Genomic DNA, 230,686 nt, shown 5'->3' with positions numbered 1-230,686 from the left:
GAAATCGACGAACGCTGCCGCCTGCGGGCCGATCACCTCGATCTTGCCCAGCGTCGAACCGTCGAACAGCGCCACCGACTGGCGCGCGCGCAACGCCTCGTCGTGGATGGCGCGATCCGCATCGGCGTCGCGACCACCATAGTGGGCTGGGCGTAGCCAGCCGCCATATTCCTGGAACACGGCGCCGCTGGCGCGATGCACGCTCTCCAGCGGCAGCCGCCGCACCGGCGCCATCAATTCGCCAATGCGCGCGCCGGCAAAGCTTGCCAGCGGCACCGGCGTGAACGGCGGACGGTAGGTTGTGGTGCCGACCTCCGGCACGGTGCGACCGGTAATCCCGGCCATCAGCGCCAGGCCGGCCAGATTGGAGGTCTTGCCCTGATCGGTCGCCATGCCGAGCGTGGTGTAGCGCTTCAGGTGTTCGACCGAGATGAAGTTTTCGCGTGCCGCCAGCTCGACGTCCTTCACCGTCACATCGTTCTGATAGTCGATCCAGATGCGTCCCTTCGAGCCGGGTACCGGCCATGCCGCCGTTATGCCGCTCGTCGCTTCCGGTCCGGTGCTGCGAGGCATCGCCACTTTCGTTTGACCAAAAGATGCAACGGCGTTGCCGGCACCTGCGAACACCTCCGACAAGGAAACCGCCCCGGCTGCGGCGCCGGCAACAGCAATGCCATCCACCGGATCGCCCGGCAGGAAGGCTGCACGCGCCTCGCTCCAGGCAAGCTTGCCCCTGGCCTGTCCGAACAGATGAATGGTCGGCGTCCAGCCGCCCGAGACCAACACGCAATCGGCATCGAGCCTGGTGCCGTCATCGAGCGTCACGCCCTCGACGCGCAGCTTACCGCTGGCGGAAGCAAGCGCGCGCCCTTTGACCAGTCGTATGTTGGCAGGCGTGGCGGGCGTACCATCGCGCCTGATATCGACAAGCGTGACATCGGCACCTGCCTCCGCGAGCGCGCCCGCAACTTCGTAAGCGCTGTCATTGTTGGTGGCGACGACGACGCGGCGGCCGACCAGCACCGCATGGCGCCTGAGATAGGCGAGCGCCGCATCCGCCGACAGGATGCCCGGCAGGTCATTGTTGGCGAAGGGCAGCGGCCGCTCAAGGGCGCCGGTCGCCAGTATGATCTGGCGCGGCCTGACCCGCCACAGCGTGTCGCGCCGGCCGTCGAAATGACGCTGATTCAGCCCGACCAGATTGTGGTCGTAGATACCAAAGGCAGTGGTCGAAGGCAGGATCAGATGACCGCCGGCGGCAAGTTCCGCAACTGTCTCCTCGACCCAGACTGCAGCCGCCTTGCCATCGATCTCGCCGGCCCGGTGACCGAGCGATCCGCCGGGCTTCTGCTGATCGTCTACCAGCGTGACGGAGAGACCCGCGCCCGCCGCCAGCCTTGCCGCAGCCAGCCCGGCCGGACCAGCGCCCACCACCAGCACGTCGCAGTGATGGTTGATCTGGTCCGCAGTGCCCGGCGAGGTCCAGTCGACATCGACCTTGCCCAGTCCCGCCATGGCGCGGATGCGTGGCTCGAACATGTGCCAGTCCGGCCACATGAAAGTCTTGTAGTAAAAGGCCGCCGGAATGAATCGCGCAAAACGGTCGAGGAAGGCGTTGCGGTCGGCCAGCGCATTGGGCATCGCATTGACGCTTTTCGCCACCAGTCCGTCGCGCGCCGGCTCTGTCGTGGCCCGCGTGTTCGGCGTCGCCTGTGGGCCGCCGACATCGACCAGCGCGTTCGGCTCCTCGACGCCGGCGCCCCAGATGCCACGCGGCCGGTGATATTTGAAGCTGCGGCCGACGACCGCGATGTCATTGGCCAGCAGGGCCGAGGCGATGGTGTCGCCGGCAAGACCCTCAACGGTCGCGCCGTCGAAGCTGAAGCGGATCGGGCGCGAGCGGTCGATGGTGCTGCCGCCAGTGGCGAGACGCGAGGCGGTCACGCCGCGTGCTCCCCGCCAAGGGCGGTCGAGGACAGCACCTTGTGCGTGACGGTGTCACGTTCCATGACGAAGAACTCGCCGCAGTTCATGTGCACCCAGATTTCACGCGCCGTACCCTTCGGATTGCCGCGCAGGTAGAGATAGTTGGCCCAGCGATCGATTGGCACATCGACGCCATCCGGCCTGGCATTGCCGGCATCGCCGCCATAGTGGAACTCGGTCTCGTCGCGTGGGCCGCAGAACGGACAAGGGAAAAGCTGCATCAAGAAACCTCAGTGCGCGATGCCGGAGCCGGCCGCTTCGTCGATCAGCCGCCCGCTGGCGAAGCGATCGAGGTCGAAGGGACGGCTGATGTCGTTGTGCTTGCCGGTGGCCAGCAGGTTCGCCAGCAGCGTGCCGCCGGCGGGAATGGCCTTGAAGCCGCCTGTGCCCCAGCCGCAGTTGAGGAACAGATTGGGCAATGGCGAGGGACCGATGATCGGCGAGGAATCCGGCACGACATCGACAATGCCAGCCCATTGCCGCATCAGCTTCAGCTGGCCGAAGATCGGGAACATTTCCAACAGGCCGGCAATGACGGTCTCCAGCGTCGGCAGATTGCCGCGCTGCGCGTATGAAGGAATACGGTCGAGCCCGCCGCCGATGACGATCTCGCCCTTGTCCGACTGGCTGACATAGACGCCGCAGCCGGGCGACAGCACCACCGTGTCGAGGATCGGCTTGACCGGTTCGGACACGCAGGCCTGAAGCGCATAGGAATTGATCGGCAGCCGGAAGCCGGCCTTGGCCGCCAGCACCGAGGAATGCCCGGCCACCGCCATGCCGATGCGGTCAGTGTGGATGGCGCCACGGCTCGTCTGGACGCCGCGGCAGCGGCCGCCCTCGATGATGAAATCGGTGATCTCGCAGTTCTGGATGATGTCGACGCCGAGCCGGCTCGCCGCCCGCGCATAGCCCCAGGCGACGGCGTCGTGGCGGGCGGTGCCGGCGCGGCCCTGCCAGATGCCGCCGAACACAGGGAAACGCGCGTCCGGTGAGAAATTGTAGATCGGCGCCACGCGGCGCACGTCCTGCGGCGAAAACAGCTCGGCATCGATGCCATTGATCTGCATGGCGTTGACGGTGCGCGCGCCGATTTCCATTTCGGCGGTCGAATGGCAGAGATTGACCATGCCGCGCTGCGACAGCATGACGTTGTAGTTCAAGTCTTTCGAAAGCCCCTCGTAGAGCCGGTGCGCCAGCCCATACAGCTCGACGCTTTCCGGGTAATAGTAGTTGGAGCGCACCACGGTGGTGTTGCGGCCGGTGTTGCCGCCGCCGATCCAGCCCTTTTCCAGCACGGCCACTCTGGCGATGCCATGGTTCTTGGCCAGGTAATAGGCCGTCGCCAGCCCATGGCCGCCGCCGCCGATGACGATCGCGTCGTAGGATGGCTTCGGCTCGGGCGAGCGCCAGGCCTGCTTCCAGCCGGTCTGGCCGGCCAGGCCTTCCTTGAACAGCGACAGAGCGGAATAGCGTCGGGTCATGGCATGTCTTCCGCAGGGATGGCAGCGCTTCTCGAGGTCATGCCCGCATCGCCTTGCCCAGTGGATCGTAGGGCGACGAAGCGATGACGCGCGCACCTCTTTCGACGCCGACGATATGGGTTGTCAACTCAGTATCGATACCGGCCGCCTCGCGATCGACCAGCGCCATGGCGAGGCTCTTGCCGACCGTATGGCCATAGCCGCCCGAGGTGACGAAGCCGGCAAGTTTTCCCCTGCTCCAGACCGGTTCGTAGCCGCTGGCGTCGGCATCCACGGCGTCGATTTCGAGCGTCACCAGCGTTCGCCTGGCACCGGCCTTCTGCTCTTTCAGCGCCGCCTCACGGCCGATGAAGTCGCCCTTGTCGAAAGCAATCCAGCGGTCCATGCCGGTCTCATCAGGCGTGTAATCTTGCGTGAACTCGCGCGACCAGATGCCAAAACTCTTTTCGAGCCGCAGCGAATTGACAGCGCCGAAGCCGTATTCGGCGATGCCAAGATCGCTGCCCGCCGAAAGCAGCGCGCGGCGCAGCCCAGCGTGCTCGTTGGCTTGGCAATGGATCTCGTAGCCGAGCTCGCCGATGACCGACAGCCGCCCGACCTTGGCCCGCACAAGGCCGACATCCAGCGTCTTGCAGGCGAGGAAGCCGAAGGCCTGGTGCGAGACATCCTGGTGCGTCAGCCGTTCGAGCAGACGGCGTGCATTGGGGCCGGCCAGCGAGAAGCCGACGACCGCGTCCGAAATGTCGCGCACGGTGACGCGTTCGGCGAGATGCTGCTCGAACCAGCGCATATGCCATTGGCGGAGATAATAGGACCCCATGATCCACCAGGAGCCCTCGCCCCAGTTGAAGACGGTGAGGTCGCCCTTGAGCTTGCCGTTTTCGCCCAGCATCGGTGCGAGCTTTGCGCGGCCGGGCTTGGGCAGTGCACAGGCGAGCAGCCGATCGAGCCAGGCTTCCGCCTGCGACCCGGTGACCTCGTAGCGCGAGAAGGCGGTGATATCGAGCAGGCCGACGCCTTCGCGCACCTCGCGGCATTCCCGGGCGACGATGTCGAAGGCGTTGGAGCGCTTCAGCGTCGGCGTTTCGACAAAGCCTTGCGGCGCGAAATAGAGCGGCACTTCCATGCCCCAGGAATTGCCCCAGCGCGCCCCGGCGGCATCCATGGCGTCGTGCGCGCCGGCGGTCTTCAAGGGCCGTCCCGCTGGCAATTGCTCATTGGGATAGCTCATGACGAAGCGGCGCGAATAGAACTGTCCGGTCGTCTGCTTGATGTATTCGCGATTGGAGGCGAAGTCGCCGTAGCGGGCGATGTCCATGCCATAGACGTCCGCTTCCGGCTCGCCATGGATCATCCATTCGGCAAGCGACTTGCCGACGCCGCCGCCTTGCAGGAAGCCGGCCATGACGCCGCAGGCCACCCAGTAATTGGGCACGCCGCGCACCGGGCCGACCAGCGGATTGCCGTCCGGCGAGAAGGTGAAGGCGCCGTTCACCCAGCGCTTGATGCCGGCCGTCTCCAGGCAGGGGTAGCGGCTGAAGCCGAGCGCCAGTTCGTTGGCGATGCGGTCGGTGTCCTCCTGGATCAGCTCGATGCCGTAGTCCCACGGCGCACCGTCCATGTTCCAGTGCTTGTAGTTGATCTCGTAGATGCCGAGCAGCAGGCCCTTCTGCTCCTGGCGCATATAGGTGAAGCCTTCGAGGTCGACGATTAGCGGCAATTCCCGATCGAGCACCTGGATTTCGGGCAGCGCCTCGGTGACGAGGTAATGATGCTCCATCGGCGACACCGGCAGGTCGATGCCGGCCATCCTGCCGACCTGCTTGGCCCACAACCCGCCGGCATTGACGACGTGCTCGGCAATGACGGTGCCTTTCTCGGTGACCACGTCCCAGCTGCCGTCCGCGCGGCGGTTGAGCTCCAGCACGCGATTGTGCTCGATGATTTCGGCGCCGCGTTTCTTCGCCGCCTTGGCATAGGCGTGGACGACGCCCGAAGGATCGATATGGCCTTCGCGCGCGGCATAGAGGCCGCCCAGCATGCCGTCGGTGTTGAGGATCGGGCAGCGCTGCTTGATCTCGTCGACGCCGACCAGATGGACATCGTCGATGCCCATGGTCTGGAAGATGCGATAGGAAGCCTTCAGCCATTCCCAGCGTTCGGGAGCAGACGCAACCGAGATGCCGCCGGTCATATGCATGCCGATGTTCTGGCCCGATTCCTTCTCGACCTCCGACAAAAGGTCGATCGTATAGGCCTGCAGCGCGGCGATGTTGGGGTCGGCGTTCAACGCATGGAACCCGCCGGCCGCGTGCCAGCTCGACCCCGCGGTCAGCACCTCGCGTTCGATCAGCGCGACATCGCTCCAGCCGAACTTCGCCAGGTGATAGAGCACCGAGGCTCCAACCACACCGCCGCCGATAACGATCGCCCTGTATTGCGATTTCATCCTGTCGCACTCCGTCAGGTTCTGACGGCGCACCTTATCGGCATTGTACACATGTGTCTAGCAAGCTGCGAAGCTGATCCGGAGCAGGCTGGCTATGGGATTTAAGAAAAGCGGTAGGGCCGAGGCGGCCGGTGCCTGGCGTCTACCGTTTGCCGGAGAGCGTCTTCTCGACATAGCGCGCGAAGTCCTCGACATCCTCTGCCGGAGGCTCCTGGCCGGTGAAGCTGCGCAGATAGGAGGCGACCTGGGCCAGGCGGGTGCTCATCGGTTCGTTGAGCTCGAGCGAGTAATAGCCGATCTGCATGAAGTAGAGCACGCGGGCGCGCACGAACGCGTCTTCTTCCTCATAGCCATGGCGCATGTACATGTCGCGTATGGCATTGACGCGCTCTTCGTCGGCCTCGTCGAGTGCGCGCCGGATTGCGGGCGAGCGGCGGGCCCAGGCCCTGATCGCGAAGTCCAGCCGGGGATCGAACAGCCTCTCGTCGACCCAGCATTCGAAAATGCTCATCACGCCCCGAATGACCGTGGCGGAGGGCCGCGAGGCGCGTTCGACGATGAACCTGGTGTTGGTTTGCCGCCAATAGTCCAGCAACTGGTCGAGCAGATCCTGGCGGCTCTTGAAATACCAGTAGAAGCTGGAGCGCGAGACGTCGAGCTGCTGGCCGAGCGTCAGCACGCGGACGCGTTCGACACCATCCGAGATCAGTGTTTCAAGCGCCAGCTTCAGCCAGTCTTCGCGAGTGGCCTTGATGTTGCCGGTGGCGCCGGCACGCTGGATCGTCGTTTCGAGTGCTGCCATCAGCACGACGCATGACACGCCGCATCAGGCAAATCAAGGCTATGGACATATCTGTCCAGGGCAATTCGTGTGGGCCTGGATGCATCTCGCGAACGTTAGCCGGGTTGGCTTTCGATGGGGCGCCGCTATTGCCGCAAAGGCAAGCCCGGGAATTTTGTCGCGGCGCCCCGATCAGTGCGTGCTTTCCCGCTAGGCATTTGTCTGGCAAATACCACTTCAGACAGATGCCGCCGCGCGGCCAACCAGCAGGAAAGACCAGGACATGGCGCAGTTTCGAAAGAACCTCATCGATGGCGAATGGGTCGGCGACGCCGGTTCGCGCAACATCAACCCTTCGGACACCGGCGACGTCGTCGGCGAATATGCCTCGGCGGGGGTCGACCAGGCCAAGCAGGCTATCGCGGCGGCCAAGGCGGCGTTTCCGGCATGGTCACGCTCCGGTCCGCTGGCGCGCCATGCGGTGCTGAAGAAGGCGTCCGACGAGATCATGGCGCGTAAGGACGAAATCGGCCGCAACCTGGCCCGTGAGGAAGGCAAGACGCTGGCCGAGGGCATCGGCGAAACCATTCGCGCCGCCCAGATATTCGATTTCTTTGCCGGCGAAACATTGCGTCTGACCGGAGAGATGGTGCCAAGCGTGCGGCCGGGTGTTGGCGTCGAGATCACGCGCGAAGCGGTCGGCGTGGTCGGCATCATCACGCCATGGAATTTCCCCATCGCCATTCCGGCCTGGAAGATCGCGCCGGCACTGGCCCATGGCAACACCATCGTCTTCAAGCCGGCGGAGCTCGTCCCCGAAAGCGCCTGGTCGATCGTCGACATCCTGCATCGCGCTGGCCTGCCCAAGGGCGTGCTCAATCTGGTCATGGGCAAGGGTTCGGTGGTCGGCCAGGCGATGCTCGACAGCCCTGATGTCAATGCCATCACCTTCACCGGCTCGGTCAGCACGGGAAAACGCGTCGCCGCCGCAAGTGTGGAGCACATGCGCAAGTTCCAGCTTGAAATGGGCGGCAAGAACCCGCTGGTCGTGTTGGACAATGCCGATCTTGCGGTCGCCGTCGATTGTGCGCTCAACGGCGCCTTCTTCTCGACCGGCCAACGCTGCACGGCTTCGTCCAGGCTGATCGTGACCGACGGCATTCATGACCGTTTCGTCGACGCGCTCAAGGACCGCATGGGTAAGCTGGTCATCGGCGATGCGCTCGACGCGCAGACCCAGATCGGCCCGGTGGTCGACGCCACCCAGCTGCAGCAGGACGAGGACTACATCGCCATCGGTGTCAGGGAAGGCGCGACGCTCGCCTTCGGCGGCGAACGACTCGACCGCAAGACACCGGGCTTCTACCTCAGCCCGGCGCTGCTGACCGAGGCCACCAATGCCATGCGCAGCTCGCGCGAGGAGATTTTTGGCCCTGTCGCCAGCGTCATCCGAGTCAAGGATTATGACGAGGCGCTTGCCGTCGCCAACGACACGCCCTTCGGGCTCACCTCGGGCATCTGCACCACGAGCCTGAAGCATGCCACCCACTTCAAGCGCAATTCGGAGGCCGGCATGGTGATGGTCAATTTGCCGACAGCGGGTGTCGACTTCCATGTTCCCTTTGGCGGCCGCAAGGGCTCAAGCTACGGCCCGCGCGAACAGGGCCGCTATGCCATGGAGTTCTACACCACGGTGAAGACCGCCTATACATTCGCAGGCTGATCGGACGCCGGCTTATCAGGCCGGCGAGCCCACACCAGGGAACCAGCACGAGGCCATGACATTGCAGGATCTGACCTGGCTCAACCCGCCGCCGCATCACGCCATCGACGGCGATGGGGTGCGCGTGCGCACCGGCAAGGAGACCGATTTCTGGCGCGAGACCTTTTACGGTTTCTGGCGCGACAACGGCCACTTCCTGCATCGGCCGGTCGAGGGCGACTTCACTGCCGAAGTCACCGTCAATGGTGATTACAAGGTGCTCTACGACCAGGCCGGGCTGATGGTCCGGCTGAGCGAAACGCATTGGATCAAGGCCGGCATCGAATACACTGACGGCCTTGCCTATTTCTCCGTCGTCGTCACCAACGACACATCGGACTGGTCGCTGGTCGCCATTCATGCCGATCCCAACGGCGTCAGCATCCGCCTGACCCGCCATGGCGAGGCGATCCGCGTCCAGTATCTCGATGCTTCGGACGGCCACTGGAAGCCGGTGCGGCTTGCCTATTTCCCGGTCTCGAAGACGGTCGATGTCGGCATGATGTGCTGTTCGCCGCAGCGCGAGGGTTTTCGAGGTCACATTCTCCGGATTTTCGGTCGGGCCGCCGATTTCACGGGAGTTGCACGACTGACGCCTGGCGACATCTGCGGCCACAGGTCTGGAGCCCCACAGGCAAGAAACTTCGCAAGCCGCTTCACCAGGGAACGTGTAGTATCTCCAGCTTCGGCAAACCGACCGGCCTGATGCCGAGATCGTTGGCGAGCATGCCAAAGGCTTCGGTCTCGATCAGGTCGCGGTAGGGAATTTCGGGGAAGCGAAGGCCACCGCGATGCAGAGCGGCATCGACCAGAAGCATGGTCCCGCCGACCGCATCAAGGCCGATGATGTCGAGATGCCTGACATCGCTGAGATGATACCGGTTTGGCGTTTGCGCGGGAGGCTGGTGAAGACCGCCGCGTACGTCCCGATAGTAGCGATAATCCTTGATCTGCCGTCTGATCACGAAGCTGTTGAGGTCGAAGCTGCCGCCGCCGGCGATCTTCACGCAGTTGGGCACCGCGATGCGATGTCCCGTGGCGATCAGCCGGTTCAGGGCATCGATGGGGAAACGCCAGACGTCGATATCGATCCACAGCGCCCAGTCGTCGTCGTCCTTCAACCCGTGATCGATCAGGTAATTGCGCACCTTGGCAATCGCGCCGCGCCTTACGCGTTGCATGCGAGGCTTTGCCCGTTTTGCCCTGTCGAGCCGGGTGCCAACCTGTCTTTGCAGCAGGATAATGTCGCGATATTTGCCAGCTAATTCCGCTGTAGCGGCCTGCAGCCGTTCCCAGCTTCCATCCAGGCTGTCGCCTTCGCAAAAGACCAGCTTGATCCTGTCCTTGGGGTAGTCGAGCCCGTCCAGCGCATCGAGAAAGGGTTGAATGAGGTCGGCGGCGTCGCGAAGTGGCACCAGAACGGCAATGTTCTGGCCTGAAGGCGGCGGTGTCGCCAGAACCGCCTTGTCGACACTGGCTTTCGCCACGGCCTCATCCAGAAACGCGCCGCGCGTCAGCTGGTACCGGAGCCGGTAGGCTCGGTTGCGCAGTTTGGTCGTCCATTTCGGCGGTGGCTCCGGGATCCACCATGTGCCGGCCCAGTGGTGGATCGAAAGCGCCGCCATATCGTCGCCGGCCTCACGCTCCGTACTCCCGGCCGAGGTCACCGGCGTGAACAGGCCGGAAGGGTGAATGGCGAAGGCCGCCTGATCGCTGTAACCGCGCTGCGCGGAGGTGAAAAGGCAAGGACCGGTGGCGTCGAGCACGTCCTTGGCGCCGGCAAGTCCAGGCATCATGGACAGGAGATGCAGCCAGAACGGATGCCGGGGCGGGCTCGCGATTGTTCCGTTGAACAGAAGATAGGGCAGGCCCCGGAAATCCGCCTGGACGGCCGCATGCGCCGCCGGCTCCTTGCACAGCACGATGCGGGTCTCGTCCATGATCGGATCGAAGGGGGCGACGCATTCGCAGTCGATGTCGGCATAGACCCCGCCAAAATGATGCAGGAGCATATAGCGGGCCGCATCCGACCGCTGCACGCCATTCGTGTAGCTGCAGAACATCGGCAGGAAATCAGGGTAGTGCTCGGCCACGAATTCGAGCAGCATCCGGTCGCTCCAGAACATCACCGTCCAGTGCGGATTGTGCCGTTTCCAGCTGTCGGCATATGCCTGGAAGCGTTCGGGAAGGGTGTCGCTCTTCCAAGTCTGGTGCAGGATTGCTGGAATCATCCGGTGGCGCCATTTAGTCCAAGCCCGTCACGAACGGCATCGCGGATCGCTTGCGGGCCAAACCTTGCCCATACCGCCTGATGCGCGCGAAGCCGTTGCCGCGCTCTGCGTTCGGGATCGAGACAGAGTCCGATGGCCATCTCGGCAAGCGTTTCGTCGGAGGGAGACAGCAGAACCTCGTCATTTTCGACCAGGTCCAGGCCTTCTGCCGCGATCGGCGTCGCGACCACCGGCACACCCGCGGCCATTGCTTCCAGGATCTTGATGCGTGTGCCGCCGCCCGCCGTTAGCGGGACGATGGTCAGATGCGCGCTGGACAACAGCGGCGCCACTTCAGCGGGATCTTCGATGAGCTCCACACCGGGCAATCCAGCCAATGCCTGCACCTCCGGTGTCGGGGTGCGTCCCGCCAGGACGAGCCTGGCATCCGGCAGGGCGTTTCGGATACGGGGCAATATGACACTGGCCAATCGCTGCGTGGCATCGACGTTTGGCGGATAGGCGAGATGGCCGATGAACACGATTACCGGAAAGCCGTTGCCGGTCGACGGCTCGGCAGGCAGGGGCGCGGGACCATCCCCGGCTTGCGGAATTCCGTTCGGAACGACGTCGATCGGGATCTTGTGCCGGGAAAGCGTCATCAGCTTCTGGCGATCCAGGTTCGAGCAGACCCAGACCCTGTCGACAAGGGACAGGGCCTTCCTCTCGAGGAACCTGACGCCGAATGCCGCCGCGGTTCGCTTGGCACTGAGACGCCTGATCTGTCCGGCCAGGTCGGACTCGACATTGTGCATGTCGAGAATGAGCTGCTCCGCCAGCGGCCGCAGGGGCCGCAGCAGCTTGAACAGGCCGACACCCCCGACAATGATGGTGTCCGGGCGGAATTCGTGGGCGAGCGCCTCGAGCCGCGTCAGGGCGGAACGCGGTATGCGGTTCTCCGCCCTTGAGCGCCACCAGCCGATCGAGGCCGTGCGGGGCTCTCCCGCGATCGACAGGCCCTCGACGCGGATTGACGGACCGGGAGCATTCGCTGCTATCTTCGGCTTCACCGAAACCAGGCAGACCGGTCCGAACCTGGCGGCCGCTTCGGCGTTGCGGTAGTTTCTCAGATCCGAACCCGAAGCCGGCGGAAAGCCGGGGTCGTGCGACACGATCAGCGTGCGCTTCTGTGCCGTACGCTCGGGCGGGCTGACAGCCGGTTGTACGCCTGCGCCGTTCAATGCGGACGCCGGGGGCGTTGTGTTAGGCAGAGAGTCCGATCCAGATGGCATTGATAACGATTCCGTGACCACAAACATCGGCGCCACCTTGTTTAGCTGAACAAGGCTTTCGTCAAGCACTGTATATTTTGAATACTTCCGCCTCGAGCCCTCGGCGAGCTTCGAGGCTCATCGCCTGGACCAGGCCAGCCAGCGCGCCGCCAGACGCCTGCGCAAGGAGGTGAATCGGGTTCGCCTGTAGGTGTCGCCTGCCATCTTGATGCCCTGTGCCTGCGTCGGGAAGGGATGAATGACATCGGCCAGGGCGTGCAATCCCATGCCCGACCGGATGGCGAGCGTCACCGCATTGATCATCTCGCCGGCGTGGCTGGCGACGACCGTCGCCCCGAGGATACGGTCGGATCCCTCCCTGACATGGATCTTGACGAACCCTTCCTCCTCGCCGTCCATCACGGCGCGGGCGACATCATGCATCAGCACCGTATAGGTCTTGACCGGAATGCCGTTCCGCCGCGCCTCGATCGGATAGAGTCCGACATGGGCGATCTCCGGATCGGTATAGGTGCACCAGGGAACGACGAGTTCGCTGAGCCTTTCGCGCCCGCGAAACAGGGCATTGCGCACGACGATGCGGGCTGTGGCCTCGGCGGTATGGGTGAACTTGTATTCCAGGCACACATCGCCCGCCGCGTAGATGTGCGGATTTGTGGTTCTCAAATGATCGTCCACCTTGATGCCGTTGGCGTCATACGCCACCCCGGCGTCCTCTAGGCCGAGACCCCTGACATTCGGCGAACGACCGACGCCGGTGATGATCTCATCGACGGAAATGGTCGTCGTGTCGCCGTCCCGCATCAGGTCGGCGAGCTTCTTGCCGCTCTCCATCCGCACCGCCACCACCTCGGTGTTCAGGCGGACTTCGACCCCCTCGCGCGCCAGCGCGTCCGAAAGGATCTGCGCGGCGTCGCGTTCCTCGCCGGGCAGGAACATCGGATCATTCTGCGCCAGGATGACCTTCGCGCCGAGCAGGCAGAAGGCCTGCGCCGTCTCGCAGCCAAGCGGCCCGCCGCCGATGACCAGGAGCCGCTCAGGGCATTTGGTGAGGTTGAACATGCTCTCATTGTCGAGATAGCCGGCCTCGGCAAGTCCCGGGATCGCCGGCCCGCTCGGATGCGCGCCCGTTGCGACCAGCGCCTTCTTGAAATGCAATGTCTTGCCGGCGACCTCAACCGTGTCAGGTCCGCCAAAGCGCGCTTCGCCGAAATAGAGGTCGATGCCTTCCGAAGCGATGGCCGCGGCCGAATCGGCGCGGCTGAGCCGCTGGCGGATCTGCCGCATGCGCATCATGGCCCGCTCGAAATCGACGTGGAGACGCTCGGGCGTGTCGCCGCCGAAATTCTCGGCATCGCGCATGTCGGCATAGAGCCTGGCCGTGCGGATGATCGACTTCGACGGGACGCCGCCGACATTGACGCAGGCGCCGCCGATCAGCCAGCGCTCGATCAGCGCAACCTTCGCGCCAAGGCTAGCGGCGTCGCGCGCCGCGGTCAGTCCCGCCGGCCCGGCGCCGATGACGACGAGATTGTAGGGACCGTCGGGGGTCGGGTTCTTCCAGCGCGGCGGATGCGCGGCCCGGATCAGTTCGACGTCGTTGCGGTCGACAGGGAAGGCCTTTGTCCGTTCACGCGCCATCGCGGCCCCCTGAAGCGGGGCCTGCCGGCTGCGACAGCCAGCCGCCGCTGAAGCCCGCTTTGCCCAGGCCGCGGCGGATGTGTGGATTGGAGCGCATCAGCTCCCAGATCAGGCGCGAGCGGTGGTTCTCGATCATCATCACCACGATGCCCTGGTCCAGCCCGTAATGGCCTTCCGACACCCAGCCGTTGCGGCCGAATTTTCGCCGGTTGGCCAAGGTCGGATTGAAGCCGCTCGGCAGCCGAAAATTGTCGATCACCTCCGGATAACGCTCACCGAGATGGCGCATGGCGGCGAGGCAGATGTCAGGCGCGAAAGGCAGCGACGCTGGATAGGACCATGGCGCGATCGTCCCGTCATCCGGCCCGAACGGCGCGCCGCGCGCGGCATAGCCGGAAAACCGGTGCCGCCGTCGCTCGACGCTGGCGCGGAAGCCGCCTGGTCCGTCGCCGGCGGAGAGCCCCCAAGGTTCTCGCCATAGCCGTCGAAGCCATAGGGGTTATGGCGGGCATAGTCGCGCTGCAGGTGGGTAGAGCGGCGGCTGTTTTCGAAATAGTCCGAATTCTTCTCGCGCATGAAGGCGTCGCGGATGCCGGCGAAATCGATCCAGGCATGCGAGAACTGGTGCATGAACAACGGCCCGCCATAGAGCACGTCATGGCCGTAGATGTTTTCCCACTGGTAGGTCGCCGTCCAGGCTTCATAACTGTCATCGGAGGTCGGGCGTTCAGGCGAGGCCATCGACAGCACGTAGAGGATCGTCGCCTCGTTGTAGCCTTCCCAGCCATAGTGCAGAAAACCGCTCTTCGGCTTCCAGCCTTGCCGCAAGGTCGGCGTGCTGCCCTGCGCCCATCGCCAGTCGACGCGCCGATAGAGCGCTTCGGCCAATTGCCGGATTTCGGCTTCCTTCCCGTCCTCGCCGGAGAAATAGGCGCCGGCCACCAGTATGCCGGCCATCAGCAAGGCGGTGTCCACCATCGACAGTTCGCAGCGCCAGACGCGCAGGCCTGTCCGCATATCCAGGAAATGGTAGTAGAAACCCTTGTGGCCGGTGACGTCGTCACCACCGCCTTGCGGACTGGTCGAGAAGAAGCGCAGCGCGGCAAGCGTCAGCTCCACCGCCGCCGCGCGCGTCATCCAGCCGCGTTCGACGCCGATCGGATAACAGGACAGGGCGAAACCGACGACGGCGATGCTGGCCGGCGAGTTCGGCCGTGACGTATCGGCGACCAGGCCGTTGTCGGGGTTCACATTCTCCAGGAAATAGCCAAAGGCCGCGCGCTGGTAGCGGGCCAGAAGCTCGTCATCGGACAGCGCGGCGGGATCTGCTTCAGGCAAACGATGCAAACTCCAGCCTGTCGGTCACAGCGTTCGTCGACCGCGCGGTATCGGTATGGCGGCCACGGACCTTCGGCCCTGCCAAACTGTCTCGTCGTGTCATGGCTTTTCCGCAAATCCTGTTGTGTTACCGCCCACTCAGACGTCAGCCACTATAAGCCTGTCCAGTTCCGATCGTTGCCTCGTCACGCGGAATTGTAGTCGCATACTCCAATGTGGGGATGTATTGGCCGGGCTCAATACGTGGCGCGGCCGCCGGAAACATCGAAGACGGCGGCCGTCGTGAACGAACATTCCTCCGAGGCGATCCAGCAGATCAGCGCCGCCACTTCTTCGACCTCGCCGAAGCGAGCCATCGGTATCTTGGACAGCATGAAGTCGATATGCTCCTGGCTCATCTGCTTGAAGATCGCGGTGCGCACGGCCGCCGGTGTCACGCAATTCACCGTCACCTTGGTCTTGGCCAGTTCCTTGCCGAGCGATTTGGTCAGGCCGATCACCGCCGCCTTCGAGGTGCTGTAGGCGGAAGCGTTGGGATTGCCTTCCTTGCCCGCGATCGAGGCGATGTTGACGATGCGGCCATAATTGCGCTCGAGCATGTGCGGCACCAGCGCCTTGTTGCAGTAGAAAACGCCATTGATGTTGATGTCGATGACCTTCTGCCAATCCTCGGTCGAATAGGCCCATGTCGTCATGTTCGGCCCGGTGATCGCCGCGCTGGTGACCAGGATATCGACGCCGCCAAGGGCTTCGATCGTCCGTGCGGCGGCGCCTTCAACGCCGGCGGCATCGGCGACGTCGATGGCAACACCGTGCAGACCAGGGATGATAGCCTTTGCCTGTTCGATCTGGGCCGGATCGCGATCCCAGACGCTGACACGCCCGCCCTCGTCGACGATCCTCTGCGCGACCGCCAGGCCGATGCCCGAAGCGCCGCCGGTGATGACCGCCGACCGGCCGGCAAAGCGTCCCACGAAATTCATCGGCATCTGGTTCTCCCCCTGTCTATATTGGCTGAAGCCGCCATTGGCGGAGACTGTGAGGTCATGGCCGGGCAAGTTCAAGCCGGCATGCAGGCCGATCGTCTGGGCCAATGCCTGGCTCGGATCAGTCGGGATTTCCCTCGAGCTGCTGGCGCAGGGCCTCCACCATAGCCACCAGCGCCGGTCCGATTTCGGCATGCGCGCGTTGCTCGGTGATAATCTCGCCGATGCCGCCGCAAGTGATGGCGACCAGCGGCGAGCCGTCGCGCGGGCGAAACGGCACGCCGACCGCATGGATGTAACTGTGCCAGGCCCCGAACGAGGTGACATAGCCGAACCGCGCATACTGGGCGATCGCGTCCTCGATTGCAGCGGTGATCATCGCCGCCTTGTCGGGCTCGGCCTCCTGCAGTGCGCGCACGAGACTGGCGCGCTCCTCGGGCAGAAGTCCCGCCGCATAGGCCAGCCCCATCGAGGTCTTCCAGATCGGCAAATAGGAGCCGGGATTGAGCCGCAGCGTCACCAGGCTCTCCGATCGGCAATTGGCGAGATAAACCATGTTGAGACTGTCGCGGGTGCCGATCGCTACCGCCGCCCCTGTCAAATCGGCCAGCGGCTGCATCAGCGGCCGGGCGATATGGACGACGGCGCTGGAACTGAGCGCCGAGTAGCCGAGCGCCACCGTCGCCGGCCCCAGGCTGTAGCGACCGAGGTCCTTGTCGTAGAGCAAATAACCGAGAGCGCTCAGCGTGTAGGTGATGCGCGAAACCGTGGCCTTGGGCAGGCCGGTGCGCGCGATGATGTCCTGGTTGCCGAGCGAGGCGTCGCCTGGCCGGAAAGCGCGCAGGATCCCGAGCCCGCGCACCAGCGACGACGAAAGCTGCGCGCCGTCGCCGTCAAGTTCCGTCTCGTCCCTTGTCGCTCGCTTGCGCACGCTGGCGGTCTTTCTGGCGGAGTGTCCACCTGTCGGGCCGGTCTCGCCGGCGCGGTGCTTTCAAAAATGAAATTAAATTCCATTCATATTGACAGCGGCTTTTGCAGCCTGTCAATATGTCCCCTCGATGGCATCTTCCAGCGCCTTGTGCCATCTTACGAAGCCCGTCCTTGTGAAGGTAGCCACGTGTCCCGCTATATTTTGCGCCGGCTTATCGCGATGCCGTTCTTGGTGCTTGGCATCGTCACCATCGCCTTCCTGATCACCACGGTGACCAAGGGCGATCCGCTGACGGCAATCGTCGCCGAGCAGCAGATGAGCAATCCCGAAGTGGTCGCCGCCGCCAAGGCCCGCTGGGGTTTGGATCGTCCTCTGCCGGAACGCTATATGATATATCTTGGCAATCTGCTAAGCGGCGACCTCGGCACGTCCTTCATCACCAAGCGCAATGTCGGCACCGACATTCTCTACCGCTTGCCGGCAACGCTGGAACTGGTCTTCGCCGCGATGATCTTCGGCACCACGCTCGGCATCGTGCTGGGGGTGTTGGCCGCGTATTTCCGCAACAGCCTGATCGACCACGGCGCGCGGCTGTTTGCCTTGTTCGGCTCGTCGCTGCCGGTGTTCTGGTCTGGCCTTGGTTTGCTCTTCATTTTCTCGGTCATGCTCAACTGGCTGCCGGGGCCGGGCCGGCTGGATGCCCGGCTTCCGCTGCCGCCCGGCATGACCGGATTCCTGACCATCGATTCGCTGCTGGCCGGCGACCTCACCGTCTTCAAGGATGCGCTGTGGCATCTGCTGTTGCCGGCTTTCGTGCTCGGCTGGACGGTGTCGGGAACCATATCGCGGCTGGTGCGCGCCAACATGCTTGATGTGATGAGCCGCGAATTCGTGCTCACCGCGCGCGCCAAGGGGGCGAGCGAATTCCGTGTCGTCATCGTGCATGCGCTGCGCAACACCATGGTGCCGACGCTGACCGTCATCGGCTATTCCTTCGCCTATCTGATCACCGGTGCGGTGCTGACCGAGACCATCTTTTCCTGGCCGGGCATGGGCTCCTATGCGGTCGAGGCGGCGCGGGCGCTCGACTTCCCGGCGATCATCGGCGTCACCATCGTCGGCGGCCTCGCCTTCCTGGTCACCAACCTCATCACCGACATCCTCTATGTCGTCGCCAACCCGCGCGTGAGGTTGAGCTGATGTCGGCCGTCGAAACCAGATCCCGTTCCGCCGCCATCCCCGAATGGCTGACCGCGCCGCTCGTCATCGGCACGGTCGTCATCCTGTTCTGGCTGTTCATGACCGTGTTCGCCAATCTGGTGGTGCAGTTCGATCCGCTCGAAATGGTGGCGCGCCGCCTGCAGCCGCCGAGCTGGGCACATTGGTTGGGCACCGACGCACTCGGCCGCGACGTGCTCGCCCGCACCTTGCACGGCGCGGCACATTCGCTGCCGATCGCGGTCCTGGTCGTCGTTTCGGCCGTCGTCATCGGTTCGCTGCTCGGCGCCATTTCCGGCTTCGTCGGCGGCCTGACCGGTGCCGCGATCATGCGGCTTGTCGACATCACTTTGTCCTTCCCGCCGATGCTGCTGGCCATGGCTGTTGCCGCCTCACTCGGGCCAGGCCTCGGCAACGCAGCCATCGCCATGGTGCTGGTCTGGTGGCCGGTCTATGCCCGCCTGATGCGCGCGCAGGTGCTGGAGGTGAAGGAGCGCGAGCATGTCGAGGCGGCGATCGCCGCCGGCGCCAGGCCACGCCGCGTCCTGTTCACGCACATATTGCCGCTCTGCTGGACCCCGGTGCTGATCAGCGCCACCATGGACCTCGGTCAGGTCGTGCTGCTTGCCGCGTCGCTCAGCTTCATCGGCTTGGGCGCCACGCCGCCGACGCCCGAATGGGGATCGATGATCTTCGACGGCGCCGTGCATTTCTATCAATGGTGGATCGCCTTCGGTCCTGGCGTCGCCATTCTCACCATCGTGCTCGGCTTCAACTTCATCGGTGACGGCTTGCGCGACATTCTCGATCCGAGGTCGGACTGAACCATGAGCGCAAAGGTACTTTCCATGCGCTCCGACGTAGCCGCTAAATCAGGCGAGCGCGAGCCGCTGCTGTCCATACGCGGCCTGCGGGTCGGGTTCCGCAAGGCCGGCAGCCAGTTCGAGGCGGTGCGCGGCATCGACCTCGACGTTGCCAAGGGCGAGGTCGTCGGCATCGTCGGCGAGTCCGGCTCGGGCAAGTCGGTCGGCATGCTCGCCGCCCTCGGCCTGACATCGAAAAACGCCGTCGTCACCGGTTCGGTCCGCTTCAAGGGCGAGGAACTGGTCGGCAAATCGTCGCGCGAAATGCGCAAGATCAGGGGCGCGCGCATCGCCATGATCTTTCAGGATCCGCTGTCCTCGCTGAACCCGGTGATGACCGTGGGCGCCCAGATCGCCGAGGCGGTGAGGTTGCATCAGCGCGTCACCCGCAAGCAGGCGATGGCGCGCGCGGTCGAACTGCTCGCCCTGGTGGCGATCCCGCAGCCGGAGCGGCGTGTCAGCCAGTACCCGCACGAATTCTCCGGCGGCATGCGCCAGCGCGCGGTCATCGCCATGGCTGTCGCCAATGACCCCGACCTGCTGATCGCCGACGAGCCGACCACCGCGCTCGACGTCACGGTGCAGGCACAGATCCTCACCGTGCTGCGCTCGCTGCAAGAGCGGCTCGGTCTGGGCCTGGTGCTGATCACCCATGATCTCGGCGTCGTCGCCGGCCATGCCGACCGTGTCGCGGTGGTCTATTCCGGCCGTGTCGTCGAGCAGGCAACGGTGTCGGACCTGTTCGCCGATCCGCGCCATCCCTACACGCGCGGCCTCATCGCCTCGATCCCCAATTTGGAGGAGAGCCGCGAGCGGCTGTTCTCTATCGATGGTTCGCCGCCCGCACTCGGCCGTCTGCCCGGCGGCTGCGCTTTCCATCCGCGCTGCGTCCATGCCGAGGCGCGCTGCCGGATCGAAGACCCGCCACTCCACGATATCGGCGGCCGCTTCTCGGCCTGCCATTTCGCGACGACCTTGCCGCCTTTCCACAGCGCTGCGCTGGCGGTGGCAAGCCTGGAGACTGGAAGCCTGATCCCATGAGCGCAGCGGAGCAAATTCAAGCCGAAACCAGGCCCGCGCCGGAAGCAGCGCTGTCGGTTCGCCATCTGGTCAAGGATTTCCCGGTTCGCGGCGGCCTCGTCTTCGACCGCGCGGTTGCCCATGTGCGTGCGGTCGCCGATGTCTCCTTCGATGTGGCGCCAGGCGAGACGCTGGGCCTGGTCGGTGAATCCGGTTGCGGCAAGTCGACCCTCGGACGCTGCCTGATGCGGCTGATCGAACCGACCAGCGGCGAGAGCTGGTTTCGTGGCCAGAACCTTTTGGCGCTGAACCACGAGGACATGCGCCTGATGCGGCGCTACATCCAGCTGGTCTTCCAGGATCCCTACGGTTCACTGCATCCGCGCATGCGCATCGCCGACAACATCGCCGAGCCGCTGCGCATGAGCGACATGTCGAAGGCTGACCGCCGCGCGCGCGTCGCCGAACTGCTCGAACTGGTGCGGCTCAATCCCGAGCATGGCAAGCGCTATCCGCACGAACTCTCCGGCGGCCAGCGCCAGCGTGTCGTCATCGCCCGCGCGCTCGCGCTCAACCCGCAAGTGGTGATCCTCGACGAGCCCGTCTCTGCGCTCGATGTCTCGGTGCAGGCCGGCGTGCTCAACCTGCTCAAGGACATCCAGCAGTCCTTCGGCACGTCCTATCTGTTCATCGCCCATGATCTCTCTGTCGTGCGCCACATCTCGCATCATGTCGCGGTGATGTATCTCGGCAAGATCGTCGAGATCGCACCGGCCGCCGAGCTCTATTCCAGGGCACTGCATCCCTACACCCAGGCGCTGCTGTCGGCCGTGCCGCTTGCCAATCCCGAGAAGGAACGCAAGCGCGAGCGGATCGTGCTGACCGGCGACGTACCGAGCCCGCTCAATCCGCCGTCGGGCTGCCGCTTCCGCACGCGCTGCTTCAAGGCGCAGGCAATCTGCGCCTCCGTCGAGCCGCCGCTCGGCCCGTCGGGGGAAAAGCATCGGGTCGCCTGTCATTTCCCGGAACCGGTCAACACCTTCAGGACCGTCTGACAGATCGGCCAGGCAGCTGCCGAATTACCCGCGAAGGATTGCGATGTGACTGAAGCCCAAACCAACGATGCCGCCACAATGGGCCGGGCGCGCCTGCCGCTCGAAGGCATCAAGGTGCTCGACCTCTCGCGTGTGCTCGCCGGTCCATGGGCGACGATGAGTCTTGCCGATCTCGGCGCCGAGGTCTGGAAGATCGAAAACATCGATGGCGGCGATGACACCCGCGCATGGTCGGTGCCGAGCTACAAGGGCGTCTCGACCTATTATCTCTGCGCCAATCGCGGCAAGCGGAGCATCGCGCTCGACATGAAGAGCCCGCAGGGCCTGGCGATCGTGCGCGAACTGGCAGCCAAGGCCGACATCGTCGTCGAGAATTTTCGGGCCGGCACCGCCGATCGTCTCGGCGTCGGCTTCAAGGACCTCAGCGCCTCCAACCCGCGGCTGATCTACTGCTCGATCTCCGGCTACGGCCAGACCGGACCCGATGCCGGCCGGCCCGGCTATGATTTCGTCATGCAGGCGGAAAGCGGCCTGATGGCCATCACCGGCGAGAGCGATGGCGAGCCGATGCGTGTCGGCGTCGCCATCACCGACGTCGTCTGCGGCATGGTTGCCACACAGTCGATTCTGGCAGCGCTTTACGAGCGCGCGACGACCGGCAAGGGCCAGTTCCTCGACCTGTCGCTGATCGACTGTGCGCTCAGCCTCTTGATCAATGTCGGCAGCGGCTATCTCAACACCGGCCGCGAGGTCGCCCGCTACGGCAACGCACATCCGACGGTTGTTCCCTATCAGATATTCGAAGCCTCCGATGGCGGCTTTGCGCTCGCCGTCGGCAATGACAGGCAATTCGCGGCGCTGTGCGAAAAGGTCGTCGGCCTGCCGCATCTGGCGAAGGACGAGCGTTTCATCAGGGCAGGCGCTCGCGCCACCAATCGCGAGGCGTTGATCCCGCAACTCGTTGCCGTTTTCCGGATGCGAACGCGAGACCACTGGATGGCGGCCTGTGCCGCGGCGAGCGTGCCGGCCGGTACGGTGAAGTCGATACCGGAAGTCTTCGACAGCCCGAATGTGCGTGAGCGCGGCCTCGTCCACACCTTGCCGCATCCGCATCTCGGTTCCGTCGCCATGGTGCGTCCGGCGCAAGGGCTGGCCGCGCAGCTGACCGCCGACTTCACCGCCCCGCCCATGCTCGGCCAGGACACGGCGTCCGTACTCACTGATATCCTCGGCTACAGCCCCGAGACCATCGACCAACTGATCGGCGCTGGCGCCATCGGCATTTACACGCCTGCCGCCGAGCCTGTTCCCGCCTGACTTCTTACGGAGCCTGACATGTATCCCGACGTCCATCTGCACATCGACGGCTCGTGGCGGCCCGCGCGGAGCGGACGCACACTGGCGATCGTCAATCCGGCCACGGAGGCCGTCCTTGGCGCGCTCGCCCATGCCGGCATAGATGATCTTGATGAAGCGCTCGCCGCCGCCGCGAAAGGTTTCGAGACCTGGCGGCGCGTCTCGCCCTTCGACCGCTCGAAGCTGATGCGCAAGGCCGCCAACATCCTGCGTGACCGCAACGAGCATATCGCCACGCTGATGACGCTCGAGCAGGGCAAGCCGATCGCCGAATCGCGCATGGAAACCTTTGCCGCCGCCGCCATCATTGACTGGTTCGCCGAGGAGGCGCGCCGCACCTATGGCCGCATCGTGCCGGCGCGGCTTGAGGGCGTCAGCCAGTCTGTGGTCAAGGAACCCGTCGGCCCGGTGGCCGCCTTCACCCCTTGGAATTTCCCGCTCAACCAGGCGGTGCGCAAACTGTCGGCCGCGCTCGCCGCCGGCTGCTCGATCATCATCAAGGGACCGGAGGAAACGCCGGCTTCACCCGCCGAATTGGTCCGTGCCTTCGTCGATGCCGGCCTGCCCGGCGGCGTCTTGAACCTGGTCTATGGCACGCCGTCGGAAATCTCGGCCTATCTCATTCCGCATCCGGTGATTCGCAAGATCTCGTTCACCGGCTCGACGCCGGTCGGCAAGCAACTGGCGTCGCTCGCCGGACTGTACATGAAACGCGCGACGATGGAATTGGGCGGCCACGCGCCGGTCATCGTCCTGCCCGACGCCGATCTCGATCGCGCCGCGCGTTCGATGGTGGCGTCGAAATTCCGCAATGCCGGCCAGATCTGCGTCGCGCCGACGCGCTTCCTTGTCGACAACGCGGTCTATGATGATTTCGTCGGCCGCTTCGCCGAAGCGACCCGTCAGATCAAGGTCGGCGATGGCCTTGCCGAAGGCACGACCATGGGCCCGCTGGCCAACTCGCGCCGGGTGCAGGCGATGGAGGAGCTGGTCCACGATGCCGTGCAGAAAGGCGCCGCGCTCGTTACCGGCGGCAAGCGCATCGGCAATTCCGGCTATTTCTTCGAGCCGACCATCCTGTCTGACGTCGGCACCGATGCCCGCGCCATGAACGAAGAGCCGTTCGGCCCGCTGGCGCTGATGACGCCCGTGAATGGCCTCGACGAAGCCCTCGCCGAAGCCAACCGACTGAACTACGGGCTCGCCGCCTACGGCTTCACCCGCTCGGCGGCAAGTGCCGCCAAAATGTCGTCGGGCATCGCCAGCGGCATGGTGTCGATCAACCATTATGGCCTGGCGCTGCCGGAGGTGCCGTTTGGCGGCATCAATGATTCCGGCAATGGCACCGAGGGCGGCGCCGACGCACTGGAGAGCTATCTCAACTCGAAGTTCGTCTCGCACCTGCAGGTCGACTGAGCGGGCCGCTCGTTACTTCTGTTGGCCGTAAGTCTTGTAGCGCCCGCGAATGGCGGCGAGCTCGCTGCCCTCGATCAGCACCGGCGTGCCGGCGCTGCGCGCCAAGAGATATTGCCGCGCCAGGGTTTCGAGCTTGATGGTGCGGATGAGCGCCGTGTCGAGATCGCCGCCGAAGGCGATCATGCCGTGATTGGCGAGCAGGCAGGCTGTTCTGCCCTTGAGCGCCACCACGGCCACTTTGGCCAGCTCGCTCGATGCAAACAGCGCATAGTCCGAGCAGCGGACATCGTCGCCGCCGAAACCGGCCACCATATAGTGGAACAGCGGCAGCCCTTCGCGCAGGCATGACAGCGCCACGCAATGGTCGGGATGGGCATGCACCACGGCGCCGGCCTCCGGGAAAGCCTTGTAGATCTCGGCATGCATTTCCCATTCGCTCGACGGCTTGAACGCGCCGTCCCAGGATCCGTCGAGCCGCATCGCCACCATCTGCTCCGGCCGCAGCGCGCTTGTGGCTATTCCCGTCGGCGTGATCAGCATGCCATCTGCCGTGCGCACGCTGATATTGCCTGTCGTGCCGACATTCATGCCGCTGGCGTCCAGTGTTTCGGTCGCGGCGATCAGCCTGGCGCGTGCGATGTCGGTGTCCATTACGATGCTTTCCCCGGTGTTGGCCCTGTGGTTGCCGGTGGCCATGTGTCGATTGCCGGCGCGATGGTGGTTGCCCGTGTCATGTCTTGCAGCACGTCTGCGAAGATGTCGGGGTCGCCGAGCTTTCCCGATTTCAGCATAAGCGCCAGCGGGTCGTTGGGCAGGCCGGGCAGGTGGGCGATAGCACGCGACAGGCCAGGCCCCTGATAGGCGCCCATGGCAATCCCTGTGATGCCGAGCGCCTTGACCACCGAGCCGGCGGTCTCGCCGCCGGCGACGACCAGCCGCCGCACGCCGAAATCGCGCACCAGGATTTGCGCAATTTTAGCCAGTATCTCTTCCGCCTTTGCTGCCACGGCGTCACGGCCATGCGCCTGCTGAAGCGCCTCGACCGTGGCCTGCGGTGCAGTCGTTGCTATGGCGATCGTTGCGTCGGGCAAATGTCGCTCGGCAAAGGCGTGCGCTTCGGCGATGACATCCTTGCCGGCGAAGGCATCGGCGAGATCGATCGTCAGCAACGGATTCTTCTGCGCGAAGCGCTCAAGCTGTTCGATGGTGCGGTCGGCGACGCTGCCGGCCAGCACCGCACCTGGTCCGTCCACGGCCGGCAGGCTGGCGGCCACGAGATCGCTTGCCTTCGCCAGCCCATGCTTCAGCCATGCCGGCGGCAGATGCGCCGCGACCGAGGAATTGCCGGTCATCAGCGGCAGGTCGAAGCCGGCCTCCGCGATCGCCGCCAGGTCGCGCTCGCGGAGCGTGTCGGTGACCAGCAGCGTCTCGCCACGCGCGCTCTTTTCCCGCACGGCAGCGCGAATGGCTTCGGGACCGGCATCGATGGTGAGCCAGGGCACCAGCCCGGCCTTGCCCTTGCTTTGCGCCTGCAGCACGCGGACCAGATTGGAATCGGTCATCGGCGTCAGCGGATCGAAACGCTTGGGCGATTCGGCCAGCAACTGCGCACCGCCGAACATATGCCCTTGATAGACGGTGCGGCCGGTCTCGCACAGCGCCGGCGTGAACAGCGTCACGCCGCCACCAAGCCGGTCAAGCAAAGCCTCTGCGCAAGGACCGATATTGCCGGCCGGCGTGGAATCGAAGGTGGCGCAGTATTTGAAGAATATCTGCCGCGCACCCGCCTCGACCAGGCGGTCGGCTGCCTCGAGCACTTGGCGCACTGCCTCGCCGGCGGCAGTAACGCGGGTCTTCAGCAGGATCACGTGGGCAAGATTGCCTGAGGGGATCGGCGCCTCCAGCCCGACCGTACATCCCGTCGCAATGCCGCGTGCGACCAGCATAGACGCCAGTTCGGTGCCGCCGGTCAGATCATCGGCAATGGCGCCGAACAGAAGGGAAGGCCTCGACGCGGTCATGCGGCTCGTTCCCCTGATTTTTTGGTTTCAATGGCGTGTCCGATGCCGATGGTCAGGCCCATCGTGATATCATATACACAGCCCGCTCGACTCAGGCGACGCCTGCGCCACCGCAAGGACGGAGACTGGATGTGACTGCTTCCATCGCGCCGATCGCGCGCGACAATCTGACGACCCGCGTCTACGAAGAGCTGCGCCGCGCCATGATGGAAGGCCGTTTCTGGCCGGGCCATCGCTTCAAGATCCGCGACCTCGCCGCCAGCCTTCAGGTTTCCGAAACGCCGGTACGCGAGGCGCTGATGCAGCTGGTGCGCGAAAAGGGCCTGGAGATGGAGGCTGGGCGCTCGATCACCGTCGCCCAGCTGTCGCTCGCCCAGTATCTGGAGCTGCGCAGCATCCGTCTGCATCTCGAAGGCATGGCTGGTGCCGCGGCGACGACGCGCATCGAGCCGCGCGAGATAGACCGTCTTGCGGGGGTGCATGAGAAGCTGATTGCCGACGAGGACAATGGCCGCTGGTTCGAAGCCGTCCGCGACAATTGGGAATTCCACCACTCGATCTACCAGGCGGCTGGCATGCCGGAGTTGCTCGCCATCATCGAGGGCATCTGGCTGCGCAACGGCCCGCTGGTGAACTATCAATACCCGAACGCCAGGCCGACCTATGATGGCCGTCACCGTCATCTCGACATCCTCGACGCGCTGCGCGCCCGCGACGAGAACGGCGTGCGCAAGGGCATCCAGCAGGACATGATCGAAGGCGGCCGGCTGCTGGTCAAGGTTCTGGAAAGGCTGAACGACGGCTCGGTCACGCCCGAAGAACTGCGCCGCGCGGCGCAGAACGGTCGCCTGGTGTCGGCGGCCAGCTGAGTTTTTCTACTCCCGCGCAGCATAGTGCCTGCTCACGCCACCTGCGCTGCGGCGGTCATGCCGGCATCGGCGGCCTGCAGCGCCAAGTCCACGTCCTTCGCGGTGTGCGCGGCGCTCAGGAACATGTTGTGCCGGGGGTGGAAATAGGCGCCCTCGCGCAAGGCAGCAGAGCAGAAAGCATCGGCCTTCTTGAACTCGGCATCGTCGTCGAACAGCACCATCGGCATCGACACCGGCCCTGTCTGGCGAAGCGAAAGGCCATGCTTCTTCGCCGCCGCATCGAGGCCCGAGCGCAATCTCTCACCGGCCGCATTCATGCTTGCGATCGCATTGGTGTCGCGCAGCGTCTTGATGGTGGCGATCGCGGCAGCCATGGCAACGGCGCCATACCAGAACGACCCCGTCACATAGACCTTGGTTGCGGCCTCGCGAAAGCGGTCGGTGCCGGTGATGGCGGCGAGCGGATAACCGTTGGCGATCGCCTTCGAGAAGGCGGAAAGGTCGGGCCGTACACCGAGCGGCTCCCAGCTACCGGCGAGATCGATGCGGAATCCGGCCCTGACGTCATCGACGATGAGCGCTGCGTCGGCGGCGGAGGTTAGTTCACGCGCGCGCTTGGCGAAGGCGGCGGTCGGCAGTTCCTGGTCGCGGGCGATGTCGTGGCGGAAAGCGGTGACGACGACAGCGGCAAGGTCGTTGCCGGCCTGCTCGACGGCGGCCTCCAGGCTGGCGACGTCATTGTAGTCGAAATGGATCAGATGGGCGCGATCCTCGGCGGTGACGCCGGCGAGCGAGGGCGTGCACCACGGCACGGCGCCATGGTAGGAGCCACGCGCCACCAGCACCTTGCGCCGCCCGGTGCCGGCGCGCGCGATGGTCACGCAAGCCGTGGTGGCGTCGGTGCCATTCTTCTGCAGCATCGCCCAGTCGGCATGGGCGACGGTCTTGACCAGCAGCTCGGCCAGTTCGACCAGCACTTCACCCGGGCCGTTCATCGCATCACCGAGGCTGCGCTGCCGCGCCGCCGCTTCTTCGACCGCCTGGTGATGATGGCCGAGAATGTTCGGACCCCAGCTGCACATCAGGTCGATGTATTCGCGGCCATCGACATCCCAGACCCGGCAGCCATCGGCGCGCTCGAAGAACTGCGGATAGGCGGAGCCGAGATAGCGGGTGGCCATATGGCCCCACATGCCGCCCGGAATGACCGAGGCCGCGCGCTCACGCAGCAATTGGTCCTTGGAGTTGATCAGGGCAGGCATGTGAAGTCTCCACTCATTGATATATCATATATTGAGGCTGCTGGAAGAACAGGATTTCCCGTCTTCCAAAGTAGGAGAAACGGGAGGCGGTTGGCCGCCTCCCGCAATCTGTTGGCTCAGTGGCTGAGTTCGGCCAGCGGCAGGTTGCAGCAGGCGCTGTAGCGCACGCCCTTGACGTCGGACTTGTAGGCCAGGATCAGGTTCGGGCTGACCAGCGGCAGGATGATCCTGTCCTTGATCATCTCCTCGCCGACCTGGTGCCACAGCTTGGCGGCCTCGTCGCCGCTTGCCGCCAAAGCTGCCTTGTAGAGGTCTGCTTCTTTCGGGTTGATAACCGACGGGTCGCGCTCCGCCCCCGCGCGCCGCGACCATGGGCTGCCCTTGGTCATGGCGAAATAGTCGACATATTGCGAGGTGCCGTAGTAGTCCGGCGCATAGAACACCGCCGTCATCGGGATGCCGTCGCCGTTGACGCGCTCGCGCCAGTTGGCGAAGGGGATCGGCTGCAGGTCGAGCTTGATGTTGGCCTTGGCCAGATCCTGCTGGACCTTCTGCATCAGCAGCGACAAGTCGACGCCGTAGACGTTCATGCCGGGGAAAGCCGCTTCCATCTCGAAACCGTCGGCATGGCCGGCCTTGGCCAGCAACTCCTTCGCCTTGGCGAGATCATAGGGCTGCGCCTCGAAACCCGAACCGCCGGGGAAACCGAGCGGAATCGGCGCGCTGATCAGCTGACCCTCGGAGCCGATGGTGAAGTCGAGGATGCTTGGGCGGTCAAGCGCAAGCGAGATCGCCTCGCGCACCTCAGGTGTCAGCGGCACCTTGTTGGCTTTGGCGCCGGGCGACAGCGCGACATAGATGAAGTTGTAGGACGGCACGGTCTCGATCTTGACGTCGCTGCCGGTCATCGTCTTGGCCGTATCCGGGTCGATCTGCATGGCGATGTCGGCGGTGCCGCTCTGCAGCATCTGCGCTTGGGCCACCGCGTCCTTGGTCTGGCGGATGACGACTTCGCTGAGCGCCGGCGCGGTGCGCCAGTACTTGTCGTTGCGCACCAGGCGCAGCTCCGAATTCGGCTCATAGGATTTCAGCACGAACGGCGCGCTGCCGGCCGAATGCGCCAGGAACCAGCCTTCCGCATTGTCCGTCGTCGAGGCGTCCGCACCGGCCTTGGCGCCGGCTTCGGAAGCGACCTTGCTGTTGACGACGGCCGTGTAGGGCGCCGCCGCGATGTTGAGGAATTCCGAGCTCGGCGCCACCATCTTGACGACGACCGTATGCGCGTCGGGGGTTTCGATCGAGGCGACATTGTCCATCAGGAAGGATGCGCTGCCCTTGAGGTTCTTCAGCCGCTCCCACGACCATTTCACGTCCTTGGCTTCGACCGGCGAACCGTCGGAGAATTTGGCGGCCGGGTCGAGCGTGAAGGTGAAGCTGGTCTGGTCGGCATTGCCTTCCCACTTGGAAGCCAAGAGCGGGATCAGCTTGTTGTCCTTGTCCAGCGTCAAGAGCGATTCATAGACGCTGGAATTGTAGATCTGGCAGGTGTCGCAGAAGGCGCGGTGCGGATCGAGCGAATTGAGGTCGATGTTGCGGGCGATGACCAGTGGCTTCTCGTCCTGCGCGAAGCTGGCCGGTGCCCAGAAGGCACTGCTGGCCATAAGCACGGCCGCCAGCATCGTTGCCCTGGTCTTGTTTCTCGGTAGGATCGTCATGTTCATTCTCCCATTTTCTTGTCGGATCTTCGTGGCAATGCGTTCGCTTTACCCGCTCACGCCGGTGAGGGATCGAAGCGCGGCCTTGAGCTTGTCAGCGCCGCCCAGTGCGGCCCGGTTGAGCGGGGCCGATACGACGGGAGCCGAAAGGCTGCCCGTCACATGCAGGATCTCGTGATCGAGATAGTCGAACACGCGGTCCTGAATCTCCTGTGTCAGTCGTCCGCCGAGTGACAGGCCGCGCTGCACCTGCTCGACGACGGCGACCCGGTTGGTCTTGCGGATCGAGGCTTCCACCAGCTTCCAGTCGAGCCCGGTCGGGTCGAGGCTGCGCAAATCGATGATCTCGGCATCAACACCAGTCTCTTCGGCCACCTGCATGGCGACGGACACTATGCTGGCACTGGTCAGCAGCGTGCAGGCGCTGCCCGGCCTGACGATTTTCGCCTTGCCCAGCCGCACGCAATAGTCGCGGTCGTCGGTCGGAACAGGGCCTTCGCTGGGGAACAATTCGACGTGCTCGATGATGACGACAGGGTCGTCGCATTTCAGTGCCGAGTTCATCAGGCCGATATAGTCGAAGGGTGTTGTCGGTGCGACGATGCGCCAGCCGGGATAGAGCGCGAACAGGCCCGATGGATCGCCCGAATGCTGCGAGCCGTAGCCGGTGTGCGGCGAGACGCGGACCCTGACCACGATCGGCACGGGGAAGCCGCCGCCGAACATGTGCCGCACCTTGCTCACCGCATTGAACAGCTGGTCGGCAGCGACCAGGCAGAAGTCGCCGAACATGATCTCGACGATCGGCCGCAGGCCGCAAAGCGCTGCACCCAATGCCACGCCGACAAAACCGTTCTCGGCGATCGGCATCGCCAGCACGCGCTCCGGCCAGCGCTCCAGCGCGCCCTTGGTTGCGCCGGAAACGCCGCCGCGCAGACGATGCACATCCTCGCCCATGATGATGATGCGCGGGTCCTGTTCCATGGCGCGCGCGATCACCTCGGACGCGGCAACCATGAACTTGACCGGCCTGGTCTCGGCCGGCGGCACGTCCTCGATCTCAAGGAAGCGCTCGTCCTTGAGTTCCGACAGGTCGCCGCGAATCTGGTTGTCGACTTCGGCCGCGTCCGGCCAAAGATGGTCGGGAATGCGCAGCGCGTTGCCGCTCATCTCGGTCAGCGAGTCCGCGGCGGTGTTGACCACGTCCATGACGCGTTGGTCGAGCGTGGCGAGATCGGAGGCATCGAGAATGCCCATGGTCTTCAGCCGCGCCGCCATCGTGGTGAGCGGGTCGCGTGCCTTCCAGGCATCCTCCTCGGCGCGCGTGCGATAGCCGAATTCGCTGCCCGGCCGCGCGCCGCTCTGATGCAGAAAGCGGTAGCAGAGCGCCTCGACCAGCACCGGCCCGCCCTCTTCCTCGATCACCCGACGCGCCTCGCGCATGGCGTGGTGGACCGCCACCACATCCATGCCGTCGCACTCGATGCCGCGAAAGCCGAGCATCGGTCCGCGCGAGGCGAGTCGCGTCTCGCGCGTCTGTTCGTTGACATGGGTGGAGACGGCATAAAAATTGTTTTCGGCGAAGAAGATCACCGGCAGCCGGTAGAGCGCGGCAATGTTCATTGCCTCATAGGCCGGTCCCGCCATCATCGTGCCGTCGCCGAAGAAGGCGACCGAAATGTTGCCTGTGCCGAGCAATTTGTCAGCCAGCGCATAGCCTGCCCCATGTGGCAGGTTGCCGCCGATGATGGCGCTGGTGCCTGGAATGCCGGAGGCGTCGTCGCGCATATGCATCGAGCCGCCACGCCCCCCGCAATAGCCTGCGTTGAGCCCCATGATCTCGGCCATCAGGCCGCGCACCGACCCCTGCATGTCCGGATTGAAAGCGTCGTGCAGCGGATCGAATTTTTCAGGCGTCTGCGCGTTGACGAGCTTCGCCAGCACCTGGTGGTGGGCGCGATGCGTGCCGTTTATGCGGTCGCCAGTGCCAAGCATCGACATGGCACCGACCGCCGTCGCTTCCTGGCCGATGCTGGCGTGTGCGGGCCCGTGCACCAGCCCGGCATTGGCGAGGTCGAGCACCTTTTCCTCGAACCGGCGGATCAGCAGCATCTGGTGATACCAGCGCACGAGGCTCGACACCTCGGCGGCGTTCCAGTCCGAATCATCGACGTCGAGCCGCAACCAGGGCGCCGACGGCTGGATCGCTGTCTGCTGGACCATTTCAGCTAGTTCCGTTCTGGTAGATGATATATCAAATATTTTCTCGGTCGATTGTATCAGGCAATTTTCTGGACGTGACACTGGCTTACGGGATTCGGCAACAAATGGAATTAAATTTCATTTTATGCGCGGGGCCGAGACTAAGCTGGGATGGCGCGGTTCCGCAAGAGGAATTTTGAGACGATCGGCAGGTCATTCCGGTCTTGAAAACCGCATGCCGGATGAAAGCGCGCTATGCCCTTGACCGCGGCGAGCATGTCGGCATCCTGTTGGATGACGGGCATTGAATTTCAGGTGCGATCCTTTTTCGGTATGATATTATCACACCAATTTTATAGGAGCGATCATGGCCGCCACCGAAAAACGCACCTTCAGCCTGCCAACGGAGCAGGCTGCTTTCATCGACCGTCTCGTTGAATCAGGAACCTATGCGACCAGCAGCGAAGTGATCCGCGCAGGGCTTCGCGCCCTGCAGGAGCGCGACGCTGCCGTCGAGCGCTGGCTACGCGAGGAAGTCGTCCCGACCTATGACGGATGGAAGGCGGACCCTAACGGGATCTCGCGGGAAGAGATGGCAGAGCGGGCGCGCAAGCGCCACGAAGCGCGCATGCAGAGGGATGCGTGAAGCAACGGGCTGTCATTTATGCCGCCAAAGCCGGCGACGATCTCGACTGGATCTACGACACCATTGCGGACGCCAGCAGCGCCTTCACGGCTGATCGCTACGATCAACGCATAAGGGCATTCTGCGAAAACCTTGACTACGGCTCTGAGCGAGGTTCGCGTAGGGACGACCTGCGGCAGGGGCTTCGCGTAATCGGATTTGAGCGCCGCGTCACCGTTGCTTTCATCGTGGAACCTCACCAGGTGGTGATATTGCGCGTGTTCTACGGCGGAGCCAATTGGGAGGATGAGCTCTAATCTGCAGTAAACCGCTTGGCTCTCCGAACTCCGGCTATTGGTCCGCCCGGTGCTGAAAAAACTGCAGGAACAGTTCCCGCTCGGTGGTGATGTCGAGCTTCTCGTAGATGCGTCGCCGGTGGTTCTTGACCGTGCCGACGGTGATGCCGAGGCGCTCGGCGATGTTTGCCGTTGGGTGGCCGGCCAGGATCAACTGCACCAGCTCGCGCTCGCGCAGCGACAGTTCCGGCCACAGGCTCATCGGTATGGTCGGCTCCTGCCGCGGCGAAGCGCCGGGGCCGGTCGGCGCTGACGTGCGGAAGAACTCGCGTCCGCGCGCCTTGATGTCGAGCGCGTGCAGCGCCTCGAACACCGGCAGCCGCTCGTCCAGCAAGGCGATCTCGCTGTCCTTGAACGCACCGGTCGAGCGATCGAGGAAGATGCCCAAGCACCAGTCGCCGCCATCGGCCAGCATGATCCCGACCTCGTCGCAGATTTCCGACTGCGCCAGGAAGCCGGCTATGTACTGGCCGCGCTTGGCCTCATCGTCGGCGAGCCGCTTAAGCGGCATGATGCCCAGCCTGCGCTCGCGCCGCCACGAGGCATAGAACGGGTCGAAGACATAGTAATTGTCGAGATAGCGCCGGACCATCTCATCGGAGAAGCGCCGGTGCTTGACGAATTCCGGTGTCTGCGTCGCCGAATAGCGCGTCACCGTTACCAGGTCATGGTCGATATCGGCGCCGATCAGATCGATCAGGCAATCGACATGCCTGTCCGTGCCGGTGGCGGCAATCGCCCTGGCGAGCGGCGCCCAGATGGTCCCCATGCGCATGCCCTCTTCTCGGCGATCCCGGCCCGACCGTCATTGTGTCTTTAGGCATATGGCGCGAAGCCGCCTGTCGAATCTAGCCTTGCGTCAACATAGACCCAATCCCGAGGCGACCGTGACCCAACCCCATCCCTCTGCCCCGATAATCGGCAACCCGATCGTCATTGGTATCGACGCCGGCGGCACCATGACCGACACGATCCTTGTCGATCAGGACGGCCACTTCAAGATCGGCAAATCGGCGACCACGCCCAGAACGAAGCGGAAGGCTTCCTGGCATCGGCCGAGGACGCGGCGGATGCCTGGGGTATTTCATTGGAATCGCTGTTTTCCGGCGTCAACGTCGTGCTCTATTCCGGCACCGGCATGCTCAACACGCTGCTGTCGCGCACCGGCCGTCGCCTCGGCCTGATCACCACCAAGGGCCTGGAAGACATGATCCTGATGGGCCGCGGTCTGCAGGCCTGGGCCGACTATTCCTATGCCGACCGGCTGCATGCTGTCACGCACCACCATCCCGATCCGCTGGTGCCGCGCCGCCGCACCCATGGCGTCACCGAACGCGTCGACCAGTTCGGCGACATCGTGCTGCCCCTCTATGAGCATGAAGTCGCGACTGCCGCGAAAAAACTGATCGCCGACAAGGTCGAAGCGATCTGCATCATGACGATCTTCTCGCACGTCAATCCGGTGCACGAAAAGCGCATTGCCGAAATCTGCCGCGAGGAGATCGCAAAGGCCGGCGCCGACATCCTCGTCTACACCAGCCACGAGGTCCGCCCGGTCATCCGTGAGCAGTCGCGGCTGAACTCGGTGCTGATCGAGGCCTATGCCACCTCGCGCGGCCGCAAGCAGCTCAGGGGTATCGAGGATGTCTCGAAGAAATACGGCTTCAAATACGGCGTGCAGACACTGCTTTCCTTCGGCGGTCTGACATCGATCAATCATCCGCGCCTGCACGAGACCATGATCTCCGGCCCGATCGGCGGCATCCTGGGTGCGGCCTATGTCGGCAAGCTGATCGGCAACGACTCGCTGATCTGCTCGGACATGGGCGGCACCTCGTTCGACATGGGCGTGATTTCGCGCGGCCAGACGCGAATCGAAAACGAGCCGCTGATGGATCGTTTCAAGCTCAATGTGCCGACGCTGCATCTCGACACGATCGGCGCCGGCGCCGGCATGATCCTCAAGGTCGACCCGCTGACCAAGAAGGTCTCGCTCGGGCCGGAAAGCGCCGGCTCGGATCCCGGCCCGATCTGCTTCGCCAAGGGCGGCACGGAACCCACCATCGCCGATTGCGACGCCATCCTCGGCCGCCTCAACCCGTATTATTTCCTCGGCGGCAAGGTCGTCTTGCAGGTCGAGAAGGCGCGCAAGGCCTTCGAGGAAAAATGCTCGAGCATCCTTGGCGTTGGGGTCGAAGAGGCCGCAGAAGGCATGATCGACATGTTGGAGGCCGACGCCAACAACGCATTGCGCCGCGTCATTTCCGGCCAAGGCATCCATCCTTCGGAATTCACGCTGCTCTCTTATGGCGGCTCCGGTCCGCTGCATCTGGCCGGCTGCTCGAGGGGCATCGGCTTCAAGGACATCATCACCTTCCAGTTCGCCGCCGCCTTCTCCGCCTTTGGTTGCACCACGGCCGACTTCATGCGCCGGCATTCGGTGTCGACGCAGCACGACATCGGCGCACGCGCCAGCGATGACGAACTGCTCGCCTTCGGCAAAAAGGTCACCAATGTCTGGAACGACCTGACCAAGGCAGCGGTCGACGAGATGATCACCGACGGTCATGCGCGCGACAAGATCAAGACCGTACCGTTCCTGATGATGCGCTATACCGGTCAGCTCGAGGACGTCGAAGTCATGGCGCCGCTTGCCGAGATCAATTCGGCCGACGACATGCGTAGGGTTATCGACGAGTTCGAGGCGGTTTACGCCAAGGTCAACCACCGCGTGTCGCGTTATGGCGAGGCCGGCTTCACAATCACCGAACTTGGCCTCATCGCCACCGCCGACAAGGTCAAGCCGGTGCTGCTCAAGCGCCCGCTCGGCAAGTCCGACCCGGCAGCCGCCCACAAGGGCGTGCGCGAGGCCTATATTGGCGGGCGCTGGCACAAGGCCAACCTCTACGAGATGGATCTTCTGCAGCCCGGCCATGAGGTGATTGGCCCGGCCATCATCGAACATCCCGCCACCACGCTCGTCGTTCATCCGCAGGACCGTGTCCATGTCGATGAATGGACGCTGCTGCACTACACCCACGCTTGAGAGGGCACCGCCATGTTGGACAAACCTGCTTCGGCCCTGCGCCTTCGCGAAAGACTGCTCGATTCCGAGCGGCTGATGGAAGAGACCGGCTGCTATGACGGCATCACCGAACTCACCTTGCGCAACCAGGACCCACTGAAATTCGAGACGCTGCACACCAAGCTACGCGCCTATTGCGTCTCGGCCCGCGAAATGGCCCGCCGCATCTCGGCTTCGCCGGGCGTGCGCGAAGTCGGCGAAATGGTGGTCGCCATCTACACCCCCGAAGGCGATGCCATCGCGCTCTCCAACGGCATCATGGTCCACGTTCACACGATGAGCCGTTTCATCAAATGGATGATCAAGAACAACTACGAGGAAAACCCGAAGATCCGCGAAGGTGACATCTTCGCCAACAACGATGCCTTCATCGGCACCGTGCAGGTGCCTGACGTGATGGACGTGGTGCCGATCTTCCATGAAGGCACACTGGTTGGCTGGGCCGGCGCGGTCTGCCACGAACTGGAAGCCGGCGGCATCACGCCCGGCGGTGACGTCTGCCTGGCGCAGGAGCGCTTCACCGAAGGGCTTTTCGTCTGTGCCGAGAAGATCGGCGAGAACGACGAGATCCGCCGCGACTATGTCATCCGCTGCGAACGCAATCTGCGCATGCCGATCTACTGGGTGCTCGACGAGAAGGCCAAGGTCGCCTCCTGCATCGACATGCGCGAGAGCGTCAAGCAGCTGATTTCCGAGATCGGCCTCGACTATTGGATGAAGGTGTCGAAGGAGTTTATCGAGGAGGGCCGCCGTGCCCAGCTCGCCCGCACCCGCCAGCTCACTGTGCCCGGCATCTATCGCGGCCACACCTTCTATGGCCACGTCACGGCGGGCAAACCCGGTTTCCAGCTGCTCGGCGATCCCGACTGGCTCTACAACATTCCGATCGAGATGGAGATCACCACCGACGGCAAGATCACCATGGACTTCGAGGGCACGCAGCCCTGGGGCTACCATTCGATGAACTGCACGCCGGCCGGCATGGATGGCGGCATGTTCGTCACCTTGACCCAGCACATGAATTTCGAAGGCCTGGTCAATGACGGCGCCTGGATGGCGACCGAACTGAAACTGCCGCACGGCACCTGGACCAACCCCGACAACGAGATGGTGGCGACCGCCACATCATGGGCGCTGCTGCTGCCGGCCTATGGCGTCTTCCAGCGGCTTTTGTCACGAGGCTTCGTGGCGCGCGGTTTCGTCGAGGAGGCCTTTGTCGGCCAGGTCAACAGCCCGATGATCGAGATGGGCGGCGAGAGCCAGTATGGCACGCCGTTCGGCATGGCGCATTTCGAATGCGCCGCCGCCGGCTCCGGTGCGCTGGCCATCGCCGACGGTCTCGACACCGCCTATGTCGGCTGGAATCCGGAATCCGACATGGGCAACATCGAGGTCTGGGAACAGTCGATGCCGATGGTCTATATCGGCCGCTCGATCGTGCCCAATTCGGGCGGCGCCGGCAAATATCGCGGCGGCTGTTCCTTCGTCTCGACCTGGCTGATCAACAAGACCTCGCATCTGCGGCTCCACACTTCCGAACACTCCTCACGGGTCTTCGACAATGGCGGCATGTGCGGCGGTTATCCGGCGCCGACCTGCCAGAAGCATCGCGCGGTGCGCAACTCCAACGTCCATGAGCTGGCGGCCAAAGGCGAACCGCTGGCGCATGCGCCCGGCATCGACCCGCATGTCTCCGACTATGAGCGGAACATCGGCGGCGACCATGTTGTGGTCGAAGGCCCCTACATCACCGCGCCGCACAAATCCGGCGACATCTTCAGCCATTCCTACAATGGCGGTGGCGGTTACGGCGACGTGCTGGAGCGCGATCCGATCAAGACGGCCTGGGATGTCGAGAACGGTTTCCTCACCCGCCAGGCGGCCGACCAGATCTTCGGCATCGTCTTGAAAGACGACGCCGAGGGCTATCCGGTTGCCGATATCGACGCCACAGTCGAACGCCGCGCCGCCATGCGCAAGCAACGCCTGGCAAAGGCAATTCCCGTTTCCGACTGGATCGCCGCCGAGCGTGGCCTCGTCGAGAGGGCCGACTTCGCCCCAGAGGTGAAGAAAATGTACGCCAGCGCGATCAAGCTTTCCTCGCGCTTCACCAGGGATTTCAGCGATTTCTGGGACGTCGACGCCAAATCGATCTTCATACCGGGAGCAAAGCCATGACCTCGTACAGCAAGGAAGTCCTTGCCGATCTGGCAGCCGGCCAGCTGCCCTGGCCGCAGACAAAGCGCATCATGAGCGCCTACAAGGACGATGACCGCTTCTTCAAGATGGTCGCCGTCTACCAGGACCGCGTTGCCTGGAAGGACCCGATCCTGCTGCCGGTCTCGGATCATCTCTTCATCTGCCAGAGCGGCGATGAGCGGATCACCCGCTGCGAATGCGGCCATTCCTTCGGTGACTACCGCAAGAACTGGAAGCTCAAGGCCGCGATCATCGTGCGCAACACCGAGGAAGCGTTGCGCGAGATCTACCCGAACAGCGATATTCCAGACCCGCAGTGGATGGAGATCCGCGAATTCATCTGCCCGGAATGCGGCACCATGCACGAGGTCGAAGCGGCCGCCCCCGGCTATCCCATCGTGCATGATTTCGAACCCGACCTCGAAGGCTTCTATCGCGAATGGCTGGGCAAACCACTCTAGGGGTTTCGATCTTGTGAACCGCGTCGCAGGCAAGGTAGCGCTCGTCACCGGGGCCGGCATGGGCCTCGGGCGGGCGGCTGCGTTGCTGCTGGCGGCCGAGGGGGCAAAGCTCGTCGTCAGCGACATCGATGAGACGGCTGCCCGGGAGACGGCCGACCTGATCGGTAAGGAAAGTCTTTTCCATCGTCACGACGTTTCGAATCCCGGCGACTGGTCGCCGGTGATGGCGGCGGTCGAGCAAAAATTCGGCCGACTCGACGTGTTGGTCAACAATGCCGGCATCGCCATTGCCAAAAACATCGAGGACACCTTGCTTGAGGAATGGCGGCGCACCATGGCCGTCAATCTCGACGGCGTCTTCTTCGGTTGCCAGCACGGCATCGCCTTGATGAAGCAATCGGGCGGTGGCTCAATCATCAACCTGTCGTCCATCGACGGCATCATCGGCGAGGCCGATCTTGCCGCCTACTGCGCCTCCAAGGGCGGCGTGCGCACGTTGACCAAGGCGGTCGCGGTGCACTGCGCCGAGAAGCGCTACGGCATCCGCTGCAACTCCATCCACCCCGGCTACATCTGGACGCCGCAGACAGAGAACTATCTGCGCGACCTCGGCAAGCTCGAGCAGGAAAAGGCCAAGGCCTTGGCCCGCCATCCCATAGGCTTCCTCGGTGAGCCCAACGACATCGCCTACATGGTCCTCTACCTCGCCTCGGATGAATCCAAATTCGTCACCGGCTCCGAAATGGTCGTCGATGGAGGCTACCTTGCCGTCTGAATTTCCGATCTCGTCAGGCCTTGTTGCCTGCATTCAACTGTCTGGAGAGCACGCCTGATGACAAACCTTTCCGGCCGCAGCGCGATCGTCACCGGCGGGTTCTCCGGCATGGGCTTCGCCATCGCCACGGCCTTGGCGCAGGCCGGCGCCAATGTTGCCGTCGGCTCCTACATCGCGCCCGCCGGCGCGGACAAGTCCGATGCCGCCTACTATCCGGGTGCGGACGAAATCGAGCGTGTGCGTTCGGCATTGTCGGCCCATGGCACCAGGGTTCATGCCGCTCATCTCGATGTCCGCGACAGCGAGGTCACCAACCGTTTTGCGGCGGAAGCTGAAGCCGCCATCGGTCCGGCCGACATCCTGGTCAACGCCGCCGGCACCACCGCCGAGCAGCCGGTCTGCGGCCATTCCGACGCGCTGTGGGACAAGATCGTCGACACCAATCTGACCGGCGCCTTCCGAGCCACCCGCGCCGTGCTGCCCGGCATGATCGAGCGCGGCTGGGGCCGCATCGTCAACATCGGCTCCACCGCCGCCTCTGTCGGCTGGAAGGACAATCCGGCCTATTGCGCCTCCAAAGCGGGCCTGCTCGGCCTCACCCGTTGCGTGGCGCTCGAAGGGGCAGGACACGGCGTTACCTGCGTCATGATCAGCCCGACCTGGGTCGAGACCGAGCTGATGCGCCGCAATGTGGCGCAGGTCGTCGAGCGCGAAGGCAAGGGCCGCAGCGCCGAGGAGGTCATGGACGAATTCAGGAAGGGCAATCCCCAGGGGCGCATGCTGCAGCCCGAAGAGATCGCCGCCCTTGCGGTCTTCCTCTGCTCGGATCTAGCCAAGGGGATCACCATGGAAAATATCCAGATCACCGGCGGAGCTTTATGGTGAGATCCGCGCCGGCATGGAGCGCTTACAACCGCTCGCCGCCGGCGACGCATTCGAGACCGTTACGCCGCCTGCAGCTGAAGCCTTTTGAGCTTCGACACCATGCCCGCGCCAAGCATCTTTTCCGAATATTCGATGAGCAGCGCTCTCGCCTCCAGATGCGAGATGTCGCCATCCGAGTGGCCGCGCCGCAGCCAGAAACCGTCGAGCATGGCGGCAAAGCCGCGCACAAAATGGTCGATCTCGCTCTTCGACCACAGCGGCGACAGCGCCGAACCTATATTCGAGCGCAGGCGCTTGTAGAAAAGATCCTGCAGCCTTGCATAGCGCGGGTTGTGAGCGGCTTCCGCGTAGAAGGAAACCCAGGCGTTGGCGGTGTTGCGCTCGAACTTCTCCGCCGGAAAATTCCCGTCGACGATCGCCGTCAGGCGATCCCAACAGGTTTCAGCCTGACGCAGATTGACGACGACGGCATCCATCAGAACGCGGTTGGCATACCGCACCATCTCGAACAGCACCTGGTCCTTGTCCTTGAAATAATAGGTCAGGATGCCTTGCGACATGCCGGCTTCGTGGCAGATGCGGGTGGTCGTCAGGCCTTTCAGGCCATCGCGCAGGAAGATGCGATGCGCCGCCTCGATCAGCTCGACCCGCCTGATGTCCTCGATGCGGGTTCTTTGTTTCTTTGCCTTGGTCGCCATGGGTTTCGTATATCCGACGAAATTTTTGTACGCTCTAACAAATTTTTCTGTTGTCATATAATTTTCGCCGACCTAGGCTGCAAAAGCAAGCATTGGTCAGGCAGGCTATCGATGACGTCGCACACTCAAACGATGCGGGCAGCGGTCCTCGGCGGGTATGGTGAGCCGCTCGATATCACCAGCGTGCCTCGCCCCGTCGCCGGTTCCGGCCAGATCCTGGTGCGGCTGCAGGCCTGCGGCGTCTGCCACACCGATGTCCATATCTGGCGCGGCGAGAGCGTCCCGACGCATGCGCCGTCCCCCTTCGTCATGGGTCATGAGGGCATCGGTCGCGTCGAGGCGATCGGCGAGGGCGTGGGTGACTGGGCCCTCGGTGACCGGGCAGGCGTGCCCTGGATCCACGACACCTGCCGCCATTGCGACGAATGCCTGGATGGCGATGAGTCCTTCTGCCAGCACCATCGCGCGCATGGCCTGAATGTCCCTGGCGCCTTTGCCGAATATGTCGTCTGCGACGCCGGCTTCGCGGTAGCACTGCCCGAAACCATCGACCCGGTGACCACCGCTCCGGTGATGTGCGCCGGCATCACCGCCTATGGCGCGGTGAAGCGGGCCGGGTTGAAGTCGGGCGAGAGCGCCATCGTCTTCGGCTGCGGCGGGCTTGGCCTCTATGCGGTGCAGATCGCCAGCCGGCTCGGCGTCAAGGTGCTCGCGGTCGATCGCGATCCGGCGAAGCTGGAAATCGCGCGCCGCTATGGCGCTGTCGAAACCGACATCGCCGACAACTGCCTGCCGTCGAGGCTCGCGGCCAAGGACAAGAAATATCACGCTTGCATCAACTTCGCGCCAACCACCGCGACCTGGGACGCCATGGTCGCCGGCATCCGCCCGCGCGGCAGGATCATTGCCGCCGCCATGGTGTTCCAGCCGGTGCCGCTCATTCAGGAATGGCTGACGGCCACCGGCGTCGTCATCACCGGCACCAGCGTCGGCACAAGACAGGAAATGCGCGAACTGGTCGCCATGCACGCCAAACAGCCCTTCGAAACCACCGTCGAGACCATCAGGCTGGACCAGGTCTCGGACGCACTGGCAACGCTTCAAAGAGGCCAGTCGAAAGGCAGGTTCGTCATCGACTTCACGGGATAGTCGACCGGAATGCCCGCCGCCGGGGGAGTGGCGTGTGGGAAGGGACTAGCGGCAGTCTCGCCATCAAGGATGAAATTCAGCTCGAACCATAACATCCAGAAACAGGGGAATGATCATGCCGAATTCAAGGAACAGACTGAGGAATGCCGGAATTGGCCTGGCGCTGGTGCTGGGCGCCACGACGCCGGGCCTGAGCGCCGATCTCGGTGCCAAGGACGAGCCGATCAAGCTCGCCATGCTGGAATGGACCGGCGCGCATGTCTCCACCCATATCGCCGGACAGTTGCTGGAAAAGCTCGGCTACAAGGTCGAATACGTCACCGCCGGCAACTTCCCGCAATTCTCCGGCCTGGCCGACGGCACGCTGAGCGCCTCGGTCGAAGTCTGGATGAACAATGTCGGCGACATCTATCCCAAGACGCTCGCCGCCAAGCAGATCGAGGACATCGGCAAGCTCGATCTGAAGACGCAGGAAGGTTGGATTTATCCGAAATTCATGGAAAAAATCTGCCCCGGTCTTCCCGACTGGACCGCGCTAAACAAGCCCGAATGCATCCAGGCGCTGTCGACACCGGAGACCGCGCCCAATGGCCGTTTCCTCGACTATCCCGCCGATTGGGGCTCGCGCGCGGCCACCATTCTGGCTGACAACACCATGCAATACACCGCCGTGCCGGCGGGATCGGAAGGCGCGCTGGTCGCCGAACTCGAAGCCTCCGAGGCCGCCAAGTCGCCTTTGGTGATGATGTTCTGGGGGCCGCACTACGCGCTTGCCGAAAACGAAGTCGGCTGGATCACCATGCCGCCCTGCAAGGTCCAGAGCAACGACCACTGCATCACGCCGCCCGATGTCGACAAGATCGTCTGGTCAGGCTTCGGCGCCAAATGGCCCGCGGCCTACGCCTTGCTCAAGACGTTCAAGATGGACGCCACCGAACAGCAGAAGCTGATGCTGGCCGTCGACAAGCAAGGCAAGGATCTCGACGCTGTCGTCAAGGAGTGGGTCGACAAGAACGAGGCCGTCTGGAAGCCCTGGGTCGACGCAGCCAAGTGACAAGCGTCCAAGTGACAAGCGTCCAAGTGACAAGCGTCCAAGTGACAAGCGTCCATGTCTCCCCGCTCGTGCGGTGGCCGATGTGCCGACCTGGCTTCGCGTTTTGCGAAGCCGGGTTCGGCTCGTGTGAGGGCCTGAAGCGATGAATGCCGCCACACCCTCGATCAAGCTCGCCTGCCGCAATGTGTGGAAGGTCTATGGGCGGCGTCCCGCCTATTATTTCGATTCCCGCGGCTACGTCATCGAGCCGGACGCGCTGGCCGAACGGTTGCGCGCGGAAGCGCATCTGCCGGCCGTGGTCGACGCCACCTTCGAAGTCGCGACCGGCGAGATCTTCGTCATCATGGGGCTCTCCGGTTCCGGCAAGTCGACACTGGTGCGCTGCCTGTCTCGGCTGGTCGAGCCGAGCGCCGGCGAAATACTGCTCGACGGCCAGGATCTGCTGAAGGCCAGCGGCAAGGAACTGATCGAACTGCGCCGCCACGCCATGGGCATGGTGTTCCAGAATTTCGGCCTGCTGCCGCATCTCACCATCCTGGGCAATGTGGCCTTCCCGCTGAAGATCCAGGGCAAACCTGTCAAGGAGCGTGAAGCCCGCGCCCGCGAGATGATCGCGCTGGTCGGGCTGGAAGGCCGCGAGGCGTCCTTTCCGCACCAGCTTTCCGGCGGTCAGCAGCAGCGCGTCGGCATCGCCCGCTCGCTCGCCGTCGGCCCGGAACTGTGGTTCCTCGACGAGCCGTTCTCGGCGCTCGATCCGCTGATCCGCCGGCAGATGCAGGACGAATTCCTGCGGCTGCAGCAGATGCTGAAGAAGACCATCGTCTTCATCACCCACGACATGGCCGAAGCCTTCCGCCTGGCCGACCGGCTCGCCATCATGCGCGCCGGCAAGATCGTCCAGATCGGCCGCCCGGCCGACATCGTGCTCAACCCGGCCGATGACTATGTCGCGCAGTTCACCGAGGACATGCCGCTGCTGCGTGTCATCACGGCCGGTGATCTCGCGACGCCCTTAGAGGGAACAGCCGAACCCGATGAGACCATCGCCGCCGACACCAGCCTGGAGGAACTCATCCCGCGCCTGGCGTCAGGCGTTCGCGCCTTCCGCGTCGCGGGTGAGGGTGCAACACCACCGGCTCTGCTGACCGCCGGTTCCGTGCTGGCTGTGCTGGAGCGGGAACAGAAAAGGCGGACGCGATCGTGACCGCGCCGGCGGCATCGTTTCGATCCTCGCCGAGGGTTGCGGTCGAGCCGGCGCTTCTGCCCTGGTGCGCGTTCGCGGTGCTGACGGCATTGTGTCTTGTCCTGAAGATCGATTTCCCCTGGCTGGTGACGTTCCCGAAGGAGTGGACCTTGCCGCTCGCGCCGGCCATCAACGCGGCCACCGAGGCCGTCGTGGCCGTCGTCCAGCCGGCATTTCGCGCTTTGTCCGCTGTCCTCGACGCGCCGATGCGCGGCGCGCGCCTGGTGCTGGTCTGGCTGCCATGGCCGGCGGTGATGCTGGCGGTCGCGGCACTGGCGCTGAAATCGAGCGGCATTCGGCTGGCGGCCTTCGCGCTGCTTGCACTCGGCTACATCCTGCTCGCCGGCTATTGGCCGCAAAGCATGAGTACGCTGTCGCTGGTGCTGCTCGCCGTGCCGATCTCGACCGTACTCGGCTTCGCGCTTGGCGTGCTTGGCCACGGCAGTCCGCGCCTGCGCCCGGCGCTGCTCGGCGCGCTGGATCTGATGCAGACCGTGCCGGCTTTCGCCTATCTCATTCCGTTGCTTCTGCTGTTCGGCTTCGGCCCGGTGGTCGGCCTGATCGCCAGCGCCATCTATGCGACGCCGCCAATGGTGCGCAACACCATGCTCGGCCTCGACCGCGTGCCCTCCGACATCGGCGAGGCCGGCTTGATGAGCGGCTGCACGCGCCGCCAGCAATTCTGGCACGTCGAAGTGCCGACCGCGCTGCCGCAAATCCTTGTCGGCTTCAACCAGACGACGATGGCGGCGCTCTCGATGGTGATCGTCGCCGCCATCATCGGCGGTTTCGAGGACATTGGCTGGGAGGTGCTATCTTCGATGCGCAAGGCCGAGTTCGGCCAGAGCATCCTGTCGGGGCTGGTGATCGCGCTGCTTGCCATCCTCATCGACCGGCTGACCATCGGCTTCGCCAAGGAGCGCCCGAGCGGACCGACGGCGGCCATGACCTGGATGACCGGCCGCCGGCTCACCATGGCCTTGCTGCTCGCAGCCGTGCTGGCGATAGCCATCCGCTTGATATGGCCGGATGAGACCTGGCTGCCGGCAAGCGGGCTGCGCATGCAGGTGGGCGGCATCAATCAATGGCTGCTCGGCCTTGTGCGCGACTACGCCTGGTTCTTCGACGGCCTGCGCAACGGCGTGCTGTATTGCCTGCTGTTGCCGCTCAGGATCGGCATTTCGGGCGCCGCCGTTCCCGCCATCTGGGGTTTTTCGCTCTCGCCAACCGCTAATGCGGCCTATGCCGCCGCGGTCCTGCTTGGCTGCACATTGCTGCTGCATCGCTTTGGCTGGCGGCCGGCACTCGCGCTGCTGGTCGCCGGCACCTTGCTTTACACCGGCTTTCTCGGTTTCCCCTGGCCGGTGTTCATCCTTGGCATTGCCTTGCTCGCCTTCCAGGTCGCCGGCCTGCGGCTCGCGCTTTTTGCCGCGGCGGGATTCCTGCTGATCCTCTTCAACGGCCTGTGGGGTGCGCTGATCCAGTCGCTCTATCTATGCACGTTTGCGGTGCTGCTTTGCCTGGTGATCGGTGGTGCTCTCGGCGTCTGGGCCGCTTACAGCGAACGCGCCTCGCGCGTCCTCAGGTCGGTCTGCGATGCGCTGCAGACCATGCCGCAATTCGTTTTCCTCATTCCGGCGCTGATGTTCTTCAAGGTCGGCGAGTTCACCGCGCTGATCGCCATCATGCTCTACGCCATCGTGCCGCCGATCCGCTATGTCGAGCACGGCCTGCGGCATGTGCGCGCCGACATCGTCGAGGCGGTCGAACAAATGGGCGCGACGCCGGCGCAGACGCTGTTGCAAGCCAAGCTGCCGCTGGCGCTGCCGGTGGTGATGCTGGGCCTAAACCAGACCATCATGGCGGCACTCTCCATGCTGGCGATCGCCGCCTTGGTCGGCACACGCGACCTCGGCCAAGCGGTCTATGTCGCATTGGGCAAGGCCGATGCCGGCATGGGCCTGATCGCCGGCCTGTCGATCGCCTTTCTGGCGATCCTCGCCGACCGCCTGATCCAGGCGGCCGTGGCGGGGCGGGCTACCGGCTGATCTCTCCCCGTTCGCCAAAGCAATTCCATGAAAGCAATTTCAGGAAAAGTGTGAACGGCTTTCCCACAGGAATTGCGTCAAAACAAGGAGTTAGAGCCGTTCACCGTTTCCGTGAAACGGTGAACGGCTCTGGTGTAAGACAAGGTGACCGGATTTGCCATTGAGGATGCAGTGCGATAGGTTATATTGCACTGCACAATGGAGATGCCGTTTATTGCACGCCCCTGTTTGCGGATATGCCGGCCGGCTTGCGGCCTGCTTGGCTTGCGCGTCTTGGGTCGCGTCGACGGGACTCTGAGATGAAAATTCCAAAGTCCCTGCTGGTCGATCCCGAGAAGAACTCGGTCTATGGCGCCTTTGCCGTGGCCGTGTCGATCTGGGCGTTCTCCTATTCCGTCATTTTCGGCCAGGTGCTGATCCTGGCTTACTATGCCGTCTGGCTTCCGCTCATCCTGGTTGACTACCGACGCTTCCTGCGGCAGTTGTCCAGCGCCTGGTTGCCGCTGCTGTTCGCGGCCTATATCTGCTTCTCGGTCTTCTGGTCGCAGGCACCCGGCGTCACCGCCAGAACGGCGGTCCAGTACCTTTCCCACATTGCCTGCGCCTATGTCGCGGCGCGCACCGTCAGCGTGCGGACCCTGACGCTGGGCGCGCTGATCGGCATCTTCTTCGTCATGCTCTATTCGCTCAAGGTCGGCGCCTATTCCGAGGACGTCCTTGACGGCACCTACAATTTCGTCGGCGCCTTTGCCTCCAAGAATCAGATCGGCTTCGTCGGCTCGCTCGGCATCTATTTCTCCGTGGTTTTCCTCGCTTTCCTGCGGCGTGGCCGGCTGAGCTTCATCCTGACCGTGCCTGTCGTGCTGTTGTCGGCCTATCTGCTGGTCATTTCGCATTCCGCCACCTCGATGGCCTCGATACCGGCGGTCCTGGCGCTGATTGCGCTTCTTGCCATGACCAAGCTTTTGTCGCGGCGCTATCGCCGGGTGATCTTCGTGGTCGGCGCCGGCATGGTCGTCGTGGTGGCCTTTGTTGCGCTCAATCTCGGGCTCATGGATTTCGTGCTTGGCCTCTTCGGCAAGGATTCGACGCTCACCGGGCGGACCTATCTGTGGGAGCAGGGCTGGAATGCCGCGCAGCGCTCGCCGATCCTCGGCGTCGGCTATGCCGCCTATTGGGTGCAGGGTTTTGCCGAGGCCGAGCGGCTGTGGAACGAATTCTACATCACCACCCGCACCGGCTTCCATTTCCACAACACCTATGTCGAGGCGCTTGTCGAACTCGGCTTCACCGGAGCGGTGATGATCTCGCTGATCATGCTGCGCACGCTCTACGGCCATGTCTCGACGGTGATCTTCAAGGCATGGCAGGCCGAATCGGTGGTTCTGTTCGGCGTCATGGTGCTGCTGCTCATCCGCTCCTTCGTCGAGGTCGAGATCCTCAACCCCTACATCATGGGCTCCTTCCTGATGTATTTCAGCTATTTCAAGCTGGCGCGGCTGCCGGTCACCCGCACGCGGTGGTCGCCGGCCTTCGACCCGGCGGATGCGGCGAGGGGCGAGCCAGCCTGGCCCCGGCATGCCGGCCGTCCGGCCACCGCCGATCCGTCGTGAACCCATGCATGTCGCCCAAAGGCGCATAGTGGCTTTGGGACAACGACATTCGCGTGAACCGCTTCGAAGCGGCGCGCTTTATCGTTTCACGGCCTGAGATCGCACATAGCAAAACCTCCGCCAGGCAAGGCCTGACGGAGGTTGGAATTCTCTGCGTTATGGATCGAAGCGCTGGATCGCGCCGAAGTCCGAGGCTTACTGGCTGGCCAGCGGCGCCTGCTTGACCTTGATCACGTCGCCGGGCAGCACCGGCGTGTCTTCCTTGGCGGCGATTTCGCTGGTCTTGCCGTCGACATTGCGCACCAGCGCGTAGAGCAGGGTAGGCTGCTGGTCGTTGGTAATGGCGGCCGTCGTTGCGGGATCGCTGGCCTGGGCGATCAGGCCCTTCTGCATGTTCACCTTCAGCGCGGCCTCGTTCAGGTCGGCTTCGGTCTGCTGGCGGGCGGCGGCGAGGGTCGAGCTCAACGTGTTCTGGGCATCGATGGCGTCCTGCGTCGCCTTGCTGATCGCCTGCTTGGCAGTGAGGATGGCAGTCTCATAGTCCAGGATCTTGCCTTGCAGGTCGGTGACGGACTGCTGCGAATCCAGGAGCCGCGAATTGGCGATCAGACCTTTCTGCGCCAGCGGACCGATGCTGGCGAGCTGTTGCTGCGCCAGGTCGACCTGCTTCTGCTGGTTGACGATCTTCTTCTGCAGAGATTCAATTTCGGCCTGCAGGACACCTTTGAGATCGTCGAGCGCCTCGAGCTTCAGCTTCAGCGCCTTCTGGTCCGCCGTCAGGATCGTCATCTCGTCGGCGACGATGGTCGGCAGCCTCGGGTCGGCCTCGACCTCCTGCGGCGTCTCGAAGCTCGTCTTGCCGGCCAGATCGGCATCGATGCGGGCACGCCTGACGAGCAGCCGGACGCGCTGGTCATCGGAGATATCGAAATTGCCCTTGGCGGTGACCAGATCCTTGCCGAGCTGAGGGCCGTAATCGGTGTTGCGCCTGACGCCGCCGGCGACGCTGATCGCCTTCAGCACCGTCAGATCGGGCACGTAAGGAAACTGGCCGGGATTCTGCACTTCGCCCGAAATATAGAAGGGCCGGAACTGCGCCATCTCGACCGAGGCCTCGGGCTTGTCCGACAAAGCGAGTTTACGCTGCAGCGCCTCGCCGATCGCCGCCGCGACTTCCGCTGTGGTCTTGCCGGCTGCCGGCAGCTCGCCGACGAAAGGCACCGACAGGGTTCCGCCGGGGCCGACCGTGTATTGGCCGTTGACCGCCGTCCAGTCCCTGAACGTGCCTTCGACGGTCTGCCATTCGGCGATGCGGATGGTGAGCTTGTCCTGTGAGCCGAGATGATATTCATCGGCCGCGGCTAGCTGGGGAAGAAAAGCGAGCGACACCGCAAGGCATGTGGTCATGAGCCGAGAGCGGCCGGAAAAGCGGCCGCTGCCAAAGGCTTCGAACATGTCTGTTTTCAACTGAACGTTCCGATCCGTGTTAGCCCCATCGCCCGATGAGCTTGCCGCCGGATGCCTGGCGCCGGCGGCCGGTCAGTAAGAGCCGCGTGACATCCAGACGGCCGGCACGGTCTTGATGATGATGCGCACGTCGCCGAACAGCGACCAGTTCTCGACATAGTGACGATCAAAGGCGACGCGGCTGTCGTAGGAGACGTCGTTGCGGCCGCTGACCTGCCACAGGCCGGTCAGGCCGGGCCGCGACTTCAGATAGTAGACGGCGGCGCTGCCGTAGATTTCCAGCTCATCGCGCACCACCGGGCGAGGCCCGACGAGGCTCATGTCGCCCTGCAGGATGTTGATGATCTGCGGCAGTTCATCGAGGCTGAGCTTCCGCAACACCGCGCCGACGCGGGTGACACGCGGATCGTTCTTCAGCTTGCGGGTCGCTATCCATTCCGCGTTGGCGTCCGGATTGGTGGCGAGATAGGCGGCCAGCACCTTGTCGCCGTCCGGAACCATGGTGCGGAATTTCAGGCACGGAAAAATCCGTCCGCCGCGACCGATTCGCCGATGACCGTAGAAAATCGATCCACCGTCGGAAAATTTAACCAGCAGCGCTATCATGACGAACAGCGGGCTGAGAGCGAGCAGACCAACCAGTGAACCGGCTATATCGAAGCTGCGCTTGATGAGGCCGCCGATAGGCGGCGGAAAGTCGGTGTCAGGCTGCGAAAAGTCCGCCGTGGCCGACTTGGCGATATCCCTCATGCGGAAACTCCATGCGTTGAACGAATGGTTCACCACACGATACCAAAAAAATGTTGCAGCGCAACACACAATTTCCCGGCCTCCTGAAATAGTCGCGTCATGAATTGACTAAATAATAAGCTAGCGATGCACATTTTTCGGGATGTTTAGCACATTTGTGACAATAAATGGGCAAGTGGAAAAAAATAAGGATCTTTTTGGGGCGATTTTTGGGCAAGCCGCTCTCGACGGTCCGGAATGGTACATATTAGTGCTTTAGGAAGGTGCGAAGTTCGCAACTATTAACATAAAATACTACTTAATATTGCGAATTGTACTGAAAAAACATAGCGGCTTCAGGTTGAGTGAATTGCGGTAGTGTGCATTGCAGCATGGCAGAGTCGATCGCGTAAGCTCAATCAAAAATATGTGCGGTTGCCCTTGCCGCCCTCTGCTCGCCTTAATAGAATTGCAAATTATACCTGTCAGAGTGGCGACAGGTTGAAAGGCCGGAAGCAACCGGTCGATAGCGGGCACCTTTACAAGCCCGCATAACAAGGGACGGCGCTCGGGTGGGGCTATCGTTGGATATAACCCGAGCCGGTTTATGGGCTGTTGGGTATGTCGCTTCCAAAATTCATCGTCGGGATGGTTTTCGCTCTCGCAATCGTCGTCGCCTGGTCCTGGCTTGGCGGCGCTTCGCTCGGCACGACGCTGCTGCGCGTCATCATTTGCGCCGTGGTCATCCAGGCCGGCTACTTCGTCCTCGTCTATGCCATGATCGCCAGGAGCGCGCCGACGCCGGCCGACAGGCAGCGCGAAGCTGAAAGAAAGCTGAACTCGCCCGACGTGACCGAAGGCGAGAAGTTGGGCAATGCCCGGCGCAGCCTGCACTAGGGTCGGAACCCAATCAGGACCGAGTTCGACCCATTGCGAACACTCGACGGTGATGCGAGTGGGAAGGCAATGATTGACGTCTATGAAAGCGCTGTTGATGCTACGGGCCGATACGCCGCTGCCTTTGAGCGCGATAATGAAACTGCGTATTTCTACCTGCTCGACCTTGCGCGAGACAGAGGTAGCCAAATCGTAGAAGCCTTCAGCGCACACACCGTCATCACCATGCCTGCCGATGCGCCAGCCTCTGTCCAGTGGGACAGTGGTGGCGAGGCGGTAGGTCTTTTCGTTGCGGGTGAACTGATTGCCGTGTTCGAGCTTGGAAGCTATGGCAAAAAGGGTCGCTGGGCGTGCGGCGACGACAAGAGTCAATTCGTCCGCCACTAAGTCCGCTTTCCACCCATCTCGGCCATCGACGGCAGACGGTTGATTGAGTTTTGACCGTAGTCTTCTCGGACAGAATCTGACCTGACCTCAGGCCACATTGGCGGGTTCGGTTTCCGATTGTTCCCCCGACAGCATCCTGGACAGCCGGCTCGCCGGCTTGGCCTTCAGCCGCTGATACTGACCGACTTCCACGACACGGCCGTCTTCCATCGCCACCACCCAGTCGGCGAAGGCGATCATCGATGGCCGGTGCGCGATGGTCAGGATGGTCATCGCACCGCGCAATCCGTCGATCGACCTGGCGATCAGCGACTGGTTCTGCCAGTCGAGCGCGCTGGTCGCCTCGTCGAGGATGAGCAGCGATGGCTTGCGCAGCAGCGCGCGCGCCAGCGCGATGCGCTGACGCTCGCCGCCTGAGAGGCGCACGCCGCGATCGCCGACGATCGTGTCGAGCCGCTGATCGAGCCGTTCGACGAACTCGCCGGCATGCGCGGCGCGCAATGCGGTCCACAACTCGTCGTCGCTGGCCTGCGGCGCGGCCAGGCGCAGGTTCGCCGCGATCGTGTCATGCAGCAGGAAGACGTCCTGCGGCACATAGGCCACCTGATCGCGCCAGCGCCGGCGATTGCTGGCATCGATCTCGACGCCGTCGACGAGGATCTTGCCGGAAGTCGGTTCGAGCAGGCCAAGCAACATGTCGGCGATGGTGCTTTTGCCCGATCCCGAGGGGCCGATCAGGGCGGTGACCTTGCCGGCCGGGAGCCCGAAGGTGATATCGCTCACCACCGCCTTGCCGGTACCGTCGTCGTAGCCGAAGGAGACACCGCGAATGTTCAGCCCGGTATCGAGCGACAGTTTTTCGACATCCCCAGGCTCGGCATGGCCCGGTTCGCGCTCGGCGTCGAAACGGGCTTGCAGGCTGCGCATGGCCGTATAGGCGGGCAGGTTGATCAACACCTGCTGGGCCTGCGTCTGCATGTCCATGAAGCGCGGTGCGATGCGCATGAAGACCAGAAGCAGCACGACAATCTCGGCCAGCGACAGGTTGAAGCGGACCAGCGCCACATAGATGAACAGGCTCAAGCCGACGACGCTCGCCACCTGGAACACTGCGGTGCCGATCGAACTGTTGCTGACATAGTCGATGTTGTCGGACTTCATCTTTTCCAGCGTCGTCTGCAATTGCGCGAAATAGCTGGCCTCGACATTCAGGCTCTTGGCCACCTTGATGCCGCCGAGGAATTCCGAGACCGTCCGGTACTGATCCTGGCGATTGCTGGTCAGGACACGCCCAAAGGCGGTGGCGCGCGCCCGAAACGGCTGCAGCGCTATAAACATGACGATGCCGATGACGATCGCAAACGCCGTCATGACCGGCGAGATGAACATCGAGATCACGAGATAGCCCACCAAAAGCACAGCGATCTGCACCAACATCAGCAGCGAGAAGGCGGCGCCCTGGACGCGATCGATGTCGCCGGTCAGGGCATGGTCGAGATCCGAGCTGCGCATGCGCGAGAATACGCCCCAGCGCGCCTTGCCGATGCTCTCGAACAGGTTCATGCGCAAACGGTTGATGAAATCGAACAGAAGCCTGGCCATGTAGACCGACTTGAAGCGGTTGAACGCAGCCTGCACCGCAACGAGCCCGACCAGCGCGCACAGCACCGTCGTCAGTTGCAGCGTTCCATCCGGCACCAGCCAGCGCACGAATTCATTGTTCGGCAACCGCACCGCGAAATCCTGGTCGGCGCGTCCGACCAGGTGCAGCAGCGGCACAAGCAGCAGGATCGAGATGCCTTCCGTCAGGCTGCCGAGGATCAGGAACAGCAGCGCCGTCCAGGTCCGCCGCCCGCCGATCTGGGCGATGACGGCGCCGAACGCGGCGACATCGCGAAACAGCGACAGGCGGAGGATTGACGACTTCGACATGTTTGCGCTCACCGCTGCCGACGGCCAGCCGTCAGGTCCCCGGCCGCCAGATCGGTCTCGATCAGCTCCACGGCCTCGCCAATCCTGTCGAGGCCGGTTGGAACTTCCAGCCGGAACACGCCGACATGGTTAGCGATTGCTGAACACTGGCGAAAATGCAGCGCCGCGAAATCGCCGGAGAGCGCCGCGCGGCCGAAACGCGTCACGTAGGAGAATTTGATGATGGCCGGCAAGGCGGCAATGCCGGGCAAGGCCGTGACCGCGGCCCTCTGGCCGCGCTCGAGGACATAGACCCTGGTCGCCGGCACCGTGCCGCCGGAGAAGGCGCCGTGCAGGCGATGTTGCATCTTCTCGATCGCTGGATGGACTTGCGGCCGCACCTCCGCACGGCCCAGAGAGATCGCGGCCGCGGCGTCAGCGGCAAGCTTGATCTGGGGAAACCCCGGAACGATCATCGGCGCGTCCGGATTGGTGAAATCGAGCGCCACGACATCGTCGGTGAGCAATTCATGACCGGCCCGGATCAGCGCGCTTGCCGTCGTCGATTTGCCGGCGCCCTTGTCGCCCATGAAGATAGCGCCCTTGCCGGCCACCGCTATGGCACTGGCGTGCAGGACGAGCAGGCCACGTCGGTGCAGCAACAGCGCCATCACCGGCCCGAGCAGCGGGAAGGCAAGCAGCGCGTCGTCGACGCCGGGCGCCGGCTCGATGTCGATACGGCTGAAATCGCTGATCAGGAAGGCGCCGACGGCATGCCATGCCAGATATTGCCGGTCCGGCTCGAAGCGGAAGATCGTCGCGGCCTCGGGCGAAGGCTTCGGCATGTCGATCGTGCCGATGGCGATCAGGATATCCGCCGCCCCCGGCTCCGCCGGTTCCAGCTCGGGCAACGTCACGTCGGATGCGATGGTCAGGCCATAGGTTCGGTAGTAACGTCGCTCCCGCACCGTCCCGCCGTGGGAAGCAGGATCACCAAGGTAGGTGGCAAGCGGCTGGTTGCGCGGCATCATGCGGGGCTCCCGCTGTTCTGGACCTGCCGCAGCCATAGCGACAGCGAGGCCGAACGCCAGACATACTGGACATCGAGCGGTGCTGCCTGATCGGGCTGGCGCAGCAGCCGTGCATAGGCGGCACTCACTTGTGGCAGGTTGACATAGGGCGCGATGCGGCCGGCATCCGAGACCAGCAACTGCTCCAGCAGGTCGCGGTGGTTGCGCACCATGCCGTTGACGAGATTGGCGGTGAAGTCGATCTTGGTGCGTCGCCACTGGACCGCCGCCGGCAAGATGCCTTCCATGGCGCGGCGCAACACATAGCGGCCAAAGCCGTGGCTGAGTTTTTCCTCGCCCGGCAGCGCCAGGCAGAATTCGACCAGCGGCTTGTCCCAGAATGGATAACGCGGCTCGACGCCGAAATTGGCCGCGGCCTTGTCGAGCACCTCGAAAGAGTGAGGCACGTAGCCGTTGGACAGGATCCAGCGATGACTGAGCGCGTCGCTGGCCTGGACGCCAGGCGGCATATAGCCGGCCCGGTGGAAGCGGTCGATAAGTTCGGTCCGCCTGGCCAGGTCCGGATTGATCAGGTCGCGCCAGCTGCGGCCGCGCTGTGTTTGCGCGGGCTTGCGTATCCTGTTGAGAGCCCGGGTCGCCATCTGTCTCGCCTTGGCGATCCGCCAGGCCGGCCCGTAAAGGGTCAGGAACTGGAAATAGAGGCCAAACGTGCTGTCGCCATAGGTGTTGGAGGCGCTGCGGACCTCGCGCCAAAGGTCAAGCCACCTGCCGCCATTGGCAAGCTCGTGCAAATGGCCATGGCCCTGTGAAACGACCTCGTCGCCGCCATGGCCGTCGAGCAGCACCTTGATTCCCTTGGCGCCAGCCGTCCGGTAAATGCCGCGGGTCAGCGTCAGGCCCGGCGCCAGGAAGGTGCCTTCCTGCTCCTCCAGCACCCGTTCGAATTCAGCGAAGGGCGCATAATTGCCGACAGGGATCAGCGTCGGATCGCTCTTCTGCTGATCGAGCACGGCATCGATGAAGGGCCGCTCGTCCATCGACGAGCCCTTCTCGAAAATCAGCGAAAAGGTCGGCAGCTTCGGCTTGCGCGCGGCGGCGTTCTGCAGGCCGGCGACACAGGCGATCGACGAGGAATCGAGGCCGCCACTCAGCATCGCGCCGATCGACTGACTTCCGCGCATGCGGTTGCGCACCGATTGCGAAAACAGGTGGGCGAATTCCTCCGCAGCATCCGACCGCAGCGGTCGCGCCGACGGCTCGATCTGCCAGTATCGGCGCAGCACCACCTGTTGCGCGGTGACGGTGAGGCTGTGGCGCGCCGGCAGGCTGAAGATATCGTTGTAAGGGGTGGATTGCGGGTCGTCGGGAAGCCCGGCAAGGAATCCCGAAATGCTGCGCTCGCTGATGCGTGCACCGACCCCGTCGAGGCCAAGCATCGGCCCGATCTCGGAGGCAAAGGCAAAACGCCGGTCCGCGGCGTGGTAGTAGAATGGCTTGACCCCGAAATGGTCGCGCGCGCAGAACAACAGCTGCCGCTCGGCGTCCCAGATGGCAAAGGCGAAATCGCCTTGCAGATGCACGGGGCTGGCTTCGCCCCAGCGCAGATAGGCCCGCATCAGCAATGTTGCGTCCGCAACCGACCTGTCGCGTATGCCGAGCCGCGCCATCAGCTCGTCGCGATTGTCCAGCCGACAATCGGCGGTGATGGCGAGCTTGCCGCCGGCCATGGTCAGCGGGCCGGGGCTGGCTTCATCCGTGGTGTTGAGCCATGCATGGCCAAGGGCTACGCCGGCATCCAGCCACCATGAATTTCCGTCGGGGCCGCGATGGCGCATACGGGCCAACATCTGCTGGATGTCGGCCGCCGCATCCGCGGGCGCGGGGCCCTGTCGCAGCAGGATTCCGGCCACGCCGCTCATCGGCTGCCGTGGTCGACCAGATGCGCGAACCCATCGACGGAGCCGCCAAGCACGACATGGTTGTCGCTGACCAGCCAGGCATGCGCCTTCAACTGCTCGCCCGTGCCACGTTCGATGCCGATGCGGATGTTGGAGGCGTTGCCCTGGCGCGCGAGAATGTATTGGCCTGAAAGCGCCTGGGTAAGGCAGGTGGCGCGCGGCACGAACCGTGCAGCCGCTGCAACCCCCCAGGCGACGAGCCGCAGCTCGCCCATGCTGGCGCACTCGTGGGCGTTGAGCCGGGTCACCATGCCGCGAACGCGGTTGTACGAGAAAAATGTCAGCCCCAGCCGGATGGAAGCGACCACCAGCAGGCAGTGGCAGAGGAAAAGCGCTTCCGAGCCGCTCAGGGACAGAACCCGGGCCAAGCTCCTGCTGGGCCGGCGTTTCGCTGGCCTCGGTCTTTGTTCCGTCGCAGGTCTTTGCCGCGAGATCATGGCCTTTTGCGAAACCTGCCTAGACGAGTGCCTCATGCTGCAGCCTCGCTAGTCCGTTTTCGGCCATGCCTCTCAGCAAGGCGTCGACGTCGGCCTTGCAGCGCTCGGCGTCGACATTGTAGCGCTCGAGCACGGCGCCGCGGATATCGGCGATCGACTTCGGCTCCTGGATCAACTCCCAGATGAACGCACCGACGCCATTGAGGCTGTAATAAATATTGGATTTCAGGTTGAGAAGCGCGAGGCCATCACCGAATTCGCAAGCCACGGCGTCGTTCGTGGCATTTACGGTATCGTGCTCGGATGGGTTCCAGATCATCCCAAAACCTCGTTTGCAACACACGGTCTACGCGTCGTCAGTTCAAAAAGGGAAAGTCGGGGATTTTCATCCCCGGCTCCATTCACGGTCTTCAATCCTGGAGGCCCAACGTCACTCCTCCAGAACCAGGCTAGTCTCAGGAGAACGTCAGATCGCCAATCGGGGTGTGCGCCGGAAACGACGCGTCGATTGCCGTGCTGCCGCCACCGCCCTGGGTGATGGTTTCGATCGAACCATGTACCGTCAGGCTGGGCGTTTCGTACTCGTGCTTTTCAACATTCTGTTCCATTTTACTCTCCAATGAGGACTGGAAACGGCCTGTCGAGTGCCGTCAGCACTTTCATGCTGCGATGCAATAGCTGCATGGCAACATTTATGAGTCAAGCCTGATTTACCTCTGGTTAATCAATTACGGGTTGCGGACGTCACCATGTGTGTGCGGAATGCTCAAAATTCCGCCTCTATTGGGCTTAAACCGGATGCAGCCAGGTCGCGCGTCTGGCGATTCTTTAAGCAATTGATTTTGCTTGCATAAAAAGTTCATAGCGCCGGCGCTTTTTAGGCATGGCTAAAAAGATGGATTTTTGTTAGCCAGCCCGTGTCGATGGATGGCTGAAGTGCCTCGATCGGATCGGAATTCCAGCCGTATGTTGCGCCATCTTCAGAAAGCTCGGCAAACGCTCTGGTTGCAAAATTTCGCACTGCGAAAGGAAAGACTTTACGGCGCCGAGGTTTTTGAGGATGCTTTGCTTCGCACTTGCAGCATAAGCGTCGCGCAAAACCGCATTTTGGAGACTATGCGCTCAATGGCCTTGCCGGAAAGTTCCTATGAACGACTGCGCGCCGCCGACTGCGCCGACGAGATCGCCTATGTGCAGGCCTGCCTGCGGTTGTATTTCGCTGGGCCGGCGGCCTCGACCGGCGAGTTGTCGCCGCCGAGCCTTTCCGCCGCCACCGTCGCCGACATCGCCAGGTTGAACAAGGTCGCCAATTTCGTGCTGAAGGCGCTGTCGCTCGCCCCGGTGGGGGAAAGGCCGGCTGAGCTTTTCCAATGGCTCGACACCTATCGCCGGCGGACGGTTTCGATGAACGCCGCTTGCCTCATGGATTCGATGGCGATCCATCAGGCGCTATGCGACAGGCAGATCGATTTCGTCTTTCTCGAAGGTCCGTTCCAGCAGCATCTGCTCTACGACGACCATTTCATGAAGCCTTCGGGCGATGTCGACATCCTGGTTTCCCCGGCCGGGTTTTCGAGAGCGCGCGATGCGCTGCGCTCGATTGGCTATGAGGTTGCTGGCAAGTCGCGCTCGCTCTGGTGGGTTCGTTTCCTTGGTGAACAGCACATGATCCGCGGCAACGGGCCGTCAACGGTCGACCTTCACTATCGCCTGCAGCAGCCCGGCTCGCCCAGTCCGCGCGATGCCGACGGCTTCCTGCGGCGCAAACGGCTGGTCGAGATCACCGGCACCGAAGTGCCGTTCACGTCGGTCGCCGACACGCTGATGCTGTCCTGTATCAGCGTCGCCAAGGCACTGTTCAACCGCGAACCCTGCGCCGGCTATGTCTGTGACATCAGGGCCAGCGCCAACCGTCTCGACGAGGCCGATCAGCAGCGTGTTCTCGATGCGGCGGTGAGCCAGGGGCTGGACGATACGCTGCTGCTTGGCCTGCGCGCCGCTGATGTGCTGCTGGGCGGCACCGGCACGCTTTTGTCGGAGCGGGCCAAGCCGATCCTGTCGCGCATCGGCAATGAGGATCTGCTCAACATGGTCATCGCACCATGGCTGTCGTCCTTGCGGTGGCCGCAGCGGCGAACGGTGTTGTGGGAATTGTGTGGGCGGGCTCCCGTCCGTTACCTGGCCGAGGCCGGCTGGGCAGCGTCGGCGGACATCAGCCGCCGCATCTTCGAGCGGCCGGCCAGTCCGTGATGGCGGTGGCGTCGCAATACGTACAGGGCGAGGGCATATCGGAACCTGTGCAAGAGGCAAAAACCATGTCGATGACGAAATCCGAGGTCTGCGTGATCATCGCGGCCAAAAATGCGGGGCGCACGATCGCGGTCGCCATCGCATCCGCGTTGCGCGAACCTGAGGTGACCGAGGTCGTCGTCGTCGACGACGGCTCCACCGACGATACGGCCGGGATCGCCCGCTCCGCCGACGATGGCAGCGGCCGGCTCAAGGTCATGCGCCTCGACGTCAATCGCGGCCCGTCCTTCGCCCGCAATGCCGCCATCGCCGGCTCAAAAGCGCCGTTCATCAGCATTCTGGATGCCGATGACTTCTTCCTCGAGGGCCGGTTCCGCACCCTGTTTGCCGCCTCCGACTGGGATTTCGCGGCCGACAACATCATGCTCATCAGGGATGACGCGACGAGCGACGCAACGAAAATCGTCGCCCCGGAATTCGCCGCCGATCCGGAATTCCTCGACTTCGAGCGTTTCGTCGAAGGCAACATCTCCAGGCGCCGCGTACAGAGAGGCGAGCTTGGCTTCCTCAAGCCCGTGATCAGCCGCGCCTTCCTCGATCGGCACCGATTGCGCTACGACGAGAGCCTGCGCCTGGGCGAGGACTACGAGCTCTACGCCCGCGCGGTCGCCCACGGGGCGCGGTTCAAGGTCATCCGCTCCTGCGGTTATGGGGCCATCGTGCGCGCTGATTCGCTCAGCGGCCGCCACAAGACGCAGGACCTGAAGCGGCTCGCCGATGCGGATCTGGCGCTGCTGGCGATCGACAGCCTGCCGGAAGGCTCCAAGGCCGTGCTGCGGCGGCACGAGCGGCATGTGCGCGACAAATACCGGCTGCGCAATTTCCTCGACGTGAAGGCCGAGCGTGGGCTGGCTTCGGCCGCGGCCTATGCCTTCGCAAGTCAATCCAACCTTGTCCCCATCGTCCAGGGCGTGGCTTCCGACAAACTCGAGGCGCTGTTTCGTCGCGTTGGCCTTGTCTCCGGGCAAAAGCATGTGCCGCCGCTGCGTTTCCTGATGGCCGGGACCAGTGCGGGCAAGGAGCGGTAAGGCGCGGGAAATGCGCCGTTTTGCCCGCCAACGGCACGCTCACCACGCAAAGCATTTCCACCGGATTTATGAGTTTACGAATTGGGTGGTTGCCTCCCGGCTCCGGGGATGGCAGTCTATGTTGCGGTGCAGCAAATTGAACGACCAACCGAACTGGCCCCCGATCGGATTGGTCCGAAGTCTCTCCCATCTGAGGAGTTGGACGATGCGGTACGCTTTTTCAACCCCGCTTGCGGGGATAGGCCAGTAATCCGGCACGCAAGCCGGCGATGACAGGAATTTAAGCCCATGGCCTCGATATTCGGCTTCAGATCAAGGGATCCGGCCCGCGACCGGCAGGCCGACATTGCGCGCCTCGACCGCCTGGCGAAACTGTTCGAGCAGATCGCCGCTGAGATCGAGGCCGAGAAAACCGGCCTGGAGAGCCGCTACCGCAAGACGGCGACCAACGCGGCCTTCCTCGTCGAAGCCATGGAAAACGGATCCACCACCGATCGCCGGTCATCCGAAGTCAGCGCGCTGACGGAGTCGATCCTGAATTGCGAACGCCGCATCGCCGCGCTGGCGCGCCAGAACGGCATGATGAGGGAGCTCCGCCATTCTCTGGATACGGTCTTCGATGAGAATGGGACTTCCGATTCGGCCGCAGCGGTCGATTTCGCCAGGCCCGCGGGCACAGGCCGGGTTTGAACGGGCCGGGTTTGAACGGGAAGGTGCCGGACAGCTGCAAGGATGCAAGACGGGAAAGGACTTGGGGAGGGTCGAAGAGGAGGTCAAGGTTGGCCCGTTTGGAAGCGGTTCAAACGTCGACTTTGGGTTGGGGACGCACAGCACAAAGGTGAGTTTGGTATGAATTCGAATCCGAAAACCACGTCCACGACAGCAATTGACGCATCGCCCTTCGCGCATGGGACCCGGCAAACCGGCCAGCAGCGGTTGGGCTTGATCGGTGCGCTGCTGCTGGCCGCTCTTGGCAGCCTCTCGGCAGTCCCCGCGCACGCGCAGGATATCCAGTCCGCTCCCTCGTTCGTTGATGATTTCAAGAGCTTCGATCGGTCGCGCTGGTATGTCTCCGACGGCTGGAACAACGGCAGCCATCAAAATTGCACCTGGTCGAAGGGACTGGTCGCGCTTTCCGATGGGGTGCTGTCGCTTGGCTTCGAAAAGCAGAAGCTGAAGGATCGCGAGTTCGCTTGCGGCGAGATCCAGACCAAGCAGCGCTTCGGCTACGGCACCTACGAGGCGCGGCTGAAGACCGACACCGGTTCCGGCCTCAACGCAGCGTTCTTTTCCTATATCGGCCCATCCGACAAGCAGCCCTGGGATGAGATCGACTTCGAGATCCTGACCAAGGACACCTCCAAGGTACAGGTCAACGTCTATATCGACGGCAAGGGCAAGAACGAGAAGCTCGTCGAGGTGCCGAGCGGCACCGACAAGGCCTTCAACGATTACGCCTTCGTCTGGGAGAAGGACAGCTTGCGCTGGTACGTCAACGGCCAGCTGGTGAACACCATCACCGACCCGGCCAAGCTGCCCAGCCATGCGCAGAAGATCTTCTTCAGCCTTTGGGGCAGCGACACCATGAAGGGCTGGATGGGCGCGTTCGCCGATCCGGGCCGCAAGCTTTCGCTGCAGATCGAGCGCGTTGCCTTCACCGCGCTCGGCGAGCCATGCCAGTTTCCCGAATCGCTCGTATGCAGCGTAAAAGAGTTGGGAAAGACCAATTGAACCGGCCGGACCGAAAACGGTTGGCGGCCATGGATGGGAATGAAACCGAATGAACTTGACGGTGTTTGGAATCGGTTATGTCGGCCTCGTGCAGGCGGCGGTGCTTGCTGAGGTTGGCCACCAGGTTGTTTGCGTCGACATCGACGCCAACAAGGTGGAGCGGCTCAACCAGGGCTTGGTCCCGATCTTCGAACCAGGCCTCGAAAGCATCGTCAGGGAGAACCACGCCGCCGGCCGCATCAAATTCACCACCGATGCCGCCGCCGCCGTCCGGCATGGTGAAATCCAGATGATCGCGGTCGGCACGCCGCCCGGCGAGGACGGTTCGGCCGACCTGAAATATGTGCTGGCGGTCGCCGAGACCATCGGCCGCGAGATGGATAGTGCCAAGATCGTCGTCGGCAAGTCGACCGTGCCGGTCGGCACCTGTGAAAAGGTGAAAGCCAGGATCGCCGAGACGCTGAAGAAAAGAGGGCGCGAGGATTTGAGCTTCGACGTTGCCTCCAATCCCGAATTCCTCAAGGAAGGCTCGGCCGTCGCCGACTGCATGAAGCCGGACCGCATCATCGTCGGCACCGACAGCGAAGAGACCGAGGCGGTGATGCGCGAGCTCTACGCGCCCTTCAACCGCAACCACGAAAAGATGATCGTGATGGACGTGCGCAGCGCCGAATTCACGAAATACGCCGCCAACTGCATGCTGGCGACCAAGATCAGCTTCATGAACGAGATGGCCAATTTGGCCGAGCAGCTTGGCGCCGACATCGAGGAGGTGCGCAAGGGTATCGGCAGCGACCCGCGCATCGGCTACCACTTCATCTATCCGGGCCTCGGCTATGGCGGCTCGTGCTTTCCCAAGGACGTCCGCGCCCTGATCAAGACCGCCGAGGGCGTCAAATTCGACGCCAAGCTGCTGCGGGCCGTCGAGGAGCGCAACAACGACCAGAAATCCGTGCTGTTCGACAAGGTGAACCGCTATTTCAAGGGCAGTCTCAAGGGCAAGACCTTTGCGCTGTGGGGCCTGGCCTTCAAGCCCAACACCGACGACATGCGCGAGGCTCCGGCGCGTGTCCTGATGGAGGCGCTCTGGAACGCCGGCGCGACCGTGCAGGCCTATGACCCCGAGGCGATGCAGGAATGCCAGGCCATCTATGGCCTGCGCGACGACCTGCTGTTGTGCGGCACCAAGGAAGCGGCACTGCGCGGCGCCGATGCGCTGCTCATCGCCACCGAATGGAAGAGTTTTCGCGCGCCGTCCTTCGATGCGCTGAAGGATGCGCTGACCACGCCGGTCATCTTCGACGGCCGCAACCTCTACGACCCCAAGGTCGTGGCGCGCCACGGCATCGAATATCACTCGATCGGCAGAATGGCGGCGTGAATCGAGGCGTCATCTGGCGTAAAAAGGAGCCGGTTCCATGAAAGTCCTCTTTGCCAGCGGCAACGGCTATCCACCCGAGTTCGGCGGTGGCGTCCAGTCCAGCACGCATCATCTGGCTCAGCAGTTGATTGAACACGGCCATGAAGCATCGGTGCTCGCCGCTCTGTTTGGCGACGGAATGTTCGGCCTCAAGGCGCGCGCCAAGATGAAGCTCTTGCGGCAACCCGCGGTCGTTGACAGCTTTCCCGGTTACCCGGTGATAAGGACATGGTTTCCCTGGGAAGCAGCAGGCTTTGCCGTCCAGAAACTGAAGCCTGACGTGACGGTGGTGCAGTGCCACAAATCGGTTCCGCTCGGCAAAGCGTTGCAGGCCGAGGGCGTACCGCTGGTCGTCTATCTCAGGAATGTCGAGTTCCACGAGCTGGGCGGCGACCTGCGCGAATTGGGTTCTGCCCTCTACATCGCCAATTCGGAATTCACCGCACGCACCTACGCCAGAGAGTTCGGCATCGAGGCGACGGTGATCCCGCCGACCATCAACCCGACGCAGTACGCCACGCCGACCACGGGCCAGTTCGTCACCCTGATCAACCCCTATGAGGAAAAGGGCTTCGAGCTGGCGGTGCGCCTTGCTGGCGCCTGCCCCGAAATCCCGTTCCTGTTCGTCGAAAGCTGGAAGCTGGAGGATGACCATCGCGCGCGCATCGAAGAGACGATCGCACCGCTTGGCAATGTCACGCTGGAGAGCCGCACCAACGACATGAAGACGATCTATGGCCGCACCAGGATCCTGCTTGCGCCCTCGAAATGGGAGGAGGCCTGGGGCCGCGTCGCGTCAGAGGCCCATTGCAGCGGCATTCCGGTTGTCGGCTCGCGGCGCGGCGGCCTGCCCGAAGCAATCGGCCCCGGCGGCACGGTGCTCGACTATGATGCTCCACTCATCGATTGGGTCGCGGCCATCAGGCAGCTGTGGAACGACAACAAGGAATACGAGCGGGTTTCCAGCCTCGCGCGCGGTTTCGCGGCGCGCCTGGAGCTCGATCCCGACCGCCAGTTCGTCACCTTTTTCTCGATATTGGACAGGGCGGTGCAGCAGCGCGAGCGGCAGGCCGCTTAGACATGCGCTCGTCGGCCCGTTTGCTCAATTATCGAGCGTTCCCATCGACTGTAGCATTTGGCGCCTCATCCGATGTTGATATGGCGTGCGAAGGATGAGAATGGCAGAAAAACATAAGTTTGTAATGTTGGATGGTCTCAGAGGCGTCGCTGCGATCGCTGTCGTTCTGTTCCACCGGCGTTGGTGGTTTGCAGAAGATGGTGACTTTCTGCAACACGCACCCTTGGCGGTGGATTTCTTCTTTCTCTTGAGCGGGTTTGTGATCGCTTACGCCTATGAGCCCAAGCTCAACGCTGGAATGAGTTTCCGCCGGTTTTTGATAAAGCGCTTAATAAGGTTGTATCCGCTTATAGTCCTTGGAGCGTTCCTCGGAGGGGCGTTCATTTTGTTGAAGGAAATAAGAACTGAAGGAAGAATTGCGGACGCGATAGAGGTTACTATTTTCGGAATTGCAGCAATTCCGATGCCGTTTCCAAACTCCATTGCCAGTCAACCTTTTTTCGCTGATCAACCTTTGTGGTCAATATTCTTCGAGATTTTGGTAAATATGGGATTGGCTGCATTTCTGTACAGATTTAATACTTCTTCATTAAAGTGGATTGTTGTAGTCAGTTTCTGTGTGTACTTGACTGCAGTGGCTATCAAAGGGGATGTTGGACTCATAGGAAATCAATACGGCCCCTATGGACTGATGCTTTTGGCAGGGTTGCCCCGTACCATGTGTTCGTTTTTTCTCGGCGTTGTCATATTTCGTTCCTTAGAACGCGATTGGGTAAGCCGCATCAGGGCACCCGCGTGGATTCTTCCCCTAATCCTGATGGCCGTTTTTGCCGTGCCGGACTTGGGAAGTATCGGAAATCCTGTGATGGCAGCTCTATCTGTTCTGTTTGTTTTCCCGCTGACGGTGATTGCGGGAGCCAACTCGCACATGGATGGATTCGCAGCGAAAATCGCCGCAATTTCGGGCGCAGTCTCTTTTCCTTTGTATGTGCTGCATGAGCCGATATATGCTTGGTCGGAACCAATCATGTATAGGCTTGGTCTATTCAATCAAACCGTGCCGCTTGGATGGGCTTGCGCGATTGTATTTGGAATCGTGGGTTCTTCTCTGTTGGTCTATAAAATATACGACGTTCCTATACGCCGTTTTATCACGCGTACTTTCGATACGGCGTCAAGATCTGTTCCTGCCTTACAATCGGAGTCTTTGTGATTTTCGGTAGGTACGGTGATTGTAAACAAGATTATTCGTAGTGGGCATTGTGCGATGCACAAAAATAATGTTGCGCCTGCGAATGAATCCCTTTAGGTTTTTGAAATGCTCTTGGATCGGACTTGGATGTGATGGCTGGGCGCCAGGCGGAACGCAGCGCGGAAGGCCTTCTTGAACGAGGAACCAGGCGTCTGCGCCATGCTGCCGGCTGGCGACTTGCGAAACTGGGGCAACTGGGGTCGGAGTTTTTTTCGCGCGCTATTGCACGCTCTGCGCTCTTCCTCAGGTGGAAACTGTCACGGCCAGGCCGAACGCACAGGCTGCCGGGAGAATTGATAGTTTCCTTGACCTCCTATCCTGCAAGATACGCGACGCTGGCATTGACGCTGAAATGTCTGCTCGCTCAGTCGATAAGAGCGGACAAAACGATTCTTTGGATCGCTCATGAGGACATGGCCTCACTGCCGAAATCGATCACAGACCTTCAAGCGCACGGGCTGGAAATACGTCCCTGCAAGAACATCAGATCATACAAGAAGATAATCCCGGCGCTGGCGGCCTTTCCCAAGGCTTTCATCGCGACAGCTGACGATGACGTCTACTATTCCAGCCATTGGCTGGAAAAGATGGTTTCGCTTGCCGGCAACAACACAATCGTCTGCCACCGGGCGCATATGGTGAGCTTCGACGAATCCGGAAATCTGGAACCGTACGACGAATGGCATTTTGACGAGACGGCGGCCTCTCCGATCCTGTTTCCGACCGGGGTGGGCGGTGTACTTTACGCTCCAGGTTCACTCGCGCAGGAGGTGCTGGACGAAGCTGAATTTACAAGGCTTTGTCCCAGCGCCGACGACGTCTGGCTGTTCTGGATGGGCCGTCGCGCCGGCAGCTCATATATCACGGCCGGCACAAACTGGTCTCCCGTCCCGTGGAAGGGAACGCAGACTTCGGCCCTTTATCTTACAAATGTGGGACAAAGTGCGAATGACGAGCAGATCAAGGGCATGATCAGGACATACGGTAATCCGTTTGATCACCCTGTTCGCAACAAAGCGGCCTGACAATCCGAAGCGAGAACGAGATGGAAAACAAAGCGGCCCCCTCCGTCGAGAGCAACGGAGTTTCAGTATTGATCGCGGCTTTCAACGCGTCTCCCTTTCTGGAGCGCGCCGTGAGTTCGGCAATGACCCAGGGAAGCTCGGTGCTCGAGATCATCATTATTGATGACTGTTCGACGGATGCGACGCTCGACATTGCCAAGACGATCGCGCGGCAAGATGAACGCGTGAAGGTTGTTCACCTGTCGAAGAATGTCGGGCCTTCCGGCGCTCGAAACGCCGGCCTGGATGTCGCCAGGGGCGATTGGGTGGCAATCCTGGATGCCGATGACGCCTATGTCCCAGGGCGCCTGCAGCGCTTGATCGAGGCAGGCGTTTCCCAAGACGCGGACATGGTCGCGGACAATTTCACGTTCTATGATCCAGCCAGCGAAACGTCAGGTCCTCCAGCGGTCGCGTTGGCAGGCGCAATCACAACGGTCACCACCGAGACGTTCCTGGCACACGCACGTCCATTCGGGCCGGACATCGACTGGGGCCTGCTCAAGCCGGCCTTCAGAAGACAGTTCCTGATCGACAAATCGCTGCGCTATCCGTCCGATTCACGACATGGCGAGGATTTCCTCCTTGTCATGGGAGCACTGCTCGCGGGCGCCAAATATGTCGTAGCCAACTTCCCAGGCTATCTTTACACCCATCGCGGCTCAGGCTGGAGCAGGACGCAGATAAATTATGGGGGCCAGGTAGAGCAGTCCGGCACACTGCTACGCGACCCGCGGATCGCAAACGATCGGACGTTGGTGAATTTGCTGAACGCCAGGATAAGCGCGATCAAGCGTCTTTCCGCCGAAAGAAAGACCCAGTCGCTCATAAAGGATATGCGGCCGCTGAGGCTCATGGGAGCGGCAATGGCGGATTGGCGGGTCGCCCTATCTGTGCTCAGAAAATTCAAGAACAAGGCTGCGAACGTTCGCATTGGTTAGGATGCTGGTGAGAAAGACGTTTCCTCTGCTGGAAAACAAGGTGTCCCGAGCTGATCTTAAGGTCGCCTCGGTCAATGGTGCCGCTGTCAACTTTGGTTCGCAGGCGCTCAAGCTTGTGCTGCAATTCTGCTACCAGATCGTCATTGCTCGCCTTCTGATTCCTGAAGACTTTGGCATTGTCGCCATGGCCGCGCCGTTGTTCGCGTTCGCGGCGCTTTTTACCGACTTCGGCTTGACGCAAGCGACGGTTCAGAGAGAAGAAATCACGCAGGAGCAGGTGAGCTTCATTTTTTGGGTCAATATTGGGCTTAGCACGGCGATCTGCCTGGCGGTCGCCGCACTGTCTCCACTTGCTGGTGTGTTCTTCAACGAGCCCCGTGTTGTCCCCATCGTTGTTGCGCTCAGCGCGATATTCATTTTGAGCGGACTATGCGCGCAACACATGGCCTTGCTGAACCGGCATCTTCTCTTTTTCAAGATCGCGGTCATTGAGATTTCGAGTTTTCTGTTCGGATCAGCCGTTGGTCTCATCCTCGCGTGGAAAGGATTCGGCTACTGGTCGCTCGTCTACAACCAGATAGCAATCTCCCTCAGCACGCTCCTGATGGCTTGGGCCATGGTCAGGTGGGCTCCCAGCAAGCCCGTGCTACAGGGCGACGGCTTCAAGATTCTGAATTTCGGCGCCAATATCACGTCGTTCAATGTCCTGAATTTTTTCGCGAGGAACTTCGACAATATATTGATCGGCCGTTATCTGGGTGAGGCGCCGCTCGGTATATATGACAGGGCGTATAAGTTACTTCTGTTGCCTCTGAGCCAGATAACCGGCCCTATATCCAAGGTAGCTCTCCCCTCTCTGGCGCGAACGATTGGAGAACCTGAGGTCTATCGGCGATTCTATTTCAGGATGCTGGAGCTGATAATCATTGGCACCTATCCGGCCGTTATATTCGCGATGATAAACAGTGAATTGTTGATCTCGACGCTGTTAGGGGCGAAATGGCTGGAGGTCTCTCACGTATTCACCATTCTGGCGTTCGGGGCGATTTTTGCCCCCATCAGTAGCAGCACGGGTTGGCTGTTTATAAGTCAGGACAGAACAAGGGAGATGAGGAACTGGGGAGCGCTGAGTTCCGCGTTGTTCGTCGCCGCCTTTGTTTGTGGATTGCCGTGGGGAATTGCGGGGGTTGCCGCGTTCTACATAGGCGTAGGTACGGTTCAAGGACCCGTTCTCTGGTGGGGCGCAACAAGGAGGGGACCGCTTTCATTCAAGCAGCTGTTGGCGACCCTAGGACCCTATTTTGTCGCGGCAGCGGTAACCGCCCTCATGGAATGGGTTCTGAGAACGTGGTTGCCTGACAATTTTTATGGGCTTCTTCTCTCCGGCATCGCGTCCTACGCGGCATTCCTGGGTGTTGTCTTGGCCTTTGGCTCCAGCCGCAAGGGAATACTCGAACTGGCTTTCGAGGCATTCGTTTTGTCCAGGCGCTTCTACGGCAAGGTTGTCGCTCGTACCGCATAGCCAACGATCCGCACGCTCACCGTTGCCGGGGAGGCGGGGGGCCGGCAATGGACACGCTAAGACCGTCATCTGTTGACTTCTTTGGGTGTGTGATCCGGAACCCTGCTAGCGCTCACGCATTCATTTTGCAGTGCAGCAGAAAATGCACCCTCACGGCGCCAAAAATGTTGCGATGCAGCAAGAGCTGTACTAGCATCCCTTTGGGTGGGGTCAAACAGCGGTCGAGTTTTCATGCTGCATGTCTTGTACCTGGTGCACGATGTTTCCGATCCGGCGGTTCGCCGGCGGATCACAATGCTCAGGACGGGCGGCGCCCGGGTTACCCTGGCGGGCTTCCGCCGCACCGAAACCCCGATTGCCGACATAGAAGGATTGCGCCCGATCGACCTTGGCGCGACGCGCGACGGCCGATTCGCCCAGCGCCTGGCGGCCGTGGCGAAAGCTGCGATTTCAATCGGTTCAAAGCTCGCGGGAACGCCGCGGCCCGATCTCATCATCGCGCGCAATCTGGAAATGCTGGCTCTGGCCCGGCGCGCCAAATCGGCCTTCGGCGCCACGGTGCCGATCGTCTATGAATGCCTCGACATCCACCGCCTGGTGCTCCGCGACGATGTCCTCGGCAAGGCGCTGCGCGCCACCGAGCGCCATCTGGCGCGCGACGTGAAGCTGCTGGTGACCAGTTCGCCCGCCTTCATCGCCAATTATTTCAAGCCCTTCCGCCAGGTCGTCGCACCCGTCGAACTGGTCGAAAACAAATATTTCGAGGCAGCAGCGATCTTGCCCGCCGAACGTGAGGCCGTGGCAGGGCTCGCCGCTCCGCCATGGCGGATCGGCTGGTTCGGGGCGCTGCGCTGCCGCCGCTCGCTCGAACTGCTGGCCGATTTCACGCGCCGCATGGATGGACGTTTCGAAGTCGTGCTGCGCGGCCGTCCGGCGCTCTCCGAATTCCCGGATTTCCATGCCTTCGTCGATGCCGAGCCTTATCTGTCGTTTCGCGGGCCCTACCGCAATCCGGAGGACATGGCGGCGATCTACCAGGACGTCCATTTTTCCTGGGCGATCGATTTCTTCGAAGAGGGGCAGAATTCGGAATGGTTGCTGCCCAACCGCCTCTATGAAGGCTGCCGCTTCGGGGCGGTGCCGATCTCGATGGGTCATACCGAAACCGGCCGGTTCCTCAGCCAGCAGGACATCGGCGTCCTGTTGCCGCAGGCTTCATCGGACGCGCTCGAAACCGCACTCGGCAAGATGGAGGAGCACCGCTTCGGCAGGCTGAAGGCGCGCGTGCTTGCCCACAATCCGAGGACGTGGAGCTACGACCGCAGCGATTGCAGGGCGCTGGTCGAAAAACTGCGCCGCCTGACCACCGTGCGCGAACCCCTCGCGACCGAGGCCCTGGCATAGGATGAACATCGCCCGATGACGCAAGCGCTTCCCTCCAGCCTGATCGTGATCCCTTGCCTGAACGAGGCAGCCCATATCGGCGCGCTGCTCGATCAATTGCGGCCCGCTGCTGAAAGGCTTGGCGCCCGGATCATCGTCGCCGATGGCGGCAGCACCGACGGCACGCTGGCCATTGTCGACCAGATCGCCGCCAAGGATGCGCGTGTCATCCTGCTGCACAACAAGCGGCGCATCCAGAGCGCGGCGATCAATCTCGCCGTCGGCACGTTTGGCGAAGGCGCGGACTATCTGATTCGTATCGACGCGCATGGCGGCTATCCCGACGATTATTGCGATCGGCTGATCGAGGAAGCACTGGCCACATCAGCGGATTCGGTCGTGGTTTCGATGCTGACCAGCGGCAGCGGCGCCGTGCAGAAATCGGTTGCGGCGGCGCAGAATTCGAAACTCGGCACCGGCGGCTCCAAGCATCGTCACCTCTCCGCCGGAGAATGGGTCGACCATGGCCATCACGCGCTGATGCGGATATCGGCCTTCGGCGCAGTCGGCGGCTATGACGAGACCTTCAGCCACAATGAGGATGCCGAACTCGACTACCGGTTGCGGCAGGCCGGCTACAAGATCTGGATGAGCGGCAAGACGCAGATGGTCTACTATCCGCGAGCCTCACTCAAAGGTCTCTATTTCCAGTATCTCGGCTATGGCCGCGGCCGCGCCAAGAATGTGCTGAAACACCGCGTCATCCCGAAGGTCCGGCAGATGGTGCCGCTCGCGGTCTTCCCGGTGGTTCTTCTTGCGGCCTTCTCCTTCGTGCACTGGATCGCGGCGGTGCCGCTGCTGATCTGGGCTGCGGTATGCCTGGGCTACGGCCTGGTGACGGCCATCCGCCAGCGCAATGCCGGCGTAGCACTGGCCGGCGTCTCGGCCATGGTCATGCATTTCGGCTGGTCCGTCGGCTTCTGGCTGCAGCTTCTCGGCGCGCGACGCGGGGTGGCGTGATGGCGGTTCAGCCCAAGAACCGCAGCATCGACATCGGCGTCTGCACGTTCCGGCGGCCGGAACTGGCCGACACGCTGTGCTCGCTCGCCGCCATGGAGATGCCTGAAGGCTTCGATATCAGCGTCATTGTCGCCGACAATGACGACACGCCAAGCGCGCAGGCCCTGGTGACGGCGCTGTCGCAGGATTTGAAATTGCCGGTCCGCTACCGGCATGCACCCGCGCGCAACATCTCGGTCGCCCGCAACGCTTGCCTTGACGCCAGCGAGGCGGATTTCCTCGCCTTCATCGATGACGACGAGACGGCCTCCACCCGTTGGCTCGCCGAGCTGGTCGCGACAGCTGAGGAAAGCGGTGCAACAGCCGTGCTCGGCCCGGTGCGAGCGCTTTACCGCCCGGATGCGCCCGACTGGATGCGCCGCGGCGATTTTCACTCTACCTTGCCGGTCTGGGTGCGCGGCGAGATCCGCACCGGCTACACCTGCAACGTCCTGCTGCGCATGGGATCGGACACCCTGCGCGGCCGCCGCTTCAGCCTGGCGCGCGGCCAGACCGGTGGCGAAGACACCGAGCTCTTCGACCAGATGGTCAAGGCCGGCGGCCGCATCGCGTTTTCTCAAGACGCCTGGGTGGACGAGGTGGTGCCGCGCTCAAGGGCTGCATTCGACTGGCTCGGCCGCCGCCGTTTTCGCGTCGGTCAGACGCATGGTCATCTTCTGGGCAGCAGCGCGCGTGGCATTGGGCTGGTCAAGCATGTCGGTGTCGCCGCGGCAAAGGCTGCCTTTTGTTTCGTCGCGGCACTTCCCGTCGTCGCCAGCCCGGTGCGCAGGAACCGCAGCGTGCTGCGCGGCATCATGCATATCGGCGTCGTCAGCGGCCTTGTCGGCATCCGCGAGATCCGCCTCTACGGCCAATCCTCACCTGGGGAAGGAGGCAAGCGTGCAGCCTGACGTTTCCCCAACCCCCGATGTTTCAGTCCCCGATGTTTCCTTCGTCATCGCCGCCTACAATGCCGAGGCGACGCTCGACCGGGCGATTGCCAGCGCCATCGCGCAGAAGGGTGTCAGCGTCGAGATCATCGTCGTCGATGACCAGTCGCGCGATGCCACGCTCGATGTGGCGCGGGCCTATCCCGGGGACATTGTGCGCGTCGTCGCCCTGGCCAAGAATCGTGGTCCCGGCGGCGCCAGGAATGCCGGGCTCGACGTCGCCCGCGGCAGGTGGATAGCGGTTCTCGATTCCGACGATGCCGTCTTTCCCGGCCGCATCGCCGCCATGATCGGCCGCGCCGAAAAAGCGGATGCCCAGATCGCCGTCGACAATCTCCAGGTCGTCCGCGAGGACGGGGTGGTCGAAGATGCGATGTTCCCGAGGCAGTATCTCGAAGGCTTGCGCGAGATAACGCTCGCCACCTACATCGCCGGCAACATCGTCTTCGAATCGAAATTCAACCTCGGCTATCTCAAGCCGATCTTCCAGCGCCGGTTCCTGGACGAGAACCGGCTTCGCTATGACGAGAAACTGAGGATCGGCGAGGACTACATCCTGTTTGCCGAGGCTCTGGCCAAGGGCGGCAGATGCGTGGTCGAGCCGGAGATCGGCTATGCCTATCATATCCGCAGCGGCTCCATTTCGCGTGTGCTCGAGCTTCACCATGTCGAAGCCATGCGCAAGGCGGATACCGTATTCGCTCAAACCCATCGGATGGACGAGGCAGCCCAGGCGGCCTTTGCCCGGCGCGGCCGCAGCTTGCGCAAGGCGGCCTCCTTCCTGGCGATGGTTCAGCACATCAAGGCGCGGTCCCCGCTCAAGGCGATCCGGACGGCGCTCAGCGACCCGGCGGCGGTCAGGCATATGGGCATGCCGATCGCCGTGCGGTTGCGACGAGTAGCGGCACAGTTTGCCGTGGGGGTGGGGAGGTGAAGATGCAGGCACATGGAGGGATTTTTCGTGGCCTGTGAAGGAACTGCAGTCGATCTCCTCAGAAGGAATTTGCGATGAAGAAAATCAGGAAGGCCGTGATACCGGTGGCGGGGCTTGGAACACGGTTCCTGCCGGCGACCAAGTCGATGCCGAAGGAAATGCTTCCCGTCGTCGACAGGCCTGTCGTGCAATATGCGGTGGACGAGGCCTTCGAAGCCGGCATCGAGCACATCGTGTTCGTGACCGGCCGCAACAAGGCGGTCATCGAGGACTATTTCGACCTGCATCCGGAACTGATCGGAACCCTGGAGCAGACCGGCAAGAAGACCCAGCTGGAGGCGCTCGAAAGCATGCTGCCGGTGGCCGGCGCCACCTCGTTTATCCGCCAGCAGTCGCCGCAGGGCCTCGGCCACGCCGTCTGGTGCGCCCGCGAGGTCATCGGCAACGAGCCCTTCGCTCTGCTTTTGCCTGACATGGTGTCCTTCGGCGGGCGCGGATGTCTCGCCGAAACCGTCGACCTCTATGAGCGCACCGGCGGCAACGTCATCGCCGTGGAGCGTTGCGATCCGAGCGAAACCAATAAATACGGCATTGTCGGCCGCGGCGCCGATATCGGCGGCGGTTTCGAGGTCTCGGCCATGGTCGAAAAGCCGGCCCCGGCCAACGCGCCGTCGAACTTCTACATCAACGGCCGCTACATTCTGCAGCCCGAGATCTTCGCGCTGCTGGGCAATCAGCAGCGTGGCGCCGGCAACGAGATCCAGCTGACCGACGCCATGGTCCGCCTGTCGAAGGACCAGCCGTTCTTTGCCCAGCCTTTCCTCGGCCGCATGTTCGACTGCGGCTCCAAGGAAGGCTTCATCCAGGCCAACATCGCCTTTGCGCTGGCGCGCAACGACATGAAGGGCCCGGTTTTCGAGATGCTTCAGGAGTTCGTCCGGTCGCATGAACGTCAGGAAGAAGCCGCATAATGCCCATCTTTCGGGAGTATTGCCGGATGGCTGGCGGCGCGGGGCCGACAGGCCCCCGCCGTCTGGCATGAAGCTTGCGTTGCCTTTGGCGATGCTCCCGATCTTCAAGGCGCCTGTAAGCTAGAATTGGACCGACGATGAATTATGCCAACTTTCCTCTCGACAAGAGGATGCCATTGCCGAATTCGGACGCAGGAAACGGCGAAGACTTCATCGATATCGAGCGGCTGCTTGGAATGGCTGCGCGGCAGGCCAAGGTGGTTGCCGTGTGCGCCGCCATCGGTCTTTTCCTGGGCATGCTCTATCTGCAGACAACGCCGCCCAAATATGTGTCGATCTCGAGCGTGCTGATCGACGAGGGCCTGAACAAGATCGTCGACGACATTTCGGCGGCGTCGACAACCATGCAGACCGATTCCGCCATTCTGAGCCAGATCGAGATCCTGACCTCGACGCGGCTCGCCGCGGTGGTCGTCGACAAGCTCAAGCTCGACCAGAGCGATGCGTTCATGAACCCGCCGCAGTCCGCCCTTGCCCAAGGCGTCGGCCTGATCCGCGGCCTGATCCAGTATGTTCACCCCAGCGCGTCCATGCCGGGCATGGGTGACATCAGCAAGCTTGACCCGGCTACCCGTGATGCGCTGATTGCCACGTCGCGCCGCGACTATGCGATCCTCAAGCTGCAGAACGAGATCCGCGCGGATCGTGTCGGACGAAGCTACGTCATCGCGCTTGGCTATCAGGCGACGGATCCGGGACTGGCGAAAGCGATCACCAAGGCCTATGCCGACGCCTATCTTGCCGATCAGCTCGATGCCAGCTTCGACGCCACCGAGCGCGCGGCGGTCTGGCTGCAAGGCCGGCTGACGGAACTGCGCGAGAGCTCGCAGCAGGCGTCGCTGGCGGTCGAGAAATTCAGGGCCGAACACGGCCTCTCCGCCAACAGCGACGGCCAGCTGATGAGCGACAAGCAGCTTGCCGACCTCAACGCCCAGCTTATCGTGGCACAGGCCGACACGGCGCGCGCCAGCGCCCGCTACCAGCAATACAAGTCGATCGTCGAAGGCGGCTCCGACAACGCTTTCAAGGACGCCGCCATATCGGCCGACCAGCCGAGCAGTTCGGTCATTTCGGCGCTCAAGACCCGCTACCTCACCGTCGCCAAGCGGCAGCAGGATGTCGAGGCGAATTTCGGCCCCCAGCATCCGCAGGCCGTGGCGCTTGCCAAGGAAAAGGCCGACATATCGGCGCAGATCTTCGGCGAACTGAAGCAGCTCACCGAAAGCTATCGCAACGAGTATGAGGTGGCGCTGGCGCGTGAGACCGCGCTCAGGGCCAATGTCGCCGCCGCACAGGGCAAGAGCTCCATCGACAACCAGTCGCAGGTCCAGTTGCGCGACCTCGACCAGAAGGCGACGGCGCTCACCACGCTCTACCAGACGTTCCTCGGCCGCTACGAGGAAGCCGCGCAGCAGCAATCTTTCCCGGTCGGCAAGATTCGCATCATCTCGGACGCCTCGACGCCGATGTCCGCCTCGAGCCCGCGCTCCATCATCGTGCTCGGCCTTTCGCTCGTGCTCGGTGTGCTGATGGGCGCCGGCTTCGGCGGCCTCAACGAATTCAACGAGCGGTTCTTCCGGACCGGCGAGGAGGTACGTGACCGCGTCGGCCTCAAATTCCTCGGCTATTTGCCGACCATCGGCAGCAAACCCGCCAAGGATGACAAGCAGGCCGAGGCTCAGCCGGATGCCAAGACCGCCAGGTCGCCGGCCGCCCTTGAAAAGCGCGCACGAATGCGGGTGAGCATCGACGCTCCGGCATCGATGTTCTCCGAGACGCTGCGCAGCGCCAAGATCGCCTTCGATGTCGTGATGGAAGGACAAGGCAGCCGCGTCGTCGGCGTCATCTCTGTGCTTCCCGGCGAAGGCAAGTCGACGGTCGCGGCCAATCTCGCCGGGCTGCTTGCGGCCAACGGCGCCAAGACGCTGCTCATCGACGGCGACTTGCGCAATCCGGGCCTCAGCCGCAGCCTCGGCATGGAGGCCGACCAAGGCTTGATGGAGGCCGTGGTCAACGGCCAGACCTGGCAATCCGTCGGCAAGATCGACCGGCAGACCAAGCTCGCCATCATCCCCGCCGTGCTGCGCGGCAACTTCTCGCACACCAGTGAACTGCTTTCCTCGGCAGGAATGCGGCGTTTCATCGAGAACGCCAAAGAGACGTTCGAATACATCGTCGTCGATCTGCCGCCACTCGGGCCGGTGGTCGACGCCAAAGCCTTCGCGCCGCTGGTCGACGGCTTCGTGCTGGTCACCGAATGGGGTCGCACACCGCGCGCCATGGTGCGGTCGATGCTGGAATCCGAACCCTATGTCGCCAACAAGATCGTCGGCGCGGTGCTGAACAAGGTCGACCTGAAGAAGCTCGCCAAATACGGATCGTTCGGCGCGTCGGAGAAATTCTTCGACAAATATTCGAGCTACTATCTCGACAAGTCGGAAGTGCGCACCAAGGCGGCGGTCTAGGCAGCGGCTACCTGGATTTCCGCCTTGACGGCATTGGCGATGAAGCACTTTTCATACGCCAAGGCTGGAATCCCGGCGACCCGCCGCGCGTCAGTCGCGCGATACGGACAGTCCGGCGAGAAGCGGCGCGTACGCTGCGAGCCTGCTGGATACGAACTCGGTGAAGAGCCGCACGCGCTTCGTCTTGCGTGTCTCGCCCTGTGTGAGAAGCCAGACCGTTCCGTACATGTGCAGGTCGGTGCCCGGCACCCTCACCAGCAGGGGGTCGGCGTCGCCGATGAAGCACGGCAGTGTCGTCATTCCGAGCCCTTGCCGTACGGCAACGATCTGCGCCTCGCCGTCCGTGGTCCTGAATGGAGCCCCCGTGGTGCGAACCTCACCCTCGCTGGCCCATTCCGGAATTCCATGACTGCTTATGACGATCCACCGGTTGGGATCAGGCGCGCCCGCACGCCATGCGATTAGTCGATCCCGGGACATGTAGACGCCGCCGAACAGCTCCGGTCCCTTCAGGCCGTGAAGATTGAGCGGCAGGGTTTTGCGGTCGTAGACGACACGGATGGCGACGTCGGCCTCTCGGTTGGTCAGATTTGCCAGCTCGCCGGACGACAAGATTTCCATCTCGATGTCCGGATGCAGACGCGCGAAATCGGCGAAGTCCGGCATGAGCAGGTGTGTCGCGAGGGTCGGAGCCAACGTCACCCGCAGAAGCCCGCGCACACTCTGGTCTCGACCGAAGACGCGCGTCTCCAGCTGGTGCGACGCCGCTTCCATCCGCTCCGCGAGCTCGAGGACCTCCTCCCCCGCAGCCGTCAGGCGGTAGCCCGAAGGCAGCTTTTCGAACATCTGCGCCCCGAGGCGGTCCTCGAGTTGGGCGATGCGTCGCAGCACGGTCGCGTGGTTCACACCGAGGCGCTTGGCGGCGGCCCGCACCGAGCCTCCGCGTGCGACGGCAAGAAAGTAGCGAACGTCATCCCAGTCGATCATGGTGCAATCTCGCACCGCGCGGTGCGCCTTCCAAGTCCTAACTTATCGTACAACAGTACAGGGCGGCCATCGTAACAGGTTCTGGACAAGCGAGCCTAATTCCGAACGGGGGAACCTTATCGTCGCGGCTGCCGTTAATAGCCGTGCCGGATCGATTTCGCACCACCGATGTGCGCGCTTCCTCACTCAACGCCTGACCTCGGCAGACCCATCTTCAGGTCTCGGGACTTTTCCGAATGACCAAGGCGGAAGCCTGGAAGGATGCACGTCATGACCAGATTGAACGGAAAGACCGCCGTCATCACCGGCGGCGCTACCGGCATCGGCCGCGCCGCAGCAAAGCGATTCATCGAGGAGGGCGCCTTCGTCTTCATTTTCGGCCGCCGCCAGGAAGCGCTCGACGCCGCTGTGGCGGACCTCGGGCCCAATGCCCGCGCGGTGAAAGGCTCGGTCTCGGATGAGGCCGACCTCGACCGGCTCTACGCGGCGGTGAAGGCCCAGCGCGGTAGCCTCGACATCGTCTTCGCCAATGCCGGGGCGGGAGGCCCGCTTCCGCTCGGCCAGATCACCGCCGAGCATATTGACGAAACCTTCGACACCAATGTGAAGGGCACGATCTTCACGGTCCAGAAGGCGTTGCCGCTGATGGGCCCGGGCGCTTCGATCATCCTGACCGGATCGAGCGCCGGCACGACGGGCGCTCCGGGGTTCACTGCCTACAGCGCGAGCAAGGCGGCCGTGCGCAATCTCGCGCGGACCTGGGCGGAGGACCTGAAGGGCACCGGCATCCGGGTCAACGTGTTGTCGCCCGGGGCGACGGCGACTGAACTCGCGAAGGAGGCGCTGGGCGAGGAGGGCCAGAAGGCCTACGGCGCGATGACTCCGCTCCAGCGCATGGCCGATCCCGCGGAGATCGCGGCGGTGGCTGCCTTTCTCGCATCGTCGGACAGCAGCTTCATGACCGCCAGCGAAGTCGCCGTCGACGGCGGCCTAGCTCAACTCTGACCCCGATGCGGGCCACGCTTCTCAAACTTTACGAAAAACCAAAACACACGACCAAAGGCGAAAGATTATGAAAAAACTCGAAGGTAAGGTTGCAGTCATCACAGGCGGAAGCAGCGGGATTGGCTTGGCGACGGCCAAGCGCTTTGTAGAAGAAGGTGCACACGTCGTAATCACTGGGCGACGAGAGAAAGAGTTGAAGGAGGCTGCAGCCTTCATCAAGAGTAATATTACGGCGGTCGTGGGCGACGTGTCACGCTTGGAAGATCTGGACCGGCTCTACGCCACCGTGAAAGAGAAACATGGTCACATCGACATTCTCTTCGCGAACGCGGGCGCAGGGACAGTCGCGCCGCTCGCGGCAGCTACTGAGGCCCATTTTGACCAGACCTTCGATGTGAACGTGAAGGGGTTGTTCTTTACGGTGCAGAAGGCCCTTCCCCTCTTCAAAGACGGTGGATCGATCATTCTGAACTCTTCGGTCTCGAATGTGATGGGGCTGCCAGCGTTCAGCACCTACGCAGCAAGTAAGGCAGCTGTTCGCAGCTTCTCGCGGTCTTGGACACTGGAACTGAAGGACCGCAATATTCGCGTCAATACGATGAGCCCTGGCGCGATCGAGACTCCCGCCTTGGCGACAACGACCGGCCTTAACGCTGAGCAAGCCGAGCAGGCAGTCGCCCAGTTTGCTGCACAGATCCCAATGGGTCGCAGGGGCAAGCCAGAGGAAATCGCGGCTGCCCTCACGTTCCTCGCCTCGGACGAAAGCTCCTACATCACCGGTATAGATCTCGCGGTCGATGGTGGTTGGGCGCAGGTCTGAGCCCGGCGCGGTCCCGTGGCTGGCCCCTCGGCCCCGCCAGTAGTGATCCCGCTTCTCAAACTTTAGTTCCAACACAAGATAGGAGAAACATTGTGAGCTACGCAATTATCGGCTTCGGCAATATCGGCAAGGCCCTGGCCAAGGCGTTTGCCCGCAAGGGCATCGACGTGTCCGTTGCAACCACGCGCGACCCGGAAAGCTTTGCAGCCGATGCGGCCGCGATCGGGCCCACGATCATTCCCAAAAAATTGGCGGACGCCCTCAAGGCGGACATCATCTTTCTGGCTGTCCGTTTCGAGTCGCACCCGGATGTCGCGAAGGCGCTGCCCGCCTGGCAGGGGAAGACCATCGTCGATGTGACCAATGCCTACGGGGTGCCCCCTGAAAAACTGGGGGGACAGCCTTCTTCCAAGTTCGTTGCACAGGCATTTTCTGGTGCAAGGCTGGTCAAGGGCTTCAACCATGTGGTCGCTGCCGTCCTTGATCAGGATCCGGCCCTACATGGTGGCAGAAGAGTCGTATTTCTGGCGAGCGACGATCACGCTGCCGCAGCGGAGATTGGTGCGCTCGCGGAAAAGCTCGGTTTCTCGCCGATTTAACTTGGCGGGCTGTCGGAAGGTGGGATGCTGGTCCAGGCGCGCGGAAATAGCTGGGGTCATCTGATCTTTAAGGACCTGGTCAAGTTCGACGGATGAACACGACGTGCCCACCGGCAGGATCGAGCGCGATGCGATCCGTGCTAAATGGAGAAATTCCCATGAATATTGAGAAGAACATCCAGACCGTGAAGGACTTCTTCGCCGCGATCGGCCGCGGTGACAGGGAGGGCCTGCTGGCGCTGGTCGCCGAAGACATCGAGTGGATCATCCCCGGCAAAGACTGGCCGCTGGCCGGAACGCGCCACGGACACGCCGGGCTGGCGGATTTGCTTGAGACGGCATCCAGGTCGATAGAAACGTCCACGGAACCCCGGGAATTCGTAGCGCAGGGGGACCGGGTGTTGGTCGTCGGCTTTGCCAGGGGGAAGATCAAAGCCACGAACAAGACGTTCGAGGACGACTGGATCTTCGCCATCACCGTCCGGGACGGCAGACTGACCAACATCCGGGAATACGTCGACACACAAGCGCTGGCCCGGGCCTCGCAGATGGATGCGTCCGGGCCTGCGTAGCCCTGGCCCTCTGCAGCCATCGCCGAAAATCGCCCCATTGTACGCCGCACGTTCGTCTAATGCCCAACCGTAAAGGAGATACCGATGTACGACCAATCCAAGCTATCCGAGTTGATCCGTTTCGCACGTGTAGATGCGGGCTCCACAATCATTGACGTCTACCCAGGCGACGGCGATTGGACGCGCCTGTTCTCCGACATCGTAGGCCCCGGAGGTCGGATCTACAGCTTCGTGCCGGCCGAAGTCGCCGACTTCAAGAACGATCCGGTTGGCCGCATGCGGACGCTCGCGAAGGAGCCCGGCCGAGAGAATGTCGAAGCCGTCTCGGCGGACCTCGTCGCGATGCCGGAGGTCACGCAGCCAGCGGATGTCCTGTGGCTGCACCTGTTCTACCACGACCTCCACACCGCGCTGATTCAGAAGAAGGGTGCGACGGCGGCCGACTTCAATCGAGCTGTCTACAAGCGGCTGAAGCCCGGTGGGTCCTACGTCATCGTCGACCACGCCGCCGCCGCTGGGTCGGGCACGAGCGACACCCAGGCGCTGCATCGGATCGACCCTGCCTCTGTTCGCGAGGAGGTGGAGGCGGCCGGCTTCGTATTGGACGCTGAAAGCACCATACTCGCGAAGAAGGACGATGCGCACTCGATCAAGGTCTTCGATCCCTCGATCAAAGGCGAGACCGATCGCTTCGCCTATCGGTTCGTGAAGCCCTGACACGCCCAGCGCCGAATTCATGTCGACCTCCGACGATGGCAGCGTCATTGGAGTTTCCGTGAAAAACTGGAAGTCGGCTACCAGACAGCAGCCGTGGCGGCGCCATCTCCTGATCAGGTTTTGCAAAGCCTGGACGCCGCCGCCCCGAATCTGATGCCGGCATGAACGAACACGAATTTCCTCAACCGGACGATGGCGTCTAAGCGGCTTTGAGCCGGTAGCGGAAAACAGTGTGGTCGAGCAGCAGCCGGATACGCGGTTCGGCCTCGGTGGCCACCAGCCAGCTTGCCGCGATCATGGTCGCGCCGACTGTTACCATCGACAGGAGATAAGGCACTCCGGCACGGACCATCGGCCCGAGCATCGCCGCGCCGACGACATCGTGGATCAGGTAGAGCGGATAGGTCATCAGGCCGATCCGCCGCCAGCCGCTCCAGCTGAGGTCGAGCCGCAGCGACCATGCCATCAAGGCGATGGCGACGAGGAAGATCAGAATGGGCGGTGCATAGGGCATCACCGCATTGACCTTGATGCTGTGGACGTCGACGGAACTGGCGATCTGCAGCACGCCACCGCCGAGGAACACCAGGCAGAAGCCAAGGCGAGGGACCGTTAGCGCCCTGAACCGCATCAGCCAGAGCAGCACGCCAACGGCGAAGAAGCAGCCATGATGCACCAGGGTGAGCTGCAGCCAGCGCGTCTCGGCAAAGTCGGCCCAGCCGAGCGGATAGTACAGGCACCAGAACAGCGTGCTGACCAGGCCGATGGCGATGGCGACCGTCTCCATCAGATCGAAGCGGCCAAGCCGCAGCAGGACCCAGACGACGGCGTAGAAGGCAATCTCGATGCCGAGTGTCCGGTAGACGCTGTCCACCCACGGACCATAGGGCGCGAACAGGCCGGTGCGCACGAGCCTGACCACCGCATCGGTCGGCCAGCTCAGGCCGATGAGCAGCAACAGCACGGCGGTGATCGGCGCGCAGATCCAGACCGCCGGCGCCAGCCGCTTGACCCTGGCCTCGAAAAACCGCAACGGGGTTGACTTTTCGGCGCTGAAGGCGATGACGAAGCCACTGATGACGAAAAAGATTTCAACGCCGACCCAGCCTGACCCGACCCAGGCGCCTATATCAGGTTGCGCCGGCACGCCGCCCGTGGCCTGCGCCGAAATGCCGTCGGGATAAGCCCACACCCAGAAGCCATAGTGGTAGACCATGACCAGAACGGCGGCTAGAAACCGCAGGATGTCGACGCCGCCAAACGTAATTTTCTGCTGAGCCATACCGCACCGCCGGATGGCCCCCCGCCAGACACTGTAAGGTGGCTTGCTGCATTGCACAATAAAAGTATTGCTTACCGATCAGGATAAGCTCTTCGGCAGGGAAGGCTGCGCGGGATCACTCCCGCGTCAGCGACCTCAAATCCCGATCCCGCGCGCCTTCATCGCAGCGGTGATTTCATCGAGGATGGCCGGGTCGTCGATGGTCGCCGGCATCGTCCACGCTTCCTTGTCGGCGATCTTCTGCATGGTGCCGCGCAGGATCTTTCCCGACCGCGTCTTGGGCAGGCGCTTGATCGTCACCACGGTCTTGAAGGCGGCAACCGGGCCGATGCGCTCGCGAACCAGCGCCACGACCTCCTTCTCGATGGCGCCGCCGTCACGCGCGACACCGGCGTTCAGCACGACGAAACCGAGCGGAATTTGGCCCTTCATCGCGTCGGCGATGCCGACGACGGCGCATTCGGCGACATCGGGATGGGCGGCCAGAACCTCTTCCATGGCGCCGGTCGACAGCCGGTGGCCGGCGACATTGATGATGTCGTCGGTGCGGGCCATCACGTAGAGATAGCCGTCCTCGTCGATCATGCCGGCATCGGCAGTCTTGTAGAAGCCGGGGAACTCATCGAGATAGGCTTGGCGGAAGCGGGCGTCGGCGTTCCACAGCGTCGGCAGGCAGCCGGCCGGCAGCGGCAATTTCACCACGACATTGCCCAGTGTCCCACGCGGCACCTCGTGGCCGGCATCGTCGAGCACGCGGATGTCGTAGCCCGGCATCGGCACGCCGGGCGAGCCGTACTTCACCGGCAGCAGGCCGAGCCCGGCGGGATTGATGGTCATCGGCGAGCCGGTCTCGGTCTGCCACCAATGGTCGACCACCGGCACGTTGAGCTTCTGCTCCGCCCATTTGATGGTTTCCGGGTCGGCGCGCTCGCCGGCGAGGAACAGCGTGCGGAATTTCGACAGATCGTATCTGGGAACGAATTCCCCCTTGGGGTCCTGCCCCTTGATCGCCCGGAACGCAGTCGGCGCGGTGAACAGCGCGACCACGCCATGGTCCGAAATGACCCGCCAGTAGGTGCCGGCATCGGGCGTGCCGATCGGCTTGCCTTCGAACAGGATGCTGGTGCAGCCATGCAGCAGCGGGCCGTAGACGATGTAGGAATGGCCGACCACCCAGCCGACATCGGACGCCGCCCAGAACACTTCGCCCGGCTTGACGCCGAACTCGTTCTCCATCGTCCATTTCAGCGCGACCATGTGGCCGCCATTGTCGCGCACGATGCCCTTGGGCTGGCCGGTCGTGCCTGACGTGTAGATGATGTAGAGCGGATCGGTGGCAAGCACCGGCACGCAGTCGACATTGGCGCCGGCCGCCCGCTCGCGGGCGACGGCATCGGCATAGTCGATGTCGAAATGGTCCTTCAGCTCGCAGCGCAGTTGATCGCGCTGCAGGATCAGGCAGGCGTCCGGCTTGTGGCGGGACATCTCGATCGCTCTGTCGAGCAGCGGCTTGTAGGCAACGATCCGGCCAGGCTCCAGGCCGCAGGAGGCCGAGATGATCAGCTTCGGCTTGGCGTCGTCGATGCGGGTGGCCAATTCATGCGAGGCAAAACCGCCGAAGACGACGGAATGCACCGCGCCGATGCGGGCGCAGGCGAGCATGGCGATGGCCGCCTCCGCCACCATCGGCATGTAGATGATGACGCGGTCGCCCTTGCCGATGCCGCGGTTCTTCAGCACCGAGGTCAGCGCCACCACTTCGCGTTTCAGTTCGGCATAGGTGAATTTTTTGACCGTTCCGGTGATGGCGCTGTCGTAAATCAGCGCGATCTGGTCGGCGCGTCCGCCGGCGACATGGCGGTCGATGGCGTTGTAGCAGGTGTTGCAGGTCGCGCCGGTGAACCAGCGACCGTAGACGCCGGCGCTGGAATCGAACACCTTGTCCCAGGGCGAATACCAGTCGATGGCGCCGGCCGCATCCGCCCAGAATTGTTCCGGGTCGCGTTTCCAGCCGTCATAGACCTCGTGATAGCGTGAAGCCATCCGTAACCTCCCCAGGAACCATTTGCCGTCTTTGTAAACAGCCTATGCTGTTTTTTCCGGCGCTGTCTTCCCTGATTTTCGTCTGAACCGGTCCCGGCTTGACCCCCGATGCGCCGTGTCGTGAAGTGAAGTCCTCTCGGGGGAGGATCTGAACAATGCGCCAGCCAGTGTCGATCATGGCAAAACCGGTGTTTGCGCTGACGATCGGCACGATGCTCGCGATCTCCACCGCAACCGCTCTGGCCGGAGACGCCGCGGCCAGGCGCATCATCGGCTTCTCGCCGGACGGCGCCTACTTCGCTTTCGAGCAATATGGTGAGCTCGATGCCGGCGCCTCGGCTTCCGGCTATTCTGAGATCGATATCATCGACACGCGCACCGATGAATTCGTCGGCGGCAAGCCGATCCGGATCGTCGACGAATCCGAGGAGTCGACGCTGACCCTCGAACAGGCGAGGGCAAGCGGCCGCGAAGGCAAAACCGATCCTCGCCAAATATGCCATCGCAGCGCGCGGCAAGCAGACGGCTTCCGACAAGTTCACCTTTCCGGGCGAGGTGGTTGCCTACGTCGACATTTCCCGCCTCGAACAGGTGTCGCAGAAATGGCTTTCGCCGCTCTACGATGAGATCGAGGTTTCGACGATCCAGCTCGACGAGATACTCGCCAGCAGCACGACCGATTGTTCAGCGAGTTTCGAAGAGACACAGCAGGGCGATCAGGCACCACAAGGTGACAAGGCCCTTCAGGGAGACAAGACTGGCAAGGCGCTCGGCTTCCGGCTGACGCTGCAGGGACAGGACGGCAAGCCGTTCAAGACCCTGCATGAAGACAAGGCCGTGCCGGGCTCGAGAAACTGCCCAACCTCCTACAGCCTGTCGGAATCCTATGAATACACACCTTCCGGCAAACCGGCGGTGATTGTCGTGCTGGTGCAGCGTTTCAGCCAGGGCTTTGAAGGGCGCGACCGTCGCTTCCTTGCCGTGACCGGGCAGCCCCGCTGAGACCGGCCGATAGCCGTCTAACGAACGGTATTCATTGGACAAAATTCGATTGCACTAGATCGGCAGGGCCACAAGCATGAGGCCTACGCCGCCGAAGATCAAAATGGCTGCCGCCAGGGCTTTTCGATGACGTTCGAAAGTCGTCGGAGCCCGCTCCCAGTTGTAACGCATACGCTATCTCCCCAAACCCCGTGGAGTCCTTACCTTACTTAGGGGAAGAAAAGCAACGGTCCGTCCGGCCAACGCACTCACCCATGGCGTCATGGTGACGACTATTTCTGGGATGATTTCGGCTGGAAACAGGTGGCCGCTCATTTTGAGATCCGCAGGAATCTATCGTAGATGCAAGGCAGCACGGGCCATCTCCCCCGGCCGGCCGATAGACAGCGCCCCACCACCGCGCTATCTCATTTCGGGGTTTCTTGCATACTTGTTAGGGGGACGGGATGGAAATTGCCTCGGGAACGGTTTTACGGCTGGCGGACGACGCCTCGGTCCAGCATGTCGGCGATGGTGCCGTCGTGCTTCTGGCGCGCAGCGGCCAGCTTTATACCTGCAACGGCACGACCGAAGCCTTTCTCGACAAGGTCGATGGTGCGCGCAGTCTCGATCAGATCGTCGGCCTGCTTTGCGCGGAGTTCGAGGTCGACAAGGATACGCTCGACGAGGACATGGCGGCATTGGCCGCCGATCTGGTCTCGGAAGGTATCCTCGCGGCCCCAGGTGCTTGATGGCTGAGGGTCGCGCCTGATGGCTGACGGTCCGCTCCTGCGTGCCCTGTTTCGCGGCCATCTCTGGGCAAGCGCGCGGCTGATGCCGGCCTTGATTGCTGGGCGTAGCTTCGAAGACGTGCTGAAATGGGCTCCGCTCGCCTCCTCGACGCCCTATCGCGGTCTGCCGGCCGCCTACATCGTCGCCCGCGTCAACCGCATCGTGCGCCATCCCTGGCTGATGCGCGACCGCAGATGCCTAAGGGAAGGGCTGCTCGGCCATCGTTTCCTGCGCCTCGCCGGCTTCGATCCGGAGCTGCGTTTCGGCGTCGATCCGAAGTCGCTGCAGACGCCACGCGTCTCGGCGCATTGCTGGGTCTGCCTCGACGGCAGGCCGGTGGTCAGTGACAGCCTTCCCGGCATGGTCGAGATCTATCGCCACCACGCCGATGCCTCAAAGGTGCGCCCCGCTTGACCAGGCCTTCAGCATGTTATGGCCTCAACGGCCAGGTCCTCGGCATATCGGCTGAGCGCTCCGAGCTATGGCAGGCCTTCGACAGGATGCTGGGCATCCTGCGCATCGAAGGCGTCGAGCCGGATTTTCGCCTCGATATCAACCAGGCGGATGTCCTGGACGAGGCACCCGGCGGAGCGCTCGTCTTCGACGGCGAGATACCCGAGGACGGCTACTGCCGGATGCTCGCCGACGGCGGCACCCTCCATCTTGTCTTTCCCGGGCGCCAGACCGTTGCGATCAATGACGAGGAAGGTTGGGCTGAACTCAGGGTTCGCGCCGGAGCGAAAGCGGCCTGGACGCCATCGATGCTGGTGCTGGACGCGGCACTCGACGCCAGCGGCCAGCATATGCTGCACACGGCCGGGCTGACGCTGCCTGGCCACGGTGCTCTCGTGCTGATCCACGCGCCGAGCGGCACCGGCAAGACCACGACATCGCTGGCGCTGGCAACGCAAGGTTTTGGTCTCTGCTCCGACGATGCCATGATCCTGGATCTGGCTGCGGACAAGCCCCTGGCCTGGGGGCTGCCGCGCCACGTCAAGATCCACCAGAAGACCGCTCAGATGATCCCGCAAGTGTCGCCATGCCTTGGCACGTCGTGGGATCGCAACGGCGAACAAGCCGTCTCGCTCGAGCGGTTGAGCGAGATCGTCCGCATCGAAAGCCCGACTGCCCGGCCGGTGGCGGCCCTGCTGCACCTCGCGCGCTCCGCCGACAGCGAAACCCGGCTCGTGCCCATGGCCCGGACCGACGCAATGGTGGCGCTGGCGATAGACAATGTCCGCACCGGCTTGACCGGCCTGCTGCCGTCGCAGAAGCGCCGGCTGGCGACGATCGGCAGACTGGTCGCCTCGGTGCCGACCTTCACGCTGGAGGTGGGCGCACGCCCTGCCGACGCGGCAGCGCTGATCGTCGCCACGTTGACATCAGCGGATTAACGGCCACTTCAAGCGACGTGCGGCCTGGCCTTGGCCAGCCGCTGAATCCAGCGGAAGGCGTCGCGGCGCAGCCGCGAGCCGATCTTCTCCCTGGAATTCACCCTGAGCAGCGTGTTCGTCGTGATCAGTCGCTTGGCCAGCCGTATCGAGAGGTCGGGCTTGATCCGTCCGGCGAGTTCAAGCGCTCGGCGCTCACCGAACAACTGGCCGGTCACATTGAGCACAATCGCCAGTTCGAGCTCGATGCCGGTCATGCGGGCGGCGTCGAGCAGGCGGGCTTCCGCATCAGGTGATTGAAGCGCCCGCACGCCTTGCAGCACGTCGACGCAAAGCTGCAGCCGGTGGAATTTGTGGCCACCGGCAGCGTGTACGATGGCGATCGTCAAAAGCGCTGCCGGCGTGTCCGTCGCCTCGCCGTCGATAATGCCCAGTTCGCGGAACCCCAGTGACAGGCGCCGGCGCATGCCGGTGTCATGCACCAGGTCGCCATGCAGCTCGACCAGCAGGCTCGAATTCTCCTTTTCCAGCCATTTGAATTCCTGCAGTTGGTAGGATTCGGCCTCATCGCTGCCAAGCTCGAAGCCGCATGCCGCGATCACCTGGTTTGCCCGCGCAAGGTTGGCGGGCTCGACGAGGATGTCGATGTCGGTGAACGGCCTGTCGGATACGTTGCGGTAGAGCTTGCGCGCGAAGACCGGTCCCTTGACGATCCGCGCCGGAATGCTTGCTGCCGCCATCCCCTTCATGATGCGGTCGCCGTGATATTGCAGCAGCATCGATTGGCCGGTGGCAATCGTCGCCTTGTCGCGCAAATCGTCGAGCTTTTCCCGCAAGCCGGCGTCCGGCGGCAGACGCGCGTCGCCGCTCTCCCTGAGTTTGCGCAGCATGATCGGCAGGACGCCGTGGAATTCGGCATTGTCGAGCAGCGCCGACAGAGCCTTTGCCGACACATCGTCCTCGACCGCCGCGGCCACCGGATCGGCAAAGCGCAGCAGCAGTCTCTCTTCGGCGGAGGTGAGGGATGGCAGCATCAACCGGACAAATGTTGCGTGAATTGTCCGGAATGGTTGCAGAAAAGCTTGGACGAAGCCAGCGTCACATGCCCCAGCGCAATGCCGCCGTGTGGACAGGCGCATCCCACCAGCCGGTCATCTCGTCATCGAGCATGGTCAGCGTGATCGAGCAGCCGGCCATGTCGAGCGAGGTGACATAGCTGCCGACCAGCGAGCGGACTATCGTCACGCCGCGCTTCTCGAAAATTTTTCGCGCACTGTTGTACATCAGATAGAGCTCCATCAGCGGCGTGCCGCCGAAGCCGTTGACGAACAGCAGCGCCGGGCCTCTCGCCCTGTCGCCGAGATCGCCTGATATCGCCGCGCAGATTTCCTCGGCGATCGCGTCAGCGCTTTTCAACGTGTCGCGGCGGCGGCCGGGCTCGCCATGGATGCCGACACCGAATTCCATTTCGCCGTCGCCGATGTCGAAGGTCGGTTTGCCGGCGGCAGGCACCGTGCCGCTGGTCAGCGCCACACCCATCGAGCGGGTGGCGGCATTAACGCGGTCGCCCAACACCTTCAACGGCATCAGCGCCAGGCCATGCTCGGCCGCCGCGCCGACGATCTTTTCCACCACCAGCGTGCCGGCGACGCCGCGCCGGCCGGTCGTGTAGGACGAGTTCTCGACGGCGACGTCGTCATTGGTCACCACCTGCAGGATACCTTCCGACATTTCCGCCGCCATGTCGAAGTTCATCACGTCGCCCTCGTAATTCTTGACGATAAACAGGCAGCCGGCGCCGCTATCGACGGCCTGCGCCGCCGCCAGCATCTGGTCCGGCGTCGGCGAGGTGAACACCTGGCCGGGGCAGGCAGCGTCCAGCATGCCATGGCCGACAAAGCCGCCATGCAGCGGCTCATGGCCCGAGCCGCCGCCGGAGATCAGCGCCACCTTGCCCGGCCGCAAAGTCCTGCGGCGGATGAATTTGTGCTCGTCGCCAAGCGTCAAAATGTCGGCATGGGCGGCGACGAAACCGTCGAGGCTCTCGGTCAGCACCGTGTCCACCGCGTTCATAAATTTCTTCATGGCGTCCTCCCAAACAGCCCGGCAAGAAATGGTCAGCCGCCACCCTTGCCGGCGATGCTGGTGATCTTCTGGATGAATTCGTTGATCGCCCGGTCGAGCGCCGCGTTCTGCTTGTCGTCGCCGAAATCGGGCACGACAAGCGACACGTGCCGCGTCTTGCGCATGCCTGCCGCGATCGACATTTTTCCCGGATGCGCCTGGTGGTAGGCGGCGAGGAACTGATCCCGCTCGGCCGGGCTGAAATGGCAGACGGAAAAGATCGAAGGCAGATGTTTCGAGGGGATAGGGATCGTATAGGCCGGGCTCGAGATCTGCGTGACGAAACTGCGGTGCTTGCCAAGCGCGTCGGCAAGGCGCTGCCGCATGCCGGACGGGCGCTGGTCGATGACGTGTGACAGGATCGTCTTGTAGGCGCGGATCGCCTCTTCGGAACCGGGTTCGGGTTTGATGTCGACCATGCCAGCCTAGACCGAAACATCTGAAATGGCCGCCTTGGCCATGGCGAGTTGAGCCGGCGCGACGGAAAGATCGCGCAAGCCCGCCTCGAGCAGCGCCGGGATCGAGGCCGGATCGCCGCCGGCATCGCCGCACAGGCTGACAGGTATCCCGTTCTCCCGTCCGAAGGCCGTGACCGAGCCGATCAGCCTCAGCACCGCGGGATGGCGGACCGAATTGAGGTGGGCGACCGCGGCATTGTCGCGCGCGGCCGCCATCACATATTGCGTCAAGTCGTTGGAGCCGATTGAGAAGAAGGCGACGCCGGCGAACGCCTCCGGCGCAATCGCCACCGACGGCACCTCGACCATGATGCCGAGCGGCGGCATCTTGTGCGCGACACCGCGCGCAGCAAGGGCGGCCTGCTCTTCGGTGAACAAGGCAGCCGCGCGTTGATACTCTTCGGCCATGGCGATCATCGGAAACATGACCTTGAGATTGCCGTGTGGCGCGGCGCGCAGCAATGCCCGGATCTGTACGCGAAAAATGTCGAGCCGCGCCAGCGACAGCCTGATGCCGCGAACGCCGAGGAACGGATTGCCTTCCTCGACGGTGAAGCCCGGCACCGGCTTGTCGCCGCCGGCGTCGACGGTGCGGATCGTCACCGGTTTTTCGCCGGCCCATTCCAGCACCTTGCGATAGGCGCGATACTGCGTCTCCTCATCCGGCAGCGTCTTGCCGAACAGGAATTCGGTGCGCATCAGGCCGACACCGTCGCAGGTCGCGATGTCGATGCTGTCGACGTCGGATGGGTCGGCAATGTTGACCTGCACGCGCACCGCCGTGCCGGCCTTGGTCACCGCCGGTCGCGCCAGAAAGGTTCGTGCCGTGCCCTGGCGGGCCGCGAAGGAAGAGGACGACTGTCGGAACGAGCCGATCTCCGCCGGCGAGGGCGCTAGAACGATACTGCCATGCTCGGCGTCGAGCAGTGCGACACCTGCGAGATCGGCAGGCGGTTCGCGCAGCCCCACGACCATCGGCACGCCGCGCGAGCGCGCCAGCATGGCGACATGGCTGGCCGTGCTGCCCGCCTTCAGCGCGATGCCGCCGCCGCTGCTCCAGTCGGTTTCGAGAAAGCGCGTCGGTGCGATGTCTTCGCCGCAGAGGATGGCACCGGCAGGCGCCGTACTGCCACCGTCCTCGGTCAGGGCACGCAGCACCTGGTCCCTGATATCGCGCAAATCCGTGGCGCGGGCACGAAAATAGTCCTGGTCCGAGGCCTCGTAGCCGGCGATCTCGGCATCGAGTGCCTCGCACCAGGCCACGTCGGCGGCCTTTCCGGAAGCGATCGACGCGAAGGCCGGGCCGCTCAGCGCGTCGTCCTCCAGCATGGCGATGTGGAATTCAAGTATGCCTGCGGCGTCGCTATCGGCGGTTTCGACCATTGCCGAAAGCCGGCTCACGGCCTTGCCGATCGCGGCTTCCAGCGATGTCTTCTCTTCGGCTGCGGTGGCTTTGCCTGCATAGACGGCCGACGGCCGGTCGAGGTTGAACAGCGGCCCCTCGGCATAGCCGGCCGAGGCCGGAACACCCTCAATCCGCATGGCCCGCATTCCTTGCGGGCCGGCGAAGAAGCGCGGCAGCGTCAAGCCGACCGGACATGACCGGCGTCCTCGTCGAAATCGCGCTGCACCAGGTCGATCAGCGCGCGGACAGCGTCATCGGCGCCGTTGCCGCTGGCCCTGATGTGCAGCACCGTGCCCTTCGGCGCCTTGGCCGCCATCACCTTGACGATGCTCTTGGCGTCGAACCACGGCCCGTTGGCGGCAAGCGCGATTTCCACGTCGGCGGCAAACGTCTTGGCCAGCTTGGTGAACTTCACCGAAGGACGCGCATGCAGGCCCACATCGTGGGTGATCAGGACGGTCGCTTCGGCGGCTGCGGACATCTCAAGAATCCCGTTCACTCACGACGGCGACAATTCGTGCGCCGTCGCCACCACTTCCCTGAGCGAGGCACCGCCGGACGCCTCGGTCGCGGCCATCACCGCGCCCTCGACGATCGGCGCGTTGCAGACGATGATCTTCTGCGAGCGCGGCTCGCCGATCATCTCCACCGCCATTTCGCTGTTCGTCTCGGCGCCGCCGAGATCGACAAGGATGGCCACACCGGCTTCCGACCAGGCCTTGTCGATGGCACCCATGATCGCCTCGACATTGGTGCCGAGCCCGCCATGGCCGTTTCCGCCGCACCATGCAAGCGGCACTTCGTCGCCCACCATCTGGCGTACCATGTCGGCTGTGCCCTCCGCGACCAGCGGCGAATGCGACACGATCACGATCCCGACATTGCTCATGCGTCGTCCCCGATCGCTTGCCCCACGGTGCGCACCAGCAGTGCGGTCGAGTGCGCACCGGCATCCATATGGCCGATCGAGCGGTCGCCAAGGAAGGAGGCACGGCCGCGCAGCGCCTTCATAGGCACGGTCGCTTCTGCCGCAGCGTCGGCAATGTCGGCGATTTCCGCCGCCGTCTTGCCCCCGGCCAGCGCGTCGTGCACCGGCTGCAGCACATCGAGCATCGTCTTTTGGCCGACTTGCGACTTGCCGCGCGCGGCCACTGCCTCGATCGCCTTGCCGAAGGCCGCCGTCAAATTGGCACGATCGGGGACCGCCGAAATCTCCTTGCCGAGCGCCATGAACAATGTACCGAACAGCGGGCCGGAAGCACCACCGACGGTCATCACCAGCTTGGTGCCGATCGCCTTCAGGGCGTCGGGCAGCGGCTTTGCGGCGAACGCATCGGCCTCGGCCCGCACGGCCTCGAAGCCGCGCTTCATGTTCAGCCCATGGTCGCCGTCGCCGATCGCCTGGTCGAGTGCCGTCAATTCCTCGGCGTGAGCGGCAATCGTATCGGCGGCGGCCGCGATCAGCCTGGCAAGGTTCAACGCCGCCATGTCGCCCAAAGTCCCGGTTTCCAGTCTGCCGGCAGTAGCGAAAGAACGGTCATTCGACAACTGGTGCATGCGTCAGGCCGACACAAGCAGCGTGGCGGCGGCCGCGAACACCTCGGCCACCGCATGGGCACCGGGGTCGACCACGCCTTGCAATTTGGTGCCGACATAGGCCGACCGTCCGGCTTTTGCCTTCTCCATGGCGGCCGTTGCCTCGGCGCCGCGCCGGGCGGCCGCCGCTGCTTCTTCCAGCCCGTTGGCGTCGAGCGCTTTCAGGGCTGGCTCCAGCGCATCGACCATCGTGCGATCGCCAATTTTTGCGCCGCCATAGAAAGTCATTCGCTCGAGCCCGGCGAGCAGCGCCTTGGCCACATCAGCACCGCCATCCAGGGCTTGCGCTGCCGCTGTGAAGAAGATCGATAGCAGCACCCCGCTGGAGCCGCCCATCGACGCGCTCAGTATGTCGCCTATTGCGCCGAGCGTCGCCGCGGGGTTGGCCAGCGGCAGCGTATCGAGCCGCTCAACGATGCTGCGCGCACCGGTCGCCACCGTCGAGCCGGTGTCACCGTCGCCCGCCTTGGCGTCGAGCCCGTTCAACGTCACTTCGAGCGAGATCAGTCTTTCGCAGACCGTGACGATCAAACGCCTGGTGCCGGCATCCTGGCTGGCCTTGTGTGCCGCACTTTGTCCGGCTGCTTTCGCCATCGGCACGATGGCAGGCGCCGCGACCAGCTTTGCCGGCATCCAGGCGTGCGGGCCGACTGGCGCCAGCAAGGCGGCCTCGCGCGCGGCATCGAGCCGGATCAGCGACAGCGAGAAGCCGTTCATGTTGAGTGCCGTCATCAGCGGTCCGGGACCGATCGCCAGCTTGACGGTCTTAGCCAGTGGCGAGGCCAGCACCGCATTGGCAACCAGCGACATTTCGAGCGGCGGCACCGCGCCGAGATTATTGATCAGCAGGGCATGGCTTGCCTTCGGATCGAGCCGCGCCGCCAGGCGCTCCGCCATGATCGCTACCAGTCTGTCGGCGCTTTGCACCGCGATGCGTTCGACGCCAGGCTCGCCGTGGATGCCAAGGCCAAGCTCACCATCATTTTCGCCGAACCGGTCTTCATGCGGCTGGCCGGGGATGGAGCAGGACGACAGCGACATGCCGAGCGAAACAATGTCCTTCGCCGCCGCCCGCGCCGCTGCCCGCGATGTCGGCCAGATCATGGCCGACCTCCGACAGATGTCCCGATATCTTGTGCACGAACAGGGTGCCGGCAACGCCGCGCGGTTGGGCAATGTCGGGCAGCGCGATGTCGTCGGCGACGATCACCATCTCGACGGCAAAACCCTCGGCGCGCGCCTTCTCGGCGGCCAGGCCGAAATTGAGACGGTCGCCGGTGTAGTTCTTGACGATCAGCAGGCAGCCGGCTGGTCCGGTGACCGCGCGGATGGCTGCAAGCACGGCTTCGACACTCGGCGAGGCAAAGATCTCGCCCGACACCGCCGCTGTCAGCATGCCCTTGCCGACAAAGCCGGCATGCGATGGTTCGTGCCCGGCGCCACCGCCGGAGACGACGCTGACCTTCGTCTTGTCCCAGTCGGCGCGCAGCACGACCTTGATCTCGGGATAGCCATCGAGGCGCGCGAGATCGCCCGAGCCAATGGTCCGCAACAGGCCGTCCAGCGCCTCGGTGACGATCGTTTCCCTGCGGTTGAAAAAATGCTTCATCGAATTCGTCCCGTATTCGCGATCGTCAATCACAAGCCGGCGTTTGAACCCCTTGCGAGGGAAACACCGAAAACCGTTCACATCAGTCGTTGACCGTCGGCGCCAAAATAGAGCGGCGAGCGGTAGCGGATCATCACTCTGTCGCCTTGCGCCAGATCGGTGTCGGGATCGGTCAGCGTCACCAGTTTCTTCGGCCCCACCGTCACATGCAGATGGTTCTGGTCGCCGAGATGCTCGACCCAGTCGACGACACCATCGGCATGGCCATTCATGGCCTTTTCGATCGTCAGATGTTCGGTGCGCGCGCCGATCGTCTTGGTGCCGGTCGGTGCGCCGGCATCGGGCAGCAGCCCGGTCGGCAGAAGATTGATCGCCGGCTGGCCGAGCCTTGCCGCGACATGCAGGTTTGCCGGCTCCGAATAGATCGTCCTGGGCGAGCCGATTTGCACCAGCACGCCGTCGGCGAGGATGCCGATGCGGTCGGCCATGGTCATCGCCTCGATCTGGTCGTGCGTGACGTAAAGCATGGTGGCGCCGAGCTCGGTTTGAATGCGCTTCAATTCAAGGCGCAGATCCGCCCGCAGCTTGGCATCGAGCGACGACAGCGGTTCGTCCATCAGATAGATCGAAGGCTTGCGCACCAGCGCCCGGCCGATGGCGACGCGCTGCATTTCGCCGCCAGACAGCTTGGTCGAGCGGTTGGCGAGCTTGTGATGGATGCGCACCATCTTCGCCACTTCCTCGACGCGCCGGCGGATCTGGTCTTCCGGGATTTTCCGCGCCGGCGAGCGCAGCGGGAAGGCGAGATTGTCGAACACCGACAGATGTGGATAGAGCGAGTACTGCTGGAACACGAAAGCGGTGTCGCGCTCGGCCGGCGACAGCGTCGTCGCATTGTGGCCGCCGATCTCGATCGTGCCGCTGTCCGGCCGTTCCAGCCCGGCGATCAGCCGCAGCGTCGTCGTCTTGCCGGCGCCGGTCGGCCCGAGCAGCACGACGAACTCGCCGTCGGCGATGTGCAGGTCGAGACCGTTGATGGCGACATGCTCGCCAAAACTCTTGGTCACGTTCTTGATGTGCACGTCAGCCATGCTGCGCTCTCCCCTGAGAGGCGGTATCGTGGACGGCGGTTCGCACCGCGCGGCCGGACCCCTTGTCGAACAGCGACAGCCGCGCACTGTTCAACGCCAGGCCGACATGGTCGCCGGCATTGAGCCGGATTTCGGCCGGCACCCGCGCCTTGATGATGCCGTCCGCCGTTTCCACGGCGACGATCTGCGTGGTGCCGAGATATTCGGTGCCATAGATGGCGCCACGCAGCTTCGAAGCGTCGTCGAAGCGGATGTGTTCGGGCCTTATGCCGAGCGCCATGTCGGCTGGCGCGATATCCTCGCGCACCTCCGGCACCGCGACTTTCGCGCCCTGGACGACGATCTCTTTCGCGCCCTTTGCCAATCCGCCGCCGAACCCCAGAAACTTCATCGGCGGCGAGCCGATGAAGTCGGCGACGAACATGGTCGCGGGACGGTCATAGATCTCCCGCGGCGTGCCGAACTGTTCGATGACGCCGTGGTTCATGACAGCGATCTTGTCGGCCATTGACATCGCTTCCATCTGGTCGTGCGTGACATAGACCGTGGTGGCGTGGATGCGGTTGTGCAACTCGCGCAGCTCATGGACCATCAAATCGCGGAATTCCGTGTCGAGCGTGCCGAGCGGCTCATCCATCAGGAAGCATTTTGGCCGCCGCACGATGGCGCGGCCGAGCGCCACGCGCTGGCGGTCGCCGCCGGCGAGACCCGAGACGGATTTGTTGAGCAGATGGTCGATGCGCAAAAGCTTCGCCGTCTCTTCGACGCGGGTGCGGATTTCGGCCGACGGCATACCTTGCGCCAGCAGAGGGAAACCGATGTTCTTGCGCACATTCATGTGCGGATAGAGCGCGAACAGCTGGAACACGAAGGCGATGTCGCGCTCGCGCGCCCGCAGCATGGTGACGTCGTCGCCGCCGAGCAGGATCTCGCCGCCCGTCGGCAGCTCGAGCCCGGCGATCATGCGCAGCGTCGTCGTCTTGCCGCAGCCCGATGGCCCGAGCATGACGAAGAATTCGCCATCCTCGACGACGAAGTTGGAATCCTGCACGGCGACGAAATCGCCGAAGGCCTTTCTCAGGTGCTGGACGCGGATTTCAGCCATGATTATTCCGGGAATTTCGAGACGATGATGAACATCACGGTGCCGGCAAGCATGGTGATGAAGGAATAGGTGTAGAGCGACAGCGCGAAGGGCTGGAACAGCATCAGGAAGCCGATGGCGATCAGTGCCGTCGCGATGTTTTCCATCAGGCCGCGCCTTGCCCAGACCGGCCAGCGCGATTTGCGTTTCACGGGTTTGGTCATGCTCATTTGCGCACCGCACCGAAGGTGATGCCGCGCAGCAATTGCTTGCGAAGCAGGATGGTGAAAACCAGGATCGGCACCAGGAAGATCGTCGTGCCGGCCGCGACCGCCGGCCAGTCCTGGCCACCTTCGCCGATAATGGTCGGGATGAAGGGTGGCGCGGTCTGCGCCGTACCCGAGGTCAGCAGTGCGGCGAAGGCATATTCGTTCCAGGCGAAGATCAGGCAGAAGATCGCCGTCGCGGCAATGCCGGTGGTGGCTTGCGGCAGCACGGTGCGCCAGAACGCCTGCAGCCGCGTATAGCCGTCGATCATCGCCGCTTCTTCATATTCGCGCGGGATCTCGTCGATGAAGCCTTTCAGGAGCCACACCGCCAGCGAGACGTTGACCGCCGTGTAGAGCAGGATCATGCCGAGTGCGGTGTCCGACAGGCCAAGCTCGCGGTACATCAGGTAGATGGGAATCGCGACCGCAATCGGCGGCATGAAGCGCGTCGACAGGATGAAGAACAGAAGGTCGTCGGCGAGCGGCACCTTGAAGCGCGAGAAACCGTAGGCCGACAGCGTGCCGAGAAAGACGGCGCAGAAGGTCGAGCCGAAGGCGATGATCAGCGAGTTGACGAAGCGCGGCAGGAAGTTGGACGGGCCGGCGATCACCATGTTGCGCTTGCGCGTGGTCTCGTCGCAGAAGCCGGTCGCCGGGCCGAGCGAGTTGATGTATTCCGGCGTCTGCCGCGTCCGCGTCGTGAACAAATTGCAATAGCCTTCGAGGCTCGGCTGGAACAGCACCTTCGGCGGATAGGCGATCGAATCCGGCGGCGTCTTGAAGCTGGTGGCGAAGATCCACAACAGCGGCACGATCGAAATCAGCGCATAGGCGATGATGATCGCGCCGGCGATGCGCTTCGAGTTTGCCGAGGGGGCGACGACCGAATGGGCTGTGGTCAGGCTCATCTCTGCTTCACCTTGTTGAGCGCCTTGACGTAGATGTTGGCGAGACCGAACACCGCGACGAACAGGATGATGGCGAAGGCCGAGGAATAGCCGGTGCGCCAGCTCTCGAAAGCCTGCCGCTTCAGCGTGATCGAGGCGACTTCGGTGGTCGAGCCTGGCCCACCGCCGGTGAGCAGATTGACCATGTCGAACATCTTGAAGTTCTCGATGCCGCGAAACAGCACCGCCAGCATGATGAAGGGCAGTGCCATCGGCAGGGTGATCGACCAGAACTGCCGCCAGTTGGAGGCGCGGTCGACCTCGGCCGCCTCATAGATGTATTCGGGGATCGAACGCAGTCCGGCCAGGCAGATCAGCATCACGTAAGGCGTCCACATCCAGGTGTCGACGATGATGATCGACCACGGCGCCAGCGACACGTTGGAGAGCATCTGGATGCTTGTCGGTGGAATGCCGCTGACGAACGAGATGACATAAGAGAACAGGCCGATCTGCGGCTCGTAGAGGAAGCGCCAGAAATTGCCGACCACCGCCGGCGACAGCATCATCGGCACCAGGATCAGCGTCGTCCAGAAGGCGTGGCCGCGGAATTTCCGGTCGATCAGCCAGGCCAGCGTGAAGCCGATCAGCGTCTGCAGCAGGATCGTCCAGAACACGAAATGCGCCGTCGTCTGCATGGCGATCCAGATGTCCTGGTCGCCGAGAATGCGCTGGTAATTGGCAAAGCCGAGATTCTTCACCACTTCGTTCGGCCGGTTGGCCCGGTAATTGGTGAACGACAGATAGATCGCCCAGAACAGCGGGAAGATGTTGATGGCCAGCAGCAACAGGATCGTCGGCGAGATGAACAGCCAGGCGAGGCCCTTGTCGCTGATGCCCCGGACCTTGCGGGCCAACGGTTCCGGGGTCGCCCGGGCAACGTTCTCCGCAGTCCGATTGAGCATGGTAAGTCCTGCTTCGGTCACTTGGGTCGTCTCTGCCATGGAATTTATCTGAACTGCGTCCCGTGCCAAGGGTGGCATGGGACCGAGAGCATGATGCCGAAAAGTGTGAAGCGGTTTTCGGACGACATCATGCTCACTCTCTCTTTAGTCCGGAGCGGATGATTTCAGGTCTGTTCGCCCCGAAATCATCCGGCTCTGGGTCCTAGCTCGGGAGGAGCCGGTTACATCTTGCCGTCATCCTGGAACACCTGGGTCCAGTCCTTGACCAGACCGTCGAGTGCATCCTTGGCCGAACCCTGGCCGGCGACGACATAGTCATGGAAGCGCTTCTGCGACGCCTGCAGCAGCGGCGCGTAGCTCGGCTCGGCCCAGAAGTCCTTCACGATAGCCATCGAATCGAGGAAGGCCTGTGCGTAGGGCTGGCTGGCCGGGAACTTCGGGTCATTCACCACGGCGTTCAGGCAGGAATAGCCGCCAAGCGACCACCACTTGGCCTGCACATCCTTGTTGGCGAACCACTTGACATATTTCAGCGCCGATTCCTGCTTGTCGGAATAGGAGACCACCGAGATACCCTGGCCGCCGAGCTGCGCGAACTGGGCGCCGCCAGGGCCCTTGGGATTGACGAAGTAGCCGATCTTGTCGCCGCCGACATTCTCGTCCTTCTGCAGGCCCGGCCAGGTGAAGGCGAAGTTCATGTGCATCGCCACCTGACCGGATTTGAAGGCATCGACGCCTTCACCCATGTAGCTGTTCGATGCGCCCGGAGGGGTGCAGCAATCATAGAGCGCCTTGTAGAACTCCAGGCCTTTGACCGCGTCGGGTGAGTTGACGAAGCCTTGCATGTCGTAGGGCTTCTTCGGGTTCTCATACTGGAAGCCATAGCTGTAAAGCACGTCCATGGCGCCCATGGTGATGCCTTCCGAGCCGCGCTCGGTGTAGATTGAGGCGCCATAGACGGTCTTGCCGTCGATCTGCCGCTTCTGGAAGAATTCGGCAATCTGCTTTAGCTGGTCGAAGGTCGTCGGCGGGCCGAGATCCCAGCCGTACTTTTCCTTGAATTCCTTCTGCAGCTCCGGCTTGGAGAACCAGTCCTTGCGATAGGTCCAGCCGACGACGTCGCCCATTGCCGGCAGCGCCCAGTAGTTCGGGGTGTTCTTCGGCCATTCCGAATAGCCGACGACGGTCGCCGGCACGAAGTCGTCCATGCTGATCTTCTCCTTGTCGAAGAAGTCGTTCAGCTTGACGTAGTGGCCGTTCTCGGCGGCGCCGCCGATCCACTGGCTGTCGCCGATGATCAGGTCGCACAATTTGCCGTGCGAGTTCAGCTCGTTGAGGAAGCGGTCGGCATAGTTGGTCCACGGCACGAATTCGAATTTCATGCCGATGCCGGTTTGCTTGGTAAAATCCTTGGACAGTTCGACAAGCGCGTTGGCCGGGTCCCAGGCGGCCCAGCACAGCGTCAGGTCTTCAGCGTGCGCGGCGTTTGAGACAGCTGTCGACGCAACGATTGCCGAGGCCAGTCCCAACGTCATTTTCAAGCTCGATTTCATGCCTTCCTCCCATTTGCGAAACGCGCCCGGATGACGGTTTCAAGAGCCCTCAAACCTCTCTCCTCAGAGGCCCAAACATGGCGACGCAGGACGCCGCAAATGTTTAGTAATTTGTTTAGTGATGCAATTTTTACTAAACAACGCAAGCGAATTCGTCGCTGCGCTGCAACATGACGAAACGGGTGATTGAAATCGTTGAGAAATGACCGCCGGATGGTTTCTCCGGCAGCCGCTCAGTCGGCCTCGCCGATGACGTTGGTCTGTGGCGTCACCGGCCGGACCGGCGGCGCGGGCGGCAGCAAGGCGCGTATGTCGGCGAAGGGAAATGTCGGCTCGAAGCGAAAAGCCTCGGCCAGAGAGCCGGGGACAGCGTTGCATTGACCGGCGCGAAATTCATTCTGGATGCGCGCCCTGTCGACATATTGCTCCGGCCGCTGCGAGTGGTGCGCCCGGATCGCCTGCGTCTTGATATCCCGGTAGGCGGAAACATCGACATAGTGCGTCGGCGAAAACCCAGTGCCGCCCATCGTGTCGGCGTGCAGCACCGGAACCGCGAACGAGGCGGCAATGCGCACGCCGTCCGACAGCGCGCGATGATCGGCGTGATAGTCGTTGGGCGCGTGCGTGATCACCAGATCCGGTCCGGTCTCGCCGATCAACGTTTTCAGCGTGCTGATCAGCGCGGCATCGGCCACCAGTTCGCCGTCGGGAAAGTCGAGGAAGCGTGGGGTCGCGCCAAGCAGCGCGGCCGCGGCCGTCGCTTCCTCGCGCCGGACACGGGCGAGAACCGTGGCATCACTCTTGCCGCCCCTGGCACCATCCGTGGCCACGGCAAAAGTGAGTTCTGCGCCTTGCGCCGCATAGGCCGCCATCGTACCGAACATGAAGATCTCGATGTCGTCCGGATGCGCACCGAGCGCCAATATTTTCAACCACTCTCTCCCCGGAAATGAAAAACGTGACGAACGGAATTCTGCTCGCCCTGATTGCCTATGCAAGCTATTCGGGCAGCGATGCCGTTATCAAGAGCCTGGGCGGACAGTTCACCGTCTTCGAGATCGCCTTCTTCGCCACCATGTTTGCCGGCTTTTTCCTGTTCTTCACCCGCCCGGCGGGTGAACGCTGGCGCGATTTCTGGCGCATGAAGCGGCCATGGGCCGTGCAGGCCCGCGCCTGGGCCGGCATCGCCTCCGGCGTGCTCAGCGTCTATGCCTTCACGCACATTCCTCTGGCCGAAGTCTACGCGCTGATCTTCCTGGCGCCCTTGCTGGTCACCATCCTGTCGACCGTCATCCTGAAGGAAAAGGTCGGCCCCTGGCGGTGGCTGGCCGTGTTCGCCGGCTTTGCCGGGGTGATGCTGGTGGTGCGGCCGGGTTTTCGTGAATTGAACCTCGGCCATCTGGCCGCCTTCGTGAACGCCTTCCTCGCCGCGACCAGCGTCATCCTGCTGCGGTCGCTCGCGCAGCAGGAGAAGCGCACGTCGATGCTCGGCGTGCTTGTCGGCTACGGCCTGCTGTTCAACGGGGTCGGCGCCGCCACCACCGCGTTCACCTTGCCGAATGCCATGCAGCTTGTCTGGCTGGCGATGGCGGGCGCCTTCACCGCGGGCGGACAATTCATGCAGCTGCTTGCCGCCAAATACGCCCCCGCCAACCGGATCGCGCCGACGCATTATTCGCAGATCGTCTGGGCGGTGATCCTCGGCGCGCTGTTCTTCCGGGAATACCCCGACTGGCTGTCGCTGGTCGGCCTCGCGATCGTCGGTGGAGCCGGCCTGCTGACCATGGGGCGCGAGGAGGTGCGGCTCGGCACCGTACGCTGGAACCCGTTTTCGCGGACCCGGCTTTGAGCCGGCGTTGGTGCGATGAAGTTGCACGGCGACCGTGACCGCTGATATGCGGGCGCGATGAAGACGAAATCCTTGCCGGAACTTCCGGTATCCGCCGTGCTGCCGGCGCTGGGCCAGGCGCTCGGCGCCGGCAACAGCGCGGTGCTGGTGGCGCCGCCCGGCGCCGGCAAGACGACGCTGGTGCCGCTGGCGCTGCTCGATGCATCCTGGCTGGGTGCGGGCAAGATCGTGCTGCTCGAGCCGCGCCGGCTCGCCGCCCGCGCCGCCGCCCGCCGCATGGCGCAATTGCTGGATGAGGAGCCGGGCGCCACGGTCGGCTACGCCATGCGCATGGAAAACCGCACCTCGGCCAAGACCAGGATATTGGTCGTCACCGAAGGCGTGCTGGCGCGCATGATCCTCGACGATCCCGAACTGCCCGGTATTTCGGCTGTCATCTTCGACGAATTCCACGAACGCTCGCTCGACGGTGATTTCGGTCTGGCCCTGGCGCTGGACGTGCAAGGTGCGCTGCGGCCTGACCTTAGGCTGCTGGTGATGTCGGCGACACTCGACGGTGCGCGTGTCGCCAAACTCCTGTCGGGCGCGCCGGTGATCGAAAGCGAGGGCCGCGCCTTCCCCGTCGACATCCGCTACGACGAACGGCCAGCCGGTGTTCCGATTGAGGACGCCATGGCCAAGGCGATCCGCGCCGCACTTGCCGACGAGAACGGCAGCGTGCTCGCCTTCCTGCCCGGCCAGCGCGAAATCGAGCGCACTGCCGAACGGCTGGCTGGCAAGGTCGGCGCCGACACCGAGATCGTCCCGCTCTATGGCCAGCTTGACGGCAAGGCGCAGGACGCCGCGATCAAGCCGGCGCCGGCGGGTCGCCGCAAGGTGGTGCTGGCGACCTCGATCGCCGAGACGTCCATCACCATCGACGGCGTGCGCGTCGTCATCGATTCCGGCCTGTCGCGGCTGCCGCGCTATGAGCCGGCCAGTGGCCTCACCCGGCTGGAAACCGTGCGGGTCAGCAGAGCCTCGGCCGACCAGCGTGCCGGCCGCGCCGGGCGTACGCAAGCTGGCGTCGCCATCCGGCTGTGGCGCGCCGAGCAGACGGCGGCACTTCCCGCCTTCACGCCGCCGGAAATCCTTGAAGCCGACCTCTCCAGCCTGCTGCTTGACTGCGCCGCCTTCGGCGTCGCCGATCCGACGGCGCTCGCCTTCCTCGATCCGCCGCCGGCCCCGGCCCTCAGAGAGGCAAGGGTGCTGCTGCGCGCGCTCCATGCCATCGACGAGGCCGGGCGTTTGACGGAAGCAGGCGCTTCGATGCGCAAGCTCGCTCTGCCCGTGCGACTGGCGCATATGGTTGCCGAGGCCGCGAAGAGCGGCCATGCCGGCGAGGCGGCCATGCTCGCCGTGTTGCTTACCGAACGTGGCCTTGGCGGTGACGGCGCCGATCTTGAGCGGCGGCTGATGCGGTTTCACGGGGAAAGATCGCCGCGCGCCACTGCGGCGCGGCAGCTCGCCGAACGATTGGCAAGGCAGGTGGGTGGGGTGAAAAACAGCGAAGCTGTCCCTGCCGGTCCTTTGCTTATCCATGCCTGGCCGGATCGCGTCGCCAAGGCACGCGGCGAGCGTGGGCGCTTCGTGCTGGCCAATGGCTCCGGCGCCATGCTCGATGCCGCCGACCCGCTGGCGGGTGAGCCCTTTCTGGTCGTCGCCGACCTGCAGGGCAAGGCGCAGAATGCCCGCATAGCGGCCGCCGCGGCAATCGGCGAGGACGACATCCGCGCCACGCTGGCCGACCGGATCGAAACACGCCGGCAAACGAGCTTCGACCGCGAGCGCCGTGCCGTGCGCGTGCGCGAAACCGTGCGCCTCGGCGCCATCACGCTCGCCGAACGCATGCTGCCGGCTCCTTCAGGCGCCGAGGCCGACCGCGCCATCCTTGATGCCTTGCGCGAGCACGGCCTGTCACTGTTGACCTGGAGCAAGGAGGCCGAGACGCTGCGCCAGCGGCTGTCCTGGCTGCATCGGGGCCTTGGGTCGCCATGGCCAGATATGTCGGATGAAGCACTGATCGAGCGCCTCGACGACTGGCTGCCGCCCTTCCTGTCGGGTGCGGCTTCCCTGACCGCCATCGGTTCCGGCGTTGTCTCGGCCGGCCTGGCTTCGCTGGTGCCGCACGACCTGCAGCGCAAGGTCGAGGCGCTGGCGCCGACCCATTTCGACGCCCCGTCGGGCAGCCACGTGCCGATCCGCTATGACGGCGAATGGCCGGTGCTGGCGGTGCGCGTGCAGGAGCTGTTCGGGCTCGACCGCCACCCCTCGATTGCCAACGGCACGGTGCCGCTGACGCTCGAACTGTTGTCGCCGGCGCACCGGCCGATCCAGACGACGCGCGACCTGCCCGGCTTCTGGCGCGGCTCCTGGGCCGACGTGCGCGCCGACATGCGTGGCCGCTATCCCAAGCATGTCTGGCCGGAAAACCCGCTGCTTGCCGCCGCCACCGCCCGCGCCAAGCCGCGCGGGACCTAGCCTTTGGCGCTTTGCGGCTGTAATCCATGGCCATGATCAACGTTTTGCGTTCACCCGATTTCCAGCAGAGCCAGAGACTGCGCCTCAACACGCTGATCCGGCTGCGCTGGCTGGCCATTGTCGGCCAGAGCGTAACGGTGCTCGTCGTCGCCTATGGTCTGAAATTCCCGTTGCCGGTCAGCCTGTGCTTCGCGCTGATCGCCTGTTCGGCCTGGATGAACCTGTTCCTGGCCTTCCGCTTTCCGGCCGCGCACCGGCTGACCCCGTTCGCCGCTTTCGGCATCCTGATCTTCGACAGCCTGCAGCTTGCCGGCCTGCTCTACATGACCGGCGGCCTGACCAACCCGTTCTCGCTGCTGATGACCGTGCCCGTCGTCATTTCGGCGACCTCGCTGCCCCTACGCCTCACCGCCATCCTCGGCGGGCTGGTGATGATCGCGGCGACCTTGCTGGTGTTCATCCATCTGCCGCTGCCCTGGAATGAAGGCGCGCCGCTGGCCATGCCCTTCATCTATGTCGCCGGCATGTGGATGGCGGTGCTCTCCTCGATCGCCTTCACCGCCATCTATGCCTTCCGGGTGGCCGCCGAGGCACGACTTCTGGCCAATGCGCTTGCCGCCACCGAACTGGTGCTGCAGCGCGAACAGCACCTTTCGGCGCTCGATGGCCTGGCGGCGGCGGCGGCGCACGAGCTTGGCACGCCGCTCGCCACTATCACGCTCGTCGCCAAGGAAATGGAAAAGGCGCTCGGCAGCGATCCGAAATACGGCGAAGACGTGAAGCTGCTGCGCTCGCAAAGCGAGCGTTGCCGCGAAATTCTCAAACGCCTGACCAGCCTGTCGTCGGAGGGCGAGGCGCATCTGTCCCGCCTGCCGCTGACCTCGCTGGTCGAGGAGGTCACCGCGCCGCATCGCGACTTCGGCATCTCGATCAAGCTTCGCCCGGGCGAGCGCACCGGGCCGGAGCCGGTCGGGCGCCGCAATCCGGGCGTCATCTACGGCCTCGGCAATCTGGTCGAGAACGCCGTCGATTTCGCCCGCAAGAACGTCACCGTGCGCTGGAGCTGGGACGAGGCCGCCGTCACCTTTTCGATCATCGACGACGGCCCCGGTTTTCCGCCCGAGATCATCGACCGCATCGGCGAGCCCTATATGTCGACGCGCCAGGGCAATGAAGCCGGCGGTGGCCTGGGGCTTGGCCTGTTCATTGCCAAGACGCTGCTCGAACGCTCGGGCGCCACGCTCGATTTCCGCAATTCGAGCGGCCTGGGCGAGGGCGCCGTGGTGCAGATTTCGTGGCCGAGAACGGTCTTCCTGAACCCGGAAACGGCCCCGGCCACCATGTTTGACATTGCGTAAATTGGACAATAGCGGCGCAAAACTATATCTGCGTAAAATTAAGGCAGCAGGAATTTTTACGACGATGACAGGCGATGAAAATATTGGCGCAATGGTTGAAGGCGAGGACACCTCGCTTCTGATCGTCGATGACGACAAGCCGTTCCTCACCCGTCTGGCCCGCGCCATGGAAACCAGGGGCTTCGTGGTCGAGACCGCCGAGAGCGTCGAGGAGGCCGTGGGCAAGGCGCGTGCCAACCCGCCGGCCTATGCCGTGGTCGACATGCGGCTTGGTGACGGCAACGGCCTCGACGTCGTCGCCGCCATTCGCGAGAAGCGCGAGGACTCCCGCACCATCATCCTGACCGGCTACGGCAACATCGCCACGGCAGTGACCGCGGTGAAGCTCGGCGCCGTCGATTATCTGTCGAAGCCCGCCGATGCCGACGACATCTTTGCGGCGCTGACCCGCACCTCGGGCGAGCGCGCCGCGCCGCCGGAAAACCCGATGTCGGCCGACCGTGTGCGCTGGGAGCATATCCAGCGGGTCTATGAAATGTGCGAGCGCAACGTCTCCGAGACCGCGCGTCGGCTCAACATGCACCGCCGCACGTTGCAGCGGATATTGGCCAAGCGCGCGCCGCGCTGAGACCGAGCTTCGTCCTGGCCAAGCGCGCACCGCGCCAAACCGAGCTTCGTCATCCTTGGGCGTAGCGACGCGAAGCGGAGCGAAGACCCAAGGATCCATGCCGTGATATCAGCCGTAGAGTGCAACGGAGAAGAATTTCCACCGCCGCAGCGCTTTGAAGTCACGGCATGGATCCTTGGGTCTGCGCCGCGTCGCTTCGCTCCTTGCTCCGCCCCAGGATGACGAAGCGATGGGCGTTTCGACCAATTTTCGAGGCATAGATCACCAGTGTGAACTCGTACGCCTTGCTTCGCCAGTGATGTTGCGCATCATTGGGTTACAGATTTCCGGCCAATAGGCAGGGCGGCTTAACGGAGGCGACATGCAGGACTTGAAACAGCGGCCGGTTTCCGTCTTCCGCGAATTTCTCGACGGCGAGGCGGCCGGCGGCATCATCCTGATGGTGGCGGCGGCGCTTGCGCTGATCGTCGCCAATTCGCCGCTTGCGGAAACCTATTTCGCCGTTCTCCACGCCTATCTCGGCCCGCTCAGCGTCTCGCATTGGGTCAATGACGGGCTGATGGCAGTGTTCTTCCTGCTCGTCGGGCTGGAGATCAAGCGCGAGATGCTGGACGGCCAGCTGTCGACCTGGCCACGCCGCGTCCTGCCAGGTGTCGCGGCGGCCGGCGGCATGCTGGTTCCGGCACTGGTCTATGTCGCCATCAACCGCAACAACGGGCCGGCCCTATCCGGCTGGGCGATCCCGACCGCCACCGACATCGCCTTCGCGCTTGGCGTGCTGTCGCTGCTGGGCAGCCGCGTGCCGGCATCGCTGAAAGTCTTCCTGACCGCGCTCGCCATCATCGACGACCTCGGCGCCGTCATCATCATCGCCATCTTCTACACCAGCGGCCTGTCGCTGGCCTATCTCGGCGCTGCCTTCGCCGTCATCGCCGTGCTCATCGTGCTCAACCGCATGCGGGTGATGACGCTGCTGCCCTATCTCGTGCTCGGCGCCATACTGTGGGTCTTGGTGCTGAAATCGGGGGTCCATGCCACGCTTGCCGGTGTCGCCCTGGCGCTGACCATTCCGCTCGAACGCTCCGCCGGGATCGGCCACGATCTCGACCACTCGCCGCTGCACCGGCTCGAGCACGGCCTGCACAAGATCGTGCCGTTCTTCGTCATACCCATCTTCGGCTTCGCCAATGCCGGCGTTTCGCTCGCCGGCCTCAGTTTTGGCGCGCTGATCGAACCACTCACGCTGGGTGTCGCCGCCGGCCTCGTGGTCGGCAAGCTCGTTGGCGTGTTCGGTTCCTCCGCGCTGGCAATCCGGCTTGGCCTGGCTGACCTGCCGGCCCATGCCGGCTGGTCGCATATGGTCGGCATCTCGCTGCTCTGCGGCATCGGCTTCACCATGAGCCTGTTCATCGGCCTGCTCGCCTTTGCCGGCGATGTCGCCCTGCAGGACGCGGTCAAGGTCGGCATCCTCGCCGGCTCCTTCATCGCCGCCATTCTTGGCGCCGCCGTGCTGCTGATGGCGTCGGCCGCGGGTGGGGTGGAAGAAGAGGCGGAGTAGGGGCGAGGAACCCAGATTTTTCGAACTACTCGCTCTCCCCCTCCAGCGCCGGCACCGACACACCGGCCAGTTCCGCCGCCAGCAGCCGCGAGGCACCGGCTCGCGCGATGCGCAGCATCAGCGCCTTGCGCGTTGCTGCCGCCATGCGATGCTCGGGCGCGTCGCGCAGGATTTCGGCGCCGTAGCCGTCGGAGAGGATGAAGCCGCATTCTTCCGGGAAGATTTCCGCCGGCACGCCGGGATGGGTGGCGAAGAAGAAGCGGTCGGAATGCAGCCGGTAGTCGGGCCATTTGCGGTCGACCCGGAAATCCTCGATCGAGGATTTGATCTCGATGATCCAGATGTCGCCCTGCCGGGTCAGCGCCACGAGGTCGGCGCGGCGGCCGGTGGCCAGCGACAATTCAGGCAGCACATGCGCGCCCATTTCCATCATCAGCCGCTGCACGCCGCGCCGCACCAGCATGGCGCGTTCCGACTGGCGACCGTCGATCAGAGGGTTGATTGCGATAGGAGAAATGATCGGCATGGCAGCCACCATGCCAGATTTTGTTCACGGTTTGAACCCTTTTGCGCGGGGCGATTATGTCTTTGACAAACCCGGCTTCCTCTAGGCCATAGACTCATTAAATCGGCACCAGATACGAAAAGAAGCGAGTTTGACGCTTGCAAGGAAGTTATCGTCGCGCTTGTCGTATCGTGTGGCAACGGCTCGGAAGTGCTTGAGTTTGTTGAAGAAGCGTTCGACGAGGTTTCGAAAGCGATATAGCCACGGGCTGAATGCGGGGATATTTTTGCGGTTCGGCATCGGCTTGATGTTAGCCCAAGCGCCGCGTTGCTTGAGGCTGGCGCGCAATTCGTCTGCGTCATAGGCGCGGTCAGCAAGCAGAATTTGGCCGTCGCCCAAACCGCCCAACATCTCCCGGGCGCTGCGGCCGTCATGGGCTTGTCCCTCGGTCAGCTTGAGGGCGATCGGTAGTCCCTCGGCGTCAACGAGCGCATGGATCTTGGTCGTCAGGCCGCCCCGCGAGCGACCCACGCAACGGGATCGGCCATCTTTTTTTGGGCGTTTGCACCATGCTGATGGACGCGGATCGAGGACGAGTCGATCATTTGGATGTCCCCATCGTAAGCCTTTGAAACGGCATCCAGAAGCCGGTCCCAGACACCCGCTCGACGCCATCGGTTGAAGCGGTTGACGCAGGTCGTGTGCGGCCCGTAGCGTGCCGGGATGTCTGCCCATGGCGCTCCAGTCCGAAGCCGCCAGAAGATGCCGTTCAAAACCCGCCGATCATCAACCCGCGCTACCCCGCGCACCTTGTTTGGCAACAACGGTTCGATAGTCGACCACTCGAAATCCGTCAGATCAAAACGTGCCATATCAAACCTCCTCAACTACGAAGGTTGAATCATTCATCGCACGTTTTGGGAATCCCCCTTATGGGTCTATGACCTAGAGGTCTTGCGGTGTTACCTATCCGCGAGTGGGGCCGGGGGAACACATGATCCGTATAGCAATCGTTCTAGCCATTGCTGGCAGCGCATCGGCGTGCACCAGCCAAGCGAATGTCCCCTATTCGAGTAAGGAAACAACATGCACAAACCATACCGAATACGGTCAACTTCCCGGCGGGGAGCTTGTGCCGGTGAACGTTAATGTTTGCATCCCCAAAACACCCAATAAATCTTGTAAGCAGTATCTTGATCGTATTACAGGGCAAATGGCGGTCATTTGTACCCCACTCACGCGCAAATCGCCGACGGCCGAAGGCCGCGCTAGACAGCTAGCGGGCAGCCAATACCCCTAAAGGCGCTACCCAGCCGTAGGCGAGTTCTATGCGCTCTGATAAGATGCGTCCCATGGAACAGAATGTGCTGCGATATAGTGGCGCGCGCGGAGCGGCGGTTGGGATCGCCCTCGGCAATATCTTGTTCAAGATTTTCCATGGTGATGACCTGCGCAGCATCTTAGCAAGCGCCGCAATGTATGCCGTATTCGGCGTATGTATCGTTCTGCTTATCGAGCGTGCCCTTAAGCGGTGGGGCACCAAGTAGCCTTAGCCCGCACCATGGGCGCTACCCCTCCGTAGGGAATGGCTGCAAAGGAAAATGGAACGGCCCGCCCCCTTCAACAAGGTGGGCCGTTCGCGCTATGACTTAGCTCCTACTTGGGGAAGGGGGGCTAAATGCGAGCTGTCGACGCGATACTATTAATTGCCGTAGTACCCGCAGGCATGGGATTTGTCGTTTGCTTTTTCCTGCGACAGAGATTCCGGATCAGATCGGTTACGCTCATGCGCATATTCGCTCTAGTCATGGCTATGATGGGTTACTTGGATATTCGGTTAGCGGAGGCTGTCGGCGGGATGAGTAATCCGTCGCCCGCTACTTCGATCCAGCCCCAAACCAGCGGATGAACGTGACTTCCTTCCCGGTCACCTCCCGCACGGTCTTCAACAGCACCTCATGCAGGACACGCGTAGCCCGGTAGTACACGCAGTGTGGCGATATGAACGGCTTGATGATGCTTAGGTGAAGCGCTTCCGCTGCTACCAAAAAGCGCTCTATTTCAGCCTGCGATAATTGCTTTGACGGTTTCGACCTGGCCATTGCGATCTCCTGCGAGAATCGCCCCACCTAGGATATAATTGGCGATTATGTACTTTGCGAACAGACTGACTAGGATCACCCTGAAACCCACGGATAACAGGGGGGTTGAGAGCCATGTCAGACCCCAGCTACGTCACCTTCAAATGCAACGACTGCGGGCACGCTATCGCCATCGAGGAGAGTAATCCGCCCAAGGACGACGACATCTACAAGTGCCCCGGCTGCGGGCGTGAACTCGGCCGATATGCCTATGTCAAAGCCGCGCTTATCGAGCTTGCCAAGGCCGAGGTCGAAAGAGTGACTGAAAAGATACTCGGCAAGAAGCCCACTTGGAACAGCTGACGGCCAGCTGAAAGCCACAGCTAGTTTTACCATGGACGGTCCTATTTCTTGGAGGTGAGACAAAATGGTCATGGCTGACAGGTCAGGAGAAGAGCCCCCACCTTTCAGGTTCAAACCTGGAACCAGCAAATTCAACCGGTTCTTCATTGACGAAGCGAACGGGCTCAGACTGCGGCTCCACTCGTTGCCGGAATTCGAGAATTATCTTGCTGTTGAGCCCTCGTCGGAAGCATGGCCGAGGGATACGCATACTTACTTCAAGTTCATGTTTGAAGTCGATCAGGCCCATGAGAAGGAAATGCTATTTATTGGCGCCGCCTGGATGCCCGTCCCCTTTGAAAACGATTGTCCAGGGCGCACAGGAGAGCTACTCGACGTCCTCCTTCCGACATTGTGCGACGTTTATGTCGAGTTGGACGGCTCGAAAGTCCGCACATACGGGCCTATTTCGGAGCGGTTGCGATCGCGACTCGATCAGAACAAAAGCTATTCGCGGCACGAGGAACGGCTCGGAACCTATAGGTCACGGCCTAAAGGCTAGCGGCCCTGTTTAGGAGTGTGTTTCGTTATTTTCGGCTTGGGCTTCTTCGGGTCTGGCGGCATGTGCGCCAGCTTGCCTAACAGCGCATCGGCGGCGGACTTTCCTCGTCCGCCTCAACGTCCCGGGCCGTCTCCAAGAACGCTTTCGACTGCGCTGGGTTCGTTGCTGACGGGGGCGAGATGAGGCCGGGCTGATTTCGCTACCGCCAGGATAAGCCGACCCATCCACGCCTCCTTCCCCGTTCCTGGAGAATGCGCGTGGAGCGCAGTAGACGCCAAATCACAAGCGCGATACTTACGGCGACCCAGCCCAAGCCACCGGGTGAACGACGCATCCTTTTCGGTGACCCCCACCGGCTCTCACTGGCGTAAGGAAAGTAGAAACATCTGAGGCGATTGGGTCTGACCACCCTACGACCGAATGGCGGTCCGTAGGGAATCGGCAGGAGGGAAGTCGAGCTTAATCCAGTGGGACACCAAAGACCGGTGCTGCCCCCTACGGCTGGGGATCAGCGCGATTCACCCTGGCGAACCCTTTGTTTTTCGAGGAACCGCTTGGCGTGTTCCCCCCACTCGGCAGCCGTTGTTTTGTGCTCTCGAACGTATGTTTCGAAAGCCTTGCGAAGAGCGTCAAGGTCTAAAGCCCAAAGCCGCTCGCCCTTATCGTCGTTCAACATTGCGTCACCAAGCCCCTTGAGGCGACGATATGCCCTTCAAATCAAGCCTTCAAGAACCGGTCCTGACTTCTTTTGGGTGTATCGGGCCTGTCAAATATACAATTGCCTTCGATAGGTGACCGATTGGAGACCGTAGGAACTGCTGCCAGTAGGAATGAAGTCGACTTCATCCCGTGGATCAGCGCCAGGGCAGGTGCTGCCCTTACAACTGGGCAGTCCGTGGACGGGACTTCAGTCTTAATTGAGCTATTCCTAATATGAATATAGGTTTGGTCGTGCGGGAGACGATCCCAAAAGCCTGACCCGCAACGACCCGGCACGACCCCATGTCCCCCCGACTGAGCGTGTCGGGTCGTTCCTACGAGGGGACCGGCAAGCGGTGCATCCAGGGCGCGATCACTCGCGCGACAATGGTTTGTCAAATGTACATACCGGCCCGGCCTGAAGCTGCCTTCCGTGATCGCGCAATATTCGGCTGGGTGCAGTCTGGTATTGATCCTTTGCAGAGCGGCCCTATGTCGTGCCTATCAACTTCTGTTCTTTGTTAGAGAATGGCAGGACTAAGGTCTTGCGTGCCGGACGCAAAGGTTCGAGGGGACCGTTTAGGTTCCGTTAATGTCCATTGGACGTTCCGTTACTTTAGTTGGTCGACATATAAAGGCTGACGTTACGGAATATGGCTGGCGAAATGGCCGGCGCAGCTTGGCTTGGGTTTATAGGGGGGCTGCACCGGCCATTGCGGGTGTGGGCTTTTGGGTGTGATTATCCCCGCGTCGATTAATCTATATGTATATTAGCAATCGCGCAAATAAGACTGAAGTCCCTGTTTCACCGGATATGGCCGCATCGAGCAGGCAGTTCAGCAGGCCGATTGTCCGCGGTCTCCGGCTTTCGCGGCGGTCCTATGTTTGACAGATATGGTCTGGATCAATGGGCGCTGGTCCTGGACAACAGGTTTAGAACCAGCACACCAGCCAGGATCAGGCCCATGCCGATAAGGCCCGCAGCATCCGGCCTTTGCCCATAGACAATCCAGGCGACCAGCGCGACAAGGACGATGCCGCCGCCCGCCCACACAGCGTATGCGATGCCGATCGGTATCCGGTCCAAAACCTGCGCGAGGAAGAAGAACGCCGCTGCGTAACCGAGCAGCACCACTACCGATGGACCAAACCTGGTGAATCCTTCCGAGGCCTTCATCGCGCTCGTTGCGATGACTTCGGCGACAATGGCCAGGGCAAGAATGGCATAAGCGGGCACGGCGAACCTCCATCGATGGGAGGCATCCAATGATCAGAAGCCAATGGCGTCGTCACGTTCACTTTCTCGTGATCTCTATTCTTGGCATGGCCCTCAGGCGGACTGTGCGGCGGCTCTATCGCCAGGCGCCGCAGCCCCTGCCATGTCATCCAGGATCGGGCAGTCCGGCCTGTTGTCGCCATGGCAGGCGTGGATCAGTTTCTGCAGGGTCGTGCGCATCGACTGCAGTTCGCGCACCTTTTCCTCGATCGCCGTGACATGGGCGGCCGCGATCTCGCGCACGTCGGCGCTGGCGCGGCCGCGATCCTGGTAGAGCGCCATCAACTGGCGGCAATCGTCGATGGAAAAGCCGAGGTTGCGCGCGCGGCGCAGGAAGGCCAGCCGGTGGATATCGTCGCCGGAATAATCGCGGTAGCCGTTGGCGGCGCGCGCCGGCGCGATCAGGCCGATCTCCTCATAGTAGCGGATGGTCTTGGCCGGCAGGCCTGAACGGTGGGCAGCGTCGCCGACATTCATGCTGATCCTCGATTCCAGGTAACCGTTTGATGTCGCCCCCATTGAATTTACTTCACAATCCGGTGAGGGCTGTTGCCGAAATGCCATAGTGATACGCTTACCAGCACGTAAGTTCCCGCATATAGGCATCGTGCGCTTGGCAAGCAAAGCAAATGCCAGCATGAATGACGGCAAGAAAGCGGCCGACTCGTGCCGCTGACGTTTGGGCGGGGCTCCGGATCATCTCATGCGCATGAAGTCGCTTGCAATAATTGCCGCATTGGCGCTGTCCACGGCCATCGCCGGTTGCAGCACCATTGGCGGGCAGATCTTCTCCAACGACTACGGCGCGGTGACCGATGCTGGCTACCAACTGCCGCGCATCCCGATCGAAAAAGTGCCGAGGCAGTTCCACCGGCAGGAAGTGAACTACGACACCAAGGAAAAGCCGGGCACCATCATCGTCGATACGCAGAACAAGTTCCTCTATTTCGTCGAGGGCGACGGCCTGGCGATCCGCTACGGCATCGGCGTCGGCCGCGAGGGCTTCGAGTGGCATGGCACCGCCCATATCGCGCTGAAGCGCGAATGGCCGACCTGGACGCCGCCCCATGAAATGATCAGGCGCCAGCCGGAGCTGGCGAAGTTCGCCGATGGCATGGAGCCGGGCCTGAAGAACCCGCTCGGCGCGCGCGCCATGTATCTGTTCAACAAGGGCGGTGACATGGGTTACCGCCTGCACGGCAGCCCGGAATGGAACTCGATCGGCAAGGCGATGTCGTCTGGCTGTATCCGGCTGATGAACCAGGACATCATCGATCTCTATGACCGCGCCTCGGTCGGCGCCAAGGTCATCGTGATGTAAGGACCACGATCCCTCGCGGGATCATGGTCAGACACGTTTCGTACGCGGACCGTCTAGGCAACAACGGACGTCCCAAACAGAAAACCGGGCAATTCGGCCCGGTTTTTTGTTGTTTGCGCGATGCGACGCCTGCTCGGCGGTCAGGACACCGCCGAGAACGAGGTGGGAACCAAAATTTGGTTGGTGATTGTCTCGGTGATCTGGCCATCACGCTCGGAATTTTCTCGCGCCTGCGCCCAGGCAGGGTCCTTCACGAACGCCGTCCAGTGCTCTTCGCGTTCGGCCAGCGATTCCCATGCCAGCATGTAGGTCAGTTCGTTGTTCGAAGCACCGATCAGCGTGGTAAAGAAACCCGCTTGGCGGATACCGTGCTTTTCCCATAATTTGAGGGTGATCTTGTCGAAGCGATCAAGAAGCGCCGGCAAGCGTCCCGGCAAAGCCCGGTAACGCGAAGTTCGTAGATCAATTTGGAGTTCCTTCTGATCGATGCGCCGGAAGCGAAGAAAATCGGACCAGATGGTCAGCAGGGTAGAATTATCAAAGGGACGTCAGGAGACCTGCTCGACCTGCTGTACCTCCGGCACGAAGTGACGCAGGAGATTCTGGATGCCGTGCTTGAGCGTCGCTGTCGATGACGGGCAACCGGCGCAGGCGCCTTTCATGTGCAGGAACACGGTGCCGTTCTCGAAACCGCGGAAGGTGATGTCGCCGCCATCCTGGGCCACCGCCGGGCGCACCCGCGTGTCGAGCAATTCCTTGATGGTGATGACGAGTTCCTCGTCAGCCTTGTCGTAGAATTCGCCGGTCTGGCTGGTCTCGGCGGCCGGGCCGGCCTTGGCCATGACAGGCGCGCCGGACATGAAATGCTCCATGATGGCGCCGAGGATCGCTGGCTTCAGGTGCTGCCAGTCGGGGCCGTCCTTGGTCACGGTGATGAAATCGTAGCCGAAGAAAACGCCGGTGACGCCCGGGATTTCGAACAGCCGGCCGGCCAGCGGCGAGGCGGTTGCCGCACTGTCAGCATCGCGGAAATCGGCAGTGCCTTCGAGCAGCACTTCCTTGCCGGGCAGGAATTTCAGTGTCGCCGGATTGGGTGTCGATTCGGTCTGGATGAACATGGCCGTCTCCGTGCCCGTTTCGGGCAGATAGTTTGGAATAGTTCTAAATAGGCTCTATCGGCTGGACATTCAAGCGAAACGCATCGCCCGAACGGCTGTCTGGCGGAATGTTTTTGCACACCTGCACTCATGTGGAGATGTGTTGAGATTCAGGTCAGGCCGAGTCGAGAATGGTGGTTTCCGAGAACCGGAGCGGAGCGTACTTGAAGTACGTGAGCTCAGTTCTACTGCGACGCAGTAGAACGGGGAAGCGCAGGAAGCCGCCATTTGCAGGCTGGCCTCACCTGAATATCAGCATACCTCAGGCGAGGCTGTCGATCTCCTCATCCGACAGATTCTGCGGCACGACCGTGACCGGAATGGGGAAGGCGGCGCCCTTGCCGGCCACGGCGCCGACCAGCGGTCCGGGGCCTTCCTTGCCGGCGCCGGCCGCCAGCACCAGAATGGCGATGTCCTGGTCGTCCTCGATCAGCTTGTGGATCTCTTCCGTCGGCTTGCCTTCGCGCACCACCATCTCCGGCTCGATGCCGAGCTTCTGGCGCACCTTGTTGGCGTAGCCGTCGAGAGCCGCGCGCGCCGTGGCGTTCGCCTCTTCGCGCATGATCTTTTCGACGCCCAGCCAGTGCTGGAAATCGTCCGGTACGATGACATAGAGCAGCACAAGCGTGCCGCTGGTGCTCTGCGCCCGCTTCGAGGCGTAGGCGACGGCGCGCTCACACTCGGGCGTATCGTCGATGATCGTCAGGAATTTCCTGCGATGACCGGCTTCGCGGCTGAGGCGTTTGGAGACCATGTCTATCTACTCGGTGCGTTTCGGCCGCAATCTGCCACCGCCGCCGACCGGCGGCAAGCCGCCGGCCTTAGGCCAGCATATCTTGTGCCAGTATGGTGCGGTGCACTGACGATGCGGATCAGCCCTGCAGCAGCCCGATGATATCGCGCACCGTCTTCATCGTCGTTTCGGCGAGCACGCCGGCGCGTTCGCCGCCGTCCCTGAGCACCGCATCGACATAGGCGCGGTCGCCTTCGATGCGGCGCATCTCGCCGGCGATCGGTGCCAGCTTCTCCACCGCAAGATCGGCCAGCGCCGGCTTGAACACCGAAAACTGCTGGCCGCCGAATTCCTTCAGCACATCGGCCTTCGACATCTCGGCCAGCCCGGCATAGATGCCGACCAGGTTTTCCGCTTCCGGTCGGCTTTCCAGCCCGTCGACTTCGCTCGGCAAGGCTTCCGGATCGGTCTTGGCCTTGCGGATCTTCTTCGAGATGGTGTCGGCGTCGTCGGTCAGATTGATGCGCGACAGGTCCGACGGGTCCGACTTCGACATCTTCTTCGACCCGTCGCGCAGGCTCATGATGCGCGCCGCCGGGCCGCCGATGACCGGTTCGGTGATCGGGAAGAAGCCGTTCACCGTCTCCTCGCCGACCTGCATCTCGACGCCGACGCCAAGGCGGGCGATGCGGCCCGAAAAATCATTGTTGAATTTCTGCGCGATGTCGCGGGTCAGTTCCAGATGCTGCTTCTGGTCCTCGCCCACCGGCACATGCGTGGCGCGATAGAGCAGGATGTCGGCAGCCATCAGCGAGGGATAGGCGAGCAGGCCCAGCGAGGCATTTTCGCGGTCCTTGCCGGCCTTGTCCTTGAACTGCGTCATCTTGTTCATCCAGCCGATGCGCGCGACGCAATTGAAGATCCAGGCGAGCTCGGCGTGCTGCATCACCCGCGACTGGTTGAAGACGATGTGCTTCTTCGGGTCGATGCCGGAGGCGAGGAACGCCGCGGTGATCGAGCGCGTCTGGTCGGCAAGGTCGTCATGGACCAGCTGGGCGGTCAGCGAGTGCAGATCGACGACGCAATAGATGCAGTCGGATGTGTCCTGCAGGGCGACGAATTTCTTGATGGCGCCGAGATAGTTGCCGAGGTGCAGGTTGCCGGTCGGCTGGACGCCGGAGAAGACGAGGGGCTTGAAGGCGGACATGGGTTTCCTCATGGCTTGTGGAGGGCCGTATAAGCATGATTCCAAAAAGTTGCAGACTTTTTGGAGCCAATCATGCGGCTGGAAACCGCGCGCGGCGAAAGTCTTGCGACGGCGCGCTTATGGACGAAGACGCCGCCGCGATCAAGATGGAGCTATATGTCGATTGAGGCTCTAGTCGTCGATGCCGGTCTTTGCGGCTGGCGGCACTCCCTTGCGCCCGACATTGCGCCGGATCATGCCGAAATCGGCGCCGCCGGTAGCAAACGCGGTGACGAAGTAGAGCAGCGCCCCGCCGGCCACCAGCGCCAGCAGTGTCGTCGCCTTGATGACCAGCGGCGAACCGGGACCGAGCCTGACGGCCAGCCAATGCTCGGCGAAATACAGCGCCACCGCCATCACCGCGGCCGACAGAACCAGTCGGGGAATGCGTTTCAGGAGCGGCACGTCGCGGCCCCAATGGCCGCGCCGGATCAGCACGGCAAGCAGCATCAGCGCGTTGACCCAGCCGGCCACGGCTGATGCGACCGCAATGCCGGGTGCACCCATCCTGGGAAACAGCGTCAGCGCGGTGGCGACGTTCACCGCCACCGAGATGGCGGCGAAGATCATCGGCGTGCGGGTGTCCTCGCGGGCGAAATAGCCGGGGGTGAAGGCCTTGATCAGCACGAAGGCCGGCAGGCCGAGACCGAAGATCGCCAGGATTGCCGCCACCGTGGGCGTCGAATGGTTGGCGGCAAACGCGCCGCGCTCATAGACCAGCCGCACGATCGGCTCCGCCATCACCCAGAGCGCTGCCGCAGCCGGCAAGGTCATGAACAAGGTGAACTCGACGGAGCGGTTCTGCAGATTGGCGGCCTCGATGAGATTGCCCGATTTCAGCGCCCGCGACAGTTCTGGCAACAGCACGATCGCCACCGCCACGCCGACGACACCGAGCGGCAGCTGATAGACGCGGTCGGCATAGGCGAGCGAAGACACCGCGCTGTCTTGCGCCGACGCGATCGCGGTGCCGATCAGCTGGTTGATCTGGGTGATGCCGCCGGTGATCGCCGCCGGCAGCGCCAGGATCAGCAGGCGCTTGACGTTCGGCGTCATCTTCGGCCGGCGGAAGCCGATCGAGATGCCGGCATTGCGCACCGCCACCCAGACGATGGCGAGTTGCACAAGTCCCGCCGCCAGCACGCCCCAGGACAGGCTGAAGCCGACGGCACGGGCATCCAGCCCATGATACCAGGCATAGCCAAGCACGCTGATCAGGATGATGTTGAGGAACGCCGGCGCGATCGCCGCCGCGAAATAGCGGCGCAGCGAGTTCAGCATGCCGGCCATCATGGCGGCGAGCGACATGCAGATGAGATATGGGAACATGATCGTCGCCAGTGCGACGGTCGTCTCGAACTTGCCCGGCGTGTCGGCAAAGCCCGGCGCCACGAGGTAGCGCACGATCAGCGGCATCGCCAGTTCCATGACAATGGTCAGCGCCAAAAGCGCCGAAAACAGCACGCCGAACACTTCCTCCGAGAAGCGCTTGGCGCCGTCGGTGCCATGCGTTTCGATCTCCTTGGCAAACAGCGGCACGAAAGCGGCATTGAAGGCGCCTTCGGCGAACAGCCGGCGAAAGGTGTTGGGAAACTGGAAGGCGGCGTTGAAGGCGTCGGCCACCGGTCCGGTGCCGAGTGCGGCGGCCATCAGCATCTCACGGCCAAAGCCGAGCGCGCGGCTCATCAGCGTGCCGGAAGCGACGGTGGCGAATTTCTTGACGAGGCTCATGCGTTTGGAAACTGCCTGCGGGATTGGGATAAAGTGATGATGGCCGTCACTCGGCGGCGGCCTTGGTCTTGCCATTGCGCTCGGGCGCGATGCCTTCGAGCGTCGCCATCAGCCGGTTGCGGATGGTGGCGGTGCGGGCAGGGCTGTCGATCTTCTGGCCGGTGAGGTCGGTGACATAGAAGGTGTCGATGACCTTTTCGCCGAAAGTGGTGATGTGCGCCGATGCGATGTCGAGCGACAGGTCGGACAGCGTGCCGGTGATCTCCGACAGCAGGCCGGGACGATCGAGGCCTTCGACCTCGATGACCGAAAACCGGTTCGACAGCGTGTTGCGGATCTCGGCGCGCGGCGGGATCTTGAACACCTTGGATCCGCGCCTTGGCTTGGTGCGCTTCTCGATCATCTCCGGCAGCCAGCTCTTGCCCGACAGCACGTCCTCGATCAGCCGGCCGACGCGCTCGGCGCGCCGGCGCTCGTCCTCGTCGCGGTCGAATTCCCGTGAGATCAGGATCGTGTCCAGGGCGCGGCCATCAGACGTGGTGAAGATCTGCGCGTCGACAATGTTGCCGCCGGCCCCGGCGCACGCCCCGGCAATGACCGAGAGAAGACGGGGATGGTCCTGCGCCAAAACGGTGATTTCGGTCACCGCCTCGAACTGGTGCGTCTTGACCATAGTGGCGAGCTTGTTGCCCGACGCGTCCGCCTCGCGGATGAATTCGGCGTGGCGAATCTGGTCCGGCAGGTCCACGGCCAGCAGGTAATTCTCATAGTGCAGCCCGACATAGCGCTTGCGGGCCTTGTCGGGCCAGTCAGCGAGCGCCTCGGCCAGACGCTCGCGCGCCGCCGCCGTGCGCTGCGCGCGCGACACTTCCGAGAAGCCACCGGTCAGGAGCAGTTCGGTCTCGTAGTAGAGCGTGCGCAGCAACTGGCCCTTCCAGCCGTTCCACACACCGGGTCCAACGCCCCTGATGTCGCAGACGGTGAGGATCAAAAGCATCTTCAGCCGCTCGACCGACTGCACGACCGAGGCGAAATCCTCGATCGTCTTGCGGTCGTTGAGATCGCGGGTCTGCGCCGTCATCGACATGACGAGATGGTTCTCGACTAGCCAGGCGACCGTTTCAGTATCCGCCGGGGACAGCCCCATATGCGGGCAGATGCGGCGCGCGATGCGGGCGCCGGCCTCGGAATGATCTTCCGGCCTGCCCTTGGCGATATCGTGCAGCAGCACGGCGACATAAAGCGCCTCGCGGCTCTTCTTCAGGCCCGGCATCAGCGAATGCGACAGCGGATGCACTTTCTCGCCGTCGCCGCGCTCGATCTCCGCCAGCACGCCGATGCAGCGGATCAGGTGCTCGTCGACCGTATAGTGGTGATACATCGAGAACTGCATCATGGCGACGATCTTGCCGAAATCGGGGATCAGCCGGCCCAGCAGCCCGGCCTCGTTCATGCGCCGCAGATTGAGTTCGGCGTTGCGGTCCGAGGTCAATATGTCGAGGAACAGCCGGTTGGCCTCTTCGTCGCGGCGCAGCGACTTGTTGACCAGGCCGAGCGAGCGCGTGAGCAGCTTCAGCGCATCGGGATGGAATTCCAGCCCGTGCTTGTCGGCAAACCAGAACAGCCGAAGCAGATTGACCGGATCGCGTTCGAACACCTGATCGTCGGCGATGTTGATGCGGTGGTTGTCGACGATGAAATCGGAAGTACCGGCGAGCTTGCGCTTGCGGCGCTGGAAGGTGAGGAAGATGCGGTTGAAGCCCGGCACGTGCTTGGCCTGCTCCTCCTCGAGCGCGGCGCAGAAGATGCGGGTCAGGTCGCCGACATCCTTGGCGACGAGGAAGTAGTGCTTCATGAAGCGTTCGACTGCCGACAGGCCGGGATGGGTGGTGTAACCCAGCCGCTCGGCGATCTCGCGCTGGATGTCGAAATGCAGCCGCTCCTCGGCCTTCCCGGTCAGGAAGTGCATGTGGCAGCGCACCGCCCAGAGAAAATCCTCGGCCTTCTGGAACTCGCGGTACTCGGCCTCGGTGAAGACGCCTTTGTCGACCAGTTCCTCGCCGGTGCGCACCCGGTAGAAATACTTGCCGATCCAGAACAGCGTCTGCAGGTCGCGCAGGCCGCCCTTGCCGTCCTTGACATTGGGCTCGACCAGATAGCGGCTCTCGCCGGCCTTGGCATGGCGCTCGTCGCGTTCGGCGAGCTTGGCCTGGACATATTCCGGGCCGGTCGTGCGCACCACCTCGTGGTCGAAGCGCAGCATCAGCTCGTCATAGAGCTTGCGTTCGCCCCACAGGAAGCGCGCTTCCAGGATCGAGGTGCGGATGGTGATGTCGGTGCGTGACAGCCGCAGGCACTCATCGATGTTGCGGGTGGCGTGGCCGACCTTTAAGCCCAGATCCCACAGCATATAGAGCATGTATTCGACGGTTTGTTCGCCCCACGGCGTCTGCTTGTAAGGCAAGAGGAACAGCAGATCGATGTCGGATCCCGGCGCCAGCGTGCCGCGGCCATAGCCGCCGACCGCGACAACGGCCATACGTTCGGCCGACGAACGGTTCTTCACCCGGTAGACATGCGTCGCGGCAAAATCGTAGAGCGCCCGGATCAGCTCATCCATCAGATGCGAGAGCCGCTCGGCACAGGCATTGCCGCCGCCATCTTCCTTCAGCATGGCCTCGGCGATCTTTCGGCCTTCGGCAAGCCGGGCCTTGAGAAGCTGGAGAACGCCGGCGCGCGCGGCCGCTCCGGAACCGTCGCCGGCCGTGGCTATCGTCAGCGCGGTCATCTCGCGGCGCAAGGCTTCGCCGTCGATCAGTTCATCGAGCTTCAGGGAGATTTTCGCCATAGGTACCGGTTGGCCTTGCCTTTTGGGCGGCGTCTATAGCGCGTTTTCGCGGCGCTGGGTATGGGGCCTGCCGGTGGCCCGGCAAGCGGCCTACTCCGTTGCCTCGATCGGATCGAGGGGAACGACAATCCGTTGCCGGAATCTGCAGAAATCGGCGATCCACCTGATGGTTCGCCCGGCCTCTCTGCCGATTCTCACGGCTGCCGGCTTCCTCTGCCTTGTCATAAGCCCGCTCGCGGTCCGCGCGGCGTCACGTTCCTGGTCAAGCAGGCTTGGCAGCCTTTCGCCGACGAACTGGTCCTGTGCGCAGAGCGCCGGAACAAGTTGGTAGACAGTCCTGCCGGCCGACATGATGGGGTCGAAGATGAGATCATCGACAGCTATGTTGATCTGCGCCGTTGCCTCCAGAAAGTCGCGTGCCATTTGCCGCGACAGCAGATAACCCCCAGCCCCCGGATGGCCCTGGCGGAGCCGGACCATGGAAAAACCATGTCCGGCGGAGGTCCTTCGCCTCTGGATCACGGTTCTGGAGAAGAACGTCTCGAGCTTCACGACATCGGCGTCGGCCGGCACCCAACTCGTATCGCCCAGCAAGGCACCGGCCTTGCTTGAGAAGACCATGTCGTCCTCGAACACGGCGCCGTATGGGGCCTCGTCCTGGGCAATGATCGTCCAACAGGCTCGATGACTATGCAGGCAGGCGACTTCGCTGCCGGAGAGCGGCCGGATGGCGTGTATTGCGTGCTGCGGTTGCAGCACCAGGTCGGGATGCTCCTTGGCATCGATCCCCGCGACGCGCTCGAACCCGATGCCGATACGGGCGAACTCCGACGCCATGTGGGCAAGCCGGTCAGGAGATCGATCGAGGTTGATAACCAGACGCTTCATTTTTACGAGCTATTCTGTTCAAAATTCTTTGTACAAAATCCTTGCCCCCACCGCAACCGGCGGGAGCCGCCAAGCAGCGCAGGAGCCTTCTAGCACAGGTGACGTTATGGTTTGTTGATCTTTTCTGAAGTGGATATTATGCCACAATCAGAAAGCCAAGCTTTTAAACCGACTATCTTCCCAGGATTACCGGGAGATGACATGTTGCGGCTGGCCGGAGGAATTTTCTATTCAAGGTCACTGGCGGCAAGGTGGAATTCGCCCGGAGCCCAAGATTTTCCTCGATGCGGGCAAGCAGTTTCCGACGGTGGGTGTCGGATAAGCTGGCTTTTCATCGATGTCTCTGCGCGTTGCGGCCGCGCCGGGTATCAGGCCCCGGCGGACGGAAACAGATCTATCGTTCTGCTTCGGGTGGATCGAAGGGAACCACCGTGTACCGCCGTAGTCTGCAGTGGTCGACAATCCACTCGGCGATGCGCCTGGTTTCCACCCTCATCTTTTCGCGGAGGGGCTTTCGGCGTTTCGTGGTCAGTCCGCTCGCGACCCATTCGGCTTCGCGTTCCTCGTAAAGCAGGCTAGGCAGTCTGTTGCCCATGAACTGGTCCTGCGCGCAGAGCGCGGGAACAAGCTGGTAGATCGTCTTTTCACCCGACGTCGGGAATACCGGGTTGAAGAGAATGTCATCGGCGGCCGCGTTGGCCCGCGCGGTGGCATCCAGCAGATCGCGTGCCATCTGCCTGGAGAGGATGTAGCCGCCGGTCCCCATATGGCTCCTGTGGAGCCTGAACACGGAAAAGCCGTGGCCGACAGCGGTCCTCTTCCTCTGGATCATGGTCTTGCTGAAGAATGTCTCGAGCTTGACGGTATCGGCATCGGCTGGAATCCAGCCGCCGTCGGCAAGCAGGGCGCCGGCATTCGCGGAGAACACAATGTCGTCCTCGAAGACGGCGCCGTAGGGCGCTTCGTCATGAGCAATGACGGCCCAGCAGGCGCGATGGCTGTGCATGCAGGCGATCTCGCTGGGGGACAGGCGCCGTATAGCATACTTCGCATGCTGCGGCTGCAGCACCAGATCCGGATGCTCGCGGGCGTCGATTGCGGCGATTCGTTCGAAAGCGATGCCGATGCGGACAAACTCCGCCGTGACATGGGCGAGCCGGTCAGGCGACCGATCAAGATTGATGACCAGACACTTCATGCACTGATGGGATCGGCATCATGTTGGAGGGGTCGATTACATTAGCACACGCTGCGCTACGCAATGTGGGCTTTTTCGGGGCGAACCGCCCTTGGCTGAGCTCGAAACGCGAAAAATCGCAACAGGCCTTGACCTTCCAGTCACTGGAAGCACTACCTCCGCACCAGGCAGAGGCACAAAGGCATTTTTGGAATGACGCATTCAGATCATGATCACCACGGCGACCACCACACACACGGCGCCCATGGCGGCTGCTGTTCGGTGAAAGGCACGGCCGTGGATGCGGTTCTGCGCGATCCGGTCTGCGGTATGACCGTGGATCCGGCAGCCGGCAAACCGACATCGGAGCATGGCGGCCGCCTCCATCATTTCTGCAGTGAAGGTTGCCGCACGAAATTCCAGGCCGAGCCGGAACAATATCTGACGGCCACCGACCCTGTCTGCGGCATGAGCGTCGACCGCGCCACGGCCAGGCACTTCGTCCGCCATGAAGGCCAGGGCTTCTATTTCTGTTCCGCCGGCTGCCAGGTGAAATTCGAGGCGGCACCGCAAACCTATCTCAGCGACAGGCCGGCGCCCAAGGGCACGCAATACACGTGCCCGATGCATCCCGAGATTATCCGCGACAAGCCCGGCTCCTGCCCGATCTGCGGCATGGCGCTGGAGCCGATGGGCGTACCATCAGGCGATGAAGGGCCAAATCCCGAACTGGTCGACTTCACCAGGCGGTTCTGGGTCAGCGCGGTCCTGTCGATCCCGCTTCTGATCATCGCCATGGCGCCGATGATCGGCCTGACGTTCGAAGGCCTGGTCGATGATCGCACGAAGGTCTGGATCGAGCTGGCGCTGGCAAGCCCGGTCGTGCTGTGGGCCGCCTTTCCTTTCTTCCATCGCGGCTGGGAGTCGGTCGTCAACCGCAGCCCCAACATGTGGACGCTGATTTCGCTCGGCGTCGGTGCGGCCTATCTCTACAGCGTCGTCGCAACGCTCTTCCCGGACATCTTCCCGCATCAATTCCGCAGCCACGGCGGTGCGGTGCCGGTCTATTTCGAGGCTGCCGCCGTCATTGTCGCCCTGGTCTTCCTCGGCCAGGTGCTTGAATTGCGCGCCCGCGAAAAGACCGGATCGGCGATCCGCGCTCTGCTCGATCTGGCGCCCAAGACCGCGCGGCGCATCGCCGAAGATGGTTCGGAGACCGACGTGCCGCTGGACAGCGTCAAGGCCGGCGATCGCTTGCGCATCCGGCCAGGCGACGCCATCCCGGTCGACGGCACGGTGCTCGAGGGCCGTTCGTCTATCGACGAATCCATGATCACGGGCGAGCCGCTGCCGGTCGAAAAGGCCGAGGGCGACGCCCTCACTGGCGGCACGCTCAACAAGAACGGCTCGCTGATCATGCGCGCCGAGCGGATCGGCGCCGAGACCACGCTTGCGCGCATCGTCGAACTCGTTGCCAAGGCACAGCGCTCGCGCGCGCCGATTCAAGGGTTGGCCGACCGTGTTTCCTTCTATTTTGTTCCGGCAGTCGTCCTTGTCGCGATCGTGGCGTTCATCGCCTGGGCCGTCTTCGGCCCGGAACCCAGCCTGATCTTCGCCGTCGTCTCGGCGGTCTCGGTGCTGATCATCGCTTGTCCCTGCGCGCTCGGCCTCGCCACGCCGATGTCGATCATGACCGCCACCGGGCGCGGGGCGCATGCCGGCGTGCTGATCAAGGAAGCCACCGCGCTCGAACGCTTTGCCTCCGTCGACACGCTGATCGTCGACAAGACCGGCACGCTGACCGAGGGCCGGCCGAAAGTGACCGACGTCGTCGCCGCCAATGGTTTTTCCGAAGACGAATTGCTGGGGCTCGCCGCGAGCCTGGAGAAGGGCTCGGAGCATCCGCTGGCCGAGGCCATCGTCGAAGGCGCCGCGGCGCGCGGTGTAACCGTGGCGGATGCCAGCGGTTTCGAGGCGGTGACCGGCAAGGGCGTTTCCGGCACGGTGTCGGGCAAGACCGTCGCGCTCGGCAATGCCGCGATGATGGCTGATCTTCGCATCGACATAATCTCCATGTCGGCCAGGGTCGAGGCGCTGCAGGGCGATGGCAAGACGGCGATGTTCATGGCCGTCGGCGGCAAGCTGGCCGGCATCGTCGCCGTCGCCGATCCCATCAAGGCGACCACTGCCGAGGCGATCCGGGCGCTGCATGACAGCGGCTTGAGGATCATCATGGCGACCGGCGACAATGAGCGCACCGCCAAGGCGATCGCGAAAAGCCTCGGCATCGATGAGGTCCGCGCCGGGCTGCTGCCGGAACAGAAGGCAGCCCTGGTCGAGGAGCTGCGCGGCAAGGGCGCCGGCGTTGCCATGGCCGGCGACGGCGTCAACGACGCGCCCGCTCTTGCCAGCGCCGATGTCGGCATCGCCATGGGGACCGGCGCCGATGTCGCGGTCGAAAGCGCTGGCATCACTTTGGTCAAGGGTGACCTCAACGGCATCGTCCGGGCCCGTAAGCTCGCCCAGGCGACGATCGGCAACATCCGCCAGAACCTGTTCTTCGCCTTCCTCTACAACGTGCTTGGCGTGCCGGTCGCCGCCGGCGTGCTCTATCCGCTCACCGGCATGCTTCTGTCGCCGATGCTGGCGGCGGCGGCAATGAGCCTGTCCTCCGTGTCCGTCATCGCCAACGCATTGCGGCTGCGGACGTTGAAACTCTGATCGAAACCCCCAAATACGAAAACCAAGCAACAGGAGACCATGAATGACCTTGGCCAAGAAACTCGTGCTTTTGCTGATGGCGGCCGGAATGCTGCTCGCCGTCTTCCTCGAAAGCGTTCCGGCGCAGAGCGAAGAGATGAAACATAACATGGCCGGCATGGCGATGGGTGCGCAAAGCCCTGCCACCGTTGGCTACAAGAAGGCGATGGACAAGATGCACAAAGACATGATGGTCAAATACACCGGCAATGCCGATGTCGATTTCGTCCGCGGCATGATCCCGCACCATCAGGGCGCCATCGATATGGCCAAGGTCGAGCTTGCCAATGGCAAGGACCCGGAAATCCGCAAGCTGGCCGAAGGCGTCATCGCCGCGCAGGAAGCCGAGATCAAGCAGATGCAGGATTGGCTCGCCGCTCATCCGGTGAAGTGAGCCTCTTCGCGACGAAGAATTGGGCGAGAACATCTCTGGATTTCTCGCCTGTCCTGTGATGCGATCCGGCCTCCAATGGAGCCTGCCATGTCATCGACCATCAGAACCACCACGCTGCCCTCTGGCGAAGCCATTGCTGTTCTCGGCCAGGGCACGTGGAAGATGGGCGAGGATTCGCGTCGCCGTGCTGGCGAGGTCGATGCGCTCAAGCTTGGCCTCGACCTTGGCATCACGTTGATCGACACCGCCGAGATGTATGCCGGCGGCGGCGCCGAGGAAGTCGTCGCCGAGGCCATTGCCGGGCGCCGCGACGAGACTTTTCTGGTCTCGAAAGTTCTGCCATCCAACGCGTCGCGCGCGGGCGTGCAGCGCGCCTGCGAAAACAGCCTGAAGCGCCTGCGCACCGACCGCATCGACCTCTACCTCCTCCATTGGCCGGGCAGCGTGCCGTTGGCGGAGACGGTCGAGGCCTTCGAGGCCTTGAAGAAGACCGGCAAGATCCGCCATTGGGGCGTCAGCAATTTCGACACCGAGGAAATGGAAGACTTAGTCAGCGTTGCCAATGGCCGCAACGTCCAGACCAACCAGGTGCTTTACAATCTGGTCCGTCGCGGCCTTGAGTTCGATCTCGCGCCCTGGAGCCGGCAGCGCGGCATTCCGCTGATGGCCTATTCGCCGGTCGAGCAGGGCGCGCTGGCGCGCAATGCCAGGCTCGATGCCGTCGCCGCCCGCCACGGCGCGACCGCAGCGCAGATCGCCTTGGCCTGGGTGATGCACCAGGAGGGCGTCATCGCCATTCCCAAGGCCAGCAGCCAGGATCACGTGCGCCAGAATTTTGCCGCGCTGAACATCAAGCTTACGAGTGAAGACCTCGCCGATCTCGACCGTGGCTTTCCGCCACCGACCCGCAAGCGCGGCCTGGAGATGATTTGAGGGGCGGGTGAAGCTGCCAATCTCCCCCCTCGTGGGGGAGATGCCCGGCAGGGCAGAGGGGGGCGCTGTCCCGCCAACATATCAATCTTACAACGACTGCTTAGTCGCGCCATTCTCTGCCGAGCATCGTCAGAGGGCAAGTTAAGCAGGGTCAGCACTCTACGACGCCCCCCCTCTGTCCTGCCGGACATCTCCCCCACGAGGGGGGAGATTGGCGGTTCCGGCGCCGCCGCCAGGATGGCAAAATTATTTCCCCGCAAGCCCCTTCAGCCGGTACAGCGCTTCCAGCGCCTCCCGCGGCGTCATCTCGTCAGGGTTGATGTCGCCCAGCGCGGCGCCGAGCGCGTCGTTCTTCACCGGCTTCGGCATTTCCCGCTTCACAGCCACGGAAAACAGCGGCAGGTCGTCGACCAGCCGGTTGGTCTTGCCGGAAACCTCGCCTTCCTCCAACTGGTGCAGCACTTCCTTAGCCCGGTCGACCACCGCTTCCGGCAGGCCGGCAAGCCGCGCCACCTGCACGCCATAGGAACGGTCGGCCGCGCCCTTGCCGACCTCATGCAGGAAGACGACGTCGCTTTCCCATTCCTTGACCCGCATGGTGACGTTGTGAAGCCGCGCCAGCTTGCCGGCGAGCGAGGTCATTTCGTGGAAATGGGTGGCGAAGATCGCCCGGCAGCGGTTCTTCTCATGCAGATATTCGACCGCCGCCCAGGCGATCGACAGGCCGTCGAAGGTGGCGGTGCCGCGGCCGATCTCGTCCAGGATCACCAGGGCCCGTTCGCCGGCCTGGTTGAGGATCGCCGCCGTCTCGACCATCTCGACCATGAAGGTCGAGCGGCCGCGCGCCAGATCGTCCGAGGCGCCGACGCGCGAGAACAGCCGGTCGACGACGCCGATATGGGCCGACGTCGCCGGCACGAAGAGCCGGTCTGGGCCAGGATGGCGATCAGCGCGTTTTGCCTGAGGAATGTCGATTTACCGCCCATGTTCGGGCCGGTCAGCAGCCAGATCGCGCCGTTCTTGGCGCTGCCCTCCGGTGAGAGGTCGCAGTCATTGGCGACGAACGGGCCTTCGCCGGAGCGGCGCAGCGCCTGTTCGACCACCGGATGCCGGCCGCCGGAAATCTCGAAGGCGAGGCTAGAATCCACCACCGGCCGGCACCAGGCCTCGCTTTCCGAAAGCAGGGCGAGCGCCGCCGACACGTCGATCACGGCGAGCGCGTCGGCGCCGGCGCGGATTTTTTCCGCCTCGCCGACGGCTTCCGCCGTCAGCGCATCGAAGGCCGCCAGTTCGATGCTCAGCGCCCGGTCGGCGGCATTGGCGATCTTGGTCTCGAGCTCGGCAAGTTCGGTGGTGGTGAAGCGCATGGCGTTGGCCATGGTCTGGCGGTGGATGAAGCGCGCCTTGGCGCCGTCGCTGCCCGTCATGATCGCGTGGTGATTCGCCGTCACCTCGATGTAGTAGCCGAGCACATTGTTGTGCCGGATTTTTAGCGAGCGGATGCCGGTCTCCTCGATCAGCGAGCGCTCCAGCCCGGCGATCACTTTTCGCGACTCGTCGCGCAACGCCCGCATCTCGTCGAGCTCGCCATGGTAGCCGCCACGGACGAAGCCGCCGTCGCGCTTCAACAGCGGCAGTTCCTCGCCGAGCGCCTGCATCAGGTGCTGGGCAAGCGCCTGGGGCAGCGCCTGGATAGCGGCCATTGCGCCGGCCAATTCCTGGGGCAGGGCGGTCGCGGCAAAGATTCCGGCGATGGCAGCTGCAGCCTCGAAGCCGGCGCGCAGCGCGCCGAGGTCGCGCGGGCCGCCGCGGTTGAGCGCCAGCCTGGACAAAGCGCGCGGCATGTCGGCGACGCTCTTCAGGCTCGTCCGCACCGCTTGGCAGAGCCGGGTTTCGGAGCGGAAGAACGACACCGAGTCGAGGCGCGCGCCGATCGCCGCCGGGTCGGTCAGCGGCGCCATCAGCCGGTCGGCGAGCAGCCTTGCGCCGCCCCCGGTCACCGTGCGGTCGATCGCCTTGAACAGCGAACCTTCGCGGCTGCCCGACAGCGTGCGCAAGAGTTCGAGATTGCCGCGCGTCGCCGGATCGATGAACAGGGTCGAGCCCTGCTCCTCGCGTTCGGGACGCGACAGTGGCGGACGCTCGGCCTTCTGCGTCTTCTCGACATAGGCGATGGCGCCCGAGATCGCCGACAGTTCGGCGCGCGAAAACGTGCCGAAACTGTCCGGCGTCGCCACATCGAAGAAGCGCGCGATGCGCCCCGTGGCCGAAGCCGAATCGAACAGCGACGGCGGCTGCGGATTGGCGACGCGGCCGAGCACGTCGAACATCGGCTTCAGCTCGGGATCGTGGAACACCGGCTCGGCGACGATCAGCTCGCGCGGATCGACACGGAAGATGTCGGCGAGCAACCGGTCGGCCGTGGTCTCGGCAACGCGGAAGGCGCCGGTCGAGATGTCGATCCAGGCAATTGCGAAGGAATGGTCGCTGCCGCCCTTCACCCGCCCCAGCGCCATCAGGAAGCTCGATTCCGACGGCGCCAGCAATTTGTCCTCGGTGATGGTGCCCGGCGTCACCAGCCGCACCACGTCGCGGCGCACCACCGATTTTCCGCCGCGCTTCTTGGCTTCGGCCGGGTCTTCGATCTGCTCGCACACCGCGACGCGGAACCCCTGGCCGATCAGCTTTTGCAGATAGTCGTCAGCCGCATGCACCGGCACGCCGCACATCGGGATGTCGTGGCCCTGGTGCTTGCCGCGCTTGGTCAAGACGATGCCCAGCGCCCGGCTTGCCTTCTCGGCATCGTCGAAGAACAGTTCGTAGAAATCGCCCATGCGGTAGAACAGCAGCGAGTCCGGGTTCGCCGCCTTGATCTCGATGAACTGCTCCATCATCGGCGTGACGGCGGCAGTGCCGGGCTGTGGCGGCGTAATTACCTCAGGGGCGTCGGGCTCGTTCGGGCTGTGCATGTTCATGGCCGGGCACGCTAGCAGATGTGGTGGCCGGGTTTAATGCCGGAGGCTTCGAAAAGCAGGGGAAGACCGCGCCATTGCCGTCATTGGCGGACATAGCGGGTCGGCATTGCAAGTGGAACGGCGGCCGGCATAATCATCCAACAGGTTCGATGGGATGCGGTCGATGGACAGGCTTGGTCAGGAATCATACGAGGAGATGGTTGGGGCGGCCGGCTCGCCGTTCGACCGCCTCAGGCGGCGTGCCGGCCATAGGCTCGGCCGTCTCAACCAATCGCTACACAAGCGCTTGCCGTTCCTGCTTCCCACGCGCGGCCCGCTGTCCGGCCTCGACGGAGGCATGAAAGTCGCGGTCTATGTGCTTAGCTATGATCCGCTGCTGGTCTACATGCCGATCGGCGGCCAACGGCCGCTCGATTCGATAGCCACGATCGGCCGTCACTTGGCCGCGCGCCGCGCCGCATTCCTGTTGATGCCGTGCTGGACGCTCGAACGGCCGCACGTCATCGCGAGATTGGGCGAGGATCTTGCCTGGTACCGTCAGCGTTTCCCGCTGCACGAGCTGATCTTTCTCTGCAACACCGAGGAGGAGTGTCGACTGGTCACCGCGGTCGGTGGCACCGCTATCTTCTCCAACCATAATCTGATGGTTTCGGAGGACATCTTTCGGCCGTTGCCGGATGTCCCCGTCGAATTCGACGCCGTCTATAACGGCCGCATCTCGAACACCAAGCGCCATTATCTCGCCTTTGACATCGAAAGGCTGATCCACATCGCCATCTCGATAGGCGAGTTGCCGCCGGCTGGCGACCGCGCCTTTTTGAGGCGCCTGCAGGCGCAGTCGCCGCTGCATCGCATCGCCAACCCGATCGTCAATGGTCTGACTGGCCGGCTGACACCGGAGCAAGTCAATCTGGTCTACAACCAGTCCGCTGTCGGGCTTTGCCTGTCGGCGGCGGAGGGGGCGATGTGTGCAAGCATGGAATATCTGCTGGCCGGATTGCCAGTGGTCAGCACGCCAAGCATCGGCGGCCGCGACGTCTATTTCGATCCTGACTATTGCATCATCGTCGAGCCCGAGCCGGCAGCGATCCGGCGCGCTGTCGAAACCCTGCGCGACCGTGCCATTCCGCGCGAGGAAATCCGCGGTCGCACGCTGGCGAAGGTGCGGCCGCAGCGGCTGGAACTGATGGCGTTCCTGTCGGGACTGCGCGAGCGTATGGGAAGCAAGGAGCCTCCGCTTTCGCAATGGCCTTTTCCCGGGACCGGGTCGTTGCGGCGATGGATGACGGCACGCCAGCATGCGCGTGAACTAAAGGCTGTCGGTGTAACCGGTGGCGGCTTCTGACCAGCTTCATCCGCTTTGAATCTGCTTTGCTGGGCTTGGCGGTTTACAGCAATTACCTGTAGCCTTAAGCCGGAAGCTCAAAAGACATGGTGCCCAGCTCAAGGGTGCCGCACCGGTGAGGAAATCAAGATATCATGGCCAGGAAAACCGAGAACAGCGGTCCGTCCGTCAGCGCGCAGGAAGCGCTCGAATTCCACGCCATGGGTCGCCCCGGCAAGCTGGAGGTCGTCGCCACCAAGCCGATGGCCACCCAACGCGATCTGAGCCTCGCCTATTCGCCTGGCGTCGCGGTTCCTGTTCTGGCCATCGCCGAGGACCCAGCCGCGCCTTCGACTACACGACACGCGGCAACATGGTCGCCGTCATCTCCAACGGCACCGCCATCCTTGGCCTCGGCAATCTCGGCGCGCTGGCCTCCAAGCCAGTGATGGAAGGCAAGGCGGTGCTGTTCAAGCGCTTCGCCGATGTCGATTCCATCGACCTCGAGGTCGACACCGAAGACGCCGACGAGTTCATCAACTGCGTGCGCTTCCTTGGCCCGTCCTTCGGTGGCATCAACCTGGAAGACATCAAGGCGCCGGAGTGCTTCATCATCGAGCAGCGGCTTCGCGAATTGATGGACATCCCGGTCTTCCACGACGATCAGCACGGCACCGCCATCATCTCGGCCGCCGGCCTGATCAACGCGCTGGAAATCACCGGCCGCGACATGAAGACCACGAAAATGGTCTGCAATGGCGCCGGTGCCGCCGGCATCGCCTGCATCGAGCTGATGAAGGCGATGGGTTTCGCGCCGGAAAACATCACCTTGTGCGACACCAAGGGCGTGGTCTTCCAGGGCCGCACCGAAGGCATGAACCAGTGGAAGTCTGCGCATGCGGTCAAGACCGAAGCGCGCAGCCTCGCCGAGGCGCTCGACGGCGCCGATGTCTTCCTCGGCCTCTCGGCCAAGGGCGCACTGACCACCGCCATGGTGCAGTCGATGGCCAAGAACCCGATCATCTTCGCCATGGCCAATCCGGATCCCGAGATCACGCCGGAGGAAGTGGCCGAAATCCGCACCGATGCCATCATGGCGACCGGCCGTTCGGACTATCCGAACCAGGTCAACAACGTGCTCGGCTTCCCCTACATCTTCCGCGGCGCGCTGGATGTCAGGGCAACCACCATCAATGACGACATGAAAATCGCCGCGGCACGTGCGCTCGCCGAACTGGCGCGCAAGGACGTGCCCGACGATGTCGCCGCCGCCTATCAGGGCAACCGGCCGAAATTCGGCCCCAACTACATCATCCCGGTGCCGTTCGACCCGCGCCTGATCTCGGCAATTCCTCTTGCCGTGGCCAAGGCGGCGATGGAGTCGGGCGTCGCCCGCAAGCCGATCCTCGATCTCGACCGCTACGCGCAGGAACTGTCGGCCCGCCGCGACCCGATCGCCTCGACCCTGCAGCGCATCTACGACCGCGTGCGGCGCCAGCCCAAGCGCATCGTCTTCGCCGAGGGCGAAGAGGAGCAGGTGATGCGCGCCGCCGTCTCCTATGTGAACCAGAAGCTCGGCACCGCCATCCTGCTCGGCCGCGACGATGTCATCAAGGAAAACGCCAAGCACGCCGGCATCGACCTGAACAAGCAAGGCATCGAGATCATCAATGCCCGGCTGTCGCGCCGCAACGGCATCTACACCGACTATCTCTACGAACGCATGCAGCGCAAAGGCTTCCTGTTCCGTGACTGCCAGCGCCTGATCAACAACGACCGCAACCACTTCGCCGCCTGCATGGTGGCGCTAGGCGATGCCGATGGCATCGTCACCGGTGTGACCCGCAACTACTCGACCGCGCTCGACGACATCCGCCGCGTCATCGACGCCAAGCCCGGCCACCGCGTCATCGGCGTGTCGATCGTGCTGGCGCGGGGCAAGACCGTGCTCGTCGCCGACACCGCCGTGCACGATATGCCCAACGCCGAGCAGATCGCCGACATCGCCGAGGAAGCGGCAGGCTTCGCCCGCCGCATGGGTTATGAGCCGAGGCTCGCCATGCTCGCCTATTCCACCTTCGGCCATCCGCAGGGCGAGCGCTCCGAGCGTGTCCAGGAAGCCGTGCGCATCCTCGACAAGCGCCGCGTCGATTTCGAGTATGACGGCGAAATGGCCGCCGACGTTGCGCTCAACGCGCGGGCCATGTCGCAATATCCGTTCATCAGGCTGACCGGCCCGGCCAATGTACTGATCATGCCGGCGTTCCACTCAGCCTCGATCTCGACCAAGATGCTGCAGGAACTCGGCGGCTCGACGGTGATCGGCCCGCTGCTGGTGGGGCTGAACAAGCCAGTGCAGATCGTTTCGCTGAATGCCAAGGACAGCGATATTGTGAACATGGCGGCGATTGCGGCTTATACGGCGGGGACTTGAGGAACGTCACTTACGTTGCATCTTTAACGGGCGCGGCAAGATGATGGCTGCCGATACCCCTCTGATGGCCTCAAGCCCCGCTCTCAACTCATCATGCTGCTCGGTCTGAGCACAGTCGTCCCAGATGAAAACAACGATATTGTCGTATGTGGTCGGCTTGCTCAGATAGAGACTCGCATCGGCCCCTATTTCTTCGATGATCTCAGCATTTCTTCGATGATCTCAGCGCAGGCCCGTTGCCCCGCTTTTCGCATAAACTTGACTTCGATGATAGTCCGTAGGGATGGAATACCCAAGTCTGCTCGTGGGTTCTTATGCCCTATTGACGGTAGATTCTCTTCGTCCTCAAGATCGGACAGAACTGGTGCCAGTATCGCCCAAAGCAAGTTCTGAACATGATACTCGTTCTCAATATCCCATTTTGCTATTGCCGAATTTGGAGTACGTTTTGCTAACTCAAATGTCCAAAGGCGCATGGAGCGCGAAATTCGTTCCAGCAGGACGATCAGGTCTCCTCTCGTCATTGTTGCAACCGCAATATGACTAGATCTCGTAAGAGTATATTCAAACAAGGCGAGTCGAGCCGCGTCTCGTGCGGGGCCGGAGCCATGCGGTTCAAACTTCGCCGTCATATTCCAGCCGTTCTCAAGGTCATCGCTATGGAGCTTGCCAATGCCCTTAGCTACAAAGGCTACCGCAAGGTCAGCGGGTACGATCCTCATCTCGGCCTCGCCAATGCTAAGGCGTGCTGCTCTAACCAGCCCGAGTTGCCAAGGGTCGCTAGAAACTTCATTTGTGGACCGTTTCAGCAGATCCTCTAGCCATTGGTGATCCTCGACACCGGTCGCAACGCCGAGCGAGACTCCAAGAAGCGCAATTCCGTCTACTTCAAATCGCAATGGCCGACCTGGAACAAAGAAGGAGCGGCCGCTTAAGTGAGCGATTTCGTCGTGCATCAATTGGGTTTCTTGCGGAGTAAGCAATGCGCTCGCAGCGCCATAGCCAAGCGCTGCTACATGTTCCGGATGACGCATCTGTCCGGTTAGGCTAGATACTTCCTCGATGTACTTTCTGAGCGAGAGCTCATCAGACCGGATCCAAGCTCCGAATGCGCCGACATGACAAGGTAGGTTGTTACTGATTCCAACCTGCCTTAGCAGCGTAGCGCGTATGTCCGTCAAGCTAATCATCGTCTACAGAAACCACAATGTTCGACCAATTTGCCCGAACCTTACAGCTTCGGCATCCCAGCCTGCCACGGCGCTTAAGCCAGCGAGGCGCTCCGCAATGAGATCTGAGTAGCGAATGGTGATTGGGAACGATTCGGGAGATAGCATGCGCCACGAATGCCCCGAAAATTCAAAAGCTTGACGAGCAAGATAGGTCATATCGGTAAAGGTCGACAGCCGGTGGAGTTTCAGGAGGCAAGGCCGTGGCATCCCATCGCCCACTTGCTTAAGCTCAGACGCACCAGAAAATACGATCAAGGATTCGTAGTCACCCAGCTTGAGATGAAGACCACGCGCAGGACCGAGAACGCCCTTCTTTGGGTCTCGGTACCCAATGCCTTTCTGGGTGTTGTCAAAGATAAGGTATGGATGGCTCGGCGCTATATGCACGAATGCAAAAGTGACATTCTCTAACTCTAAGTCGTCCACCGTTCGTTTAATAGCTTCTGCCTCAGTGTCCTTGGGAGGCTTGAACATATGAAATACAAGTCGAACTTTGTCGGTACTCCGCCAATTGTCCTGCTTGCGAACAGTCGTGATCGACCGTTTTAGCGTTTCGTACAGGGCGCCAGCATATTCCTCGTACGGGACCACGGCTGTGCGGTCGCTAAGGAGGTAGCTTCCATCACTTGAGAAGACCGTCGTAATGCCGACAAATCTTTGTAATGAGCCAACGCGGCTGTTAGCGACCGAATGCGACCCCAAACCAATCACCAGTTCGTGTGCCACGGTCTGTTGCGAGGCCAAGAGCCAAGGAGTGCCGCCTAGTTTGGCATAGGTGGCAAGGCTCATGTGATTCATCGAGAAAACCAGTTGGCTGTCCGCTTGATCCATTGTTTCGAGGCGTACACTCTGAACAGGAACGTCGCGCTTCAGGAATACGGATTTTGTGGCGTAATAGGGATTCGAATCGTCATCGAAGGTCTTGAACTCCTCCTCGATTTGAATGAGAGCCAAATTCCATTTGAATCCCTCATCGGTCGCAAGTGTTAGCGCTGCTCGGCTCGCCGTTAAGTAGTCGTCAGCCTTCGCGCTCGTGGCGGTGAAGAACGTTACGCTAGGTTTTTCGAGCGCAAACCGACGCGAGAATCCGTCGCCGTAGCGAGCGGTACGGTTTTGTCCGGTCAAAACGTCGGGCATGCCGTCCAGAAACTTCGCAATGAACCGGTCGACCTGGCCTTCGTGTCTGGCCTGGCAGATTACCGCGATCCTCAACTGCTTTGGGCTGAATGTTCGTTGATCGTATGGTCCGTTTTTTTAATGCCGCGTTCGTTCCAATCGTCCTTGCGCGTCCCGCTCGGGTCAAAAACCAAGATCGGTTTCGGAATCGTCTCAGTGACAGGAAAACCGCTGTCGCCTGAAGAGAACATTGGGCCAATCACAAATCTCGCCCCGGGGATCGGTTCGATCGGAACTTTTTCGCGCAGATATTTCAGCGCCTCTTCGATTTGCTCCTTTCGTCCGGGTCCTGAATGAAACAAATCTGCAGCAGCGTCAGCTTTCGTCAGTACTGATGATGCATTGATACCAAGTATACGATTGACGCATTGGTCAAATATTTCACCTCGAGCTTCAAGGAAAGCTAAAGCGGCTGGGACTGTCGAGTATCCTTCGATGTGATCATCGAGTACGAGATTTTCACCGCTGATCGCGGTCACCTTACCAACCAGTCGTCGCCTATTCATTAGTCGAGGGTCATAGTTAGGCTCTTCTATTTGTACATATCTCCCAAGAGGCGAGATGCCGAGGGCCATGAGTTCGGCGCAAGTTCCTTGAATAAGGTTCTTGATGCGCGCCTCGCATACAAGGCCCAGCGTTCGCTTGTCGCTCGAATAAATTGTCCGTGTGTCGAAGCGCAGCTGTGTGCGCCTTTGCATCCATTGCGGCAGATCGGCGTGCAGGACGAAGCCTCGCGATGCAGCGCCGATAACGCTTACCGGCCTGTCAGAGAGAATGTCCCTGACCCCGCTAAAGGCTCTAACAAGCGCTGCTGATAGTAACGGCGGCCAAAGCTTTTGATTTTTTTCGAGGTCAATTTCTTCCTGAATGTTGCCAATGGGTTTTTGGCCCGCAACAACCGGAACGTCGAGAATGATATCGTCTGTTCCATCACGCCGGAAAACATGCGTTTCACGAAACTCGTTGCGAAGAGCATCTAATTTATCGCGCTCATAGGGCTGGCGACCAACCAGTACCGAAGTTTCCCCCACCATTTTGAGAGGCGCGAAATTGACAGTATATTTCTTCATGGCGCTTTCAATTGGCGGTGAATTTTGGGGTTTCTTATTCTAAGTTTCTGCCGATTCTTCTGCCAATTCAATTGGCAGCTCGATTTCATCAACATGGCGGCAATCGCGGCCTGTACGGCGGGCATGTGACGAACAGTTCGCGCAACTGACGCGCGAGCCAACGATCTAGCTCTTCGAAACGCGGCGATGCTCAAAACGCCGTCAGCCCCCATAACATATTGATAAGATTCAGCTGATATAGGGAAGCTCTTGCCGCATGCCGTAACGGCATCCACGGCGCGCTCAGACCGCCAAATGGGGGTGCGGCCATGAAGCATGACGGAGTTTCTGTATCCGTGGTCGGCGAGCGAGCCTACCACGACGAGCGATTGGATGCTTTGCTCAGCATCACCGGCCGCATGGACGGTTATCTCTACCGTTGCCGCAACGACGCGTCCTACACCATGCTCTATATCAGCGACGGCATTTTCACCGTCAGCGGTTATCGGCCGAGCGATTTCATTCACAACGCGGTGCGCGACTATGTCTCGGCCATCCACCCGGATGACTTGCCCTCGGTCTACGCCGCCGTCGATGCCGCGCTCGAGGCGCGCTGCAACTGGAACGTCGACTACCGCATCGTGCCCCGGGTCGGCGAACCGCTCTGGGTCCGCGAGATCGGCGGCGGTGTCTGGGACGAAGCCGGCGAACTCGAATTCCTGGAAGGTTTCGTCGTCGACATCAGCGACCGCAAGGTGGTCGAGGACCTCAACGCCCATCTGCTCCTGGACCTGAAGACGGCCAATGAGGAACTGTCGGCGCAAAAGCGCGAGATCGAGGTGGCGAAGCAACAGAGCGACCATTCGGCCAACCACGATGCCTTGACCGACCTGCCCAACCGGCGTGCCTTCCACAACGAGCTCAAATCGGTGGTCGCCCGCTGCGGCGCCACCGGCGAGGCAGCCGGACTGCTGTTCATCGACCTCGACCGGTTCAAGGAAGTCAACGACACGCTTGGCCATGAGGCCGGCGATGCGCTGCTGCAGCGTGTGTCGAGCCAGCTTCGCTCGATCCTGCGCAGCGCCGATTTCGTCGCCCGGCTTGGCGGTGACGAGTTTGCCTTCCTGTTCTCGGCCGACACCGATCTGGCACAGCTGAAGGCCGTACGCGTCGCCGAACGCATCCTGGAAAGGTTGCGGATCAAGGTTCCCACACCCAATGGCGCCATCCAGGTCGGCTGCACCGTTGGCGTCGCCATGTATCCGGCGGAAGCCGGCGATTGCGAAGCGCTGATCGCGCTCGCCGACCGGCTGATGTACATCGGCAAAAAGAGCGGCCGCAATCGGTTGGTCACCGCCAGCGAAATGACGCCGCAACAGCCATCGTCGGGGCCTCACCTTCGCAAGACTGCCTAGGGCCGTAAGAGGCCTGCAAAGCCCTCAGACCAGGCCCATCGCCTGCTTGTGGCTGCCGATCTCCGCCAATAGCCACTCGCGGAACCGCTTGATGCCGGCCGAGCCGCGATGGCCCGGCTTCTGCTGCAGGCAATAGCTTTCGGGAATCGCGTGCCTGACGGGAAACGGTGCCACCAGCTGGCCGCTGGCCAGCAGGTCCTGCGCCATGACGTTGTCGACCAGCGCGACGCCGCCGCCATTGACCGCCTCGCGCACGGCCAGCGCCGGGTCATGGAAGATCGGACCCGATTTCGCGTCGACCTTCAGGCCTTCGGTCTCGAACCATTCCTCCCACCAGGCGGTGGTGTTCTCGTGCAGGAGCCTCTGCCCGGCGAGATCGGCCGGTGTCCTCAGCGCATTCGGACCGGCAAGCAGGGCTGGCGCGCAGACGGGAAAGATCACCAGTGACACGAGCTGCAAATAGTCCGCATTGCCGGCATCGGCGGTGAACAGCACGCGCAGATCGGCGCTTGGATTGCCGCCCCGGTTCTGATCGTCATGGATCGACACGTCGAGTTCGAAATCCGGGTTCGCCGTGCGAAAACGCGGCAGGCGGTCGGCGAGCCACAGGTTCATGAAGGTGGCGTTGATCGACAGCGAAGCGCGCTTGGCGGCAACGGGGCGGCCATGGCTGCCCATCTCTTCGGTGGCCGCCTCGATCGACCTGAAGGCGGTGGACAGCCGGCGGGCAAAATGGGTGGCTTTCGGCACCAGCGTCACCTGGCGGATGCCGCGCTCGAACAGCTCGATGCCCAACGCCTGTTCCAGCGAACGGATATGCCGGCTCACCGCCGAGGGCGTCAGCCGCAACTCGTCGGCGGCCTCCTTGAAGCTGTGCAGGCGCGCCGCCGCTTCGAAAGCCCGGATCGCATTCAACGAAGGCAGCTTCATGGGGCATGAGACAAAACTTCAGATGAGTTTTTGTCAAGTATGGCGGACAGAAATGCCGTTTGTCGGACTGTGCCGAACCAGCAATTCTCGCGCGATCCGAACCCCTGGGAGACCGCGCCATGCGCCATCTTGTCACCCTTGCCGCATCGATGATCGCCCTGTCCGCCTGCGCGCTGACGGGGAGTGCCCGGGCCGGCGAGGACAAGACCGTCAACATCTACTTCTGGTACGATTACGTGCCGGCCGACACGATCGCGCAATTCGAGAAACAGACCGGCATCAAGGTCGTCTACGACACGTTCGATGCCGTCGAGATGCTGACGACCAAGGCGCTGACCGGGGGCTCCGGCTATGATTTGATCATGCCGGGCGCATCGATCGTCGGCCAGTACATCAAGGCCGGCGCCATCCAGAAACTCGACAAGGCAAAGCTCCCCAACGCCGGCGGTCTCAATCCCGACATCATGGCCTTCCTGGCCAGGCAGGATCCGGGCAACGCCTACGCGGTGCCCTATGCCTATGGCACGACGGGCATCATCTACAACAAGGCTAGGATTGCCGATCGGATGAAGGACGCCCCGCTCAACAGCCTCGACATGATCTTCAAGCCGGAGGTGGCGCGAAAATTCCAGGATTGCGGCATCGCCATGGTCGATTCCCCTGAGGGCGTGATGTCGATCGCGCTCAACTATCTCGGCTTTAACCCGTTCTCGACCGATGAGAGCGAGATCAGGAAGGCAGCCGATCTGCTGACCGCGATCAAGCCTTACATCAGGCATTTCAAATCCGGTTCGATCATGAGCGAGATGGCGGCCGGCGATCTCTGCCTGGCGCTTGGCTGGAGCGGCGACGCGATCGGCGCGGCGACCAAGGCGGTGGACGCCAAAAGCGGCGCCGATATCGGCTATTTCATCCCCAGGGAAGGCACGGAAATCTTCTTCGACGTCATCACCATCCCGGTCGATGCGCCGCACCCCGAAAACGCCGAAGCGTTCCTGGATTTCCTGATGAAGCCGGAAATCGCCGCCCGCTTCACCAATGCGACGCTCTACCCGAACGCGGTCGAGGCGGCGGCGCCGATGATCGACGAGACCGTTCGCGACAATCCCGACATCTATCTCTCCAAAGAGACGATGAAGCATCTGTTCGCCGCCCAGCCGCGGGACCAGAAATCGCTGCGCCTGGTCACGCGGCTGTGGACCGGCTTCACCACCGGAACCAACTGACCCCCGGCCTGCTTTGGCCCCCACTCCAGAAAAGATGTGATCGATATGCTTGAATCCCTGCCACGTTCGCGCCAGACCGACGATGCCGTTTTCGGCAAGAACATCTATGGCGGCTCGCACGAGCCGGTCTATGGCGGCGTGCTGTCCTTCATGCGCCGGCGGCTGACCCGCAACCTCGACGGCGTCGATGTCGCCGTGTGGGGCATTCCGTTCGACGCCGCCGTGTCCAACCGGCCGGGCGCCCGCTTCGGCCCGCAAGGCGTGCGGCGCGCCTCGGCCATTCTGGAAGGCGATCCTCAATATCCTTTCCGCGCCGATCCGTTCGAAAAGCTGGCGGTCATCGACTACGGCGATTGCGGCCTCGATTTCGGCCGGCATGACGAAACCCCTTGGCAGATCGAGGCGCAGGCCAGTGAGGTCGTCGATGCCGGCGTCACGCTGCTGTCCATCGGCGGCGATCATTACGTCACCTGGCCGCTGCTCAGGGCGCATGCGAAGAAGTATGGGCCGCTGGCGCTGGTCCAGTTCGACGCCCACCAGGACACCTGGCTCGACGAGGAGAAGCGCATCGACCATGGCTCGTTCGTCGCCAGGGCGGTTGCCGAGGGCCTGATCCTGCCGGAGCGCTCGATCCAGGTCGGCATCCGCACGCATGCGCCGGACAGCTGCGGCCTCGAAATCCTGCATGGCGAGGATGTCGCCGAGCTCGGCGTGGCCGGCGTTGTCGAACGCATCAAGGCGCGTGTCGGCGATGCCAGGACCTATCTGACCTTCGACATCGACTGCCTCGACCCGGCCTTTGCGCCGGGCACCGGCACGCCGGTCGCCGGTGGTCTGTCGTCACGCGAGGCGCTGATGATCCTGCGGCGTCTGGGCTCGCTCGATATCGTCGGCGCAGATGTCGTCGAGGTGGCGCCGGCCTATGACCATGCCGACGTCACGTCGATCGCCGGTGCCGCAGTGCTGCAGCACTATCTTGGCCTGCTTGCGGAGAAGAAAGGCTAGCCCGGAGGGTGCGCGCCGGCTTCAGTCCGGCGCGAATACCCGCGCCGCCTCGACGACCTTCTCGATCTGGTCCTGCCGCAGCAGGTCGATCGGAATGCGGCCGTCGAGCTGCGCGGCCGGCCGCGTCAGCCACAGCCAGGCCAGCCTCGGATTGCCGATCAGAGACTGCACGTCGCTGATGCCGGCCACCGGCCTGCCGTCGACGAATTGCGCCAAGGGGAAAACGTGCTTGCGCCCGCCCTTGCGCAAGGCGATGACGTCGCCGCGCCTTTGCCAGCGATGCAGGGTCGAGCGGGCGATGCGCAAATTTTCTTCCAGATAGGTCGAGCCGGCGACGCGGCCGGCCCAGTCCTCGATCAGCATCGATTCGAGGTCGTCGGACTGCGGCGACGGCGGAAGCGGCTCATCGGCCAGCAAAGCCGTCGACGGATTTGTGGTCCCGGCAGTGCCGGCTTCGCTGCGGCGCGCGGCTTCCGCCGCCAGCGCGCGCACGAATTTCGAGGCAAGGCCGGGAAGATCGGCATGGATGGCGTCGATGGCGCGCTGGTGCTTCGGCGACAGCAAGGTGACGGCGGATGCTATGCTGCCGGCGATCTTGCCGACCGAGACCACGGTGGATTGGTTGATGGCCTCGTCATAATGGGCAAGCGCGCGTTCGACGTCCTCCGCGACCATATCAGCGAAGTCGTCCTGTCTAAGACCGGTTGTCTGAAATCTGCTCATGCATCTGCTTCCGGCCGCGCGCGCTCCCTCAGCCGCGGCCGATTGCTGAATTGCTAGTGCGGAAAACGGAAATCATGGCGGCAACGGATCGCGCCGCCCGACAGCTTGCTGTCTTGCATTTTTCAACATCCCATCTGAACTGCGGGCGCCCCGAAATGTCAGTCACGGGACGCTCTCGATTTCGTGTAGGAGCGATATGTGACAATCACGCGACGGTGAAGTTGCTGATCTCCCCCACAAGGGGGGAGATCAGCAGTTGTCCCTACAGCAACCCGGCCAGTTCCGCCTCGCGGCGCAGATTCTGCCTTGGCCTTGGGCCGATCTGCTGGATCACCAGGCCGGCGGCCAGCGAGCCGAGGTCGCCGCAGGTCTTGAGGTCGCGGCCTTGCGTGTAGCCATGCAGGAAGCCGGCGGCGTAGAGATCGCCGGCGCCGGTCGTGTCGACCAGTTCCCGGATCGCCGTCGCCTGGACGACCACGGTCTCGTCGCCGCGCACGATGACCGAGCCTTTTTCGGACCGCGTCACGGCGGCCATTCTGCAGTCCTTGCGGATCTTGCCCAGCGCCTCGTCGAAGGACGATGTCTGGTAGAGCGACTTGATCTCGTGGCTGTTGGCAAAGACGAGGTCGACCGTGCCGGAGCGCATCAGGTCGAGGAATTCGTCGCGGTAGCGGTCGACGCAGAACGAATCCGACAGCGTCATCGAAACCTCGCGGCCCGCCGCGTGCGCCAGCTTCGCCGTCTGCCGGATCGCTTCTTGGCGCGCGGCGGATCCCACAGATAGCCTTCGAAATAGGTGACTTTCGCGCCGGAGGCCTTGTCGGCCTCGACATCCTCCGGGCCGAGTTCGATGGCGGCGCCGAGATAGGTGTTCATCGAACGCTCGCCGTCGGGCGTGACGAAGATCATCGAGCGCGCCGTCGGCGGTTCGCCCTTGAGCGGTTTGGTGTCGAAGGCGACACCCTGGGCATGGATGTCATGCGCATAGATATCGCCCAGCGCATCGTTGGAAACCTTGCCGAAGAAGGCGGCGCGTCCGCCGAAGGAGGCGACGCCGGCCGCCGTGTTGCCGGCGCTGCCGCCGGAGGCCTCGATCGCCGGGCCCATGCGGCTGTAGAGCAGTTCGGCGCGCTGCGTGTCGATAAGGTTCATCGCGCCCTTGATGATGCCGTTGGTCTCGAGGAATTCCTCCTCGCACTGGGCGATGATGTCGACAATGGCATTGCCGATGCAAAGCACGTCATAATCCGGCATCAATATCTCCGCCAAAAACCCGAGCCGGCTTCTTGCCACGCTGGCCGGGCGCGGGTTTAGCGATTCGCGACGGCTTTGCCTAGGGTATGTTGAGATTCAGGTGATGCCGGCCTGACCTGAATTGCAACACACCCTGGAGCGAGACAAGCCAGGTGCTACGACAATTCGATCGTGGCCGAAACATTTCTTCCGGGTGTCGCTTACAAGCTGGCTCTGCCGATCATCTCTCGAAGGGCGAGCCAGTCCCCATGTCTGCAAAGAACGGGCCGACCAAAAACGACACGACAACCGACCTGGCATTGCTCGGCGTGCTGGCCGTGCTGTGGGGCGCTTCCTACACCTTCATCAAGATCGGCGTCGAAACGATCCCGCCGGTCACCTTCATCGCCGCCCGCACCTTGATCGCCGGCGGCATCCTGTTCGCCATCATCCGCTGGCGCGGGCTCGCCATGCCGCGCGATGCGGCCACGTGGCGCCGCTTCGCCTTCCAGGCCTGCCTCAACAGCGTCATACCGTTTACGCTGATCGCCGCGGCCGAGCGCTCGGTCGATGCCGGCCTCGCCACCATCCTCAATTCCACCTCGCCGATCTTCACTTTCGTTTTCACCGCGCTCATCACCCGCCATGAGCCGGTTACGGTGCGCAAACTGATCGGTGTCGGAGCGGGCATTGCCGGCATCTGTTTCATCGTCGGCACCGAGGCACTGGGTGGTCTCGGTCACGAACTGTGGGCGCAAATCGCCATCGTCGTCGCAACGATCTCTTACGCCGCTGCCGCGATCTTCGGCCGTGGCTTCAAGGGCCTCGATCCGATGCTGCCGGCGGCAGGCTCGATGCTGTGCGGCGCGGTCATGCTGGTGCCGCTCAGCCTGGTGGTCGACCATCCGTGGACGCTCGCGCCCTCGACGGCATCGATTCTGGCGCTGCTCGGCCTGTCGGTGTTCTCGACGGCGCTCGCCTTCGTCATCTATTTCCGGCTCATCCACACGCTGGGCTCGGTCGGCACGACGTCGCAGGCCTATCTGCGCGTGCCGATCGGCGTCGGCATCGGTGCTGTCTTCCTCGGCGAAAGCCTGGGGCCGACGGCATGGCTGGGCATGGGTTTTGTCGTGGTCGGCGTTGCGGCCATGACCATCCCGGTTAGAAAGCCAGCGTTTGCCCGATAGCGATACGCGCTTGTGCTCGCGACCCGCGCTGCCTATCTCGGGGGCGTTCCGCCTTCCGGCGGTGTCCGCTGACCCGGGGGTTGAAGCACGGTGATTTTCGACGCTGCCCGCACTGCGGCCCTTGAGCTGCTCTCGCCGCCGTTTCGTGCCGTGTTCATCAAGACGCTGGGCCTCACCGTGCTGGCGCTGGTTGCCCTGTGGTTCGGCCTGACCAGCCTTGTCGAGTGGCTGGCCCTGCCGTGGCTCCAGACCCTGTTGCCCGGCATACCGTCCTGGGCCGGCTGGCTGGGCGGCATCATCGCGGCAATCGCGCTTGCCTTCGGCATGGCCCTGCTCGTCGCGCCGGTGACGGCGGTGATCGCCGGCCTGTTCCTCGACGATGTCGCCGAAGTGGTTGAGCGCACCGACTATCCACGCGACCCGCCCGGCCGTGCCATGCCGGCGCTGCGCTCGCTGGTGCTGGCGATAAAATTCCTCGGCGTCGTTATAGCAGGCAACATCGTGGCGCTCATGCTTCTGCTGGTGCCGGGCATCAACATCGCCGCCTTCTTCATCGTCAACGGTTACCTGCTCGGCCGCGAATTCTTCGAATTCGCCGCCATGCGCTTTCGCGGGGAGGACGAGGCCAGGGCCTTGCGCCGGCAGTATGCCGGCACGGTCTTTCTCGCCGGGCTGGTCATCGCGGCCTTCCTTGCCGTGCCGCTGCTCAATCTGGTGACGCCGCTCTTCGCCGCCGCCATGATGGTGCATCTGCACAAGGCGGTTTCGGCGCGCGAAAGCCGCCGGTGACAGGCCCTCTCACCCCGGGGATTTGCCGAACAGCGCCTGCAACTTGCCGAACGGCATGGCGGCGCGGGTGAAGCCGAACGTGCCGTCCTGCTGGATCTCACGCGCCGCCGTCTCCAGCATGCCGTAGGCGAAGTTGGTCAGCCACGGGCCGAGCGAAATGCGCTTCACACCAGCCATCGAAAGATCGGCGATGGTGAAGCCCGGTTTCGCCATGACGTTGACCGGTTTGCCGACCGCCGAGCAAACCGTGCGAACCATCTCGACATCGCCGATGCCCGGCGCATAGAGCACGTCGGCGCCGGCCTTCTCGAAGGCCTGCAGCCGCTTGATGGTGTCGTCGAGGTCGGATTTGCCCCAGAGAAAATTCTCGGCGCGCGCCGTGAAGACGAAATCGCGTTTCAGCGCCCGCGCCGCTTCCACCGCCGCCGCGACACGCTCGACCGCGTGGGCAAAATCATAGATCGGCTTGTCGGGGTCGCCGGTATGGTCCTCGATCGAGCAGCCGGCAAGGCCGGCCGCTTCCGCCGCGAAGATGGTTTCGGCGGCCTGCTCGGCGCTGTCGCCCTTGCCTTTCTCGAGGTCGGCCGAGACCGGCAGGTCGGTCGCCGCCGTCACGTCACGGCAATGGTGGATCATCTGCTCGAAGGTCACGGCGCCATCCGGCAGGCCGCGCGAAAAGGCAAAGCCGGCGCTGGTCGTCGCCAGCGCCTTGAAACCGAAGGAACCGAGCAGCTTGGTCGTGCCCGGATCCCAGGGATTGGGCATGACGAAGGTCGAGGCATGCAGGTCGCGAAAGATCTTGCCCTTGTCCATGAATGCTCCCCATCACAAGTGTTGGGGCGGATGCTATCGCGCTGTCTCTAGTCGGGCAAACGAATGCGCTTGGTTCAGAAGCGTTTCTCGTTCTCTGCTGCCAATTTCTCGAACGCGTCGGAATCCGCGACGTAGCGCGCCGCCGTTTTGTCCCAGTGGTAGGTCACGGAAATGTCGGTGGAGGCGGCCTGTGGGGGCGTTTCGCCGCAATCCTCTTCGTTCGGCTCGGTCTTGTCGGTTATGGTGGCCTTGATCGCCGCATAGGGTTGGCCGTCGCTCAGCGACCGGAAAGCCAGGTTCTGCGAACGTTTGTAGGAACAGACATTTTCGTCGAGCGTGTAGATGATGTCGATCAGTTCGAAACGGTCGCTACGCACCAGAATGACCGGTGTCGACAGATAACCCTGGTTGGAATTGAAATGCGTGCTGGAGGTCATCAAGGCATCGTCATCTGCGCCCAGGGAGAGTTTGCCGGGACTGCGAAAGAAGCTGAAACGGTCGGTCGCCACATTGACTGCATCGAGTAACTTCGGTTTGCCGGTGAGATCGTAAAGCGCCAGCACGGCATAGCCCTCGGCGCTGTCCGGCGACTCGCCAAGGTCGACCAGCATGGCCAGCCGGTCCTTGCCGCCGGCCTTCATGGCAAGCACGCCGGCGCTGAAAACGCTCGATGCTTCCGGCGGCGAGGTGTCATTGTCGGGACCGGCGATGTGTCGCATCTCGATCGGCGAGGAGCCGACAAAATAATCATCCTTCGCCGTCAAATCCGGGATGAACATCCGGACAAGATCGGCATAGGTGGTGTCGGCGTGGCCCACGATGGATTTGCCGAGGTCCGGGTTGGCGGCGTCTTCGGCGCCAGCCGTGCCCCACAGCAATGGCAGCACCAGGCAGGCGAAGGCGAGGCGATGCAGAATCCTGACATGCCGAATGTCGTCCCCGCCGCAAGCACCGGCAAGCTAGCATAGCTTGCAAAGCCATACAGCCGCCCGTCGTCCGGCAAATCAGTGGATTGGCACCAGCCCTGCCAGCTCGCGCATGTCGTCGAACAGGATGCCGCCGGCCTGGATCAGGCCATCGCGGTCGGAATAGGGGTCGCCGTGATAGGAAAATACCCGCATCCCGGCGGCTATGCCGGCCTGCGTGCCGGCGACGCTGTCTTCGATGACGATGCAATCGGCGGGCGCGAAGCCCATGGTCTTGGCCGCATGCAGGAACAGGTCCGGGAACGGCTTGCCGCGCCCGACCATGGTCGAGGAAAACATCGCATGCTCGAACAGCGGCAACAGCCCGGTCTGGCCAAGCGTGATGTGCATCTTCGAAATCCTGGCCGAGGTGGCGACGCAATAGGGGATGCCGGTCGCGCGGACCGCCTCGATGAACTCCCGCACATAGGGGATCGCCTCGACGCCATGGGAAAACAGGTCCGGCAGGCCGGCATTCCAGCGATCGACGAAATCGGCGCCGAGCCGAACCTCGGTCTGCTCTTCGATTTCCTTCTGCACCGAGAGCATGCTGCGGCCGGAGAAATTCTTGCGGCGATATTCGAAGCTCGTCGGATAGCCAGCAGCCGTCAGCCACTCGGCAAGGCGCCGGTTGGCGAGGTTCTCCGTGTCGACGAGAATGCCGTCGCAGTCGAAGATCACAAGTTTCGGAATTCGCATCAGGCGGTGCCGGTCGATCCGAACCCGCCCGAACCACGCGCCGTGCCGCCGGCGAGCGAACGCTCTTCGACGGCCGCCTGCGTCACAACAGCGAAAACGATCTGGGCGATGCGCATGCCGCGCGTCACCGCGAAATCCTCATCGCCGAGATTGATCAACAGCACCTTCACCTCGCCGCGATAGTCGCTGTCGACCGTGCCAGGCGAATTGAGGACGGTAAGGCCATGTTTGAAAGCCAGGCCGGAGCGCGGCCGCACCTGGCCTTCCATGCCTTCGGGGATTTCCAGGATCAGCCCGGTCGGCACCAAAGCGCGTTTGCCCGGCAGGATCAGCAGCGGCCGGTCGTCGGGCACAGCCGCGCGCAAATCCATGCCGGCGGCGCCGACGCTTTCATAGGCGGGGAGGGGTAGTCCTTCGGCGTGCGGCAATCTGACGAAGCCGACGGTCGGACCGATGACGGAGGAGTTTTGGAGGGCTGCGCGCATAAAATCGATCCTATCGGCGCGATTGCCGATTCGGTCAATTCGCCCACGCCGCTATCAACGGCTTTCTTTCAGGCATCACTATGACCTGAGCACATCTCAGCGCAGTTCCATCGGAACAACCGTCGTCTCCTTGATCTCCTCCATCACGAAAGAGGCGGAGACATCGGACAGCGCCACCTTGGCGATCAGCCGCTGATAGAGCCGGTCGTAGGCCTTCACGTCGGCAACGCGGGCGCGCAAGACATAGTCGAGGTCGCCGGACATGCGGTAGACGCCGGTGATCTCGGGAAAACCGGTCACCGCTGCCCGGAATTTCTGCAGCCAGTCTGGATCATGGTTCGACGTGCGGATCAGGATGAACACCGACAGGCCAAGTCCGAGCTTTTCGGCATCGACCAGCGCCACGCGGCCGGTGATGACGCCATCCTCCTCCAGCCGCTTGACGCGACGCCAGCAGGCATTGCGCGACAAGGCCACCCGTTCCGACAGCTGGTCGACCGACAAGGTGCCGTCGCGTTGCAATTCGGTGAGCAATTTTCGGTCTATTTCATCGATGTCTAGGGCCATGTTGGGATGTTTGTCCCATGGAATGGCAAAAGACAAGGATATTTTGAGACCGATGAACCGGCGAAGCGTGTCAGGATACTCATATCGGAACGCAAGCGCTGAAGGGGACCTCAATGTCGCTCGCAAGGATATTCACCTCTCATCCGGCCAAGGTTGGCGAAACCTATTTCGGCCACATGGGCTTTGCCGCCTGGTTTTCCTCGCGTTTGCTGATGGCGGCGGGCGCCGCGCTTGTTCACGCCTTCTTGCCATTTCTCTTCGAGACTACCGCCAGCCGAATCGTCCGCGAGCTTTACGAGCGGACGCACAACAGAGGCACACACGCGACCAGGGAGCCTGCGGCTCTTCTGGATCGCGCCTAGAGGACGATAGAAGCGATGTGCCGGTGGGCGGCCTATCTCGGTGAAGCGGTCTTTCTCGAAGACATTCTGACCGCGCCCTGTCACTCGCTGATCGCCCAGAGCCATTGCGCCCAGGAGGCGAAGTCGCCGACCAATGGCGACGGTTTTGGCCTTGCCTGGTATGGCGACCGGCCGGAACCTGGTCTCTATCGCGATATCCTGCCGGCCTGGTCCGACCCCAATCTGAAGAGCCTTTGCCGGCAGATCAAATCCGGCCTGTTCCTCGCCCATGTGCGGGCCTCCACCGGCGGCGCCACCAGCCGCATGAACTGCCATCCCTTCATCTCCGGTCGCTGGTCGTTCATGCACAATGGTCAGATCGGCGGCTTCGAAAAGATCCGCCGCGCGCTGGAGAATTCGCTGTCCGACGCCGTCTTCGACCAGCGCGAAGGCACCACCGATTCCGAACTCTTCTTCCTGCTGATGATCGACGAGGGATTGGCTAGCGACCCGCAAGGCGCGGTATCGCGCGCCACCAGCCGCGTGCTCGAAGCCTCGCGCCGCGCCGGCCTCGAACCGGCGCTGAAACTCACCGCTGCGTTTTCGGACGGGCAGGCGCTGCACGCGGTGCGCTACGCCACCGATGCCCACGCGCCGACGCTCTACACCGCGGTTTTCCGCAATGGCGGCCGCTGCGTCGTCTCCGAGCCGTTTGATCGCGAGGGTGGCGACTGGCAAGCGATCCCGCCATCGAGCTTCGTCACCATGACTGGGGAGGGCATCGCCATTCGGCCTTTCGCGCCGGCATCGGCCAGACTGGCACTGGCAGTCTAATTGCAAATTGGGGCAACGCCGCGGGCCAGCGTCCCCCCTCTGTCCTGCCGGACATCTCCCCCTCAAGTGGGGAGATTGGCAGTTTCGCCTACCGCGCCATTCTTTCAACGTCTGAGATCGGGCGAAAGCCGTCATGACATCTGATCTCCCCCCTTGAGGGGGAGATGTCCGGCAGGACAGAGGGGGGCGACATAGAACGCCGACCTCGCTGGCGCAATTCCGATCAAACGCGGCTAATCTTCCGATGCTCAACTCCGCTTGAAGTCGCGCCGCTGCCCACCATTTTCCAGGCAAGTGCGGCCAAGCCGGAGCCTTGATCGTGAATCCAGTCTTCTCCTCAACCGTCGATCTCGCCGCCGCGATCCGCAATCGCAAAATCTCCGCCATCGAAGCGCTCGACGCCCATCTGGCGCAGATCAACCGGCACAACGAGGCGATCAACGCCGTCATCTCGCTCGACAGGGAAGGGGCGCACGAGCGCGCCAAAAAGGCCGACGCGACACTCGCACGCGGCGCCACGCCCGGACCGCTGCACGGCGTTCCCTTCACGCTGAAGGACACGCACGAAGCCGCAGATATGAAAACCACGGTCGGCTTCCTGCCCTTCGCCGATTATGTCGCCAGACACGACAGTCCGATCGTCGCCAGGCTGAAGGCGGCAGGCGGCGTGCTGATGGCCAAGACCAATGTCGCCACCATGCTGTCGGACTGGCAGTCGAACAATCCGTTGTTCGGCCGCACCGGCAATCCATGGAACCTTGAACGCACTGCCGGCGGGTCCAGCGGCGGCGCCGCAGCGGCGATCGCGGCCGGGATGACGCCGTTCGATGTCGGCACCGACATGCAGGATTCGATCCGCCTGCCCGCCGCCTTCTGCGGTGTCTATGGGCTGAAGCCGACGGAGCATCGTATCTCGCTGGCCGGCGCTTTTCCCGATCCGGGTGGTGCGGCGCGTAGCGTGCGGCTGATGTCCTGCCTCGGACCGCTGGCGCGCAGCGTGGACGATCTGGCGTTGATCTATCGGATCATCGCCGGGCCGGACGGACGCGACACCGATCTGGCTCCGGTGCCGGTCGAGGCCATGCCAAAGCTCGACCTGAAGGCACTCCGCATCGCGTTCGCGCCGTCCTTCCCCGGTTTCCCTGTGGCGGGCGACATCAGCGCCGCGGTCGAAAATCTCGCCGCGCAGCTGCAATCGGCCGGCGCGATCGTCGAGGAAGCAAAACTGCCCAAGCTCGATCTGCACGACGATCTTGCCCAAGGCGGTGCGCTGATCGGCACGATGATGGAGGCCACGCAACCGGAAGCGCAGGAGCAACCGACGTCAGTCTCGCGCTGGTTCGAGGCGCTCGCCCGCCGCGACAGCTCAATTCTCGCGTGGGAACAGTTCTTCGAAAACTGGGATGCGCTGCTCTGCCCGGTCGCCATGACCACGGCCTTCCCGCATTGCGAACCGGGCACGCCGATCAAGGTCGACGGTAGGGAACAGAGCTACTGGATGCTGCCGGCCTATGGCGCTGTCTTCAATTACAGCGGCCACCCAGCACTTTCGATGCCGTGCGGACAGGATAGCGATGGCCTACCGATTGGACTGCAACTGGTCGGCAAACGCTGGTCGGAATCGCGGCTACTCGGTATTGCGGCGGCGATCGAGCCGCTCACCGGCGGCTTTCGCCGCCCGCCGGGTTATTGAGCGAAGCGCGACAACCCATAGGGCGAAAGCAGCGGATCGCGCTCGCCGTCAAGGATTTCGCGGGTGGCGAACAGGCCGACGGCCGGCGCCAGCGTGATGCCGGAGTGCATGACGGTGATATAGAGGCCGTCCATGCCCTCAGTGCGGCCGATGATCGGAAAGCCGTCGATCGGATTGGGGCGATAGCCGATGGTGTGGAAATCGAGTTCCAGCCCGTCGGCGCCGCGCAACGCTGCCTTTGTGACCGCGAACAGCGCGCGGGCGGTCGCTTCGGCGTCCATACCGGGATCGCCGCCGGCGAAATCCGAACCGGCGATGATGCGGCCCTCGGCGGTCTGGCGCATGTGCAGCCTCTCGGCGTGCACCAGCCCATTGAGCAGCTTTTTGTACGGCCGCGAATGGACGATCAGACCCGGCGGCGTCTCGATCGGCAGCTTGATGCCGGCCGTCGCGGCAATGGCCGGGGCGCCGACGCCAGCCGCGATCACCACCTCATCGGCGGCAATCAGCCCATGTGACGTGTCGACGCCGGTAATGCTGCTGTTTGTGATTGCCAGTGCCGAGACGGTGCTGGCAATGACCCGCGCGCCGTGCCGTTCGGCATCCGCCAGCAGGGCCTTGGCCGTCGCAACCGGTTCGGCCACACCTTCCTCCGCGACATAAACAGCGAATTCGGGAGGCTCTACGAGGTTGGGCTCGATGTGCGCCGTCCGCTCGCGGCCGACGCGTTCGATGCCGTAGCCCCATGAAGAGTGTTCGGCCGCGAAGGCTTCGAGCCGGTCGGCCGGCAGATCCCAGCATAGTCCGCCGCACCAGGCGAGCGGCAGTCCTGGCAGCTCATCCGCCAGCCGCCTCCACTCGGCCATGGCGCGGGTGCGCAGCCGGAAATAGATCTCGGGGTTACCCCAGCTGGCGTTGATCCAGGCAAAGGAGTTCGGCGTGGCGACGCCGCCAGGCGCGCTATCGGCTATGACCGTCACCTGCGCGCCAGCCTTGGTCAGATGCCAGGCAATGGAAGCGCCGATGATGCCGGCGCCGATGACGATCACTTGTTTCGCCGCAGCCATGGTCGCTCCTCAACTCATGCCCCTCAGGGATAGTTCACTCCACTGCCATTCCTGTGCCCACTTGCCAACATCGGGCAGTGCAAAATGTGCTGCTTGACAATAATACGTACGTACGTATTATTACGACATGGCCAGACAATCACTCCGCGAAAAACTTCTCGACGCCGGTTTCAGGACCCTCTGGAATTCAGGCTATGCCGCCGCCGGCGTGCGCGACATCGTTGTCGCCGCCGATGCGCGGCCGGGCTCCTTCACCAATCATTTTGCTTCCAAGGAGGCGTTCGCCGGCGAGGTGTTGGACCGCTACTTCGCCTATGTCAGCGGGCTGGTCGAGGCAGCGCTGGCGAAGGACGGCACACCGCCCATCGGCAGGCTTCGCCGCTACCTCGATGTCATCACCTCGAAGCTCGAAGCGCATGGTTGGGCGCGCGGCTGCATGATCGGCAATCTCAGCCTCGAGACCGCGGTGCACAGCGAGCCGCTGCGCCTGCAACTCGTCGCCATCTTCGAGCGCTGGCGCCAGCCCTTCGCCGCCTGCATCGCCGAAGGCCAGGCGGCAGGCGACATCAGCAAAACCTTCGACGCCGACGACCTCGCCGATTTCCTGCTGTCGTCCTGGCAAGGCGCCATGCTGCGCATGAAGGTCGAACGCAGCCGCGTGCCGCTCGAGCGGTTCAAGAAAATCATCTTCAGCACAGTCTTTGCAAAGGAGCCGACCCCATGAACTCGCAAGCCGACACGTCTGAAGCCGGCGCCGCCGGATCGAGGCGTTTGCAGATCGCCGTGCTGGATTCGACCATGTCTTATGTCGAGGCCGGAGCGTCCGGTCCGACCGTGCTGTTCCTGCACGGCAACCCGACTTCATCTTATATCTGGCGCAACATCATTCCGCATGTCGCGCCGTTTGGCCGCTGCATCGCGCCGGACCTGATCGGTTACGGCCAGTCCGGCAAGCCCGATATCGACTATCGCTTCTTCGACCATGTCCGCTATCTCGACGCCTTCCTCGACGCACTCGACATCAGCGATGTGTTGATGGTCGCGCAGGATTGGGGCACGGCCCTTGCGTTTCATCTGGCGGCGCGGCGGCCGCAGCGTATCCTTGGTCTCGCCTTTATGGAGTTCATCCGGCCGTTCGAACGCTGGGAGGATTTTCACCAGCGCCCGCAAGCCCGCGAAATGTTCAAGGCGCTGCGCACGCCAGGTGTCGGCGAAAAACTCGTCCTGGAAGACAATGTCTTCATCGAAAAGGTGCTGCCGGCCTCGGTGCTGCGCGCAATGAGCGACGAGGAGATGGCCGCTTACCGGGCGCCGTTCCCGACGCCGCGATCGCGCAAGCCGGTGCTGCGCCTGCCCAGGGAATTGCCGATCGAGGGCCAGCCCGCCGACGTCGCCGCCATCAGCCAATACGATCATCGCGCTCTGCGGCTCTCCACCTATCCGAAACTGCTGTTCGCGGGTGATCCCGGGGCACTGATTTCGCCGCAGGCCGCAAGGGAATTCGCCGCCGGTCTGAAGAACTGCCGGTTCATCAATCTCGGGCCCGGCGCGCACTATCTGCAGGAAGACCATGCCGACGCCATCGGCAGCGCCATTGCCGGCTGGCTTCCGGAGGTCGTTTTGGCGAACCGGATGAGCGAGTTGGCCTGATGCAGGCCATGGCGTCCGGAGGCGCCTGCGCCGCCGGAGCGGTCGACAGCCCGGCACTACGCTGCTAGAAGCCCGGCCTGTCACACGGAAATCCCAGAGAATGCCCGAAACAATACCAGAGGAAGTGGCGCGCCGCCGCACCTTCGCGATCATCGCGCACCCGGACGCCGGCAAGACCACGCTCACCGAAAAGCTGCTGCTGTTCGGCGGCGCCATCCAGCTTGCCGGCGAGGTCAAGGCCAAGAAGGACAAGATCCAGACCCGTTCCGACTGGATGAAGATCGAGCGCGAGCGCGGCATTTCGGTCGTCACCTCGGTGATGACCTTCGAGTATGAAGACAATGTCTTCAACCTGCTCGACACGCCCGGCCACGAGGATTTCGCCGACGACACCTACCGCACTCTGTCGGCGGTCGACTCGGCCGTCATGGTCATCGACGCCGCCAAGGGCATCGAGCCGCGCACGCTGAAGCTGTTCGAGGTCTGCCGGCTGCGCGACATCCCGATCATCACCTTCGTCAACAAGATGGACCGCGAAAGCCGCGACCCGTTCGAGATCCTGGACGAGATCGAGCAGAAGCTGGCGCTGGACACCGCCCCCATCACCTGGCCGATCGGCCGCGGCAAGACCTTTTCCGGCACCTATCATCTGGCGCTGAACGCGGTGCGCAAGGGCGACGACGAGAAGGAGCGCACGCCGGTCAACGGTCCCGATTCCAACCGCGTCGCCGGCCTGCTGCCGGAAAACGAGCGCGAAGCCTTCATCGAGGAACTGGAGCTCGCACGAGAAGCCTGCCGTCCGCTCGATATTGATGCCTTTCGCGAGGGCCATCTGACGCCGGTCTATTTCGGCTCGGCGCTGCGCAATTATGGCGTGCGCGACCTGATCGAGGCACTCGGCGCCTTCGGCCCGCCGCCGCGCGCGCAGGAAGCCGACACCCGCAAGGTCGAAGCGACGGAGGACAAGATGACCTCCTTCGTCTTCAAGATCCAGGCCAATATGGATCCCAACCACCGCGACCGCATCGCTTTCGTCCGTGTCTGCTCTGGCAAGCTCGAGCGCGGCATGAAGGCCAAGCTGGTGCGCACGGGAAAGCCGATGAGCCTGTCGGCGCCGCAGTTCTTCTTCGCCCGCACCCGCGTCACGGCGGATGAGGCGTTTGCCGGCGACGTCGTCGGCATTCCCAACCACGGCACGCTGCGCATTGGCGACACGTTGACCGAGGGCGAGGAAATTCTTTTCAGGGGCGTGCCGAACTTCGCCCCGGAAATCCTGCGTCGTGTGCGCCTCGGCGACGCGATGAAGGCGAAGAAACTCAAGGAAGCGCTGCACCAGATGGCCGAGGAGGGCGTCGTGCAGCTGTTCTCGCCCGAGGACGGCTCACCGGCCATCGTCGGCGTCGTCGGCGCCCTGCAGCTCGACGTCTTGAAGGAGCGGCTGAACTTCGAATACACGCTGCCGGTCGAGTTCGAGATGTCGCGCTTTTCCGTCTGCCGCTGGATTTCGGCCGACGACAAGGCGGAGACGCTTCGCTTCATCGAGGCGCACCGTGGCGACATTGCCAGGGACCTCGACAACGACCCGGTATTCCTCGCCCAGCACGCCTTCTCGCTGAACTACGAAGCCGAACGCTGGAAGGCGATCCGCTTCGCCACGATCAAGGACTATCAGGTCCGCGACAAAGCGGCGTAGGCGCCAGTTTTTCTCCCCTTGTGGGCCTGTTGCGCAGTTACTGGGAGGAACGGCGGGGGAACAGGATTCAGCGGGCTATTGCTGGTTCTTAGGGGTTGAGGTCTGGTTTCGATGTTTGAGGTGGCGGTTCGGCCTTGGCTGGCCGGATTGTGGACGCACCTATCCCGTGATGGCGGCCCATCGGCGCATGTTGAAGGCGATGGCCGCCATTGTCACCTGACCAGCAGCCTTGGCCAGCCCGATGTAGCGGATCGTGGTCAGCTTCATGCGGTTCTTGAGCGTGGCGAAGGTGGTCTCCACCGCTGCTCGCCGTCTGGCGATCAGGCGATTGTAGTGCTTGAGCCGCGGCGGCAGCGCATGATGCTTGTTGGGGCGCCGTGCAATGCGCACCTTCTTGCCGGCCGCCTTGAGCCGAGCACGGCGGGCATGGTGTCATAGGCTGCGTCTGCCCATACCGTCTTCTCATCACCGCAGATCAAGTGATCAGCCACGACCGTGTCGTTGACGTTGGCCGGTGTCGTGATCACCGTGCGGATCAGGCCAGAGCCTTCATCCACCCCGACATGAGCCTTGTAGCCGAAGGTAAGGCCGCTCTTGCCCTTGCGTGCTGTGACGCGGGCGTCCGTATCCTGCGACGGCCGCTCGGGTGTCGGCGGCGTCGAGACCGCATCAATCAGCGTGGCATCCAGCATCGTACCGCGCTTCAGGATCACGCCGGCCTTCTCCAACTGCCGGTCCAGTTCGCCAAACAGCTTCTCCATCAGCCCTTCGCTGACAAGCAGATTGCGAAAACGCGACAGCACCGTGTGGTCGGGGATCGTATCGTCCAGCCCCAGCCCAGCAAAGCGCCGGAACGACAGCCGATCGCCCAGCGCTTCCTCTAACTCGCGATCCGACAGTCCGTAGAGCGATTGCAGCAACAGTGCCTTGAACAACACCAGCGGCGGCCAGGCAGCTCGACCCGGTCCACCATCGCGCAGCGCATTAAGCAGCTTCTCGAACCGGTACCACTTCACCAGACCCGACAGACGGTCGAGTGGCGAAGAACCCCCCGTCAGCTTGTGGCCCAGAAAGGCCTCCGCCAAGCTCAACTGTCCAGTCTGCTTCACCGCCTCGCGATTCCTCCGAGTTCCCTCTCAGAGAATCACAACCAGCCAATTACGCAACAGGCCCCTTGTGGGAGAAGGTGTCGCCGAAGGCGACGGATGAGGGTGCTCCAGGGAACGACAACGTCTCACTCGCTGGAACACCCCTCAACCGTCTCGGCGCTGCGCGCCGATCCACCTTCTCCCACAGGGGGAGAAGGGAAGATCGCGCAGCTCTCACCCTCTCGCCGCCTCTTCAATCTTGGCGATGTCGATCTTGCTCATCTGCATCATCGCATTCATCACCCGGCCGGCCTTGGCCCGGTCCGGATCCAGAAGCAGGCGGGGCAGCTGTTCCGGCACGACCTGCCAGGAGACGCCGAACTTGTCCTTTAGCCAGCTGCATTGCGACGGTTCGCCGCCACCTTCGATGAGCTTGTCCCAGAAATAATCCACCTCTTCCTGCGTCTTGCAGTCGATCGACTGTGATATCGCCTCGCTGAACTTGAATTGCGGCCCGCCGTTGAGCGCCTGGAACTGCACGCCGTCGAGTTCGAACGTGGTCACCAGCGCCTTGCCTTCATCGGCGTGGCCTTCAGGCCAACGCATCACGCTCAGCACCTTCGAATTCTTGAAGATGGACACGTAGAAATTCATCGCCTCTTCGGCCTGGTCGTTGAACCACAGGCAGGTGGTGATCTTTTGCATGTCGTGCTCCTCCGTTTGCTCTTTGCTATCGCGGTGAAACGGCTGACTCCGAGAATGGTGCCATTTTCGGTGCCGTCTGCCCAAGGACGGTCATGCGGCACGCAATCCGACAGCGGCCTGCTATTTTTTCAGAGGTCCTCGTTTTTCGGGGAACTCTGGCGCATTGCAAAAATGTGGCCAGACCATACTTGCGAGTCTATAACACCTGCGGTCCGAATTCAGCGCCGCCACGCTCCGCATCGAGCGCAGCCAGTCAGCTAAGGAAAAGTCATGCCTGCCTATCGCTCCCGCACCACCACCCATGGCCGCAACATGGCCGGCGCTCGTGGCCTTTGGCGCGCCACCGGCATGAAGGACTCGGATTTCGGCAAGCCGATCATCGCCGTGGTCAATTCCTTCACCCAGTTCGTGCCGGGCCATGTCCATTTGAAGGATCTTGGCCAGCTGGTCGCGCGCGAGATCGAAAAGGCCGGCGGCGTCGCCAAGGAATTCAACACCATCGCCGTCGATGATGGCATCGCCATGGGCCATGACGGCATGCTCTATTCGCTGCCGTCGCGCGAGCTGATCGCCGATTCCGTCGAGTACATGGTCAACGCTCACTGCGCCGACGCCATGGTCTGCATCTCCAATTGCGACAAGATCACTCCCGGCATGCTGATGGCCTCGCTGCGCCTCAACATCCCGACCGTGTTCGTGTCCGGCGGGCCGATGGAAGCCGGCAAGGTGGTGCTGGCCGGCAAGACGCAGGCGCTCGATCTGGTCGACGCCATGGTCGCGGCCGCCGACGACAAGATTTCCGACGAGGACGTCAAGGTCATCGAGCGCTCGGCCTGCCCGACCTGCGGTTCCTGCTCGGGCATGTTCACCGCCAATTCGATGAATTGCCTGACCGAGGCGCTGGGCCTGTCGCTGCCGGGCAACGGCTCGACGCTGGCCACGCACGCCGACCGCAAGCGGCTGTTCGTCGAAGCCGGCCATCTCATCGTCGATCTCGCCCAGCGCTATTACGAGCAGGATGACGAGACGGCGCTGCCGCGCAGCATCGCCTCAAAGGGCGCCTTCGAGAATGCCATGACGCTCGACATCGCCATGGGCGGCTCGACCAACACGGTGCTGCACATCCTGGCCGCCGCCCATGAGGGCGAGGTCGACTTCACCATGGAGGACATCGACCGGCTGTCACGCCGGGTTCCGGTGCTCTGCAAGGTGGCTCCGGCCAAGTCCGACGTCCACATGGAAGACGTCCACCGCGCCGGCGGCATCATGGCCATCCTCGGCCAGCTCGACAATGCCGGGCTGCTCAACCGCGACCTGCCGACGGTGCATACGGCGAGCCTCGGCGAGGCGCTCGATCATTGGGATATTTCCCGCACGACGAGCCAGAATGTCCGCGACTTCTTCCTCGCCGCGCCCGGCGGTGTGCCGACGCAGGTCGCCTTCAGCCAGGATCGTCGCTGGGACGATCTCGACCTCGACCGCGAGAAAGGCGTCATCCGCTCGGCGGAGACGCCGTTCTCGAAGGACGGTGGCCTTGCCGTGCTGAAGGGCAATCTGGCGGTCGACGGCTGCATCGTGAAGACGGCGGGCGTCGATGAGTCGATCCTGAAGTTCACCGGCCCGGCGCGGGTGTTCGAAAGCCAGGACGCCTCGGTCAAGGCGATCCTCTCCAACGAGATCAAGGCCGGCGACGTCGTCGTCATTCGCTATGAGGGACCGCGTGGCGGCCCCGGCATGCAGGAAATGCTCTACCCGACCAGCTATCTGAAGTCGAAAGGCCTCGGCAAGGCCTGCGCGCTGGTCACAGACGGTCGCTTCTCCGGCGGCACGTCGGGCCTGTCGATCGGTCATGCGTCGCCGGAAGCTGCCGAAGGCGGCACGATCGGGCTGGTGCAGGAGGGCGATACGATCGAGATCGACATCCCCAACCGCACCATCCGCCTCGCCGTCAGCGACGACGAGCTTGCCAGCCGCCGGGCCGTGATGGACGCCAAGGGTGCCTTGGCCTGGAAGCCCGAGGAAAAGCGCAAGCGCAAGGTGACAACGGCACTGCGCGCCTACGCAGCCTTCGCCACCAGCGCCGACAAGGGCGCTGTACGGCACGTGCCAGAGTGAGGTAGTTTCTTCCTTCTCCCCTTGTGGGAGAAGGTGTCGCCGCAGGCGACGGATGAGGGGTGTTCCAGGGAACGCCAACGTCTCACTCCGCTGGAACACCCCTCATCCGTCTTGCCGCTTCGCGGCAATCCACCTTCTCCCACAGGGGGAGAAGGGAAGAGTGTGCTACGGCATCAGCTGATATTCATAAAGCTTCTGGTAAAGCCCGCCCTGCTTGAGCAGCGCCTTGTGCGGCCCGCTCTCCACCACCTTGCCGCCCTCCAGCACCACGATCGTGTCGGCCTGGTGCACCGTCGACAGGCGGTGGGCGATGACGATCGTCGTGCGTCCTTCGGTCAGCTGCTGCAGCGCCTCGCGGAACAGCGCTTCGGATTCTGCGTCGAGCGCGCTGGTCGCCTCGTCCAATAGCAGGATTTCGGCGTTGCGCAGCATGGCGCGCGCGATCGAGATGCGCTGGCGCTGGCCGCCGGACAGAAGGCCGCCATTCTCGCCGACATCGGTCTCATAGCCTTTCGCCTGCGCCATGATGAAGTCGTGCGCGTTGGCGGCCTTGGCGGCGGCAATCACCTCTTGGTCGGTCGCGTCCTGCCGTCCGAGCCGGATGTTGTGCATGATGGTGCCGGCAAACAGGAACGTGTCCTGGCTGACATAGGCGATCTTTTCCCTGAGCGAGGCGAGCGTCGCATGGGAAATATCCTGGCCGTCGAGCAGCACCTTGCCGCTCTTCGGGTCGTACATGCGCATGATCAGGTTCAGGATCGTCGACTTGCCGCCGCCGGAAGGTCCGACGAGCGCCGTCATCTTGCCGGGCGCAAGGGTCAGGTCGAACCGGTCGAGCACCGGCGGACCGCTCTGATAGGCGAAGCTGACGGCGTCGAACCTGATTTCACCAGGCCCTGCCAGAAGCGGCCTTGCGCCTGGCTTCTCGGCCAGCGTCAGCGGCTCGTCGGCCAACTGGAACATCATGCGCACGCCGACAATGCCGGTCTCCAGTGAGATGCGCACGCGCGCCAGCCGCTTTGCCGGCTCATAGGCCAGCAACAGGGCTCCGATAAAGGTCATGATGTTGCCTGGCATCTGCCCACCCCGCAGAACCAGGAAGCCGCTGACAAAGACGGCGCCGGAGATTGCCAGTCCGGCCAGCGTCTCCATCACCGGACTAGTCACCGCTTCCAGTGCAGCAATGTTGTTGGCCCGGTCCTCGACGTCCGCCACCGCCTTGTACATGCGTTTGCGCATCAAGCCTTCGAGGTTGAACGATTTGACCACGCGCACGCCGATCGCGGTTTCCTGCATCACTTGCACGATCTGGCCGACCGAGCGGAACTCCATCGCGGCAAACTTACGGACACGCTTCAGGATGCGGTTGACACCGTAGATGGCTATTGGCCCAATCACGAAGCAGATCAAGGAGAGTACCGGTTGTTTCCAGACCATCACCAGAACCAGCACAATCAGCGTTACCAGATCCCGAACGTAGGACGTGACAATGAGGTCAAGGACGCTGCGTGCGGCCTGGGCATTGTTGGTCATGCGAGTGATCAGGTCGGACGATGAGGTCGAATGGTAGAATTCGATGCCTTGCGCCAGGACCCGGTCATAGATCTTGCGCTGTCGATCGGCGATGATAGCGTTGCCGACGCGGCTCATGAAATAAGCTTGGACGAAGTTGGCGACGCCCTTGAAGATGAAAATTGCAGCGACCGCGACGGCAATTAAGTTGACGTGATCAGGTCTCTTGTAGATGACGAATTCGTTCGTAATCTCACTCAATATCCACGCGCTGGCACCCGTCGCGCCCGCCACCACAAGCATCGACAGCATGGCGGCACCGTATCCGAACATGTGTTCCCGGAAGGATTCCCTGACCAGCCGCACGATAAGGCGCTGGTTCTCCATCGAGCGTTCGTCGCGTTTCAGGAACGTCAAGTTCAAGTTCACACGGGATTTCCATGGTTTGCGAATGCGGCCTTGAGTCCGAAGCCGATCACTGCGTGGACGAAAGGCGGCTTATAGAGCGAGTTACCGCCAGAGGGAACCTTTCGCGGCCACCTAAAGAAACGGCTGCGGCAAGCTGTCTTTTGCGCCACCATGGCTGGGTGATTCTGGAAGGGATGACGACAGATGGATTTCGACCTTATCGTTCGGGGCGGCACGCTGCCGGATGGCGGGATTGCCGACATCGGCATCAGCGGCGAGACGATCGCGGCGATCGAACCGACACTGCCGGGTTCCGCGCGGACCGAGGTCGATGCCCGTGGCAATCTGGTCTCAGCGCCTTTCGTCGATCCGCACTTCCACATGGACGCGACGCTGTCCTACGGCATTCCGCGCATCAATGCTTCGGGCACGCTGCTCGAAGGCATTGCGCTATGGGGCGAACTGAAGCCGCTCTTGACGCATGAGGCGGTGCGCGATCGCGCGCTCGCCTATTGCGACTGGGCGGTGTCGATGGGCCTGCTGGCCATCCGCACCCATGTCGATGTCTGTGATGACCGTTTGCTGGCGGTCGAGGCCCTGCTCGACGTCAAGAAAACGATCGCGCCCTATATCGACCTGCAACTCGTGGCTTTCCCGCAGGACGGTTTCTATCGCTCGCCGAAGGCGCGCGAAAACACCATTCGCGCGCTGGACATGGGCGTCGATGTTGTCGGCGGCATTCCACATTTCGAGCGCACCATGGCCGACGGCACGCGCTCGGTGACCGAGCTTTGTGAGATCGCGGCAAAACGCGGCCTGATGGTCGACCTGCATTGCGACGAGACCGACGACCCGCTGTCGCGCCACATCGAGCAACTGGCCTATGAAACGCAGCGCCTGGGCCTGCAAGGCAGGGCGGCCGGGTCGCATCTCACTTCCATGCACTCGATGGACAATTACTACGTTTCGAAACTGCTGCCGCTGATCGCCGAGGCCGGTGTTTCAGCCATCCCCAACCCGCTGATCAACATCATGCTGCAGGGCCGTCATGACAGCTTCCCGAAGCGGCGTGGCATGACCCGTGTCAAGGAAATGCAGGCGCTCGGCATCCGCGTCGGCTGGGGCCAGGATTGCGTGCTCGATCCCTGGTATTCGCTGGGCACCGCCGACATGCTCGACGTCGCCTTCATGGGCCTGCACGTCGCCCAGATGTCGAGCCCGGCCGACATGGCGCGCTGCTTCGACATGGTCACCAACGTCAATGCCGCCATCATGGGGCTCGATCATCTGGGCCTGGCCGTCGGCAAGCGCGCCAGCCTTGTCGTTCTCGACGCCGGCACTCCGATCGAGGCCCTGCGCCTGCGCGCCGAGCGCATTTGCGTCATCGCCAGGGGCAAGGTGGTGGCGGAACGGACGAGGCAGGATACGAGGCTTTCCATCGATGGCCGACCCGCCTCCGTCAACCGCCGGCATGTCGCGCCGCGAGTCCGATAACTGCCTTCGAGGTGTGGTCGTGAGCGACGAGAAGAATGTGACGGAACCAAACCCGGCACTCATGTCGGCGATAACGACCGAGCACTTCGTGATGCAGACGGCTATCAGCACGACAATCAACGAAGCCGGGTCGCGCGCCACCATCTATGTCATGGCGCTGTCCAGTTCGCTGGTGGCGATGGGCTTTGCCGCCAATTCGACGCTGGCGTTCCTGCCGTTCGTGGCGACGGTTCTGCCGGTCATTTTCCTGCTTGGAGTCCTCACCACGCTGAGGATGGTCGACATTGCCGTGGAGAACATGCAGGCGCACATCGCAATCGCCCGGATCCGCTCCTTCTATCGAACGCTTGGCCCGCAAGCAGACGCCTATTTCGCTGCCGAACACGGACGCTGGCCAGAAGGCAAAGCGGAGCCTGCGCTGAGGATAGGTGCGCTTTCCGGCTATCTGACGACCGCAGCCATGATGATCGCTACGGTAAACGCCATGGTTGCCGGCGCCGGCATTACCTTGATGAGTCGATGGATGGGGATCGGAATTGTCGGCGCCCTGACAATTGGGATTGCCGTTGCGATTGCCCTGTTCGCGCTGTTTTTCATCTACCAGCAATGGCGCATTCGCGAGCTTGCGCCCTCGTATGATGGGTCGCCACCAACCCGGCGAGAGACTTAGGCAATGCGTTAGGTATAGCGAATTTGCGACTGTGGCCCCAGCTCTGGCGGTAAATCTCCTCGTCAAACGAATGATTGCGCTTTAACACGCGCACAACCCGAGCCACCGTCCGGGAGGATTTGATACCGGCCATGGTGCAGCCTGCCATCCATAATTCCACAATCAGGAACGTTCTTCTGGCCGGCATTCTGCTGATGCTGGCCGGCGACTTCCTGTTTGCGTTGAACGATGCGATGGGCAAGTGGCTGGTCGCCAGCTTCTCCGTCGGCCAGGTCGTGCTGATCCGCTCGATTGGCGCCTTTATCGTGCTCGGTCCGATGATCGCCAACCAGGGCGCCGGCAGACTGTTCCAGATGGAGCGCCCCGGGCTGCAGATCCTGCGCGTGGTGGCGACGACGCTGGACACCGCTTTGTTCTACGCAGCCGTCGTCTATCTGCCGCTCGCCGATGTGATGAGCTTCTACATGGCCGGCCCGATCTATGTGGCGGCGCTGTCGCATTTCCTGCTTGGCGAAAAGGTCGGCTGGCGCCGCTGGGTGGCGATCCTGCTCGGCTTCTGCGGCGTGGTGATCATGCTGAAGCCATCCTCCGCGGCATTCTCGCTGTCGTCGAGCTTCGCGCTCGTTGGCAGCCTCGCCTTTGCCTTCGCCATCATCCTCAACCGGCGGCTGCGCGGTACCAGCGACACCAATCTGGTGACATGGCAGACGATTGGCACGCTGCTGGTCGGCGGCGTCTTGACCATCGGCGCCTGGCAGACGCCTTCGGCACTCGATCTCGGTGCCATGCTGCTGCTCGGCATCGTCTCCTGCAGCGCCCATCTGATGATCACCAGGGCGCTCAAGCTGGCGCCGGCCTCGACGCTGGCGCCGCTGCATTACACGCTGCTCCTATGGGCCGTTGTGTTCGGGCTCGTGTTCTTCGGCGACGTTCCGGGTCCACGCATCTTGATCGGCTCCGGCATCATCGTCCTGGCCGGCCTGTTCATCTTCCATCGCCAGAAGGTGGTCGACACCACGGTGCCGCCCGAAAACGTGCCGAAGGGCGTCAATTAAGGCAGTTCCAGGAAAGTGTGAAATCGCTTTCGGTCCGCGACTGCATCCAAAGAAAGCATACAGCGCTTCACACGAAGCGACGCGCTTAGCAGCTGAAGGCTATCACCCAGAATTGCCTGGGTTTCCGGCCAAAAAGTCCGGTATTTACATCGATATTTTGCTGTGTACGTTGTTTTTTGGGCGTAATACCGGATTGATTCTTGGCCGGGAGAGGCAAGATCAATATCTCCGGAAAGACTGAGATAGAGGGGGGATAATGGGCAGTTTCTCTATATGGCATTGGCTGATCGTTCTAGTCCTGATCGGCTTGCCATTGGTGTTTGTTCTAAGAGCAGCGCCAGCTGGCGGCAATCGCTTCGGAGAAATGCCGCCTCCGATGAGTTTTAGTGAAGCCGTTTCAAGTTTCTTTCGAAATTATGTGAATTTTTCCGGCAGGGCCAGTCGCTCGGAGTTCTGGTATTCCTACCTCTTCCTTTTCATTGTCGGCGTCATTCTCGTCATAGTTGATGCCGTTGTGAAGAATGAAATTATCTCATCGATATGGAATCTGGCCGCCCTTCTGCCGACACTGGCCATGACCACCCGCCGGCTGCATGACATCAACCGAAGCGGTTGGCATCAGCTCCTGGTGGGATTGTTTCCCATCGGCACCATCGCGCTGATCATTTGGTATTGCAAAAAGTCTGACGATACAGTGACGTTGAGTGAAATAGAGAGGGTTTTCAGGTAGACGCGACAACAGGCATTTGGGCGCTTGATAGAATCGCGGGAACGCCAAAGCCGCTGTCACATGGAATTGCTCTACCCCAAACGCACAGCCGCCAGGTGCCGGGAAAATTCCGGGGCCTCCATCAATGCCTTGCAGCGGGCGAAGCGGCCGTCGGCATAGGCGCGAAAATCGTCGACCGGGTTGTTGTTGGCGAGCTGGATCAATCCCCATAGCGTCCACAACAGGTCGCACATTGCCTTGTAGATGACGACCCGGCCGCGCTCGGCCGGCCGCGCCTCGCCGCCGAAATAGGCACGCATCAGCTCCTCGTCCTGGTTCGCATCGAATTTGCCTTCCACGCTGAGGTCGCCGAGATCCCACAGCGGGTCATTCATCCCCGAATATTCCCAGTCGACGATCCACATCCGCTCGCCCGTATCGAGAAAGTTTTCGCAAAGGGGATCGCAATGGCAGGCAGCGAGGGGGAGCGGATGGGCGGCCAGCGCCGAGCGCACACTGTCGGCCTCGCGCACCACGTCGTGATAGCCGGCTGGCAGGGTGACGTCCTTTGTCGACAGCACCTTGAGATAGTCGTCGATCATCGCGAACAATTCGAAGCGGAAAGGGAACACCGCGCCGGACGCGTGCAGCTTGCGGAAGGCTTCGCCGGCGCGGGCCGGGCTGCCCGGTCGTTCCCTGAATTTCTCCGGCGACATCGTCACGGCGCCGGCGATGAAGCGCGTCACCATCACGCCGGTGCCGGCGTCGGCATGCAGCACTTCCGGGCTGACGCCGGCTTTAGCCGCTTCGCGCGCGGCCACCGTTTCATTGGCGCGGTTGATGTATTCCTCGGTGCCTTTGCCTGGAATGCGCAGGCAGAGATCGCCGGCCCTGAAAACGAGGTTGGTGAGGCCGCCGAGCCGTTCCAGTGGTCCGGTGTAGCCGGCCAGCATCGGAATGGCGGCCAGTTTTGCCCGCGCCTCGTCTGTCACTGTGCCCGCGCCCCCACGCCGTTATTTCTCGCCGCAACGGTTCCACAATTTTCGCCGTTTGGCTATCATCCGATCGAAGGCAACTCGATCAGGCGACAAAGCAGCGATGACGGACGGTAAACACCTGGGCGCGCTCAGCGCAGCCTACGCGGCGAAGCGGCCAGAGGAAGTGGCCGCCCTCTATGATCGTTGGTCTCAGACCTACGACGCCGACATGTCGGCCGCCGGCTATCGTCATCCGACGATCTGCCTTGCTTTGCTCGCCCGCCATTTGCAGCGCGGCGCGGCACCGTTGCTCGATGCCGGCGCCGGCACCGGGCTCATCGGCGAATGGCTTGATATTACCGGCTATCCGCAAGTCGAGGCGCTGGACATCTCGCAAGGTATGCTGGATCAGGCCGCCCGCAAGGGCGTCTATTCCGCGCTGCATTGCCTGGCGATGGGTGGGCCATTGCCCTTTGCCGACGATGCCTTTGCCGGAATCGTTTCGGCCGGCGTCTTCACCTCGGGCCATGTCGGCGTTGAAGGGCTGGACGAGCTGATCCGCATCTGCCGGCCGGGCGGGGTGATCGTGCTGACGGTCAAGAACACGCTGTGGGAAGCCGGCTTTGCTGCCCGCATCGCCGAACTCGAGGCGAAAGACGTCGTTACCCGCATCGAGGAAACGCGCCCTTACGTCTCCATGCCGGGCGAAGCTGACACCGTTCCCAGCCGTGGTCTCGCCCTGCGGGTGAACTAGGCTTTCACCCTCTCCGCTGCCGGATCGTACATCGGCTCGAGATGGATTTTGGCTGGCGTCCGCTCCATCGCGACCACCAGCTCATAGTCGCCCGCGACGAGAAAATCGTCGCTCACCCCGTCAGCGTTGCGCACATAGCCGTAGCCGATGTTCCTGCCCAGCGTATAGCCATAGCCACCGCTGGTGAGATAGCCGACCGGCTCGCCATTGCGCAGGATGGTCTCGCGGCCAAGCAGCACGATTTCGGGATTGTCGACTGTGAAGCCGGCAAAGCGCTTCTTCAACGGCGTGCCGTCTGCCTTCTCGAGCGCGCGCCGTCCGACAAAATCGGTGTTCTTGCGCAACTTGACCGCCCAGCCGAGCCCGGCCTCCTGCGGTGTGTCGTTGGGTGTGATGTCGGAGCCCCAGGCGCGATAGCCCTTTTCCAAGCGGAGCGATTCCAGCGCCCGGTAGCCGACCGGGCGGATGCCGGGCGTCTTGCCGGCCGCCATCAGCGCGTCGAAGACTTCGCCTGTCGCCGCGATCGGCACATGCAGTTCCCAGCCGAGTTCGCCGACATAGGTGACGCGCAGCGCCCGAATTGTGTGGCCGGCTATGGTGATCTCGCGCACATGGCCGAACGGGAAGCCGGCGTTCGACACATCGGCCTCGGTCACATCGGAGAGCACATCACGGGCGCGCGGACCCATCAGCGACAGCGTGCCGAAATCCTCGGTGACGTCGGTCAGCCTGGCGTCGAGGCCCTCGCCGATATGGTCGCTGATCCACGAGGCATCATGCGTGCGGAAGCCGGTGCCGGTGACGATGTAGAATTTGTCCTCGGCCAGCCGCGCCACGGTCAGGTCGGCCTCGATGCCGCCGCGTGTGTTGAGAAGCTGCGTATAGGTCAGCCGGCCGACCGGCTTGCTGACATCGTTGGCGCAGATCCAGTCCAGTGCCTTGGCTGCGCCGCGCCCGCTCAACTCGTATTTGGCGAAGGACGACTGGTCGAAGATGCCGACATGCTCGCGCACATGCCGGTGTTCGTCGCCGACCGCCGCGAACCAGTTCTGCCGTCCCATCGAATAGATGTCCTGCGGCTCGACGCCTTCCGGTGCGAACCAGTTCGGCCGCTCCCAGCCGAGCTTCGAGCCGAACACGGCGCGCTGCTGCTTCAGCCTGTTGTAAAGCGGCGAGACGATGCGCGGCCGGCCTGAGGTATACTCCTCGTGCGGGAAGCCGATCGTGTAATGCTTGCCATAGGCTTCCAGCGTGCGTTCGCGCACCCATTGCCGGTCGCGGTGCAGGTTGGAAAAGCGCCTGATGTCGACCACCCACAGGTCGAGCGGCGCCTCGCCATCGACCACCCACTGCGCCAGAACCCAGCCGGCGCCGCCGCCCGAGGCGATGCCGAAGGCATTGAAGCCGGCGCCGACGAACATGTTGGCGCATTCGGGCGCGGTGCCGAGGATGAAATTGCCGTCCGGCGTAAAGCTTTCCGGTCCGTTGATCATCTGCTTGACGCCGACGGTTTCCAGCGCCGGCACCCGCGCGATCGCCTGCGTCATGTGCTGCTCGAAATGGTCGTAATCGTCGTCGAACAGACGGAATTCCCAGTCGTTGGGCACGTCACCCCCGGGGAGGCCGGTCGTCCACGCCTGCGGGTTCGGCTCATAGCCGCCCATCACCAGCCCGCCGACCTCTTCCTTGAAGTAGGTGCGCCGGTCGGGGTCGCGCAGCGTCGGCGCATCGGTCGCCAGGCCATCGATCTTCTCGGTGATGATGTACTGGTGCTTCACTGGTTGCAGCGGCACGTTGATGCCGGCCATGGCGCCGACCTGCCGCGCCCATTGTCCGGCGCAGTTCACCACCTTGTCGCAGGCGATGTCGCCCTGGTTGGTCTTCACCGCCGTGATGCGGCCCTCCCTCATCTCGAAGCCGGTGACGCGGACATCCTCGAACAGCCTGGCGCCATGCATGCGCGCGCCCTTGGCCAGCGACTGGGTGATGTCGGAGGGGCTCGCCTGGCCGTCGGTCGGCAGCCAGGAGGCGCCGACGAGGTCGCCGGTCTCCATCAGCGGCCACATTGCCTTGACCTCCGCCGGGGACAAAAGATGCATGTCCATGCCGAAGCTTTTCGCCGTCGTCGCCAGCCTCTTGTACTCCGTCCAGCGGTCGGCATTGGTGGCAAGCCGCAGGCAGCCGGTCATCTTCCAGCTGGTGGCAAGGCCAGTTTCGGCCTCCAGCCCCTTGTAGAGGTCGACCGAGTATTTGAGCACGCGGGTGATCGAGGCCGACGAGCGCAATTGCCCGACCAGGCCGGCAGCATGCCAGGTCGAGCCGGAGGTCAGCTTGCCCTGTTCGAGCAGCACGACGTCGGCCTTGTGGTCGCGCGCCAGATGATAGGCTGTCGAACAGCCGATTATGCCGCCGCCGATGACGACGACCGCGGCCTGGCTGGGCAAGGTCATGATTTCAGGATCCCGTATTTTGTCCGGTAGTTTTCCAGCGCCGCGTCGAGCCGCACCAGGTTTTCCTCGGTGTAGGCGACGTAGTCGATGCCGGGCGCGTCGAGATAGAGTTCCGACACCATGCTCCACATCGCCTCGCGCAACAGCGAGGCGCATTGCATGGCGGCATGCGAGCGGCGGATCGCCTCGTCCGGCTCCTTCATGAAATAGGCGGTCAGGAAGGCGAAGGATTCGGCATCGCTCATGCCGGCATTCGAGGCGACGCCGGCAAGGTCGAACATCGCCGTGTTGAAGCCGGCATATTCGAAATCGATCAGCCACAACCTGTTGCCGTCGTCGAGGATATTGGCCGGCAAAAGATCATTGTGGCCAAAGACGATCGGCAGCAATTTCTGCGCCCGCTCCAATTCGTCGGCCAGCGTCAGCAGACGCGGCAAGTCGCTGCGTTTGCGGCTGCCGCCCTCTTCAAGCGTGCGTGCATAGTCGCGGATGACGTGGAACACCCAGAACATGAAGCCGGCGCCGGAAATATGGTTGGGCATCTCCCGATGGAAGCCGCGCATCAGCGCCGCGACGCGGCCAAGATTGGCGCGCACATCCTCGGCCAGATAGGTCCTGGCGCCAAGGAACGCCGTCACCATGATGCCCGGCTCGGAATAATGCACCGCCGGCGCGAAACCGGCGGCATGGGCCGCCCGCGCGGTCATCACCTCGCGCTCGCGGAAGACATGGTGGAAGGGATAGTCCTGGCCGAAGCGCACGACATGCCGTCCGGCAGCGTCACTGACCACATAATTGGCGTTGCTCAGGCCGCCGGGCAGGGGGGCGATCTCGATGGCGCCGGTCCAGCAGGGCAGGGCGCGGATGCGATCTTCGGCAATCACGGAATCATCCCTGGTTTGCTGGCCTGGTTTGCTGAGCTTCGACAAGGCGCCATGGACAGCGCGACGACGGCGGGGAGAAACAAAATAACCTCGTCGGTGCGGGACGCCAGGATTGGTATCCCGCACCGCACCGACGAGCCCCTTGGCCAGGTTTTCGATCCCGGCATCCGCCCCCGCGGATCTCTAGATTCCTTGTGCCAGGCACGTTCAAGACGGCCTGATTAGTGAGTTGCGGCTCTGCCATCGCCCTCCCGTTTTGCAGCTCCGAACCCCTGTTAATGCCTGGATTTCACGCCAGGGTTGCTCGGTTGTCAACGAAAACATGTGACTTTTTTTGGGTGTTTTGCCCGAAAGCAAGGGGCAATGCCTTTAAAAGCACTCGAATTGCCTTAGAACCGGTCAAAAGCCTAAGTCCGGGAAACCAAATGGCCCATTCCAAACGCCACGGCGAAATCCTGCGGCTGCTGCAGGAAGAGGGAACCGTCACCATCGCCAGTCTGGCTGACCGGCTGGGTGTTTCGCTGGAAACCGTGCGTCGCGACGTCAAGCCGCTCACCAGCGATGGCTCTGTTCTGAAGATGCATGGCGCCATCGGCCTGCCGTCGATGATCGGCGAAGCGCCGTTCGAACGGCGCATGCGCGAGAATGCCGATGCCAAGCGCGTCATTGCCCGCATGGTCGCCGCCACCATCCGCGACGGCGAATCGGTCATGATGGACACCGGCACCACGACCTCGTTCCTGGCGCGGGAACTGCTCGGCCACCGGCGCCTGACGGTCGTCACCAATTCGTCTGACATCGCCCGCACGCTGGCCACCATCAACGGCAACAAGGTCTATATGGCCGGCGGCGAACTACGCAGCGATTCGGGCGCTGCGTTCGGCACCTCGGCCATCGAGTTCGTCAGCCGCTTCTCGGTCAGCCATGCCATCATCTCCACCGGCGCCGTCGATGCGGTGGCCGGTGTCATGGATTATGATCTGGAAGAGGCAGAGTTCGCCCGCATGGTGCTGTCGCGCGGCCAGCGCTCGCTTGTCATCACCGACCACACCAAATTCGGCCGCCAGGGCCTGGTCCAGGTCTGCGGCTTCGACGACTTTTCCGAACTCGCGACCGACCGCTCGCCGCCGCATGACATCGCCGCCGCCCTGGCGCAGGCCGGTGCGCGGCTCAGCATCGCCGGCGGCGAAGCCGGGTTCTGAGCCGAACACCATTGATTGGTGAATTCCTATCTCGGCAAGGCGCGAAAACTCATCCTGAAGCAGGCGCCGCTCGGCTTGCCGTCGAAAATCTCGATCCGCCCGCCATGCAGTTGCATGATCTCCTGCACCAGGTTGAGGCCAAGCCCGGCGCCATGATCCTGTGGACGCAGCCGATAGAAGGGCTCGAAGATGCGTTCGCGCTCGGCTGGCGGTACGCCGTCGCCTTCGTCCCTCACCTCGATGACGGCTGGCGCGATGACGCCGACGGTGATCTTGCCCGCGCGGCCGCCATGCTCGATGGCGTTCTGGACGATGTTGGTCACGGCACGTTCGATCGCGGTGCGATCGCCGCTGGCGAAAACCGTTTCCCGTTCCGGCTCGAACGACATCTCGTACCCGGCCGAGAACGCCATCGGCGCGAGGTCGACAATGACGCCGCGCGCGATCGCCACCAGGTCGACCTTCTCGAAGGATGCGGTTTGCCGGTCGAGGCGTTGCAGGTCGAGCAACTGGTCGGTCAGCGTCGAAAGCCGTGCTGCATCCTGCAGCAGCCGGGCCCGCTCGGGTGTTGCCGGCAACGAGGCCAGGCGTGTGTTGAGGATGGCGACCGGTGTCCTCAACTCATGGGCGGCGTCGGTCAGGAAACGCTTGTGGCGTTCATAGCCTTTGTCGAGCCGCGCAAGGGCGGCGTTCACCGCCTTCACCAGCGGCGTCACCTCCATCGGCACGTCCTTCAGCGGCAGCTGTACGCCGCGCTGATCGATGTCTATGCGTTCGGCCTCGGCGGCCGCATGGCCAAGACCCGACAGCGCGCCGCGCACCACCCAGGGCGTCGCAAACAGCGTGGCCAGCGCCATCAGTCCGGCCAGCGGCAATATGCCCTGCAGGAAGAATTGCGGCGCCTGTCCGAGCAGACGCAGCAGCGAAAGCCCGCCCTTGGTGCCGGTGAACATCTGGACGTTGCCGGCCGCGGTGTCGGTCCAGCGGATCTTCCCCTCCGGCGGCGCGCTTTGCCCGATTGTATGGTCGATACGCGCATCGCTGATGGTGTCCAGCAGCCCGACAAAGGGCTGGAAGATGGCCGGCACCGTGCCCTCCTGCAGCCGCTGCCCCTGCTTGTCGCGGATGATGAACCAGAGGTCGGGGACATCGGATCGCAGCTTCGTTAGATCCGAGGTCTCACGCAGCATGAGCTTGCCGCCCGCATCGCGCGCAACGGCGTCCGCCAGCACATCCATCGTGCCGTCTTCATAGTCGTGTGGAATGAGGCCGGTGGCCAGCATGGCGCCGAGAATGCCGACGATGATCAGCGTCAGCATGGCGCATTGCAGCAAGGCGATACGCAGCACCAGGCTCCATTTGAGCGAACGCGGGCGCTTGATACTCATCGCTCGGCGCTCATGTCGTTTCGCGCAGGAGATAGCCAACGCCGCGAATGCCGTTGATCGTCACCCCGGCATCGGCGTCGGCCAGCTTGCGGCGCAGGCGTGACACATGGGTGTCAAGCGCGTTGGACTGGATCTCGTCGTCGAGGCCGAACACCGCTTCCATCAAGGCCTCGCGCTGCACCATGCGGCCGGTGCGCCGCATGAGCGCCTCCAGCACCAAGAGTTCGCGGCGCGGCAGGCTGAGCGGCCCGCCGCGGATTGCAGCCTCGCGATGTCCGACATCGAGCACCAGATCGCCGGCGCGGATGAATTGCGACTGCATCGGCGCCGGCCGCCTGAGCAGCGCGCGCAAGCGGGCCAGCAATTCCTCGAAGGCGAACGGCTTTGCCAGATAGTCGTCCGCGCCCATGTCCAGCCCGTCGACCTTGTCGGACGTTTCGCCCTTCGCCGTCAGCACCAGAACGGGCGTCGTGTTCTTCGCAGCGCGCAATCTCGGCACCAGCGACAGCCCGTCGCCGTCGGGCAACTGGCGGTCGAGCAGGATGGCGTCGTAGCTGTCGATGGCAACGAAGCCCTCCGCCTCCAGCAATGTGCCGGCGTGATCGACCACCATGTCGTGACGTTTCAGTGCTGCACGCAGCGCCGAGACCATTTCGGGCTCGTCCTCGACCAGCAAGATACGCATCCACACTCCCCAGGTATTCACATCGCTTCGGGCGCTACCGCGCCAACATTGCGTAGACATGGCAAAGCCGAATGGACCGGGCCCGGCAAGTTCTTTCTTTGCGCCAGCGATGTTGCGCAATGTCTATGCAATCCAGTCCCGGCAAACAGCGCCGGTCGGCAGGAACCGCCCATGCCGGCGTCAAGGCGTCGGGCCCGGATATGCAGCAACAGGTTCGGGTCCGGCGCCGAAACGAAATTAAACGCCACACCAAACTGGTTGGCGTGCTGTCGTCAGGAATTGAGGTTGGTTATGTCTGCAAATGACGCTCTGTCTTTTCTCATGGCGTGGACCGTGGCACCGTTCAGGGTCGGCTCCGTCACGCCGTCCAGTTCCAGCCTGGCGGCCTTGATGACGCGCGACATCGGTCCCGAGTCTGGCCCCGTGCTGGAGCTCGGTCCCGGAACCGGTCCGTTCACACGGGCGCTGCTGTCACGCGGGGTGAGGGAAGAGGATCTGACCTTGATCGAATCCGATCCGGATTTTGCGGCACTGCTCATGCGGCGCTTTCCCGCCGCCCGTATTTTCGAAATGGATGCCGTCGGTCTGCGACATCTGTCGCTATTCCAGAATCCGGTGGTTGGCGCTGCTGTCAGCGGGTTACCCTTCCGCCTGATTTCGCCGCGCAAGACGCTTGCCATCCTCGAAGGTGTCTTCGCCAACCTGCGCCCCGACGGGGCGCTCTATCAGTTCACGCTCGGCCGGCGCTGCCCGTTCGACCAGTCGCTGCTCGACCGGCTCGATCTCGAGGTGACGCGGGTCGGCCATACCTTTCGCAATTTCCCGCCAGCAACGGTCTATCGCGTCGCCAGGATCAAGACGCTGGGAATCTTATGATTGGCGCTTCGCATGACAGGTCCCATGACAGGTCCATTGTCGGCCATTCTCGGCTTAGGGCTGGTCGGCGTCTTCTGCCTCGCCTTCACCGAGAAAATCCTGCCTATCCCGCCCTCGCATGTGCTGCTGCTGTTCCTCGGCATGACGGCGGCGCCGGATGTGTCCACACTGGCGATCCTGCTGGCGGTGACGACGCTTGCCTCCTTTTCCGGATGCCTTGTCTGGTATGGGGTCGGCCGCCGGATCGGATTTGACCGTGCCGACAGGCTGATCGAACGTGCCGGCAGATATGTCTTCCTGCGCCCCGCGACCTACCGCAAGCTTGGACAGGCCTACCGGCGCAATCATGTCCGCGTGTCCTTGCTGGCGCAGTTCATCCCGACCGTGCGCAATTACCTGCCGATAGCGGCCGGTGCGCTTTGCCTGCCCGCTCTGCCCTTCGCGGCCGCGACGTTGCTCGGCGCTACGCTGTGGAACTGCGGCTTTCTCGTAACCGGCTATCTCTTGCACGGCAGCGGCCAGGATAGCTTCACTGTGGGCTTCCGCATCATTGTCATCGTGGTGGCGCTGGAGACGGCCTTCATGCTGGCGCTGCGCTATGGTCCCGCATGCCGGCGGCGCATCAGGCTGATGCTCGGCTGAGCGCACAGCACCAGTCATGGGATAAGCTCCGCCATCGGCTTTCCTTCCCTTGTCCGCCGGTGTTTAGTCCGGCCATGGCCTTCACCATCCGCCAGTTGCAGTTCTTCATCGCCGTCGCCGAGCAAGGCACGGTGTCGGGCGCGGCGCAAAACCTTTCCATCTCGCAATCGTCGGTCACCGAAGCGATCAAGGAACTCGAAAGCGATCTCGGCGTCGAACTGTTCGAGCGCCATCCGCGTGGCCTCAACATCACCCACAAGGGCCATCAGTTCCTGCGCCACGCGACCAAGATCCTCGCCGACGTGTCCGACGCCCGCCGCTCTTTTTCCGGCGAACAGGCGGTGGCGGGCGGTCGGCTGCAGCTCGGTGTCACCTCGCTGGTCGCCGGCTACGTGCTGTCGGATCTGCTTTCCCGCTACCGCCGCGCCTATCCGGGCGTCGAGGTCTCGGCCATCGAGGACAATGGCGATTATCTCGAACATCTCCTGATCGGCGGCAAGCTCGACATTGCCGTCATGGTCACCTCCAATTTGCGCGACCGCACCGCGCTGCAGTCGGAAATCCTCGAGGTCTCGGCCTACCGTCTGTGGCTGCCGCTCGGCCATTCGCTCGCCGGCGCCGACATCATCAGCATTGGCGACATTGCTGGCGAGCCGCTGATCATGCTCACCGTCGACGAGATCGAGGAGAACACCGGCAAACTGCTGACGGCGATCGGCGCCAAACCGCATGTCGCATTCCGCACCCGCTCCGTGGAAGCGGTGCGCAGCCTGGTCGCCACCGGCGCCGGCGTGGCGCTGCTGCCCGACCTTGTCTATCGGCCCTGGTCGCTGGAAGGCGACCGCATCGAATCGCGCGATATTTCGGGCTCCTTGCCGGTGGTACAGGTCGGCATGGTCTGGCGTCGCGGCTCCGGCCTGCCGCAAGCGGCGCGCGATTTCATCGGCCTTGCCCAGTCGCAGCGGACGGTCCGCCAGCGCCCCTGATTGAAGAGTGTCTATCTATCGGAAAAACCGATATCGCCTTTCTGATAAATGAATTTGCGAAACCGGAATTTTCCAAGCACCTTCCGTTCCGGGGACCAAAGCCGCCACCAGAGCGACATCAAGTCCACAGGACGAACCGGCAGTTTTACAGTCCGCGCGTGATCTGGCGAAAGCCGGAGCGGTTTCGGGGATCATGCGCCAAAATGGGAGATTGATGATGAATTCATTCCTGAAGTCATGCACTGCGCTTACGGTCGCGCTGACCTTCTCGGGTCAGGCCATCGCCCAGGTCAAGGAACTCGGCAAGGGCGAAGGCCAGGTCAACATCGTTGCCTGGCCTGGCTATATCGAGCGCGGCGAGACCGACAAGGGCTATGACTGGGTCACCGCCTTCGAGAAGGACAGCGGCTGCAAGGTCAACGTCAAGACCGCCAACACCTCGGACGAGATGGTCTCGCTGATGAACGAGGGCGGCTTCGATCTCGTCACGGCTTCGGGCGATGCCTCGCTGCGCCTCGTCGCCGGCAAGCGCGTGCAGCCGATCAACACCGATCTCATTCCGAGCTGGAAGGCGGTCGACGATCGCCTCAAGGACGCGCCCTGGTTCACCGTCGACAAGGTGCACTACGGCGTCCCCTATCAGTGGGGTCCCAACATCCTGATGTACAACACCGAAGTGTTCAAGGAAGCGCCGAAGAGCTGGAACGTCGTCTTCGAGGAGATGAAGCTGCCGGATGGCAAGTCCAACAAGGGCCGCGTCCAGGCCTATGACGGCCCGATCCACATCGCCGACGCCGCCAATTACCTGATGTTTCACAAGCCGGAACTCGGCATCAAGGACCCCTACGAACTGAACGAGGACCAGTACAAGGCAGCCCTCGACCTGCTGCGCGTCCAGCGTACCCTGGTCGGCCGCTACTGGCACGATGCCGCCATCCAGGTCGACGACTTCCAGAATGAAGGCGTCGTCGCCTCCGGTTCGTGGCCGTATCAGGTCAACACGCTGGTTGCCGCCAAGAAGCCGGTCGCCTCGACCGTGCCGGAAGAAGGCGTCACCGGCTGGGCCGACACCACCATGATGGAAGCCGACGCGGCTCATCCGAACTGTGCCTATATGTGGCTCGAGCATTCGCTGTCGCCGAAGGTGCAAGGCGATGTCTCGGCCTGGTTCGGCTCGCTGCCGGTCGTGCCCGCCGCCTGCAAGGGCAATGAATTGCTCGGCGAGGAAGGCTGCAAGACCAACGGCTACGACAATTTCGACAAGATCAAGTTCTGGAAGACGCCGGTCTCGAAATGCGTCACCCAGAACGACCAGTGCGTGCCTTATTACCGCTGGGTGTCGGACTATATCGGCGTCATCGGCGGACGGTAATGCCATCGCCCTCTCCCTTGTGGGGAGGGTCGACACGCAGCGTCGGGGTGGGGCCTATCCGCTAGCTCCGCGCTATCACCCCCACCCGCGGCTTCACCTCCCCCATCGAGGGGGAGGTGAAGCGGTGTGCGAATTTCGCGATCCTGGCCAGATTTGTAGCTGAGGATGATTTTGATAAACCGGCAACAGACTGACAGCCCATGACCTCAGCCGTCTCCTTCCAGAAAGTCTCGCGCCATTTCGGCAGCGTTCGCGCCGTCGACGCGGTCGATCTCGACATTGCGTCGGGCGAGTTCTTCGCCATGCTCGGGCCGTCCGGATCTGGCAAGACCACCTGTCTGCGCCTGATCGCCGGTTTCGAGCAGCCGACGGCGGGTTCGATCTCGATCTTCGGCGAACGCGCCGAGGGCGTGCCGCCCTATCGCCGCAACGTCAACACCGTCTTCCAGGACTATGCGCTGTTCCCGCATCTCAATGTGCTCGACAACGTCGCCTACGGGCTGATGGTCAAGGGCGTCGACAAGGCCGCGCGGCACAAGGCGGCGGAAGAGGCGCTGTCGCTGGTGCGGCTGCCTGGCTATGGCGCCCGCCGCCCCGGCCAGTTGTCCGGCGGCCAGCGCCAGCGCGTTGCGCTCGCCCGTGCGCTGGTCAACCAGCCCAAGGTGCTGCTGCTTGACGAGCCGCTCGGCGCGCTCGACCTCAAGCTGCGTGAAAACATGCAGGAGGAGCTGAAATCGCTGCAGAAGGCGCTCGGCATCACCTTCGTCTTCGTCACCCACGACCAGGGTGAGGCGCTGTCGATGGCCGACCGCGTCGCCGTCTTCAACGACGGCAGGATCATGCAGATCGGCACGCCGGAGGACATTTATCAGCGGCCGAAGACGCGTTTCGTCGCCGATTTCGTCGGCTCCTCCAACGTGCTGCCGCCGGACTTCGTCCAGCGCTATTCCGGCCAGCATCGCTGGGGCAGCCTGCGTCCCGAATCCATTCGCGTCGGCCGCGCCGCAAGCGGCGAAGGTGTCGCCGCGCGCCTCGTCTCGACCAATTATCTCGGCGCGACCACCAGGCTGGCGCTCGATGCCGACGGGCTCAAGCTGCACGCCATCGTGCCGGCCGGCACGACCCTGCCGGCGGAAGGCGAGGCGGTGGTGCTCACCTTCAACCGCGAGCACCTGCATTTGATGGACGAGCCGGCATGAGCCTCGACGTCACCATGCCGCGCGCCACGGCCCCCGCCATCCTGCCCGGCAGCGGCGGCATGCGTGGTGCGCTGTCGGACCTGTTCTGGCGCAAGCCTAAGGTCCTGCTGCTGCTCATGCTGCTGCCGCCCGTCCTGTGGCTCGGCATCGTCTATATCGGCTCACTGTTCGCGTTGCTGGCGCAGAGCTTTTCTCCATCGACGAGTATTCCGGCCTCATCAACCGTCAGTTCACGCTGAAGACCTATGGCGACCTGTTGCAAGCCGCCAATCTCGACATCATCCTGCGCACGGTGACGATGGCGGCTCTGGTCACGCTGGCCTCGGCCATCGTCGCCTTCCCGATCGCTTATTACGCGGCCCGCTATGCGCGCGGGCGCTGGAAGGCGCTGTTCTATCTCGGCGTCATGCTGCCGCTGTGGTCGAGCTATTTGGTCAAGATCTACGCCTGGAAGCTGATCCTCGCCAAGGAAGGCATTTTGACCTGGCTGCTCGCCAAGCTGCATTTGCTGTGGCTGCTCGATGCCTGGCTGTCGCTGCCGGTCGTCGGCGGCAACTCGCTGTCGGTGTCGTTCACCGGCACCTTCATCGTCTTCGTCTATGTCTGGCTGCCGTTCATGATCCTGCCGGTTCAGGCAGCCCTCGAGCGCGTGCCCGGCAATCTGGTCGAGGCTTCCTCCGATCTCGGTGCTTCGCCGGGCCAGACCTTCCGCAACGTGCTGTTCCCGCTGGCACTGCCCGGCATCGTCGCCGGCTCGATCTTCACCTTCTCGCTGACATTGGGCGACTACATCATCCCGCAGATCATCGGCACCTCGCGCCTGTTCATCGGCCAGGCGGTCTATTCGCAGCAAGGCACCGCCGGCAACATCCCGCTCGCCGCCGCCTTCACCGTGGTGCCCATCGTCATCATGGGTTTCTACCTCTGGGGCGCCAAGCGCATGGGGGCCTTCGATGCGCTCTGACCGCGGCCAGTCCGCACCTCTTTCGCTGAAGATCGCCGCCGCTTGCGGCCTGCTGTTCTGCATCTGCCGATCCTGCTGATCTTCGTCTACGCCTTCACCACTGAGGAGAAGAGCTTCGTCTGGCCGCCGCCGGGGCTGACCACGCAATGGTTCGCCGTCACCTGGAACCGGCCTGACGTCTGGGAAGCGCTGTCGCTGTCGGTGCGCGTTGCCGCCATCTCGACGGCGATTGCGCTGATCCTCGGCACGCTCTGTTCAGCGGCGGTGTCGCGGACAAAGTTCTTCGGCCGCGAAACCATCTCGCTGCTGGTCATCCTGCCGATCGCGCTGCCCGGCATCATCACCGGCATCGCGCTGCGCTCTGCTTTTTCGCTGGCCGAGATCCCGTTCTCGTTCTGGACGATCGTGCTCGGTCACGCCACCTTCTGCGTCGTCGTCGTCTACAACAATGCGGTCGCCCGCTTCCGCCGCACCTCCGGTTCGATGATCGAGGCCTCGATGGATCTCGGCGCTGACGGTTTTCAGACCTTCCGGCATGTCGTGCTGCCCAACATCGCCACCGCGCTGCTCGCTGGCGGCATGCTGGCTTTCGCTCTGTCCTTCGACGAAGTCATCGTCACCACCTTCACCGCCGGCCAGCAGCAGACCGTGCCGATCTGGATGTTGGAGGAATTGATCCGTCCGCGCCAACGTCCGGTCACCAATGTCGTGGCCATGGTCGTCGTGCTGGTGACGCTGCTGCCGATCCTGTTTGCCTATTACCTGACCCGCGACGGTGACCAGATCGCGGGCAGTGGAAAATGAAAACAGCGAATAGGGAGTAGCGAATAGCGAATAGGGAAATCGATAGCCAAACCCTACTCGCTATTCGCTATTCGCTACTCGCTCCTGTTAAGGGAGAGACTTCCATGGACACCCAGATGCTGATCGGCTCGAAATTCGAGAAGGGCACAGAAGCCGAAGAGCCGATCCTCAATCCGAAGACGGGGGCGACCATTCTCAACCTGCCCGAGGCCAGCCAGGCGCAGATCGAGGCGGCGGTGCTGGCCGCCGAACAAGCGTTCGTCTTGTGGTCGCGCACCACGCCCGCGCAGCGCTCCGGCTACCTCCTGAAGATCGCCGACCGCATCGAAGCTGAGGCCAAGGACTTCGCCGCTCTTGAGGCGCTGAACTGCGGCAAGCCGATCAATGCCGTGCTCAATGACGAGATCCCGGCGATCGTCGACTGCTACCGCTTCTTCGCCGGCGCAGTGCGTTCGATGCCGGGCGTTGTCGCCGGCGAATACCTGCCCGGCCACACCTCGATGGTGCGGCGCGACCCGATCGGCATCGTCGCCTCGATCGCGCCGTGGAACTATCCGCTGATGATGATGGCTTGGAAGCTGGCGCCTGCAATCGCCGGCGGCAACACCGTCGTCTTCAAGCCGTCGGAGCAGACGCCGCTGACGGCGCTGAAGCTGGCCAAGATTCTGGCCGATACCCTGCCGGAAGGCGTCGTCAATGTCGTGCTTGGCCGTGGCGACAGCGTCGGCAACACGCTGATCAACCACCCCAAGATCAACATGATCTCGATCACCGGAGATGTCGCCACCGGCAAGAAGGTGCTGCAGGCCGCCGCCAAGTCGGTCAAGCGCACGCATCTCGAACTCGGCGGCAAGGCACCGGTCATCGTCTTCGACGACGCTGATCTCGGTGCCGTCGTCAACGGCCTGCGCGCCTTCGGCTACTACAATGCCGGCCAGGACTGCACCGCCGCCTGCCGCATCTATGCCGGCAAGAAGATCTACGACAAGCTCGTCGCCGATCTCTCTTCGGCGGTTTCGACCATCAAGTACAACCAGCCGGACGACACCGAGAACGAGATCGGCCCGCTGATCTCGCGCCGCCAGCGCGACCGCGTGTCGAGCTTCGTCGAACGCGCCTCGGAACTGAAGCACATCGAGATCACCACCGGCGGCAAGCCGGGCGAGGGCTCCGGCTTTTACTACCAGCCGACCGTCATTGCCGGTGCCTTGCAGGAGGACGAGATCGTACGCCGCGAAGTCTTCGGCCCGGTCGTCTCGATCACCCGCTTCACCGAAGTCGACGAGGCGGTCAAATGGGCCAATGACAGCGACTACGGCCTGGCGTCATCGGTGTGGACCAAGGACGTGTCGCGCGCCATGGCGACGGCGGCCCGCCTGCAATATGGCTGCACCTGGATCAACACCCACTTCATGCTGACCAACGAGATGCCGCATGGCGGGCTGAAACAGTCCGGCTACGGCAAGGACATGTCGCTTTACGCGCTGGAGGATTATACCGCCGTGCGGCATGTGATGGTGGCCCACGGCTAGTTTTCCCTTCTCCCCTTGTGGGGCCCGAAGGGCGGGCGAGGCCCGTGACTCGCCCCGGGCGGTGGATCGGCGCGCAGCGCCGAGCCGGATGAGGGGTGTTCCAGCTTGACGCCAGCTTACCCCTCACCCGGATTGCCAACCGATTTGTGAAGGACAAATCGTGGCAATCCGACCTCTCCCACAAGGGGAGAGGTAAGACCGCAGCCGCCGCTATTCCACGATGCGATAGATATTCCACAGGCTGGAGCCCGACACGACATAGGGCTCTATCTCCTTTCCCCATTTGGCGTGCGCGTCGATCTTGCCGATCTTGGCGAACATCGCCTCCAGCTGGGCCAGGCTTTCGACCTGGTGGTGCGACTCGACCGTGGCCTCCCGTGCGCCGATCGATCCGGTCATGATCTGGAACTTCAGCTCGGCCAGGCCGACCTGCGAGCCGATCTCGCGCTCCCATTTTTTCAGCAGGTCGAGCACGGTCTGTTTGTGTCCGAATTTGGCGTCGATCTGCCATCTGGCGCTGAACATCTTCTTCTCCTCCAGGTTTGCGGCCCAGGCCGCTGTTGATCTACCTGCTATTCGTCCCAGGCCTGCACGACGGTCTGCCGTGCGATCTGCCCGTTCTTCAGTTCCAGCATTGCGGCGGCGAACACCTTGGTGCCGTCCGGATAGGCACAGGCCTGGGTGAAGGCCAGGCTGTTGCCGTCGGCGATCGTGGTGTCGACCTTGTGGGTCATCGCCCGGCTGCAGATGTCGTCCCAGAAGGTGGTGATCGCCGCGCGCCCGCGGATCTCGCGCGGCTTGCTCGGCGGGTTGTTGCGGTCGATCACGCGCACCAGCGCGTCGTCGGCGTAGAAGCTCGACAGCGTCTTGCCGTCACGGGTTTCGATCGCCTTCTTGATGGCCGCGCCATCCACGGCTTGGGTCTTGGTCAGCATTTCATCCTCCATGGCCCGTCTTCGGGCGGTTGATGTGCGGAAGTCTGCCCGACGCTTATCGATGGGCAGTGTCGTTCACTGCGACTTCGCCTTGACGGCCGCGAAGACGTCGTCGGTCTGCTTCTTGAAAGTCGCGAGATCGACCTGGCTGCCGTTGAGCATCGTCGACCAGTGGCGCACGATCGCTGCCATCGCGATCGTCTCCTTGATCTCCTCGTCGCTGGCGCCGTTGAGCTTGGCCGCCTCGGTGTGGAAATAGATGCAGTACTGGCAAGGTATCTGCGCGGCGACCGCAAGGCCGATCAGCTCCTTGGTCTTGCCGTCCAGTGCGGTCTTGGGGTTGAGCTGCACGCCCTTGATCTCGGCCCAGGCGCCGGCGATGGCGACGTCAGGCAGTGTCTTGAACATGTCCGGCACCGAGCCGAGCGTCGCCTGGATATCCTTGTAGGCGGCTGCCGCCGATACATCCTCGGCCTTTGCGGGAGAGATCGTGAACAGCGCGCCAATGCCTGCCGCGATCACCAATGATCTGACATTCAATTTTGACTTGAGCATTTCATCCTCCGTTCGCAGCGCCTTCCCGGCGGTATCCGCCTGGCCTGCATGGGGGGAATTGATAGCGCTTGCATCGGCGTGCCCGCTTCGCCCGAAAGCGCCATGGCTCTCATGGCCCGTCCGGGCCAGCGTGCCTGGCGGAAAATGCCGCCGCTGCCGCGCGCGATGGCAGGTCGAGCTTGAGCAGAATGTTGGCGACGTGACGCTTGACCGTGTGCTCGCTCAGCCTGAGCTCGGCGGCGATCGCGGCATTGCTCTTGCCATCGGCGATCAGGTTCACCACCTCGCTTTCCCGTGCCGTCAAAGCGGCGGGTTCCGTCGGCTTAGACTTTGGGCGGCAGGCCGGTTCCAGATGCTGCTCCGACGTCGCATGCACCACCGGCAACGGCTCGTCCAGTTCGCCGAGGCTGACGCGGCCGGCGTCGACGAAATGCAGGCCGGACCCCGCCGCCAGATCGGCAACCAGCCGAGAGGCCAGAATGTCGCCACGCGCGGCATGGTTGGCCAACTGCATGGCCACGCGGGCTGTCAGTCCGGCAGGCGGGCCGCGCGCTTCGATCTCGCCGACATGCACCCCTTGCGCGCTCGCCACGCCGATCTGTTGTGCCGCCTCGCGCAGCGCCGCCGCACAGCGTATGGCGCGCGCCGGCCCGTCGAAGCGCGAGATCATCAATTCGCCATGGGTGCCCGCAGCACGTCCGCCATGGCGTCCGACCAGCAGCCGCCAGCTCTCCTGAAAGCGCTGACTGCGCTCGTGCCACATGCGGTCGCCAAGCTTGGCGGTGTCGTAGATGCGCGTCACCAGCAATGCGGCAAGCACACGCTCCGTGTCCGCCACCGCCGGCTGGCCGGTAAGAAACTCCTCGATCAGATCGGCAACGCGGTCGACATCGCCGGTCCAGACCGGATGGTCGCGCCCGGCGATCTCGACCAGCCGTGCATTCGGGATCTTCTTCGCCAGGAAGCGGCTGGCCTCGGGATCGACACGAACATCGTTGCGGCGATGGATCAGCAGTGTCGGCGCGCTGATCGCGCCGAGGATGTCTCGCACGTCGATCCCGGCATTCATGCGGGCAAGTGCGGCTGCCGCGGTCGGGCTTGCCGACAGGCGCTCGAAACGTCCCCACCATGTTGAAAAGTGGGTATCGTCCACTCGGCCCGGTGCAAAATTCGGCAAGGTCGCGCCGGTGCCCCAGGCCGTTTCGGCCGTAGCAATGAAGGCATCGAGGCGTTCCGGCGACATCACCCATTTGTGGAAATGCGCATAGCCGCCATAGAGCGCCAGCGCCCGCGTCCGCTCCGGATAGATGGCGGCGAACAGCATCGCCATCGGCGCGCCCTCTGAAGCGCCGAGCAATGCCGCCCGGCCGCTGCCGGCCGCATCCATCACCGCGCGCACATCGTCCATGCGGGTTTCGAGGCTCGGCAGTTGATGGGCATCGACACGGTCGGAGAGGCCGGTTCCGCGCTTGTCGAACAGGATCAGCCGTGAGAATGCCGACAGCCGCCTCAAGAGCCTTGTATAGCCCTCGTCTTCCCAATGCAGGTCGAGATTGGAAATGAAGCCCGGGACGAAGACGAGATCAAGCGAACCCTGGCCGACCACCTGATAGGCGATCCGCACCTCGCCACTGCGGGCATATCGGGTCTCGATCGGCCTCACGAGGTTTCTTCCGCCCGGCCTGACGATTTCTGATCGTCGACCATAGCAGAGCCGCGTCGATAGCGGCAGCTCAAACTTTAGCGGAAAGGAATGTAAGCCCGCGCGACCGGCTTGCGGCTACTTCTGCGATGCGGCGACGTCTGCCGGGGAGGGCTTGAGCCCAAGCTTGAGATCGGCCTCGGCTGGTGTGATCGGCCGCTTGATCCTGGCCGATGCAGCCACGACGAGTTCGTCGAAGCCTTCGCCGCTGTCCAGCAGTTCGAAGAACTGCCGCCGCATCCGGGGCTCCCAGAACTTGTTGATATGCTCGGCGATGCCGGCAATCCCTTCCTCACGCGACTTGGAATGGAAGAAGGCCGCGATCTGGTTGGCCATGCGCACCAGCTTCTCGCTGGTGCTCGTGATATGATCTTCGTCATGCGACATGCTGGGCAACTCCCAAGACCACCCGGTCGGGGTGGGTGAAAACATCGAAATCATCACCGCGCACCAGCGCCACCAGCGTCATGCCGGCCTCTTGCGCGGTGCGGATGGCAAGGGCCGTCGGCGCCGAGACGGCGATGATGAAGGCCGCGCCGATAGAGGCGGTCTTTTGCACCATCTCGACCGACACGCGCGACGTCACCACGACAGCGCCCGACGCGCCGTCGATGCCGGCTTTCGCCAACGCGCCGGCCAGCTTGTCCAGCGCATTGTGGCGCCCGACATCCTCGCGCGCCATGACGACGCCCTTGCCGGGGATGTAGAAGCCGGCGGCGTGCACGGCTCCGGTTTCAGTGTGCAGAGGCTGCACCTTCGACAACAGCTTGACGGAGCGCACGATGTCGTCCGCATCAAGCGTAAGTTTTGACGCACCAACGGCATCGACGGAGCGCATCGCTTCCTCGATGGATTCGATGCCGCAGAGCCCACAGCCGACCGGGCCGGCTAGCCTGCGCCGCCGCGCCTCGAAGCGGGTATTGGCCTTGTCCTTCAGCCGGATCTGGATGTCGATGCCGGCGCCATGATCTTCGACCTCGATGGCCTCGATTTCTTGCGGGTTAGCAATGATGCCTTCGGTCAGCGAAAAGCCGAGCGCGAAATCCTCGAAGTCAGCCGGGCTCGCCATCATCACCGCATGGGTTGTGCCGGCGAAGGAGAATGCCACCGGCGTTTCCTCCGGCACCATGCGGTTGGCCGCAGCCGTGCCGCTGGCGCGGTGCGCCAGCCGCGATATCTGCGTCGTTGCTTTGCGGCGCGCGGCCAAGACTACTCCGCTGCCTGCAGCGAGGCGATACGGCGGCTGTTCTTGGCCTGCTCGTCGTACTCGCGCTGCCAGTCCGACGGACCATTGGAGGCGCCGACCTGCACCGCCGTCACTTTGTACTCCGGACAGTTCGTCGCCCAGTCGGAGAAGTCGGTGGTGATGACGTTGGCCTGCGTGTCCGGATGGTGGAACGTTGTATAGACCACGCCCGGCGACACCCGGTCGGTGATCAGCGCCCGCAGCGTCGTCTCGCCCGAGCGGCTGGTCAGCCGCACCCAGTCGCCATCGCGCAGGCCGCGGTTTTCGGCGTCGTGCGGATGGATCTCCAGCCGGTCTTCCGAGTGCCACATGACGTTCTCGGTGCGCCTTGTCTGCGCACCGACATTGTACTGGCTGAGGATGCGGCCGGTGGTCAAAAGCAGCGGGAAACGCGGTCCGGCCCTCTCGTCGGTCGCCACATATTCGGTGCGGATGAACTTGCCCTTGCCGCGCACGAAGCTGTCGATATGCATGATCGGCGTGCCGAGCGGGGCCTTCTCGTTGCAGGGCCACTGCACCGATCCGACACGGTCGAGCAGATCGAAGGAGACGCCGGCGAAGCTCGGCGTCGTCTGGGCGATCTCGTCCATGATCTGTGAGGGATGCTCGTAATTCCAGTCGAGCCCGATCGCACGGGCAAGCTCCTGCGTCGCTTCCCAGTCGGCATAGCGTGCCTTCGGCTCCAGCACCTTGCGCACCATGTTGATGCGGCGCTCGGCATTGGTGAAGGTTCCGTCCTTTTCCAGGAAGGTCGAGCCCGGCAGGAAGACATGCGCGTAGTTCGCCGTCTCGTTGAGGAAGAGGTCGTGCACGACCACGCATTCCATGGCCGCGAGGCCGGCCGCGACATGCTTGGTGTCGGGATCGGACTGCAGGATGTCCTCGCCCTGGATGTAGATGCCCTTGAAGGAGCCGTCGACGGCGGCATCGAGCATGTTGGGGATGCGCAGGCCGGGTTCGTCGTCCAGCTTCACGCCCCACAGGCTCTCATAGATATCGCGCACGGCTTCGCCGGAGATGTGGCGATAGCCGGGCAGTTCGTGCGGGAAGGAGCCCATGTCGCACGAGCCCTGCACATTGTTCTGGCCGCGCAGCGGGTTCACGCCGACGCCCGGCCGGCCGATATTGCCGGTGGCCATGGCGAGGTTGGCGATCGCCATAACGGTGGTCGAGCCTTGGCTGTGCTCGGTGACGCCGAGGCCGTAATAGATCGCGCCATTGCCGCCCTTGGCGTAGAGCCGCGCAGCACCCCGGATCAGCTCCGCGTCGACGCCGGAAAGCTTGCCGACGACCTCGGGACTATTCTCCGGCAAAGCGACGAAGGAAGCCCAGTCCTGGAACTCCGTCCAGTCGCAGCGTTCGCGGATGAAGGCTTCATCGAAAAGCCCTTCGGTGACGATGACATGCGCCAGCGACGTCAGCACCGCTACGTTGGTGCCGGGCTTCAGCGGCAGGTGATAGTCGGCCTCGACATGCGCCGACTTGACCATCTCGGTGCGGCGCGGATCGAGCACGATCAGCTTGGCGCCTTGGCGCAGCCGCTTCTTCAGCCGCGAGGCGAACACCGGATGGGCGGACACCGGATTGGCGCCGATGACGACAGCGACGTCGGTGAATTCGACCGAGTCGAAATCCTGCGTGCCGGCCGAGGTGCCGTAGGTCTGGCCGAGGCCGTAGCCGGTCGGCGAATGGCAGACGCGGGCGCAGGTGTCGACATTGTTGTTGCGGAAACCCTGCCGCACCAGCTTCTGGACGAGATAGGTCTCTTCGTTCGTGCAGCGCGAGGAGGTGATGCCGCCGATCGAGGTGCGGCCGTACTGATACTGGATGCGACGGAATTCCTTGGCCGTGTGGGCGATCGCCTCTTCCCAACTCACCTCGCGCCACGGGTCGGAAATCTTCTCGCGGATCATCGGCGACAGGATGCGGTCCTTGTGGGTGGCGTAGCCATAGGCGAAGCGGCCCTTGACGCAGCTATGGCCATGGTTCGCCTTGCCGTCCTTGTAGGGCATCATGCGGATGACTTCGTCGTCCTTCACCTCGGCCTTGAACGAGCAGCCGACGCCGCAATAGGCGCAGGTGGTGACGGCGGAGCGTTCCGGCATGCCCTTCTCAAGCACTGTCTTCTCGCGCAGCGCATCGGTCGGGCAGGCCTGCACGCAGGCGCCGCAGGACACGCATTCGGAAGCGATGAAGTCCTCATGCATGCCGGCGACCATGCGCGATTCGAAACCGCGGCCCTCGATGGTCAGCGCGAAGGTGCCCTGCACCTCCTCGCAGGCCCGCACGCAGCGCGAGCAGACGATGCACTGCGCCGGATCATAGGTGAAATAGGGATTGGATTCGTCGCGGGCGATGTAGTCGACCGCCAGCGAGCCATGGCCGGGCGCGACGCCATCTTCTTGCTTCACGTGGTTGCGGCCCTCGACGCCGTAACGGTTCTCAGTCAGGCCGACCGACTTAGCCACCGTGTCGAATTCGCTGGCGCCAGTGCCGGCCTTCTCGTTCCAGCCGGTCGGATGGTCGGAGACGTAAAGCTCCATGACGCCGCGGCGGATGGCGTCGAGCCGGTCGGACTGCGTGCGCACCACCATGCCTTCGCCGACCGGCGTCGTGCAGGACGCCGGCGTGCCGCCGCGTCCTTCAATCTCGACCAGACAGACACGGCAGGAGCCAAACGAGTCCAGCATGTCGGTGGCGCAGAGTTTTGGAATCTCGACCCCACCTTCCATCGCGGCACGCATGATCGAGGTGCCTTCCGGCACGCTGATGCTGCGGCCGTCGACGACCAGCGTGACCTGCTTTTGCGCCCTCGATTCCGGGGTTCCGTAGTCGAGTTCTTCGATGAGTGTCGGGAAGTCGGCCTTGATGTTCATCTGCCAGCTCCTATTCAGCAGCCACGCGCGCCGGCGCGGGCTTGAAATCTTCAGGGAAATGCGTGATCGAACTCATCACCGGGTAGGGCGTGAAGCCGCCCAGCGCGCACAGCGATCCGAACTTCATCGTGTTGCAGAGGTCGGTGACCAGAGCGAGGTTCTTTTCTGGTTCGATGCCGGCGGCAAGCCTGTCGATGGTCTCGATGCCACGTGTCGAGCCGATGCGGCAGGGCGTGCACTTGCCGCAGCTTTCGATGGCGCAGAATTCCATGGCAAAGCGCGCCTGCTTCAGCATGTCGGCGGTGTCGTCGAACACGGTGATACCGGCATGGCCGATCAGTCCGTCGCGCTTGGCGAATTCTTCGTAGTCGAACGGCGTGTCGAACAGTCCGCGGGGAAAATAGGCGCCTAAGGGACCGCCGACCTGCACCGCCTTGACCGGACGTCCCGTCGCCGTACCGCCGCCAATGTCGTCGACGATTTCGCCGAGCGTCAGGCCGAAAGCGGTCTCGAACAGGCCACCATTCCTGACATTGCCGGCGATCTGGATCGGGATCGTGCCGCGCGAGCGGCCCATGCCGAAATCCTTGTAGAAGGCGGCACCCTTGTCCATGATGATGGGCACGGAAGCCAGGCTGATGACGTTGTTGATCACCGTCGGCTTGCCGAACAGACCCTGGATGGCCGGCAGCGGCGGCTTGGCGCGCACCACGCCGCGCTTGCCTTCCAGGCTGTTCAAGAGCGAGGTTTCCTCGCCGCAGACATAGGCGCCGGCGCCGACGCGGATTTCCATGTCGAAGGCATTGGGCGAACCCAGCACGTTGACGCCGAGCACGCCAGCCTTGCGGGCGACGTCGACGGCTTTGTTCATCATCGCCACCGCATGCGGATACTCCGAGCGGATATAGACGAAACCCTTGGTCGCGCCGGTGGCGACACCGGCGATCGCCATGCCTTCGATCAGCACGAAGGGATCGCCCTCCATGATCATGCGATCGGCGAAAGTCGCGCTGTCGCCCTCGTCGGCGTTGCAGACGATGTATTTGCGGTCGGATGTCGTATCGAGCACCGTCTTCCATTTGATGCCGGTCGGGAAGCCGGCGCCGCCGCGGCCGCGCAGGCCTGACTCGGTAACCTGCTTGACAATCTCGGCCGGCGCCATGGCCACCGCGTTCTGCAGGCCCTTCAGCCCGCCGAGCGATTTGTAGGCGTCGAGCGACAGCGGGTCGTTGATGCCGCAGCGGGCGAAGGTCAGCCGCGTCTGCTTGGCCAGGAACGGGATCTTGTCCGGCGAGCCCAGCCAGCGCTTGTGGTGGCCGCCGGTTAGGAAGCCGCTGTCGAACAGGCTCTTGACGTCGGACGGTTTGACCGGTCCGTAGGCGACACGGCCGTTGGCGGTCGCCACTTCGACCATCGGCTCGAGGAAATAGGCGCCGCGCGACCCGTTGCGCACGATCTTGGCCTCGATGCCACGCTCGGCGAGTTCCGCGCGAACAGCCTTGGCTACCTTTTCGGCACCGAGCGCCAGAGCGCCGGAATCGCCGGGAATGTAGATGCGGGGGATCATGAGCGCACCTCGGCAAGGATCTCGCCGATCTTGTCGTCATCGAGCCGCCCGATCACCTCACCGTCGAGCATCGCCGACGGCGAACAGGCGCAAAGCCCGAGGCAATAGACCGGCTCGAGTGTAACCGATCCGTCGCGGGTGGTCTCGTGGAAACCGATGCCCAGCAACTGCTTGATCTTGGCGGCTACGGCATCCGAACCCATCGACTGACAGGCTTCCGCCTGGCAGAGCTTGAGGACATGCCGGCCAGCCGGACGGGCACGGAAATCGTGATAGAAGGTGACGACGCCGTGCACCTCTGCCCTGGAGAGGTTCAGCCCATCGGCGATCACCGGCACTGCTGCCTGCGGTACATGGCCGAATTCTTCCTGGATCTCGTGCAGGATCGGCAGCAGCGGGCCTTCGAGGCCTTTCAGCTCTTGGATAATCGCCGCCGTGCGCGATGCGAGCTCGGTACTTGCAGGCTGCATCGTCATGCAGCGCCCTCCCTGGTCGGTAGCGTTCTAGCGCTAAGTCGTTACAAAAACAGAGGAAACCCGCGAAATCAATAAAGCTGATCCGTCGCTTGATAGAAATCTTCTATCAAGCACGGTCAGCCGCCTTTCTCTAGCCTAGCGATGGGTGCGGAAATCGTCTGCCAGCGCCATTGCCTCGTCCAGCAGCGCCTGCACCAGCGGCGTGTGCGGCTCGCGCGGCGTGGCCACCAGGCCGACCGTGTGGCTGGCATCGGGCTCGACGATCGGAATGGCTCGGATCGGCTCGGAAAAGCCGAATGTTTCCGCGAGGTTGAGCGGCATGATCGACGACCATTTGCCGGTGCGGATGTGCGAGAACAGCACGATCATCGAGTTGGATTCGAGCGTCGGCCGCACCTGTACGCCGGCCTCGGCCAGATGCTGGTCGATGAGACGGCGGTTCTGCATGTCCGGCGTCAGCAGGCAGAGCGGCAACTGGCTGATCTCGGCCCATGTCACTTTGTCGCGGTCGGAATAGGGGTTTCCGACCGCCGTGATCAACTGATAGCGCTCGTCATACAGCGGCACGCTGGTCACCCGTCCAAGCGGCTCATTGTCGAGATAGGTGATGCCGGCGTCGATGTCGAAATTGCCGAGCAGCGACAAGACCTCGATCGAGGTGCGCGACAGCACCGAGAAGGTGACGCCAGGGTGCTTTTCGCGAAACGGCGTCGTCAGCCGCGCCACCATGGCCAGTGCCGTCGGGATGGCGGCAATGCGGATGCGCCCGGAAAGACCATGGCGCGCCGCGCGCATTTCCTCGCGCATGGTCCGGGAATCACCGACGATGCGGCGCGCCCAGACCAGCACTTGCTTGCCCTCCGGCGTCAGCCCTTGGAAACGCGATCCGCGATTGACCAGCATGACGCCGAGCTGGCCCTCCAGCTGCTTGATGCCGGCCGAAAGGGTCGGCTGGGTGACGCCACACGCCTCCGCCGCCCGGCCGAAATGCTCTTCCTTGGCCAGCGCGATGAAGAATTCGAGTTTGTCGATCATGCCGCGAGCCCTTTCCGCGTGCCTGCGCACAGCCGCTCGTTAATCATCGTGGATGAGGCAGCCGATGGTGGCAACAGCCAATAACCAATTGATAATATTTGCCTTGCCATCATGGCCGAAGCGGGTATCGCGGCAGGGGGCGCCGAAGGTAGGTTGGTTCGTATGCTCCAGGAGCATCCGCCGGAAATACAAGCGCCTTCCGCCGCCGATCTGCGCGAGGCGACGCGGCTTCGGGCTGTCGAGCGTTTCGATATTCTGGACACGCCGCGCGAAGCGTCGTTCGACCGCATTACGCGATTGATCAAGACTGTCTTCGATGTCCCGATCGCCATCATCTCGGTCATCGACGGGCACCGCCAATGGTACAAGGCATGCGAGGGCCTGGCGGTCAATGAAGTCGAACGTAAGGCGACATTCTGCCAGTACACGATCCTTAATGAAGAGCCGCTGATCGTCACTGACGCGACCAAGGATCCCCGTTTTGCCGACAATCCCATGGTCAGGAACGACCCGCATATCCGCTTCTACGCAGGCGTGCCCTTGCGCAGCCGCGACGGCCACAACATAGGCAGCGTCTGCGCAATCGGCTATGCGCCGAGGGAATTCAGCGGCCGCGACATCGCGATCCTCCAGGATTTCGCCGATCTTGCCGTGGACGAGCTGGAACTGCGCCAGCATGCCTCCAGTGATGCGCTGACCGGCGTGCTGTCGCGGCGCGCATTCATCGATCAGGGCGGCAGGGCCTTTGCGCTTGCGCAGCGACAGCGCTTCGACTTCTCCTGCATCGTCTTCGATGTCGACCATTTCAAATCGGTCAACGACACTTTCGGCCATGCCGCGGGTGACAAGGTTCTGGCTGGTGTGGCTCGGCAATGCAGCGCCACCTTGCGGGACGTCGACATATTCGGACGCGTCGGCGGCGAGGAATTCGCGGTGCTTCTCTACGCCGGCCGCAACGGCGCGCTTGAATCCGCCGAGCGGCTGCGCGGCACCCATCGAGGCCATGCGGCTCGCGCACGGTACGGATGAAATACGGGTCACCGCGAGCTTCGGTGTCGCCGCGTTCGATCCCGCGACCAGCAGCCTGCAGGAGCTGATCGAACGCGCTGACGCGGCCATGTATCGCTCCAAACACGCCGGCCGCAACCGGACCACGGCGTGGAATCCCCCCGTGGGCGATCAGGCGCGGCCGCGGCGCAGGGTGCTGAAGGCCGGCCAGATCGTCTTCAACGCCCGCATGTCGACCATCGACTGCACGGTTCGCAGCCTCGGCGAGGACGGCGCCACCATCGACGTTTCGAACATCGCCGGCATTCCCGGCCAGTTCGTGCTGGCCATCAGGGCGGATCGCTTCGAGGCGAAATGCCGGGTCGTCGCCCAGGCCGAAAGGCGTCTGGAACTCGCCTTCGATTGAACCAGCATCATTCGATCTGCTCACCGCCGCTTGGTGTTGGCGATGAACTGCATTATCTCAGGCCAGCCGCCGTCTTGGGTTAGCCAACGTCTGAGGAAATGCCGTCATGTCCGTCACCAAGGAAATCGTCACCGAGCGTCTGAAGACGGTCAATGGACCGGACTTCACCGGCAACATCGTCGACCTCGGCATGGTTTCCGAGATTTTCATCGCCGATTCGAAAGTGTTCTTCTCGATCACCGTTCCCGCCGCCAGGGCGCAGGAAATGGAACCGTTGCGCGCTGCTGCCGAGCGTGTCGTCAAGGCGATCCCCGGTGTCGCCGGCGCTGTTGTCGCACTGACGGCGGAAAAGAAGGGCGGCGGGATGGAGGCGCCGGTTCCATCACGCCCCGCGCCCAGGCCGGCACCACCAACCGCCGCTGCAGCACCGCGCCCCGCGCCGCATGCCCCCGCATCGCACAGCCAGGGCAAGCGCGGCGTGCCCGGCATCGAGGCGATCATTGCGGTTGCTTCCGGCAAGGGCGGCGTCGGCAAGTCGACAACCGCCGTCAACATCGCGCTTGGCCTTGCCGCCAATGGCTTGCGTGTCGGCGTGCTCGATGCCGACATCTATGGCCCGTCCATGCCGAAGCTTCTCAACATCCATGGCCGGCCGCAGACGGTCGACGGCAAGATCCTGAAACCGATGGAGAATTACGGCCTCAAGGTGATGTCGATGGGCTTCCTCGTCGATGAGGAGACGCCGATGATCTGGCGCGGGCCGATGGTGATGTCGGCGCTGACGCAGATGCTGCGCGAGGTCGAATGGGGCCGGCTCGACGTGCTCGTCGTCGACATGCCGCCCGGCACCGGCGACGCCCAGCTGACCATGGCCCAGCAGGTGCCGTTGGCCGGTGCCGTCATCGTCTCGACGCCGCAAGACCTGGCGCTGATCGATGCGCGAAAGGGTCTCAACATGTTCAAGAAGGTCGACGTGCCGCTGCTCGGCATCGTCGAGAACATGAGCTACTTCATCGCCCCGGACACCGGCAAGCGCTATGATATCTTTGGCCATGGCGGCGCGCGCCGCGAGGCCGAGCGTCTCGGCGTCACTTTCCTTGGCGAAGTGCCGCTCGAAATGGGCATCCGCGAAAGCTCGGATGCCGGTGAACCGGTGGTGGTCTCGAAGCCCGACAGCGCCACGGCGAAAACCTATCGCGACATCGCCGCCAAGGTCTGGGACCGGGTCAATGAGGAACGCGGCGCGGCCGAAGCGGCGGTGCCGAGCATCGTGTTTGAGTGATTTCTGCCCTTCGTGGGCTCAGCCGCCGACTTTCTCGCCAAAACTCGAGAAGAACTGCCCGGCGAGTTTTTTCGAAGTCGATTCGATCAGCCGGCTGCCGAGCTGGGCGATCTTGCCGCCGACTTCGGCCTTGGCAGCATATTTGAGCACTGTGGCATCCGGCCCATCCTCGGTCAGCGTCACGTCGGCGCCGCCCTTGGCAAAGCCGGCAATGCCGCCCTTGCCTTCGCCCTGGATGGTGTAGGAGTGCGGCGGCTTCAGGTTCTTCAACGTCACTTCGCCGTTGAAGGTCGCCTTGATCGGGCCGATCTTCAACACCACCGTCGCGGTCATTTCGGTCGGTGACTTCATTTCCAGGCTCTGGCAGCCGGGAATGGTTGCCTTCAAAACCTCGGGATCGTTCAGCGCTTCCCACACTTTTTGCAGGGGTGCGGCAATGCGCTCCTCGCCTTCGATCACCAAAGCCATGAAAACCTCCCGGACAAGACTGTCCGAAGGCCTAACGCACGGCTGGGTGCGTGTCTATCGCACCAAAGTCCCGATTCAGATCGCGCCTGCCCCTTGCCTGCATCCGCGCGTTGTCATATCGATTTGTCATACAAATACGGAGACCATGATGGCTGGCGCCCCCACACGAAAGAAGAAATTTCGCTCGCAGGAGTGGTTCGACAACCCCGACAATCCGGGCATGACGGCGCTCTATCTGGAGCGCTACCTGAATTACGGGCTGACACGTGCCGAGTTGATGTCGGGCAAGCCGCTGATCGGCATCGCCCAGACCGGCTCGGATCTGTCGCCTTGCAACCGGCACCATATCGAGCTCGCCAAGCGCGTGCGCGAGGGCATCGTTTCGATGGGCGGCATTCCCTTCGAGTTCCCCTGCCATCCGATCCAGGAGACCGGCAAGCGCCCGACCGCAGCACTTGACCGCAACCTTGCCTATCTCAGCCTTGTCGAAGTGCTCTACGGCTATCCGCTCGACGGTGTCGTGCTGACCATCGGCTGCGACAAGACCACGCCGGCGCTGCTGATGGCGGCGGCCACCGTCAACATTCCGGCCATCGCGCTGTCGGTTGGCCCGATGCTCAATGGCTGGCACAAGGGCAAACGCACCGGGTCCGGCACCATCGTCTGGGAATCGCGCCAGCGCCTGTCGGCCGGCGAGATCGGCTATGACGAGTTCATGGACATCGTCGCCTCCTCGGCGCCGTCCACCGGCTACTGCAACACCATGGGCACCGCCACCACGATGAATTCGCTGGCCGAAGCGCTCGGCATGCAGCTGCCCGGCTCGGCCGCCATCCCCGCGCCCTACCGCGAGCGCGGCCAGATCGCCTACGAGACGGGAAAACGCATCGTCGACATGGTGCATGAGGACCTGAAGCCCTCGGACATCATGACGCGCAAGGCCTTCGAGAACGCCATCGTCGTCAATTCGGCGATCGGTGGCTCCACCAACGCGCCCATCCATCTCAACGCCATTGCCCGCCATCTCGGCGTGCCGCTCGACAATGACGACTGGCAGGCGATCGGCCTCAAAGTGCCGCTCATCGTCAATTTGCAGCCGTCGGGCGAATATCTTGGCGAAGATTACCATCATGCCGGCGGCGTACCCGCCGTGGTTGCCGAACTGATGAAGGCGGGACTGCTGCCTTATCCCGAAGCCATGACCGTCAACGGCAAGTCGATCGGCGACAATTGCAAGGGAGTCGCCAACGAGAATACCGATGTCATCCGCACCGTTGCCGAGCCGCTGAAGGCCAATGCCGGCTTCATCAACTTCAAGGGCAATCTGTTCGATTCGGCGATCATGAAGATGAGCGGAATCTCGCCGGAGTTCCGCGAGCGCTATCTGTCCAACCCGAAGGATCCGGAAGCTTTCGAAGGCAACGCCATGGTCTTCGACGGCCCCGAGGATTACCACGCCCGCATCGACGATCCGGCGCAAGGCATCGACGAGCACACCATCCTGTTCATGCGTGGCGCCGGCCCGGTCGGCTATCCCGGCGGTGCCGAGGTCGTCAACATGCAGCCGCCGGCCTATCTCATCAAGAAGGGCATCCACGCGCTGGCCTGCATCGGCGATGGACGCCAGTCGGGCACGTCGGGCTCGCCATCGATCCTCAACGCCTCGCCGGAAGCGGCAATAGGCGGTGGCTTGGCGCTGCTCAAGACAGGCGATCGCGTCCGCATCGATCTCAGGAAGGGCACCGCCAACATCCTGGTCAGCGACGACGAGATCGCCAAGCGGCGCGCGGCGCTGCAGAGCGATGGCGGCTATCACTATCCCAAGCACCAGACGCCATGGCAGGAAATCCAGCGTGGCATGGTCGACCAGTTCGACCAGGGAATGGTGCTGAAGCCGGCGGTGAAATACCAGGATGTCGCCCACACCAGCGGCGTCCCCAGGGACAATCACTGATTGCTTCGGGGACAATCACTGATTGCTCCGGGGACAATCATTTGACTGCTCCGGGACAGTATCTGTGCGCAAATACTTACGTTAACGACAAACGGCGGCTTGATCCGGATCAAGCCGCCGTTTGTCGTCCTTGACAAGCGCGGCCAACAAATCCACGATCATGACCAAGGGGTGCATCGCGACGACCCCGTGAGGCGTCAGCCCAACGTTCGCGTCCAAGCTTCTCTATTAGGAGGTGGACGCCATGCCGTCAACAACCGCTATCACCGCATCGCAACTGTCCCGTCTGGTCGGTCTGCCGGGTGCGCCTGCAATCATCGATGTCCGCATCGATGAGGATTTCGACGCCGACCCGCGCCTGCTGCCGGCCTCATGCCGACGCAATTTCAAAACCGTTTCGACCTGGGCCACCGAATTTGCCGGCAGGCAGGTCTCGGTCGTCTGTCAGAAAGGTCAAAAACTCTCGCAAGGCGTGGCCGCATGGCTGCGGCACGAGGGAATTTCCGCTGAATCCCTCGAAGGCGGCTTCGAAGCCTGGCGCGACGCAAATGGGCTTTTGGTCCGCACCGAAAACCTGCCGCCGCGCGATGAAAAAGGCCGTACCGTGTGGGTGACGCGGTCCCGTCCGAAGGTCGATCGCATCGCTTGCCCCTGGCTGATCCGGCGTTTCGTCGATCCGCACGCCGTCTTCCTGTTTGTCGAGGCGGCCGAGGTGCTTGCGGTGGCCGACCGCTTCAAGGCCGTGCCGTTCGACATCGACACTGTGTTCTGGAGCCATCGCGGCGAACGCTGCACCTTCGATACGATGATCGAGGAATTCGGCCTGGAATCAGCCGCGCTCGATCGCCTTGCCGTGATCGTGCGCGCCGCCGACACCGCAAGCCTCGACCTGGTGCCCCAGGCCGCCGGCTTTCTGGCTGCCTCGCTTGGCCTGTCGCGGATGTTTCGCGACGATCTGGAACAACTGGAAGCAGGCATGCTGCTCTACGATGCGTTCTTCCGCTGGTGTCGCGACGCCACCGAGGAAACCCACAACTGGCCCTCTGTCGGCACGGGCAAACCGTCATGAGCGCTCTTGTCCGGGAGAATGGAGCGGGGAACGTCGAGGCGCCGGCTGCACCGACTTTTGCCGAAGCCACAAAAGTCTGGGCGAAAATCGGACTGCTCTCCTTCGGCGGGCCGGCCGGGCAGATCGCCCTGATGCATAGGGAATTGGTCGAGGAGCGGCGCTGGATCGGTGAACAGCGTTTCCTGCATGCGCTGAACTACTGCATGCTGCTGCCTGGCCCGGAAGCCCAGCAACTCGCCATCTATATCGGCTGGCTGCTGCACAGGACGATCGGCGGCCTCGTCGCCGGTATCCTGTTCGTCGTGCCCGGCGCGCTCGTCATGCTCATCTTGAGCAGTCTCTACGTGCTCTATGGCGACATGCCGCTCGTCGAGGCGCTTTTCCTCGGGGTGAAGGCGGCGGTGCTTGCCATCGTCATCGAGGCGGTGATCCGCATCGGGCGGCGTGCCCTGAAAAACCCGGCCATGGTGTCGATCGCGGTTGCCGCCTTCATCGCCATCTATGCGTTGAATGTGCCGTTTCCGCTCATCATCCTGCTGGCGGGCCTGACAGGATGGTTGGGAGCGCGCGTTGCTCCCGGCCTGTTTTCCGGCTCCGCGCATGGCAAGGGCGATGTCGTCGACATCAAGGGAGCAGTCGACCTGATGTTCGAGCGCGGCGAACTGAGCCATGTCAAACCGAACAGATGGCATGCGCCGCGCACTATCGCGATCTGGCTGCCGATCTGGCTCGGGCCTGTTCTGCTCATCTGGTGGTTCACCGGTTCTGCCAGTGTGTGGACCGAGATAGGCAGGTTCTTCAGCCTGATGGCGGTCGTCACCTTCGGCGGCGCCTATGCGGTGCTGGCCTATGTCGCGCAGGCAGCCGTCCAGTCCTTCGGCTGGCTCGCCCCCGGTGAAATGGTCGATGGTCTTGGGCTTGCCGAGACCACGCCTGGTCCGCTCATCCTGGTGTTGCAGTTTGTCGGCTTCATCGCTGCGTTCCGTCACTCCGGCTCATTGAACCCGTTGCTTGCCGGATCGCTTGGAGCGCTGCTCACCTTGTGGGTGACGTTCACGCCGTGCTTCTTCTGGATATTCCTTGGCGCGCCCTATATCGAGGCCCTGCGCGGCAACAGGGCCTTGTCGGCAGCGCTCGGCGCGATCACCGCCGCAATTGTCGGCGTGATTATGAATCTCGCTCTGTGGTTTGCTTTGCACGTCGTTTTCCGTGAGGTGCACGCAATGAGCCTCGGCATGAATGTCCCGGTGCTCTCGTCGATCGACTGGCGGGCGGCGCTGCTTTCCTGTGCCGCTATGATCGCCATCCTGAAGTTCAAGATCGGCGTGCTGCCAACACTCGCCGGATCGGCCCTGGCTGGTGTTTTGCTGCTGGCGGTAGGTGGCTAGATGTTCGCCCGCCTTTGTATTCCGCTTGCCGACCACTTAAGTGGCTGGAAAACGGATTGGAACATCATGGCGCAACGACGCTCTTCCCTCGGCTTTCTCGGCATGTTCGGACGCTCGGGTGATCTCAGGCAACTCGACGACGCCCTGCGCGGCGCCGACCTGCATCCTGCCCTTGTGCCGGAGGGGGTAAAACTCACTATCGTCAATCTGATGAAGGATCACTGGCCCGACGAACCGCCCAGCCAGGCCTATCCGGACGTGGCGCGGCTGTTCAGCTATTGCATTGCCGGACCGGAAACCTTCGAGCGCTCCCACGGTTTGCAGCAGCGGCAGGACGTGGAACACCGGATCGAGGCCGCGGTCGAGGCCGGCGACAGTTTCGATGCGCAAATCGTGCTAATGGCGCTGCACGCCAAGCTGATCAATACCGAGGTCGTCGAGCGTTTCGGGTTGGCCTCCGAATAACTTGTTCCGACGAGCGCCTCAGCCGCCCATATTGGCGCGGGGCAGCTTGATCATGTCGCCGAAGCGGGTGCGCAATTTGTCGTCGAGCAGTTTTGGCACATGGCGCGGGAAACGCTCGGCAAGCACGCGCTTCTTCTCGATGATCGCGCGCTGCAAGATGTCGGGCCGGCCCTTCTCGTTCCATTCCTTTGGCGAAAAGCGGTCGCCGACGGCCGGATAGAAATATTCTGTCTGCATCAGCCGCAAGGTCTGCTCGTTGCCGAGATAGTGGCCCGGTCCCTTCAGGCAGACCTCTGCGATGGTGTCGATCGACAGTGATTCGTCGGTCACCTCGATGCCGCGCACGCAGCGCAGGCAATGGCCGAGCATGTCATTGTCGATGATCAGGCTTTCCAGGCAGAAGCCGAGCAGCGAGGCATGCATGCCGGCGGACTCATAAACGAGGTTGAGCCCGGCAAGGCCGGCCATCACGTCGGTGATGCCTTTTTCGTAGCCGGACTGGATGTCAGGCAGTTTCGAATCCGTCATGCCGGCGGCCGAGCCGCCCGGCAGATCGTAGAACTGCGCCATCTGCGCGCAGGCAGCGGTCAGCACCGCCTGCTCGGCCGAGCCGCCCGACATCGCGCCTGTCCTCAGATCCGACACGAACGGCCAGGTGCCGAAGATCGCCGGATGTCCTGGCTTGATGGCGTTGACATAGACCAGACCGGCCAGCACTTCGGCCACGGCCTGCACCACGGCACCGGCAATCGCCGCCGGAGCGGTGGCGCCGGCCTGGCCGGCTGACAGCAGCAGGATCGGGATGCCGCCGTCGACGCAGGCTTCCAGCACGCCGCAGGCGTCCTCGGCGAATTTCATCGGCGGCACGACGAAGCAGTTCGAGTTCGACACGAACGGCCGGGCGCGGAAATTCTCCTCGCCGCCGGCAATGGCATAGAGCATTTCGAGCGCCGGCTGCACGTTCTCGCGCACCGTGAACGAGGTGCCGACATGCTTGGACGTGCCCATCACGCAGGCGTAGAGCGTGTTGAAGTCCATTTCGAGCGGATCGGGAATGTCGCGCGGCACCATCGGCCGTTGGAAGAAATGGATGTTGTCGAGCCCCTCGACGAGGCGGGCCGCGTCATAGATGTCCTGCAGCAGCGATTCGCGGTATTCGCGCTTCTCGACATCGACCAGATGGACCGCGGCACCGGCCGTGCCGTAGTGCACGCGCTTGCCCTGGATCAACATGTCGTGTTTCGGGTCCTGGCCGTGCAAGGTGAAATTGCGTGCCGCCTTCTTGATCGTATCGAGCACCAGCGCGCGCGGGAAACGGATGCGGCCGTCATCGCCATAGGTGGCGCCGGCCTTGGTCAGCGCCTCGATGCAGGAGGGGATGGCATTGGCGAAGCCGACGGTCTCCAGCAGCGTCAGCACCGCCTCGTGGATGCGTTCCTGGTCGTTGTGCTTCAGCGGTCCGTAGCTGCCGCCCTCGAGGCCGGCGCGCACCGGCTTGATGTCGTCAGCCAGGGGCGCTGCCCGCATGGCGCGACGCGCTTCGCGTCCACCGGAGCGGCGCGAGCGCTGATCCGCCGCCGCTTCCTGCTTTTCAAGAACCACTGACATGGAGACGCTCCACCTTTTCTCGGAAACAGGGCGGCGGTTGGTCCACCATCGGCTGCTTCTTCCCCTTTATGCCACGACTATGCCGCCGGCATTGGCACAGCCTATGGGCCAGCCTGTCCGGTTGCATGTGCCAGAGCTAAAGGAGCCGGAGCCACTGATGGTGGCTCCGGTGAAAGGTGATCAGGCGGCTGCGGGCCTGCGTCCCGCGGCCGTGGCCAGTTCGCGGATGCCGGGCTCGATGTGCTGCAGCGCGATCGAGGAAATGCCCAACCGCATGAAACGCGAAGGCTTTTCGGTGCGGTCGAAGAAGCGGTCCCCCGGCTCGATGATGACGCTGCGCGAGGCGGCGGCCTCGGCCAGACCTCGGGAATCGGTGCCGCGTGGTCCCTCGAGCCAGAGCGATGTGCCGCCGGCCGAATCGGTCGAACGCCATTCCGGCAGGAAGGCGGAAATCGCATGGACCAGACGCTTGCGCCGCTCATCGAAGGCGCTCGACAGCCGCCGCACCAGTGCCTCGTGATGGCCGAGCGACAGGAACAACGCGACGGCACGCTGGTTGTTGGCCGGCGGATGGCGCAGCATGAAACGGCGCAGTGCCCTGAGCTCGGAGATTAGTCCGGCCGAGGCGACGATGTAGCCAAGCCGCAGGCCGGGAGCCAGCGTCTTCGACATCGAGCCGACATAGACGACGCGGCCGGAACGATCGAGGCTCTTCAGCGCCTGCTGCGGCGCCTCGTCGAGAAGCTGGCTGTCATAGCCGTCCTCGATGATGATCTGGTTGTGCCGGTTGGCGCGCGCCAGAAGATCCTGCCGCCGCTCCGCCGACAACGGCACCATGGTCGGACAATGATGGCTGGGCGTGACGAACACGAAGCCGGAATCATTGGGGATGGAAGAGGTTACGATGCCGGACTGGTCGACCGGCACCGGCTGGATCTCGGCGCCCGCAAGCCGGAAGATCGAGCGTGCGTCGGGGTAGCCCGGGTCTTCCATCGCCACCTTCGAGCCCTTGGTCATCAAGAGTGTCGCCAGCATATAGAGCGCGTTCTGGGCGCCAAGCGTGACGATGATCTCGTCGGGATTGGCGAAGATGCCGCGCCGCGGCAGCAGCCGCGCCTGGATCTGCTCGATCAAGAGCGGATCGTCGCGGTCGACCATGTCGGACGCCCAGTTGCGGATTTCGAGCACCGCCAGCGCCATGCGGTTGCACTCGCGCCACTCGGCGGTCGGGAACAGCGCCGGGTCGAACTGGCCGTAGACGAAGGGGTAGGACGACTTGATCCAGTTCTCGTGCTTGGCCGGCGGCGGCATATCGCTGGCGGCGATCTGCCGGCGTGCCTTCCAGTCGATCTCGTTGGCCTGGTCGGGCGCCTTCTGGTGCGGCTTGGCCGGTGTCGCCAGCACGTCGGGATTGACGAAATGGCCACGCCGCTCGCGCGCCACCAGGAACCCCTGGTCGACGAGCTGCTGGAAGGCCAGCACCACCGTGCCGCGTGCCACGCCGAGTTTTTCGGCCAGGATCCGGCAGGAGGGAAGCGGCATCGAAGCGGCGATCTGACGGTCGAGAATCGCGGCCACGATGGCTTGGCGGATCTGCGCCTGCAGGGTCTGGCCGGATTCGGCCGAAATCCGGAACAGGCCGGACCATATCGCCGTGTCGTTTCTCTGTGGCATGGAAGATGTTCCTCGATGGCCAGCTTTTTTCGCTTGGCTGGACCAGTCGAATGTAACGGTGGCACAAGGGGTTGCGCCAATCAATTTTTCTGATCTTTGGGATTTATGCCAGTGATCCTTCCGGCCGAAATCGGGCTCTGCAGCCTCCCAGATCGACACATTGTGTCATCACTTCGTGACGCGCTGCGTCACCGCCGCGTATTGACCGCACGGAATTCGGCTCAATAGGTTTGTCGCGACGACACGCGCCGGAAACATCCGGTCTGATAGAGTGCGTCGAAAAAGCCAGGAGTCCCCGCCAGTGGATAAGTCAGCCTTCCAGAAACAGCTTGCCGCCTTGCGCGACCATCGCGCTGCGGCACCTGCCAGCATGCGCCAGGCCTTCGCCGCCGATCCGCAGCGGTTCCAGACATTCTCCGCCATCGACGACAATTTGCTGCTCGACTGGTCGAAATGCGCCGTCGACGCGACCACCATGGACTTGCTGGAAAAGCTCGCTGGCGCCGCCGATCTCGAAGGCCGCCGCGCCGCCATGTTCGCCGGCAAGAAGATCAACATCACCGAAGACCGCGCCGTGCTGCACACGGCGCTGCGCAATCTCAGCGGCAAGGGTGTCACGGTCGATGGCCAGGACGTCAAGGCGGATGTCCTTTCCGTGCTCGACGCGATGGGCGCCTTTGCCGATGCCATCCGCTCCGGCAAGGCGGCCGGCGCCACCGGCAAGAAGATCACCGACATCGTCAACATCGGCATTGGCGGCTCCGACCTCGGCCCGGCCATGGCGACGCTGGCGCTCGCCCCCTATCATGACGGGCCGCGCGCACACTATGTCTCCAACATCGACGGCGCCCATATTCATGACACGCTGAAGGGCCTGTCCGCCGAAACCACGCTGTTCATCATCGCCTCCAAGACCTTCACCACGGTCGAGACGATGACCAATGCGCAGACGGCGCGCGACTGGGTGCAGAAGGCGCTCGGCAAGCAGGCGGTCGGCAAGCATTTCGCCGCCGTCTCGACGGCGCTCGACCTGGTGGCCAAGTTCGGCATCGAATCCGATCGCGTCTTCGGCTTCTGGGACTGGGTCGGCGGCCGCTATTCGGTCTGGGGCGCGATCGGCCTGCCGGTCATGATCGCCGTCGGCCCGAGGAATTTTCGCGCTTTCCTCGATGGCGCCCACGAAATGGACGAGCATTTCCGCACCGCGCCGATCGCCAAGAACCTGCCCGCGCTGCTCGGGCTGGTCGGCTGGTGGCATCGCGTGATCTGCGGCTATCCGGCCCGCGCGGTCATCCCCTACGATCAGCGCCTGTCCCGGCTGCCGGCCTATCTGCAGCAGCTCGACATGGAATCGAACGGCAAGGGCGTCACTCTCGACGGCACGCCGGTGACGACACCGACCGGGCCGCTGGTCTGGGCGAGCCCGGCACCAATGGCCAGCATGCTTTCTTCCAGCTGCTGCACCAGGGCACCGATTTCATCCCGGTCGAGTTTCTCGCCGCGGCCGTTGGCCACGAGCCGGAGCTCAAGCACCAGCATGACCTGTTGCTCGCCAACTGCCTGGCGCAGTCGGAAGCACTGATGAAGGGCCGCACCCTGGACGAGGCACGCGCGCAGATGCTGTCCAAGGGTATGAAGCCGGCCGATGTCGACAAGATCGCGCCGCATCGCGTCTTCTCCGGCAACCGGCCTTCGGTGACCATCCTCTATCGCAAGCTCGACCAGCGCACCTTCGGCCGGCTGATCGCGCTCTATGAGCACCGCGTCTTCGTCGAGGGGGCGCTGTTCAACATCAATTCCTTCGACCAGTGGGGCGTCGAGTTGGGCAAGGAACTGGCGACCGGCCTTTTGCCTGTCGTCGAGGGCAAGGAAAGTGCCGCCAAGCGTGACGCATCGACGGCTGGCCTTGTGGGATACATCCACCAATTGCGTGCTTCGGAGTGAAAAGTTTGGCAGACATCAAGGGCATACTGTTCGACAAGGACGGGACACTTGTCGACTTCAACGCGACCTGGCTTGGCGTCGCCGACTTCATGGCCATGGATGCCTCCGACGGCGATCGCTGGAAGGCCGACAGGCTGCTCGCGGCGGCCGGTTTCGATTTTGCCAACCGGCGCTTCAAGCCTGACTCGATCTTTGCCTCCGGCACCAATCTCGACGTTGTCGAACTGTGGTTTCCGCGCCTGTCGAACGAAGACCAGATGCTTGCCGTCGCCCGCTTCAACGAGATCACCTCGGTGCAGGGTTCGACGATGGCGGTGGCGCTGCCGGGCATCGTCGACACCTTGGCGGTGCTGCACAAAGATCCTACCGGCTGGGCGTCGCCACCAATGATTCCACCAGCGGTGCGGAAAAAACCTTGGTGACGCTCGGCGTCGCACAGCTGTTCGACGCCGCCTATGGCTACGACGCGGTGGCCAATCCCAAACCCGCGCCCGACACCATCCAGGCCTTTTGCGACCTCACTGGCCTGAGAGCGGCGGAGATCGCCATGGTCGGCGACAACCGCCACGATCTCGAAATGGCGCGCGCCGGCGGCTGCGGCCTGGCCGTAGGCGTGCTCTCCGGCACCGGCACGCGCGAATCGCTGGCCGAGATCGCCGACGTCATCCTGGATTCGGTTGCCGACCTGCCGGACTTTCTTTCGGCGCGGGTTAGGGAGACGGTCTAACCGCCAGGGTCATTTCTCCCTGGCACAGGCCGCCTTCTGCAATCCTATTCGACCATTACCTGGATACAGTTGATGGTCGAATTTTCGATCGCGGCCAGTTTGGTCAGCAGGTCCAGGCGGATCATCTCGACAGTCCGGTCCGGAAGAACACCTTCCACGGTCAGCCTGATATCATGCCAGCCCTCGACGTAGCGCACGGTGACGCCTTCGACACACAGGCGATGGACACGACGCTCCTCCGTGACTTCAGGCATGTTCGAGTGAGGCACGTCGGGCGTGTACAATGTTTCGAGCAAGTCTATTCGAGGATTGGGGCCGAGTTCGCGAAGACATTTGGCGCGAAAACCGTCACTGTCCTCTTGTCTGCCGCTGGCGCGATCTGAAAGACGGCGGCGAAGCCAGAAGAGATGATTTCGACGGCCATCATCTCGAACGAATGCAAATCGCGGCCAGAGTCGCTTGGTAAGGCGCTCCCAACGACCTGCATTGATGTCCAGCCGCCAATCGTCGATGTTCTCGACCACGTCAGGCCATCGTGGGTCACAGATGAGCCCGCCGCGAACCAGGAGTGCGCCACCATCTTCCACAAATTCCGATGCGTGCTTGTAAATCCACGGCGGAGTTTCGCCAGTCGTATTAAAGCGGCTAACACCATAGCTTGCTGTGTCCAACACAAGCACTTGCGCCTTTTGACCGCGAATATTCGGATAAGATAGGTTCCCCACTATAAATATGCGGTCGTCGACAAGATCTGCTGTGTGGAAGTCGGTCGGCGGGAAAATGTCGTCCGAGTAGCCGAAAATCTCGGTTCCGCCCCCAGGATGCCTCACGATCACATCGTTGTAGATGTAAAAGTCTGCATCGTACCAATCTTCGTACTCGCCGCCGATTCTGACAAGGCGGCCATCTGGCAGCGTCGTCTCAGTGTGGCCGTATCGGCTGAAGCTCCAGCACGGGCCCGCATCCTCTGAACGCGGGCCAGTGAATGCTTTGTTCAGATGATGACCAGCCAGACGCTGCTCAATTGCCCATACCCAGACGGGGTTGGTCATAGGTTCGGGATTGCCTGAGCCTCGAATGGGCGAACGAAACTGCGAAAACAGGTCTTGGTCTATGTACGCGGGTGATTTGATCAAATTCAAGCGGGGCTAACGAGGCTTCTACATCGAGCCGATACCCATGATTAAAATATAGCGTCAACAGGATCGTCTGCAAGGGTCGAACCCAGTATTCGATTGATTTGGTTTTGAGCCGGGCGTCAGCGTTCTTCTGCCTCAAAGGAAAAGACCCCGCTTGGTTTTGCAGCAACTCCCTTCGCGTCGCCGAAATCCGGCACTTGATATTCAGCGAGCAACCGCAGCCGCGACAGCGGTAGATCGGCACGACGGGGATCGCCGACCAGTACATCGATGCCGGCCGCCAGGCATCGATCGAGGAATGGGGTAACTAGCAGAGCAACCTCAGGGCTGTAGAATACGTCGCCCGCGAGCACGAGGTCGACTGCCGGCGGTGGATCCGTGGTGATATCCTTGCCGACAATGGTGATCTCGACCCCGTTCGCTGCGGCATTGAGACCAATAGCGGCAATGCCATTGCGGTCGATCTCGGCGGCAATCACGTCAACCGCGCCGGCCTTCGCGGCGGCAATCCCGACAATGCCGGAGCCAGCTCCCAGGTCCAGCACGCGGCGGCCCGCCACGCTCACTGGATGGTCGAGGATGTAGCGCGCCAGCACGGTGCCGCCGGCCCAGGCATAGGCCCAATAGGGCGGCTGCGGTTCCGGCGTATCTTCGTCAGTATCGTTGTCGTCTTCGGATCCGAGAAGCCGTCTCAACCCGCTGCCTGGATGGGCGGCGTAAAGCCGGATTTCGGGAAGCGCCGGCACGCTGACAAGGCGCATGTTCGCCTTGATGAATTCAGCCGGGTCGAGCCGCGAGTCCCGATTGAGCGCATTGTCTTCAGCAGCATCCACTATTCGCGCAGCGCCCGCCGTAGGATCTTGCCGACCGGTGTCTTCGGCAATTCGGTCCTGAACTCGATATATTTGGGCCGCTTGTAGCCGGTCAGATTCTCGCGGCAAAAAGCGGTGATGGCTTCAGCGGTCAGGGCCGGGTCCTTCTTGACGATGAACAGCTTCGGCACTTCACCGGAATGCTCGTCCGGCACGCCGATGGCCGCGACTTCGAGCACGCCCGGATGCATGGCCACGACCTCTTCGAGCTCGTTCGGATAGACGTTGAAGCCCGAGACCAGGATCATGTCCTTCTTGCGGTCGACGATCTTGGTGTAGCCACGCTCGTCCATGAAGCCCATATCGCCGGACTTGAAGTAGCCGTCCTTGGTCATCACCTTGGCGGTCTCGTCAGGCCGGTTCCAGTAGCCCGCCATCACCTGCGGTCCCCTGATGCAGATTTCGCCGACCTCGCCGAGCGGCAAATTATTGCCGTCGTCGTCGCGGATAGCGATTTCCGTCGAGGGCAGGGGCAGGCCGATCGTGCCGGTAAAGTCGCCGGAACTGAACTTGTTGGCGGTGGCCACCGGCGAGGTTTCCGAGAGGCCGTAGCCTTCAGTGACAGGGCAACCGGTCAACGCCTTCCAGCGTTCGGCGACGCCCTTTTGCACCGCCATGCCGCCGCCCAGTGTCAGCACCAGCGGCTTGAAGTCGAGTTTGCGGAAGTCCTCATTGTTGAGCAGCGCGTTGAACAGCGTGTTGAGGCCCGGAAAGACATGGGTCGGATACTTTGCCAGTTCCTTGACGAAGCCGGGGATATCGCGCGGGTTGGGAATGAGTACGTTGCGGGCGCCTTGCTGCATGCCCATCAGTGCGTTCACGGTCAGCGCGAAGATATGGTAGAGCGGCAGCGCGCAGATGAAGTTCGGGTGCGCGGGTTTCGGCTTGATCGTATAGGCGTCTTCCATCCACTGCGCGTTCTGCACGACATTGGAGAGCACATTGCTGTGCAGCAGCGTGGCGCCCTTCGACACGCCCGTGGTGCCGCCCGTATATTGCAGGAAGGCGACATCGTCGGCTGCAACCTTGACCGGCTTGAAGCCAAGGCCGGCGCCGGCCTTCACCGCCACGTTGAACTTGACGTGCCCGGGCAGCGACCATGCCGGCACCATCTTCTTCACGCGGCGCACGACGAAGTTGACGATCGTCCCCTTGAGGCCGCCAAGCATGTCGCCCATGGCCGCCACCACGACATGCTTGACCGCGGTCCTGGCGATTACCGCCTGCAAGGTGTTGGCGAAGTTTTCCAGAATGACGATGGCTTGTGCACCGGAATCCTTGAGCTGGTGCTCCAGCTCGCGCGGCGTGTACAGAGGATTGATGTTCACCACGACATAGCCGGCGCGCAGGATGCCCATCATCGCCACCGGATATTGCAGAACGTTGGGCATCATCAGCGCGACGCGCGCACCCTTTTGCAGCCCCTTCGATTGCAGATAAGCACCGAAGGCCGCCGACAGCTGCTCGACATCGGCGTAGCTGATGGATTTGTCCATGCAGGTGAAGGCCGGCTGGGCGGAAAATTGCTTGCAGGCGCCGACCAGGAAATCGCCGATCGAACTGTAGGGCAACACACCGATTTCGGCCGGCACATTTTTTGGATAGCTCTTGAGCCATGGCTTTTCGGGCAGGCCGGCGGCAAGTTCCGTGAGTGCCTTCGGCAGCCGCTTGGTGGCGGCCGGCGCCGTTTTTGACGTCGGCGCTGCGTTTGCTGGCGATGCGGCCCTCGTTGCCCCAGCCTTCGTGGGAGAAGTCTTTGCTGGAGAAGTCTTTGTCGGGGTGGCTTTCGTCGCCGGCTTCGCAGCGGCCTTGGCGGTGACCGCTGCCTTTGCCGCAGGTGCCGTCTTGGCAGGCTTTGCGTCTGTCTTGGCGGTCGCGGCCTTGGCAGCAGCTTTACCTTGCCCGTCGGCGGCGGCTGGTTTCGAAACTGCCTTGGCCGACGCTTTCACCGGCGCCTTAGATGCTTTTGCCACCCGTTCCTCCCTAGCAATTCTTGTTCGCCCGTTTCTGGGTCGCCTGTGCCGCGCCCGCCTCCGAATGACAGAGACGTCCTCCGCTGCCGCCAGCATATCCATCTATGTATGGCCTCTATCGGCGGCGGTGCAAGTCTTGCCCTTGCGGCAAGGCGCCGAAAGATTTGCCGTCGAAAATCTTTCCCGCCGGCGACACTTGGAACCGGTCTCTTCCACATCCGTGGCAGGATGAAGACGGGGCGCGACATCGATGTCGCCAGATGCCAGATCAATAAAAAAATGCGGTCGTTAATAATATTGTGAATGGAAAAAACTGCTAATTTTTTCTGCCATTTAGCAAAATCGCGGATTTTTTTCCTGCTTCCCGAGGGGTAAGCAAACGGGGTGTTCCAAAGCCGTAAAAACGGTGCTTATATGCGCGCTTCGCGAGCCTGATAGAGGGGCTTGGAAGAACATCAGGGAGTGCTCAATGAAAAAGAAACTCGCTTTTGCGGCCGCGTTGCTGGCCGCAAGCGTCCTGGGCGGCATGGCCAATGCAAAGACGCTTGTCTATTGCTCGGAAGCGTCGCCTGCCAATTTTGATCCGGGTACCACGACCGGCGGCAACGATTTCGATGCCTCGTCGCGTACCGTCTATTCGCGTCTGGTCGAGTTCAAGCATGGCGGCACCGAGGTCGAGCCCGGCCTCGCCGACAAGTGGGAAATCTCGGACGACGGCCTGGTCTACACTTTCCACCTGCATCCGGGCGTGAAGTTCCAGACCACCGACTATTTCAAGCCGACGCGCGACCTCAACGCCGACGACGTCGTCTTCTCCTTCGATCGCCAGTTCAACAAGGAAAACCCCTGGAACGGCGACAAGTATCTGCCCAACCTGACCTGGGACTACTACACCGGCATGGACATGCCGAAATACGTCGCCAAGTGGGAAAAGGTCGACGACCTGACCGTCAAGCTGACGCTGACCGAGCCGAACGCGCCGATGCTGGCCAACCTCGGCATGGACTTCGCCTCGATCGTCTCGAAGGAATATGCCGACCAGCTGGCGAAGGACGGCAAGATGGCCGATTTCTCGACCAAGCCGATCGGCACTGGTCCGTTCCAGTTCGTCGACTATCAGCTGGATTCGGTCATCCGCTACGCGGCCAACCCGGACTATTTCAAGGGCAAGGAGAAGATCGACGATCTCGTCTTCGCCATCACGCCTGACGCGACCGCCCGCATCCAGAAGGTGCTTGCCGGCGAATGCGACATCGCGCCCTATCCGAACCCGGCCGACATCGCCACCATCAAGGCCAACAAGGACGTGACCCTGATGGATCAGGCCGGCCTGAACATCGGCTATATGAGCTACAACACCACCATCCCGCCGCTCGACAAGCCTGAGGTGCGCCATGCGCTCAACCAGGCGATCGATCGGGCATCGCTGATCAAGTCGCTGTTCCAGGATGCCGGCGCAACGCCTGCCGAAAACCTGATCCCGCCGACCATGTGGTCGTGGAACAAGGACGTGAAAACGGACTCCTATGATCCGGATGCGGCCAAGAAGGTTCTGGCTGCTGCCGGGCTGACGGAAATCCAGCTCTGGGCTTCCGATCGCGTTCGCCCGTACAACCCGAACTTCCAGCGCGCCGCCGAACTGATCCAGGCCGACTGGGCCAAGGTCGGCGTCAAGGCGGAGATCGTCAACTACGAGTGGACCAAGTATCGCTCGGAAGGCAAGAAGAAGGACCGTCCAGGCGCCTTCCAGATCGGCTGGACCGGCGACAATGGCGATCCGGACAACTTCTTCGCCACGCTCTTCGCTTGCAACGCCATCGGCGTGTCGAACTACTCGAGCTGGTGCGACAAGGACTTCGAGGATCTGATCCAGAAGGCCAAGAAGACCAGCGACCAGGGCGAGCGTTCCAAGCTCTATGAGCAGGCGCAGGTGATCTTCGCCAAGGAGGCGCCCGCCTTCCTGCTGGTCCATAGCCAGGTCTATGCAGTCGTGCGCAAGAATGTCAGCGGTTTCATGATGGACCCGCTCGGCATTCACCGCTTCGACGGCGTTGACAAGGCCGAATAAGACTATAGAGCGGGGCGGCGCAATGAAGCGCCGCCCCCCTACATCATGCTAAAATATATCCTCCACCGAATTGCACTTTTGATCCCGACGCTTGTCGGCATCACGATCTGCGCCTTTGCGTTCGTCAGGCTGCTGCCCGGCGATCCTATCCTAGCCATGGCCGGCGAACACGGCGTGGCGCCGGCGCGCTACGAAGAACTCAAGGAGCAGTTCGGCTACAATCTGCCGATCTGGCAGCAATATGCGCGCTATGTCGGTGAGGTCGTGACCGGTGATTTCGGCGTCTCGATTTCGTCCAAGCGCCCGGTGCTCGAAGAGTTCAAGACGCTCTTCCCGGCGACGCTGGAACTGTCATTCTTCGCCATGATTTTTGCCATGGTGCTCGGCATTCCGGCCGGCATCTTCGCGGCGATCAAGCGTGGCTCGTGGTTCGACCAGTCGCTGATGGGCACGGCGCTCGTCGGCTACTCCATGCCGATCTTCTGGTGGGGCCTGCTGCTGATCATCTTTTTCTCCGGCTATCTCGGCTGGACGCCGGTTAACGGCCGCATCGACCTGCAGTACTTCTTCAAGCCGATAACCGGCTTCATGACCATCGACACCTTGCTCTACGGCAAATGGGATGCATTTCGCTCGGTATTGCGCCATCTGGTGCTGCCGACAATTGTGCTCGGCACCATTCCGCTGGCTGTGATAGCGCGCCAGACGCGCTCCGCCATGCTCGAGGTGCTGGGCGAGGACTACGTGCGGACTGCCCGAGCCAAAGGGCTTTCGTCGGCCCGAGTCATCGGCGTGCATGCTCTGCGCAATGCACTCATCCCGGTGGTCACCACCATCGGCCTGCAGGTTAGCACGCTGCTCGCCGGCGCCATCCTTACCGAAACGATCTTCTCCTGGCCGGGCATCGGCAGGTGGATGGTCGAATCCATATCCAAGCGCGACTATGTTGTCGTGCAGTCTGGCCTGCTCTTGATCGCCCTTATCGTCATGGCCGTGAACCTGATCGTCGATGTACTCTATGCCGTTATCAACCCTCGCATAAGGGCGGCGTGATGAGCCAGTCGACCGAAATCGCCCCGATGGCCGCCGGCAGCTCGGATCGCCTCACCGGTCTCCGGACCTTCTGGTATTATTTCTCGGTGAACCGCGGCGCCGTCATCGGCCTGTTCGTCTTCATCCTGCTGGTCCTGGCGGCGCTGTTTGCGCCGCTGCTGGCTCCCTATGCACCCGACATCCAGGACAAGACCGCATTCCTGCGGCCTCCGGCATGGCAGGACGGCGGCTCGACACAATATCTGCTCGGCACCGATCCGGTCGGGCGCGACATCCTCTCGCGCCTGCTCTACGGCGCGCGCTTCTCGCTGCTGATCGGCGCGGTCGTGGTCACGCTGGCGCTCACCGGCGGCATCACGCTTGGCCTGCTGGCCGGCTATTTCCGCGGCTGGGTCGACGTGGCGATCATGCGCGTCATGGACCTCATCCTGGCTTTCCCGTCGCTGTTGCTGGCGCTGGTGATGGTCACCATCCTTGGCCCTGGCCTGTTCAATGCGATGCTGGCCATCGCGCTCGTCCTGCAGCCGCATTTCGCCCGGCTGGTGCGCGCGGCCGTCATGGCGGAGAAAAGCCGTGAATATGTCGTCGCCGCCAAGGTCGCGGGGGCGGGCCATACCAGGCTGATGCTTCGCACTATCCTGCCCAATTGCCTGGCGCCGCTGATCGTCCAGGCGACCTTGTCGTTCTCCAACGCCATTCTTGAAGCGGCAGCGCTCGGCTTCCTCGGCCTTGGCGCCCAGCCGCCGACGCCCGAATGGGGAACCATGCTCGCCTCGGCGCGCGAATTCATCCTGCGCGCCTGGTGGGTCGTCACCTTCCCCGGCCTTGCCATCCTGATCACCGTGCTCGCCATCAACCTTGTCGGCGACGGCCTGCGCGACGCGCTCGACCCCAAGCTCAGGAGGTCGTGATGGCGTTGCTCGACATCCAGAACCTCGTCGTCGAATTCCAGACCGCGTCCGGCCCGTTCCGCGCCGTCGATGGCGTCTCGCTCCATGTCGACGAACGCGAAGTGCTCGCCATCGTTGGCGAATCCGGCTCCGGCAAGTCGGTGTCGATGCTGGCCGTGATGGGCCTGTTGCCGTGGACGGCCAAGGTCACCGCCGACAAGATGAGCTTTGGCGGACGCGATCTCCTGAAATTAGGCCCTGCCGAGCGGCGCAAGATCGTCGGCAAGGACATGTCGATGATCTTCCAGGAGCCGATGGCCAGCCTCAATCCCTGCTTCACGGTTGGCTTCCAGATCGAGGAAGTGTTGCGCTTCCACATGGGCATGGACAAGGCCCAGCGCCGGGCGCGCGCCATCGAGCTTCTGCAGCAGGTCGGTATTGCCGAACCGGCGGAACGGCTGAACTCGTTTCCGCACCAGATGTCGGGCGGCCAGTGCCAGCGCGTCATGATCGCCATCGCCATTGCCTGCAATCCGAAGCTCCTGATCGCCGACGAGCCGACGACTGCATTGGACGTCACCATCCAGAAGCAGATCCTCGATCTCCTGGTCTCGCTGCAGGCCAAATACGGCATGGGCCTGATCATGATCACCCACAATATGGGCGTGGTGGCGGAGACCGCCGACCGCGTCATCGTCCAGTACAAGGGCCGCAAGATGGAAGAGGCCGACGTGCTGTCGCTGTTCGAAAGTCCGAAGAGCAACTACACACGCGCGCTGCTTGCGGCGCTGCCCGAAAATGCCGTCGGCGACAGGCTGCCGACCGTCTCCGACATGCTGTTCGAGCCGGCGCCCCAGGAAATTAGTACGACTGGAGCCAGCGCATGACCATTGTTGTCGAAGGCAAGGACATCAAGCGCGACTACCATGTCGGCGGCGGGCTGTTCCGCGGCGCGCGCACCGTGCATGCGGTGAAGGGCGTGTTCTTCAGTGTCGAGAAGGGCAAGACGCTGGCCATCGTCGGCGAATCGGGCTGCGGCAAGTCCACGCTCGCGCGTATCATCACCTTGATCGATCCGGCGACTTCGGGTGAACTGTTCATCGACGGCAACAAGGTCGACATCGCTAAAAATGGGCTCTCCAAGGAGATGCGCCGCAAGGTGCAGATCGTCTTCCAGAACCCTTACGGGTCGCTGAACCCGCGCCAGAAGATCGGCGACGTTCTCGGCGAGCCGCTTTTGATCAACACCGACAAGTCGGCCGAGGAACGGCGCGACCTCGCCATGAAGATGCTGAAGAAGGTTGGGCTCGGACCGGAGCATTACAATCGCTACCCGCATATGTTCTCGGGCGGCCAGCGCCAGCGCATCGCCATCGCCCGCGCGCTGATGCTCAATCCGAGCCTGCTGGTGCTGGACGAGCCGGTCTCGGCTCTCGATCTGTCGGTGCAGGCGCAGGTGCTCAACCTGCTCGCCGACCTGCAGGACGAATTCCAGCTGACCTATGTCTTCATCAGCCACGATCTGTCCGTGGTGCGCTACATCGCCGACGATGTGATGGTGATGTATTTCGGCGAGGCGGTCGAATACGGCTCGCGCGAGGAGGTCTTTTCAGACCCCAAACACAGCTACACCAGGACATTGTTCGCCGCGACACCGCGCGCCGACGTCGCCTCGATCAAGGCGAGACTGGCGAAGAAGAAGGCGGCGGCCTGACTCTGGACGTCGCTGCCTTCTGGTGAGGGCAAACTAGAGCAATTCCAGGAAAAGTGTGAGCGGTTTTCCGTCTGGAATTGCGTCAAAGCAAAGAGTTAGAGCGGTTCGCCGTTTCCATGAAACGGTGAAACGCTCTAGGCCATAGACTCATTAAATCGGCACCAGATACGAAAAGAAGCGAGTTTGACGCTTGCAAGGAAGTTATCGTCGCGCTTGTCGTATCGTGTGGCAACGGCTCGGAAGTGCTTGAGTTTGTTGAAGAAGCGTTCGACGAGGTTTCGAAAGCGATATAGCCACGGGCTGAATGCGGGGATATTTTTGCGGTTCGGCATCGGCTTGATGTTAGCCCAAGCGCCGCGTTGCTTGAGGCTGGCGCGCAATTCGTCTGCGTCATAGGCGCGGTCAGCAAGCAGAATTTGGCCGTCGCCCAAACCGCCCAACATCTCCCGGGCGCTGCGGCCGTCATGGGCTTGTCCCTCGGTCAGCTTGAGGGCGATCGGTAGTCCCTCGGCGTCAACGAGCGCATGGATCTTGGTCGTCAGGCCGCCCCGCGAGCGACCCACGCAACGGGATCGGCCATCTTTTTTTGGGCGTTTGCACCATGCTGATGGACGCGGATCGAGGACGAGTCGATCATTTGGATGTCCCCATCGTAAGCCTTTGAAACGGCATCCAGAAGCCGGTCCCAGACACCCGCTCGACGCCATCGGTTGAAGCGGTTGACGCAGGTCGTGTGCGGCCCGTAGCGTGCCGGGATGTCTGCCCATGGCGCTCCAGTCCGAAGCCGCCAGAAGATGCCGTTCAAAACCCGCCGATCATCAACCCGCGCTACCCCGCGCACCTTGTTTGGCAACAACGGTTCGATAGTCGACCACTCGAAATCCGTCAGATCAAAACGTGCCATATCAAACCTCCTCAACTACGAAGGTTGAATCATTCATCGCACGTTTTGGGAATCCCCCTTATGGGTCTATGACCTAGACGGGTGCCTCAGGCATCAGCGTCTTGGCGAGCAGGACATTGGCGTGGCCGCGCGGAAAGTCCTCGAGTTGCACCAGCCGCTGAAATCCATGCTTTTCATAGAAGTTCGGCGCCTGGAAGGTGAAGGACGCGAGATGGATGACATGGCACCCGCGCAGCCGAGCCTCCTGTTCTGCGGCTGCAAGGAGGCGCGAGCCGAGGCCTTTGCCACGCTCGCTGTCGGCGATCCATAGCGTCTTGATTTCGCATACGCCCGCCCAACTGTGCCCGTGGAGACCTGCGTAGATCGTCCCGTCATTCCTCTTCAGGAAGATCGACAAATAGCGGCCGTCATCGACGCCGGTCGCAACGACGTTGAAGCCGTAAAGGCCATCTTCCAGGGCGACAATGTCCTCTGGCGTCGGTTCGCTGAGGACAACAAGAGATGTCGCCCCGTTCGCGCTCTCATCATCGGTGTCGCCAAGACCAGTCATGTCACGACAGTTTCGCGATAATCGCCCGCAGCGCCTCGCCGAAGCGGCGGATTTCCTCGACCGTGTTGTAGTGGACCAGCGAGGCGCGGATAGCGCCGCTGTCCATCGACAGGTTGAGGCGCTTCATCAGCCGTGGCGCGTACATGTGGCCGTCGCGGATGCCGATCTGCATCTCGGCCATTTCCTCGACGATCCGCTGCGGTGAGAGCTTGCCGATGTTGAAGCAGAAGGTCGGCACGCGCTCGTTGATGCGCGCCTCGTCGGCGACGCCATAGATGGTCGCGCCGCAACTTTTCAGTACTGCGAGCATCTCGCGCGCCAGAACCAGCTCATAGTCGCGGATGGCGCCCATGCCGGCGACGATGTTTTCGCGCCGCGAGCGGTTGTTGGAGGGTGCGAGATTGCGGCCGATCAGTTCCAGATACTGCACGGCGGCATCCATGCCGGAGACATTCTCGTAGATGAAGGTGCCGGCCTCGACCTTGTAGGGCGGCTCGTCGGGGATGAAATCCTCGCGAAAAGTCGGCAGCCGCTTCAGCGTGTCGAAGCGGCCCCACAGGAAGCCCATATGCGGCGAGAAATTCTTGTAACCGGAGCAGACGAGATAGTCGCAATCCCAGGCCTGAACGTCGATCAGCCCGTGCGGCCCGTAATGCACGCAGTCGAGGAACACTTCCGCGCCAGCCGCATGAGCGATCTCAGCCACTGAGGCGACATCGACGATTGAGCCGATCGAATGTGCCGTCACCGTGCAGGCGACAAGACGGGTGCGGTCGGACACCAGGGGGCGCAGATCGTCGACATGCAGATTGCCGTCCTCGCGCATCCGCCACCACTTGAATTTGGCGCCGACGGATTCCAGCGCCAGCCATGTCGCGATGTTGGCATCGTGATCCATGTCGGTGATGACGATCTCGTCGCGTTCCCCCTCTGAATCTCTGGCAAGCATCTGGCCGATGCCGAGGCTGACCAGGCGGATGAACGACGTGGCGTTCATGCCGAAGCAGATTTCCGCCGGGCTATAGGCGTTGATCAGCAGCGCCACGCTGGTCCGGGCATCGGCGACCGACTGGTCGACGGTGACGCTGCGGCCATAGCGGCCGCCGCGCTGCACATTGTGCGAAACCAGATGGTTGGTCACCGCGTCGAGCACGCTCTGCGGGATCTGCGCGCCGGCGGCATTGTCCAGGAAGATGAAATCGCCGGCCCGCTGCAGAGCGGGAAACATGGCGCGGATGGTGTCGACGGGGAACGCTGAGGCGTTCGCTGTTTCGGTCTGGTGCTTGTTCACGGGGTAAGCTCCTACAAGAACTTGGGCGAGTGGATTGGTTGGCGATGTCAGCGCGTCTTCTCGGTCTTGAAGCGGTCTTCGAGCAGGCTGACGAGGCGCACCATCGGCCAGAGGAAGATCAGATAGACCAGCGCCGCGCCGATCAGCGGCGAGGGGTTGGCGTAGAGCGACTGCGCGTTGGTCGCTTCCTTCAAGAGTTCCGGCAGCGCCACGGTCGAGGCGAGCGAGGTGTCCTTGAACATCGAGACGCAGTTGCTGGTCATCGGCGGGATGACCACGCGGATCGCCTGCGGCAGCACCACCTTGCGCAACGTCAAAAGGAACGGCAGGCCAAGCGCCTGCGACGCCTCGAACTGGCCTTTCGGAATGCTCTCTATGCCGGAACGGAACACTTCGGCCGAATAGGCCGACATGATGAAGGCAAACGCCGTCACCGCGGACGCCCAGGACGACAGGCGGATGCCGAGGAAGGGCAGCGCGTAATAGATCAGGATCAGCACCACCAGCACCGGCAGGGCGCGAAAAATGTCGGTATAGCCGACCGCCAGCCAGCGCAGCGGCTTCGGCGCATAGAGCCGCACCAGGCTGATCCCCAGGCCGATGGGGATACCGATGCCGATGCTCAGGATACCGAGCAGCAGCGTGTTCAGGAAACCGCGCAGCAGCGCCGGCAGGCTGGACATGATGACATCGGGATTGAAGAAGGTGTCGATCAGCGACATGGGAGCGTTCCCGAACTGTTTTGTGTCCCGCGACGCCAGAGCAAAGGGTGCTCCAGTTAAAACCAAACGACGTCGCCTACGGTGAGGCGGTCTGTGCGGCAGCAGGCGCTAGAGCGTGAAATGAATCGTGCCGGCCTGGAAAAGCCGGCACGATTTCAGTGCGTCGCCACTCAGGCCTTCGGCAGCGGCATTTCCTTCACCGTCGAGGAATCGGCCGGCGCGTCGCTGCCGAACCACTTCTTGTGGATCGCGGCCAGCGTGCCGTCCTTCTTCATCGCCGTCAGCGCGTCGTTCAGCTTGCCGAGCAGCGGATGGTCCTTGGTCATCATCAGCCCGTACTGTTCGCCGGTCTTGATGCGCTGCTTGACCTTCAGGTCCTTCATCTTGGTGAAGGAATATTCCATGCCCGGAATGTCGCTGACGGCGGCGTCGACGCGGCCGGCGCTGAGGTCGAGCAGCAGGTTCTGCTGCGTGTCGTAGCCCTTAACGTCGCTGAAGCCGTCGGCTTCCTGATGCGCCTTGACCCAGGTCTCGCCGGTCGAGCCGGAGAGCACGCCGACGATCTTGCCCTTGAGATCGGCCTCGGTGTTAACAGCGCTGTCGGTCTTCGTCGCGATGCCCATGTCGGAATCATAATAGGGCTGCGTGAACGACTGCGACTTCAGCCGCTCCGCCGTGATGGTGATCGACGAGATGGCGACGTCGATGCGCTTCGACGTGGTAGCGGCGAACAGCGCCTGGAAGCCGAGATCGGCGATATCGGTGGTCATGCCGATGCGCTTGGCCGCTTCGTTGACGATGTCGACTTCAAAGCCTTCGAAAGTACCGCTCTCGTTCTTGTATTCGAAGGGCGGATTGGTCGGGTAGGCGCCGACATTGAGCACATCGGCGGCAAAGGCGGTGGCAGGGCCGGCGGTGATGCCGATGGCAGCGGCGAGCAGGATGAGATTGCGACGGTTGAGCTTCATTGGTGTTCCCTCTGGGGTATTCCCTCTGGTTGTTGATCGGACGGGGCTGGCCCCGCACGGTTTCTTGCCGTCCCACCTCCCAGCGGGGCGTCAATTCATGGCCGCGACCATGCGGTCGAGCGGTTGGCGATGTTTTCAGTGTGCAGGTCGTGAATCTGGGCGCGCACGCCATCGAAAGCATAGCGCGCGCTGGACGACGACTGGGGCAGCATGAACGTCAAGGACTGAACCCCTCCCACCCGAACACCACGATGGACTGGCCGGCAACCCCCTCCGGCACGGCAGCCGCCATCGATTTTGAATGCTTATCCAAAGTGGGACGCTTTTCAAGGCGAAAGTTTTAAGCTTAAAAAGCTTGGCCGCCCTGTTGCTCCCGCGATACGCTTTTTTGCCTAGTCGGGCCCGCCTATGCCAATTCGTCGCGCGCGGCGGCAGAGTTGGCCGCGGCGCCGGCGCCCAGAAACATCGTGTCGCTGGCCAGCACGAAGAAACTCGCGCCGATGGCTGCCCAGCGGCTGACAGTCTGCGGGCTGGCGCAAAATATGCCGGCTGCCTTGTCGTGTGCGATCGTCGCGCTGATGATTGTCCGGATCGCCGTATTGAGCTTGTCGGCGCCTTGAGGTCCGATCGCATCGATCGACACCGAAAGATCGCCGGGACCGACGAAGATCAAATCTACGCCGTCGACGGCCGCGATCGCGTCGATATTGGCGAGCCCCTCCGATGTCTCGACCTGGACCGCAACGACGGTTCTGTCATTGGCGTCGGCGAGATATTCGGGAATGCGATAGCCGTAGCCGGCGGCCCGGCCGGGCCCGACGCCACGCTCGCCCAGCGGCGGATAGCGCGAGGCTTTGACGGCCATCGTGGCCTGCACGGCGGTCGAGACGCGCGGCACCAGCACGCCTTGCGCGCCGCTGTCCAAAGCCGCCTGGATCGCCTCCGGCGCATGGCCGGGAACGCGCACCATCGCCGGCACGCGATGGAGGTCGGCCGCGCGCACCATGGTCTCGATCATGTCGCGCGAAATCTGGGCATGCTCCCAGTCGATGCAGAGGAAATCGAGGCCGGCCTGCGCCATCACTTCGACCGCGACGGGGTGCGGAATGGCAGCAAAGGAACCGACGAGGTTTGCCTTGCCGATACATTTCTGGCGGAACTCGCTCATGCCGATCCCTTTCTCATTCCGCCGAATTCATATCGGCAAACCAGCGCAAGGCGAAGCTATTTCATGCTTGAAATATTTTCGCGGAGCCGTAGCGTGCGATCTTCGCCGGGAGGTCGCGACATGAACAAACCACATCCCTTGCACGGCTCCAACAAACTGAAACTCGGCGTCTTTTCGACCAACGCCGATGGCGGGCTTGCCATCACCGATGTTCCGGAACGCTGGACGGCAAGCTGGCAGGACAATCTGACCGCGGCGCAAATCGCCGACCGCGCCGGGCTGGAGTTCATGCTGCCGATTGCGCGCTGGCGCGGCTTTGGCGGCCGCAACAAGGTGCGCGAATGGTCGTTCGAAACCTTCACCTGGGCAGCGGCGTTAGCCGTGGCCACCGAACAGATCGGCCTGTTCATGACCGTGCATGTGCCGCTGGTGCACCCGCTCTACGCCGCCAAGGCGCTGGCAACAGTCGACCATATCAGCCAGGGCCGCGCCGGCCTCAACATCGTCTGCGGCTGGAACCCGAAGGAATTCGGCATGTTCGGCACGCCGCTGGTCGAGAAGGGGTATGACCAGGCGGCCGAATGGATCGAAATCCTGGAGAAGCTCTATGCGTCGGCCGAGCCTCTCGACTATGAAGGCACTTACTATCGCCTGAGGGAAGCCGTCAGCCGGCCGGCCAGCCTGCAGGTCCCGCGTCCGGTGACGATGAACGCCGCGTTCGGCGGACCGGGCCGCGATTTCGCCGCCGCCCGCTGCGATTATCTGTTCACGACCTTTTCCGAGATGAGCGATGCCGGCAAGCATGTCGCCGACATCCGCGAACGAGCCGACAAGGTCGGCCGGGATGTCGGCGTCTACACCGTGGCGCATGTCGTCTGCCGCCCGACCATGGAAGAGGCGCAGGCTTATTACACGCGCTATGCCGTTGATATGGCTGACCATGATGCGGTCGATGCCCACATGGCTGGCAAGAAGGAATTCTCGCAGTCGCACGACCCGCACGCCTATGACCGCTACCGCCAGCGTTTCGCCGGCGGTGCCGGCACCTATCCTCTGATCGGAACCCCGGAAACGATTGCCGCCGACATGGCCGCCATTGCCGGACATGGCTATCAGGGCATTGCGCTGTCCTTCGTCAACTACACCAGGGAATTGCCCTATTTCTGCGACCACGTGCTGCCGATCTTGGGGCAGGCGGGGCTTCGCGGGTAGGGTTTGATCGGTTAGGTGGCCAGGACCTTCCCAACGTCGTCATCCACGGGCGGAGCAAGGAGCGAAGCTCCGTCGCGGAGACCCTGGGATCCATTCCGTGACCTTGCTAACAGGTGCAACGGTGCAGAATTCTGCACCGCAGCAGCGCTTCCAAGTCCCGGCATGGATCTTCGGGTCTGCGCCGCGTCGCTTCGCTCCTTGCTCCGCCCGTGGATGACGAAGCGATGGGCGTTTATTCCGGCCGAACGAACTTGTTAGTCTGGCCGAACTCGTTAGTCTGGAATGACGGCGGTCGCCTGGATCTCCACCTTGGCGCGGTCCTCGACAAGCGCCACCACCTGCATGGCAGCCATCGCCGGGAAATGCCGGCCGATCACTTCGCGATAGGCTTCGCCGATGCCCCTGAGATTGGCGAGGTACTCGGCCTTGTCGGTGAAATACCAGGTCATCGAGGTGACGTGCCGCGGCTCAGCACCTGCCTCGGCCAGCACCGCCACGATGTTCGCGAGCGTCTGCCGCACCTGGCCGACGAAGTCGTCGGTTTCGAACTGGCACTGCCCGTTCCAGCCGACCTGTCCGCCGACGAAGATGAACCGCCCACGCGCCGCGACGCCATTGGCGTAGCCGACCGGCTTGGCCCAGCCTTCCGGCTGCAGAATCTCGTGCATTTCTAGCCTCCCGGTATTCCCAAAACCAAAGTCTCAAAATCGAATGCCCGTCAATTTTTCACCGTCAGGCCGCGCCCATCACTTGCCTGGCGATGACCACTTTCTGCACGTCGGATGCACCCTCATAGATGCGCAGCGCGCGGATCTCGCGATACAGGCTCTCGACGATATGGCCTTTGCGAACGCCGTCGCCGCCATGCAGTTGCACGGCCTTGTCGATCACCTCTTGCGCTTTGTCGGTGGCGAACAGCTTGGCCATCGCCGCCTCGCGGGTGACGCGGGCGGCGCCCATGTCCTTGGTCCAGGCGGCGCGGTAGACCAGCAGCGCCGCCGCGTCGACGTCGAGCGCCATGTCGGCGATATGGCCTTGCACCATCTGCAACTCGGCCATCGGCGCGCCGAACAGCTTGCGCTCGGCCACTCTGCTGATGCTTTCATCGAGCGCGCGGCGGGCAAAGCCGAGTGCCGCCGCACCAACGGTCGAGCGGAAAATGTCGAGCACCGACATGGCGATACGAAAACCGTCGCCGGGCTTGCCGATCAGTGCGGCGTCCGGCAGGCGGACCTGGTCGAACGAAAGCCGCGCCAGTGGATGCGGCGCGATCACCTCGATGCGCTCGGCGATGCCAAGGCCCTTGACATCACCAGGCACGATGAAGGCGGAAAGCCCCTTGGCGCCCGGCGCCTCACCGGTGCGGGCAAAGACGACATAGAGATCGGCGATGCCGCCATTGGAAATCCAGGTCTTTTCGCCGGTGAGAATGTAGCTGTCGCCATCGCGAGTCGCCGTCATCTCGGTGTTGGCGACATCCGACCCGGAGCGTGGCTCCGACAGGGCAAAGGCTGATATCGCCTTGCCGGCACGCGTCTTTGCCAGCCATTGCTGCTGCTCCGCCGTGCCGAACAGGCTGAGCGCGCCGGTGCCGAGCCCTTGCATGGCGAAGGCGAAATCGGCCAACCCGTCATGGCGGGCAAGCGTCTCGCGGGTGATGCATAAGGTGCGCACGTCGAGGGGGCCAGGATTGTCGGTGTCAACAGCTGTCGGCTTCAGCCAGCCGTCCCGGCCGAGTTTCGCCACCAGTTCTCGGCAGGCGGCATCGACGTCATGGTGATCGACGGGGAGGTTTTGTTGGCACCAGGTTTCGAGGTGCTCGGCGAGCTCACGGTGGCGGTTTTCGAAGAAGGGCCAGTTGAGGAAGGAACGGTCAGGCATTTCTCCCTCCGCAGTAGTTGGAGCGTTGCGCTCTACGGGGCCCCCCTCTGTCCTGCCGGACATCTCCCCCACGAGGGGGGAGATTGGCAGCTTGGACGCCGGCACCCATCTTGCAGCGCTGGCGATTGGCGAAAGCGGCAATGACAGCCGATCTCCCCCCTTGTGGGGGAGATGTCCGGCAGGACAGAGGGGGGCGCTGTCCCGCCGGCATGTCCTTCTTGAGCGAAGAAAACATCCTCAATTGCCCTCGAACACCGGCTTTTCCTTGGCCACTAACGCCTTGTAGGCGCGCTCGAAATCGCGTGTCTGCATGCAGATCGCTTGCGCCTGTGCTTCCGCCTCGATCGCCTGGTCGAGGCCCATAGACCATTCCTGGTTGAGCTGTGTCTTGGTGATGCCATGGGCGAAGGTCGGGCCGGAGACGATGCGCGCCGCCATGTCGAGCGCGTCGGCTTCGAGCGCTGCGGCATCGACCAGCCTGTTGTAGAAGCCCCAGCGCTCGCCTTCGGCCGCCGTCATGGTGCGGCCCGTGTAGAGCAGTTCGGCGGCGCGGCCCTGGCCGATGATACGCGGCAGGATTGCGCAGGCGCCCATGTCGCAGCCGGCAAGGCCGACGCGGGTGAACAGGAACGCGGTCTTGGCTTCCGGCGTGGCGATGCGGATATCGGAGCTCATGGCGATGATGGCGCCGGCGCCGACCGCGACGCCGTCGACAGCCGCGATGATCGGCTTGCCGCAATTCAGCATCGCCTTGACGAAATCGCCGGTCATGCGGGTGAAGGCGAGAAGCTGCTTCATGTCCATCTTGACCAGCGGCCCGATAATGTCGTGGACATCGCCGCCGGAGCAGAAATTGCCGCCATTGGACAGGAACACCACGGCGTCGACATCGTCGGCATAGACGAGGTCGCGGAACGTGTCGCGCAACTCGGCATAGCTGTCGAAGGTCAGCGGGTTCTTGCGCTCCGGCCGGTCGAGCCGGACCTTTGCGATCCGGCCTTCGACCTGCCACAGGAAATGCTTCGGCTTGAGGCCGGCCATCCCAGTCATTCGCGTCCCTCCCAGTTGCTGCGGAACGAGGTCAGCATACCGGTCAGCCGGCGAGCATCCTCCTCGCTGACCTTGCCCAACAATTCGCCGATCCAGCTCTCATGCGCTGCGGCAATGGTGGCAAAGGACTTGGTGCCTTCCTCGGTCAGCCGCACCATCGAAGTGCGGCGATCGCCATTGCGGCGGGCGCGGGCGACCAATCCCTCCGAAACCAGCCGGTCGACAATGCCGGTGACATTGCCGTTGGAGACCAGCAGGAAGCGCGACAGGTCACTCATCAGCATGCCTTCGGGCACGCGGTAGAGGGCCGCCATCACGTCGAAGCGCGGCAGCGTCGTATCGAATTCTTTCTTCAAGCGCTCGCGCAGTTCGGCCTCGATCGTGCGCGAGGCGCGCAGCAGCCTGATCCACAGGCGCAGCCGGTCCTTGCCGGGTCCCGAGGGTGCGGGCAGGGGGCCGGCTACCATGTTTCGCCTCCTGAGATCGAGATCGCCTGTCCGGTGATCGATGCCGCCGCATCGCCGCACAGCCACAACACGGCGGCGGCAACTTCCTGTGGCTGGATAAAGCGGCCCTGCGGGTTGGTCGAGGCGAGGCTTGCCCGCGCCTCGCCGGCCGAACGGCCGGTCTTTTCGATGATGCGCTGGATGGATTCTTCCAGCATGTCGGTCTCGACGAAGCCCGGGCAGACAGCGTTGACGGTGACGCCCGATTTCGCCGTCTCGGCGGCAAGAGCCCGCATCAGGCCGACGACGCCATGCTTGGCAGCGACGTAGGGCGCGACATAGGCGTAGCCTTTCAGGCCTGCCGTCGAAGCAATGAAGACGATCCGCCCCGCCTTGCGCGCGGCCATGCCGGCCAACGCTGGCTTCACCGTCAGGAAGGCGCCGGTCAAATTGACGTCGAGCGTCCGTTGCCAGTCGGCAAGGGTGGTCTTGTGTGCCGGTGTGCTGCCGGCCATGCCGGCATTGGCGACGACGATGTCGAAGGGTCCGCGCGCGACTTGCGCCGTCTCGTAAAGCGACGTCATCGCCGTCTCAT

General features: G+C 63.0%; 197 protein-coding genes and 14 pseudogenes (2 of these 211 only partly in view). 104 read left to right on the top strand and 107 right to left on the bottom strand.

Features of this window, described 5'->3' with window-relative positions:
• The 5 genes from AC0V7N_RS01860 to AC0V7N_RS01840 all read right to left on the bottom strand — a co-directional run.
• On the bottom strand, positions 1-1,944 hold the 5' portion of the coding sequence (locus AC0V7N_RS01860) for a sarcosine oxidase subunit alpha family protein (protein WP_475454181.1). Its footprint begins 942 nt before the window's first position; the window shows 1,944 of its 2,886 coding nt (coding positions 1-1,944); its start codon is at positions 1,942-1,944; the stop codon falls past the left edge of the window.
• Positions 1,941-2,207 (bottom strand): sarcosine oxidase subunit delta, encoded by a 267-nt coding sequence (locus AC0V7N_RS01855; RefSeq protein ID WP_475454179.1) that lies wholly within the window; start codon positions 2,205-2,207, stop codon positions 1,941-1,943. Before AC0V7N_RS01855 ends, AC0V7N_RS01860 begins: the two co-directional genes overlap by 4 nt.
• Before the next feature lie 9 nt (positions 2,208-2,216).
• Entirely contained in the window at positions 2,217-3,470 is a 1,254-nt protein-coding gene (locus tag AC0V7N_RS01850; RefSeq protein WP_475454177.1) for a sarcosine oxidase subunit beta, read from the bottom strand.
• A gap of 37 nt (positions 3,471-3,507) precedes the next feature.
• On the bottom strand, positions 3,508-5,919 hold the full coding sequence (locus tag AC0V7N_RS01845) for an FAD-dependent oxidoreductase (RefSeq protein ID WP_496627672.1): 2,412 nt from the start codon (positions 5,917-5,919) through the stop codon (positions 3,508-3,510).
• A gap of 142 nt (positions 5,920-6,061) precedes the next feature.
• Positions 6,062-6,721 carry a TetR/AcrR family transcriptional regulator gene (locus AC0V7N_RS01840; RefSeq protein WP_475454175.1) on the bottom strand — a complete coding sequence of 220 codons (660 nt, stop codon included), beginning with the start codon at positions 6,719-6,721 and terminating at the stop codon, positions 6,062-6,064.
• Between the two features lie 262 nt (positions 6,722-6,983).
• On the opposite strand from AC0V7N_RS01840, the gene AC0V7N_RS01835 reads away from it, so the two are divergent.
• Both AC0V7N_RS01835 and AC0V7N_RS01830 read left to right on the top strand, forming a co-directional pair.
• Positions 6,984-8,423, top strand: a complete 1,440-nt coding sequence (locus tag AC0V7N_RS01835) for an aldehyde dehydrogenase family protein (RefSeq protein WP_475454173.1) — start codon at positions 6,984-6,986, stop codon at positions 8,421-8,423.
• Between the two features lie 55 nt (positions 8,424-8,478).
• Positions 8,479-9,055: pseudogene (locus AC0V7N_RS01830) on the top strand (DUF1349 domain-containing protein).
• Positions 9,056-9,118: 63 nt separating this feature from the next.
• Here the strand turns inward: AC0V7N_RS01830 and AC0V7N_RS01825 are convergent.
• The 6 genes and pseudogenes from AC0V7N_RS01825 to AC0V7N_RS01800 form a co-directional block, all read right to left on the bottom strand.
• Positions 9,119-10,693 (bottom strand): glycosyltransferase, encoded by a 1,575-nt coding sequence (locus tag AC0V7N_RS01825; protein ID WP_475454171.1) that lies wholly within the window; start codon positions 10,691-10,693, stop codon positions 9,119-9,121.
• Positions 10,690-11,913 carry a glycosyltransferase family 4 protein gene (locus AC0V7N_RS01820; protein ID WP_475454169.1) on the bottom strand — a complete coding sequence of 408 codons (1,224 nt, stop codon included), beginning with the start codon at positions 11,911-11,913 and terminating at the stop codon, positions 10,690-10,692. Before AC0V7N_RS01820 ends, AC0V7N_RS01825 begins: the two co-directional genes overlap by 4 nt.
• A 168-nt stretch (positions 11,914-12,081) precedes the next feature.
• Positions 12,082-13,605, bottom strand: coding sequence for a mercuric reductase (locus AC0V7N_RS01815; RefSeq protein ID WP_475454167.1), 1,524 nt, complete (start codon positions 13,603-13,605; stop codon positions 12,082-12,084).
• Positions 13,595-14,943 (bottom strand): annotated as a pseudogene (locus AC0V7N_RS01810) (glucoamylase family protein). The gene AC0V7N_RS01815 and the pseudogene AC0V7N_RS01810 overlap by 11 nt, the downstream one beginning before the upstream one ends.
• Before the next feature lie 236 nt (positions 14,944-15,179).
• A complete protein-coding gene (locus AC0V7N_RS01805; RefSeq protein ID WP_475460167.1) occupies positions 15,180-15,932 on the bottom strand; it encodes an SDR family NAD(P)-dependent oxidoreductase in 753 nt (250 codons plus the stop codon).
• Between the two features lie 118 nt (positions 15,933-16,050).
• Positions 16,051-16,860 (bottom strand): IclR family transcriptional regulator, encoded by an 810-nt coding sequence (locus AC0V7N_RS01800; protein WP_475454163.1) that lies wholly within the window; start codon positions 16,858-16,860, stop codon positions 16,051-16,053.
• Positions 16,861-17,079: 219 nt separating this feature from the next.
• On the opposite strand from AC0V7N_RS01800, the gene AC0V7N_RS01795 reads away from it, so the two are divergent.
• The 6 genes from AC0V7N_RS01795 to AC0V7N_RS01770 all read left to right on the top strand — a co-directional run bounded on the left by AC0V7N_RS01795 (position 17,080) and on the right by AC0V7N_RS01770 (position 23,788).
• A complete protein-coding gene (locus AC0V7N_RS01795; protein WP_475460165.1) occupies positions 17,080-18,060 on the top strand; it encodes an ABC transporter permease in 981 nt (326 codons plus the stop codon).
• Positions 18,060-18,902: an ABC transporter permease gene (locus AC0V7N_RS01790; RefSeq protein ID WP_475454161.1), complete on the top strand. Its 843-nt coding sequence runs from the start codon at positions 18,060-18,062 to the stop codon at positions 18,900-18,902. The genes AC0V7N_RS01795 and AC0V7N_RS01790 overlap by 1 nt, the downstream gene beginning before the upstream one ends.
• Positions 18,903-18,926: 24 nt before the next feature.
• Positions 18,927-19,982: an ABC transporter ATP-binding protein gene (locus AC0V7N_RS01785; protein ID WP_475460163.1), complete on the top strand. Its 1,056-nt coding sequence runs from the start codon at positions 18,927-18,929 to the stop codon at positions 19,980-19,982.
• Positions 19,979-21,016: an ABC transporter ATP-binding protein gene (locus tag AC0V7N_RS01780; protein WP_475454159.1), complete on the top strand. Its 1,038-nt coding sequence runs from the start codon at positions 19,979-19,981 to the stop codon at positions 21,014-21,016. Before AC0V7N_RS01785 ends, AC0V7N_RS01780 begins: the two co-directional genes overlap by 4 nt.
• 78 nt (positions 21,017-21,094) lie before the next feature.
• Positions 21,095-22,333 (top strand): CaiB/BaiF CoA transferase family protein, encoded by a 1,239-nt coding sequence (locus AC0V7N_RS01775; protein ID WP_475460161.1) that lies wholly within the window; start codon positions 21,095-21,097, stop codon positions 22,331-22,333.
• Positions 22,334-22,351: 18 nt separating this feature from the next.
• Positions 22,352-23,788 carry an NAD-dependent succinate-semialdehyde dehydrogenase gene (locus AC0V7N_RS01770; protein WP_475454157.1) on the top strand — a complete coding sequence of 479 codons (1,437 nt, stop codon included), beginning with the start codon at positions 22,352-22,354 and terminating at the stop codon, positions 23,786-23,788.
• Positions 23,789-23,800: 12 nt separating this feature from the next.
• On the opposite strand, the gene AC0V7N_RS01765 is transcribed toward AC0V7N_RS01770, so the two are convergent.
• Positions 23,801-24,439 (bottom strand): class II aldolase/adducin family protein, encoded by a 639-nt coding sequence (locus tag AC0V7N_RS01765; RefSeq protein ID WP_475454155.1) that lies wholly within the window; start codon positions 24,437-24,439, stop codon positions 23,801-23,803.
• Positions 24,439-25,809 (bottom strand): 3-oxo-tetronate kinase, encoded by a 1,371-nt coding sequence (gene otnK, locus AC0V7N_RS01760; protein ID WP_475454153.1) that lies wholly within the window; start codon positions 25,807-25,809, stop codon positions 24,439-24,441. The genes AC0V7N_RS01765 and otnK overlap by 1 nt, the downstream gene beginning before the upstream one ends.
• Positions 25,810-25,940: 131 nt before the next feature.
• On the opposite strand from otnK, the gene AC0V7N_RS01755 reads away from it, so the two are divergent.
• On the top strand, positions 25,941-26,678 hold the full coding sequence (locus AC0V7N_RS01755) for a GntR family transcriptional regulator (protein ID WP_475454151.1): 738 nt from the start codon (positions 25,941-25,943) through the stop codon (positions 26,676-26,678).
• A 32-nt stretch (positions 26,679-26,710) separates the two neighbouring features.
• Here the strand turns inward: AC0V7N_RS01755 and AC0V7N_RS01750 are convergent, their stop codons facing one another.
• From AC0V7N_RS01750 to AC0V7N_RS01740, 3 genes are all read right to left on the bottom strand, one after another.
• Positions 26,711-27,940 (bottom strand): aminotransferase class III-fold pyridoxal phosphate-dependent enzyme, encoded by a 1,230-nt coding sequence (locus tag AC0V7N_RS01750; protein WP_496627671.1) that lies wholly within the window; start codon positions 27,938-27,940, stop codon positions 26,711-26,713.
• A gap of 116 nt (positions 27,941-28,056) precedes the next feature.
• Positions 28,057-29,619, bottom strand: a complete 1,563-nt coding sequence (locus AC0V7N_RS01745; RefSeq protein ID WP_475460159.1) for an ABC transporter substrate-binding protein — start codon at positions 29,617-29,619, stop codon at positions 28,057-28,059.
• 84 nt (positions 29,620-29,703) lie between these two features.
• A complete protein-coding gene (locus AC0V7N_RS01740; protein ID WP_475454149.1) occupies positions 29,704-31,878 on the bottom strand; it encodes a dehydrogenase E1 component subunit alpha/beta in 2,175 nt (724 codons plus the stop codon).
• 346 nt (positions 31,879-32,224) lie between these two features.
• Between AC0V7N_RS01740 and AC0V7N_RS01735 the strand changes: the two genes are divergently transcribed.
• Positions 32,225-32,503, top strand: coding sequence for a type II toxin-antitoxin system ParD family antitoxin (locus tag AC0V7N_RS01735; protein WP_475454147.1), 279 nt, complete (start codon positions 32,225-32,227; stop codon positions 32,501-32,503).
• On the top strand, positions 32,500-32,799 hold the full coding sequence (locus AC0V7N_RS01730) for a type II toxin-antitoxin system RelE/ParE family toxin (protein WP_475454145.1): 300 nt from the start codon (positions 32,500-32,502) through the stop codon (positions 32,797-32,799). The genes AC0V7N_RS01735 and AC0V7N_RS01730 overlap by 4 nt, the downstream gene beginning before the upstream one ends.
• Before the next feature lie 34 nt (positions 32,800-32,833).
• On the opposite strand, the gene AC0V7N_RS01725 is transcribed toward AC0V7N_RS01730, so the two are convergent.
• Positions 32,834-33,613: a helix-turn-helix transcriptional regulator gene (locus tag AC0V7N_RS01725; RefSeq protein WP_475454143.1), complete on the bottom strand. Its 780-nt coding sequence runs from the start codon at positions 33,611-33,613 to the stop codon at positions 32,834-32,836.
• Between the two features lie 142 nt (positions 33,614-33,755).
• On the opposite strand from AC0V7N_RS01725, the pseudogene AC0V7N_RS01720 reads away from it, so the two are divergent.
• The 5 genes and pseudogenes from AC0V7N_RS01720 (at position 33,756) to AC0V7N_RS01700 (ending at position 40,243) form a co-directional block, all read left to right on the top strand.
• Positions 33,756-35,884 (top strand): annotated as a pseudogene (locus tag AC0V7N_RS01720) (hydantoinase/oxoprolinase family protein).
• 12 nt (positions 35,885-35,896) lie between these two features.
• Positions 35,897-38,101 (top strand): hydantoinase B/oxoprolinase family protein, encoded by a 2,205-nt coding sequence (locus tag AC0V7N_RS01715; RefSeq protein ID WP_475454141.1) that lies wholly within the window; start codon positions 35,897-35,899, stop codon positions 38,099-38,101.
• Positions 38,098-38,583: an acetone carboxylase subunit gamma gene (locus tag AC0V7N_RS01710; protein ID WP_475454139.1), complete on the top strand. Its 486-nt coding sequence runs from the start codon at positions 38,098-38,100 to the stop codon at positions 38,581-38,583. Before AC0V7N_RS01715 ends, AC0V7N_RS01710 begins: the two co-directional genes overlap by 4 nt.
• Positions 38,584-38,596: 13 nt before the next feature.
• Positions 38,597-39,358 (top strand): glucose 1-dehydrogenase, encoded by a 762-nt coding sequence (locus tag AC0V7N_RS01705; protein ID WP_475454137.1) that lies wholly within the window; start codon positions 38,597-38,599, stop codon positions 39,356-39,358.
• Positions 39,359-39,415: 57 nt separating this feature from the next.
• The gene (locus tag AC0V7N_RS01700) at positions 39,416-40,243 is read left to right on the top strand and encodes an SDR family NAD(P)-dependent oxidoreductase (protein WP_475454135.1); all 828 of its coding nucleotides are present in this window, start codon (positions 39,416-39,418) and stop codon (positions 40,241-40,243) included.
• Between the two features lie 59 nt (positions 40,244-40,302).
• Here AC0V7N_RS01700 and betI read toward each other — a convergent pair whose 3' ends face one another.
• The gene (gene betI, locus AC0V7N_RS01695) at positions 40,303-40,941 is read right to left on the bottom strand and encodes a transcriptional regulator BetI (RefSeq protein WP_475454133.1); all 639 of its coding nucleotides are present in this window, start codon (positions 40,939-40,941) and stop codon (positions 40,303-40,305) included.
• 111 nt (positions 40,942-41,052) lie between these two features.
• On the opposite strand from betI, the gene AC0V7N_RS01690 reads away from it, so the two are divergent.
• From AC0V7N_RS01690 to AC0V7N_RS01670, 5 genes are all read left to right on the top strand, one after another.
• A complete protein-coding gene (locus AC0V7N_RS01690) occupies positions 41,053-42,090 on the top strand; it encodes an alcohol dehydrogenase catalytic domain-containing protein (protein WP_475454131.1) in 1,038 nt (345 codons plus the stop codon).
• 115 nt (positions 42,091-42,205) lie between these two features.
• On the top strand, positions 42,206-43,144 hold the full coding sequence (locus AC0V7N_RS01685; protein WP_475454129.1) for an ABC transporter substrate-binding protein: 939 nt from the start codon (positions 42,206-42,208) through the stop codon (positions 43,142-43,144).
• 142 nt (positions 43,145-43,286) lie between these two features.
• Entirely contained in the window at positions 43,287-44,348 is a 1,062-nt protein-coding gene (locus tag AC0V7N_RS01680; RefSeq protein ID WP_496627670.1) for a betaine/proline/choline family ABC transporter ATP-binding protein, read from the top strand.
• Positions 44,345-46,435 carry an ABC transporter permease gene (locus AC0V7N_RS01675; RefSeq protein WP_475454125.1) on the top strand — a complete coding sequence of 697 codons (2,091 nt, stop codon included), beginning with the start codon at positions 44,345-44,347 and terminating at the stop codon, positions 46,433-46,435. The genes AC0V7N_RS01680 and AC0V7N_RS01675 overlap by 4 nt, the downstream gene beginning before the upstream one ends.
• Positions 46,436-46,734: 299 nt before the next feature.
• The gene (locus AC0V7N_RS01670; protein ID WP_475454123.1) at positions 46,735-48,048 is read left to right on the top strand and encodes an O-antigen ligase family protein; all 1,314 of its coding nucleotides are present in this window, start codon (positions 46,735-46,737) and stop codon (positions 48,046-48,048) included.
• Between the two features lie 195 nt (positions 48,049-48,243).
• On the opposite strand, the gene AC0V7N_RS01665 is transcribed toward AC0V7N_RS01670, so the two are convergent.
• Together AC0V7N_RS01665 and AC0V7N_RS01660 are read right to left on the bottom strand one after the other, a co-directional pair.
• Positions 48,244-49,503: a polysaccharide biosynthesis/export family protein gene (locus AC0V7N_RS01665; protein ID WP_475454121.1), complete on the bottom strand. Its 1,260-nt coding sequence runs from the start codon at positions 49,501-49,503 to the stop codon at positions 48,244-48,246.
• Between the two features lie 84 nt (positions 49,504-49,587).
• Positions 49,588-50,265, bottom strand: a complete 678-nt coding sequence (locus tag AC0V7N_RS01660; protein ID WP_475454119.1) for a sugar transferase — start codon at positions 50,263-50,265, stop codon at positions 49,588-49,590.
• A 600-nt stretch (positions 50,266-50,865) separates the two neighbouring features.
• Between AC0V7N_RS01660 and AC0V7N_RS01655 the strand changes: the two genes are divergently transcribed.
• Entirely contained in the window at positions 50,866-51,141 is a 276-nt protein-coding gene (locus AC0V7N_RS01655) for an exopolysaccharide production repressor protein (protein WP_475454117.1), read from the top strand.
• Positions 51,142-51,210: 69 nt separating this feature from the next.
• Positions 51,211-51,528: a DUF2251 domain-containing protein gene (locus AC0V7N_RS01650; protein WP_475454115.1), complete on the top strand. Its 318-nt coding sequence runs from the start codon at positions 51,211-51,213 to the stop codon at positions 51,526-51,528.
• An 87-nt stretch (positions 51,529-51,615) separates the two neighbouring features.
• Here the strand turns inward: AC0V7N_RS01650 and AC0V7N_RS01645 are convergent, their stop codons facing one another.
• The 6 genes from AC0V7N_RS01645 to AC0V7N_RS01620 form a co-directional block, all read right to left on the bottom strand.
• On the bottom strand, positions 51,616-53,460 hold the full coding sequence (locus tag AC0V7N_RS01645) for an ABC transporter ATP-binding protein (RefSeq protein ID WP_475454113.1): 1,845 nt from the start codon (positions 53,458-53,460) through the stop codon (positions 51,616-51,618).
• An 8-nt stretch (positions 53,461-53,468) separates the two neighbouring features.
• Complete coding sequence (locus AC0V7N_RS01640; RefSeq protein ID WP_475454111.1) at positions 53,469-54,470, bottom strand: phosphoenolpyruvate carboxykinase (ATP); 1,002 nt, start codon at positions 54,468-54,470, stop codon at positions 53,469-53,471.
• Entirely contained in the window at positions 54,467-56,389 is a 1,923-nt protein-coding gene (locus tag AC0V7N_RS01635) for a lasso peptide isopeptide bond-forming cyclase (protein ID WP_496627669.1), read from the bottom strand. The genes AC0V7N_RS01640 and AC0V7N_RS01635 overlap by 4 nt, the downstream gene beginning before the upstream one ends.
• The gene (locus tag AC0V7N_RS01630; protein ID WP_475454107.1) at positions 56,386-56,796 is read right to left on the bottom strand and encodes a lasso peptide biosynthesis B2 protein; all 411 of its coding nucleotides are present in this window, start codon (positions 56,794-56,796) and stop codon (positions 56,386-56,388) included. Before AC0V7N_RS01630 ends, AC0V7N_RS01635 begins: the two co-directional genes overlap by 4 nt.
• 88 nt (positions 56,797-56,884) lie before the next feature.
• On the bottom strand, positions 56,885-57,184 hold the full coding sequence (locus tag AC0V7N_RS01625) for a PqqD family protein (protein ID WP_475454105.1): 300 nt from the start codon (positions 57,182-57,184) through the stop codon (positions 56,885-56,887).
• Positions 57,185-57,320: 136 nt separating this feature from the next.
• Positions 57,321-57,473 (bottom strand): lasso peptide, encoded by a 153-nt coding sequence (locus AC0V7N_RS01620; RefSeq protein ID WP_010913078.1) that lies wholly within the window; start codon positions 57,471-57,473, stop codon positions 57,321-57,323.
• 517 nt (positions 57,474-57,990) lie between these two features.
• Between AC0V7N_RS01620 and AC0V7N_RS01615 the strand changes: the two genes are divergently transcribed.
• The 16 genes from AC0V7N_RS01615 (at position 57,991) to AC0V7N_RS01540 (ending at position 77,033) form a co-directional block, all read left to right on the top strand.
• Positions 57,991-59,115, top strand: coding sequence for a nucleotidyltransferase family protein (locus tag AC0V7N_RS01615; RefSeq protein WP_496627668.1), 1,125 nt, complete (start codon positions 57,991-57,993; stop codon positions 59,113-59,115).
• A 65-nt stretch (positions 59,116-59,180) separates the two neighbouring features.
• Positions 59,181-60,203, top strand: a complete 1,023-nt coding sequence (locus AC0V7N_RS01610) for a glycosyltransferase (protein WP_496627667.1) — start codon at positions 59,181-59,183, stop codon at positions 60,201-60,203.
• 288 nt (positions 60,204-60,491) lie between these two features.
• Complete coding sequence (locus tag AC0V7N_RS01605; RefSeq protein WP_475454101.1) at positions 60,492-60,893, top strand: hypothetical protein; 402 nt, start codon at positions 60,492-60,494, stop codon at positions 60,891-60,893.
• Between the two features lie 159 nt (positions 60,894-61,052).
• The gene (gene exoK, locus AC0V7N_RS01600; protein ID WP_475454099.1) at positions 61,053-61,934 is read left to right on the top strand and encodes an endo-1,3-1,4-beta-glycanase ExoK; all 882 of its coding nucleotides are present in this window, start codon (positions 61,053-61,055) and stop codon (positions 61,932-61,934) included.
• Between the two features lie 49 nt (positions 61,935-61,983).
• Positions 61,984-63,315, top strand: coding sequence for a UDP-glucose dehydrogenase family protein (locus AC0V7N_RS01595; RefSeq protein ID WP_475454097.1), 1,332 nt, complete (start codon positions 61,984-61,986; stop codon positions 63,313-63,315).
• Between the two features lie 37 nt (positions 63,316-63,352).
• Positions 63,353-64,432 (top strand): glycosyltransferase, encoded by a 1,080-nt coding sequence (locus tag AC0V7N_RS01590; protein WP_475454095.1) that lies wholly within the window; start codon positions 63,353-63,355, stop codon positions 64,430-64,432.
• A gap of 100 nt (positions 64,433-64,532) precedes the next feature.
• The gene (locus tag AC0V7N_RS01585; protein WP_475454093.1) at positions 64,533-65,645 is read left to right on the top strand and encodes an acyltransferase family protein; all 1,113 of its coding nucleotides are present in this window, start codon (positions 64,533-64,535) and stop codon (positions 65,643-65,645) included.
• A 344-nt stretch (positions 65,646-65,989) separates the two neighbouring features.
• Positions 65,990-66,709 carry a hypothetical protein gene (locus AC0V7N_RS01580; RefSeq protein ID WP_475454091.1) on the top strand — a complete coding sequence of 240 codons (720 nt, stop codon included), beginning with the start codon at positions 65,990-65,992 and terminating at the stop codon, positions 66,707-66,709.
• Positions 66,710-66,729: 20 nt separating this feature from the next.
• The gene (locus AC0V7N_RS01575; protein ID WP_475454089.1) at positions 66,730-67,689 is read left to right on the top strand and encodes a glycosyltransferase family 2 protein; all 960 of its coding nucleotides are present in this window, start codon (positions 66,730-66,732) and stop codon (positions 67,687-67,689) included.
• 1 nt (position 67,690) lies between these two features.
• Positions 67,691-69,211 carry an oligosaccharide flippase family protein gene (locus tag AC0V7N_RS01570; RefSeq protein WP_496627666.1) on the top strand — a complete coding sequence of 507 codons (1,521 nt, stop codon included), beginning with the start codon at positions 67,691-67,693 and terminating at the stop codon, positions 69,209-69,211.
• 231 nt (positions 69,212-69,442) lie between these two features.
• The gene (locus tag AC0V7N_RS01565; RefSeq protein WP_475454085.1) at positions 69,443-70,615 is read left to right on the top strand and encodes a glycosyltransferase family protein; all 1,173 of its coding nucleotides are present in this window, start codon (positions 69,443-69,445) and stop codon (positions 70,613-70,615) included.
• A 15-nt stretch (positions 70,616-70,630) separates the two neighbouring features.
• Complete coding sequence (locus tag AC0V7N_RS01560; protein WP_475454083.1) at positions 70,631-71,614, top strand: glycosyltransferase family 2 protein; 984 nt, start codon at positions 70,631-70,633, stop codon at positions 71,612-71,614.
• Positions 71,614-72,564, top strand: a complete 951-nt coding sequence (locus tag AC0V7N_RS01555) for a glycosyltransferase family 2 protein (RefSeq protein ID WP_475454081.1) — start codon at positions 71,614-71,616, stop codon at positions 72,562-72,564. The genes AC0V7N_RS01560 and AC0V7N_RS01555 overlap by 1 nt, the downstream gene beginning before the upstream one ends.
• Entirely contained in the window at positions 72,554-73,537 is a 984-nt protein-coding gene (locus AC0V7N_RS01550) for a glycosyltransferase family 2 protein (protein WP_475454079.1), read from the top strand. The genes AC0V7N_RS01555 and AC0V7N_RS01550 overlap by 11 nt, the downstream gene beginning before the upstream one ends.
• A gap of 74 nt (positions 73,538-73,611) precedes the next feature.
• Complete coding sequence (locus tag AC0V7N_RS01545; RefSeq protein WP_115141152.1) at positions 73,612-74,508, top strand: UTP--glucose-1-phosphate uridylyltransferase; 897 nt, start codon at positions 73,612-73,614, stop codon at positions 74,506-74,508.
• Between the two features lie 137 nt (positions 74,509-74,645).
• Positions 74,646-77,033, top strand: coding sequence for a polysaccharide biosynthesis tyrosine autokinase (locus AC0V7N_RS01540; protein WP_475454076.1), 2,388 nt, complete (start codon positions 74,646-74,648; stop codon positions 77,031-77,033).
• 90 nt (positions 77,034-77,123) lie between these two features.
• Here the strand turns inward: AC0V7N_RS01540 and AC0V7N_RS01535 are convergent, their stop codons facing one another.
• On the bottom strand, positions 77,124-78,020 hold the full coding sequence (locus AC0V7N_RS01535) for a LysR family transcriptional regulator (RefSeq protein ID WP_475454074.1): 897 nt from the start codon (positions 78,018-78,020) through the stop codon (positions 77,124-77,126).
• 270 nt (positions 78,021-78,290) lie between these two features.
• On the opposite strand from AC0V7N_RS01535, the gene AC0V7N_RS01530 reads away from it, so the two are divergent.
• The 5 genes and pseudogenes from AC0V7N_RS01530 to AC0V7N_RS01510 all read left to right on the top strand — a co-directional run bounded on the left by AC0V7N_RS01530 (position 78,291) and on the right by AC0V7N_RS01510 (position 81,733).
• Positions 78,291-79,025: an SDR family NAD(P)-dependent oxidoreductase gene (locus tag AC0V7N_RS01530; RefSeq protein ID WP_475454072.1), complete on the top strand. Its 735-nt coding sequence runs from the start codon at positions 78,291-78,293 to the stop codon at positions 79,023-79,025.
• Between the two features lie 67 nt (positions 79,026-79,092).
• Positions 79,093-79,845 carry an SDR family NAD(P)-dependent oxidoreductase gene (locus AC0V7N_RS01525; protein WP_475454070.1) on the top strand — a complete coding sequence of 251 codons (753 nt, stop codon included), beginning with the start codon at positions 79,093-79,095 and terminating at the stop codon, positions 79,843-79,845.
• Between the two features lie 92 nt (positions 79,846-79,937).
• Positions 79,938-80,540 (top strand): annotated as a pseudogene (locus tag AC0V7N_RS01520) (NADPH-dependent F420 reductase).
• A 62-nt stretch (positions 80,541-80,602) separates the two neighbouring features.
• Positions 80,603-81,016 (top strand): nuclear transport factor 2 family protein, encoded by a 414-nt coding sequence (locus AC0V7N_RS01515; protein ID WP_475454068.1) that lies wholly within the window; start codon positions 80,603-80,605, stop codon positions 81,014-81,016.
• Positions 81,017-81,100: 84 nt separating this feature from the next.
• Positions 81,101-81,733, top strand: a complete 633-nt coding sequence (locus AC0V7N_RS01510; RefSeq protein WP_475454066.1) for a class I SAM-dependent methyltransferase — start codon at positions 81,101-81,103, stop codon at positions 81,731-81,733.
• 199 nt (positions 81,734-81,932) lie between these two features.
• Here the strand turns inward: AC0V7N_RS01510 and AC0V7N_RS01505 are convergent, their stop codons facing one another.
• A complete protein-coding gene (locus AC0V7N_RS01505; protein WP_475454064.1) occupies positions 81,933-83,015 on the bottom strand; it encodes an acyltransferase family protein in 1,083 nt (360 codons plus the stop codon).
• A 135-nt stretch (positions 83,016-83,150) separates the two neighbouring features.
• Positions 83,151-85,058, bottom strand: a complete 1,908-nt coding sequence (locus AC0V7N_RS01500) for a propionyl-CoA synthetase (protein WP_475454062.1) — start codon at positions 85,056-85,058, stop codon at positions 83,151-83,153.
• A gap of 188 nt (positions 85,059-85,246) precedes the next feature.
• Here AC0V7N_RS01500 and AC0V7N_RS01495 point away from each other — a divergent pair, with 188 nt between their 5' ends.
• From AC0V7N_RS01495 to AC0V7N_RS01475, 5 genes are all read left to right on the top strand, one after another.
• On the top strand, positions 85,247-85,684 hold the full coding sequence (locus AC0V7N_RS01495) for a hypothetical protein (RefSeq protein WP_475454060.1): 438 nt from the start codon (positions 85,247-85,249) through the stop codon (positions 85,682-85,684).
• Positions 85,650-86,060, top strand: a complete 411-nt coding sequence (locus AC0V7N_RS01490) for a DUF2259 domain-containing protein (RefSeq protein WP_475454058.1) — start codon at positions 85,650-85,652, stop codon at positions 86,058-86,060. The genes AC0V7N_RS01495 and AC0V7N_RS01490 overlap by 35 nt, the downstream gene beginning before the upstream one ends.
• Before the next feature lie 446 nt (positions 86,061-86,506).
• Positions 86,507-86,791, top strand: coding sequence for a PqqD family protein (locus tag AC0V7N_RS01485; RefSeq protein ID WP_475454056.1), 285 nt, complete (start codon positions 86,507-86,509; stop codon positions 86,789-86,791).
• Between the two features lie 19 nt (positions 86,792-86,810).
• A complete protein-coding gene (locus AC0V7N_RS01480) occupies positions 86,811-87,245 on the top strand; it encodes a lasso peptide biosynthesis B2 protein (protein WP_475454054.1) in 435 nt (144 codons plus the stop codon).
• Positions 87,242-88,225 carry a phosphoenolpyruvate carboxykinase (ATP) gene (locus AC0V7N_RS01475; RefSeq protein ID WP_475454052.1) on the top strand — a complete coding sequence of 328 codons (984 nt, stop codon included), beginning with the start codon at positions 87,242-87,244 and terminating at the stop codon, positions 88,223-88,225. Before AC0V7N_RS01480 ends, AC0V7N_RS01475 begins: the two co-directional genes overlap by 4 nt.
• A gap of 8 nt (positions 88,226-88,233) precedes the next feature.
• Here the strand turns inward: AC0V7N_RS01475 and AC0V7N_RS01470 are convergent, their stop codons facing one another.
• The 15 genes and pseudogenes from AC0V7N_RS01470 to AC0V7N_RS01400 form a co-directional block, all read right to left on the bottom strand.
• Positions 88,234-89,256: a nucleotidyltransferase family protein gene (locus AC0V7N_RS01470; protein ID WP_475454050.1), complete on the bottom strand. Its 1,023-nt coding sequence runs from the start codon at positions 89,254-89,256 to the stop codon at positions 88,234-88,236.
• A gap of 64 nt (positions 89,257-89,320) precedes the next feature.
• A complete protein-coding gene (dhaK, locus tag AC0V7N_RS01465; protein WP_475454048.1) occupies positions 89,321-90,307 on the bottom strand; it encodes a dihydroxyacetone kinase subunit DhaK in 987 nt (328 codons plus the stop codon).
• Positions 90,308-90,339: 32 nt separating this feature from the next.
• The gene (locus AC0V7N_RS01460; protein WP_027040444.1) at positions 90,340-90,765 is read right to left on the bottom strand and encodes a hypothetical protein; all 426 of its coding nucleotides are present in this window, start codon (positions 90,763-90,765) and stop codon (positions 90,340-90,342) included.
• Between the two features lie 6 nt (positions 90,766-90,771).
• The gene (ptsP, locus tag AC0V7N_RS01455; RefSeq protein WP_475454046.1) at positions 90,772-92,346 is read right to left on the bottom strand and encodes a phosphoenolpyruvate--protein phosphotransferase; all 1,575 of its coding nucleotides are present in this window, start codon (positions 92,344-92,346) and stop codon (positions 90,772-90,774) included.
• 41 nt (positions 92,347-92,387) lie between these two features.
• A complete protein-coding gene (locus AC0V7N_RS01450; protein ID WP_183455737.1) occupies positions 92,388-92,690 on the bottom strand; it encodes an HPr family phosphocarrier protein in 303 nt (100 codons plus the stop codon).
• An 18-nt stretch (positions 92,691-92,708) separates the two neighbouring features.
• Entirely contained in the window at positions 92,709-93,098 is a 390-nt protein-coding gene (gene dhaM, locus AC0V7N_RS01445) for a dihydroxyacetone kinase phosphoryl donor subunit DhaM (RefSeq protein WP_127380390.1), read from the bottom strand.
• A complete protein-coding gene (gene dhaL / locus AC0V7N_RS01440; RefSeq protein ID WP_475454044.1) occupies positions 93,095-93,697 on the bottom strand; it encodes a dihydroxyacetone kinase subunit DhaL in 603 nt (200 codons plus the stop codon). Before dhaL ends, dhaM begins: the two co-directional genes overlap by 4 nt.
• A 72-nt stretch (positions 93,698-93,769) precedes the next feature.
• A pseudogene (locus AC0V7N_RS01435) lies at positions 93,770-95,414 on the bottom strand (dihydroxyacetone kinase subunit DhaK).
• 77 nt (positions 95,415-95,491) lie between these two features.
• Positions 95,492-96,505 (bottom strand): ABC transporter ATP-binding protein, encoded by a 1,014-nt coding sequence (locus AC0V7N_RS01430; protein ID WP_475454040.1) that lies wholly within the window; start codon positions 96,503-96,505, stop codon positions 95,492-95,494.
• Positions 96,498-97,610 carry an ATP-binding cassette domain-containing protein gene (locus tag AC0V7N_RS01425; RefSeq protein WP_496627665.1) on the bottom strand — a complete coding sequence of 371 codons (1,113 nt, stop codon included), beginning with the start codon at positions 97,608-97,610 and terminating at the stop codon, positions 96,498-96,500. The genes AC0V7N_RS01430 and AC0V7N_RS01425 overlap by 8 nt, the downstream gene beginning before the upstream one ends.
• A 2-nt stretch (positions 97,611-97,612) precedes the next feature.
• Complete coding sequence (locus AC0V7N_RS01420; RefSeq protein WP_081850242.1) at positions 97,613-97,819, bottom strand: hypothetical protein; 207 nt, start codon at positions 97,817-97,819, stop codon at positions 97,613-97,615.
• Positions 97,816-98,766 carry a carbohydrate ABC transporter permease gene (locus AC0V7N_RS01415; RefSeq protein WP_027040435.1) on the bottom strand — a complete coding sequence of 317 codons (951 nt, stop codon included), beginning with the start codon at positions 98,764-98,766 and terminating at the stop codon, positions 97,816-97,818. Before AC0V7N_RS01415 ends, AC0V7N_RS01420 begins: the two co-directional genes overlap by 4 nt.
• Complete coding sequence (locus AC0V7N_RS01410) at positions 98,763-99,710, bottom strand: carbohydrate ABC transporter permease (protein ID WP_027040434.1); 948 nt, start codon at positions 99,708-99,710, stop codon at positions 98,763-98,765. Before AC0V7N_RS01410 ends, AC0V7N_RS01415 begins: the two co-directional genes overlap by 4 nt.
• A gap of 221 nt (positions 99,711-99,931) precedes the next feature.
• Positions 99,932-101,263: an ABC transporter substrate-binding protein gene (locus tag AC0V7N_RS01405; RefSeq protein ID WP_475454036.1), complete on the bottom strand. Its 1,332-nt coding sequence runs from the start codon at positions 101,261-101,263 to the stop codon at positions 99,932-99,934.
• A gap of 233 nt (positions 101,264-101,496) precedes the next feature.
• On the bottom strand, positions 101,497-102,195 hold the full coding sequence (locus tag AC0V7N_RS01400; protein ID WP_475454034.1) for a PIG-L deacetylase family protein: 699 nt from the start codon (positions 102,193-102,195) through the stop codon (positions 101,497-101,499).
• Between the two features lie 26 nt (positions 102,196-102,221).
• Between AC0V7N_RS01400 and AC0V7N_RS01395 the strand changes: the two genes are divergently transcribed.
• The 5 genes from AC0V7N_RS01395 to nhaA all read left to right on the top strand — a co-directional run bounded on the left by AC0V7N_RS01395 (position 102,222) and on the right by nhaA (position 109,176).
• Positions 102,222-103,112 carry a DMT family transporter gene (locus tag AC0V7N_RS01395; RefSeq protein WP_475454032.1) on the top strand — a complete coding sequence of 297 codons (891 nt, stop codon included), beginning with the start codon at positions 102,222-102,224 and terminating at the stop codon, positions 103,110-103,112.
• Positions 103,113-103,169: 57 nt separating this feature from the next.
• Positions 103,170-105,632, top strand: a complete 2,463-nt coding sequence (hrpB, locus tag AC0V7N_RS01390; RefSeq protein ID WP_496627664.1) for an ATP-dependent helicase HrpB — start codon at positions 103,170-103,172, stop codon at positions 105,630-105,632.
• Positions 105,633-105,658: 26 nt separating this feature from the next.
• A complete protein-coding gene (locus tag AC0V7N_RS01385) occupies positions 105,659-106,990 on the top strand; it encodes an ActS/PrrB/RegB family redox-sensitive histidine kinase (protein WP_475454028.1) in 1,332 nt (443 codons plus the stop codon).
• A 64-nt stretch (positions 106,991-107,054) separates the two neighbouring features.
• Positions 107,055-107,618, top strand: a complete 564-nt coding sequence (locus tag AC0V7N_RS01380) for an ActR/PrrA/RegA family redox response regulator transcription factor (protein WP_010913121.1) — start codon at positions 107,055-107,057, stop codon at positions 107,616-107,618.
• A gap of 361 nt (positions 107,619-107,979) precedes the next feature.
• Positions 107,980-109,176: a Na+/H+ antiporter NhaA gene (nhaA, locus tag AC0V7N_RS01375; protein WP_475454026.1), complete on the top strand. Its 1,197-nt coding sequence runs from the start codon at positions 107,980-107,982 to the stop codon at positions 109,174-109,176.
• A gap of 25 nt (positions 109,177-109,201) precedes the next feature.
• Here the strand turns inward: nhaA and AC0V7N_RS01370 are convergent, their stop codons facing one another.
• Positions 109,202-109,702, bottom strand: a complete 501-nt coding sequence (locus AC0V7N_RS01370; RefSeq protein ID WP_475454024.1) for an MmcB family DNA repair protein — start codon at positions 109,700-109,702, stop codon at positions 109,202-109,204.
• Between the two features lie 81 nt (positions 109,703-109,783).
• Positions 109,784-110,553 (bottom strand): IS5 family transposase gene (locus AC0V7N_RS01365; protein WP_475451259.1). Its coding sequence is split into 2 segments (ribosomal slippage): positions 109,784-110,236 and positions 110,239-110,553, totalling 768 coding nucleotides; the frame shifts between segments, so codons are not numbered across the junction.
• Between the two features lie 480 nt (positions 110,554-111,033).
• Between AC0V7N_RS01365 and AC0V7N_RS01360 the strand changes: the two genes are divergently transcribed.
• Positions 111,034-111,228, top strand: a complete 195-nt coding sequence (locus AC0V7N_RS01360; protein ID WP_475454020.1) for a hypothetical protein — start codon at positions 111,034-111,036, stop codon at positions 111,226-111,228.
• Between the two features lie 330 nt (positions 111,229-111,558).
• Here the strand turns inward: AC0V7N_RS01360 and AC0V7N_RS01355 are convergent, their stop codons facing one another.
• The gene (locus AC0V7N_RS01355) at positions 111,559-111,783 is read right to left on the bottom strand and encodes a hypothetical protein (RefSeq protein WP_475454018.1); all 225 of its coding nucleotides are present in this window, start codon (positions 111,781-111,783) and stop codon (positions 111,559-111,561) included.
• 114 nt (positions 111,784-111,897) lie between these two features.
• Between AC0V7N_RS01355 and AC0V7N_RS01350 the strand changes: the two genes are divergently transcribed.
• Together AC0V7N_RS01350 and AC0V7N_RS01345 are read left to right on the top strand one after the other, a co-directional pair.
• Entirely contained in the window at positions 111,898-112,125 is a 228-nt protein-coding gene (locus AC0V7N_RS01350; protein ID WP_475454016.1) for an ECs_2282 family putative zinc-binding protein, read from the top strand.
• Between the two features lie 64 nt (positions 112,126-112,189).
• Entirely contained in the window at positions 112,190-112,666 is a 477-nt protein-coding gene (locus tag AC0V7N_RS01345; protein WP_496627663.1) for a hypothetical protein, read from the top strand.
• A 1,603-nt stretch (positions 112,667-114,269) separates the two neighbouring features.
• Here AC0V7N_RS01345 and AC0V7N_RS01340 read toward each other — a convergent pair.
• Both AC0V7N_RS01340 and cueR read right to left on the bottom strand, forming a co-directional pair.
• A complete protein-coding gene (locus tag AC0V7N_RS01340) occupies positions 114,270-114,602 on the bottom strand; it encodes an SMR family transporter (protein ID WP_475454012.1) in 333 nt (110 codons plus the stop codon).
• Positions 114,603-114,695: 93 nt separating this feature from the next.
• Positions 114,696-115,118, bottom strand: a complete 423-nt coding sequence (cueR, locus tag AC0V7N_RS01335; protein ID WP_475454010.1) for a Cu(I)-responsive transcriptional regulator — start codon at positions 115,116-115,118, stop codon at positions 114,696-114,698.
• Between the two features lie 226 nt (positions 115,119-115,344).
• Here cueR and AC0V7N_RS01330 point away from each other — a divergent pair, with 226 nt between their 5' ends.
• Positions 115,345-115,962, top strand: coding sequence for a L,D-transpeptidase (locus AC0V7N_RS01330; RefSeq protein ID WP_475454008.1), 618 nt, complete (start codon positions 115,345-115,347; stop codon positions 115,960-115,962).
• Positions 115,963-116,102: 140 nt separating this feature from the next.
• Here AC0V7N_RS01330 and AC0V7N_RS01325 read toward each other — a convergent pair.
• From AC0V7N_RS01325 to AC0V7N_RS01290, 8 genes and pseudogenes are all read right to left on the bottom strand, one after another.
• Positions 116,103-116,428, bottom strand: a pseudogene (locus tag AC0V7N_RS01325) (NIPSNAP family protein).
• A gap of 82 nt (positions 116,429-116,510) precedes the next feature.
• Positions 116,511-117,080 (bottom strand): NifU family protein, encoded by a 570-nt coding sequence (locus AC0V7N_RS01320; RefSeq protein ID WP_172220273.1) that lies wholly within the window; start codon positions 117,078-117,080, stop codon positions 116,511-116,513.
• A gap of 301 nt (positions 117,081-117,381) precedes the next feature.
• Positions 117,382-117,873 carry a universal stress protein gene (locus tag AC0V7N_RS01315; protein WP_027040424.1) on the bottom strand — a complete coding sequence of 164 codons (492 nt, stop codon included), beginning with the start codon at positions 117,871-117,873 and terminating at the stop codon, positions 117,382-117,384.
• Between the two features lie 118 nt (positions 117,874-117,991).
• Positions 117,992-119,059 (bottom strand): tryptophan--tRNA ligase, encoded by a 1,068-nt coding sequence (gene trpS / locus AC0V7N_RS01310; protein WP_475454006.1) that lies wholly within the window; start codon positions 119,057-119,059, stop codon positions 117,992-117,994.
• Between the two features lie 171 nt (positions 119,060-119,230).
• The gene (gene murJ / locus AC0V7N_RS01305; protein ID WP_475454004.1) at positions 119,231-120,829 is read right to left on the bottom strand and encodes a murein biosynthesis integral membrane protein MurJ; all 1,599 of its coding nucleotides are present in this window, start codon (positions 120,827-120,829) and stop codon (positions 119,231-119,233) included.
• 46 nt (positions 120,830-120,875) lie between these two features.
• On the bottom strand, positions 120,876-123,677 hold the full coding sequence (locus tag AC0V7N_RS01300) for a [protein-PII] uridylyltransferase (RefSeq protein WP_475454002.1): 2,802 nt from the start codon (positions 123,675-123,677) through the stop codon (positions 120,876-120,878).
• 90 nt (positions 123,678-123,767) lie between these two features.
• Positions 123,768-124,565, bottom strand: coding sequence for a glycosyltransferase family 25 protein (locus AC0V7N_RS01295; protein WP_475454000.1), 798 nt, complete (start codon positions 124,563-124,565; stop codon positions 123,768-123,770).
• Positions 124,566-124,959: 394 nt separating this feature from the next.
• Complete coding sequence (locus AC0V7N_RS01290; protein WP_496627662.1) at positions 124,960-125,763, bottom strand: glycosyltransferase family 25 protein; 804 nt, start codon at positions 125,761-125,763, stop codon at positions 124,960-124,962.
• A gap of 192 nt (positions 125,764-125,955) precedes the next feature.
• On the opposite strand from AC0V7N_RS01290, the gene AC0V7N_RS01285 reads away from it, so the two are divergent.
• The 3 genes from AC0V7N_RS01285 to AC0V7N_RS01275 all read left to right on the top strand — a co-directional run bounded on the left by AC0V7N_RS01285 (position 125,956) and on the right by AC0V7N_RS01275 (position 129,829).
• On the top strand, positions 125,956-128,463 hold the full coding sequence (locus AC0V7N_RS01285; protein ID WP_475453997.1) for a heavy metal translocating P-type ATPase: 2,508 nt from the start codon (positions 125,956-125,958) through the stop codon (positions 128,461-128,463).
• A gap of 43 nt (positions 128,464-128,506) precedes the next feature.
• Entirely contained in the window at positions 128,507-128,896 is a 390-nt protein-coding gene (gene copM / locus AC0V7N_RS01280) for a CopM family metallochaperone (RefSeq protein WP_258587683.1), read from the top strand.
• Positions 128,897-128,983: 87 nt separating this feature from the next.
• Positions 128,984-129,829 carry an aldo/keto reductase gene (locus AC0V7N_RS01275; RefSeq protein ID WP_475453994.1) on the top strand — a complete coding sequence of 282 codons (846 nt, stop codon included), beginning with the start codon at positions 128,984-128,986 and terminating at the stop codon, positions 129,827-129,829.
• 246 nt (positions 129,830-130,075) lie between these two features.
• Here the strand turns inward: AC0V7N_RS01275 and mutS are convergent.
• Positions 130,076-132,723, bottom strand: a pseudogene (gene mutS / locus AC0V7N_RS01270) (DNA mismatch repair protein MutS).
• Positions 132,724-132,967: 244 nt separating this feature from the next.
• On the opposite strand from mutS, the gene AC0V7N_RS01265 reads away from it, so the two are divergent.
• Together AC0V7N_RS01265 and AC0V7N_RS01260 are read left to right on the top strand one after the other, a co-directional pair.
• Positions 132,968-134,149 carry a glycosyltransferase gene (locus tag AC0V7N_RS01265; RefSeq protein ID WP_475453991.1) on the top strand — a complete coding sequence of 394 codons (1,182 nt, stop codon included), beginning with the start codon at positions 132,968-132,970 and terminating at the stop codon, positions 134,147-134,149.
• Between the two features lie 134 nt (positions 134,150-134,283).
• Positions 134,284-136,562 (top strand): annotated as a pseudogene (locus AC0V7N_RS01260) (NADP-dependent malic enzyme).
• A gap of 6 nt (positions 136,563-136,568) precedes the next feature.
• On the opposite strand, the gene AC0V7N_RS01255 reads toward AC0V7N_RS01260, so the two are convergent.
• From AC0V7N_RS01255 to AC0V7N_RS01240, 4 genes are all read right to left on the bottom strand, one after another.
• Positions 136,569-136,727 carry a PD-(D/E)XK nuclease domain-containing protein gene (locus AC0V7N_RS01255; protein WP_475460155.1) on the bottom strand — a complete coding sequence of 53 codons (159 nt, stop codon included), beginning with the start codon at positions 136,725-136,727 and terminating at the stop codon, positions 136,569-136,571.
• 20 nt (positions 136,728-136,747) lie between these two features.
• Positions 136,748-137,743 carry a PD-(D/E)XK nuclease domain-containing protein gene (locus tag AC0V7N_RS01250; protein WP_475453987.1) on the bottom strand — a complete coding sequence of 332 codons (996 nt, stop codon included), beginning with the start codon at positions 137,741-137,743 and terminating at the stop codon, positions 136,748-136,750.
• A 12-nt stretch (positions 137,744-137,755) separates the two neighbouring features.
• Positions 137,756-138,931 carry a Piwi domain-containing protein gene (locus AC0V7N_RS01245; RefSeq protein WP_496627661.1) on the bottom strand — a complete coding sequence of 392 codons (1,176 nt, stop codon included), beginning with the start codon at positions 138,929-138,931 and terminating at the stop codon, positions 137,756-137,758.
• A 71-nt stretch (positions 138,932-139,002) separates the two neighbouring features.
• Positions 139,003-140,040 (bottom strand): hypothetical protein, encoded by a 1,038-nt coding sequence (locus tag AC0V7N_RS01240; RefSeq protein WP_496627660.1) that lies wholly within the window; start codon positions 140,038-140,040, stop codon positions 139,003-139,005.
• 308 nt (positions 140,041-140,348) lie between these two features.
• Between AC0V7N_RS01240 and AC0V7N_RS01235 the strand changes: the two genes are divergently transcribed.
• On the top strand, positions 140,349-141,434 hold the full coding sequence (locus AC0V7N_RS01235; RefSeq protein WP_496627659.1) for a diguanylate cyclase domain-containing protein: 1,086 nt from the start codon (positions 140,349-140,351) through the stop codon (positions 141,432-141,434).
• Between the two features lie 24 nt (positions 141,435-141,458).
• Here AC0V7N_RS01235 and AC0V7N_RS01230 read toward each other — a convergent pair whose 3' ends face one another.
• Positions 141,459-142,349, bottom strand: a complete 891-nt coding sequence (locus AC0V7N_RS01230; protein WP_475453979.1) for a LysR substrate-binding domain-containing protein — start codon at positions 142,347-142,349, stop codon at positions 141,459-141,461.
• Between the two features lie 134 nt (positions 142,350-142,483).
• On the opposite strand from AC0V7N_RS01230, the gene AC0V7N_RS01225 reads away from it, so the two are divergent.
• Positions 142,484-143,590, top strand: coding sequence for a polyamine ABC transporter substrate-binding protein (locus tag AC0V7N_RS01225; protein WP_475453977.1), 1,107 nt, complete (start codon positions 142,484-142,486; stop codon positions 143,588-143,590).
• A gap of 45 nt (positions 143,591-143,635) precedes the next feature.
• The gene (gene speB / locus AC0V7N_RS01220; RefSeq protein ID WP_475453975.1) at positions 143,636-144,595 is read left to right on the top strand and encodes an agmatinase; all 960 of its coding nucleotides are present in this window, start codon (positions 143,636-143,638) and stop codon (positions 144,593-144,595) included.
• Between the two features lie 21 nt (positions 144,596-144,616).
• Here the strand turns inward: speB and AC0V7N_RS01215 are convergent, their stop codons facing one another.
• Positions 144,617-145,318, bottom strand: coding sequence for an antitoxin Xre/MbcA/ParS-like domain-containing protein (locus tag AC0V7N_RS01215; RefSeq protein ID WP_475453973.1), 702 nt, complete (start codon positions 145,316-145,318; stop codon positions 144,617-144,619).
• Positions 145,319-145,580: 262 nt separating this feature from the next.
• Positions 145,581-146,572, bottom strand: a pseudogene (locus AC0V7N_RS01210) (adenosine kinase).
• A 248-nt stretch (positions 146,573-146,820) separates the two neighbouring features.
• On the opposite strand from AC0V7N_RS01210, the gene AC0V7N_RS01205 reads away from it, so the two are divergent.
• Together AC0V7N_RS01205 and AC0V7N_RS01200 are read left to right on the top strand one after the other, a co-directional pair.
• Positions 146,821-147,738 (top strand): DMT family transporter, encoded by a 918-nt coding sequence (locus AC0V7N_RS01205; protein WP_475453969.1) that lies wholly within the window; start codon positions 146,821-146,823, stop codon positions 147,736-147,738.
• 90 nt (positions 147,739-147,828) lie between these two features.
• A complete protein-coding gene (locus tag AC0V7N_RS01200) occupies positions 147,829-148,527 on the top strand; it encodes a sulfate transporter family protein (RefSeq protein ID WP_475453968.1) in 699 nt (232 codons plus the stop codon).
• Positions 148,528-148,536: 9 nt separating this feature from the next.
• Here AC0V7N_RS01200 and AC0V7N_RS01195 read toward each other — a convergent pair whose 3' ends face one another.
• The 5 genes from AC0V7N_RS01195 to AC0V7N_RS01175 all read right to left on the bottom strand — a co-directional run bounded on the left by AC0V7N_RS01195 (position 148,537) and on the right by AC0V7N_RS01175 (position 152,056).
• The gene (locus tag AC0V7N_RS01195; protein WP_475453966.1) at positions 148,537-149,340 is read right to left on the bottom strand and encodes an isocitrate lyase/PEP mutase family protein; all 804 of its coding nucleotides are present in this window, start codon (positions 149,338-149,340) and stop codon (positions 148,537-148,539) included.
• 74 nt (positions 149,341-149,414) lie between these two features.
• Positions 149,415-150,227, bottom strand: coding sequence for a hypothetical protein (locus AC0V7N_RS01190; RefSeq protein WP_496627658.1), 813 nt, complete (start codon positions 150,225-150,227; stop codon positions 149,415-149,417).
• Positions 150,228-150,344: 117 nt separating this feature from the next.
• Positions 150,345-151,004 carry an HAD-IA family hydrolase gene (locus AC0V7N_RS01185; RefSeq protein ID WP_496627657.1) on the bottom strand — a complete coding sequence of 220 codons (660 nt, stop codon included), beginning with the start codon at positions 151,002-151,004 and terminating at the stop codon, positions 150,345-150,347.
• Positions 151,004-151,489 carry a dUTP diphosphatase gene (dut, locus tag AC0V7N_RS01180; RefSeq protein WP_475453960.1) on the bottom strand — a complete coding sequence of 162 codons (486 nt, stop codon included), beginning with the start codon at positions 151,487-151,489 and terminating at the stop codon, positions 151,004-151,006. The genes AC0V7N_RS01185 and dut overlap by 1 nt, the downstream gene beginning before the upstream one ends.
• Before the next feature lie 96 nt (positions 151,490-151,585).
• Positions 151,586-152,056, bottom strand: coding sequence for an Lrp/AsnC family transcriptional regulator (locus tag AC0V7N_RS01175; protein ID WP_475453958.1), 471 nt, complete (start codon positions 152,054-152,056; stop codon positions 151,586-151,588).
• Between the two features lie 113 nt (positions 152,057-152,169).
• On the opposite strand from AC0V7N_RS01175, the gene AC0V7N_RS01170 reads away from it, so the two are divergent.
• The 3 genes from AC0V7N_RS01170 to AC0V7N_RS01160 all read left to right on the top strand — a co-directional run bounded on the left by AC0V7N_RS01170 (position 152,170) and on the right by AC0V7N_RS01160 (position 154,924).
• Positions 152,170-152,418 (top strand): DUF6356 family protein, encoded by a 249-nt coding sequence (locus tag AC0V7N_RS01170; RefSeq protein ID WP_475453956.1) that lies wholly within the window; start codon positions 152,170-152,172, stop codon positions 152,416-152,418.
• Positions 152,419-152,433: 15 nt separating this feature from the next.
• Positions 152,434-153,231, top strand: coding sequence for a class II glutamine amidotransferase (locus AC0V7N_RS01165; RefSeq protein WP_475453954.1), 798 nt, complete (start codon positions 152,434-152,436; stop codon positions 153,229-153,231).
• Between the two features lie 319 nt (positions 153,232-153,550).
• Complete coding sequence (locus AC0V7N_RS01160) at positions 153,551-154,924, top strand: amidase (RefSeq protein ID WP_475453952.1); 1,374 nt, start codon at positions 153,551-153,553, stop codon at positions 154,922-154,924.
• Here the strand turns inward: AC0V7N_RS01160 and AC0V7N_RS01155 are convergent.
• Positions 154,918-155,991, bottom strand: a complete 1,074-nt coding sequence (locus tag AC0V7N_RS01155) for an NAD(P)/FAD-dependent oxidoreductase (protein WP_475453950.1) — start codon at positions 155,989-155,991, stop codon at positions 154,918-154,920. The two genes, AC0V7N_RS01160 and AC0V7N_RS01155, sit on opposite strands and share 7 nt — an antisense overlap.
• Positions 155,992-156,118: 127 nt before the next feature.
• Here AC0V7N_RS01155 and AC0V7N_RS01150 point away from each other — a divergent pair, with 127 nt between their 5' ends.
• The 3 genes from AC0V7N_RS01150 to AC0V7N_RS01140 all read left to right on the top strand — a co-directional run bounded on the left by AC0V7N_RS01150 (position 156,119) and on the right by AC0V7N_RS01140 (position 159,334).
• Positions 156,119-156,715, top strand: coding sequence for a TetR/AcrR family transcriptional regulator (locus tag AC0V7N_RS01150; RefSeq protein ID WP_475453948.1), 597 nt, complete (start codon positions 156,119-156,121; stop codon positions 156,713-156,715).
• Positions 156,712-157,641, top strand: a complete 930-nt coding sequence (locus AC0V7N_RS01145) for a haloalkane dehalogenase (RefSeq protein ID WP_475453946.1) — start codon at positions 156,712-156,714, stop codon at positions 157,639-157,641. The genes AC0V7N_RS01150 and AC0V7N_RS01145 overlap by 4 nt, the downstream gene beginning before the upstream one ends.
• 100 nt (positions 157,642-157,741) lie before the next feature.
• On the top strand, positions 157,742-159,334 hold the full coding sequence (locus tag AC0V7N_RS01140) for a peptide chain release factor 3 (protein WP_475453944.1): 1,593 nt from the start codon (positions 157,742-157,744) through the stop codon (positions 159,332-159,334).
• 159 nt (positions 159,335-159,493) lie between these two features.
• Here the strand turns inward: AC0V7N_RS01140 and AC0V7N_RS01135 are convergent.
• Together AC0V7N_RS01135 and AC0V7N_RS01130 are read right to left on the bottom strand one after the other, a co-directional pair.
• Positions 159,494-160,443, bottom strand: a pseudogene (locus AC0V7N_RS01135) (IS5 family transposase).
• Between the two features lie 213 nt (positions 160,444-160,656).
• Positions 160,657-161,127 (bottom strand): VOC family protein, encoded by a 471-nt coding sequence (locus tag AC0V7N_RS01130; RefSeq protein ID WP_475453942.1) that lies wholly within the window; start codon positions 161,125-161,127, stop codon positions 160,657-160,659.
• 270 nt (positions 161,128-161,397) lie between these two features.
• On the opposite strand from AC0V7N_RS01130, the gene ilvD reads away from it, so the two are divergent.
• Positions 161,398-163,242: a dihydroxy-acid dehydratase gene (ilvD, locus tag AC0V7N_RS01125; RefSeq protein ID WP_475453940.1), complete on the top strand. Its 1,845-nt coding sequence runs from the start codon at positions 161,398-161,400 to the stop codon at positions 163,240-163,242.
• Positions 163,243-163,407: 165 nt separating this feature from the next.
• Here the strand turns inward: ilvD and AC0V7N_RS01120 are convergent, their stop codons facing one another.
• Entirely contained in the window at positions 163,408-165,162 is a 1,755-nt protein-coding gene (locus AC0V7N_RS01120; RefSeq protein ID WP_475460153.1) for an ABC transporter ATP-binding protein, read from the bottom strand.
• 204 nt (positions 165,163-165,366) lie between these two features.
• On the opposite strand from AC0V7N_RS01120, the gene AC0V7N_RS01115 reads away from it, so the two are divergent.
• The 4 genes from AC0V7N_RS01115 to AC0V7N_RS01100 all read left to right on the top strand — a co-directional run bounded on the left by AC0V7N_RS01115 (position 165,367) and on the right by AC0V7N_RS01100 (position 169,111).
• Positions 165,367-166,656, top strand: coding sequence for an amidohydrolase family protein (locus AC0V7N_RS01115; protein ID WP_475453939.1), 1,290 nt, complete (start codon positions 165,367-165,369; stop codon positions 166,654-166,656).
• Positions 166,634-167,326, top strand: a complete 693-nt coding sequence (locus AC0V7N_RS01110; RefSeq protein ID WP_496627656.1) for a hypothetical protein — start codon at positions 166,634-166,636, stop codon at positions 167,324-167,326. The genes AC0V7N_RS01115 and AC0V7N_RS01110 overlap by 23 nt, the downstream gene beginning before the upstream one ends.
• Before the next feature lie 131 nt (positions 167,327-167,457).
• Positions 167,458-168,381: a DMT family transporter gene (locus AC0V7N_RS01105; protein ID WP_475453935.1), complete on the top strand. Its 924-nt coding sequence runs from the start codon at positions 167,458-167,460 to the stop codon at positions 168,379-168,381.
• A gap of 256 nt (positions 168,382-168,637) precedes the next feature.
• Positions 168,638-169,111, top strand: coding sequence for a DUF805 domain-containing protein (locus tag AC0V7N_RS01100; RefSeq protein WP_096458435.1), 474 nt, complete (start codon positions 168,638-168,640; stop codon positions 169,109-169,111).
• 71 nt (positions 169,112-169,182) lie between these two features.
• On the opposite strand, the gene AC0V7N_RS01095 is transcribed toward AC0V7N_RS01100, so the two are convergent.
• Positions 169,183-170,043 (bottom strand): phosphotransferase, encoded by an 861-nt coding sequence (locus AC0V7N_RS01095; RefSeq protein ID WP_475460150.1) that lies wholly within the window; start codon positions 170,041-170,043, stop codon positions 169,183-169,185.
• A 145-nt stretch (positions 170,044-170,188) separates the two neighbouring features.
• On the opposite strand from AC0V7N_RS01095, the gene AC0V7N_RS01090 reads away from it, so the two are divergent.
• Entirely contained in the window at positions 170,189-170,821 is a 633-nt protein-coding gene (locus AC0V7N_RS01090) for a methyltransferase domain-containing protein (RefSeq protein ID WP_496627655.1), read from the top strand.
• Here AC0V7N_RS01090 and AC0V7N_RS01085 read toward each other — a convergent pair.
• On the bottom strand, positions 170,818-173,271 hold the full coding sequence (locus AC0V7N_RS01085) for a GcvT family protein (protein ID WP_475453931.1): 2,454 nt from the start codon (positions 173,269-173,271) through the stop codon (positions 170,818-170,820). The genes AC0V7N_RS01090 and AC0V7N_RS01085 overlap by 4 nt on opposite strands.
• On the bottom strand, positions 173,268-174,155 hold the full coding sequence (locus AC0V7N_RS01080) for a phosphotransferase (RefSeq protein WP_475453929.1): 888 nt from the start codon (positions 174,153-174,155) through the stop codon (positions 173,268-173,270). The genes AC0V7N_RS01085 and AC0V7N_RS01080 overlap by 4 nt, the downstream gene beginning before the upstream one ends.
• A gap of 425 nt (positions 174,156-174,580) precedes the next feature.
• On the opposite strand from AC0V7N_RS01080, the gene AC0V7N_RS01075 reads away from it, so the two are divergent.
• Entirely contained in the window at positions 174,581-175,357 is a 777-nt protein-coding gene (locus AC0V7N_RS01075) for a DeoR/GlpR family DNA-binding transcription regulator (protein WP_475453928.1), read from the top strand.
• Between the two features lie 26 nt (positions 175,358-175,383).
• Here AC0V7N_RS01075 and AC0V7N_RS01070 read toward each other — a convergent pair whose 3' ends face one another.
• Entirely contained in the window at positions 175,384-176,745 is a 1,362-nt protein-coding gene (locus AC0V7N_RS01070) for a sensor histidine kinase (protein ID WP_475453926.1), read from the bottom strand.
• Positions 176,746-176,755: 10 nt separating this feature from the next.
• Positions 176,756-177,430, bottom strand: coding sequence for a response regulator transcription factor (locus AC0V7N_RS01065; protein WP_475453924.1), 675 nt, complete (start codon positions 177,428-177,430; stop codon positions 176,756-176,758).
• Between the two features lie 333 nt (positions 177,431-177,763).
• Between AC0V7N_RS01065 and AC0V7N_RS01060 the strand changes: the two genes are divergently transcribed.
• The 8 genes and pseudogenes from AC0V7N_RS01060 to AC0V7N_RS01025 all read left to right on the top strand — a co-directional run bounded on the left by AC0V7N_RS01060 (position 177,764) and on the right by AC0V7N_RS01025 (position 185,805).
• The gene (locus AC0V7N_RS01060) at positions 177,764-178,306 is read left to right on the top strand and encodes a class I SAM-dependent methyltransferase (RefSeq protein ID WP_496627654.1); all 543 of its coding nucleotides are present in this window, start codon (positions 177,764-177,766) and stop codon (positions 178,304-178,306) included.
• A gap of 24 nt (positions 178,307-178,330) precedes the next feature.
• Positions 178,331-178,948 (top strand): DedA family protein, encoded by a 618-nt coding sequence (locus AC0V7N_RS01055; RefSeq protein ID WP_475453920.1) that lies wholly within the window; start codon positions 178,331-178,333, stop codon positions 178,946-178,948.
• 74 nt (positions 178,949-179,022) lie between these two features.
• Entirely contained in the window at positions 179,023-179,934 is a 912-nt protein-coding gene (locus AC0V7N_RS01050) for a LysR family transcriptional regulator (protein WP_115141086.1), read from the top strand.
• 217 nt (positions 179,935-180,151) lie between these two features.
• On the top strand, positions 180,152-181,306 hold the full coding sequence (locus AC0V7N_RS01045; protein ID WP_475453918.1) for an ABC transporter substrate-binding protein: 1,155 nt from the start codon (positions 180,152-180,154) through the stop codon (positions 181,304-181,306).
• Between the two features lie 200 nt (positions 181,307-181,506).
• Complete coding sequence (locus AC0V7N_RS01040) at positions 181,507-182,505, top strand: ABC transporter ATP-binding protein (protein ID WP_475453916.1); 999 nt, start codon at positions 181,507-181,509, stop codon at positions 182,503-182,505.
• A gap of 14 nt (positions 182,506-182,519) precedes the next feature.
• A pseudogene (locus AC0V7N_RS01035) lies at positions 182,520-183,469 on the top strand (ABC transporter permease).
• A pseudogene (locus AC0V7N_RS01030) lies at positions 183,459-184,273 on the top strand (ABC transporter permease). The pseudogenes AC0V7N_RS01035 and AC0V7N_RS01030 overlap by 11 nt, the downstream one beginning before the upstream one ends.
• Positions 184,274-184,377: 104 nt before the next feature.
• Positions 184,378-185,805 (top strand): gamma-aminobutyraldehyde dehydrogenase, encoded by a 1,428-nt coding sequence (locus AC0V7N_RS01025; protein ID WP_475453914.1) that lies wholly within the window; start codon positions 184,378-184,380, stop codon positions 185,803-185,805.
• Between the two features lie 210 nt (positions 185,806-186,015).
• Here the strand turns inward: AC0V7N_RS01025 and AC0V7N_RS01020 are convergent, their stop codons facing one another.
• The 10 genes from AC0V7N_RS01020 to AC0V7N_RS00975 all read right to left on the bottom strand — a co-directional run bounded on the left by AC0V7N_RS01020 (position 186,016) and on the right by AC0V7N_RS00975 (position 196,197).
• On the bottom strand, positions 186,016-186,330 hold the full coding sequence (locus tag AC0V7N_RS01020; protein ID WP_096453170.1) for a hypothetical protein: 315 nt from the start codon (positions 186,328-186,330) through the stop codon (positions 186,016-186,018).
• A gap of 47 nt (positions 186,331-186,377) precedes the next feature.
• Positions 186,378-186,740, bottom strand: coding sequence for a nuclear transport factor 2 family protein (locus AC0V7N_RS01015; protein ID WP_475453912.1), 363 nt, complete (start codon positions 186,738-186,740; stop codon positions 186,378-186,380).
• Positions 186,741-186,815: 75 nt separating this feature from the next.
• Positions 186,816-187,295, bottom strand: a complete 480-nt coding sequence (locus AC0V7N_RS01010; protein ID WP_475453910.1) for a carboxymuconolactone decarboxylase family protein — start codon at positions 187,293-187,295, stop codon at positions 186,816-186,818.
• Between the two features lie 109 nt (positions 187,296-187,404).
• Positions 187,405-188,958, bottom strand: coding sequence for an alpha/beta fold hydrolase (locus AC0V7N_RS01005; RefSeq protein WP_475453908.1), 1,554 nt, complete (start codon positions 188,956-188,958; stop codon positions 187,405-187,407).
• Between the two features lie 117 nt (positions 188,959-189,075).
• The gene (locus AC0V7N_RS01000) at positions 189,076-189,384 is read right to left on the bottom strand and encodes a formate dehydrogenase subunit delta (RefSeq protein WP_475453906.1); all 309 of its coding nucleotides are present in this window, start codon (positions 189,382-189,384) and stop codon (positions 189,076-189,078) included.
• Positions 189,374-190,204 (bottom strand): formate dehydrogenase accessory sulfurtransferase FdhD, encoded by an 831-nt coding sequence (gene fdhD, locus AC0V7N_RS00995; protein ID WP_475453904.1) that lies wholly within the window; start codon positions 190,202-190,204, stop codon positions 189,374-189,376. Before fdhD ends, AC0V7N_RS01000 begins: the two co-directional genes overlap by 11 nt.
• A gap of 2 nt (positions 190,205-190,206) precedes the next feature.
• Positions 190,207-193,119, bottom strand: a complete 2,913-nt coding sequence (fdhF, locus tag AC0V7N_RS00990; RefSeq protein ID WP_475453902.1) for a formate dehydrogenase subunit alpha — start codon at positions 193,117-193,119, stop codon at positions 190,207-190,209.
• A gap of 10 nt (positions 193,120-193,129) precedes the next feature.
• Positions 193,130-194,686, bottom strand: a complete 1,557-nt coding sequence (locus AC0V7N_RS00985; RefSeq protein ID WP_475453900.1) for a formate dehydrogenase beta subunit — start codon at positions 194,684-194,686, stop codon at positions 193,130-193,132.
• The gene (locus AC0V7N_RS00980) at positions 194,683-195,162 is read right to left on the bottom strand and encodes a formate dehydrogenase subunit gamma (protein WP_496627653.1); all 480 of its coding nucleotides are present in this window, start codon (positions 195,160-195,162) and stop codon (positions 194,683-194,685) included. The genes AC0V7N_RS00985 and AC0V7N_RS00980 overlap by 4 nt, the downstream gene beginning before the upstream one ends.
• A gap of 135 nt (positions 195,163-195,297) precedes the next feature.
• On the bottom strand, positions 195,298-196,197 hold the full coding sequence (locus AC0V7N_RS00975) for a LysR family transcriptional regulator (RefSeq protein ID WP_475453896.1): 900 nt from the start codon (positions 196,195-196,197) through the stop codon (positions 195,298-195,300).
• Between the two features lie 162 nt (positions 196,198-196,359).
• Here AC0V7N_RS00975 and AC0V7N_RS00970 point away from each other — a divergent pair, with 162 nt between their 5' ends.
• The 3 genes from AC0V7N_RS00970 to AC0V7N_RS00960 all read left to right on the top strand — a co-directional run bounded on the left by AC0V7N_RS00970 (position 196,360) and on the right by AC0V7N_RS00960 (position 198,893).
• Positions 196,360-197,226: a sensor domain-containing diguanylate cyclase gene (locus AC0V7N_RS00970; RefSeq protein ID WP_475453895.1), complete on the top strand. Its 867-nt coding sequence runs from the start codon at positions 196,360-196,362 to the stop codon at positions 197,224-197,226.
• The gene (locus AC0V7N_RS00965; RefSeq protein WP_475453893.1) at positions 197,201-197,611 is read left to right on the top strand and encodes a diguanylate cyclase domain-containing protein; all 411 of its coding nucleotides are present in this window, start codon (positions 197,201-197,203) and stop codon (positions 197,609-197,611) included. Before AC0V7N_RS00970 ends, AC0V7N_RS00965 begins: the two co-directional genes overlap by 26 nt.
• Before the next feature lie 106 nt (positions 197,612-197,717).
• Entirely contained in the window at positions 197,718-198,893 is a 1,176-nt protein-coding gene (locus tag AC0V7N_RS00960) for an Mrp/NBP35 family ATP-binding protein (protein WP_475453891.1), read from the top strand.
• A gap of 18 nt (positions 198,894-198,911) precedes the next feature.
• Here AC0V7N_RS00960 and AC0V7N_RS00955 read toward each other — a convergent pair whose 3' ends face one another.
• Entirely contained in the window at positions 198,912-199,361 is a 450-nt protein-coding gene (locus AC0V7N_RS00955) for an SRPBCC family protein (RefSeq protein WP_475453890.1), read from the bottom strand.
• A 148-nt stretch (positions 199,362-199,509) separates the two neighbouring features.
• Here AC0V7N_RS00955 and AC0V7N_RS00950 point away from each other — a divergent pair, with 148 nt between their 5' ends.
• The 4 genes from AC0V7N_RS00950 to AC0V7N_RS00935 all read left to right on the top strand — a co-directional run bounded on the left by AC0V7N_RS00950 (position 199,510) and on the right by AC0V7N_RS00935 (position 204,237).
• Positions 199,510-201,315 (top strand): IlvD/Edd family dehydratase, encoded by a 1,806-nt coding sequence (locus AC0V7N_RS00950; RefSeq protein WP_475453888.1) that lies wholly within the window; start codon positions 199,510-199,512, stop codon positions 201,313-201,315.
• A gap of 244 nt (positions 201,316-201,559) precedes the next feature.
• Positions 201,560-202,384, top strand: coding sequence for a chromate resistance protein ChrB domain-containing protein (locus AC0V7N_RS00945; RefSeq protein WP_475453886.1), 825 nt, complete (start codon positions 201,560-201,562; stop codon positions 202,382-202,384).
• A complete protein-coding gene (chrA, locus tag AC0V7N_RS00940; protein WP_475453885.1) occupies positions 202,381-203,772 on the top strand; it encodes a chromate efflux transporter in 1,392 nt (463 codons plus the stop codon). Before AC0V7N_RS00945 ends, chrA begins: the two co-directional genes overlap by 4 nt.
• Before the next feature lie 66 nt (positions 203,773-203,838).
• Entirely contained in the window at positions 203,839-204,237 is a 399-nt protein-coding gene (locus AC0V7N_RS00935; RefSeq protein ID WP_496627998.1) for a hypothetical protein, read from the top strand.
• Positions 204,238-204,255: 18 nt separating this feature from the next.
• On the opposite strand, the gene AC0V7N_RS00930 is transcribed toward AC0V7N_RS00935, so the two are convergent.
• Together AC0V7N_RS00930 and pdxR are read right to left on the bottom strand one after the other, a co-directional pair.
• Positions 204,256-205,845, bottom strand: a complete 1,590-nt coding sequence (locus tag AC0V7N_RS00930; protein WP_475453880.1) for a trimethylamine methyltransferase family protein — start codon at positions 205,843-205,845, stop codon at positions 204,256-204,258.
• 180 nt (positions 205,846-206,025) lie between these two features.
• The gene (pdxR, locus tag AC0V7N_RS00925) at positions 206,026-207,519 is read right to left on the bottom strand and encodes a MocR-like pyridoxine biosynthesis transcription factor PdxR (RefSeq protein WP_172220119.1); all 1,494 of its coding nucleotides are present in this window, start codon (positions 207,517-207,519) and stop codon (positions 206,026-206,028) included.
• A gap of 301 nt (positions 207,520-207,820) precedes the next feature.
• Between pdxR and pgi the strand changes: the two are divergent.
• Positions 207,821-209,463: pseudogene (gene pgi, locus AC0V7N_RS00920) on the top strand (glucose-6-phosphate isomerase).
• Positions 209,464-209,468: 5 nt separating this feature from the next.
• Positions 209,469-210,190 (top strand): annotated as a pseudogene (locus AC0V7N_RS00915) (HAD family hydrolase).
• Positions 210,191-210,234: 44 nt separating this feature from the next.
• On the opposite strand, the gene AC0V7N_RS00910 reads toward AC0V7N_RS00915, so the two are convergent.
• From AC0V7N_RS00910 to AC0V7N_RS00900, 3 genes are all read right to left on the bottom strand, one after another.
• Positions 210,235-211,242 (bottom strand): hypothetical protein, encoded by a 1,008-nt coding sequence (locus tag AC0V7N_RS00910; protein WP_475453876.1) that lies wholly within the window; start codon positions 211,240-211,242, stop codon positions 210,235-210,237.
• 206 nt (positions 211,243-211,448) lie between these two features.
• On the bottom strand, positions 211,449-212,090 hold the full coding sequence (locus AC0V7N_RS00905; protein WP_475460145.1) for a class I SAM-dependent methyltransferase: 642 nt from the start codon (positions 212,088-212,090) through the stop codon (positions 211,449-211,451).
• A gap of 71 nt (positions 212,091-212,161) precedes the next feature.
• Entirely contained in the window at positions 212,162-214,174 is a 2,013-nt protein-coding gene (locus tag AC0V7N_RS00900) for a long-chain-fatty-acid--CoA ligase (protein WP_496627652.1), read from the bottom strand.
• A 469-nt stretch (positions 214,175-214,643) separates the two neighbouring features.
• Between AC0V7N_RS00900 and AC0V7N_RS00895 the strand changes: the two genes are divergently transcribed.
• Genes AC0V7N_RS00895 through AC0V7N_RS00875 form a run of 5 tightly spaced genes read left to right on the top strand, consistent with a single transcriptional unit; the run spans position 214,644 to position 219,899 of the window.
• Positions 214,644-216,242, top strand: coding sequence for an ABC transporter substrate-binding protein (locus AC0V7N_RS00895; RefSeq protein ID WP_496627651.1), 1,599 nt, complete (start codon positions 214,644-214,646; stop codon positions 216,240-216,242).
• Between the two features lie 45 nt (positions 216,243-216,287).
• Positions 216,288-217,295 carry an ABC transporter permease subunit gene (locus tag AC0V7N_RS00890; RefSeq protein WP_027043625.1) on the top strand — a complete coding sequence of 336 codons (1,008 nt, stop codon included), beginning with the start codon at positions 216,288-216,290 and terminating at the stop codon, positions 217,293-217,295.
• Positions 217,296-217,321: 26 nt separating this feature from the next.
• Positions 217,322-218,206, top strand: coding sequence for an ABC transporter permease subunit (locus AC0V7N_RS00885; protein ID WP_475460142.1), 885 nt, complete (start codon positions 217,322-217,324; stop codon positions 218,204-218,206).
• Positions 218,206-219,072, top strand: a complete 867-nt coding sequence (locus tag AC0V7N_RS00880; protein WP_475453872.1) for an ABC transporter ATP-binding protein — start codon at positions 218,206-218,208, stop codon at positions 219,070-219,072. The genes AC0V7N_RS00885 and AC0V7N_RS00880 overlap by 1 nt, the downstream gene beginning before the upstream one ends.
• Complete coding sequence (locus AC0V7N_RS00875) at positions 219,069-219,899, top strand: dipeptide ABC transporter ATP-binding protein (RefSeq protein WP_496627650.1); 831 nt, start codon at positions 219,069-219,071, stop codon at positions 219,897-219,899. The genes AC0V7N_RS00880 and AC0V7N_RS00875 overlap by 4 nt, the downstream gene beginning before the upstream one ends.
• A 134-nt stretch (positions 219,900-220,033) precedes the next feature.
• On the opposite strand, the gene AC0V7N_RS00870 is transcribed toward AC0V7N_RS00875, so the two are convergent.
• The 7 genes from AC0V7N_RS00870 to AC0V7N_RS00840 form a co-directional block, all read right to left on the bottom strand.
• Positions 220,034-220,803, bottom strand: a protein-coding gene (locus AC0V7N_RS00870) for an IS5 family transposase (protein WP_475451259.1) whose coding sequence is annotated in 2 segments (ribosomal slippage) — positions 220,034-220,486 and positions 220,489-220,803 — 768 coding nt in all. Because the reading frame shifts where the segments join, the coding sequence is not laid out codon by codon here.
• Between the two features lie 73 nt (positions 220,804-220,876).
• The gene (locus AC0V7N_RS00865) at positions 220,877-221,353 is read right to left on the bottom strand and encodes a GNAT family N-acetyltransferase (protein WP_475453869.1); all 477 of its coding nucleotides are present in this window, start codon (positions 221,351-221,353) and stop codon (positions 220,877-220,879) included.
• Position 221,354: 1 nt separating this feature from the next.
• On the bottom strand, positions 221,355-222,644 hold the full coding sequence (locus AC0V7N_RS00860) for a cysteine desulfurase-like protein (RefSeq protein ID WP_475453868.1): 1,290 nt from the start codon (positions 222,642-222,644) through the stop codon (positions 221,355-221,357).
• 47 nt (positions 222,645-222,691) lie between these two features.
• The gene (locus tag AC0V7N_RS00855) at positions 222,692-223,366 is read right to left on the bottom strand and encodes an amino acid ABC transporter permease (RefSeq protein WP_027032891.1); all 675 of its coding nucleotides are present in this window, start codon (positions 223,364-223,366) and stop codon (positions 222,692-222,694) included.
• A 170-nt stretch (positions 223,367-223,536) separates the two neighbouring features.
• Positions 223,537-224,334: an ABC transporter substrate-binding protein gene (locus AC0V7N_RS00850; protein ID WP_475453866.1), complete on the bottom strand. Its 798-nt coding sequence runs from the start codon at positions 224,332-224,334 to the stop codon at positions 223,537-223,539.
• A 95-nt stretch (positions 224,335-224,429) separates the two neighbouring features.
• Positions 224,430-224,555, bottom strand: coding sequence for a hypothetical protein (locus AC0V7N_RS00845; protein ID WP_475453865.1), 126 nt, complete (start codon positions 224,553-224,555; stop codon positions 224,430-224,432).
• 185 nt (positions 224,556-224,740) lie between these two features.
• The gene (locus AC0V7N_RS00840; RefSeq protein ID WP_475453863.1) at positions 224,741-225,502 is read right to left on the bottom strand and encodes an HpcH/HpaI aldolase family protein; all 762 of its coding nucleotides are present in this window, start codon (positions 225,500-225,502) and stop codon (positions 224,741-224,743) included.
• 120 nt (positions 225,503-225,622) lie between these two features.
• Here AC0V7N_RS00840 and AC0V7N_RS00835 point away from each other — a divergent pair, with 120 nt between their 5' ends.
• Positions 225,623-226,714, top strand: a complete 1,092-nt coding sequence (locus AC0V7N_RS00835) for an LLM class flavin-dependent oxidoreductase (protein ID WP_475453862.1) — start codon at positions 225,623-225,625, stop codon at positions 226,712-226,714.
• 272 nt (positions 226,715-226,986) lie between these two features.
• On the opposite strand, the gene AC0V7N_RS00830 is transcribed toward AC0V7N_RS00835, so the two are convergent.
• From AC0V7N_RS00830 to AC0V7N_RS00810, 5 genes are all read right to left on the bottom strand, one after another.
• Positions 226,987-227,382 (bottom strand): RidA family protein, encoded by a 396-nt coding sequence (locus AC0V7N_RS00830; protein ID WP_475453860.1) that lies wholly within the window; start codon positions 227,380-227,382, stop codon positions 226,987-226,989.
• A gap of 64 nt (positions 227,383-227,446) precedes the next feature.
• The gene (locus AC0V7N_RS00825) at positions 227,447-228,595 is read right to left on the bottom strand and encodes an acyl-CoA dehydrogenase family protein (protein ID WP_475453859.1); all 1,149 of its coding nucleotides are present in this window, start codon (positions 228,593-228,595) and stop codon (positions 227,447-227,449) included.
• A gap of 237 nt (positions 228,596-228,832) precedes the next feature.
• The gene (locus AC0V7N_RS00820) at positions 228,833-229,645 is read right to left on the bottom strand and encodes an enoyl-CoA hydratase family protein (RefSeq protein ID WP_475453857.1); all 813 of its coding nucleotides are present in this window, start codon (positions 229,643-229,645) and stop codon (positions 228,833-228,835) included.
• Positions 229,642-230,112 carry a MarR family winged helix-turn-helix transcriptional regulator gene (locus AC0V7N_RS00815; RefSeq protein WP_475453855.1) on the bottom strand — a complete coding sequence of 157 codons (471 nt, stop codon included), beginning with the start codon at positions 230,110-230,112 and terminating at the stop codon, positions 229,642-229,644. Before AC0V7N_RS00815 ends, AC0V7N_RS00820 begins: the two co-directional genes overlap by 4 nt.
• Positions 230,106-230,686, bottom strand: the 3' portion of a protein-coding gene (locus tag AC0V7N_RS00810) for an SDR family NAD(P)-dependent oxidoreductase (RefSeq protein ID WP_475453854.1). It continues 193 nt past the right edge of the window; the window shows 581 of its 774 coding nt (coding positions 194-774); its start codon lies beyond the right edge, outside the window; the stop codon is at positions 230,106-230,108. Before AC0V7N_RS00810 ends, AC0V7N_RS00815 begins: the two co-directional genes overlap by 7 nt.

It is taken from the genome of Mesorhizobium kamtschaticum (genome assembly GCF_056174585.1).
The sequence above is the reverse complement of the archived record's forward strand: the minus strand, read 5'-3'. Positions and strand labels throughout refer to the sequence as shown.

Coding starts and splice junctions, on each gene's coding strand:
- AC0V7N_RS00930 (WP_475453880.1), bottom strand. CDS start 205,845: ATGTCAGTGGTTCTTGAAAAGCAGGAAGCGGCGGCGGATCAGCGCTCG.
- AC0V7N_RS01725 (WP_475454143.1), bottom strand. CDS start 33,613: ATGCGCATGGGGACCATCTGGGCGCCGCTCGCCAGGGCGATTGCCGCC.
- AC0V7N_RS01385 (WP_475454028.1), top strand. CDS start 105,659: ATGGCCATGATCAACGTTTTGCGTTCACCCGATTTCCAGCAGAGCCAG.
- dhaK (WP_475454048.1), bottom strand. CDS start 90,307: ATGAAGAAATTTATGAACGCGGTGGACACGGTGCTGACCGAGAGCCTC.
- AC0V7N_RS00910 (WP_475453876.1), bottom strand. CDS start 211,242: ATGACCAACCCCGTCTGGGTATGGGCAATTGAGCAGCGTCTGGCTGGT.
- AC0V7N_RS01040 (WP_475453916.1), top strand. CDS start 181,507: ATGACCTCAGCCGTCTCCTTCCAGAAAGTCTCGCGCCATTTCGGCAGC.
- AC0V7N_RS01285 (WP_475453997.1), top strand. CDS start 125,956: ATGACGCATTCAGATCATGATCACCACGGCGACCACCACACACACGGC.
- AC0V7N_RS01775 (WP_475460161.1), top strand. CDS start 21,095: ATGGGCCGGGCGCGCCTGCCGCTCGAAGGCATCAAGGTGCTCGACCTC.
- ptsP (WP_475454046.1), bottom strand. CDS start 92,346: ATGCGGATTGAGGGTGTTCCGGCCTCGGCCGGCTATGCCGAGGGGCCG.
- AC0V7N_RS01620 (WP_010913078.1), bottom strand. CDS start 57,473: ATGGAACAGAATGTTGAAAAGCACGAGTACGAAACGCCCAGCCTGACG.
- AC0V7N_RS01205 (WP_475453969.1), top strand. CDS start 146,821: ATGTCTGCAAAGAACGGGCCGACCAAAAACGACACGACAACCGACCTG.
- AC0V7N_RS01685 (WP_475454129.1), top strand. CDS start 42,206: ATGCCGAATTCAAGGAACAGACTGAGGAATGCCGGAATTGGCCTGGCG.
- AC0V7N_RS01845 (WP_496627672.1), bottom strand. CDS start 5,919: ATGAAATCGCAATACAGGGCGATCGTTATCGGCGGCGGTGTGGTTGGA.
- AC0V7N_RS01300 (WP_475454002.1), bottom strand. CDS start 123,677: ATGGCGAAAATCTCCCTGAAGCTCGATGAACTGATCGACGGCGAAGCC.
- AC0V7N_RS01530 (WP_475454072.1), top strand. CDS start 78,291: ATGACCAGATTGAACGGAAAGACCGCCGTCATCACCGGCGGCGCTACC.
- AC0V7N_RS01510 (WP_475454066.1), top strand. CDS start 81,101: ATGTACGACCAATCCAAGCTATCCGAGTTGATCCGTTTCGCACGTGTA.
- AC0V7N_RS01015 (WP_475453912.1), bottom strand. CDS start 186,740: ATGCTGACCAAGACCCAAGCCGTGGATGGCGCGGCCATCAAGAAGGCG.
- AC0V7N_RS01100 (WP_096458435.1), top strand. CDS start 168,638: ATGGGCAGTTTCTCTATATGGCATTGGCTGATCGTTCTAGTCCTGATC.
- AC0V7N_RS01295 (WP_475454000.1), bottom strand. CDS start 124,565: ATGAAGCGTCTGGTTATCAACCTCGATCGATCTCCTGACCGGCTTGCC.
- AC0V7N_RS01095 (WP_475460150.1), bottom strand. CDS start 170,043: ATGCTGGCCGGCTACACCGGACCACTGGAACGGCTCGGCGGCCTCACC.
- AC0V7N_RS01460 (WP_027040444.1), bottom strand. CDS start 90,765: ATGGTCGACATCAAACCCGAACCCGGTTCCGAAGAGGCGATCCGCGCC.
- exoK (WP_475454099.1), top strand. CDS start 61,053: ATGAATTCGAATCCGAAAACCACGTCCACGACAGCAATTGACGCATCG.
- AC0V7N_RS01535 (WP_475454074.1), bottom strand. CDS start 78,020: ATGATCGACTGGGATGACGTTCGCTACTTTCTTGCCGTCGCACGCGGA.
- AC0V7N_RS01020 (WP_096453170.1), bottom strand. CDS start 186,330: ATGTTCAGCGCCAGATGGCAGATCGACGCCAAATTCGGACACAAACAG.
- AC0V7N_RS00935 (WP_496627998.1), top strand. CDS start 203,839: ATGGCGCAACGACGCTCTTCCCTCGGCTTTCTCGGCATGTTCGGACGC.
- AC0V7N_RS01795 (WP_475460165.1), top strand. CDS start 17,080: ATGCCGTTCTTGGTGCTTGGCATCGTCACCATCGCCTTCCTGATCACC.
- AC0V7N_RS00905 (WP_475460145.1), bottom strand. CDS start 212,090: ATGCGCCTTGTCAGCGTGCCGGCGCTTCCCGAAATCCGGCTTTACGCC.
- AC0V7N_RS01070 (WP_475453926.1), bottom strand. CDS start 176,745: ATGAGTATCAAGCGCCCGCGTTCGCTCAAATGGAGCCTGGTGCTGCGT.
- AC0V7N_RS00855 (WP_027032891.1), bottom strand. CDS start 223,366: ATGTCGCTGATCGACACCTTCTTCAATCCCGATGTCATCATGTCCAGC.
- AC0V7N_RS01105 (WP_475453935.1), top strand. CDS start 167,458: ATGGTGCAGCCTGCCATCCATAATTCCACAATCAGGAACGTTCTTCTG.
- copM (WP_258587683.1), top strand. CDS start 128,507: ATGACCTTGGCCAAGAAACTCGTGCTTTTGCTGATGGCGGCCGGAATG.
- AC0V7N_RS01115 (WP_475453939.1), top strand. CDS start 165,367: ATGGATTTCGACCTTATCGTTCGGGGCGGCACGCTGCCGGATGGCGGG.
- AC0V7N_RS01660 (WP_475454119.1), bottom strand. CDS start 50,265: ATGAGGGATATCGCCAAGTCGGCCACGGCGGACTTTTCGCAGCCTGAC.
- nhaA (WP_475454026.1), top strand. CDS start 107,980: ATGCAGGACTTGAAACAGCGGCCGGTTTCCGTCTTCCGCGAATTTCTC.
- AC0V7N_RS01145 (WP_475453946.1), top strand. CDS start 156,712: ATGAACTCGCAAGCCGACACGTCTGAAGCCGGCGCCGCCGGATCGAGG.
- AC0V7N_RS01265 (WP_475453991.1), top strand. CDS start 132,968: ATGGACAGGCTTGGTCAGGAATCATACGAGGAGATGGTTGGGGCGGCC.
- AC0V7N_RS01235 (WP_496627659.1), top strand. CDS start 140,349: ATGAAGCATGACGGAGTTTCTGTATCCGTGGTCGGCGAGCGAGCCTAC.
- AC0V7N_RS01350 (WP_475454016.1), top strand. CDS start 111,898: ATGTCAGACCCCAGCTACGTCACCTTCAAATGCAACGACTGCGGGCAC.
- AC0V7N_RS01575 (WP_475454089.1), top strand. CDS start 66,730: ATGGAAAACAAAGCGGCCCCCTCCGTCGAGAGCAACGGAGTTTCAGTA.
- AC0V7N_RS00880 (WP_475453872.1), top strand. CDS start 218,206: ATGGCGTTGCTCGACATCCAGAACCTCGTCGTCGAATTCCAGACCGCG.
- AC0V7N_RS01770 (WP_475454157.1), top strand. CDS start 22,352: ATGTATCCCGACGTCCATCTGCACATCGACGGCTCGTGGCGGCCCGCG.
- AC0V7N_RS01025 (WP_475453914.1), top strand. CDS start 184,378: ATGGACACCCAGATGCTGATCGGCTCGAAATTCGAGAAGGGCACAGAA.
- AC0V7N_RS01525 (WP_475454070.1), top strand. CDS start 79,093: ATGAAAAAACTCGAAGGTAAGGTTGCAGTCATCACAGGCGGAAGCAGC.
- AC0V7N_RS01415 (WP_027040435.1), bottom strand. CDS start 98,766: ATGAGCCTGACCACAGCCCATTCGGTCGTCGCCCCCTCGGCAAACTCG.
- AC0V7N_RS01245 (WP_496627661.1), bottom strand. CDS start 138,931: ATGCCCGACGTTTTGACCGGACAAAACCGTACCGCTCGCTACGGCGAC.
- AC0V7N_RS00975 (WP_475453896.1), bottom strand. CDS start 196,197: ATGATCGACAAACTCGAATTCTTCATCGCGCTGGCCAAGGAAGAGCAT.
- AC0V7N_RS01590 (WP_475454095.1), top strand. CDS start 63,353: ATGAAAGTCCTCTTTGCCAGCGGCAACGGCTATCCACCCGAGTTCGGC.
- AC0V7N_RS01175 (WP_475453958.1), bottom strand. CDS start 152,056: ATGGCCCTAGACATCGATGAAATAGACCGAAAATTGCTCACCGAATTG.
- AC0V7N_RS01470 (WP_475454050.1), bottom strand. CDS start 89,256: ATGCTGCCATCCCTCACCTCCGCCGAAGAGAGACTGCTGCTGCGCTTT.
- AC0V7N_RS01075 (WP_475453928.1), top strand. CDS start 174,581: ATGGCCCATTCCAAACGCCACGGCGAAATCCTGCGGCTGCTGCAGGAA.
- trpS (WP_475454006.1), bottom strand. CDS start 119,059: ATGTCCGCCTTCAAGCCCCTCGTCTTCTCCGGCGTCCAGCCGACCGGC.
- AC0V7N_RS00885 (WP_475460142.1), top strand. CDS start 217,322: ATGGCCGCCGGCAGCTCGGATCGCCTCACCGGTCTCCGGACCTTCTGG.
- AC0V7N_RS00820 (WP_475453857.1), bottom strand. CDS start 229,645: ATGACTGGGATGGCCGGCCTCAAGCCGAAGCATTTCCTGTGGCAGGTC.
- AC0V7N_RS01450 (WP_183455737.1), bottom strand. CDS start 92,690: ATGTCCGCAGCCGCCGAAGCGACCGTCCTGATCACCCACGATGTGGGC.
- AC0V7N_RS01785 (WP_475460163.1), top strand. CDS start 18,927: ATGCGCTCCGACGTAGCCGCTAAATCAGGCGAGCGCGAGCCGCTGCTG.
- AC0V7N_RS00965 (WP_475453893.1), top strand. CDS start 197,201: ATGCGGCTCGCGCACGGTACGGATGAAATACGGGTCACCGCGAGCTTC.
- dut (WP_475453960.1), bottom strand. CDS start 151,489: ATGCGCGCAGCCCTCCAAAACTCCTCCGTCATCGGTCCGACCGTCGGC.
- AC0V7N_RS01645 (WP_475454113.1), bottom strand. CDS start 53,460: ATGTCGAAGTCGTCAATCCTCCGCCTGTCGCTGTTTCGCGATGTCGCC.
- AC0V7N_RS01045 (WP_475453918.1), top strand. CDS start 180,152: ATGAATTCATTCCTGAAGTCATGCACTGCGCTTACGGTCGCGCTGACC.
- AC0V7N_RS01425 (WP_496627665.1), bottom strand. CDS start 97,610: ATGGCTGAAATCCGCGTCCAGCACCTGAGAAAGGCCTTCGGCGATTTC.
- AC0V7N_RS01565 (WP_475454085.1), top strand. CDS start 69,443: ATGCTGCATGTCTTGTACCTGGTGCACGATGTTTCCGATCCGGCGGTT.
- AC0V7N_RS01500 (WP_475454062.1), bottom strand. CDS start 85,058: ATGGCTTCACGCTATCACGAGGTCTATGACGGCTGGAAACGCGACCCG.
- AC0V7N_RS00830 (WP_475453860.1), bottom strand. CDS start 227,382: ATGCACGAGATTCTGCAGCCGGAAGGCTGGGCCAAGCCGGTCGGCTAC.
- cueR (WP_475454010.1), bottom strand. CDS start 115,118: ATGAATGTCGGCGACGCTGCCCACCGTTCAGGCCTGCCGGCCAAGACC.
- AC0V7N_RS00850 (WP_475453866.1), bottom strand. CDS start 224,334: ATGAAGCTCAACCGTCGCAATCTCATCCTGCTCGCCGCTGCCATCGGC.
- AC0V7N_RS00950 (WP_475453888.1), top strand. CDS start 199,510: ATGGCTGGCGCCCCCACACGAAAGAAGAAATTTCGCTCGCAGGAGTGG.
- AC0V7N_RS01380 (WP_010913121.1), top strand. CDS start 107,055: ATGACAGGCGATGAAAATATTGGCGCAATGGTTGAAGGCGAGGACACC.
- AC0V7N_RS01360 (WP_475454020.1), top strand. CDS start 111,034: ATGGAACAGAATGTGCTGCGATATAGTGGCGCGCGCGGAGCGGCGGTT.
- pdxR (WP_172220119.1), bottom strand. CDS start 207,519: ATGCCACAGAGAAACGACACGGCGATATGGTCCGGCCTGTTCCGGATT.
- AC0V7N_RS00840 (WP_475453863.1), bottom strand. CDS start 225,502: ATGAGCGAGTTCCGCCAGAAATGTATCGGCAAGGCAAACCTCGTCGGT.
- AC0V7N_RS01320 (WP_172220273.1), bottom strand. CDS start 117,080: ATGTTCATCCAGACCGAATCGACACCCAATCCGGCGACACTGAAATTC.
- AC0V7N_RS00955 (WP_475453890.1), bottom strand. CDS start 199,361: ATGGCTTTGGTGATCGAAGGCGAGGAGCGCATTGCCGCACCCCTGCAA.
- AC0V7N_RS01480 (WP_475454054.1), top strand. CDS start 86,811: ATGGCTGACGGTCCGCTCCTGCGTGCCCTGTTTCGCGGCCATCTCTGG.
- AC0V7N_RS00980 (WP_496627653.1), bottom strand. CDS start 195,162: ATGACGATGCAGCCTGCAAGTACCGAGCTCGCATCGCGCACGGCGGCG.
- AC0V7N_RS01690 (WP_475454131.1), top strand. CDS start 41,053: ATGACGTCGCACACTCAAACGATGCGGGCAGCGGTCCTCGGCGGGTAT.
- AC0V7N_RS01240 (WP_496627660.1), bottom strand. CDS start 140,040: ATGAAGAAATATACTGTCAATTTCGCGCCTCTCAAAATGGTGGGGGAA.
- AC0V7N_RS01000 (WP_475453906.1), bottom strand. CDS start 189,384: ATGTCGCATGACGAAGATCATATCACGAGCACCAGCGAGAAGCTGGTG.
- AC0V7N_RS00875 (WP_496627650.1), top strand. CDS start 219,069: ATGACCATTGTTGTCGAAGGCAAGGACATCAAGCGCGACTACCATGTC.
- AC0V7N_RS01715 (WP_475454141.1), top strand. CDS start 35,897: ATGTTGGACAAACCTGCTTCGGCCCTGCGCCTTCGCGAAAGACTGCTC.
- AC0V7N_RS01195 (WP_475453966.1), bottom strand. CDS start 149,340: ATGGACAAGGGCAAGATCTTTCGCGACCTGCATGCCTCGACCTTCGTC.
- AC0V7N_RS00985 (WP_475453900.1), bottom strand. CDS start 194,686: ATGATCCCCCGCATCTACATTCCCGGCGATTCCGGCGCTCTGGCGCTC.
- AC0V7N_RS01825 (WP_475454171.1), bottom strand. CDS start 10,693: ATGATTCCAGCAATCCTGCACCAGACTTGGAAGAGCGACACCCTTCCC.
- AC0V7N_RS01420 (WP_081850242.1), bottom strand. CDS start 97,819: ATGAGCATGACCAAACCCGTGAAACGCAAATCGCGCTGGCCGGTCTGG.
- AC0V7N_RS01855 (WP_475454179.1), bottom strand. CDS start 2,207: ATGCAGCTTTTCCCTTGTCCGTTCTGCGGCCCACGCGACGAGACCGAG.
- otnK (WP_475454153.1), bottom strand. CDS start 25,809: ATGACCGCGTCGAGGCCTTCCCTTCTGTTCGGCGCCATTGCCGATGAT.
- dhaM (WP_127380390.1), bottom strand. CDS start 93,098: ATGAGCAATGTCGGGATCGTGATCGTGTCGCATTCGCCGCTGGTCGCG.
- AC0V7N_RS00815 (WP_475453855.1), bottom strand. CDS start 230,112: ATGGTAGCCGGCCCCCTGCCCGCACCCTCGGGACCCGGCAAGGACCGG.
- AC0V7N_RS01485 (WP_475454056.1), top strand. CDS start 86,507: ATGGAAATTGCCTCGGGAACGGTTTTACGGCTGGCGGACGACGCCTCG.
- ilvD (WP_475453940.1), top strand. CDS start 161,398: ATGCCTGCCTATCGCTCCCGCACCACCACCCATGGCCGCAACATGGCC.
- speB (WP_475453975.1), top strand. CDS start 143,636: ATGCTTGAATCCCTGCCACGTTCGCGCCAGACCGACGATGCCGTTTTC.
- AC0V7N_RS00945 (WP_475453886.1), top strand. CDS start 201,560: ATGCCGTCAACAACCGCTATCACCGCATCGCAACTGTCCCGTCTGGTC.
- AC0V7N_RS01555 (WP_475454081.1), top strand. CDS start 71,614: ATGGCGGTTCAGCCCAAGAACCGCAGCATCGACATCGGCGTCTGCACG.
- AC0V7N_RS01540 (WP_475454076.1), top strand. CDS start 74,646: ATGAATTATGCCAACTTTCCTCTCGACAAGAGGATGCCATTGCCGAAT.
- AC0V7N_RS01745 (WP_475460159.1), bottom strand. CDS start 29,619: ATGCTGGCGGCCGTGCTTATGGCCAGCAGTGCCTTCTGGGCACCGGCC.
- AC0V7N_RS00865 (WP_475453869.1), bottom strand. CDS start 221,353: ATGACTGGTCTTGGCGACACCGATGATGAGAGCGCGAACGGGGCGACA.
- AC0V7N_RS00895 (WP_496627651.1), top strand. CDS start 214,644: ATGAAAAAGAAACTCGCTTTTGCGGCCGCGTTGCTGGCCGCAAGCGTC.
- AC0V7N_RS01635 (WP_496627669.1), bottom strand. CDS start 56,389: ATGAGCGGCGTGGCCGGAATCCTGCTGCGACAGGGCCCCGCGCCCGCG.
- AC0V7N_RS01640 (WP_475454111.1), bottom strand. CDS start 54,470: ATGATGCCGCGCAACCAGCCGCTTGCCACCTACCTTGGTGATCCTGCT.
- AC0V7N_RS01650 (WP_475454115.1), top strand. CDS start 51,211: ATGATTGACGTCTATGAAAGCGCTGTTGATGCTACGGGCCGATACGCC.
- AC0V7N_RS00835 (WP_475453862.1), top strand. CDS start 225,623: ATGAACAAACCACATCCCTTGCACGGCTCCAACAAACTGAAACTCGGC.
- AC0V7N_RS01085 (WP_475453931.1), bottom strand. CDS start 173,271: ATGACCTTGCCCAGCCAGGCCGCGGTCGTCGTCATCGGCGGCGGCATA.
- AC0V7N_RS01130 (WP_475453942.1), bottom strand. CDS start 161,127: ATGCAAAAGATCACCACCTGCCTGTGGTTCAACGACCAGGCCGAAGAG.
- AC0V7N_RS01515 (WP_475454068.1), top strand. CDS start 80,603: ATGAATATTGAGAAGAACATCCAGACCGTGAAGGACTTCTTCGCCGCG.
- AC0V7N_RS01610 (WP_496627667.1), top strand. CDS start 59,181: ATGTCGATGACGAAATCCGAGGTCTGCGTGATCATCGCGGCCAAAAAT.
- AC0V7N_RS01505 (WP_475454064.1), bottom strand. CDS start 83,015: ATGGCTCAGCAGAAAATTACGTTTGGCGGCGTCGACATCCTGCGGTTT.
- AC0V7N_RS01765 (WP_475454155.1), bottom strand. CDS start 24,439: ATGGACACCGACATCGCACGCGCCAGGCTGATCGCCGCGACCGAAACA.
- betI (WP_475454133.1), bottom strand. CDS start 40,941: ATGGCGACCAAGGCAAAGAAACAAAGAACCCGCATCGAGGACATCAGG.
- AC0V7N_RS01850 (WP_475454177.1), bottom strand. CDS start 3,470: ATGACCCGACGCTATTCCGCTCTGTCGCTGTTCAAGGAAGGCCTGGCC.
- AC0V7N_RS01275 (WP_475453994.1), top strand. CDS start 128,984: ATGTCATCGACCATCAGAACCACCACGCTGCCCTCTGGCGAAGCCATT.
- AC0V7N_RS01315 (WP_027040424.1), bottom strand. CDS start 117,873: ATGGTCTCCAAACGCCTCAGCCGCGAAGCCGGTCATCGCAGGAAATTC.
- AC0V7N_RS01405 (WP_475454036.1), bottom strand. CDS start 101,263: ATGAAATCGAGCTTGAAAATGACGTTGGGACTGGCCTCGGCAATCGTT.
- AC0V7N_RS01215 (WP_475453973.1), bottom strand. CDS start 145,318: ATGAGCAGATTTCAGACAACCGGTCTTAGACAGGACGACTTCGCTGAT.
- AC0V7N_RS01740 (WP_475454149.1), bottom strand. CDS start 31,878: ATGGTCCAGCAGACAGCGATCCAGCCGTCGGCGCCCTGGTTGCGGCTC.
- AC0V7N_RS01010 (WP_475453910.1), bottom strand. CDS start 187,295: ATGCTCAAGTCAAAATTGAATGTCAGATCATTGGTGATCGCGGCAGGC.
- AC0V7N_RS00960 (WP_475453891.1), top strand. CDS start 197,718: ATGTCCGTCACCAAGGAAATCGTCACCGAGCGTCTGAAGACGGTCAAT.
- AC0V7N_RS01570 (WP_496627666.1), top strand. CDS start 67,691: ATGCTGGTGAGAAAGACGTTTCCTCTGCTGGAAAACAAGGTGTCCCGA.
- AC0V7N_RS01710 (WP_475454139.1), top strand. CDS start 38,098: ATGACCTCGTACAGCAAGGAAGTCCTTGCCGATCTGGCAGCCGGCCAG.
- AC0V7N_RS01790 (WP_475454161.1), top strand. CDS start 18,060: ATGTCGGCCGTCGAAACCAGATCCCGTTCCGCCGCCATCCCCGAATGG.
- AC0V7N_RS01700 (WP_475454135.1), top strand. CDS start 39,416: ATGACAAACCTTTCCGGCCGCAGCGCGATCGTCACCGGCGGGTTCTCC.
- hrpB (WP_496627664.1), top strand. CDS start 103,170: ATGAAGACGAAATCCTTGCCGGAACTTCCGGTATCCGCCGTGCTGCCG.
- AC0V7N_RS01665 (WP_475454121.1), bottom strand. CDS start 49,503: ATGTTCGAAGCCTTTGGCAGCGGCCGCTTTTCCGGCCGCTCTCGGCTC.
- AC0V7N_RS01150 (WP_475453948.1), top strand. CDS start 156,119: ATGGCCAGACAATCACTCCGCGAAAAACTTCTCGACGCCGGTTTCAGG.
- dhaL (WP_475454044.1), bottom strand. CDS start 93,697: ATGGCGGCGTTGAACCTTGCCAGGCTGATCGCGGCCGCCGCCGATACG.
- AC0V7N_RS01290 (WP_496627662.1), bottom strand. CDS start 125,763: ATGAAGTGTCTGGTCATCAATCTTGATCGGTCGCCTGACCGGCTCGCC.
- AC0V7N_RS01585 (WP_475454093.1), top strand. CDS start 64,533: ATGGCAGAAAAACATAAGTTTGTAATGTTGGATGGTCTCAGAGGCGTC.
- AC0V7N_RS01370 (WP_475454024.1), bottom strand. CDS start 109,702: ATGCCGATCATTTCTCCTATCGCAATCAACCCTCTGATCGACGGTCGC.
- chrA (WP_475453885.1), top strand. CDS start 202,381: ATGAGCGCTCTTGTCCGGGAGAATGGAGCGGGGAACGTCGAGGCGCCG.
- AC0V7N_RS01750 (WP_496627671.1), bottom strand. CDS start 27,940: ATGCCTGCCCTGATCAACTCCAAGGACCAATTGCTGCGTGAGCGCGCG.
- AC0V7N_RS01140 (WP_475453944.1), top strand. CDS start 157,742: ATGCCCGAAACAATACCAGAGGAAGTGGCGCGCCGCCGCACCTTCGCG.
- AC0V7N_RS01050 (WP_115141086.1), top strand. CDS start 179,023: ATGGCCTTCACCATCCGCCAGTTGCAGTTCTTCATCGCCGTCGCCGAG.
- AC0V7N_RS01185 (WP_496627657.1), bottom strand. CDS start 151,004: ATGCGAATTCCGAAACTTGTGATCTTCGACTGCGACGGCATTCTCGTC.
- AC0V7N_RS01840 (WP_475454175.1), bottom strand. CDS start 6,721: ATGGCAGCACTCGAAACGACGATCCAGCGTGCCGGCGCCACCGGCAAC.
- AC0V7N_RS01545 (WP_115141152.1), top strand. CDS start 73,612: ATGAAGAAAATCAGGAAGGCCGTGATACCGGTGGCGGGGCTTGGAACA.
- AC0V7N_RS01170 (WP_475453956.1), top strand. CDS start 152,170: ATGTCGCTCGCAAGGATATTCACCTCTCATCCGGCCAAGGTTGGCGAA.
- AC0V7N_RS01090 (WP_496627655.1), top strand. CDS start 170,189: ATGACGGACGGTAAACACCTGGGCGCGCTCAGCGCAGCCTACGCGGCG.
- AC0V7N_RS01055 (WP_475453920.1), top strand. CDS start 178,331: ATGACAGGTCCATTGTCGGCCATTCTCGGCTTAGGGCTGGTCGGCGTC.
- AC0V7N_RS01065 (WP_475453924.1), bottom strand. CDS start 177,430: ATGCGTATCTTGCTGGTCGAGGACGAGCCCGAAATGGTCTCGGCGCTG.
- AC0V7N_RS01155 (WP_475453950.1), bottom strand. CDS start 155,991: ATGGCTGCGGCGAAACAAGTGATCGTCATCGGCGCCGGCATCATCGGC.
- AC0V7N_RS01670 (WP_475454123.1), top strand. CDS start 46,735: ATGAAAATTCCAAAGTCCCTGCTGGTCGATCCCGAGAAGAACTCGGTC.
- AC0V7N_RS01835 (WP_475454173.1), top strand. CDS start 6,984: ATGGCGCAGTTTCGAAAGAACCTCATCGATGGCGAATGGGTCGGCGAC.
- AC0V7N_RS01165 (WP_475453954.1), top strand. CDS start 152,434: ATGTGCCGGTGGGCGGCCTATCTCGGTGAAGCGGTCTTTCTCGAAGAC.
- AC0V7N_RS01605 (WP_475454101.1), top strand. CDS start 60,492: ATGGCCTCGATATTCGGCTTCAGATCAAGGGATCCGGCCCGCGACCGG.
- AC0V7N_RS01330 (WP_475454008.1), top strand. CDS start 115,345: ATGCGCATGAAGTCGCTTGCAATAATTGCCGCATTGGCGCTGTCCACG.
- AC0V7N_RS00825 (WP_475453859.1), bottom strand. CDS start 228,595: ATGCCTGACCGTTCCTTCCTCAACTGGCCCTTCTTCGAAAACCGCCAC.
- AC0V7N_RS01625 (WP_475454105.1), bottom strand. CDS start 57,184: ATGATCTGGAACCCATCCGAGCACGATACCGTAAATGCCACGAACGAC.
- AC0V7N_RS01680 (WP_496627670.1), top strand. CDS start 43,287: ATGAATGCCGCCACACCCTCGATCAAGCTCGCCTGCCGCAATGTGTGG.
- AC0V7N_RS00970 (WP_475453895.1), top strand. CDS start 196,360: ATGCTCCAGGAGCATCCGCCGGAAATACAAGCGCCTTCCGCCGCCGAT.
- AC0V7N_RS01780 (WP_475454159.1), top strand. CDS start 19,979: ATGAGCGCAGCGGAGCAAATTCAAGCCGAAACCAGGCCCGCGCCGGAA.
- AC0V7N_RS01430 (WP_475454040.1), bottom strand. CDS start 96,505: ATGGCTGACGTGCACATCAAGAACGTGACCAAGAGTTTTGGCGAGCAT.
- AC0V7N_RS01615 (WP_496627668.1), top strand. CDS start 57,991: ATGGCCTTGCCGGAAAGTTCCTATGAACGACTGCGCGCCGCCGACTGC.
- fdhF (WP_475453902.1), bottom strand. CDS start 193,119: ATGAACATCAAGGCCGACTTCCCGACACTCATCGAAGAACTCGACTAC.
- AC0V7N_RS01110 (WP_496627656.1), top strand. CDS start 166,634: ATGTCGCGCCGCGAGTCCGATAACTGCCTTCGAGGTGTGGTCGTGAGC.
- AC0V7N_RS01225 (WP_475453977.1), top strand. CDS start 142,484: ATGCGCCATCTTGTCACCCTTGCCGCATCGATGATCGCCCTGTCCGCC.
- murJ (WP_475454004.1), bottom strand. CDS start 120,829: ATGAGCCTCGTCAAGAAATTCGCCACCGTCGCTTCCGGCACGCTGATG.
- AC0V7N_RS01815 (WP_475454167.1), bottom strand. CDS start 13,605: ATGGCGCGTGAACGGACAAAGGCCTTCCCTGTCGACCGCAACGACGTC.
- AC0V7N_RS00890 (WP_027043625.1), top strand. CDS start 216,288: ATGCTAAAATATATCCTCCACCGAATTGCACTTTTGATCCCGACGCTT.
- AC0V7N_RS01560 (WP_475454083.1), top strand. CDS start 70,631: ATGACGCAAGCGCTTCCCTCCAGCCTGATCGTGATCCCTTGCCTGAAC.
- AC0V7N_RS01805 (WP_475460167.1), bottom strand. CDS start 15,932: ATGCCGATGAATTTCGTGGGACGCTTTGCCGGCCGGTCGGCGGTCATC.
- AC0V7N_RS01655 (WP_475454117.1), top strand. CDS start 50,866: ATGTCGCTTCCAAAATTCATCGTCGGGATGGTTTTCGCTCTCGCAATC.
- AC0V7N_RS01355 (WP_475454018.1), bottom strand. CDS start 111,783: ATGGCCAGGTCGAAACCGTCAAAGCAATTATCGCAGGCTGAAATAGAG.
- AC0V7N_RS01410 (WP_027040434.1), bottom strand. CDS start 99,710: ATGCTCAATCGGACTGCGGAGAACGTTGCCCGGGCGACCCCGGAACCG.
- AC0V7N_RS01345 (WP_496627663.1), top strand. CDS start 112,190: ATGGTCATGGCTGACAGGTCAGGAGAAGAGCCCCCACCTTTCAGGTTC.
- AC0V7N_RS01735 (WP_475454147.1), top strand. CDS start 32,225: ATGGCCGCCACCGAAAAACGCACCTTCAGCCTGCCAACGGAGCAGGCT.
- AC0V7N_RS01595 (WP_475454097.1), top strand. CDS start 61,984: ATGAACTTGACGGTGTTTGGAATCGGTTATGTCGGCCTCGTGCAGGCG.